The following is a 225,649-nucleotide window of genomic DNA, read 5'->3' as shown; positions in this document are numbered from 1 at the left end:
GCGAAGGCTTCGTCACCATTTCCGAAAACGGCAACCTGCCTGCCCTCGACCCGGAAGAAAGCGGGGAAGGTTGAAAGGCGGTCGCCAGCAGTGGAAAAATCATGTTCGTTGTGCATTGGACATATATCCCGCATTGCGGCGCAAGATTGAAGAAACAGAAATTCAAGCCGTTCCGACACCTGGATTTTTATTTCTCGAAGACCCCGGTTTTGGAGGAAAACAAACCGGCATTGATTTTTCGAGCCTCGGCGTAGCCGTAAAATCCCCTCAGAATCCCTTGACAAAGCGGGTACCCACGCCGAACAAGGAATGACAATCACCTGTCGATTTCTCCATGCGAAAACCGCTTTCCCGAAAGCGGCACGAAGGATCAGACCCTTGACCAGCCAGTTGCTCGCCGCCCGCCTCCTCGATGTCATCGAACACGATATCCTGCCCTTGACAGCCCGTGGCGTCAGCCTCGGCAACAAGGTTTTCGGAGCCGCGATCCTGCGCAAATCAGACCTTTCGCTTGTCGTTGCGGAGACCAATAATGAGCTGGAAAATCCGCTGTGGCATGGCGAAGTGCATACGTTGAAGCGGTTCTACGAGTTGGGCGAAAAGCCGAATACAAAAGACCTGATTTTCCTCTCCACCCACGAACCCTGTACCATGTGCATGTCCGCCATCACCTGGGCCGGCTTCGACAACTTCTATTCCTTCTTCAGCCACGAGGATTCGCGCGACGCTTTCGCAATCCCGCATGACCTGAAAATCCTGAAAGAAGTCTTTGGGCTGGAGCCGGGTGGATATCGCCGCAACAATGCCTTCTGGAACTCTTTCTTCATCGCTGATCTGGTGGAAGCCGAAGACGATCCGCTTAAAAGCAAACTGAAGGACCAGACGGCCCGCATCAAGGCCGCATATGACGATCTCTCCACCACTTACCAATCATCCAAGAGCGACAACGATATTCCGCTGAATTAGAGCAATTCCAGAAAGAATAATACGTACCGGGTTTCCGTCCGGGCAATGCGTAAAACTAAAAACGAAGGTTTAGACACGATGGAAGCCTCGAAGGATATTTACCGCCTGATCGAGATCATGGAAGCGCTGCGACAGCCGGAAACCGGCTGCCCCTGGGATGTCGTGCAGACCTTCGAGACGATCAAGCCCTATACGATCGAAGAGGCCTATGAGGTTGCCGACGCCATTGAGCGCAAGGATATGGACGATCTTTGCGAAGAACTGGGCGATCTTCTCCTGCAGGTGGTTTTCCACGCCCGCATCGCCGAGGAAAGGGGTGAATTCGCCTTTGGTGACGTGGTGCACGCCGTAACCTCGAAGATGATCCGCCGCCATCCGCATGTCTTCGACGTCTCCGAGGCCAATACGCCTGACAGCGTCAAGCTGCAATGGGACCAGATCAAAGCCGAGGAAAAGCGCGAAAGGGCAGAGCGCCGCGCGCGCCGCGGTATCACCGAAGACTTCAAGGCCGGTTTTCTGGGCGGTATTCAGCGCAGCCAGCCGGCGCTGACGGAAGCTTTGAAGCTGCAGCAACAGGCTGCCCGCGTCGGTTTCGACTGGTCGGACCCAGCTCCCATCCTCGACAAGATCGAGGAGGAAATCGCAGAACTTCGCGAAGCGCTGGCGGAAGGAAAGCCGGAGAAAGTCTCCGATGAACTCGGCGATCTGATCTTCGCCCTCGTCAATATCGGCCGTCACGTCAAAGCCGATCCGGAAAACGCTCTGCGCGGCACCAATACGAAATTCCGCAGGCGTTTCAATCACATCGAGACGTCTCTCACCGACAACGGTGAAACCTTGAAAGAGGCAAGCCTCGAGAGGATGGAAGATTTGTGGCAGGCAGCGAAACGGATCGAGCGTTCGCTTGATACGGTTTCACTCTGATCGTGGATGACGTTGAATGCGGGGCAATCCTCGCATTCCTCTCAGCGCTCCCAGTCTTCCCGCTCGCGAACGGCCGTCTTTCCGAGTTTCCGTTCGAGTTCGACAGCCTGCGCTTCCGACAGGCGCACATCCAGCGCAACCGATCCGTCCTCGTGATCTTCACGACCGTCAACGATGGCGTTGCTGTAGACCCAGGAGATCAGCGGCAGTTGTTCGACGGAAAGCATCACGGTCGTTTCCGTCAGCACACCGGACAGGCGTTTTGAAATCTCATCCATCAGGGCATCGACACCCTCGCCCGTGATTGCGGAAACGGCGCGTATATCCGAGCGACCTTCGGCACGCTGCATGATCGCGTCGTGCGCTTCCGGCTCCAGACGGTCGACCTTGTTCCAGACCTCGATGATGCGCTTTTCCGCTTCCTTCTCGTCGATACCGAGATCGCCGAGAATGCGCAGCACATCCGCAGACTGGGCAGCATTATCAGGATCGGACATGTCACGCACATGCAGAACGAGATCGGCTTCAAGTACCTCTTCCAGCGTTGCGCGGAAAGCGGCGACAAGATGTGTCGGCAGGTCGGAAATGAAGCCCACCGTATCCGACAGGATGACAGTTCGGCCATGCGGCAGTTTCATGCGGCGCAAGGTTGGATCGAGTGTGGCGAACAGCATGTCCTCCGCCAGAACACCCGCGCCGGTAATACGGTTGAACAGCGTGGATTTGCCGGCGTTGGTGTAACCAACCAGAGCCACGATCGGATGCGGTACCTTGCGGCGCTTGGCACGGTGCAGCTGGCGCGTGCGTACCACCTGCTCCAGCTCCTTCTCGAGCTTGACGATGCGATCCTGCAGCAACCGTCTGTCGGCCTCGATCTGGGTTTCACCCGGACCACCCATGAAACCCGCACCACCGCGCTGGCGTTCAAGGTGGGTCCAGCTTCTGACGAGGCGTCCCTTCTGGTAGTTCAGATGCGCGAGATCGACCTGCAGCGTGCCTTCCTTGGTGGAGGCGCGGCGGCCGAAGATTTCAAGGATGAGACCCGTGCGGTCGATGACCTTGGCATTCCACTGCTTTTCGAGATTGCGCTGCTGCACCGGCGTCAAGGGATGGTCGACAATCACCAGGCCCGAGTCTGTTTCATCGAGAAGATGGCCTATTTCGTCGATCTTGCCGGTTCCGAACAGGGTTGCGGGACGCGGCTGGTTGACCGGCACGACGAGCCCCTGGGTCACCACGAGATCGATGGCAAGCGCCAGCCCCTTCGCCTCCTCCAGCTTGGCTTCGACAGAGCGGCCGGGAACTGCAGGAGCTGCCGCCGCATCACGGCTTTCGCGCTGCTGCTTGAGGACGGGAACAATAACCACCGCGCGCATGTCGTCGCGGCGCTTTTCCTGCTCCGGAATGATCGATTCGTTCGAGGTGTCGCGTGTTGAAATGGGCTCGGCCTTATCCAGAAAGAATGTTTCGGCCGACCGCATCCGTGCGGACGGCCATGGAGATTAACCTGACGCGCCCGGAAATGTTCCGATTCGGGTCAGCCTCTGTCGAAAATAACGTTAAGGGAGCCTGATCAGGCTGCGCCTTCTTCGCTCTCGAACATCTGCATGGGCTGGCCGGGCATGATGGTGGAGATCGCATGCTTGTAAACCAGCTGCGAATGACCATCACGGCGCAAAAGCACGCAGAAATTGTCGAAGGAGGTGACAACGCCCGTCAGCTTGACGCCGTTGATCAGGAAAATCGTGAGCGAAATCTTCTGCTTACGAACGGTATTGAGGAAGAGATCCTGAAGGTTTTGAGAACGTTCCGCCATAGCGCCGCTTCTTTCTTTTTTGCCGGCAGGGATACCGGAAAATAATCAATCAATAATAAGCCGGCCGAGTCTTGTCCCCCGCTTGGCTGGCCTCAAACTCTGGTATCAAATCACGTTCCGTTCCGCAACGGCGAAAACGGCTTCAGCAGTACGAGTATTGACCCGCATTTTCAATTCGGGACAGTCAAAAATATTGTATCGAAACACGGAAAAGTTGTTCCACGTCCCGCACCGCGTCGGCCGATGCGAATAGCACCACCCGGTCTTTCGCCCTGATCTTCGTGCTGCCATCCGGCCGGATCACAACACCGTCGCGATATATCGCGCCGATGCGCACGCCGTCGGGCATATCGATATCGCGAAACGCCTGCCCTACCAGCGGCGATGTTTCCAACGCTTCCGCCTCGATCACCTCCGCCGAACCACGCTGGACAGCGTAGACCGAGCGTATACGGCCTTTGCGCACATGCTGAAGCACGCGGGAGATCGTGACCGCGCGGGGGTTGATATAGGCATCGAGCCCGAGCGAGCGGGCGACATCATGGAACGAGGTGCTGTTCAGCAGCGCAAGATTCGATTTGCAGCCAAGCTGTTTGGCGATCACGCCGGCCAGAATATTGGTCTGGTCGTTATTAGTGAGCGTAACGATCAGATCGGCATCCTGAATATCGGCCTGCATCAGGATTTTCTGGTCGAGCGCCGAGCCATGCATGACAATGGTATTGCGAAGCTGTTCGGATGCGGCAACCGCTCTGTCGCGGTCCGCCTCGATGATCTTCACCCGCGTTTTCGGCTGCATCTCCTCAATCTTGTGTGCGACGAAGTGGCCTATATTGCCAGCGCCCGCAATCACGATGCGCTGCGCTTCCTGCTCCTCATGGCCGAAGAGGCTCAGGGTGCGGCGCGCATGCTGGCGTTGACAGATGACGTAGGCAAGGTCACCTACCCGCAGCTGTTCCGAAGAATGCGCCACCTTGAGGATACCATCCCGGTAAACGCCTACTACCGTGGCAATGAGATCGGGAAAGAGGTTGGAGAGCTGCTGCAGCGGCGTGTTGATGACAGGACAATCTTCCATGCATTCGATGGCCAGCATGTAGATCGTGTCTTCCGCGAACCGCACGACGTCGGTTGCGCCTGGAAAAGCGATACGCCGCAACACCATCTTGCCGACTTCGACTTCAGGCGAAATCGTGACATCGATGGACATGTTCTCGCGGCTGAAGAGATCGGCATATTCCGGCTTCAGATAGCTCTGATCGCGGATGCGGGCGATTTTGGTCGGCACACTGAACAGCGCATGCGCCACCTCGCAGGCGACGATATTGATCTCGTCATGCAACGTCACGGCAATGATCATATCGGCCTGATCGGCGCCGGCTTTGGCCAGCATGTCGGGATGCGCGCCATGACCCACATAACCGCGCACATCCAGCGTTTCGGTTATGGCGGTAATCAGCGACGCGGCGGTGTCGATGACCGATACTTCGTTATCTTCCCGCGACAATTGCTCGGCGATGCCGTAACCCACCTGCCCTGCGCCGCAAATGATGACTTTCATGCTGTCTCTCTGACGGAATAATCGGTTACGGCGAAGCGCCTTCGTCCCTTATACGCCGAGAGATTTCAGTTTGCGATGCAGGGCCGACCGTTCCATGCCGACAAATTCCGCGGTGCGCGAAATATTGCCGCCGAAGCGGTTGATCTGCGCCATCAGGTAGTCACGTTCGAACATTTCACGCGCTTCACGCAACGGCAGCGTCATGATGTGCTGGTCACCCTGCGCCGAAATCTTCGGCAGCATGTCACCAATATCCGCCGGCAGCATGTCGGCCGAGATCGGCGCTTCGCCACCTTCAGGACGGGCGAGAATCATCAGGCGCTCGATGTTGTTGCGCAGCTGGCGGATATTGCCAGGCCAGTCATGTGTCTGGAGAACGGCCATGGCATCGTCACCGATCTTGCGCGGGCGGATGCCGGCCTGCTCGGAAATCTGGCGCATGAACATATCGACAAGGAAAGGAATATCCTCGCGTCGTTCGGAAAGTGCCGGCACCTTCACCGGTACGACGGCGAGACGATGGTAGAGATCCTCGCGGAACGCCCCTTCCGCGATCAGGCTTTCGAGATGATGAGCGGTCGAGGAAATGATGCGCACATCGACTTTCACCCGCTTGCCGCCGCCGACACGCTCAAACTGCTGGTCGACCAGCACGCGCAGGATCTTGTTCTGCGTCTCGCGCGGCATTTCGCCGACTTCATCCAGATAAAGAACGCCGCGATGGGCCTCTTCCAGAGCGCCCACCTTGCGGGGCTGCCCGGGCAGGCCTTCGGTGCCGAAAAGCGCGATCTCCATACGGTCTGGGGTGATCGTCGCAGCATTCAGGGCCACGAAAGGACCGCTGGCGCGTGACGACTTCTTATGCACCATGCGTGCAACCAGCTCCTTGCCGGAACCGGAAGGGCCGAGGATCATGATGCGGCTGTTGGTGGGCGCAACCCGGTCGATGGTCTGGCGCAGCTGCGACACCGCAAGCGACGCGCCGACGAGCTCAACCGCATCACCGGTGCGCTTCTTGAGTTCCTGAACCTCGCGCTTCAGCTTGGAGTTTTCCAGCGCCCGCTCGGCTATCAGGATCAGGCGGTCGGCCTTGAAGGGCTTTTCAATGAAATCGAACGCGCCACGCTTGATGGCGTTGACGGCGGTTTCGATATTGCCGTGACCGGAAATCATGACTACCGGGATTTCGGGATGGCGGCTCTTGATCTCGTCCAGCAGCGCCAGACCGTCGAGCTTCGAGCCCTGCATCCAGATGTCGAGAAAGATCAGGCGCGGCACACGCTCGGAAATGGCCGCCAGCGCACTGTCGCTGTCGAAGGCCATACGCGTCTCGTGGCCCTCATCGGAAAGAATGCCCGCTACGATTTCGCGAATGTCCGCCTCGTCATCCACGACCAAAATATCAGACGCCATATGCTGCTTCCTTGTTATTTTCGCCGCCGACCGCCTCGATATAGGGCAGCAGCACTCGGATCATGGCGCCATGGCCATGGTCGAATTCGGCAGGGGCATCGTGGAGTTCCAGATACCCGCCATGTTCTTCGATGATTTTCTTGACGATCGCGAGGCCGAGGCCCGTGCCCTTGTCCCGCATCGTCATATAGGGTTCGAGAATGCGGTGACGGTTCTCAACAGGCAGGCCGCGGCCATTGTCGATGATGTCAGCCACGAAACGGGAATTGGCTTCGTCGAAGGAGGCGCGCACCAGGATTTTCCCCGGCCGCTTTTCGCCTTCCACCGCTTCGATGGCTTCCGTCGCATTCTTGATGAGATTGCCGAAGGCTTGCCCCAGCATGCGGGCATCGAACATGCCCTCCAGAGGGATATCGCCCAGCTCGGTCGTGAACTTCGTATCAGAGGCGCTGATTTCCCGAAGGAAAGCTGCATCCTTCAGGATCGACCGCAGGTCCGATTTTTCTTTCGTCGGTTTAGGCATGCGTGCAAAGGCTGAGAATTCATCCACCATTCGGCCGATATCGCCGACTTGGCGAACGATGGTGTCCGTACACTGGTCGAAGATCGCACGGTCGCTCTCGTCGATCTGCTTGCCAAAACGGCGCTTGATGCGCTCTGCGGAAAGCTGGATCGGCGTTAGCGGGTTCTTGATTTCATGCGCAATGCGGCGCGCCACATCCGACCATGCTGTCGAACGCTGGGCGATCACGAGATCGGTAATATCGTCGAGGGTGATCACGTAGCTGTCGCGGCCGTCGCGGGCATCCTCGCGGGTCACCTGCACATTTAGCGTCCGTTCCTTGCCGCGCCGCATGATGTTGATCTGCTTGCGGAAGTTGCCACGCGCCCAGCTGTTTGCCTCCGTCACGACCTGATCGATCTCCGGCGCAATCTCGGAAAGCTGCGCTCCCATCAGCTGATCGAAATTCAGCGCCAGGAACTCTTCGCCGGACGGGTTGACAATGGTGATGCTGCGGTTCTCATCAATGCCGATGACAGCGGCGGTCACCCCCGATAGCACGGCTTCGATGAAGCGGCGACGGTCGTCAATATCGTCCTTGGCCTCGATGATCTGCTCCTGCTGGCTGCGCAGTTCAGAAACCATCTTGTTGAAAGTGCGCGACAGGCGCCCGACGTCGCCATCGACGGCGCGCACGGGCACCAGCACATGCATGTTGCCGGTTGCGACACTGTCGGCGGCGCCGATGAGAAGACGGATTGGCCGCACGATACGGTCGGCCACCGCAATCGCCGTCCAGATGGCTGCCAACAGCACGATCAATGCAAAACCGAGATAAAGGATCGCAAAGGCGATCTGCAGCGGCGCACGGCCCGCCTCCATGTTCTTGTATTCCGCCCGGTTCTCTTCCATCAGCCGCATCGCGGTCATGACCTTGGGATCGACCGCGCGTACGGTGTAAAGGAAGGTGCCGCTGATGCCTTCGAGCTTGATGATGGCGCCGACAAGGTTGGTAATGCCCGGTGGGATCAAGGTCGGCTGGCCGGCGGCTGCCTTTTCGAGCGCGTCGTGGGGGATGGCGGGAAGCGGTTTTTCGGTTTTGATGTCGGCCTGGGCGACGGCATCGCCGTCCTCCTGCACCAGGAATGCGCCAAGCAGACCGCGACCCTTGGCCTGACGAGTCATCAGATCGACGAAGCCGGTACGGTCGAGATAAAAAAGCGCGCGGTTGCGGTCGAGATCGGTTGCCATAGACAGGGTCTGGCCCTGCAGATAACCGGCATTTTCCATCATATAGGCCTGGGCGATATTGCCCGATGACTCGACAATCGACTGGGTACGGATCGAAAACCAGCGATCGAGGCCGACATTCAGCGTCAGGCTGGCAAAGATGGCGACAAGAACGGCCGGCGTAATCGCGACAATGGAAAAAAGCACGACGATGCGGACATGCAGACGCGCCGCCGCCCTGCCCTTTTTACGTGCTTTCAGCAGCCGGTTGATTTCGCGGCCGATGAGGAAGATCAGGCCGATCACCAAGATCGAATTGATGACGACGGAGGCGATGACGACATTGGTTGTCGGGGCTATCGGTGTCACGCCTAAAAGCACGAACAGGGTGATGATGGCGCAGACAAGCGCGATGCCAGCGAGCACCAGCCCCGGCAGGGCGAAAGACATCCTGCGATCGGCAACCACCATTCCCGCTGCCTCATCGGCAACGTCGCGTTCGGCGGCGGGTTTCCGCATGCACTACTCCCAATTGCTGGCCAGCCAGCACCACAATCCTGAAGTCAGGCGGGACTCGCCTCCCTCAGGCGAATCTCCGTCCTTCCTAGTGTTTTCCAAGCAACACAATGTGGCGAAAATGCAACGACAACTGCGGCCTTGTCAACATTCTCAGCTGGGGCGGGAACTACGATAGACGGAAACGCCGAGCTCGCGGATTTTCTTGCGCAGCGTATTGCGGTTGAGGCCAAGAAGATCGGCAGCCTTGATCTGGTTGCCGCGGGTCGCCGTCAAGGCCGCGAGAATGAGCGGATATTCGAGTTCGCGCAGCACGCGGTCATAAAGACCTGGAGGAGGCAGGCCATCGCCGAAGCCGGCGAAATAATCCCGCATGTTCTCCTCGACCGCCTGCGAAATCGTGAGCGAACCGGTGCGGACTGCCATCTTGTCGAGCGGGCTGTCGGGGACATCCGATTGCAGTTCCTGCTCGATGATCTCGCGGGTGATGACTTCCTGCGGATAAAGCGCCATCAGGCGGCGGATGAGGTTTTCCAGCTCGCGCACGTTGCCGGGCCAGGCATAGGCCTTCATGACTTCAAGCGCTTCGGTCTCGAAACGCTTGCCTTCCAGCCCTTCCTTCTCGCCCGTCTGGATGAAATGGCGCACCAGATCAGGAATATCCTCGGCGCGGTCACGCAAGGGTGGCAGGCGCAACGGCACGACGTTCAGGCGATAATAGAGGTCTTCACGGAAGAGGCCCTGATTGATCGATTGCTTCAGGTCCTTGTTGGTGGCGGCGACGATTCGGACATCGGTACGGATCGGCGTGCGTCCGCCCACCGTGGTATATTCACCCTGCTGCAACACGCGCAGAAGGCGTGTCTGGGCATCCATCGGCATGTCGCCGATTTCATCGAGGAACAGCGTGCCGCCCTCGGCTTGTTCGAAACGGCCGGTGGAGCGGTTCTGAGCACCGGTAAAGGCGCCCTTTTCATGGCCGAACAGTTCGGATTCGATGAGATCGCGCGGGATGGCCGCCATGTTGATGGCAACGAAGGGACCATTGCGGCGCTTGCCATAATCATGCAGCGCGCGCGCCACCAGCTCCTTACCCGTACCGGATTCACCCGTGATCATCAGCGTCAGGTCGGTCTGCATCAGGCGGGCAAGAACACGGTAGATTTCCTGCATCGCAGCGGAGCGGCCGACGAGCGGCATACCGTCCTGCATGTCGTCATCCAGCTTCGCCGGCTTGCGCTTCGGCTCTGAGAGTGCGCGGCCGATGATGGCGATCAGCTCCGTCAGGTCGAAGGGCTTGGGCAGATAATCGTAAGCGCCCTTTTCCGAGGCCTTTATTGCCGTCATGAAGGTGTTCTGTGCGCTCATGACCAGAACCGGCAGGTCCGGGCGGGCCTTCTTGATGCGCGGCAGCAAATCGAAGGCGTTTTCGTCCGGCATCACGACATCGGTCACGACAAGATCGCCCTCACCCGCAGACACCCAGCGCCAGAGCGTTGCGGCATTGGAGGTGATGCGCACGTCGTAACCGGCGCGACTAAGCGCCTGGTTCAGCACCGTACGGATTGCGGCGTCATCATCGGCGACGAGGATCGTAGCTGTCATAGGTCATTTCCTGTCGTGTTCGGCAAGGTGATGTCGTCAAGCGCCACTTCAGGCGAGACGGGCATCAATACGCGGAAAGTCGTGCGGTGGTTCTGGCTGTCGCATTCGACGATGCCGCCATGGGCACCGATGAGCTTGGCGACCAGCGCGAGGCCGAGGCCCGAACCATTTGTCTTGGTGGTTATAAACGGGTCGAAGAGATGCGGCAGAAGATCGGCCGGGACGCCCGGACCATTGTCATGCACGCAAAATTCGAGCGGTAGCGAGATGCGCTCCCGGCTGCCGGCGACCGACAGGCGGATGCCGGGGCGATAGGCGGTGGTCAGAACGACTTCGCCGTCCGGCTGGTTGCCCACGGCTTCAGCCGCATTCTTCACCAGATTGAGGAAGACCTGCACCAACTGGTCGCGATTGGCATAGACTGGCGGCAGTGAGGGGTCGTAATTCTCTGATATCTTGATGTTGCGGGCAAAACCGGCCTTGGCGATCGCCTTTACATGATCGAGCACGGAATGGATGTTGACCGGCACGCGGTCCACCGGCCGCTCGTCGGAAAACACTTCCATACGATCGACCAGCGAGACGATGCGGTCTGTCTCGTCGCAGATCAATCGGGTCAGGGCACGGTCCTCGTCCGGAACCGACATTTCCAGAAGCTGCGCAGCACCCCGAATACCGGATAGAGGATTCTTGATCTCATGCGCAAGCATGGAAGCAAGGCCAGTGACCGAGCGGGCGGCGGCGCGATGGGTCAATTGCCGGTCGATCTTGTCGGCCATCGACCGTTCCTGGAAAACGACGACCACCGAACCCGCCTCGCTGACAACGGGCGCCACATAGAGGTCAACCAGCTTATCCTGACCGAGGCGCGGTGAACTCAGATCGACGCGATATTCATTGACGGGTGCGCGGCGCTCCCGCACCTGATCGATAAGCGCCAGCAGCGGGCTGCCGAAGGGAATGAAGGTGGAAACCCGGTAGCGCGCCAAATGCGAGGCGCTCGCCCCGAAAAAGGCTTCGGCTTCCCAATTGGCAAAGGCGATGAAACCCTCGGCATCCACCAGAATGACGGGGTTCTGCACGGCGTTTAGAACCGCCATGGCAAGCGGATTTGCATCTGCCGGGCTGTGTTTGTCGGCGCTCATGCGGCCTTCCTTGCGGCGTCTTCGCCCGCATTTGCGTAAAGAGCGGAACGCAGCAGATCAGCTACCTCCCCCGTGTCACGCGATGTCATGATTTGAGCCTTATCGGGCGTGTCGATCTCCGGCGCGAAACGGTCGAGATACCAGCCCAGATGTTTGCGGGCGTGCCGGAGACCGGCTTCCCTTCCGTAAAATTCCAGCATCATGTCGTAATGCTCAACAGCGATATCGGCAATCTCGGCACGTTGCGGCGCAGCGTGTCCGGCGAGAACGGCCGGCAGCCAGGGCTGACCCTGCGCACCGCGACCAACCATGACGGCATCTGCGCCGGAACGGCGCAGGATTTCCCGCGCATCGTCGGCCGTCTCGACATCGCCATTGGCGATGAGAGGCACGGAAATCACCTCGCGCACTGCGCGGATGGCGTCCCAGTCCGCGCGCCCCTCATAAAACTGCATGCGGGTGCGGCCGTGAATTGTGATGAGCTGCACACCTGCCGCTTGGGCACGGCGGGCAATCTCAGGCGCATTGATGGTGTTTTCATCCCAGCCGAGCCGCATCTTCAGCGTCACGGGCACGTCGACGGCATTAACTGTCGCCTCGATCAGCGAGAGCGCATGATCGGGATCGCGCATCAACGCCGAGCCCGAATAACCGCCCGTCACCTTCTTGGCCGGACATCCCATATTGATATCGATAATACCGGCGCCGTTATCGGCGGCAATCTTCGCGGCTTCGGCCATGAAATGCGCCTCGCGCCCGGCAAGCTGCACCATATGCGGAACCATGCCGGCATTTTTCAGCCGCGCCCAGGATTCCCCCCTGTTGGCGACGAGTTCGCGGCTGGCGACCATTTCGGTCACGACAAGGCCCGCGCCATAACGCCAGGCCAGTTGGCGGAATGGCAGATCCGTCACGCCAGACATGGGCGCCAGCACGGCACGATTACGGATCGTGACGGAGCCGATGCTGAACGGTTCTGACAATTCCGGAAAAGGCAACTGATGATCTTTCGTGCAGAAGGGTTATTTGCATTATTTTTAGACAGTGTTTGTGCGGTTGCCAAGCACTTTTAAAGGGTTGCATCTTTTATTTGCTGGGCGGTTGCCTGCCTGTTTTGCTGTCGACAGTAATTTGTGCAAGTTCAAAGGCGCAATGACGATCGATCCTGCGACACGCGGAAGCGAATGCGCGTCTTATCGGGCTGGCCATCCGGGTTTTGAAACGCTACAGCAGGACTGTCAACCGCTAAGGGTTGCGCACAAAGCATATGACCAATGCAGGAAAGTACTATGAAACTCGGCATCGTCATCGTCGCCGCCGGACGCGGTGAAAGGGCAGGCTCCCCTGAGGAAGGGCCGAAGCAATATCGCCCGATCGGTGGCAGGGCCGTGATCGAGCATACATTGGCGACCTTCCTGCGGTGGAACGATGCCTGCCCCATCGTGGTGGTCAGCCATGCCGACGATGCGGCCCTGTTGTCTCCAATCCTTGGTCGGCTCGATGCCGGCGAACGCATCACCACGGTAACGGGCGGCGCGACGCGCCAGCAATCGGTTCTGGCCGGCCTTGAGGCGCTCTCCTCGCACGGCCTTACACATGTAATGATCCATGATGCCGTACGGCCTTTCGTTGCCGAGGATATGCTGGAACGTATCGTCGCGCTGCACCGGGCGGGTGCGGGCGGCGTTCTGCCTGCGCTGCCCGTCACCGATACGCTGAAGCGCGGTGCGGGCGAGCGTGTCGTCGAGACGGTTTCCCGGCAGGGACTTTATGCGGCGCAGACACCGCAGAGTTTCGCCTATGGCGATATTCTCGGTGCACATCGCGCCGCTTCGGCGTCGGGCAAAACCGATTTCACCGATGATGCGTCGATTGCCGAATGGGCCGGGCTGACGGTGACGCTGACCGATGGCTCGGTCGACAATGTAAAACTCACTCTCAAGCGGGATATCGCCATGGCCGATGAAAAGCTCTCCCACGCATTGCCCGATGTGCGCACCGGCAATGGTTACGACGTTCATCAGCTTGAGGCCGGCGACGGCGTGACGCTGTGCGGCATCTTCATCGAACACGATCAGAGACTGAAAGGTCACTCGGATGCCGATGTGGCGCTGCACGCCCTGACGGATGCGCTGCTCGCCACCTGCGGCGCTGGCGATATCGGCGATCATTTCCCGCCTTCCGATCCGCAATGGAAGGGCGCAGCCTCGCGCATCTTCCTCGAGCATGCGGCCAAGGTCGTGCGCGACAATGGCGGCACGATCATGAATGCCGATGTTTCTTTGATCGCCGAAGCCCCGCGCATCGGCCCGCACCGCCAAGCCATGCGGGAAGCCCTCGCGGACATGCTCGGCATCGCGCTGGAGCGCTGCTCGGTGAAGGCGACGACCAATGAGACGATCGGTTTCGTCGGCCGCCGTGAAGGCATAGCCGCAATCGCCACTGCAACCGTTGTTTACCGGGGCAGACCGCTATGAGCCTTTTCCCCGAAGACATTCAAGAATTGGCGCGGCGTATCATTGCCGATTTCACCGCCCGTGGCTTGATGGTCTCGACGGCGGAGAGCTGCACCGGAGGACTGATCGCCGGCGCGCTGACGGAGATTGCCGGCTCCTCCGCTGTCGTCGACCGCGGTTTCGTCACCTATACCAATGACGCCAAGAGGGACATGCTGGGGGTTGGCGCCGAGGTACTGACAGAATTTGGCGCCGTCTCCCGGCAGACCGCATTGCAGATGGCGCATGGCGCCCTCTTCCGCTCGCGCGCCGATTTCGCCGTGGCGGTGACAGGCATTGCCGGCCCGGGCGGCGGCTCGGCCGAAAAACCGGTGGGGCTGGTGCATCTGGCCGCCAAGGCTCGCAACGGCCACGTCCTGCATCACGAGATGCGTTACGGAGACATCGGCCGTACTGAAATCCGGCTTGCGACTGTCAAAACCGCGCTTGAGATGTGGATTGCCCTCAATCAGGCGGGGTCGGTGTAAATTTTGTCGGCGCGGGTCTCGAAGGCTTCCGCGAACATTCGGAAAGCCCGATCGAACATCGAGCCCATCACCGCTCCGAGCAGGCGACTCTTGAATTCATAATCGATGAAGAAATGAATGGTCGCGCCGCCATTTTCGGCCGCCTCGAAACGCCAGCGATTATCGAGATATTTGAACGGCCCGTCGATATATTTCACGTCGATGGCGCGTTCGGCCGGGTTCAATAACACCTGCGTGGTGAAGGTCTCGCGAATGGCTTTGTAGCCGACAGTCATATCCGCCACCAGCAGCACCTTGCCATCCCGCTCCTTGCGCGAGCGGACGGTCAGCGCCTCGCAAAGCGGCAGAAACTGCGGATATTTCTCCACATCGGCGACGAGGTCGTACATGCGGTCGGGCGAGTGTTTGACAATGCGATGCGTTTCGAACTGTGGCATGAGCGGCAGTTAATCCTCGATCACGAGAAGATCAAGAAGGCGGCGAAGCTGTTTTCGGCTTTTCAGCTGGAATATCGGCACATTGGGGCCGTGAAGCGCGAAATTCTCTTCGAAGATCGGAGTATGGCGGTGTTCGAAATTCCAGATATAGCGCAGGAAATCGAGGTCTATTCTTTCCGGGCAACCTGCCGCCATTTCGGGCCGGGCCTTGCCATAACCCTTCACGATCCGGCTGATCGCACCCCACAGGCAAAGCCAGCGCGGCATGCGTACCCAAAGAACGATATCCGTTCTTGGCAGGCGCAAGTCGAACGATGACGGATTGCTGCCATCCATCAGCCATCGGTCTTCGGTGATGATGGCCGCGATCCTCTGCCGCTGTTCTTCGCGCGGGCGCAACTGCCAGCCGGGCAACCAGAAAATGTCGCGATCCATGGAAATATAGCGAAGCCCGAAGGCGGTTGCGAGTTTTTGCGAGAGTGTCGATTTTCCACCGCCGGAGCAGCCGACGACCATAATACGGCGTGCAGACGCGATAATCGCAGCTGCATCCTCAACGTTTTCAAGATAATTCGGCATCGAATAAACCTCATCCTCGTCGCCGTGCCATTGTCCAATAAAGTGAGCAATATTCTTCAGCGGCGCGACGCCAGTGTCGGACGTTACGGAAATTTAACTATTGCAACCCCCTCGCAGGGATTGCTATTTATTTGCGACTAATATTACACCCATGGGATGCAACGGCGCTGGAACCTCCCATTTTCACCGCGCTTATTCATCCTTGGGTTCACACCCGACATAACCGCTTTGAGCCACTGAGTGAGCCGATGGACGATTTTTCCAACATCATCAACCTTCTCGAATCCGCCAAGCAACTCGCATCGATGAACGAAATGCCGATGCTTGCCTATCTCATCGACGTCGCGAAATGCGAGGCGAGAGAGAACAAGCCGGTTTTGCGCAAACGCAAACGCGGCGAATCGACCGCCAAGGAAGACTGTTAACTGCCGTTTCCCATCGCTGAGCGATAAAGCCGGCTGGTCCAATCTTCCAGACGATGTCATAATCAAGCAATGAAACCGGCCGCTTTTTCGAGGCGGCCATTTCTTTGCACAATGGAAACGACAGCGTCATGACATCCGCATCCGCCGATATCAGAACCTACAGGCAGGAAAGACCAAAGGAACGGCACGGCTTCGTGCAGATCGTTCTTCCCGTCTCCGGCCGCCTGCGGATCGATGTGGCCGGGCAGCAGGACGAATTGTCGACCGGGCGCGGCGTCTTCATCCATCGCGACGCACCGCACACGCAGGAATCGACTGCAATCAACCATTCTTTGGTGGTCGATCTCGATGAAAGTGCCGTTTCCGAACGCACACTCGAGAAATTTGCCCGCTCGCCCTTTCTCGATATTGCCCCGGACACACGGCAATTGATCGCTTATATGCGCAGTCTCATCGGAACGGATGGACGCCGCGACGACATAGCTGGCCTGTGGGCGCCGCTTCTTGTCGACAGCCTCGCCAATGAAAAAACCGATATTCGCGAGCGCCTGCGCTGGCTTGGAGCGGTCGTCGGGGCGGAGCCCTTCTTTCCCTGGACCATCGACATGCTGGCGGCCTGCGCGTCGATCAGCGAAAGTCGCCTTCATGCCCTGTTTATCGAGGAATTCGGTCTCTCGCCTCACCGCTGGCTTACCGGACTGCGCATGGACAAGGTCTGCGCCCTGCTCAACGATTCTTCTCTGCCTATCGCCGAAATCGCTCTGCGGGCAGGTTTTTCCGACCAGACGGCTCTAACGCGCGCCATGCGCAATAGTGTGGGCGAAACACCGGCCGCCTATCGCCGTAACCGAGGCATCCACTGAAACCGCTGACAATTCATCAGGAGTTTTTGTCAAGACAGCCGCACAAGGCCTGTGGCACATCGCGGACAATCGTGAATGCGGATGTGACATGACATGAACAAGACAGGTCTCGGTGTTTTTTACGGCATGCTGGCGGGTGCGCTCTGGGGCGGGATATTCCTCGCACCCAAACTCGTGCCGGATTTTTCCGCGCTGCAACTCTCGACGGCGCGTTATCTCACCTACGGGCTGATTTCCCTCATTATAATCGGGCCGCGCCTCAAACGGGTATCGGCCCATTTCGGTGCGCGTGAATGGTTCGCGCTCGGCTGGCTGAGCATGATTGGCAACATCGCCTATTATGTCTTCATATCGACGGCGGTGAAGCTGAGCGGTGTCGCCTTCACGTCGATCATTATCGGCTTTCTGCCGGTTGCCGTCACTGTTATCGGCAGTCGCGATCACGGCGCGGTGTCGCTGAAACGGCTCTGGCCGTCGCTTGCTTTCGGCGCGATCGGCATTATCGGCATTTCCTGGCAGTCGCTGACGGAGAGCGAGACGGGACTGGATATGTCGCGCATCCTTGGCCTTGCCTGCGCGCTGGGCGCACTCGTGTCATGGACGGCTTTCGCGGTTGGTAATGCCCGTTGGCTATCCCGCCTTCATGACGTCAGCGCGGACGACTGGAACATGATGACGGGTGTGGTAACCGGCGCTCTTGCGCTTGCGCTCGCCATCCCCGCCTTCATCTTTGGTGAAAACACGCATGGAACAGAGGACTGGCTGCATTTTGCCGCGGTCGCGGCAGGGCTCGGCTTCACCGCTTCCATTCTGGGAAATGCGCTCTGGAACAGGATGAGCCGCCTTCTGCCTCTCACCATGGTCGGGCAGATGATCCTTTTCGAAACGCTGTTTGCGTTGCTTTACGGTTTTCTCTGGGAAGGACGTGGCCCGACGCTTGTCGAGGTCGTCGCAATCTGCTCGGTGGTGCTGAGCGTTGTTCTATGTATGCGGGCGCATAGGCCCGAGAAGGTCGTGGTGTGATTGGGTTGAAGGCCGGGAACAGGCGGCTGAGCCATTTCACAAGCCTTGCCTCCCACTCACGTCATCCTCGGCCCTGTCCCGGGAAGCCAAACCCGTATCGTATAATTGATGGGCCGCAGATGCTCAGGACAAAGCCCGAGCATGGCGGCGAAGAGCGCGAATATCGCCCTCTTCAGCAACTTATCTTGTCGAACCTCTGCCTCTTATTCAGCTGCTGCCAGCAGCTTCTTTTCGCGGGCCGCACGCAGGCGTTCGAAATCGTCACCGGCATGGTGGGACGACCGGGTCAACGGGCTGGAAGAGACCATCAGGAAGCCCTTAGTGTAGGCGACCGTCTCGTAGGATTTGAACTCTTCCGGCGTGACGTAAGCCTCGACCTTGTGGTGCTTGCGGGTCGGCTGCAGATATTGGCCGATGGTCAGGAAGTCCACGTCGGCGCTGCGCAGGTCGTCCATCAATTGCAGCACTTCGTTGCGCTCTTCGCCAAGGCCAACCATGATGCCTGACTTGGTGAACATGGTCGGGTCCAGCTCCTTCACCCGCTGCAACAGGCGTACGGAGTGGAAATAACGCGCGCCCGGACGAACCGTGAGGTAATTGCCCGGAACGGTTTCCATATTGTGGTTGAAGACGTCAGGCTTGGCGGCGACGACACGCTCCAGCGCACCGGGCTTCTTCAGGAAGTCGGGCGTGAGGATTTCGATGGTCGTCGTCGGAGACGCGGCGCGGATCGCCCAGATGACCTTTTCGAAATGTTCAGCACCGCCATCGGCGAGATCGTCACGGTCGACCGAGGTGATGACGACGTGCGAAAGCCCCATCTGCTTCACGGCCTTGGCGACGTTCTCGGGTTCGTTCATATCAAGCGGATTGGGCTTGCCGGTGGCGACGTTGCAGAAGGCGCAGGCGCGGGTGCATATTTCACCCATGATCATGAAGGTCGCGTGCTTCTTGTCCCAGCATTCACCGATATTCGGACAGCCGGCTTCCTCGCACACCGTGACGAGCTTATGGCTGCGAACCAGCTCGCGCGTCTCATGATAGCCTTTGGAGGTCGGTGCCTTGACGCGAATCCATTCCGGCTTGCGCATCACCTCGGTATCGGGCTTGTGCGCCTTTTCCGGGTGGCGGATACGCTTTTCGTCGGACGACGTCCTGTCGAGAATAGTGACCATAAAAACCTGCTTCCATCGCCTTTGGCGATCCAGACATCTTTGGTGCGATGCTTTAGAACAATTCCAGAAAAAGCGTAAGCCCCTTCCGGTCACGAAGCCTTGTCAGCGCCGCACGAGCTTTGCCAGAAACAGCAAGAGGCTTGCGCCGAGGAACGATGTGACGAAATAACCGAGCCTGCTATCCTGAACGAAAACATCGAAGGTTCGCAGCACGGCGACAGCGACGACCGAACCGACAATGCCAAGCACGATGTTCATGAAGATGCCGAAGCGCATGTCCATGAGCTTGCCCGCAAGCCAGCCGGCGAGACCGCCGATGATGATTGCTGCAATCCAGCCTACACTTTCCATTCCCACGCTCCCTGAAACAGCAGCCTGCCTTAGGGCTGCATCGAGACATATGGGACACCCGGCAAGGTTAGACAATGCCGGGTATCACGCGGCACTTATGCGTTGAGCACACGTCCGTAAGCGTCGAGCACGCTTTCCTTCATCGACTCCGAAATGGTCGGGTGCGGGAAGATGGTGTGCATCAAATCTTCTTCGGTCGTCTCCAGATTCATGGCGACGACGAAGCCCTGGATGAGTTCGGTCACTTCAGCACCGACCATATGGGCGCCGAGCAGCTCGCCGGTCTTCTTGTCGAAGATGGTCTTGACCATGCCCTGATCTTCACCAAGAGCAACTGCCTTGCCGTTTGCCGCGAAAGAGAACCGGCCGACGCGGATATCGCGACCCTGTTCCTTTGCCTTGGCTTCGGTAAGACCGACAGACGCGACCTGCGGGTTGCAATAGGTGCAGCCTGGAATCTTCAGCTTGTCCATCGGGTGAACATTCGGCAGACCGGCGATCTTTTCGACGCAGATGACGGCCTCATGCTCGGCCTTGTGGGCGAGCAGCGGCGGGCCAGCAACGTCGCCGATGGCGTAGATGCCGGGAACGTTGGTCTTGCCATAACCGTCGATGACGATGAAGCCGCGATCAGTCTTCACGCCAGCAGCCTCAAGACCGATGCCTTCTATGTTGGCAACGACGCCGACGGCGGAGATCATGCGATCAGCCGTGATCTTCTCGGAAGAACCGTCCTTCTTCTCCAGCGTCGCGGTGATGGAGTTCGCGCCCTTCTCCACCTTGGAAACCTTGGTTTCCAGATGGATTTTCATGCCCTGCTTCTCAAGCTGCTTCTTGGCGAAGGTGGAGATTTCCGCGTCTTCTACAGGCATGACCTGGCTCATGATTTCGACAACGGTCACGTCCACACCCATGGTGCGGTAGAAGCTGGCGAATTCAATGCCGATGGCACCCGAACCCATGACGAGCAACGACTTCGGCATTTCTTCCGGCTTCATCGCTTCGAAATAGGTCCAGATCAGCTTGCCATCCGGCTCGATGCCAGGCAGCGCGCGTGGGCGTGCGCCTGTCGCGACGATGATGTGCTTGGCATTGTAGGTGCCCTCGCCCAGCGTGTTCTTCGGAACGGGACCCTGCGGCTGCACCACCGGCTTGGTGGACGTGCCGACCACGATTTCGCCCGGCTTCGTAATCTTGGCTTCACCCCAGATGATGTCGACCTTGTTCTTCTTGAACAGGAAACCGACGCCATTGTTCATGCGCGCTGCAATGCCGCGCGAGCGCGCCACGATTGCCTTGACGTCAGGCTTGATCGAGCCTTCCAGCGTCAGGCCATAATCCTTCGCATGGGTGGCGGTGTGCATGACATCGGCGGTGCGCAGCAGCGCCTTGGTGGGAATGCAGCCCCAGTTGGAGCAGATGCCGGCCAGATGCTCACGCTCCACGACGGCAACCTTCATGCCGAGCTGGGCTGCGCGGATCGCGGCAATGTAACCGCCCGGTCCCGAACCGATGATGATGACGTCATATGATTGAGCCATTGGAAATCCTGCCTTGTCCTATCGGGTCGCGAGCAGCGCCACGACCGGGAATTGTTCTTAAAGTCCGAGCATCATGCGAACGACGGGCTCCAGCCCTCGCCCGATGGCCCGCGTATTTTCAGCATCGAGATGGACGCCATCCACCGGCGTCGTGCGCGCCACGGAACCCGCATCGAAAAAGCCGCAATCGAGCTCGTCGGCCAGATCCCGGTAAACGGATGCCAGCATTGCCGATTCATCGATTGCATCACGAAAGATCGCGCCCATGAAAGGATTTGCCGTCTCGCAAAGCTGCGGCGGAGCGACGATCAGCACGTCAGGCGCTTCCCAGTCCGGCACCTGCCAGATATGGTTGCGCGTGAGCTTCACCAGCCGCTCGACGCCCTTCATGGCAACAATCGCCGACCCATGGATCGCCGGTTTCATGTCGTTGGTGCCAAGCATGATAATCACCAGATCAAGCGGCGCATGGCTGTGCAGCAACGTCGGAAGAATCCGCGCACCGTTGCGGTCGCAATCGGCGGTGTTGTCGTCATAGGCGGTGGTGCGACCGCCAAGACCTTCGTGGATCACATGCACGTCGGAACCGAGCGCCTTTTGCAAGACGCTCGGCCAAAGATCGTCATGGCTATGCCGGCCACCCGTTTCCGCATTTGATCCCCAGGTCAGGGAATCGCCAAAGCAGAGGACCGACTTCACCATTTTATTCTCCGATCAAACCAGCATGCCCATCGGGTTTTCGATGTAGCGCTTGAAGGCGCCGATCAGTTCGGCTCCGAGCGCGCCATCGACGCAACGATGGTCGGTGGAGAGCGTGACGGTCATGACGTTGGCGATCTTGATCTCGCCGTTCTTGACGACCGCGCGTTCTTCACCCGCGCCGACCGCCAGAATGGTGGCATGCGGCGGGTTGATGACGGCGGAGAAGCTCTTTACGCCCATCATGCCCATGTTGGACACGGCGGTCGTTCCGCCCTGATACTCCTCGGGCTTCAGCTTGCGCTCTTTCGCGCGCTTACCGTAGTCCTTCATCTCGTTGGAGATGGTGGAGAGCGACTTCTGCTCGGCCTTGCGGATGATCGGCGTGATCAGGCCACCCGGAATGGAAACGGCGACGCCGACATCCGAATGCTTGTGCTTGACCATGGCGCTTTCCGTCCAGGAGACGTTGGCGTCAGGCACGTCACGAAGCGCAAGCGCCAGCGCCTTGATGACCATATCATTGACCGACAGCTTGTAGGCTGGCTTGCCATCCTTTTCGGGGGCAGCAGCGTTAAGCTGGGCGCGCAGCGCCAGAAGCGTATCCAGTTCGCAATCGACCGAAACGTAGAAATGCGGAACGGTCTGCTTGGATTCGACCAGACGCTTAGCGATGACCTTGCGCATTCCATCATGCGGCACAAGCTCATAGGAGCCTTCTTCGAACAGCTTGAGAACCGCTTCGTCCGACTGACCCTTGGCGAGTGTGGGGGCCGGTGCCCCTGCGGATGCAGCAGCCGCGGTCGGCGCAGCCTTTGCACCGCCGGAAGCGGCAGCCTTTTCGACGTCTGTCTTCACGATACGGCCATGCGGGCCGGAACCTGAAACGGCCGATAGGTCGAGACCAGCTTCCTTGGCGAGACGACGTGCCAACGGCGAAGCGAAGATGCGCTCGCCGGACTTTGCAACCGGGGCCGGTGTGGAAGAAGCAGGTGCCTGATCGGCGGCCGGCTTTTCAGCCTTGGCAGGAGCAGCTTCGGATTTTTCTTCCTTCGGCGCTTCAGCCTTTGCGGCTTCCTGCTTCGGGGCTTCCGCCTTGGCAGGAGCGGCATCGCCACCCTTTGCCGCCTCGGCCACATCCTCGCCATCGGCGGCGAGGATTGCGATGAGGGCATTGACCTTGACGGCTTCCGTGCCGGCCGGAACGACCAGCTTGGCAACGGTGCCTTCGTCGACGGCTTCCACTTCCATGGTCGCCTTATCGGTCTCGATCTCGGCGATCACGTCACCGGGTGCGACCTTGTCGCCTTCCTTGACCAGCCACTTGGCCAGATTGCCCTCTTCCATCGTGGGGGAAAGGGCAGGCATGGTGATGTTTATCGGCATCGAAACGCCTCCCCTTACTTGTAGCAGACGGTTTTGACGGCCTGAACGACTTCATCGACGTTGGGCAGAGCCAGCTTTTCGAGGTTCGCCGCGTAGGGCATCGGAACGTCCTTGCCAGCAATCGTCAGGATCGGCGCATCGAGGTGATCGAAAGCGGCGCGCATGACCTGGTTGGCGATGAAGTCACCGACCGATGACTGCGGGAAGCCTTCCTCGACCGTGACCAGACGACCGGTCTTCTTGACCGATTCGATGACGGTGGGCAGATCCATCGGACGGATGGTGCGCAGATCGATCAGTTCGACATCGATGCCGAGCTTTTCGAGTTCCGCTACCGCCTTGATGGCATAGGTCATGCCGATGCCGAAGGAAACGATGGTCGCGTCCTTGCCCTTGCGGTGAATGCGCGCCTTGCCGATTGGCAGCACGAAATCATCGAGCTTCGGCACTTCGAAGCTCTGGCCGTAGAGAATTTCGTTCTCAAGGAAGATGACCGGGTTCGGATCGCGGATAGCCGCCTTCAGCAGACCCTTGGCGTCGGCTGCCGTGTAAGGCATGACGACCTTGAGGCCCGGAATATGGCTGTACCATGCGGCGTAACATTGCGAGTGCTGCGCGCCAACGCGAGCAGCGGCACCCGAGGGACCACGGAACACCATCGGCGCGCCCATCTGGCCGCCCGACATGTAAAGCGTCTTCGCCGCCGAGTTGACGATCTGGTCGATCGCCTGCATGGCAAAGTTGAAGGTCATGAATTCGACGATGGGCTTGAGGCCAGTCATGGCCGCACCGACGCCGATACCGGCAAAACCGTGCTCGGTGATCGGGGTGTCGATGACGCGGCGCTCGCCGAATTCCTGCAACAGGCCTTGGGTGATCTTGTAGGCGCCCTGATATTCGGCGACTTCTTCACCCATGACGAAGACTTTTTCGTCGGCGCGCATTTCTTCGGCCATGGCGTCGCGCAGTGCTTCACGCACTGTCGTCATCACCATTTCCGTGCCTTCCGGAATGTCCGGATCGGCTGCAGCTTCGATCTTCGGGGCAGCTGGAACCTTGGCGGCTTCCTTGGCAGCGCTCGGCTCTTCGGCAGCTTCGCGGGTCTTGCCGCCAGCGGCGTCAGAACCAGAATTGGCAGCTTCCGCCTTCGGCTCTTCCTTCTTGGCGGAAGAAGAGATCGCGTCAGCGCTTTCGCCATCCTGAAGAAGAACGGCGATTGCCGTGTTGACCTTGACACCTTCGGTGCCGGCCTCGATCAGCAGCTTGCCGATCACGCCTTCGTCCACGGCTTCCACTTCCATGGTCGCCTTGTCGGTCTCGATCTCGGCGATCACGTCACCGGAGGTGACCTTGTCGCCTTCCTTTTTTAGCCACTTGGAAAGCGTGCCTTCCTCCATGGTCGGAGAAAGGGCGGGCATAAGAATTTCTACTGGCATTGGTTTCCCTTTCCCGATCAGAGCAGAATGTCGGTGTAAAGCTCGGATACATCCGGCTCTGGGTCGTTCTGGGCGAAGTCTGCGCTATCGGCGACGATATCACGGACATCCTTGTCGATGGCCTTGAGTTCGTCTTCGCTTGCCCAGCCCTGCTCCAGAAGCCGTGCCTTGACCTGCTCGATCGGGTCATGTTCGGAGCGCATCTTCTGCACTTCATCCTTGGAACGGTATTTCGCCGGGTCGGACATGGAGTGACCACGGTAACGATAGGTCAGCATTTCCAGAATGATCGGACCCTTGCCGGAACGGCAATGTTCCAGCGCCTGGTCGGCTGCGGCCTTAACGGCGCGCACATCCATGCCATCCACCTGAACGCCGGGAATGCCGAAGGACTGGCCACGCAGCGAATAGTTCGACTGGGCGGTGGCGCGGGCGGTCGAGGTGCCCATGGCATAACGGTTGTTTTCGACGATATAGATGATCGGCAGTTTCCAGAGAGCAGCCATGTTGAAGCTCTCATAGACCTGGCCCTGGTTGGCAGCGCCATCACCGAAATAGGTCACGGAGACATTGTCGTTGCCGCGATATTTGTTGGCGAAGGCGAGACCGGTGCCGAGCGAAACCTGCGCACCAACGATGCCGTGGCCTCCATAGAAATGCTTCTCCTTGGAGAACATGTGCATGGAGCCGCCCTTGCCTTTCGACAGACCGCCGCGGCGGCCGGTCAATTCGGCCATGACGCCACGCGCGCTCATGCCGAGTGCAAGCATGTGTCCATGGTCACGATAAGCGGTGATGACCTGATCGCCTTCCTTCTGCGACATCTGCATGCCGACAACAACGGCTTCCTGGCCGATGTAGAGGTGACAGAAACCACCGATAAAGCCCATACCGTAGAGCTGGCCGGCCTTTTCCTCGAAGCGGCGGATGAGCAACATTTCACGGTAAGCGTGAAGTTCGTCTTCCTTGGAGAAGTCGGGGCTGTTCTTGCCGGTGAATTCGGTTGCAGCCTTTGCCGTGGTCTTGCGGCCGGATACGGTCGCTGATTTTCGCGGCGCCATTCATCCCTCCCTGAGTTGCCATTTGAATGGATAGAGTGGCGCGTACCATATTCAAGAAAACGCCATGCAGCAATGCTTTAAACGCATGGCACATATTCACGCTAAGATGCTGTGAATAAATCAAAAATCATTAATTAACTTGATTCAGGTTAATCAGAAATATGTGTTCATGATGACGATTTCGTCCGTGCGGGACATATTCAGCTGATAACGCGAAATCTCATCGATCATGTCCCGCTCGAGCGAGCCATCACTCAGCAATTCCACCTGCCGCTCCAGCGCCACACGGGCCTGCGTCAGCTTTGCAAGTTCCGCAGTGCGTGTCATGCGCTGGCGCTCAAGCCGCTCGGTTGCCTGCAGGCCGAAGTCGCCATGGATGGAATGATAGCCGAAATAGGAAAGAAAAGCGATGGTGATGGCTGGAACGATCAGCCGACCGAATCGTCTCTTTTTATGATGTCTGGTCCACATGCCGGAGAGATGCCTCAAAACGCGTAACTTGATTCTGAGACTAGAGTGGATTGTTTAACTATCCGTTGACCTTAACAGGCGATTGGCAAATGGGCATTAAAAAGCCCGCCGAGAGGCGGGCTTCAACAATGACGTCGTTCTGAAAGCTCTCCTCCTCCACCATGCTCGCGCGTGACCCGAGCATCTGCTAGGTATCGAATTGACGAGACGTTGGCAGATCCTCGGCACAGGGCCGAGGATGACGTAGAAATGTGCTGCTAGCCTGTAATACTGCTAGCTCTTAAGGCAGAAAAGCTCCCGGAAATCCTGGCGAATTAACCACGCAGGATTGAACGGCCGGCGTATGCAGCCTGCGGACCGAGCATTTCTTCGATGCGGATCAGCTGGTTGTACTTTGCAAGCCGGTCGGAACGAGCGAGCGAGCCGGTCTTGATCTGACCGCAGTTCGTCGCGACAGCGAGATCGGCAATGGTGGAATCTTCCGTCTCGCCCGAGCGGTGCGACATAACGGCGGTGTAGCCAGCCTTGTGCGCGGTTTCCACCGCATCCAGCGTCTCGGAGAGCGAACCGATCTGGTTGACCTTGACGAGGATGGAGTTTGCAACGCCCATCTTGATGCCATCGCGCAGACGTGCGGAGTTGGTGACGAAGAGATCGTCGCCGACCAGCTGGCACTTATTGCCGATGAGGTCGGTCAATGTCTTCCATCCGTCCCAGTCGTCTTCAGCCATACCGTCTTCGATGGAAATGATCGGATACTTTGCAACGAGGTCTGCGAGGTATTCAGCCATCGCACCCGATTCCAGCGTGCGGCCTTCGCCCTCGAGAACGTATTTGCCGTTCTTGAAGAATTCGGTCGATGCACAGTCGAGGCCGACATACATGTCTTCGCCCGGACGGTAACCGGCTTTCTCGATCGACTTCATGATGAAATCGAGCGCCGCCGGCGCGCTTTCGAGGCCAGGTGCGAAACCACCTTCGTCACCGACATTGGTGTTGTGGCCCTGCGCGGACAATTCTTTCTTCAGCGTGTGGAACACCTCCGATCCCATACGTACGGCTTCGCGGATGTTTTCCGCGCCAACCGGCAGGATCATGAATTCCTGGAAGTCGATCGGGTTGTCGGCATGCGCGCCGCCGTTGATGATGTTCATCATCGGAACCGGCAGCAGATGCGCGTTTGGGCCGCCGACATAACGGTAAAGCGGCAGACCGGAGGCTTCGGCAGCAGCCTTGGCGATGGCGAGCGAAACGCCGAGAATGGCGTTCGCGCCGATGCGCGACTTGTTCGGGGTGCCGTCCAGCGCGATCATCATCTGGTCGATCTGAATCTGGTTTTCAGCATCGAAGCCGCCGATGGCGTCGAAGATTTCCGTGTTGACGGCTTCAACAGCCTTTTCCACGCCCTTGCCGAGATAACGCTTGCCGCCGTCGCGCAGCTCAACCGCTTCATGCGCGCCGGTGGAGGCGCCCGACGGAACGGCTGCACGGCCCATGGAGCCGTCTTCGAGGTACACATCGACTTCAACGGTCGGGTTGCCGCGGCTGTCGAGGATTTCGCGCGCAATAATATCGGTAATGGCAGTCATGGTCTCTCCCTTGGGAATGGAACAGATATTTTCCGTCGCCTGTCTTAGACGATGGCGAAGAAATTACAATGACGGCGGACGGCAGAAACGGGGCACCCGCCATTTAAAATCGATTGGTACGGATCAACAGCCGTTCCCTTACGCCTTGGTAATGGCGTCAAAGGCCAGAAGCTTTTCGAGCAGTTCGGGCATGTCCTTCAGGTGCACCATGTTGGGGCCGTCGGAAGGCGCATTATCCGGGTCTTCATGGGTTTCAATAAAGAGACCGGCGACGCCGACAGCGACAGCGGCACGGGCCAAAGTCTCGACGAATTCACGCTGGCCGCCCGTGGAGCCGCCCTGCCCGCCCGGCTGCTGCACCGAATGGGTAGCGTCAAACACGACAGGCGCGCCGAGCGATGCCATGATCGGCAGAGAGCGCATATCGGAAACCAGCGTGTTGTAACCGAAGGATGCGCCGCGTTCGCACAGAAGCACGTTCGGGTTGCCGCTCTCATTCAGCTTGGCCAACACGTTCTTCATGTCCCAGGGCGCCAGGAACTGACCCTTTTTGACATTGATGACGCGACCGGTTTTTGCAGCTGCGACGAGAAGATCGGTCTGACGGCTGAGGAAGGCTGGAATTTGCAAGACATCCACCACCTCGGAAACGATGGCGCATTGTTCTTCGGTGTGAATGTCGGTCAAAACAGGAAAGCCGAACTCCTTCTTGAGATCGGCGAAAACCTGCATCGCACTCTCAAGGCCAATGCCGCGCTTGCCGGAAAGCGAGGTGCGGTTGGCCTTATCGAAGGAGGACTTATAAACAAGTCCGATTCCCAGCTTGTCGCAAAGCTCCTTCAGCACGCCAGCAATCATGAAGGCATGCTCGCGGCTTTCCATCTGGCACGGACCGGCGATCAGCGAAAAGCGCTCGGCATTGGAGAAGGAAACCTTGCTGGCGCCATCGCCGGCGGTGACTTTGAGATTGTTCGTAACGCTCATCATTTTTCCTCGAAGGCGAAGGCAACGCCCTGACCGGGTGCGGCGGGCACCACCAGACGGCCGCCCGCTTTTGCGCAGAACACGCCATTAGCAGCAAGCACCGCTTCTGTCACGGCAAGATCGTCGGCAGAAAAGACGACGCCCATGCCATGCAATCCGACGTCGCTCCCGGCAGAAAGTCCTAAGGCCAGTCCGCCCAAGTCAGCTTTTTGGGTTAGCCTCACGCGGGCATTGCCGGCAACAAAAACCATGTCTCCACCCGAAGACACCCTACCCTCACAGCCCAACACAGTTTCGATCAGGTGCACCGCCTTCGTGTCGCCACCTGAAAACAGGATAATTTCGCTAAGGCCTGAGACACTGTTGGCGTGACGCTCCAGCGCCGCGCGGTCTCCCGGCAGGGCGCGCAGCCGCTGGCAACTAAAGAGGAAGAAATCCGCCGCCGAACCGCTTGCCGCGAAGGCGAGACGGAAGGCCGCCTCGCTCTGCGATCCGTCTGGCATCCGCACGGGGCGTGAAAAATGGAATACATCGCCAGCCGACACGTCCGACGTCACAAACCTCTCATGGTCTGCAAGGGCATCCTCGGTTTTGGCCACGAGAGCCGAAAAGCCCTCCTGCCCGACTTTTTGCCTGAAGGCCCTGTCCCTGCCTGTGAACACATCGCCGCCGTCCGCAGATGCGTTATATTTAGCCGGATCAGCAATCGCGAGTGGCTCAAGATAGGTATCGTCTTTGAAAAAGACACAGGCATTTCGGGTTCCGAACGGATGCAAAGCTTCCGGTGCGACCGTAAATCCAAGGCTGACAAGGCGCTTTACGGCAATGCCGAGATCTTCCACTGGCAGAACGAGATGATCGATGCGATGTGATTTCATCATGGCCTGTTTTCCTGCGCTGGCACCCCGCCCAAGCATACCTGGACGATTTGGACGTCAGAAGAGCACAATCAGGCGCCATGAAGCAAATCATCAAAACAACAGATAGCAGGTTCACGAAATTTTAGGGGATTGCAGAACACATATGGAACATATAGTGTTCGTTCTGTATTTGTTTCGCGACTTCAACGACGATTCTCAAGGGTGTTTTCCTCATGCTCACGCGCAAACAGCAGGAATTGCTTCTCTTCATTCATGAAAGAATGAAAGAGTCCGGCGTGCCGCCCTCCTTCGATGAAATGAAGGACGCACTCGATCTTGCTTCGAAATCCGGTATTCACCGGCTGATTACCGCACTCGAAGAGCGCGGATTCATTCGCCGGCTACCCAACAGGGCGCGAGCGCTCGAAGTCATCAAGTTGCCTGAGGCTTACACGCCGGGCGCAAGGCCGCAGCGCGGCTTTTCGCCGAGCGTCATCGAGGGAAGTCTCGGAAAACCGAAGGAGCCGGAACCCGCCCCCGCCCCTAAGGCGCCCGCCAACGATTTCGCAGGTGCCGCCACCGTTCCCGTCATGGGCCGCATCGCTGCCGGTGTGCCGATTTCTGCCATCCAGAACAATACCCACGATGTGGCTGTGCCGGTGGATATGCTGGGGTCGGGCGAACATTACGCGCTTGAGGTCAAAGGCGATTCGATGATCGAGGCCGGGATTTTTGACGGCGACACCGTCATCATCCGCAACGGCAACACCGCCAATCCGGGCGATATTGTCGTGGCGCTGGTGGATGATGAAGAGGCCACGCTGAAGCGCTTTCGCCGCAAGGGTGCGTCCATTGCGCTGGAAGCGGCAAACCCGGCCTATGAGACCCGCATTTTCGGACCGGATCGGGTGAAAATTCAGGGCAAGCTGGTGGGATTGATCCGCCGTTACCATTGATGTGGTGACATCGCGCAGAGTCCCTGTCGCGATGGGGCCGTCATAAAAATGGTGCTCCCCTATGAAGTGTCGACTTCTGGGAAAGACTTGGTTTGCCGATGCAGGAACATGCGCGTCATCTGGCCGATGGCGCGTCATTTTTTGAGAATCAATCCTCGCTTTGTTTCCCTGACGCCGCAGGCATAGAGTTGGCTTAACGCGTAAACTCAATCGGCCTTCTGCTTCGCTCAGCATTGTCGCAAGTGCTTTCTGTCTCCAAGCGGTGAGATCGACAGAACTCTTTTCTGTCACCCTCGCTTCCCATTCATCAATGCGGCTTATGGGAGCCATGGATTATTTGCGATATTCCAGAGCGCCTTCGCAGGTGTAGAAATGCGCGTCCTATCGGGGAAAAACGCCATGTACGATCTTTATATTGCCAACAAGAACTATTCCTCATGGTCGTTGCGACCCTGGGTTTTGATGCGCACGCTTGGCATCGCCTTTGATGAAAAACTCATTCCCTTCGGCGAAGGTGTTTCCTTCTCCACATTTTCGCCGACCGGCAAGGTGCCATGCCTTGTCGACGAGGGAGTGACAGTTTGGGAATCACTGTCGATCGCCGAATATCTGGCCGAGAGGCATCAGGGCGTCTGGGCGAGCGACAAGCAGGCGCGGGCCTGGTCACGCTCGGCGGCGAGCGAAATGCATGCGGGATTTTTCTCACTGCGCAATCTCTACCCCATGTCGGTCGGTATCCGGGTAAGACCAAAAGCTGGCGATGCCGGGCTTGCGGCCGATATAAAGCGCATCGATGCGTTGTGGAGTGAAGGTCTCACCAGATTCGGCGGACCTTTTCTCGCCGGTCAGAAATTCACGGCGGTCGACGCCTTCTTCTGCCCGGTGGCGTTCCGTTTCCAGACCTATGGCGCCGATCTTTCGCCGGCAGCGAAAGCCTATTGCGACCGGCTGCTCGCCCTGCCCGCCATGCGCGAATGGTACGAGGCCGGACTGAAGGAAATCTGGCGCGACCTGCCACATGAAGAGGAAATTGGCGGCATTGGCGAAGTGACCGCGGATCTGCGCGCCAAGGTCTGAGTGAAGGCCTGACGAACCTTTCTGGCGGCACTCATTGCGATGCCGCCAGCAAGCGGGTAACGGCTTCAGGCACCTCGTGGTCAAAACGGCCGCTCTTCCAGTCATAGAAGCGATGTTCGCTCCACGGCCTGTCCGCACCGGCGGTTGCAGCGCGCATCTGTCCCACGACGCCCGCTTCATCGCTGCCGGCGAAATTTAGCTCAACCGAGCCGATGCGCCTTAATATGTCGCGGTTGAGCAGCAAGGCTCCCGAGCGGCATTGCGCAAATGAGGTTCTGCGGGAAACGATGACGATATCGGCGATATCACAGGCTTTCCCGGCAAACCGACCGTCCTCCAGCACGATGATCCATTCGCCGCTTCGCGCACGCGCCACGCACCAGATGCCCGTCCGGCAGGTAAAGACGCCCGGCGCAGCATCCCTCAGCGTGGCCGTCATTTCGCGCGCCAAGGCCTTCAAATCCTCCGGCGCCAGTTTCGATTTTGCGCTTAGGGCAACGGTGGTTGTCGGAACTGCTTTCTTGAGAAGGACAGGCGCGAGCGGCTTTTGCGGCAGCAGCAGCGCCCTTTGCCACTGGTCATAGATGAAGCCCTGTGGTCGTGTCTTTGTGGTGTAGACCTTGCCCTCGTCCAGAAGCGCCACCAGCCTCCCCTCCTCATGGATAAGCAGATCGGGCAGATCGCGTTGGGCGACGGCTCCGGACAGGCCGAAGGCAAAGAGCAGCGGTGGAATTCCAAGCAGCGCCAGCCGGCTGCGCAGCAATGTCAGCAACAGGAAACCCACTGAAGCAATGCCGATGAAAGCGCCGTGCGGCCGACCGGTCGCCGCGCTGCCGCCCCAGGACGCGACTTCATCCGCAACGTCGATGACTAGCGCCATGCCGTAACCCATGACCTTCAGAAATGGTGCATCGAGCCCAAAGGGCATCAGCAGCATGGCGACAAGACCAAAGGGCATGACAATCAGCGACATCAGCGGCATCGCCGCCAGATTGGCAAAAAGTCCATAGGTGGTGACACGCTGAAAATGCTCGACAGAATAGATCGCCGTCGAAAGTCCACCGATCAACGATGTTGTGATGACACCACCGATGACGGCGCCTGCCGTTTCCACCACTGTCACCCACGCGGGTTTGCGCCCGATGAACAGGCGCTCACGGTCAGTGCGCCAGCGGCTCCAGGCGGCATAGGCGGCGACAAGCGCAATCGTGGCGGCGAAAGACATCTGAAAGCTCGGCCCCATGATTTCCGAAGGAGACAGGGCAAGGATGACCAGAGCGGACAACGCAACATTCCTGAGGCTGAGCGAGGGCTGATCGAAGAGAACGGCGATCAGCATCACCGACATCATCAGCCATGCGCGTTCGGCAGAGACGGCAAAACCGGAAATCAGGTAATAGGCGAGCGTCATCAGCAGTGCCGCAAAGGCGGACAACTTCTTCACCGGCCAGCGTTGAGCAAAGGCCGGAAACAGGCTGAAGGCGAGCCGCAATCCCACGAAGAATATGCCTGACGCCAGCGCCATGTTGAGGCCGGATATGGCGACGATATGGGCAAGCCCGGAAAGCCGCAACGCTTCCATCGTCCCGGCCGATATGGCCTGTCTCTCATCGGTGACGATCGAGGCGGCAAAAGCGCCGGCGTCGCCGCCGATCGTGGTGCGAATGCGCTCGGCAATGGCGATGCGCAGACCGTAAAGCCGCATATCCGCCCACCCCAGCCAGTCCTTTTTTGCATCGATATCGGGGGCAGCTACCATCTGTGGCGGCTTGTAAAAAAAGCCGGTCGCGCCAATGCCCTTGAAATAGGAGGCGAAGGCGAAATCATTGAGACCGGGCAAAGCCGGACCGGATGGCGGCGAAAGCCGCGCCTTACCGCGGATCGTCGCACCGAGCGCCACCGGCTTTCCGCCGCCGCGGGCCAGCAACGAAACCTTTCCAGGCAGGCGTGACAATGCCGGCGCTTCTGTCGCAGCCAATTGCACCACATAACGCCAGTCGCCGCGGGCATCGACCTCTCGGCGCATCACCGTGCCGGTAATGGTGGTGGTAACGGGCGTATCCAGCACCACAGTCCCCGCCCGCCGCGTTTCAAATTCGGCGAAAAGCATGCCTAGCAACAGCAGTGCGACGAGGCTGCAGGCCGTGGCTACCAGGGTCGCGCGATATCGGGCGGCGAATGTCACGCCGGCGGCGAGCAAAAATAGAACAACAAGAAGCGGCAATGAAGGTGCTACATCAAGGGAAAACCAGAGGATCGCCCCACAGCCGATGAAGACCGGTACGAAAAGAAAATCATGGCCGAATGCACGTTCCTCTGCGAGGCAGGTGGTGATTTTCTGGAGAACGGCAATTTGCGGTTTCGGCTTGTCTGCAAGGGCCGGCAAATCATTTGTCGCGACCTCACCGGTCCGGCGCAGCGGAGACAGGATATCTGCCGTGCGGGGCAAGCCGCCCTGCATCGTTTCGGCATATCCGAAATGCTGTTTTTCCCCTTGACCAAGCAATCTGCGCCGCGCCCCTGCCGCACCGGAAACAGGTTTGCAGGCGGACGCGCGGGATTGCAATGCTTTCCTTTAACCCTGCGTTGACCGAGATTGAATTGCTATGATCAATAAAGAGAAAAGCAACGCAATTGCGTTTGCCGCAATGCACAATTTGACCTTTGGATAGCTTGGCATCCGCGCCAGGATCATATAGCTAATCGGTAGACGCTTAACCGCGAGGCGTGTCTCAACGCCTCCACCCGCATGTTCTCGGAGGATCAGTATGACGGAAAAAAGCGCTACAGTGACACTTGGCGAAAAGCAGGTGGAACTCCCGGTAAGGGAAGGCACGATTGGACCAAGCGTCGTCGATATCGCCACGCTCTACAAGCACACGGGCTCCTTCACTTACGACCCGGGTTTCACGTCGACGGCCTCCTGCGAATCCAAGATCACCTATATCGACGGTGACGAGGGCGTTCTCCTTCACCGTGGTTTCCCCATCGAGCAACTCGCCGAACAGGGCGACTTCCTAGAAACCTGCTATCTGCTGCTTTACGGCGAGTTGCCGACGGCTGCGCAGAAGAAGGACTTCGACACCCGCGTCACGCGCCACACCATGGTGCACGAGCAGATGAGCCGCTTCTTCACCGGCTACCGCCGTGATGCGCACCCGATGGCCGTCATGTGCGGCACGGTCGGCGCTCTCTCGGCCTTCTACCACGACTCGACCGACATCACCGATCCGCACCAGCGCATGGTCGCGTCGCTGCGCATGATCGCGAAGATGCCGACGATCGCCGCCATGGCTTACAAGTACCATATCGGCCAGCCCTTCGTTTATCCGAAGAACGATCTGGATTACGCCTCTAACTTCCTACACATGTGCTTTGCCGTGCCTTGCGAGGAATACAAGGTCGATCCGGTCCTGGCCCGCGCCATGGATCGCATCTTTATCCTGCATGCCGATCACGAGCAGAATGCCTCCACCTCTACGGTGCGTCTTGCCGGTTCTTCGGGTGCAAACCCGTTCGCCTGTATCGCGGCTGGCATCGCCTGCCTCTGGGGTCCGGCTCACGGCGGCGCCAACGAAGCGGCGCTCAACATGCTCAACGAAATCGGCACGGTTGACCGTATTCCTGAGTATATCGCCCGCGCCAAGGACAAGAACGACCCGTTCCGCCTGATGGGCTTTGGCCACCGCGTTTACAAGAACTACGACCCCCGCGCCAAGATCATGCAGAAGACGATGTACGAAGTGCTGGAAGCCACCGGCAACTCCGACGATCCGATCATGCAGGTTGCTCTGGAACTGGAAAAGATCGCTCTTTCCGACCCCTACTTCGTCGAAAAGAAGCTTTACCCGAATGTCGACTTCTATTCCGGCATCACGCTGAAGGCGCTCGGCTTCCCCACGACCATGTTCACCGTTCTCTTCGCGCTCGCCCGCACCGTCGGCTGGATCGCACAGTGGAACGAAATGATCGAAGATCCGCAGCAGCGTATCGGCCGTCCGCGCCAGCTCTATACGGGCGCCGGCAAGCGCGACTACGTTCCGGTTTCGAAGCGCTAACCCGAAACCAACCAAGATCAAAGGCCGGCAGGTTTTCACCCGCCGGCCTTTTTGTTATTCGTCCTGATGGTTCTCAGTGGCCCGCGGCAACGCCCAGGAATTGCTTGAGTTCGGGTGTTGCGGGATTGGAAAACACCTCTTCCGGCGGGCCGATTTCATGCACCCTGCCCTCATGCATGAAAACGACGCGGGAGCAGACGTCGCGCGCAAACTTCATCTCATGCGTCACCATCAAGAGTGTCATGCCTTCAGCGGCGAGTTCCCGCACCACGGCAAGCACTTCCGCGACAAGTTCGGGATCGAGCGCCGAGGTGATTTCATCGCATAGGAGTGCGATGGGCTGCATTGCGAGCGCGCGGGCGATAGCGACGCGCTGCTGCTGGCCACCGGACAGTTCATCGGGATAGGCGTCGAATTTATGCGCAAGCCCGACCCGTTCCAGCATCTTGCGGGCAACGGCTTCCGCTTCCGGTTTCGGTGTCTTTTTCACCACGGTCTGCGACAGCATGACGTTGCCGCCAACGGTCTGGTGCGGAAAGAGATTGAACTGCTGGAAGATCATGCCGACCTTCAGCCGTAGCGCCTTGAGATGCAAATCATCGTCGAGAAGCTGCGCGCCAGCGACCGAGATCGAACCGGCCGAGATTGTCTCCAGCCCGTTGATGCAACGAAGCAGGGTCGATTTTCCCGATCCGCTTTTGCCGATGATGGCGATGACTTCACCCGGCTCCACATCGAGATTGATGCCCTTCAGAACCTCGTTGCTGCCATAGCTTTTACGGACTTCAGTGATTTCGATGAGCGACATTGAGCTTCCTTTCCAGGATCTGGCTGCTCTTCGACAGAGGCCAGCACAGCGCGAAATAGATGAGGGCGACGAGGCCATAAACGGTGAAGGGCTGGAAGGTGGCGTTGGTGACCACAGTGCCCGCCTTGGACAATTCGACAAAACCGATGATCGAGGTCACGGCCGTTCCCTTGATGACCTGCACGAAGAAACCGACGGTTGGCGGAATGGCGACCCGCATGGCCTGCGGCAGGATGACGTAACGCATCTGCTGCAGACGCCCCATGGCAAGGCTTGCCGATGCCTCCCACTGGCCTTTGGCGACAGATTCGACGCAGCCGCGCCAGATTTCGGTGAGGAAGGCAGCCGCCCACAGGATCAGCGTCAGGCCCGCCGCCAGCCAGGCAGGCACGTCGATGCCGAACAGGCCGAGGCCGAAAAAGGCGATGAACAGCTGCATCAGAAGGGGCGTTCCCTGAAAAAGCTCGACATAATAGCGTGCGAAAGCCCGCATCGATTTTTTCCGGGAAATGCGCATGAACAGCAGAAGCAGCGCCACCAGACCACCGCCGGCAAAAGAGACGAGCGAGAGAAGCACGGTCCAGCGCGTAGCCAGCAGCAGGTTTCTGAGAATATCCCAGGTGGAGAATTCGATCATCGGACACTCCTGCGCGGAAAAATGAAGTTGCCGCCGATGACCAGCACCTGCCGGAGAAGAATGGCGAGCACGAGATAGATGACGGTGGAGACCATGTAGGCCTCGAAGGCGCGGAAGGTGCGCGACTGGATGAAGTTGGCCGCGAAGGTCAGGTCCTCGGCAGCGATCTGCGACACGACCGACGAGCCGAGCATGACGATCACCACTTGCGACGAAAGCGCCGGCCAGATGCGTTGCAGTGAGGGCACCAGCACCACATGCCGAAAGGTTTCGAAACGGGTCATGGCAAGGCTTGCCCCGGCCTCGAACTGGCCCTTGGGCGTCGCCTGAATGCCGGCGCGGATGATCTCGCAGCTATAGGCCCCGAGATTGACCACCATGGCGATATTGGCCGCGCTCAGTTCCGACAATTGCAGGCCAAGCGATGGCAGGCCGAAAAAAATGAAGAACAATTGTATGAGAAACGGCGTATTGCGAATGAGTTCCACATAGGTCGCGACCGGTGGCCGCAGCCATTTTGGCCCGAGCGCGCGCACCCAGGCGCAGAATATGCCGAGCGCGATGCCGAGAATGCCGCCGATGGCGATCAATTCCAGCGTGACGCCGATACCCTTGACGATCTGCGGATAATAGTCGAGGAGCCATCCAAAATCGAATGTGTATTTCACCCGATGCTTCCTTTCGGCGAAGACAAACCATGCGCCGGCCCCGCCTCAGGCAAGGCCGGCGCATGCATTTTGCCGGGTTGCTCAGAGATCCTTGGGCAGGTCGGTTTTCAGCCATTTCTGCGCGATGGTGTTCAGCGAGCCATCTGTCTTTGCGGTGGCGATGATGGCGTTGACCTTTTCAAGAAGCGCCGGCTGTTCCTTGTTCAGGCCGATATAGCAGGGCGAATTCTTGATCAGGAACTTCAGTTCGGGGCGCTTCGGCGGGTTCTTCGCGAGAATGGCGGCGGCGACGACGTTGCCGGTGGCTACTGCTTCAACCTGACCGGCGAGGAAGGCGGAAATCGTGCCGTTATTGTCCTCGTAGCGCTTGATGGTTGTGTCAGCTGGAGCGACCTTGGTCAGTTCCAGATCCTCGACAGCACCGCGGGTGACGCCGACGGTTTTACCGGCCAAATCTTCCGCCTTGGTAACGGCGACCGAGTCGGGCGCAAAGACGCCATTATAAAAAGGCGCATAGGCGGTGGAGAAATCGATGACCTTTTCACGGTCCGGGTTCTTGCCGAGGCTGGAAATGACAAGATCAACCTTATTGGTCTGCAAATAGGGAACGCGGTTGGCGCTGGTAACAGGCACAAGTTCGACCTTCACGCCAAGCTTCTCGCCGATCAGATTGGCAACATCGATGTCGTAACCCTGCGGCGCCATATCCGTGCCGACGCTGCCGAAGGGCGGGAAATCCTGCGGGACGGCTACGCGGATCGTGCCGCGGGAGGTGATATCACCGAGCGCATCGGCAATGGCTGCGGGCGAAAAGCCGAGCGTTGCGGAAATCGCGGCAATGGCAAGCAATGAACGTCTGGACAGCATGGGAGTTACTCCTTGGGGCTTGAGGAAAGAGGCTGCAATGAAAGGGAGTTGCGAAGCTCGTAGAGCGGATCTGGCCTGCGGGTGAGATCGAGACCGGTTTCGACTTCGTCGAGATGGCGGATGGCGAGTTCTGCGGCGGCGTGAAAATCGGCAGCCTTGATCGCTTCGAAAATACGGCAATGCCCGTCATGCGATTGTTGCGCGTGGAAATCGGACTGATAGAGCATGGAGATGAGAATGGTTCTCGCCGTCAGGTCACGGAGCGCTTCGACGATGATGTCGTTTCCGGCGATTTCGGCGATACGGATGTGAAAATCACCCATCAGGCAGGTCAGGCGCTGACGATCGCCTTTGGCAATCGCCGCCTTCTCCTCATCGAGATGATCAGCGAGCAGGGTAACGCCTTCCGCACTGACGGCGGAAAGGTTGCGCAAAAGCCCATATTCGATGATGCGGCGCGCCTCATAGACCTTGATGGATTCTTCGGCAGACGGCTCTACCACGAACCAGCCCCGGCGCGGGCTGACGGTGACGATGCCGCGCGTCTCCAGCCGCATCATCGCTTCGCGAATGCGCGTGCGAGACACGCTGAAGAGGCTGGCGAGCTGGTTTTCGCTGAGGCGGGTTCCCGGACGGATGCGGGCGGAAAGAATGCCGGAGATGATGGCGTCTTCTACCGCGCTCTGGGCGCTTTCTGATGTATGGCTATCTTGCATACAAGATTGAAAGCAAGAGCTGTGCCAGACGAAAATTTGGCGGCTCGCAGGCGTCAGATGATCGGCGGCTTGCCGCCCTAACGATCAAATGCGCTAAAACAGAGCCCTCGCCTGCCTCGATCAGTAGCAGGCGGTAGTGAGCTTTACCTGCACGCGAAACGAAATTTTGGCAGACTGAAAAGGAGGGACAGGATCAGGCTGAGCGGCTATCTCTGTTCTTCAGGACATCGAGAAGAATGGCTGCACCGGTTTCGCCGGGAGGAACCTCCGTGTGCAGACGCTGCTGCACCAGCGCATAGCCTTCCAGCATCGCCTGCCGCTCAATGGTGTCGGAAGACAGGCGCTCGGCCCAGCGCAGCATCGAGCCGGCCCGCACCACCTCGTTGAAATATTCCGGTATAATGGCGTAATCAGCAATCAGGTTTGGCAAGGCGCCCGTCCAGGTCTTCACCCGCTTGCTCAGCATGGTGAAAATCCAGTCAGTTTTGTAGACCGAGATTGTCGGCACGCCAGCCAGCGCCAGTTCGAGAATGACAGTGCCGGAAGCAGCGATGGCCGCATCGGCCTCTGCAAAGGCCTTCCACTTGAAGACAGAGTCGATGCCGATCTCGGGCCTTATATCGTCCGGCCACACTGCTGCCATGTCGCGGATGCGATTTTCCTGACGTGGCACCGTGGGCAGCAGGAAACGTGTGGGGCCGTTGCGCTCCACGAAGGCTTTTGCCGCTTCCTGAAACGGCTCCATCAGCCGCGTCGTCTCCGTGGAGCGCGATCCCGGCAAGAGAAGGATGGTCTTCGGCTGGCCCTGTTCCGGCAGAGGCCGTTCCGCCCGCCTCTGCCGCACGGCCAGCACGTCCGGATCGACGCTGAGCCGGTGGCCCACGAATGTCGTCGGTGGACCGCCAAGACGCCGCATGGCCTCAGGCTCGAATGGCAGCAGGGCCAGAACGTGATCGACATAGGATAACATCGCCGTGGCGCGATATTCCTTCCACGCCCACACGCTCGGGCAGACATAATTGACTACCGGCAGCTGCGGCAATTGCTTGCGGACTTTTTTTGCGACGCGGTGCGTGAAATCAGGGCTGTCGATGATGAGCAGGACATCCGGCTTTGCGGCCACGATGGCCGCAGCAGTCTGGTTGATCCGGGCAATGAGCTTCGGCAGCTTCTTGAGAACCTGCGTGAAGCCCATGATGGAGAGCTCGGAATAGTCGAACAGTGAGGTAAGCCCCTGCGCCTCCAGTGCTTCACCGCCAACGCCCATCAGTTCGACGGAACCGGCATATCGAGCCTTGAGCGCCCGGATCAGATCTGCGCCCAGAAGATCGCCGGATACCTCGCCGGCGATTACCGCCACTTTTAATGCCGCCGTCATCCGATCATGTCTCCGCCCACCATGTCGCCACCGAGTGACGTATCGATACCGCAGACGAATATGCCCGCCTCGTCGGCTGCTTTCAACATCGCGTCACGATCGAGCACCAGCGCCCGCCCAGCTTCGACGGCGATGCCCGCCAGCCCGGCTCTTTTCGCATTTTCCACGGTTTCGATGCCGATGGTTGGCAAATCGGCGCGTACATCCTGCTGGGGCTTGCAGAGCTTCACCAGCACGCCTTTACGGCGAGGCGATATGCGCCCTTCGGCACGCAGAGCGGTGACGCGCGCCAGCATGGCATCCGTACCCTCGACCCCTTCCAGCGCCACGATGCGGCCACCAACGGAGACGGCCCCCTGCCCGACATCGAGCTTGCCGAGCGCAAGTGCCGCTTCAGCGGCCTTGCGAATATCCTTCATATCCTCTTCGGCAGGCTTCTGTCCGCCGAAAGGACCGGTCGTTGCCAAAAGGCCGGGCGCAATCTCGTGCGCGCCGATGACTTTTGCGCCGAGCGTGCTGATGATCTTGATGACCATCTGCAGAACCGCGTCATCGCCACCTGACAACAACGTTTTGACGATGGAGGGCAACTTGAGCAGAATACCCACGGTCGGGCGGATTTCCCGCCACTCCGGACGCCGCGCCACGCCGCCGGACAACACGACTCGGTCTACCTTGTTTTCACGCAACAGACGGCCGAGACCGGCAACATCACCAACGCTGATTACGGCATTGTCGAAATCGCTCCAGTCGAAACGGGAATCATCGCGCAAGCGCACGATGAAGGGGTTCTCACCCATCTCACGGGCGGCGGCCGCCACATAAAGCGGCAGCTGGCCGCTGCCGGCCACGATGGCGAGACGCCCGCCGCCTGTCACAGCTCACTTGCCCCGGTTGGGCGAAGATATCGCGCGATCACTATCTGCACCGATGAAATCGATGATTTCGAGCGCCTGCGGGCAATCCAGATAGTCGTCGCGGTTAATTGCCGCCGCATTGCCGCGGATCGTGCCTTCGGCCTCGAAAATCGCTTTATAAACGCGTCTGACCTTGTGGATGTCCGCACGCTCGATGCCGGCGCGTGTCATGCCCACGACGTTCAGGCCGCCGAGGATGCCGGGATTGCCATTCAACATGCCATAGGGAATGACGTCGTAATTGACCGCCGACAGGCCGCCGATGAATGCCTGACGGCCGATGCGGGTAAACTGGTGCACGGCGCAACCGCCCCCCAGAATAGCGCGGTCCTCGATAGTGACATGGCCAGCCAGCATCACATTGTTGGACAGGATGATGTGACTGCCGAGACGGCAGTCATGCGCGACATGCGAATTGGCGAGAAAGAGGTTGTCATCACCGACAATGGTCTTGCCGCTGCCATCGGAACTGCCGGCATTCATCGTCACGCCTTCGCGCATGATGCAGCGTTCACCGATTTCGAGGGTCGTTTCCGAACCATCGTGGCGAACCGCCTGGGGCGTGCCACCGATGACCGCCATGGAATGAATAACCGATCCGCGGCCGATGACCGTCAGGCCGGACACAACGGCGTGGTTATGCAGCCGGACATCATCATGCAGCGTCACCTTCGGCCCGACATAGGCAAGCGCACCGATGACGACATTTTCACCGATGACCGCTCCATCCTCGACAACGGCGGTCGGATGGACTTTTGCCGACGCCGCGATCTTGCTCATTGCTGGTCCTCGGGGATCATCATCGCGCCCACATCGGCCTCCGCTACAAGCGCGCCGTCCACCTTCGCCTCGCAATGGAACTTAAAGACATTCCCACGCTGACGCTGCTTGGAGACATGGATTTCCAGACGATCACCGGGGATCACGGGCTTGCGGAAACGGGCATTGTCGATCGTCATGAAGTAGACCAGATGACCACCTTCACCCTGGCTGCGAGCGCATATAGCACCTGCCGTCTGGGCCATGGCTTCGACAATCAGAACGCCCGGCATGATCGGCCGGTCCGGGAAATGGCCGGTGAAATGTGGCTCGTTGACCGTCACATTCTTGATGCCAATCGCCGAATTATTACCATCGATCTCAACGATCTTGTCGATCAGCAGGAACGGGTAACGATGCGGCAGAAGCTTCATGACTTCCAGGATGTCGGCCGTGCCAAGCGTCGCCTTCGTTTCGTCAGCCATTGTTTTTTTCTCCTGTTTTTTTATCACGCTCTTCGGCGCGGGCCAGAATGTCGGCCATATCGCGCAGGAAATGTTTCATCGGGCGCGCCGGTATTCCGCCATAACGGCTGCCGGCGGGAACATCGGCAACCACACCGCTCATCGCGGCGATCTGCACGCCGTCGCCAATAGTGATATGTCCATTGATGCCCGTTGCGCCGCCAATCATCACACCGTCGCCGATGCGGGTGCTGCCGGCAATACCGACCTTGCTGACGATGCCGCAATGGCGGCCGATGCGAACGTTGTGACCGATCTGTACCTGATTGTCGATCTTGGTGCCTTCGCCAATGACAGTGTCATCCATCGTGCCACGATCGATCGTCGTATTGGCGCCGACCTCGACATTGTCCTGAATGATGACCCGGCCAATCTGCACGATCTTCAGCATGCCACGCGGACCGGGCGCATAACCGAACCCATCCTGGCCGATGCGTGCGCCGTTATGGATGATGACGTTATTACCGAGCAACGCCGCAAGAATGCTTGCCCCACCGGCAATGGTGCAATCGCGGCCGATCTGTACATGCGAACCGATAACGACACCCGGCCCAACGCGTGTGCCCGCGCCAATATGCGCGCCCGCGCCGATCACGGCCAGCGGTTCCACGATGACACCCGGCTCAAGCTTTGCTGACGGATCGACAAACGCAGCCGGGGAAATTTCCGTTTCCATCGGCGCAACGATCGACGGCCGCATGGCGGATGGATGCAATAAAGCACCGGCCTGCGCAAACAGCGTGTGCGGGGTCTTCGATATCAATGCGGGAATATGGGAAGGAACCAGATTCTTTAGGGCCGCATCACAAATGACAGCGCCCGCCTCGCAAGTCAGCAGCTCTTCGTTGCTCTTGCGGGAAAGAATGTAACAGAGCTGATCGGGTTTTGCCCGGTAGACCGGCGCAACGGACCTGATAATCCGCTCGCCTGCCGCCTCATCAGACAGTTCCGCCCCAAAACGGTCTGCGATATCTTTCAATCGCAGTCCCTCGTGGGGCGGAAAAAATGCGTTGTATTCCATCAGCCGGAAACTCCAGAACGTTCAAAGTTGCAGTTCTGGACTGCCGATATCAGAAAGTGTTGGACATGCCAAACCGGAAACGCTGTTCCTCGTCGTAGTCTTCCTTGGCAATCGGAATAGCATAGTCAACACGGATAGGACCGAAGGGCGATGCCCACATCACGCCGATACCGGCGGATGCGCGGATGGAGTTGTCGTCCTGCAAGGTTTCTCCCGCGCCGATCTTAACCTTGTTGCCGTACATCGTACCGGCATCAACAAAACCAGCGAGACGCAAGCCGAAATCTTCCGGAACACCGGGCATCGGGGCCGTGACTTCGGCAGAGGCTGCGAAATATGTCGTACCGCCGATGGAGTCCGAACCGATGCGCGGACCAATACCATCGTTCTTGAAGCCGCGAACCTGGCGACCGCCGAACTTGAACTGATCGAAGACCAGCAGATTGTCACCTGTCGGCAAGACGTGACCGGCCTGACCGGTCAGCGAACCGATGATGTCGTATTCGTCCGAGAGGGTGTGGTAATAGCGAGCCTTGGCATAGATCTTGTAGTATTCCGAATCCCCACCGAGGCCTGCAAATTCGTTCGTCAAAGCACCCTGCCAGCCTTCGCGTGGCATGTTGCGGTCGTCGAGCGTGTTGTAGTTCAGCGTATTGGAGATGATGGACTGCGTCCAGTCGCCGCCACGAATCAGAGCCTTGTAGGGTTCAGCAAGATTGCTGCCGGCTTCCCAATCGCCCTTACCGTCATAATTGATCTGCTTGTAGGTGTACTTGAACGTCGTCGAAAGGTTTTCCGTGATCGGCGCCGTTACACGCAGAGCAAAGCCCTGTTCGTCGTAATTGTAGTAGTCTTCGCTCTTGCTCTGGTTCTTGAAGAGGTCGAAACCGGCAGCCAGACGGTAGCCGAGGAAATAGGGCTCGGTGAAGGACAGCGAGTAGGTACGTGCATCGTCTTCACCCGCACCAGCGGCAACGCGGATGTACTGACCGCGACCAAGGAAGTTCTTTTCCTCGACCGATGCTTCGAGCAGCACGCCGTCGTTCTGCGAGTAACCCGCACCGATACCGAACGAACCCGTCGACTGGTCTTCAACGTCTACCACGATCACCACGCGGTCAGGCGCACTGCCGCCAGCGGTCGAGATATTGACCTTGGAGAAATAACCCAGTGCTTCGAGACGGCGCTTCGCAGCGGTGATGACCGTCTGGTTGAACGCATCACCTTCGGAAATATCGAATTCGCGACGGATGACGTAGTCACGCGTACGGGTGTTGCCACGGATTTCAATACGCTCGACGTAAGCGCGCTCACCCTGGTCGACGATGTAGGTCACGCCGATGGTGTTGCCAGACATGTCGCGGTCGCCACGCGGCGTAACACGGGCGAAGGGATAGCCTTCACCGGCAACGCGCTTGGAAATTGCTTCCATGCTCTGCTGGACTTCCTTGGCGCTGTAGCTTCCACCCTGACGGGTTTCCACGAGGCCCTGCAGCTCGGAACCATCAACGCCCGGAACAGTCGATTCGACCGCCACGTTACCGAAGTTGTACTTTTTGCCTTCGTCAACGGTGATGGAGATGGTGTATTCGTTCTTGGACTCGTCCAGAACCGCCTCGGAAGACACGACGCGGAAGTCGGCATAACCGTGGTTGTAGTAGAACTGGCGCAGCGCCTCTTCGTCGGCGCGCAGCTTGTCCTCGTTATAAACGTCCTTACGCGTCAGGAACGACAGCATGTTGGACTTCTTGGTGTTGATGACGGCAGCCAGACGACCATCGCTATAGGCATTGTTGCCAATGAAATCGATGCGACCAATCTTCGTGCGCTCGCCTTCATTGATCACGAAAGCGATGTTCACGCGGCCCTGACCGACGGAAACGGTCTGCGTGGTGATTTCGACATCGCTACGGCCGATGGCAGCATAGGCTTCCTTGATGCGGGCAATATCAGCCGTCACGATCGCCTGATTGAACGGACCCATCGGCTGCGTCTGCACGACGCCGGCGAGCTTGTCGTCCTTGATCTTGCGGTTGCCGTTGAAGACCACCTGGTTGACAAGCTGGTTCTCATTGACGGTAACGACCAGCGTGCTGCCGGAAACGCGCATGGATACATTCGAGAAGTAACCGGTGGCGTAAAGACGCTTCACCGATTCATCGATATCCGAATTTGAAAAGTTCTTACCCGGCGCAATGGTGATGTTGGAGCGCACGGAGTCCGCACCGGACCGTTCGGCCCCGCGAACGTCGATCTTGCTGATGACGGCTGCATTTGCAACACCAGCAGAGGCAAGCACGCCAAGGCCCGCAACCGAAGAAACACCGGCAGACAGAGCAACCGCCGACACAGCGTTCAAAAATCTTGAACCAGCCTTCATTTCAATTCTTACCTTTTTACGTTGTCCCTCAGCGGGCGGAACCCGACTCCGGCCATGTGCGTCGTTTTACCTGCTTTTCCCCTACAAGCAAGCGTGAACGTTAAATTCTGTTTACTTCGTGCTCCAGAGTGGCTCATTCGCCACTTCGGCATAAAAACAAGGTAAACAAACAACTAACAAAACCGTTAAAACACAATCCTCAGCCGATCAAGCTGCTGATATCATTCCATGTTGCAAAAACCATAAGTCCCAGAATCATCATCATGCCGATGCGGAAAGCCACTTCCTGCGCGCCCGCACCAAGCGGCCTGCCGCGAATGGCCTCAATGGCGTAGAACACCAGATGGCCACCGTCCAGCACCGGGACAGGCATAAGGTTCAGCAGACCAATCGAGACGGAAAGAACGGCGGCGAGCTGGATAACGGCGGAAATGCCGAGCGTCGCCATCTGGCCGGATGCCTGCGCCACCCGCACCGGACCACCCAGCTGATCGGCATTCATGCGGCCGGTCACGAGATTGCCGATATAGTTGAACGTGCCGGTGATGACGTGGCCGGTTTCGCGCACGCCCTCGGCCAGCGCCTCCGTGGGCGAATATTCGATGTGGCGGAAATTGCCGCTGGTCTGGTCGGTAACGATGCCGATGATGCCCATTTCCAGCTTGTTGCCGAACTGATCCGTGGTTTCGGTCCGGGTCGGAACCATCGGCAGCTTCAGCTCCTCGCCTGCCCTTTCGACGGTCACCGTAATCGGCGTGCCCGGGCGGATGCCGACATACCGGCGGACATCCTCAAAGGTCATCACTTTTTCACCATCGATCGCAACCAGCCGGTCACCAGGCTTTACGCCAGCTGCTGCGGCGGCGCTGTTTTCACGCACCTCCGAGACGACCGGATCAGCAATCATCCGGCCATAGATGCCAAAAAGCACCGCAAAAATCAGAATTGCGAGAATGAAGTTCGCGATCGGGCCGGCGGCAACCGTCGCCGCCCTTTTCCACAACTTTGCGCCGGAAAGCGTCTGCGCCCTCTCCTCAAGCGACATATGTGACAGGCCGGAACTGTCCGGCTTGCTCGCCGCATCTTCGTCGCCGAAGAACTTGACGTAGCCGCCGAGCGGGATTGCGGAAATCTTCCATCGCGTGCCGCGCTTGTCGGTGAAGCCGATCAGCTCGGGGCCGAAGCCAATGGAGAACGCGGTGGAGCGGATGCCACACCAGCGGCCGACAAGATAATGTCCCATCTCATGAACAAAAACGAGCAGGGAAAGCACCAGGATGAAGGGCACGATATAGCCGGTCAGAAAACCCGTCGCCGCCATTATTGTGTTCATGACAATCTGCCCTTTATGTCGTGACCTTTCGCGCCGCCTAGAAACCCGGCAACAGACCGCCGCCCGATCCGGGCGCGTCTCCGGTTGCCGCTGCATGCACGAAAGCTATGAGGAATACCGTAAAGCAGGCAAAAACAAGACCGTCAACACGGTCCATGAAGCCGCCATGGCCCGGAATGAGATGGCTGGAATCCTTGACCTGGAAGCGGCGTTTTATGAAGGATTCGAAGAGATCACCGATCTGGCTGAACACTGACAGTAAAAGCGCGAGCCCCAGCACCAAAAGGCTGATCCTGCCGTGATAGGCCATGGAGACCGCAGCACCGCCGATCACCGCTGCCACCGCGCCACCAATGGCGCCGGACCAGGTCTTGCCGGGCGAAATCGAGGGCGCAAGTTTCGGCCCGCCAATGGCCCGCCCGACGAAATAGGCCAGAATATCGGTCGACCAGACGACGGCAAAAATGAACAGGATGGAAGCAAACCCGGCCAGTTCGTCACCGCGGATGGCCGCCAGCGATATCCCACTCAGGCCAGCGTAAAGAATGCCGCCCACCAGCCACCAGTTCTTGCCGCGCAAAACCGGAAACAGCGCCGCAGTCAGCGCGAATCCTGAGAGAAGCGGCAGATCAAGCGAGGATTCGCCAAAGATCGTATTGCCGGCGATGACGGCAACCGCGAACCAGCCCCAGGCATTGCCGGTCGAATTTGTTTCCGACAGCCGGGTAATCGTCGACCACTCATAATAGATGAGAATCGCCAGAAGACCGGCCACGATGCGGAACAGAATTCCGCCATACCAGGTGGCGGCCAATATGACCGCCGCCATGACGATTGCGGAGATGATCCGCAGTCTGAGTTCACGGCTCATCAGGCGCCTGCCACGGCAACCTGCTCGGCGATGGCGCCGAAGCGGCGATTACGCGTTGCATATTGCTCGATTGCGGAAAAGAAGAGCTGCCTGTCGAAATCGGGCCAATATTCGGGAACGAACAGGAACTCGGAATAGGCCGCCTGCCAGAGCAGAAAATTCGAAAGGCGCTCTTCGCCGCTGGTGCGGATGATGAGATCCGGATCCGGCATTCCGCACGTATCAAGTCTCGCCGAAATCATCTCCGGCGTGATCGATGTGGCATCCAGGCGGCCTTCGGCGACATCGCGGGCAATCGCCATAGTGGCGCGGGTAATCTCGTCACGGCTGCCGTAATTGAAGGCGATCACCAGCGTCAGCTTAGTGTTATCAGCCGTCATCTGTTCCGCCTCTTCGAGAAGAGAACGGATGTCGTTCTTCAGACCCTGCCGGTCACCGATGATGCGCACACGGACGTTTTCACGATGCAATTCCGCAAGGTCGCGCCGTATGAAGGCTTTCAGAAGCCCCATCAGATCGCTCACCTCGGATTCCGGCCTGCGCCAGTTTTCCGAGGAGAAAGCGAACAGCGTGAGATAGCGGATACCGCAATCGCCGGCCGCACGCACAGTTTCGCGCACGGCCTCAACCCCGCGGCGGTGCCCCATGACGCGCGGAAGACCGCGCTGTTTTGCCCAACGCCCATTTCCATCCATGATGATGGCGACGTGCTCGGGTATTGAGGAACGTGTCGTCGTCGGCATATCGATCCAGTAACAGGCAGTGCGGAATTAAAACGAATAAAATACAGGTCTATCACAAGGGATATTAGACCTGCATGATTTCCCTTTCCTTCTCGCCAAGCAAGCGTTCAATCTCGGAAATCGTGTCGTCGGTCATTTTCTGGACCTTTTCGGACTGTCCACGGCTGTCGTCCTGACCGATGTCACCGTCCTTTTCGGCTTTTTTCAGGCCGTCCATGCCGTCGCGGCGCACATGGCGAATCGCCACTTTTGCTTTTTCGGCATAGTCATGGGCCACCTTGACGAGCGATTTGCGGCGCTCTTCGTTGAGTTCAGGCAGCGGAATTCGCAGATTCTGGCCGTCAACGATCGGGTTCAGACCGAGATTGGATTCGCGAATGGCGCGGTCCACGGCGTTGACCATCGACTTGTCCCAGATGTTGACGCCAAGCATGCGCGGCTCAGGAACGGTGATGTTTGCCACCTGGTTGAGCGGCACACGCGAGCCATAGGCCTCGATGGTCACCGGGTCGAGAATGTTTGCCGACGCGCGACCGGTGCGCAGCGATGCGATATCGCTCTTGAATGCATTGATGGCGCCATCCATGCGGCGCTTGATATCGTTGAGGTCAATACCACTCATCTAGATACTCCATCTCTGTCGGCCATGACGGCCGGAATTCGCCCCCAGGGGCGGCATGTTTTTTGATTACTTGTCGTGCACGATGGTCTTGCGACCGCCGCCGGTCAATATCTGTGCGAAACCGCCCTTCTCGTGGATCGAGAAGACAATGATCGGGATATGGTTTTCACGGGCAAGTGCGACAGCGGCGATATCCATGACCGCCAGCCCCTTGCCAAGCACTTCGCTGTGCGTCAGTTCGTCGAAACGGGTGGCTGTCGGGTCCTTCTTCGGATCGGCGGAATAGATGCCATCCACCTGGGTGCCCTTGAAGATCGCCTCGGCGCCCATTTCGGCGGCACGAAGCGCTGCAGCGGAATCGGTGGTGAAGAACGGGTTGCCCGTGCCGCCAGCAAAGATCACCACACGGCCCTGGGCCAGGTGGTGGAGTGCTGCACGCTGCGAGAAGCTCTCACAGATTTCAGGCATGGCGATTGCGGAAAGAACGACGGTGTCGATGCTGAGCTTGCGCAGCGAGGTTGCGAGCGCCAGTGCATTGATGACGGTTGCCAGCATGCCCATATGGTCGCCGGTGACGCGATCACCCCCCTTGGAGGCCACGGCCACGCCGCGGAAAATATTGCCGCCGCCGACGACGACGCCGACTTCAACGCCCATCGCCCTCGCTTCGGCAATATCGGAGGCGATCCGGTCGGCCACAGCCACATCGATACCGAAACCCTGATCACCCATAAGGGCTTCGCCGGAAGCCTTGAGAAGAACACGTTTGTAGAGCGGCTTTGAAGACATCATGACTCCTCGGAAATGTAACCGAAACGCGGATACACGAAGGGCACCGCGTTGTCACGCGATGCCCTCCCGTTTTCCCAAGATTGGGTAAATATAATCAGCCCTTGGCGACGGCTGCGACTTCTGCTGCGAAATCGCTTTCTTCCTTCTCGACGCCTTCGCCGAGGAGAAGACGAACCATGCCCGTCACTTCGATGGAAGCGCCAGCTTCCTTTTCAGCTTCCTTGACGGCAGCACCGACAGTGATGTCGGGGTTGATGACGAACGCCTGCGACAGAAGGGCAACTTCTTCGAAGAACTTGCGCATGCGGCCATCAACCATCTTTTCGATGATGGCTTCCGGCTTGCCGGATTCGCGGGCCTGTTCGATGAAGACGTTGCGTTCACGCTCAGCAACAGCGGCATCAACTTCTTCAGCGCGGATGGCGAGCGGGTTGGTTGCAGCGATGTGCATCGCAACCTGACGGCCGATGGAGTTCAGAACGGCCTTATCGCCTTCCGACTTCAGGGCAACGAGAACGCCGAGCTTGCCGATGCCGTCGCCAGCAGCGTTGTGCACGTAGGTCGCGACAACGCCGTGCGGCACTTCGAGTGCAGCCGAGCGGCGCAGCGTCATGTTTTCACCGATGGTGGCGATGGCGTCCTTGATGCTGTCTGCAACGGTCTTGCCGGTTGCGGGGTAGTTGGCGGCGCTGACAGCGTCGACGGTGCCGTCGGTAGTCAGAGCAACCTGGGCGATACCGCGGATGAGATCCTGGAACGCGTCGTTACGGGCAACGAAGTCGGTTTCGGAGTTGAGTTCGACAACAACAGCCTTGTGACCCATGGTCGCGACGCCGATCAGACCTTCGGCAGCCGTGCGGCCGGACTTCTTGTCGGCCTTTGCGATGCCCTTGGCGCGCAGCCAGTCGATCGCCGCTTCCATGTCGCCATTGGTTTCAGCAAGAGCCTTCTTGCAGTCCATCATGCCTGCGCCAGACTTTTCGCGCAGTTCCTTCACCATTGCGGCTGTGATTTCGGTCATTGTGTGCCTCTTATCGGTTCGATCGGTCAGCCGGCTGAATTTGCCGTGCCGAAGTTCTGGGTGATGACTGTACCCGGCCGCACACCCTTTGAAACCCTGAGGTTCCGGCAAGGGGCATGCGCATTCCCAAGTGCTGCGGCGTCGCCAAACATCGAAATGATGGGTGCCGCTCTAGTGTGACAGCGTTATGAAGACTGCCTGCCGTTCCAACCACATCGGACGCCTGCGGTTTCCAAAAACCGTGGCGGAGCGGTTAGAAACGAACAAGGCCGTCAACCCATTGAAGGTCTTTGACGGCCTTGTCATATCCTGGTCGAGGAGACAGCGATGCAAGATCGCCGCCAGACAGGGCCTAGATCAGGCGCCAGCCTCGTCTTCGAGAGCGGGCTCGATCGGAGCTTCTTCAGAAGCGCCGATGTCGCGGCCGGAAGCGCCCTGCTGACGGGCGATACCGTCGATGGCAGCGCGGGCGATCAGGTCGCAATAAAGCGAGATGGCGCGCGAAGCATCGTCGTTACCGGGGATCGGGTAGTCGATGTGGTCCGGGTCGCAGTTGCTGTCGATGATCGCAACGACCGGAATGCCAAGACGCTTGGCTTCTTCGATCGCGATCTTTTCCTTGTTGGTGTCGATGATGAACATCAGGTCCGGAACGCCGCCCATATCGCGGATACCGCCGAGAGCCTTTTCAAGCTTTTCGCGCTCGCGCTCAAGGTTCAGGCGTTCCTTCTTGGAGTAGCCGGAAGCTTCCGAGTTCAGGATCTCGTCAACCTTGCGCAGACGCTGGATCGAGTTCGAGATGGTCTTCCAGTTGGTCATCATGCCGCCGAGCCAGCGGGAGTTGACGTAGTACTGGGCCGAACGCTTTGCGCTGTCGGCGATGATTTCGGACGCCTGGCGCTTGGTGCCAACGAACAGAACGCGGCCGCCACGGGCAACGGTGTCGGACACGACCTGAAGGGCGCGCGACAGCATCGGAACGGTCTGAGCCAGATCGATGATGTGGATGTTGTTACGGTCGCCGAAGATGTACGGCTTCATCTTCGGGTTCCAGCGGTGCGTCTGGTGGCCGAAGTGAACACCAGCTTCGAGAAGCTGACGCATAGAAAAATCGGGCAATGCCATGCCTTGTTACTCCTTTTCCGGTTTAACCCCCGCGAAGCGAACAGCGCCGATTTTCATCGACACCACCGGGCGGAACGAACCGGATTTCTCCCGGAACATCCCAAGCTTCGCGTGTGGAATGGTGAGCCGCATACAGTCGCCCGCGCAAAAATGCAAGCGATTATGCGAAAAAACCGCGCAAATGGCCGCGTTTCAACGGACTGGCTTGTTTTCGCAGGTTTCGGGCTTGAGAATATCAAGCTTCGCAAGCTTTCCCGTCAGAACAAAATCGCCGTAATCCATCGTCAGGTCCCGGGTGATTCCATTTTCATAGAGCTTGAACGACATGCGGTAGATCGGCAGGGCGTCGGTGCCGGTCTTGTCGTTGTAATAGGCAATGGTCACCGGCCAGAATGCCGCCTTGGCGAATTCGCCAGCCTTGCCGGCTTCGGCATCTCCCTCCTTCGGCATTTGCGACTTGCCGACCAGCGTGGACGTGATCAGGCTTTCATCGCCGTCATCCGAACCGTCGAAAATACGCGATTCGAAGATGCGTTTTCCCTGTCTGGCGTTTTCGATGACCTGGAACATGTGCTGCGTCGGAAACTCGCTGGCGACGAGATTGACCTGTCGTGCATCCGGGCGGGTCAGATCGACCTTCACGCCTTCACTGTTGTCGCTCGCGGCCCCCTGCACTTCCTTGTCCAGCTTGTCGTCGGTGTAGGACTTGGTCTCGAAAGTGAATTTCTTCGCGGTGAGGTCCTCGAAGGTCTTGGTCTGCTGGTCGGTCATGCGAACGGCATCGCCGGTGTTGATCTGCGTCACGAAGCGGAAATCCGTCTTGTAACCCTGACAGGCGGAGCCAGTGAATTCATAGACCATGCGGCCGGTCATACCCTCGATGCCGGAACGATCAGACGCATCCTTGAGTTCGAGATCGTAGACGGCGCGATGGGCGACAAGATCCGGAACCGCAATGGGCAAGGCGCTGGCAGCGTTTGACAGGCCGGTCATAAGCCCTGTTGCGGCAACGAAACCAAGCGTCCTGACAAACATGCAATATATCTCCTGTTGGACTCGCTGCTCATATTGTACAAGCAACCGCCCGGCTTTTGGATCAACATCTTCTGAATGCCGGATTCTTGAAGGATTTACAACAAAACCGGAGACGAAAATGTCTGACGTCATCGAAGGCCGCCTCAAGGAACTGGGCTTTACGCTACCTGTCGCGGCAGCACCAGCCGCAAACTACGTTCCCTTCACCATCAGCGGCAATCTGCTTTATGTATCAGGTCAACTGCCGATGGAATCGGGCAAGATTGCGGTGACGGGCCTCGTTGGCCGCGATGTTGATGTCGCTACGGCCCAGCGCGCCGCCGAATTATGCGCCGTCAACATTCTCGCACAGGTCAAGGCCGCATTGAATGGCGACCTCTCGAAAATCCGCCGCGTCCTCAAGCTTAACGGTTTTGTTGCCTCGGTTCCTGAGTTCGTCGAACAGCACCTTGTCATCAATGGCGCATCCAATCTTCTCGCCAATGCTCTCGGTGACGCCGGCAAGCACGCCCGCGCCGCTGTCGGAATGGCCTGCCTGCCCTTCAATGCCGCCGTCGAGATCGACGCGATCGTGGAAATCGACGTATGACCCTCAAGCTTTCCTGGTTGACGGCCCAGCCCGTCGCCCATCGCGGTTATCATGATCTCAACAAGGCAGTCTGGGAAAATACGCTTTCCGCCTTTTCCCGCGCCATCGAAGCCGGCTTTGCCATTGAATGCGATGTCCAGCTGGCCGCAGACAGCGTGCCGGTGGTTTTCCATGACCACGATATGGCTCGACTGACAGGCATCACGGGTGACGTGCGGGAACGCACCTCGGGTGAACTGGCCATGCTTGCCGTTGGTCAAACCAAAGATCGGGTCCCCACCCTCAAGCAGCTTTTGGCGCTTACCGCCGGCAAGGTGCCGCTGGTGATCGAGCTGAAGGGCCGTGAAGGGGAAGGCGTCGATGACGGTTTTGCCGAGGCAGTTCTGGAGGACCTGGAAGGCTACAAGGGCCATGTAGCGCTGATGAGCTTCGACCATCACCTGCTGAAAGATTTGAAGGCTGCGGGCTCCCCCTGGCCGTTAGGTTTGACGGCCGAAGGTGACAAGCCGGAAGACTTCTTCAAACACGACGAAGCGATGCAGCTTGGGCTCGATTTCATCTCCTATCACTGGGGTCATCTTCCCAACAGCTTTATCGAAGCGCAAAGAAAACTCGGGCTTCCGGTGATTACCTGGACGGTAAGGGATGAAAATGCGCGCGCGACTACCTATAAATATGCGGACCAGATGACATTCGAAGGTTTCGACCCGAGAGAGAACCCCTCCGCCACGGCATGACAGAAGACTATTCCATACGCGTTGCGCAATCCCTGGGGGATATCGATCCGGAGAGCTGGAAACGGCTTTCCGGGACGTCACGCAATACATTAGGAAAATACTACAACCCGTTTGTATCCTATGCCTTTTTATCATCCATGGAGGAGTCCGGCTCGGCAACGGCAAAGACCGGCTGGCTTGGACATCACCTGCTACTCGAAGATGCCGCGGGCGCGCTCGTCGGTGCCGTACCGGCCTATCTGAAGAACCACAGCCAGGGCGAATATGTGTTCGACCACGGCTGGGCGGATGCATTCGAACGGGCTGGCGGCCATTATTATCCGAAGCTTCAATGTTCGGTCCCCTTCACACCTGCGACCGGGCCGCGGCTGCTTGTTTCCGAAACCATGGAGGCCAAGCGCTTCAAGCCGCTTCTCGCCTCCGGTCTTGCGCAGGTGACGGAAAAGATTGGCGTTTCTTCCGCGCATGTCACGTTTCTGGAAGAGGATGATCTGTCGGCTCTCCTGTCGCGCGATTTCCTGCACCGGACCGACCGGCAGTTTCACTTCATCAATGACGGCTATCGCGACCATGATGATTTTCTCGAAGCCCTTTCCTCACGCAAGCGCAAGGGACTGAAAAAGGAACGTCGCGCGGCGCTGGAACACGGCATCGAGATCGACTGGCTGACCGGAAGCGATCTGACGGAGGATATCTGGGACCAGTTCTTCGCCTTCTACATGGATACCGGCAGTCGCAAATGGGGCAGGCCCTACCTGACGCGGAAGTTCTATTCGCTGATCGGCGAGCGCATGGCTGATGATGTGCTGCTTGTCATGGCGAAACGTGAGGGGCGCTACGTTGCGGGCGCGATCAACTTCATCGGTTCGGATGCGCTTTATGGCCGCCACTGGGGCTGCATCGAGGATCACCCCTTCCTGCATTTCGAGGTGTGTTACCATCAGGCCATCGATTTCGCACTGGCGAAGGGATTGAAACGGGTGGAAGCGGGCGCGCAGGGTGAACACAAGCTGGCGCGCGGTTACGTACCGGTCACGACCCATTCGGCGCATTTCATCGCCCACCCGGGCCTGCGCCGTGCCATCGCCGATTATCTTCAGCGCGAGCGCGAAGAGGTCGAGCATATTGGCGATTATCTCGATGAACACACGCCATTCCGCAAGGGCGACAGACAGGAACACGAGCCGGACGCGTAATGTCCGCGATGAGGAGAGCACCGATGGCCAGCGCCTATGACGACAACAATATCTTCGCAAAAATCCTGCGCGGCGAAATTCCGAGCCACAAGCTTTACGAGGATGAGCATACGCTGGCCTTCATGGACGTGATGCCGCAGGCCCCCGGCCATCTGCTTGTCGTTCCCAAGACCGGTTCGCGCAATTTGCTCGATGCCGACCCGGAGGTGCTGGCGAAAACCATCCCCGTGGTGCAGAAACTCGCCGTTGCGGCCAAAGAAGCCTTCGATGCGGATGGTGTCTTCATCGCCCAGTTCAACGAGCCTGCGGCTGGCCAGACGGTGTTCCATCTGCATTTCCACGTCATTCCGCGTAAGGAAGGTGAGCCGCTGAAGCCGCATTCCGGCACCATGGCCGATGGCGAGGTGCTGAAGGCCCACGCGGAGAAGATCAGGGCGGCGCTGGCTTCCTGAGGTTGGCCTCACCCGCACAGTCATCCTCGGCCTTGTGCCAAGGATCGAACCTCGTATGGTGGCATCGATCCATCTGCGACGAAAAGCTTTTCGGGTTTATCACTCTACGGGACGATAGGCATTGCGCTCCGGCCAGGGCCAGCCGTCCAGCGCCGTCATATCCGGCCGGAATATTTCCACCTTCAGCGGATAACAGGCCGCCGTGTCGCTTGAATGGGTGGCGCTGCAATCGCCACCCGGGCAGGCGGAAAGTGCACCGATGAGGTCGATCTCCGCGAAAAATTCCAGATAGTCGCCGGGCCGCACCGGGCTCGCCTTCATGAAATATTGGTGTGTATCGTGGGTGAAACCGGTGCACATGAAGACATTGAGGACGTCATGCACATGCGGTTCGGCGTCGCGGAACGAAATGCCCCTGGCGGAGGCGAGCGCATTCGTCAGGTTCGAATGGCAGCAATGGTGGTAGTCGCCGCCGCTCAACAACTTGTTGGTATAGGGATCGCAGCGGGTGCCGATCACGTCATGCACACCGCCACCATCCTCGTCGAAGCCATACCATGACAGCGTGTCGTGCGTGATGGTCGCCATCGGCCGCAGGGATGGCAGGTTGCTCCACAGCCGGTTGCCGACGGAAACATGGGTAGCATGCAGCGCGCGCGTCTTGCCGCTGAAAAAACGCTCGTTCAGATCATGGGCGTTCCAGAGATTCAAATCCCCCACCTGCGGGCCTTCTATACTGACGATACGGAAAAAATGCCCTTTAGGAACAGTGAAGGTGCGACCGTCACGCGGGGGCACGATGACCTCATCGATCTTCTCCATGCCGCTCTTCGCCTGCTCCAGGCGTGCAAGGTCCGGCACCTCAAGCGTGCCGTTCGGATAAACAACGACGGGACGGACGGCACGGCGCTCGGGAGCGTCGGCGGGTTCGGCAGCAGGCATAGGGGTCATGAAATCCTCGGAAAAAACATTTTGGAGCTGATAATTGCGCCATGGTCGCCCCGCTGACAAGACGGGTTTTTCTTGCGCTCAGCCCAAGTCTCACTTACCCTTGTTGTTCATGACACTGCCGCCACTCGCCACCCTTCGTGCTTTCGAAGCCGCCGCCAGAAAGGCAAGTTTTGCCCTTGCCGCGCAAGAGCTCGGCATGACGGCGACTGCGGTAAGCCAGCATGTACGTAATCTGGAGGCATGGCTTGGGGTAGCTCTTTTCGAGCGCCACGCCCGCGGCGTCAGGCTTACCCCGGCCGGAAGTGAATTTGGTAACACGGTCTCCAGCAGCCTGCGGCAGATAGCTTCCGGTGCGGAGCGTATCCGTCGGGGTCACGACCGCATGACGGTGCGCCTTGCCAGCCTGCCTTCGGTGGTGGCGCATTTTCTGACACCCAGGCTGCCCCGCTTCCGGGCCCTGCATCCAGAAATACAGGTCTCAATCAGCTATTCCGGGGCGCAGCATAAAGGGGCGGCCGATCTAACCATCGGGCATGGAATAACCTTCGGTGAAAATGCGGTCGCCCTCTTCAGCGCCGAAACACGCCCAACCTGCTCTCCCGGCTATATCGCCAATGCAGGCCCCTTCAATGATGAGGCCAGCCTATTGGACGCCGAGCTGCTTCATGACGATACGGAAACCGCATGGCAGAACTGGTTTGCGGCGGCCGAATTGTCTTCAACCTATGGCACGGGTCCAATTTTTGCGGACTTTAATCTGCTCGTCACAGCGCTTAAGGCTGGACAGGGTATCGGCCTCTGCCCGACTGTGCTGTTTCGCGAAGAAATCGCCAAGGGCCAATTGGCCGTACTTTTCGACCGGGCTGCTGATACGGACAAACATTACTGGCTCATCCAGTCTGAAGATATATCCACAGCCGCGAAAACTCTCGCCGATTGGCTGGTGGTCGAGGCCCGACAAAACAGCTTTTGATACAAAAACCGGCATTAAAAACCGAGCACGAACAGCCCAGCCGCTAGAAGTACAATCGGGACCGCCACACCGACAATGACGCGCTGCCCCGCCACCAGAAATGCGATGAAACCGAGGACGGCCGCGCCGATGCGCAGCCACATGGGCGATGATTCCAGCGATCCGGTCGGAAAGACAATCAGCTTGGCGGTGACGGCCATGACGAGGGCGGTGGCAACCGCCCTTACCCAATAAAGCGCTTCGGAATCCTCTTTCAACCGATTGCCGGCGAGGACGCCGAGCCAGCGCCAGAAATCGGTTGCCAGCCAGCCGGCAATCGCGATGAACAGATAGGGCGCCCACCAGTTTTCGGTCATCATGGTTCGCCCTCCGGCGACGTCGGTTTGATCTTGCGGCGGAAAACGAGACGGTCGATCACATAGGCCAAAGTGCCTCCGCCGATACCCGCGTAGAGAATATCGAACTCCGGCGCGACCACCGCAAAGGCGGGTCCGGCAATCACGCCGATGATGAAGGCGACCTTGACGACAGAATGGCGAGCCGAGGCCCAGATGGATGCGATGAAATACACCGGCGTCAGAAAGAACAGCACACCCGCAACGAGCGGCGGGAAAGCGGCAACCACACCATAACACAGGCCAACGATGATGGCGTTGACGACCGTGAGCGTGATGCCGAAACCGGCGAACCAGGCGGCGCGTGCTTCGCGCGGCACCTTGGAAAGATTTTGCGTGGCAAAAACCCAGGCCGTGATCGCGACGAAATGCGAGAGAAACAGCAATATCCATGTCGGCGTCTTCGCGCCGCGCATTTCCGGCACGATGGAGGCGACCATCGGCATCATCCGGACCGAAGACAGGGTTACCGCCAGAAAACAGGCGGCAAGATTGGCACCGCCGACCATGGAGCCGATCAGGATCATCTTGGCAGGCAAGGCCCAGATGACGAGCGTCATGAACACCGCTTCGCCCCGCGCGACCCCGGATTCCAGCGCAAAGGCGCTGAAACCAACGAAAGACGTCATGAGGATGAGCGAGGGCAGCGAGAAAATGCCCCGCATTCCCCGGAGGAACCAGCCGCTAAGGGGGATGGCTTCGCTTTCAGCTATCTGCATGTGAATTCCACTGGAGTATTTCCGCTTTCCGTCGAATTGCGAAAACGCTCGATCTCTTTGTTTTACACATCACGGACGGAAAGTCGGAAACCACTTTCCCCGGAAATGCTTCACGCATGAAAATGCCGGGCTCTCGCCCGGCATTGTCGATCGGTCCAAGACCTTGCCTACTTCTTCTTCGGTACTTTCGGCACCGTATTGGCCTTGCGGCGCGGCTTGTCCTCATCGGACTTGTCGGCCTCGGCCACCAGAACCTCGGCCTCATCAGCGGCCTTTGCCGCCTTTGACGCCGTTTTTGCCTTGGCCTTCGGTTTGCCTGGCGATTTTGCCGCCTTCAGCTCGGCTTCCGGTTGCGGCTTCACAGGCGCGGTCTCAGGCAGAACGTCGAGGATCAGACCATCGGAACCGTCATCCTTTTTGCCGACGGTGACGCTGACGACGCCGCCCTTCTTGAGCTTGCCAAAGAGGATTTCGTTGGCGAGCGGCTTCTTGATGTTCTCCTGGATCACGCGCGACAGAGGGCGAGCGCCCATCTTCTCGTCGTAACCCTTCTCCGCCAACCAGGAGATCGCATCTTCATGCAGATCGAAGGTGACGTTGCGCTCGGAGAGCTGGGTTTCCAGCTGCATGACGAACTTCTGCACGACCTTGTGGATAACGGCGGTCGGCAGCGGCGAGAACGGAATGATCGCGTCCAGACGGTTGCGGAACTCCGGCGTGAACAGGCGGTTGATCGCCTCTTCATCTTCACCGGTGCGGCGCGAAGAACCGAAACCGATAGCGGATTTCGCCATTTCGGACGCACCCGCATTCGTCGTCATGATGAGGATGACGTTGCGGAAGTCGATTTTCTTACCGTTATGGTCGGTCAGCGAGCCGTGGTCCATCACCTGCAACAGGATGTTGTAGATGTCAGGATGCGCCTTTTCGATTTCGTCTAGCAGCACCACGGAATGCGGATGCTGATCGACGCCATCGGTAAGGAGACCGCCCTGGTCGAAGCCGACATAGCCGGGAGGCGCACCAAGCAGGCGCGACACGGTATGACGTTCCATGTACTCCGACATGTCGAAGCGCAGCATCTCGACGCCGAGCGAGGCGGCAAGCTGCTTGGCCACTTCCGTCTTGCCCACGCCTGTCGGGCCGGAGAAGACATAGGAGCCGATCGGCTTGTTCGGTTCGCGCAGGCCCGCACGCGCCAGCTTGATGGCCGTGGCAAGCGCCTCGATGGCGATGTCCTGACCATAAACGACCGAGCGCAGTTCCTTTTCGAGGTTGGCGAGAACCATCTCGTCATCCTTCGATACCGTCTTTGCGGGAATACGAGCCATCGTTGCGATGGTGGCCTCGATTTCCCGTTCGGTGATCAGCTTGCGACGCTTGGACGCTGGCAGCAGCATTTGCGCCGCACCGGTTTCGTCGATCACGTCGATCGCCTTGTCCGGCAGCTTGCGGTCCGAGATATAGCGGGCCGACAGTTCAACGGCAGCCTTGATCGCCTCGTTGGAATATCTGAGGTGATGGTAGTCCTCGAAATAGGGCTTCAGGCCCTTCATGATCGCAATCGCATCATCGATCGACGGCTCGTTGACGTCGATCTTCTGGAAACGACGAACGAGCGCACGGTCCTTTTCGAAGAACTGGCGATATTCCTTATAGGTGGTCGAGCCGATGCAGCGGATCGCGCCCGATGACAACGCGGGCTTCAAGAGGTTCGATGCATCCATTGCGCCGCCGGAAGTGGCGCCCGCACCGATCACGGTGTGGATTTCATCGATGAACAGAACCGCGCCCGGAAACTCTTCGAGTTCCTTGACCACCTGCTTCAGACGCTCTTCGAAATCACCGCGATAACGTGTGCCGGCAAGCAGCGTGCCCATGTCGAGCGAGAAGATGGTGTCATTGGCGAGCGCCTCCGGCACCTTGCCTTCGACGATACGCTTGGCCAAGCCTTCGGCAATCGCCGTCTTGCCCACGCCCGGATCGCCCACATAAAGCGGGTTGTTCTTGGAGCGGCGGCAGAGGATCTGGATGGTGCGGTTGACCTCGTCGTGACGGCCGATCAACGGGTCGATCTTGCCGTTCCTCGCCTTGTCGTTGAGGTTGACGCAATAGGCCTTCAGCGCATCCTGCTGCTTTTTGGCGGATGAACCCTCTTCCTCGGGATTGCCGCGGGTGGGCTTATTTTCGCTTTCCGGCTCATCAGCACCGCGCGGCGCGCGGGTCTGCGATGTGCCGGGGCGCTTGCCGATGCCGTGGGAGATGTAATTGACCGCGTCGTAACGGGTCATCTCCTGCTCCTGCAGGAAATAGGCGGCATGGCTTTCGCGCTCGGCGAAAATAGCCACGAGCACGTTGGCTCCGGTCACTTCCTCGCGGCCGGATGACTGCACATGGATGACGGCGCGCTGGATGACGCGCTGGAAGCCGGATGTGGGTTTGGAATCTTCGTCATAACCGGTGACGAGGTTGGTCAGTTCGTTGTCGACGTAATCGCTGACGGTCTTGCGCAGCGCATCGAGATCGACGTTGCAGGCGCCCATGACGGCTGCGGCATCCGCGTCGTCGATTAGCGCCAGAAGGAGATGTTCCAGCGTCGCATATTCGTGGTGACGCTCATTTGCAAAGGTCAGTGCCTGGTGCAGCGCCTTCTCGAGACTCGGGGAAAAAGTTGGCACGTTGCGATCCTCATTTCTTTTCCATGACGCATTGCAGCGGATGCTGGTGCTGTCGGGCGAAATCCATGACCTGGCTTACTTTCGTCTCTGCGACCTCATATGTAAACACCCCGCATTCGCCCACGCCGTGCTGGTGCACGTGCAGCATGATGCGGGTTGCCGCTTCGCGATCCTTCTGGAAAAAACGCTCCAGAATATGGATGACGAATTCCATGGGAGTGTAGTCGTCATTCAGTAAAAGAACACGGTACAAATTCGGTCTTTTCGTTTTCGGCTTAACGCGGGTGATAACAGACGTTCCGCGGTTGGTGCCGCCGTCTTCCCCGTCGCCCTCGCCCTGCATGTAGATCGGCTTAGCGATCATCTTTCATCATTCTCCAAACTGTTCTCAAACCGACAGCTGATTGCCAGGAGGGAGAACTTCGCCTCTCCATATCTAGGTCTTTAAGATGCGATTTTAAGCCCCTTGCGCAACGGTGCAATCACTATTGCGTTTGCGAAGAGGCAAACCTCGGGAAAAGTGAGGCTATGGAGGCCCCATACGACGCAAACGGGGAGCAAACGGGCGAGAACGGCACGGCTCAGGCCCCATGCAGGCCGGTTGTGCAGCGCAAATGACGCGGGGCGAATCCAGTTCGCCGCCGCCCGCTTCACTCCTTGTCGTCGAGCATTTCGCGAACAGCGATGGCGAGTTGCTTCAGCGAGAAGGGTTTCGGCAGGAATCCGAACTTGGCATCCGCCGGCAGGTTCTTGGCAAAGGCGTCCTCGGCATAACCGGAAACGAAGATGAATTTCAGGTCCGGATAGGATTTGCGCAGTTCTCTCAGCAGCGATGGACCGTCCATTTCCGGCATCACGACGTCGGATACGACGATGTCGACCTTGCCTTCCAGTTCTTCCATCACTTCCAGCGCCTCGGTGCCGGAACCAGCCTCATGCACGGTGTAACCGCGGGTTTCCAGCATGCGTTTGCCGCCACGCCGGACCGCTTCTTCGTCCTCGACCAGCAGAACGACAGCGGATTTGCCGGTGAGATCCAGCGGCTCTTCCTTCACCGGCTCCGCCGCCACGACTGGTGCGGGCATCAGTTCGCCGTCCTGCCCCATCACCTGAACGACCTCGACCACGTGGCGCGGCAGATAGATGCGGAAAGCGGTTCCCTTGCCCACTTCCGATTCGGGATAGATGTAACCGCCCGACTGCTTGACGATGCCATAGACCATGGACAGGCCAAGGCCCGTACCCTTGCCGACTTCCTTGGTGGTAAAGAAGGGCTCGAAAATCTTGTCCATGATTTCAGGGGGAATGCCGGTGCCGTTGTCGGCGACTTCCACCATGACCATGTCTTCGGCCGGGAATTCGGGGCGGCCAAGCGCTGCGACTTCCTTGGCGTCGACGTTGCGCGTTCTGATGGTGATCTTGCCACCATCGGGCATGGCATCGCGCGCGTTGACGCAGAGGTTGATGAGCACCTGCTCGAATTGCGAAAGATCGGTCTTCACCGGCCAGAGATCACGGCCATAGTCGACCTCCAGCTTGACATTGGTGCCTGATATCAACCGGTCCACCAGCATGCGCAGATCGCCGATGACGTCGGTCAGGTTGAGGACGGCCGGCCGCATCGTCTGCTTGCGGGAGAAGGCAAGAAGCTGTCGCACCAGCACGGCGGCGCGGTTGGCATTGCGCTTGATCTCCATGAGGTCGGCGAAGCTCGGATCGGCTGGCCGTGCCTGCAGCAGCAGATGGTCTGAGGACAGCAGGATGGCGGTGAGAACGTTGTTGAAGTCGTGGGCGATGCCGCCCGCAAGCGTGCCCACCGCATTCATCTTCTGGGTCTGCGCCATCTGGGTTTCGAGCGCCTTCTGCTCGGTCACCTCAATGGCGTAAACGATCGCCACTTCTTCCGGCGCCTCGTCGTCCTGGTCGATGACGGCGTTCACGTAAAAACGGAAGTGCCTGCCCTCATCGCTCGGATGGCGGGAATCGAAGGGCGCGATATCGCCCTGGCGATCCTTGGCTTCCGCCAGCGCCTGTTCCAGCCGCGGCTTCTCATTGTCATGAAGCACGGTTTCGAGTGCTACGCCGCGGTCGATATCGTCACGCCCGACAACGCCGGAGAAGAGCTTGAGGAACGGCGCGTTGATGCGCAGGATGCGGCCTTCGCCATCGAGCGAGGCGATCGCCATCGGCGTATTGTTGAAGAAGCGCGTGAAGCGCATGGCGGAGGACGATTCCGTGTCCTCCTGCCCCTTAGGGCGCATCAGAACGATCGTCCGGCTTTCACCCGGCGCACCATCCTTTGCGGTGACCTGATGGACGAGGCGGGCCGGCATGCTCTGGCCGTTCACCCGGCGCATGTCGAGATCGAGGATTTCGGTGCGCTTGGCCGTGCCCTGCGGATGAACGGATTCAATCAGAGCCATGCCTTCGCCAGCGACGATATCCGAGATCGTCATCGAACCTGGCGAAAACTGCGCGAGATCGATGCCGAGCCATTCGGACAGGGTGGCGTTCAGATAAACGATCTCGCCCTTGCGGGTGGCGGAAAAGAAACCGGCCGGCGCATGATCGAGGTAATCGATGGCGTTTTGCAATTCGCGGAAAAAGCGCTCCTGGTCCTCGCGCTCCGGTGTGATATCGGCGATCTGGAAAACGTGAAGCCCCTCGCCGCCCGCATCCTTCAGCACCCTGCCCTTCAGCCTGTACCAATGCGGCCCCGCGCCGGAATCCTCGCCGAGCGGTTTCAGCAGCCGGAACTCCTCATAACCATCACGGCCTTCGCGTAGCACGTTGATGAGCCGGTAAAGCGCTTCGGTCGATTCGCGGCTGCGCGACAGAAGCGTCTCGAGGCTCTGAATATCGCTTGCCTTGGTGGTGCCGCTCATCCGGCAATAGGTGGCGTTAGCGTAGACCATATGCCCCTTGGCGTCGGTGATCAGCGTGCCTTCGGGGTGAGCCGAGAGAAACCGGCGGGCAAGGCCGTCTGATTGCGACTGCGGCATGACCTCGATGAAACCGATGATCGACGAGACCAGAAAGAAGATGCCCATCATGGCCAGCACGCCGAGAATGCCGAGCACGATTTCGTTTTCGAGCGAATCCTTGAAATAAACGAAGGCCGCGGCCGCCGCGATCAGCACCAGCGCCAGAAGCAGAATACGCAAGACCGTGCCGGAACGGGCACGCCTGTCCACCAGCGGAAGGTCGTTGTCGCTTGTCTCGCGCACCCGTGTCATCTTGGCCTCGCAATCGTGCAGGTCGTCATTCGGTCAGCCTTATTCCTCGACGGAATCGGGCAGCAGAATTTCTTGTAGCAACTCGCTTGACCGTCAAAAAGCTCCGCTACGACACAAAGGGTTAAAAAAGCACAGCGAAAACAGCCTGAAAGCTGTATAAATGCTGGAAAGACTATCGTCGCGTACAGCTCAGCTCTTTTACCTGGCATTGAATGCGCGGCGCGGAGCAGACGATCTTGCCTTCAGTGACCGTGCAGATCGAGCATCCGTCCGTGAAGTCGATGCAGGACGGGTGGTCCCGGACGAAGTCCGCCATGGTGGCGGAAGTTTCCGGCGCTCTGTTTTCTGCCGCTGTCGCGAGATGCGGAGAGCCGAAAATCGGCAGCGACCAGAAAACAAGGGCAAGCAGACGTGGTGCAGGAAACCCGTCAATGCGCGATAGCTTGACCATTTAGAGCGCTCCTCAAGCGAAAGGATTGCAACCTTCATTGTCTCTCAGCATTGAAAGAGAAGGTATGATGTTGTGGTGGCGACGTCGCGATCGATGCGGCAATCCTGTGGGGCGAAATGAATAGACCTTGTATCGCACTTAAAAAAATCGTCTTTTCCTCTTTCTCGTTCACACTATAAGAACCACGGCAATATTAATTGTCCCAGAAATTAAAATGCCAAAAAATCTGAAGGGATGATCTCCATGATGGAAGATTTTATCGGCACCTATGGCAACAATCTCATCGTCGCCGTTGTCGGTGTGGGTGTGGCGCTTCTCGTTCTGGCGATTGCTTTGTGGCTTCTGCGCAGGCGCAGTGGCTCGGCGCCCTTTATCCGTGGTGGTCGCAACCGGCAGCCGCGCCTGCAGGTTCTTGACGCTACGGCCGTGGATGCGCGCCGTCGTCTGGTTCTCGTGCGTCGCGACAATGTCGAACATCTCGTCATGATCGGCGGCCCGACGGATATCGTCATCGAGAGCGGCATCGGGGCGATCCCGATCGTCAGGGACGTGCAGGAGCCGGAACTGAAGGCGCTGCCGCGACAGGAAAGCGAACAGAAGAGAGCCGAACCGGCGATCCCGCAGGAACGCCGCGCCGCGCTGCCGCCGCAGCCCGTTGTGGCCGCTGCGCCCGTTTCCGCCGCCGAAGAACCCGTAAAGCAACCGCAGCGGCCGGAGCAGCCAGCGCCTGCGCCGGTTGCGCGTCCCGCACCTGTTGCAGCAATCGCCACTCCGGTGGCATCGCGTCCTTCGCCCCCTCCACAAACCGTCCCGTCTGCCGCGCTCTCGCGAGAGCCGGCTCCCGCAAGACAGGCGGCGCCTGAGCGGACCCGCCCCGCGCCGCCGCCAATACCGGCAGCCGCCCCGGCCGCGACCATCCTGCCCATAGCCGCTGCATCGCTGGATGTGGCGGCGACACCGGCGGAGCCAAAGCGGACCGATCCCTTCGTGCCGGCTCCGGCGCCCACGCCCGTTGCGCCGCCCAACCCGGCGCAGATGCCCGAACAAGCAAAGGCGGCCGAAGAGCGGCCCATGGAGCTTGCCCCGCCGGTCTTTGCGGCGCGCGAACCGGTAATCGACCAATCCAACGCCGCCGATTTTCTCGACGCTGCCCGAGAGCGGGTTCTTCCAGACCTGAAGCCGGGTCAGAATACGCCGCCCACTCCCTTTCCGCCGAGGCCTGAAAAACCTGCTGTAGCTTCGTCCGACACCGAACCGAAATTTTCAGACGAGCTCGCCAGCGATTTCGAAAGCTTTCTGGAAGCGGAAATCGCCAAGAGCAAGGACGCAGATAGTGAACCCTCGGTCGCGCCCGTGGCCGACAGGCAGGCCAAAACGCAGCCCGTCTCCCCGCCCGTCACCGGCGCTTCACCGGATGGAGATATGCAGAAGGAAATGGCGCGTATCTTCGGAGAGCTTTCCGTCACCCGCGACCGGTGACGGGCACGGATCTTCCGGCGTAAAATTCACGACAGCAAAAAGGGCACGGAAACGACTTCCGTGCCCTTTTTCAATTGATGCGGTTTCCAGCCCGTGGGCGGAAACGTCTTATTCGTCGCGGTATACTTTTTCGCGACGCTCGTGACGCTCCTGCGCCTCGATGGAGAGCGTAGCGATCGGGCGGGCGTCCAGACGCTTGAGGCCGATGGGCTCGCCCGTTTCTTCACAGTAACCGTAAGTGCCGTCGTCGATCCGCTGAAGGGCTGCATCGATCTTCGAGATCAGCTTGCGCTGACGGTCGCGGGCGCGAAGCTCGATCGCCCGGTCTGTTTCAGAAGATGCCCGATCTGCAAGATCGGGGTGGTTGGCGCTTTCTTCGGCGAGATGTCCGAGCGTCTCGCGCGCTTCTCTCAGGATATCATTTTTCCATGCTATGAGCTTCGCGCGAAAGTAGGCGCGCTGGCTGGCATTCATGAACTCATCGTCTTCCGAGAGTACATATTTGCTAAGATCGATCTTCTCACTCAACGCGATTCTCCTCGAAGAACATCTCAATGCGGCGGTGTATACTCCAATGATAGTGGCCGGTTCAAGTCTGCAGATCAGTTTTAGGGCATTTTTAAAACTGACACAAAAATCATCTAAATGACTAATTTTTATTCTTTATTCGAATTGAAGCGATCTCTTCTTCAATCACTTCAATGCGACTTACCAACAGGAAAGGGGACTTGCGATCCTGCAACCCTATCCTGTAGCATTCAGTCCATGCCCTGACATTCGAACGCCGGTCCCCGCCCTTGACAGCATCTTTCCCGAGCCGAGTTTATCTTCTGCGCCACGCCAAGGCCGCCTGGGCGGCGCCGGGAGAACGGGATTTCGACCGGGGATTGAACGAGGCCGGTTTTGCCGAAGCGGAGGTCATCGCCGACCTTGCCGCCGACAGGCGCTACCGTCCCGATGTGCTTCTTTCATCCACGGCTACGCGCTGCCGGCAGACCACACAGGCGTGGCAACGGGCTTTCAACGAAGGCATCGATATCGTCTATATTGACGAGATGTATAATGCCCGCAGCGAAACCTATCTGTCACTCATCGCCGCGCAAACGGAGGTGCAGTCGGTGATGCTGGTGGGGCACAACCCCACCATGGAAGCAACGCTGGAAGCCATGATCGGCGAAGATCTTTTGCATGCTGCCCTGCCCTCGGGTTTTCCCACATCGGGTCTTGCGGTTCTGGATCAGGACGACAGCGCAGCAAGCGGTAAAAACCGCTGGCGACTGATCGATTTCCTGGCACCAGGCAAATAATCGCCACCAAGAACCCCAAGGCGCCGGGAGAGCAGCTCCGCCGAAAATCCGCTGGAGCGCTTCTTTTTTGGGCAGCCGCAACTTCCTATATGCAGCCGTGACCGTGAAAAACAGCCAGGAAATTGCCATTGCCGCCTTCTCTTACGTCCCTGACAGACAGCGCGCTTATCGCTTTCGATAATCTGGCCGACCGTGCGAGCAACCTCACGCATCCGACATTGCGGCTTGGCGTCACCGGCCTTTCGCGGGCGGGCAAGACGGTTTTCATCTCCTCCCTAGTCCATAACCTCCTGAATGGCGGCCGGTTGCCGCTGTTTGAGGCCATGCGATCCGGGCGCGTCTCGAATGTTCGCCTCGAGCCGCAGCCGGATGACGCCATTCCCCGCTTCCAGTATGAAGACCATATTCAGGCGCTGGTACGCGACAGGCTCTGGCCGGATTCAACACGGGCGATCTCGGAACTGCGGATCACGCTTGCTTATCAGAGCGCCAGCGGCTGGGGCCGGTGGTTCTCGGCCGGCAAGCTCTCCATCGATATCGTCGACTATCCCGGCGAATGGCTGCTCGATCTGCCGCTGCTCTCGCAGGACTACAAGCAGTTCAGCGATGCGACCGTCGCCCTTGCCCAAAGCGGCATCCGCGCCGAATTGGCGCAGGAATGGCTGGCCATTGCCTCGTCGCTCGACATCAATGCGCCGGCCGATGAAATGACGGCGCGACGGCTGGCGGAAAGTTTCGCCGCCTATCTGAAGGCAGGCAAATCCGACGAGAGGTCACTTTCGACCCTGCCGCCCGGCCGTTTCCTGATGCCCGGTGATCTGGAAGGATCGCCGGCGCTTACCTTTGCACCGCTGCCGGGCCTGACCGAAGAGAAAGCGCCAAAAGGCTCCTTGCGTGCCATGATGGAACGACGCTACGACGCCTATAAATCGATCGTCGTCAAACCCTTCTTCCGCGAACATTTCGCTCGTCTCGACCGGCAGATAGTACTGATCGACACGCTGCAGGCCGTCAATCGCGGTCCGGAAGCCGTGCAGGATCTGGAAAGGGCGCTGGGCGACGTGCTTGCCTGTTTCCGCCCCGGCACCAACAGCCTGCTGTCGTCGCTTGTCCGCCGGCGCATCGACAAGGTGCTGATTGCCGCCACCAAGGCTGATCATCTACATCACGAAAGCCATGACCGGCTCGAGCGGCTGACCCGCCGCCTGGTTGACCGCGCCATCACGACCATCGGCATGAACGGCGCCGGTATCGAGGTCATGGCGCTCGCCTCCGTGCGCGCCACCAGAGAGGCAAGCGTACGGCAGGACGGCCACGAGCTTCCCGTCATCGTCGGCACGCCGATGGCTGGTGAAACCATCAATGGCGAGACGTTCGATGGCAATCGCAAGACGGCGATCTTTCCGGGCGACCTGCCCGACGATCCGGAGCCTTTGTTCCGCAGCATCGACCAAGATGGCGATAAGGCGACACTGCCTGACGTCAATGTCGTGCGCTTTCGCCCACCCAATATTGACGAGCCGGGCAGCGGTGGAATCCGGCTTTCCGTTCCCCATATCAGGCTCGACCGCGCCATGCAGTTCCTGTTCGGAGACAAGCTCGCATGAAGGCTCCCACACAAAACGATCCGCAGACACGCCGCCCGGCGGCTTTCACGCTAGAGACCGAGGAGACGGTACGCCCGTCAACCTCACAAAAACGCGCGCCGCGCAGCTTCGACGCCGAGATATCGCTAACGTCGGACGAGGATGATCCGTTTCTGGCGCCTGCAGATGTCGACGCCGCGGCATTGCCGGTGGCAGTGCCAAAGAAAAGCCGCTTCTCGTTCGGCAAGCTGGCGCTCGGTGCACTCGGTGTCCTGTTCTCGCTGGCCTTCGGGCTCTGGGCGGACCAACTTATCCGCAATCTGTTTTCCCGCTCCGACTGGCTGGGTTACACGGCAACGATTGCCCTCATCGTCGCGCTTTTCGCGGTCCTCGCCGTCGTCGGCCGCGAGGTCTTTGGCATCATGCGGCTCAACGCCGTACAATCCCTCAAGACGGATGCCGAGACGGCAAGCCTCGATAAGAGCCCGAAACCTGCCCGCGCCATCGTCACCCGCCTGAATGCCGTCCTCTCGCACCGGGCTGAAACGGCCAAGGGGCGCGCGGCACTCAAGGAAACGGAAAGTGACGTCATCGATGGCCCGCATCTGATCGAGCTTGCCGAACGCGAGTTGCTGGTGCCACTGGACAGGCAGGCCCGCGCCCTCATTCTCAATTCCTCCAAGCGTGTGTCGGTCGTCACGGCCGTCAGCCCGCGCGCGGTGGTTGATCTCGCTTATGTACTTTTCGAAGTGACGCGGCTGGTGCGCGCCATGGCGGAGCTTTATGGCGGCCGTCCGGGCACGCTGGGCATGCTGAAGCTCCTGCGCGATGTCGTCGCGCACCTTGCCGTGACGGGGTCGATCGCGGTTGGCGACGGCCTTGCCCAGCAGGTTCTCGGCCATGGCCTTGCCTCGAAACTCTCCGCCCGTCTCGGCGAAGGCGTCATCAACGGGCTGATGACGGCGCGAATCGGCATTGCTGCCATGGATCTTTGCCGGCCGCTGCCGTTCAGAGCGGTGAAGCGGCCAGGCATCGGCGATTTCATGTCCGACCTCACACCTGATTTAAGCGGCGGAAAAAACGCTGAAAAAGCCTGATCCACCGGTTATTGACGGTTCAAAAGGTTACGGACAAAGGCGTAAATGAGAGCGAAATAAACCAAGCATTAACCATTCCGCCGGTAGATTGCCGCCTATCGAACAGGCTTCTTCGCCGGGGAAAGTATCATGTATTCGCGCTTCTTTTCGCTTATGGGCGGGCTCGCCGCCATTTTGTCCGTCAGCGGCGGTTTTGGCATGTCTGACGTGCATGCGGCATCGCGCGATCGCGACGACGTGTTCTTCCGCTCCGTCGCCGGTGTCTGGAAAGGTCCGGGCGAAATCGTCGCCGGTAAATACAAGGGCACAAAATTCACTTGCGACCTGACGGGTGAACCGCTCGACGACAAGCAGACGGGCATCAAGCTCGGCGGCACCTGCCGTGTCGGCGTCTTCAGCCAACCCATGTCGGCCGTCATCAGCCAGAAGGGCAATAGCTACGAGGGCAAGTTCCTCGACGGTGCCGAAGGCAAGGGTCTCGACATAACGTCTGGCCAGGTGAGCGGCGACAAGGTCGTCGTCGGCATCAACCGCGCCAAGCTCAACGGTGCCATGGTCGCCCGCGTCTCCAAAGACAATTCGATGAACATCACCATTTCCGTCAAGGTTGCCGACCAGATGATCCCGGTCATCGGTGTGACGCTCGCGCGTGATATCGACCAGATCGCCGTCGGATCGATCAAGCCGTAAAAGCCATAATCTTCTCAGACACCGCCAGGCGGGAGTGTCCACCACTCCCGCTTTTCGTTTGCACGGACAATGCCGCTCCTGTCCGCCAACTGGAGCCATTCCTGCACGGGCTTGCCTTTGACCTCAAGGTCGGGCGCGATATCGGCGAGCGGCATCAGCACGAAAGCGCGCTCCGTCATGCGCGGATGCGGCACTGCGATGCTTTCTGTAACGATAGACTCATTACCATAGGTCAGCACATCGATATCGATGGTGCGCGGACCCCAGCGTTCCGTCCGCACCCGCTTCATGGCCTTTTCGATATCAAGGCATGTCTGCAACAGCGCGGGCGCTGAAAGCGAGGTTTCGACCAAGGCGCAGCAATTGAAAAAATCCGCTTGATCCGTCTTGCCCCAGGGCGGCGTGCGATAAAGACCGGAAACGGCCAGCACGCGGCATTCGTCCCGCCCATCAAGTTCGCGCAGCGCCCTCGCCATGGCGGCGGCGGGATCGCCAATGTTGCCGCCGAGACCAAGTGCAGCGATGGTCTTCTTTTCAGGCACGATGCTCAACGCTCACCTGCGCATAGTCGAGAATGCCTGGAACGGGTGCTGAGGGTTTACGCACCGTGATCCTCAGCCACACGATCTGCGGATAACGTGCCCGCAGCGCCTTTGCTATATCGTTCGCCAGCGCCTCGATGAGATAACGGCGCTGCCCGACGACGATCTTTTCGATGACGGCGAAGGCCACCCCATAATCGACGGTATTTTCGATATCGTCGGTTTCCAGCGCATCACCCGCTTCGACCTCCATCTCGGCATCGACAAAAAAGCGCTGACCCAGCACCTCCTCCTGCTCGAGAAGGCCATGACGGGCGAAAAAAGAACAGTTTTTCAGGATGATGGTATAGCGGCTCATCGCATCGCCTCCATGGCAGGATTGTTTCGCCTGAAAGCCGCGCCATCTTCGGGACACGTCATTCCGGTACTGGTTGATCTACGCATCGGCCTTTGCCGACGATTTGGCAAGAACCGCATCGGCAATAGCCAGTGCATCGCGGGTCGCGGCGACATTATGCACGCGAAAAATCGAAGCACCCGCAAGCCTCAGGATCGCGGTGGTCGCAGCCGTTCCGATATCGCGTTCTTCCGCTACATCCCTGCCCGTCAGCGACCCGATGAAACGCTTGCGCGACGTGCCGGCCAGAACCGGCAGGCCAAAAGCGGCAAGTTCACTGAAACGCGCCATCAGCGCGACATTTTCGCTTTCGTCCTTGGCAAAACCGAAACCGGGATCGAGCACCAGGGCATCGCGCTCAATGCCCGCTTCCTCGGCAATCAAGAGCGAGCGATTGAGAAATTCAAACTGATCCTCAATGACATCGGCAAGCTTCTGCCGGTCACGGCCGGTATGCATGATGCAGACGCCGGCGCGGGCGGCGGCAACCACGCCCGCCATATCCGGATCTTTCTGCAGACCGAAGACGTCATTGACGACATGGGCACCGGCGCTGATTGCCAGCCTTGCCGTTGACGCGCGATAGGTATCGACGGAAATCAGCACATCCGTCTCCCGGCGCAATTTCTCGATGACCGGCAGCACCCGGTCCTGTTCCTCTGCCTCTGTGACCGAGGCGGCACCTGGTCGCGTCGATTCGCCGCCGATATCTATGATGTCGGCTCCCTCCTCCACACAGGTCAGCGCATGGAAAAAAGCCGCATCGACGGCAAGATAACGGCCGCCATCGGAAAAGGAATCAGGCGTTGCATTGACGATGGCCATAATACGGCCACGCCCATCAAGTTTCAGGGAGCGGCCATGGGCCGCTTGCCACGCGTTGCTGCCGACTGTTATCACGTAACACGCGCCTTTCGGGAATAACGGAGTGTTATGTCAATTCTTATAAGTTCCGCTCCGCCTATGCAGCAAACCTTTTTCAAGTTCAACCGGAAGGCCGGGTCATGACCAAATCATCACGCGCTCTCTGCGCCGTTTTCGCAGGCGCATTGGCTCTTTCCCTTTCCGGACCGGCTTTTTCAGAAACCATCGTCCGCAAGACCTATTCCCATTTCTCGATCGGCGGCAAAACGGCGGCCGACCTCGACGAGCAACTTTCCAAGCATGGCCCGCTGACCCGCAATACCGGCGCGCGGCATCCCGGTGCGACCGAGATCAAATTCGGCGGCGAACTCACCTATGTCGAGAAGAACGGCATGTGCAGCGTCGGCACAGCCAAGGTGCTGCTCAACACCCGTATTCTGCTGCCGCAATGGAAAAACCGCCGCCGTACCACGGCGGAACTGGCCTTCATCTGGGATACGCTGCTTGCCGATATCAAGCGCCACGAGGAGCGCCACGCGGAAATCGCCCGCACCCATGCCCGTTCGCTCGAGAGACAGCTGACATCGCTTCGCCCGCAGAAAAGCTGCGAGGCGCTTCAGGCAATGGTCGGCAAGATCACCCAGACCGTGATGGACGAGCACGACCGCGACCAGATGCGCTTCGACGTGGTTGAATCGAAAAACTTCGATGCCCGCATGACCAGGCTGTTGAAAAACCGGCTGGAACAGGGGCAGGCCCGCCGCTGAGCGGCCTACCGCCCACTCATAACGTCCAAATATCAAGCACGGGCATGACGTTACGTCATATCCGATCTCACCCGTGACTTCTCGTCATGGTGCGGCCGGCAAGACTCATTGTAGCTTGTTCATACGGTTTGACATGGTTGCGGCCCACGGCGGCCCGGCGGTTGCAAGCCTCTCCGGTTCTCCCGGTGCGCACTTGAGGGCTCGCAGGTGTTTCCTCCCTCGCCTGCATGCTGCGTACCCGCCTCGCCCCGCTCCCCACTACCAGGTGAGCGGGGCTTTTTCTGCGTTGGCAATGCCGAAAGTTTTCAGCCCTGACGTTCGGGAACATGAACGACGAGCCCATCGAGCTCATCATTCATCTTGATCTGACAGGAAAGCCGAGAGGTGGGGCGAACGTCGAAAGCGAAATCCAGCATGTCCTCTTCCATCGGCTCCGGTCCGCCAACGCGCTCAGCCCAGGCATCATCGACATAGACGTGGCAGGTGGCGCAGGCGCAGGCACCACCGCATTCCGCATCAATGCCGGGAACGGAGTTGCGCACCGCATTCTCCATGACGGTAGAGCCGTTGCTTACGTCGAGTTCGTGGGGCGTGCCGTCAAAGGCAACGATGGTGAGTTTTGTCATGCCGGAAATCCAAAATTTTGTCTGAGAATTGTTCTAAACACATAGAAAGGCCGGCCGGCCTTGGCAACCCGCTTCAGGGGTCTCGGGCTGGACCGGCCTTGGAAAATGGCAAATTAGATACCCCGCGCCTCAGCGGCAGAGCTTGAGGATGAAATTTTCGGCCTCGACGATGGCCGCCGCAAGTTTTGCGATCAGCGTGCTGTCACTACCCTTTTCCTCCACCGCAGCTGCGGCCTCCGAAACAGCGGAGGCGCCGATGGCCTGCGCCGATCCTTTCAGGCGGTGGGCAGTGGCCATGACGGTCTTGTCATCGGCGCCTGCCATTTCATGCAACGCTGCGCGGGCGCTGCGGCTGAACAGCTGCAACACCTCCATCTCCAGATTCTTGTCACCCATCGTCTGCTGTGCAAGATGGTCGAAATCGATTGGCTTCTTGCCGACGGTCGGCGCGCCGCCGTAATTGTCGGGAGCTTCGAAAACAATACTGACCGCTGCCATGGCTGGAATCCTGTCTCACCGTTTCCTGTTTCATGTCACATATGTGTCGTATTCACGCATGCAGGCGGCTGCTATCGACTTAAATTACGGCGTGACGCAGGCGAAAATCTTCTGCTATGGTTAATTTATGTTAAACTTATGCGAAACAAGGCGTTCAGCGCGAAACTCAGGTTTAAAAACTGTTAAAAAGCCGACACTTCGCCCCTGCCGCAAATCCGCATTAATTGTTTCGAACACCTAAATGTGTCACTACGGTACTGCCGTTCTCTAAGGGCTTAAGCTCAAGCTTTGTTATTGCGGCACAGTGATGTAATTTCGCCCGAAAGCTGGACCACCAGCAATTCGGGATTTGGTAATGGCGGAACTGTTCTCTCCTGAGGATAAGTTTCGCTGGCATGATGGCGGCAGTCCGCTTGCAGATCGCAAGTGGGTCGACGGCATGAAGCCGGGCGTATGTGTAACGAGGCGTAACCGCATGGCGAATAACAAGATCAGCGACTCTGTCGACGAGACTGCATTCCAGGCATTGGAAGATGCCCTGCAGCTTGGCGCTTTCGAAGAAAAGCCGGAGACGCGGAAAACTGCAGCGCCGAAGCAGCCGGAGGCCAGAGTGAAGGAAGCAAGCAGACCGACCCCTGCTCCCGAGGCCGCGCGTGCGCCTGCCGAACAGACGCCCCGATCGCCCAATCTCGAAGCGGCCAATGACGGTTCGAAGCGCAGTCCTGCCATGATCCTGAAATCGCTGGAAGGCGGCTCCATCGGCGGCGCGCTTCGTAATGCCACGATCATGTCGGTGATCTGGGCGCTAGGCGGCCTTGGTATCGCTCATCTTCTCTACGGCAATGCGCTTTGGAACATCGGATCGGTCGCCGATCTCACCGCGATCCCCGGCCTGATGGCGATCGTCGTCGGCATTCTCGTTCCCGTCATGCTGTTCTTCGCCTTCGCGATCATGATGGCGCGCGCCCGCGATCTGCGCAATGCCGCGCGCTCCATGGCTGAAGTCGCCCTTCGCCTTGCCGAGCCCGAAACCGTTGCCTCCGATCGCATCATGTCCGTCGGCCAGGCGGTTCGCCGCGAAGTTTCGGCCATGAATGACGGCATCGAGCGCACAATCGCCCGTGCGACCGAGCTCGAAACACTCGTTCATTCCGAAGTCAACGCGCTTGAGCGCAGCTATGCCGACAACGAATTGCGCGTGCGCAGCCTCGTGCAGGAACTGACCGCCGAGCGCGACGCCATCGTCAACCATGCCGAGCGTATCCGCTCGTCCATCGTCGGTGCCCAGGAACAGATCAAGGAAGAGCTTTCCATCGTCGGCGAAGAGCTTTCGATGCGGATCGCCACGACCGGCGAGGCTTTCGCCTCGATGATCGATACACGTTCGGCCGCGCTTTTGGAAAAATCGCGCGCCTCGACCGAAGCGATGGGCAGCCTGATTGCCGCCAAGACCGAAAACCTGCTTCAGGCGCTGAATTCTTCCGGTTCGACGATCTCAAACGAATTCGACATGCGTCTTCATAACCTCACCTCGACGCTGGACGAGCGCGGTGAAGTTCTGCTGGAGCGTTTCGCAATCCATGCATCGACACTGGATAGCGGCGTGGAAAGCCTCAACAGCGCGCTTGAGGAGCGCACCCGCCAGCTCAACGAGACGCTGTCGACGCGTACGCTGGAACTCAACCGCAATATCGAACGCGGCCAGCAGGTCATCGGCGGTTCGCTTGATACGGTCCTCGATAAGCTGTCCACGACGCTCGAGGAAAAGGGCCTCTCCTTCCGCCAGAGCCTGCAGAGCACGGCCGACGATGCGATCATGGATCTCGATCTTCGCTCAGGTCTCTACGAGGAGCGCATGCAGGCGACCGTTGGCCAGGTCAACTCGGCTTTCGACGAGCATGTCGCGCAGTTCGCCAGCGCCTTCGACCAGCGCGCCGGCAGCCTCGATAGCAAGCTGATGGAAAGCCTCGCCCGCATCAACGAAACCGTTGCCGGCGGCTCCGAAGCACTTGATTCCATCCTGAATGCCAACCTGGAGCGGATTGGCACCACCATGACCGACCAGTCGCTGGCGCTGGCAACTGCGCTGGGCACGGGTCAGGAAATGCTGGAAAGCGCGCTCGACAGCCGGACGCAGGCCTTCAGCGACGCCATTGGCCAGCGCACCGCCGAAATCACTGACGCTTTTGCCAATTCGCATGAGAAGATCGACGCCGTGCTGTCGGAACGCAGCAACGCCCTGTTCGGCGCGCTCTCAGCCAGCCAGGACCGCTTCGACGAAGCGCTCGCCAGCCGTTCGCTGGCGATTACCGGCTCCGTCTCCGGCACGGCCGAGCGCCTTGCTGCAATGCTCGACGAACGCGCAGCCGCAATCAACAGCGTCGTTGCCGATGTGGAGCGTCGGCTTGCAGAAACGCTCGAAACCCGGGCTGCCGCCATCACCGGCGCGGTTTCCGGCATCGAAGACCGCATTTCCGACACGCTGGAAAGCCGCACGGCTGCCCTGCATGACGTCGTCTCCGGTGCGGAGAGCCGTATCGCTGATACGCTCGATGGTCGCACGGCCGCTCTTTCCAGCGCCATTTCCGGCGTTGAGGAACGCATTGCCGACACGATGGACAGCCGTACGCTGTCGCTCGACATGACCTTCGCCAATGTCGAGGAAAGACTGTCCGAAACGCTCGACAACCGCACCTCCGCCCTCACCGGCATTGTGGCAACCGCCGAAGAAAAGATCGCCGGTGCGCTTGACAGCCGCACGGCCCTCTTCGGCGACGTGGTTGCCGGTGCGGAGCACCGTATCGCCGAAACGCTGGAAGGCCGCACCGCCGCGCTCAACGCGGTTGTCTCGGGCGCCGAGGAACGCATCGCCGACGCGCTGGACAGCCGCACCATGGCGCTCGACATGACCTTCTCCGGCGCGGAGGAAAAAATCGCCGAAGCGCTCGACACCCGCACCGCCGCTCTCGGCGATCTGGTTGCAAGCGCCGAGACGCGTATTGCCGGCGCGCTCGACAGCCGCACGGATTCGCTAAAGAGCGTTGTTTCGGGTGCCGAAGAGCGTATCACCGACGCGCTCGACAGCCGCACCATGGCTCTCGACATGACCTTCGCCGGCGCGGAAGAAAAAATCACCCAGGCCCTCGACACGCGCACCGCAACCCTTGGCGAGCTGGTGGCAAGCGCCGAGACCCGTATTGCCGGCGCACTCGACAGCCGCACGGATTCGCTGAAGTCACTCGTTTCCGGCGCGGAAGAGCGGATCACTGATGTTCTTGACAGCCGCACCATGGCGCTCGACATGAGCTTCTCCGGCGTTGAAGAAAAGATCGCCGATATTCTCGATGGTCGCACAGCCGCTCTCAACAGCGCCGTTGCCGGTGTTGAGGACCGCATCGCCAGCGCTCTGGACACGCGTACTGCTGCACTTTCCGGCATTGTTTCCGGTGCTGAGGAACGGATCGCTGATGCACTCGACAGCCGTACCCTGGCGCTCGACATGACGATTTCCGGTGTCGAAGAGCGGATCGCCGAAGCCATGGATGCGAGGGCGTCGTCACTTTCGCTTGCCGCAGCCGGCGTCGGCCAGCGTCTGGAAGCCACTGCCTTTACCCTCGAAAACGCGCTTGCCAGCGGTCACGAGCGGCTGGAAACCATGCTTGGCTCGCAGGCCGAGCGCATTGCCGGTTCGTTGGAGCGCAATAGCGGCCTGATCGAGCAAAGCGTTTCGGGTGTGGCCAACCGCATCGAAAGCGTCGTTGAAGACGGCAGCAGCCGTTTTGCCCAGACGGTGGAAGAAGGCGTTTCCCGCCTCGAAAGCAATCTGTCGCAATCGCATGAGGATATCCGCACCGCGCTCGACCAGCGCCAGGCGGACCTTGCCGCAACGCTCAGTTCCGCCACGACACAGATGGGCGACATGCTTTCCGAACAGGCGATGATGATCGGCACCACTGTCGCTTCCAGCGCCAGCATGCTCGAACTGTCGCTCGAAACCCAGCAGGAAACGCTGCAGAAGGCGATTGACGGCAGTGCTGCGACACTGGAAGAGCGCCTTCGCAACAGCGCTGGCGATATTGCCGTCAAGATAAGCGAAGCTGCCCGTGAAATCGGCGGCGCGACGGACGCCCTTTCCTCGAAAATCGAGACCTCGATCGGCAACGTCACCACCCGTCTGGACGAGACTGGCGCTCGCATCGAAACCTCGCTCGACGCGCTCCAGACCCGCGTCGGCGGCGATCTTGCCAACGTCAACAGTTCTATTGACGACGCCGGCCGCCGCTTTGCCGAAGCGCTGGAAGACAAGACAGCCGTCTTTGCACGCACCAGCGATGAGGCCGCCGAGCGGATCACCGGCATCCTGGACGAGCAGACGACCCGCGTTGCCGATACGTTCGAAAGCCGCACCAGCCGCCTCGCCGAAACCTTCGATACCGGCACGGCCCGCATCGACGAGCGTCTCGGCACCATGGACAGGGCGCTGACCATCGGTCTCGAAAACGTCAACCGCACCATCGAAGGCAAGGCGACTGATTTTGCAATGAGCCTGCGCGGTGCGGTCACCTCGGCCACCCAGAGCATTGGCGACGAAGCCGCCCGCTCCTCTGCCCTGCTCTCGAAATCCGGCTCGGAATTTGCAGAACAGGTGCAGGCGCAGAACGAAGCCTTCACCAAAGCAATCGAAGAAAAGTCGGGAGAAATCGTCAATCGCATTTCCGATGCGCAGACGCGCCTTTCCGGCCAGGCTGCCGCCGTTGCACAGACCTTCTCCGAAGCCGGCAACATCATCGTCAACAAGGTTGCCGAGGCGGAAGCCGTGGTCCGCTCTCAGGTAGGCGTCATCTCCGAAACGCTGACGGGCGTCGAATCCGCCCTCGACGCCCGCGGCGAATCGATCCGCTCGGCGCTTGATAACCGCACCCGTGAACTCAACTCGATGCTGGCCAGCCGTTCTGCCGAACTGTCGCGCCTGATTGAGGAGAAGGCCAAGCCGGTCGTCGACGAGTACGCCACGATCGGTCGCGAAGCCGCCGAAAAGATCGTTTCCGCCGCCCAGCAGAGCGCGGAACTTCTGACCCAGAGCAACAGCGGCATGGTCGGCATGGTGGAGCAGGCAATCAGCGATTACGCCGCCGCCGGAACGGATGCAGCAAGCAAACTCGTCGCCGCCACCCGCCAGAGCACCGACATGCTCTCGGAAACCCATACGGCGATGGCGGACGCCGTCGAACAGGGTATCGACAAATATGCCCGTGCCGGCAGCGATGCGGCCAACAAGCTTGTTGCCGCCACCCGGCAGAGCACGGATATGCTGTCCCAGACCCATAACAGCATGGCCGAGATCGTCGAGCAGTCGGCAACCAACTTCAACGCCGCCGTGGAGCGTGCCGCACAGGGCTTCGGTGCGGCAGATGAAGCGCTGAACGCCTCCGCGACCCGCTTCTCAGAATCCGCCTCGCAGGCTGCCGACATGGTCTCCAGCTCCAGCCGTCTGCTCGAAGGAAAGATCGATCGCCTGTCGAATATTTCCGGCCAGACACTGGCGCAGGTCGCCGGCATCGTCGGCCGCTTCGAGGAACATTCGAAGGTGCTGAGCCAGGCGTCGGAGCTCCTCAATGCAGCACAGTCGAGCCTCGTCGGCACGCTGGAGGAACGCCAGGATGCGCTTCGCAGCCTGTCCGTTGGCCTCGTCAAGCGCTCCGAAGAAATCGAAAGCGCCATGCGCAACGTCGTCGGCGTGGTGGAAACCACCCTCAACGAGGCCGAGGAGCGCTCGCAGAACGTCGCCGGCAATCTGCGTGACAATCTGCAGGCTTCCTTCTCCGATATCGGTCGCTCGCTCGATGAGACGGAACAGCGCGCCCGTTCGGCGGCACAGACAATGCGGGGCGCCCTGCTCTCCGCCGGTCAGGATGCCAGCCGCTCGATCGAAAGCACGCTCTCCGACGCCCAGAAATATTCCGACGAGTTGGTCAACCGCCTGCGTGGTGGTGTCGAATCCTCGCTTTCTGAGGTGGACAACCTTCTGGGTAGCGCTTCCGAGAAATCCAATGCAGCCGCTGCCAACCTTAAGGAAACGCTGCGCCAGGCCGTCGAGGAGGCAGTGAGCCGCTTTGCCGGTGCGACGGACGAGATCCGCCGCTCCAGCCACGATATCCGCCGCGAGCTGGATGCGACCCGCGCCGAACTGAAGCGTGGCGCGTTCGACCTGCCGGAAGAAGCCAAGGAAAGTGCGGCCGCCATGCGCCGCGCCGTTTCCGAACAGATCAAGGCGCTTCAGGATATTTCGCAGCTCGTCGGTCGTTCGACCCACCAGATGGAAGTGTCCGAACCCGTTGCCCGTGCCATTGCTGCAACCCAGCCCGCCGCAGAACGCCGCGCCGAGCCGCGTCAGCAGCCGACGGCCCCAGCTCCGGTGCAGCAGCGCCCGGCGCAGCCCCAGCCTGCCCCTGGACTGCGTGGCACCCTGCCGCTTGAGAACCGCCAGGTCGAAAACCGGCAAGTTGAAAATCGTCAGGCGCCCGCTCCGGCGCAGCCGGTCGCACCCAGCCCGGCTGGACGTCGCGAAGAAGGCGGCGGCTGGATCAGCGATCTGTTGCGTGGCGCATCCCAGGAAACGCCTGCCCCCTCCACACCGCGCGCCACGGCAGAGCAGCAGCCGACCCGCGCGGCCGATACCCGCAATCCGCGCCACATGGTGGAATCGCTGAACTCGCTCTCGGTCGATATCGCCCGCGCCATCGATCACGATGCTTCCGTGGAGCTGTGGCGCCGCTACCAGCGTGGCGAGCGCGATGTCTTCACCCGTCGTCTATATACCCTCAAGGGCCAGACGACCTTTGACGAGATCAAGCGCAAATACGAACGGGAAGCGGAATTCCGCACCGCCGTGGACCGCTACATCACCGATTTCGAGAAGCTGCTCGCCGACGTGGCCCGCACCGACCGCGACCGGAGCGTCACCCAGTCCTACCTCACGTCCGATACCGGCAAGGTCTATACGATGCTTGCCCATGCGGCGGGTCGGTTTAACTGATCCGACTGACGCTGAAATGACAAAACCCCGGTTAATGACCGGGGTTTTTCTTTTAGCTTCGTCTGCCGCTTTGTCGCTCTTAGGCGACGTGGGCTGACCTGCTACGCTGACGTCAAATCTCGAACGTGCCCGACGCAACCCGCACCGCGTGGCCGCCGATGCGGGCGCGGGCGATTTCGTTGTCCTTTATGTCCATGCGCAGGTGGATGTGGGATGGTCTTTCCATCTCCACGCCCTGCTCTATGAGGAGTGGATGGTGGCCATCCGTCAGGCCATCGAAATGGTGGATCGCGCCGGAAAGGGCAGCAGCTGCCGAGCCGGTGGCCGGGTCTTCCGCAATCCCCATTTCCGGGGAGAACATGCGGGCATGGAACTTCGCCGCGTGATTGACGCCACCGCGACAGTAGATATACGCGGCCGCGAGCAGGCCTTCGACCAGCGGCGCGGTGCGGAGCCACAGATTGGCATCGAAATCCATATCGCGCACGGCGGCGATATTGTGCATCGGCACCAGCAGGAAAGGCACGCCGGCCGTCCAGATCGACGGCACGTGGTTCTCGAAACCCAAATGTCCCTCGCTGACGCCAAGCGCATCGGCAAGGGCGGCATGATCGAGCGGCAGCTCGACGCGGGAGGATTTGCGCGGCAGGTCGAATTCCGCGAAGCTGACGGCGCCGGCGCGCATCTTCACCGCACAGCGCACCGGACCCACCTTCTCTTCCAACACGCAGACCATATCAATGTCGTCGTCACCCTCGCCGCGATTGCGCTCGGCGATGGCGACCGCAGCGCCGACGGTCGGGTGGCCGGCGAAAGGCAATTCGCCTGACGGTGTGAAGATGCGCAGCGACGCCGCGTGTGAGGGATTGGTGGAGCGGTTGATGAAGACCGTCTCTGAGAGGTTCATTTCCCGCGCAATCGCCTGCATGGTGGCCTGGGGAAGATCATCGGCGTCATACATGACCGCAAGCGGATTGCCCGCCATCTTCGTCTCGGTAAAGACATCATAGATATCGTAGTTCAGCGCCACATCCGTCTCCTGCCACTCGTCATTCCCGATGCCTTGGCAAACTGCATCACGTCGCCCCGCATCGCAACCCTTGTTGACGGCAGCAAATCAAGAAGCTGTGGACCGGAACTGCAAGACCCTCCACCACGGAACGCTTGGCGGTTCGAAAGGCCTTGTCGCCTGCCGCCGTCTTCATGTACCAAGGGTGCGTCTGGCGGCTTGTTATCCACCTCTTGGTTGAGGTTTAAAGATTTCGAGCCGCTTCAACGGTTTACAGCGTCCTGCACGGGCCGGTTCCGGTCTGCGCCGTTGTTGAGGGAAGCGGATGTCGCATTCTACCTATTCACTGTCCTTCGTCGCCTCTCCTTCCGAGGACGCGCAGATGGCGTTGAAAGAGCTGAAAGCCGTTTATGATGATACGCCGTTCGAAGAGGCCGACGTGATCGTTGCGCTTGGCGGCGACGGTTTCATGCTGCAAATTCTTAACGAGACGATGAATTCCGGCAAGCGGGTCTATGGTATGAACCGGGGATCCGTCGGTTTCCTGATGAATGACTACCGGGTGGAAGGCCTCACCCAGCGCATCGCGGTGGCCAGCGGCAATGATTTCCATCCCCTGCGCATGACGACGACGGATTCCGACGGCGATGAGTTTACGGCGCTCGCAATGAACGAAGTCAGCCTGTTTCGCCAGTCACATCAGGCCGCCAAGCTGCGTGTCGAGGTGGATGGCAAGGTGCGGCTGGAGGAGTTGATCTGCGACGGCATGATGGTGGCGACCCCGGCAGGGTCGACGGCTTACAATTTCTCCGCCCATGGGCCGATCCTGCCGCTCGAATCACCGCTTCTGGCACTGACACCGGTCAGCGCTTTCCGGCCGCGACGCTGGCGCGGCGCGCTTTTGCCGAATAAAGTGACCGTCGATATCCATGTTCTGGAGCGCGACAAGCGCCCGGTGAATGCGGTGGCCGACCACACCGAGGTCAAATCCGTTCGTCACGTCAGGATCGCACAATCGCAGGACAGGACGGCGAGAATTCTATCGGATCCGGATCGTTCATGGTCGGACCGGGTTCTCGCCGAACAGTTCAACAATTAAACCAACCACCACGATTGCCATGCACGTCAAAAAAACGCTCTTCGCTGCTCTGCTTCTCGCCACGGCTGCTTTGCCTGCCCGGGCGCAGGCGCCGGCGATCGACACGCTGCCCGTTTCCGCCATATTCGTCGTCAGCAGCGGCATGTGGGAAGACCGGAACCTGGAGCCGGTGCAGGGTTCAGACGGACAATTGCGGCCACCGCCTGCTTCGCCAACACGGGGCTATTACAAGGTCATTGCGATCCGCCAGGGCGACGGCACGGCGAAAATCTACCTGCAGCGCATCGTCTTTACCGCCGACGGACCGAGCCTGCTCGAAAATATCGAGCTTGAAGAGTTCAGCCAGATGAAATCCTATGTCACGGATATCCGGCCGGAAAGCTCGAATGGCGCCTCCGCCTCGCCCGGCCTTTTCGTTACCGTCTATCTGAAGACGGACCCGATGGCCAAGGAGGCGGAGAGCTGGACGATCCTTATCGACGAACTGGGTGAGATGAAGGTCGAGAAAGCCTCCAACTAACCCGGCATTGTGGGGCACTCTCTTCCATCATTTCGACCATGACCGGTATGCCGGAATATTCTAGTCGTTCAGCTCATGCGGCCCTGTGAGAACCGCACCGAAATGATGCTTCCATAATTTTGCACCCAGTTCACCACTGCGGTCGAGACTGGAGCCCACGGTCAGCCACGGCAAAAGCGTGGGGTGCAGCCCCGCATCGAACAGGGCAAAACCGGCGGCCAGCACGCAGGTATCGGCCTGAATACCGCAGACAAGCACCCGATCGAGTTCCAGAGACAGGAGGTAGTCGATAACGTCCCGGGGTGGCGCATAACCGTGTTTGATGAATATGCGGTCTGCCGGCACGAGCGACACATCATCCCTGCCCGGCCTCCAGCCCAGTTGCCGTTCGAAGGGCGTTACGCTTTCATCATGGCGTTCAACGGTGGCGATGCTGAGCATGGTTTTAGCGAGCGCGGATATTTCCGCCACGAGCGAGGCCGGCGGATTGAAGCTTGGCTGGACGTCGACGATATAAAGCGCCTGTTTCATGCGTGTCCTCCAACAAAAAACCCCTCGCAACGGTTTTGCGAGGGGCAAATTTCCGATCGACGCGTCAGGGCGTCTTAATCGATATCCGAGACTTCCACATTCGCGCCACCGCTGATGCGGTGGGCAAGCGCTGCTTCCATGAACTCGTTCAGGTCGCCATCAAGCACGTTGCCGGGCGCGGTGCTTTCCACGCCGGTGCGCAGGTCCTTGACCAGCTGGTAAGGCTGCAGAACGTAGGAACGGATCTGGTGGCCCCAGCCGATATCGGTCTTGGACGCAGCCTGCGCATTGGCGGCCTCTTCCCGCTTCTGCAGTTCCACCTCGTAGAGACGGGCGCGCAGCATGTCCCACGCCTTGGCGCGGTTCTTGTGCTGGGAGCGTTCCTGCTGGCAGGCGACGGCGATGCCGGTTGGAATATGCGTGATACGCACAGCCGAGTCCGTGGTGTTAACGTGCTGACCACCCGCACCTGACGAACGATAGGTGTCGATGCGGCAATCGCTTTCATTGATGTCGATCTGGATCGAATCATCGACCACCGGGTAGACCCAGATGGAGGAAAACGAGGTGTGGCGCCGGGCATTGCTGTCATAGGGCGAAATACGAACGAGGCGATGAACGCCCGATTCCGTCTTCATCCAGCCGAAGGCGTTGTGACCCTTGACCAGGATCGTGGCCGACTTGATGCCCGCCTCATCGCCGTCGTGGATTTCGAGAACTTCGACCTTGAAGCCCTGACGCTCAGCCCAGCGGGTATACATGCGCAGCAGCATGTTCGCCCAATCCTGGCTTTCGGTGCCGCCCGCGCCGGAATGCACTTCCACATAGGTGTCGTTGCCGTCTGCCTCGCCGGAAAGCATGGCTTCCACCTGACGGCGGTTCGCTTCGCTTCTCAGCGACTTCAGCGCGTCTTCGGCGTCCTTAACGATCTCGTCGTCGCCTTCCATCTCGCCGAGTTCAATCAGCTCGATATTGTCCTTGAGCTGCTGCTCCAGCGCCTTGACGCCGTTGATGCTGTCATCCAGCTGCTGGCGTTCGCGCATCAGCTTCTGGGCCTCGGAGGCATCGTTCCAGAGGGTCGGATCCTCTGCCTTATTGTTCAACCAGTCCAGTCGTCTTATCGCCTGGTCCCAGTCAAAGATGCCTCCTCAGCAGGCTTATGGCCTGCTTGATTTCATCGACTACGTTCACGATTTCATTGCGCATTTCGCTGGTTCTTCACCTTCATTGAAACTTGTAGCTCAGATAAATGCGGGGGGCGCGGATGTAAAGACCCGCGCCCCCGCCAAACGTCATGACTGATGTCAATAAAGACCGCCGCCACCGCCGGTGATGGCCTGCTGTGCCTGCGGCGAGGTCTTCAGAATGTCTTCCTGCGACATATAACCTTCCGCACCAATCACCGAGAAGGTGGAAGCCGGACCCGTGCCGGGCTTGAAGGCTTCCATGATCGTGTCCGGTTCGCCTTCAGCCGCAGCCATGCCGGTCTTGCGGTTGACGGCGACGAAGTTCATGCCAGCGGGAACGATGAACTTGCTCGGCTCCAGATGCTTGGCCGCATCGGCGATGAACTCACCGAAGATCGGTGCCGACAGCGAACCACCCGTGCCGCCGCGCCCCAGAGGTGCAGGCGAATCGAAACCGATATAGAGACCGGCGACCATGTCCGGCGTGTAACCGACGAACCAGGCATCCTTTTCATCATTGGTCGTGCCCGTCTTGCCGGCAACAGGCAGATCGACCTTGATCTTGCCCGCCGCCGTACCGCGCTGCACGACGCCTTCCAGCATGGAGGTCGTCTGGTAAGCTGTCATCGGGTCGAGAACCTGCTCACGATTGTCAACGATGACAGGCTCGTCCTGATTGTGCCAGGCGGTGGCGTTACAGCCCTCGCAGCCGCGCTCCTCGTGACGGAAGATCGTCTTGCCGTAACGGTCCTGAATGCGGTCGATCAGCGTCGGCTTGATCTGCTTGCCGCCATTGGCGAGGACCGAATAAGCCGAGACCATGCGCATGACGGTGGTTTCACCCGAACCGAGCGACATGGACAGAAGCGGCGGCATCTTGTCGTAGATACCGAAGCGTTCGGCATATTCCGCCACCAGATTCATGCCCATGTCCTGCGCCAGGCGCACGGTCATGAGGTTACGGGATTTTTCGATGCCGAGACGCAGCGTCGAAGGACCGGCGGAACCCCCGCCGTAATTCTGCGGTTTCCAGACTTGACCGCCCGACACGACCTCGATCGGTGCATCAAGAATGACCGATGCCGGCGTGTAGCCATTGTCGAGGGCGGCCGCATAGATGAACGGCTTGAAGGAGGAACCCGGCTGGCGCATGGCCTGCGTCGAGCGGTTGAATTCCGACTGCGCATAGGAGAAACCACCGACCATGGCCAGAACGCGGCCGGTATGCGGGTCCATCACCACCATGCCACCCTGGACTTTTGGCGGCTGACGCAGGCGGTATTCGTTGCCGGAGCCGGAAAGCGGCTGCGCATAGACGACGTCGCCCGCCGTCAGAACACCAACCGGCGACTTGGCGGTCGCTTTCTTGCCGCTCGCATCCCGGAAGGCCCAGCGCATGTTTTCAGCGGAGATATGGCCGCGCGTACGCTTGTCGCCATCTTCCGCATCAGGGTCAGCCTGGACACCGATATCGACGCCATCGGCACCAACAGCGAGTACGACCGCAAGCTTCCATTCCGGAACGTCCCGGAGACCCTTGACCTTGGCCAGCGCCGCCGTCCAGTCGCCCGCCGTCTCAATCTTCTCCACCGGTCCACGGAAACCGCGGCGCTCGTCATATTGTACAAGTCCGTCCTGAAGCGCCTTGCGCGCCTCCAACTGGATTTTCGGATCAAAAGAGGTGCGGACCGAAAGACCGCCCTCAAGAAGCGCTTCCTCGCCGAATTTTTCGACGATCTGGCGGCGGACTTCCTCGGCAAAATAATCGGAGGCTGGAATATGCGCGCCGCCGCGGCGCAGGTTGACGCCGAGCGGCTGCTTCTTGGCATCCGCAGCGTCAGCCACCGTGATGTAGCCGTTTTCGGCCATGCGATCCACCACCCAGTCGCGGCGCTCCAGAGCAGCCTTTTCGCGACGGATCGGATGGTAATTGGCCGGCCCCTTCGGCAACGATGCGAGATAGGCCGTCTCGGCGATCGTCAGCTCGGTTACCGACTTGTTGAAATAGGTGAGTGCCGCGCCGGCGATGCCGTAAGAATTCAGGCCGAAAAAGATCTCGTTGAGATAAAGTTCGAGAATCTTGTCCTTGGAATAGGTCTGCTCGATGCGGAAGGAAAGAATGGCTTCCTTGAGCTTGCGGTCGATGGTCTGGTCGTTGGTCAGAAGGAAGTTCTTCGCCACCTGCTGGGTGATGGTGGAGGCGCCGACAGGACGACGGCCGGAGCCGACATTCTGAAGATTGACGAGGATGGCGCGACCGAGACCCCAGATATCGACACCGGGGTGATTGTAGAAATTCTTGTCTTCCGCGGACAGGAAAGCGGCCTTCACGCGGTCGGGAATGGCCTGGATCGGCAGGAACAGGCGCTTTTCATGGGCATATTCCGCCATCAGCGCGCCATTGCCGGCGTGCACGCGGGTGGTCACCGGCGGCTCATAGGTGCTCAGAACTGCGTAATCCGGCAGGTCCTTCGTCACGCCGTGCAAATAAATCGCACCGACGACGGCGGCGCACAGGAAGAGTACGCTGGCCAAGCCGAAAAAATATCCAATCAGTCTGATCATACCAAGCTACCGATAATTCGAATCGTAACCATCCACGCCCGACGATTTACGGGCGCATATTTGCATATCGCGTGCCGTTTTGCACACCATACCTTCGATGACAAGCCGGAATGGCAGCATTCGCTGATATGTTACCGGGCCACAAGCCCGCAATTACGCACCGACGCTTTACGGACTGCCACCGAATCCGGTTTCCGAGTAACGCGGCGAATGTGAGTAAAATAGGGCTCGGGGTCGTTAATCGACCGCAAGCCCAAGAATTGAACAGCTTTTTCCACGATCAATGGCAGGGAGGCAACAGGGTCTCCACCGCACCGACTCCGCCATCAGCCGCCGTTCGCCAAGGCCTTGGAACGGTATCGGCCGACGGCCGTTGCCAAAGTGTCGGCGACCTTTTTGCGCCACTCGGTGTCGAGAAGCAGCTTTTCGTCTTCCGGATTGGAAAGGAAACCAAGTTCAAGAAGCACCGACGGCACGTCATGGGCGCGCAGGACCATGAACCCGGCGTAACGGTGCGGATTGTTGATGAGGCCGACCTGCCCCTCGAAGGAAGAGACGATGTTTTCAGCGAGCGTTACCGAAAATGCCTGGGTTTCACGGCGGGTAAAGTCGAGAAGAATATCGGCGACCTCAGGCGGCTCGCTGGAGGCGGCGACGCCCGCGATCTGGTCGGACTTGTTTTCGCGCTCCGCCAGCTCCTGGGCCTGCCGGTCGGATGCCCGGTCGGACAGGGTATAAACGGTCGCGCCGCGAATGCCTTTCTGCTTCAGCGTATCCGCATGAAGGGAAATAAAGAGATTGGCGTTGTTCTGGCGGGCGATCGTCACCCGTTCGGACAGGGCGAGGAACGTGTCGGAATCGCGCGTGAGAAAGGCCTTAATGCCGGGTTCGCGGTTCAACCGCTCTACGAGTTCCTTCGCAAAGGTCAAAGTGATGACCTTCTCCTCGGTGCCTGTCGTGCCTCCGGTGGCGCCTGCATCGATGCCGCCATGGCCGGCATCGACCGCGATGACAAATTCCGCCGGTCGGGAAGTCTTGTCATCAGGCGTGATCGCGGCTGTCGTCACCGGGGCTGGCGCCCGCCATTGCTGGTCCTTCACAAGTTCCGCAAACTTGCCCTTGGTGGTGATCTCGGTATCGAGAACGAAACGGAAGGACTGTCCGTCATCAGCCTTCTTCGTTTCCGCAACCGACACCTGAACCGGCTTTTTCGCCGTCAGCACGATGCGGGCGCTGTTCTGACCCATGGTGCCGAAGCGTATATCCGAAAACAGGCCGGTCGGTTTGAGGTCCGACGTGGGAAAGGCGAAATTTACGGCGGGAAAGTCGATCACGATGCGGGCGGGCGAATCGAGATAGTGAACGTCGAATTCCGGCTCTTCGGCAAAGTCGAGAACGATCCGTGTGCGCGCCTCATCGCCGATGATCCGTGCCTGGTGGGCAACGAGCGGCTCCACCGCATGGGCCACAGGCACGACAGAGACAGAAGTGGCAACGAGAAATGCAAGAGCAGCCGAGGCCCGCGCGATTCGCGCGCCAAGCCGCCCTGCCCCACCTGAAATCGCTGCGTTGCGCGTGAAATTCATGGCCTTCGAGAAATTCCGTATATCAGTCGTTTTTGATGAATAGCGCGGGAAAACGCCGGTAACGGTGCCGTTTCAACCACGCCGTACGATAGTTTGCGCCTTTGCGCCCCACAATCGCAGGCCTTGGTGAACCAATTGTTAACCCGGAAATTCCACCAATAATATGGCATATTTAGCCAGCCTATTGCTATTATGACAGAGAAAACATACAACATGGAGGAGGGTTAAAAGTGTTGACGGGATAGATGCCCGCCGGCTGCCAATCGAAAAAGACGCTGGCGCTGCATATCGGGCAATCATCTGCCGTCGTTACATTTATCCTGAAACTGGATCAATTCCGGCCGTGGCCGGAGACCTACCCGGTGGTCATGCCACCGCCGCTCTGAGGAGAGCAAATTCATCGGACCCCAAGGGGTCTATATATTATTGTCGTTCCGCCTGGCCAATGATGTCGCAGCAGTTTTCATATGAACCGGATACCAGGAGCAGGCCAAGCGCCTCGCCGTCGGTCCGGATGCTGCCAGTTTACAGAGGCCCGGCAGGAGACTTCATTTCCGGCACATCCTTGCACTCATATGAAAGGCTCGTCCGTGTGGCGGGCCTGTTCTCGTATAAAACAAGGCTGCGCCGAGGAGCACAGCTTACATGGCAGACAAAATGCTTATCGACGCCTCCCACGAAGAGGAGACACGCGTAGTCGTTGTCCGTGGGAACCGGATCGAAGAATTCGATTTTGAATCGGAGCACAAAAAACAGATCCGCGGCAATATCTATCTTGCCAAGGTTACGCGCGTTGAGCCTTCCCTCCAGGCGGCCTTCGTCGATTACGGTGGAAATCGCCACGGCTTTCTCGCTTTTGCGGAAATCCATCCGGATTATTACCAGATCCCGCTCGCGGACCGTCAGGCCCTGCTGAAGGCGGAAGCCGAGGATCACCGCCGCAGCGACGATTTCGAATCGGCCGATGCGCCTGAGCCCGCTGCACCGATGATCGACCTTTCGCAGGTAGATCAGCCGGATGTCGGCATTGTTTCCGCACGCGAAACCACCGAGACCGTTGTCACGGAAGAAGCTGCACCCGTGGTGGAAGCGGTTTCCGAAGAAGCGGCCGTCGAGGTCGTCGCGGAAGAAGCGCCCGCCGAGGAAGAAAAGCCGAAGAAGCGTGCCCGCCGCCCCCGCGCCAAGAAGAAAACTGCTGAAGAAGAAGCAGCCGCAGCCGAGACAGCCGAGGCCTCTTCCGAAGATGACGGCAGCACCGGCGGCGAAATGGCAGCAATGGTCGACACCGATACGATTTCCGAGGAAGTCGAAGGTCTTCGTCGCGGCAATGACGATGATGACGACGACGATGATGACGATCATCACGAAAAGGAAGTCATCGAATCCGTCGGCGCCGAAGACGCCATGGAAGAAGTTCCCGATCGTGTCGCCCGCAAGCCGCGCAAGCAGTATCGCATTCAGGAAGTCATCAAGCGCCGCCAGATCCTTCTGGTACAGGTCGCCAAGGAAGAACGTGGCAATAAGGGTGCCGCACTCACCACCTATCTGTCGCTTGCCGGCCGTTACTCCGTGCTCATGCCGAACACGGCGCGCGGCGGCGGCATTTCCCGCAAGATCACCCAGCCGACCGACCGCAAGCGCCTGAAGGAAATCGCGCGCGATCTGGAAGTGCCGCAGGGCATGGGCGTCATTCTGCGTACCGCAGGCGCCAACCGCACCCGCGTCGAGATCAAGCGCGACTTCGAATATCTGATGCGCCTGTGGGAAAACGTCCGCACACTGACGCTGAATTCCACGGCTCCCTGCCTCGTTTACGAGGAAGGTTCGCTGATCAAGCGTTCGATCCGCGATCTCTATAACAAGGATATCAGCGAGATCATCGTTTCCGGCGAAGAAGGCTATCGTGAAGCGAAAGACTTCATGAAAATGCTGATGCCGAGCCACGCCAAGGTGGTTCAGCCTTACCGCGACATTCACCCGATCTTCTCTCGCTCCGGCATCGAAGCGCAGCTCGACCGCATGCTGCAGCCCCAGGTCACGCTGAAGTCCGGTGGTTACCTCATCATCAACCAGACCGAAGCGCTGGTTTCGATCGACGTCAACTCGGGCCGTTCGACACGCGAGCATTCCATCGAAGAGACCGCGCTGACGACCAACCTGGAAGCTGCTGAAGAAGTGGCACGCCAGCTGCGTCTGCGCGACCTCGCGGGTCTTGTCGTCATCGACTTCATCGACATGGAAGAAAAGCGCAACAACCGCGCTGTCGAGAAGAAGCTCAAGGATTGCCTGAAGAACGACCGCGCCCGCATCCAGGTCGGCCGCATCTCGCATTTCGGCCTTCTGGAAATGTCGCGCCAGCGCATTCGCGCTTCGGTGCTGGAATCGACCACGCAGGTCTGCCAGCATTGCGGCGGCACGGGCCATGTCCGCTCGGAATCCTCCATCGCGCTGCATGTGCTGCGCGGCGTCGAGGAATATCTGCTGCGCAACACCACCCACAACATCACCGTGCGCTGCACGCCGGAAACGGCGCTCTACCTGCTCAACCACAAGCGTGGCACGATCGTCGATTATGAAGGCCGCTTCGGCGTCTCCATCATCATCGCTGCCGATGCCGGTGTCGGTGCACAGCATTTCGCCATCGATCGCGGTGAAGCCGTCGAAAATCCGGTGAAGATCGAAAGCCTCATCCAGATGCTGCCGAACTTCGTCGAAGAAGAAGACGATATCGTCATCGAGGCGGAAGAGGACGAAGACGAGGAAGAAATCGTCAAGGCCGAGAGTGCCCAGCCGCGTCAGCAGCCGCAGGGCGACAATGGTGAGGACGGCAAGCGCAAGCGCAAGCGTCGCCGCCGTCGTCGTGGCAAGGGCGGACAGAACGACCAGAACGGTGTGCTCGATGGCCAGTCCGGCACAGATGCGGAAGGCGACGATGCCGAAGGTGAAGACGATGGCGTCGAAACCGATGAGGCAGGCGCAGATGCCGACAACGGTACCACGGAAGCGGTAACGTCCGACGAAGACGGCAAGCGCAAACGCCGCCGTCGCGGCAAGCGTGGCGGCCGCCGCAACCGTGCGGAAGACGAGGCACTCGACGCTGCAGACGCCGAAGCCGGCGAGGAAGGCGAAAGCGAAGAGATTTCCGCCGAAGCATCCGTGAGCGAAGAACCGACCGCCGCCGAAGTGGTGGAAGATGCCGTCGCCGACGTCGTTGAGGTTGAAGCCCCGAAGAAGCCGCGCCGCACCCGCAAGGCAAAGGTAAAGACTGAATCCGAAGAGGCGCCTCAGGCCGAAGCCGTCGCAACGGTGGAGCCGGTGATCGTCAAGGAAACCGTCGTCGACGTTGCCATCGAAGAAGCAGGTGAAGCCTCGTCCGATCTCGCTCCGGAAGCAGAAGCAACGGTGAACGAAGAAAAGGTCCGCGCGAACCGGGGCAGCAATGTCTCGCATTCGGAGCCAGTGGTGACCTCTTCCGGTTCACCCGCAACGCCTGAAGGCGACGAGCCCAAGCCGCGCAAGGGCGGCTGGTGGCAGCGCAAAGGCTTCTTCTGAGAGAAGTGACACTGAATAAAAAACGCCCGTAACATCGTTGCGGGCGTTTTGTTTTGTCTATGCAAGAATGAGGATCGATAATAACCGTCCGTCAAACAGACCGCGTCAGCCCGCCGTCAACCCGGATATTCTGCCCGGTAATATACCCTGCCCCTTCAGACGCGAGAAATGCCACGGTGGCAGCAATCTCCTCGCTTTTGCCGTAGCGCTGCATCGGCACGCTGTCACGACGTTCTTCCGTCGCCGGCAGGCTGTCGATCCAGCCGGGCAGGACATTGTTCATGCGCACATTGTCGGCCGCATAGGTGTCGGCGAAAATCTTGGTGTAGGAGGCAAGGCCGGCGCGGAACACCGCCGAGGTCGGGAACATGCTGCTCGGTTCGAAAGCCCAGGCCGTCGAGATGTTGACGATCGCACCGGCCTTCTGCCTCACCATGATAGGCGCAATGATCCGTGTCGGGCGAATGACATTCATCAGGTACACATCGAGGCCGGTATGCCATTGCTCGTCGGTAATATCGAGAATGGAGGCGCGTGGGCCATGCCCCGCGCTATTCACCAGCACGTCGATGCGGCCGAACGTCTCGAGCGCCTGATCCGTCAGCCGCTGGAGATCGTCATTCGACTGGTTGGAGCCGGTCACGCCGATACCGCCCAGCTCCTTCGCAAGCGCTTCTCCCTTGCCGGAGGAAGACAGGATTGCGAGCCTGTAACCGTCCGCCGCCAGACGTTTCGCCACGGCTGCCCCCATGCCGCTGCCACCTGCCGTTACAATTGCCACTTTTTCTGCCGACATTGCCTTCTCCTTGTCCAATCCGACGGGTTGCCCTGCACCCCATTGTCCCATTTATAACGGGTTTGAGAGGCGAATTCGAACCAGAAAGCCTTGCACCGGCATACAGAAAAACTGATGCTGGAAATCTCAGCCCAGGCTGTTCCCCTTTGGATGGGCGATCCGGCTGTCGGCTGGCGCTTCCTGCCGTTCCTGTAAGCCATAATCGCGGGTCACATGTGCAATACGCAACCTATAGTCTGAAAAGACACCGCCACGGCCCCGGGCTTGTGCTGCGCGATGTGGCACGGTGTTGCGCCAGGCTTTCACCGCCTCCTCGTCCCGGAAGAATGACAGGGAAAGCATCTTCTCCGGATTGCTGATGCTCTGAAACCTCTCGACAGACAGAAAACCATCGATGGTTTCGAGTTGCGCCCGCAGGCCAGCGGCGATGTCGAGATAATGCTGTTTCTCGCCCTCAGCCGGCCAGACCTCGAAGATGACGGCGATCATTGCCCGCCGCCCGTCTGCGGAGCAGAGGCGAGGCGCAGGAACAGCCGGTCCTCACGGCGGATGAACTGTTCACGGCGGGCGAATTCATAGTTTTCCCGCCCTGCAGGGTCGGCGGCTAGTCGCGCCCTGTAGGCTTCGTAAGCGGCAAGATTTTCAATGTTGTAGACTCCATAGGCGATCGTGCTCGATCCCTCTTTCGGCGCGTAATAACCGATGAGATCAGCACCGCAGCGCGGGATCGCCTCACCCCAGTTGCGGGCATATCGATCGAAGGCATCGACTTTGAAGGGGTCGATCTCGTAGCGAATGAAACAGGTCAACATCGTCTTTCTCCTCATGTTCTGCCTCTCCTGTTTAAGCCATTGCCTCGCCTCAATGCTTCGGCTACCATCGAACTATGAAAGACGGACCTCTTATCGCCAATGTCGCCGCCCTGATCGGCGACCCTGCCCGCGCAAACATCTTGACGGCGCTGATGGATGGACGCGCGCTGACGGCAAGCGAGCTTGCGGAGGCGGCCGGCGTGACCCTGCAAACCGCCAGCGGACACCTTTCCAAGCTTTCAGAGGCGCAGTTGCTGAAGGCGGAAAAACAGGGGCGTCATCGCTATTTCCGTCTCTCTGACGAAGATGTGGCGCAGGTGCTGGAAGCCTTGATGGGGCTTGCGCAGCGCACAGGCGCGATCCGTGTACGCACGGGACCGAAGGACAAGGCACTGCGAGAAGCGCGCATCTGCTACGACCACCTCGCCGGGGAAAGCGGCGTCGCGCTGCTTGCGGCCATTACCGCCAGAGGATTGGTGACCTCAGGTGATGACCCCGCCCTCACGGATGCTGGGCGTGACTTTTTCTCCAGCTTCGGCATCGATCTTTCGCCACTCGAAAAAGCACGCCGGCCAGTGTGCCTGCATTGCCTGGACTGGAGCGAGCGCCGCCATCACCTCGGCGGCGGGCTCGGCGCATCGCTGCTTGATGCCATGCAGCAGCGCGACTGGCTACGCCGCGGAAACGGTCGCGTGCTGACCTTCACGGCAAAAGGCGAAAAAGCTTTTGTCAGCACCTTCGGCTGCGCCCCCGCCTGATGGTGTGAGGAGGCGGGCGTCGCGGACTTATTTCAGCCAGCCAGCGATACGCCCCACCGCCTCGGCAATGTCAGATACCGAACCCGCATAGGAAATGCGCAGCGCCCTGTGGCCTTCCTCGGGATCGAAATCCATGCCCGGTGTCGCCGCCACATCGATTTCCGCCAGCATGCGCTTGGCAAAATCCATGCTGTCATTAGAAAAGCGGCTGGTATCGACATAGGCATAAAACGCGCCATCCATGGGCGACGCCAGCGGAAGGCCGATTTCCGGCAGACGCGCCATCAGGAAATCGCGGTTGGTGCGATAACTCTCTCTGTAAACATCGAGCTCTTCCGCTGCCGAAAAGGCTGCGGCCGCGGCAAGCTGTGAGAGTTCCGGTGGTGAGATATAAAGGCTCTGGGCCAGGCACTCGACCGGACGGACGAGATTTTCCGGCAACACCATCCAGCCGATGCGCCAGCCGGTCATGCAATAATATTTGGAGAAGGAATTGATGATCACAGCGCTATCGGTGATTTCGAGCGCACTTGTCTCCTCCCCGACGAAGGTCAAGCCGTGATAAATCTCGTCGGAAATGAAGGCCAAGTCACGGCTCTCGCAATAGGTCGCCAGCCGCTTCAGCGCTTCGCGGCCGGTAACCGTGCCGGTCGGATTGGCGGGGCTTGCCAAAAGCACGCCCTTCAGCTTGCAGCCTGCTTTCGTTTCCGCGCGTTCCAGGCTTGCCGGCGTCAGCGTATAACCGGTTTCTGCCGTGACCGGCACTTCCACGACATTGAGGCCGAGCGCTTTCAGAATATTGCGATAAGCGGGGTAACCGGGCCTTGCGATGGCGACGTAGTCGCCAGCATCGAAAAGGCTGAGGAAGGCAAGATTGAAAGCCGCGGACGAACCTGTCGTCACCGCAATGCGGGCCGGATCGATGGCGACCTGATGGCGCAGCCGGTAATGGCCGGCGATTGCCTCACGCAGTTCGCGCAGGCCGAGCGCATCGGTGTAACCGATGCGCCCATGTTTCAGCGCCTCTTGCGCCGCTGCCAGCGAGGCTTTCGGTGCGGGGTGGGAAGGCTGGCCGACCGCCATGGAAATGACGGGGCGTCCCGCCTGCCTGCGCCTGTTCGCTTCCGCCAGAATATCCATGGCGTGAAAGGGTTCGACGGCGCTCCGCTTCGAGATCGTTATCAAGGGCATGCTCTTTCCTGAACCGTATTTCGCAGACTTGCAGCAGAATCACAATCTTCACAATCGTGAGACCATAATGCGGACAAGTATTTTTGCCGTATGGCATTTGGCTTAAAGTAAGGTAATTGCCTTCATGAGATTCCAAGAGGCTTCGGCCGCACAGAATGAGGACCGATATGGCGCATTTTCTCCGTTCCACCCTTCTTGCCAGCGTGACGGCCCTTTCGACGGTATTCGCCTCCCTGCCCGCCCATGCGCTCGATGAGCAGCAGAAGAGGGAGATGGGCGAGTTCATCAAGCAGTATCTGATCGAGAACCCTGAAATCATGCTGGAGGTTCAGGACGCGCTTGAACGCAAGCAATATGCGTCGCGCAACGCCAAGGCTGCGGAAGCGGTTGCCGACAACAAGAAGGCCATCTTCGAATCGAAATATGACATGGCGCTCGGCAATCCCGATGGCGACGTCACGCTGGTCGAATTTTTTGACTATAATTGCGGTTATTGCAAACGCGCCATGGGCGACATGGACAATATCCTGAAGGGCGACAAGAAGGTGCGCGTCGTCCTCAAGGAGTTTCCGATCCTTGGGCCGGAATCGGTTGCCGCGCACCGCGTCTCCAACGCCGTAAAGCTTTTGGCGCCTGCCAAATATGCCGAATTCCAGCGCACCCTGCTCGGCGGCCGTGGACGGGCCAATGAGGACAGCGCCATGGAAGTCGCGACCTCGCTTGGCCTCAAGGAAGCCGATATCCGCAAGTCCATGGCGGAAAACCCCAATGATGCGCAGGTGCAGGAAACCTACAAGCTGGCAAACAGCCTCGGCATCACCGGAACTCCTTCCTATATCGTCGGCAACGAGGCGGTTTTCGGTGCCGTTGGCGCTGACCCGCTGAAGGAAAAAATCGCCAACATGCGCAACTGCGGTAAAGCCACCTGCTCGTGATTCACACGAAAGGGCTTTATTGGTTGTGAGATAAGGGCCAGCCCCTGCGCTTTAGGGCTTGCAGGGGCTTTTCCTTGAAGGCTGCGCAGTCTATAGGTGTCGCTGATTTTCTTATGGAAACGCGAATGAGCAACATCATCATCGTCATCAACGGCCCCAATCTCAACATGCTGGGAAAACGGGAACCGGGTATTTACGGTGGCAAAACGCTGAAAGACATAGAAAACGATTGTGTAAACGCCGGCGCCGAACTCGGTTTTTCGGTGGAGTTTCGGCAATCCAACCACGAGGGCGTGCTTGTGGACTGGCTGCACGAGGCGGGCGAGCGGGCGGCGGGTGTCGTCATCAATCCCGGCGCTTACAGCCATACCTCCATTGCCCTGCACGACGCCATTCGCGCAATTTCGACTCCGGTCGTGGAAGTGCACATCTCCAATATCCATGCACGGGAAGAATTCCGTCACAAATCGATGGTCTCGCCCGCAGCCAAGGGCATGATCTGCGGTTTCGGACCATATGGATACGTCATGGCGCTTCACGCGCTGAAGAACATCACGGCATAAAAAGAAACAAAGAATAGGGTTTGTCATGTCTGAAAAGAAACAGGGTATCGACAAGGAACTGATCCGCGAACTCGCGAATATCCTCAACGATACCGACCTTTCGGAAATCGAAGTGGAGCAGGAAGACCTGCGCATTCGCGTCTCCCGCGCCGCTCCCGCTCCCGCAACGGTCTATGCTGCAGCGCCCGCTGCTTATGCGCCCGCGCCGGCAGCTCCCGCTGCCGCACCGGCAATCGCAGCACCGGCTGCACCTGCAGCACCCGCCCGCAACCCGGCCAACACCGTGTCCTCGCCGATGGTCGGCACGGTCTATCTGTCGCCTGCCCCGGGCGCACGTCCCTTCATCGAAGTGGGCGCGACCGTCAAGGAAGGCCAGACCATCCTCATCGTTGAAGCCATGAAGACCATGAACCAGATCCCGGCCCCCAAGTCCGGCAAGGTCGTGGAAATCGTCGTGAACGACGCTCAGCCCGTGGAGTATGGTGAAGCCCTCGTGGTCATCGAATAAAGGCGGTTCAGCATGGTTTCGAAGATCCTCATAGCCAATCGCGGCGAGATTGCGCTGCGCGTCCTGCGCGCCGCCAAAGAGCTTGGCATTCCGACGGTAGCCGTACACTCCACGGCCGACGCGGATGCCATGCATGTGCGCCTTGCCGACGAGAGTGTCTGCATCGGCCCGCCGCCTTCGCGTGACAGCTACCTCAACATCCACCAGATCGTTGCAGCCTGCGAAATCACCGGTGCGGACGCCGTTCACCCCGGTTACGGCTTCCTGTCGGAAAATGCAAAGTTCGCCGATATTCTCGACGCGCATGGCATTACCTTCATCGGACCAACCGCCGAACATATCCGCATCATGGGCGACAAGATCACCGCGAAGCAGACGGCGCAGGAACTCGGCATTCCCGTGGTTCCCGGTTCCGATGGCGAAGTGAAGCCTGAAAACGCGCTCGAAATCGCCCGAACAATCGGCTTCCCGGTCCTCATCAAGGCGACGGCGGGCGGCGGTGGTCGCGGCATGAAGGTGGCGAAGACCGAGGCCGATCTGGAAGAGGCGGTTGCGACTGCCCGTTCCGAAGCGGCGGCAGCCTTCGGCAACGACGCCGTCTATATGGAAAAGTACCTCGGCAAGCCACGCCATATCGAGGTGCAGGTGTTCGGCGACGGTGAAGGCAACGCCATTCACCTCGGAGAGCGCGATTGCTCCCTGCAGCGCCGTCACCAGAAGGTTCTGGAAGAAGCCAATTCTCCGGCTCTGACCGTCGAACAGCGCATGAAGATCGGCGAGATTTGCGCGAGCGCCATGCGCAAGCTGAAATATCGCGGTGCCGGTACCATCGAGTTCCTTTATGAAAACGGCGAGTTCTATTTCATCGAAATGAACACCCGCCTGCAGGTGGAGCATCCGGTTACGGAAGCCATCACCGGCATGGATCTCGTGCAGGAACAGATTCGCGTCGCATCAGGCCAGGGCCTGTCGGTGACGCAGGCAGATATCGAATTCCATGGTCACGCCATCGAATGCCGTATCAATGCCGAAGACCCGCGCACCTTCGTTCCCTCGCCGGGAACGCTGACCTATTTCCACACGCCGGGCGGCCTTGGTGTGCGCGTCGATTCCGGCGCCTATCAGGGCTACAAGATCCCGCCCTATTACGACAGCATGATTGGCAAGCTGATCGTTCACGGCCGCGACCGTGACGAGTGCATTCGCCGCCTGCGTCGGGCGCTCGATGAGTTCGTCGTCGACGGCATCAAGACCACGCTTCCGCTTTTCCAGGATCTCCTTCAGAACGAAGATATCCTGAAGGGCGATTACGATATTCACTGGCTGGAGAAATACCTGGCCGGTGACGCGTCTCACTAAGACGATATGGCTGGGCGGCGCGGCAGAAATAACGACATAACGGTCGACATTCTGCTGCGCGCCTACGCCGCCGGCCTGTTTCCCATGGCCGACTCTGCCGATGACCCCGAGCTGTTCTGGGTCGAGCCGGAAATCCGCGGCATTATTCCCCTAAACAATTTTCACGTTTCCAAAAGCCTCGCCAAAGCGATGCGCAAAAAGCCGTTCGAGATACGCTTCGACACTGCCTTCGAAGCGGTTATGGCGGGATGTGCTGCCGAAGCCCCGGACCGACCCAGCACCTGGATCAACGCGACCATTCGCCGTCTCTATACCGAGCTTCACGAAATCGGCCACGCCCACAGTGTCGAGGCCTGGGAAGGCGATGAGCTTGTCGGCGGGCTTTACGGTGTCTCGCTGGGGGCTGCCTTCTTCGGCGAGAGCATGTTCTCCCGCCGCACCAATGCCTCCAAGATATGTCTTGTGCATCTGGTGGAAAGATTAAGAGCTGGTGGTTTCGTGCTGCTGGACACGCAGTTCACGACCGAGCATCTGAAGACATTCGGTGCAATCGACGTGCCGAAGCTGGAATATGCGAAAATGCTAGACCTAGCCGTCAACCGGCCAAGCCTGCGATTCTAAAAACTTGACGTTAGATTATTTGCTTGCAGTTGAGGGAGCGGGAACGTCCGAATCCTGCTTGCAGCCCGTCAGCCATACGTCGTAGATCGGGTGCTCCACGGCATTGAGGCCGGGGCTATCAGCGAACATCCAGCCCGTGAAAATCCGCTTGATCTTGCGGTCGAGGGTGATCTCATCAACCTCGACAAAAGCGTCGATCTTCTGGGTTTCCGTCTGGTCACGGGAATAACAGACTTTCGGCGTTACCTGAAGCGCGCCGAACTGCACCGTCTCATCGATATAGACATCGAAGGACGTGATGCGACCGGTGATCTTGTCGATGCCGGAAAACACCGCGACGCGGTTTTCCAGACGGGCGGCGGAGACGGGCGATACGAGGAGAACAGCAGAGACCGCTGCAAACAGCGAAACTGTCAGCGCACGCAAAGAACGATCCCGCGTGAATTTCCTCATACGATATGTCTCCAAATATTTGCCTATGTCGAACCGCCGACCGGATCAACGCCTAAGGGCGGAATGTGGCAAAAACCGGTGAGAGCGGAAGCAAGCGCGATGTTTTGCACAACACCGCGCATCACGAGAGCTTAGTTGCCGGGCGTCCAGGCGTCGTAGTCGCCCGTCACGCGCGGGCGCTCGCCGGCAACGGCCAGCGACCCTTGAGGGCGATAGGCCTTGGAGGAACCAGTGAGGTTTGGCTGGTGCGGCTTCTGCCAGTCGCGTGCTGCGTAGCTTTCCTGGCTCGGCGGAACGTCGGTGCGGTAATGCATCCAGCCGTGCCAGCCGGGAGGAATGGCCGAGGCTTCGGCGTAACCATTATAGATTACCCAGCGGCGCGGCATGCCCCAGGAGGTGGTGCCGCCTTCGTAATAGGTGTTGCCGAACTCGTCCTGTCCTACCTTCTTGCCGAAACGCCAGGTGTGAAACCGCGTTCCGATCGTCTGGCCATTCCACCAGGTGAAGATTTGCGTCAGGAGAGTCTTCATTCTACGTTCCTCGGGCTTGAATGCGCCGCAGCGATTTTCCGTGCGCGGCACAAGACATGCTTATGCCGCCCCTCACGGCAATTGTCCAGCATTTCGAGATATATCCGCGCTATTTCAGCGTCATCCTGAAGCCCAGATGCCGCTTCTCGAAACCCAGCCGCTCGTAGAAGCGATGCGCATCGAGCCGCGCCATGTTGGAGGTGAGCTGCGCGGCTTTCAGTCCCTGACGGCGGGCTTCATCAAGACAATAGTTGATCATCACCGCGCCGATGCCGAGACCGCGCATATCGGCGCGTGTCTGCACCGCCTCGATCACCATCGACTTCGCCCCTCGCCCAACGAGCTTGGTGAGGATCGCCGTCTGAAAGGTGCCGACCACCTCGCCATCCAGTTCGGCGACGTAAAGCGTTTCGCTCGGCGACGCCTCGATTGCCCGGAAGGCGGCAAGATAATCGAGCCGCGCCGATTCGTCCGCCGTATCGCCGTGGCCGCCGATCTCGTCAGCCGCAAAAATGGCGGCGAGTGCCGGTAGATCGTCTTCACGGGCCGTTCGAATTATCAGATGTTCCAGGGTCTCATTCATCGGGTCAGGCTCTTTTCCATCACGATGCCAGGCAGCCCCTCGATACCCGCCATGCGCTCGATTCGGTCCACCTCGACAAATCCGACGCCTTCATAGAAGTTGATTGCGACAGTATTTTTGGGCTCGACCTCAAGCCGCATGATTTCCGCATCCGGGAAGCAGGTTTCAAGCTCCGCGAACAGATCGCGGCCAACGCCCTGCCGCTGAAGATCGGGCGCGACATACAGCTGGTGGAGCAGAGCCGTCTTCGCCATCTTGGTCGACATGGAGCCGTAAGCCATGCCGCCGATCCGCTTGCCGTCATCGGCAACAAGGAACTCGCCACCCTTCTTCTCCACGCGGTCTTTCATGGCCTGTGGCGAATGCCAGGCGGCTATCAGCTCATCGACCTTATCCGCGCCGTAGATCGCGTCATAGGTGGCGTGCCATGTCGTCGCGAGCAGGGCCCGGACCGGCTCGATGTCACGCAGGCTGGCTGTGCGGATGAAAAACATGATCTGGCTCCGTCTTGAAACAGAAATGCCGGGCGTTGATCCCGGCAGAAGTGATGTCAGTCCCTCGTACCCGACGTCATCCTCGGGTCTGTCCCGAGGATCTGAGCACGTTCGACCTTGTGGGTCGTTAGATCCTCGGGACAAGCCCGAGGATGACGGATGAGAGCTTTCTGCCTCGATACCTGTGAGCACGAGGCAGCGTCCGCTTACTCTTCCTCGATACCGAGCTTCGCCTTCACGAGCGCCTGCACCGCCTGCGGGTTGGCCTTGCCGCCCGTCGCCTTCATGACCTGACCGACGAACCAGCCGGCAAGCGTCGGCTTTGCCTTCACCTTCTCGACCTGATCCGGGTTGGCGGCGATGATCTCGTCGACGGCCTTTTCGATGGCGCCGGTATCGGTCACCTGCTTCATGCCGCGGGCTTCAACGATCTCGGCCGGATTGCCGCCCTCGTTCCAGACGATCTCAAACAGGTCCTTAGCGATCTTGCCGGAGATTGTCTCGGCCTTGATGAGATCGATGATGCCGCCGAGCTGTTCGGGCGACACCGGCGTCGTCTCGATGTCCTTGCCAGACTTGTTCAGCGCGCCGAGTAGGTCGTTGATGACCCAGTTCGCGGCAGCCTTCGGATCGCGTCCGGCCGCGACGGCTTCGTAATAATCGGCAATCGCCTTTTCCGAAACGAGGATCGAGGCGTCATAGACCGACAGGCCGAGATCGGCGACGAAACGGGCCTTTTTGTCATCAGGCAGTTCCGGCAGATCGACCTTCAGCGCTTCCACGAAGGCGTCGTCAAATTCGAGCGGCAGCAGGTCCGGATCGGGGAAATAGCGATAATCATGCGCATCTTCCTTGGAGCGCATGGAACGCGTTTCGCCCTTGCCGGGATCGAACAGGCGGGTTTCCTGATCGATGATGCCGCCATCTTCCAGAATGGCGACCTGGCGACGCGCTTCATATTCGATGGCCTGACCGACGAAGCGGATGGAGTTGACGTTTTTGATTTCGCAGCGCGTGCCGAAGCCTTCGCCCGGACGGCGCACGGAGACGTTGACGTCGGCGCGCATGGAGCCTTCATCCATGTTGCCGTCGCAGGTGCCGAGGTAGCGCACGATGGAGCGCAGCTTGGTGAGATAGGCCTTCGCCTCATCCGACGAGCGCATGTCGGGCTTGGAGACGATTTCCATCAGCGCCACGCCCGAACGGTTCAGGTCGACGAAGGACATGGTCGGGTGCTGGTCGTGCATGGACTTGCCGGCGTCCTGCTCCAGATGCAGGCGCTCGATGCCGATTTCGATATCCTCGAAATTGCCCTGACGATCGGGACCAAGCGAAATGGTGATGGTGCCCTCACCGACGATCGGATCCTTGAACTGCGAAATCTGGTAGCCCTGCGGCAAATCGGGATAGAAGTAATTCTTGCGGTCGAAGATCGAGCGGTTGTTGATCTTGGCCTTGAGGCCGAGACCGGTACGCACCGCCTGCTTCACGCATTCCTCGTTGATAACGGGCAGCATGCCGGGCATGGCCGCATCCACCAGCGACACGTTGGAATTCGGCGCGTTGCCGAAGGTAGTGGAGGCGCCGGAGAACAGCTTGGAATTGGAGAGAACCTGCGCGTGGACCTCCATGCCGATCACGATTTCCCAATCGCCAGTGGCGCCGGGAATGAAGCGTTTCGGGTCGGGGGTGCGCACGTCTACAAGGGTCATCTGAAGCTCACGATATACGGGTTCTTTGGCCTTGGTGGGTAGAACAAATGGAGCGCGGGCGCAAGACATCTTGCGCCCCGTCACGCCCGGCCTACCATTTTCGAGAGTGCCGGATACGCGTTTTTTACGCTTGGCGGTTTCAAATCATGCTATGGAAATGATGACCCTCTGCCTGATCGGCTATATCGGCTTTAATCTCTTCGTTTTCCTTGTCTATTGGTGGGACAAGGAAGCCGCGAGACGTGACGGATGGCGTATACGGGAAAGCACGCTGCTCCTGCTGGCTCTTCTGGGTGGCAGCGCGGGCGCTATCTCGGCACAGCGACTGCTGCGTCACAAAACGCGCAAGGAGCCATTCCGCAGTATCCTCCTGTCGATCGTGATATTGCAGGCCGGCCTTATCGCATCGCTTGCGATCATGCCGGCCTGGCCAGCGCGGTTGGCGGGCGCGCTGCAAACGCTCTCTCAAAACCCTGGTCCGTAAAGCCCGCTCTCGATCTCGGCCAACTGTTTTTGCAGACCCACCGATTGCACCTCGCGGTCCAGCTTCGGCGCATAAGAAACGGAGAGCCAGCGCACGCTATAGCCGTGGTGTCGGAAAAAGGCGACGGCCGGTTCGTTCTGGGCGTGTGTCTCTAGCCGGATGGTCTCGAAACCCTTGTCCTCTATTAGTCTTTCCATATCTACGAGCAGGCGGCTGCCGACGCCCCTGCGTTGAAAATCGGGATCAATCCAGAAGTCGGAAATAGCCTCGTCAAAATGCTCACGCGCGGCCCAACCCGCAACCGAGCCGCCCAGTTCCGCGACTCGGATGGCAAGCCACGATGAGCGGGTGAAATTGGAAAAGGCGCTGGCCGCATTGTCGTAAAGCGTAGGTGTGATGCCGAGAGCCGCGGTCGCCTGCCGCCATGCCCTGATGCCGATGGCCGCAAGGACTTCCGCTTCCCGCTCAAGCGCATTGCGAATGACAATCAAGCCGCGCCCTCCTTGGCCATGAAAATTAAACCATTGCGGGTGCGATTCGGCCAGTGTGCTTTTGCCGGGCAGGCCACCGACTTGACCCTGCTGGACTTGCCCGCTATCCAAAAGAAGCAAGAACGGAGTTTCTATGTTCGCTCAATCGGAGTCCTGGTAAAGGCCCTGCCCGCAAGTTTCTTGCGCGCCGGGCCAGATGAAACCGAGCCGGATGCCCTTAACGGCACCCGGGTTTGCTTTCACGCGTCTAGAAGACGCCGACCGGACTTCAAACAATGGACATTTCCCGCGCGGAACAGCGCATTCTTCACCTACTCGCCCAGGGCGGCAGAATTGAACTCGTTCGAGACGACGCCCGCAAAATTGAAAAACTTTCGCTCTTCACGCGCGAAGGATGGATTTTCAGCGGCCTCGATCTCCTCACCTTCCGCAAGCTGGAAAGCAAGAGAGCCATCGCCTCCTCCGGTGGCAAGCCCTACCGCATCACCACGCGCGGGCTGGAACTCGTGAGGGGTGAGTTGAACAACCGATGACACAAAACGGGCGGCGTTTGACGCCGCCCGTCCTATAAAGCTTAGGTGAGACCGCTTACCACCACTTGGCAGGCGTGAACTTACCGGCTGCCTGCTCGATGGCGTGTGCCGTCGTGAACAGAGTTTCTTCCTCGAAAGGCTTGCCGATGAGCTGAAGGCCGAGCGGGAGGCCCTTGCCGTCGAGACCGGCAGGTACCGAGAGGCCCGGAAGACCGGCCATATTGACCGTGATCGTGAAGACGTCCTGCAGGTACATCTTCACCGGATCGGAGGCGAGCTCCTCGTCACCCACAGCGAAAGCGGAAGACGGGGTGATCGGGGCCAGAATGGCGTCGACGCCCTCGTGGAAGACGTTTTCGAAGTCGCGCTTGATCAGCGTGCGGACCTTCTGCGCCTTGAGATAATAGGCGTCGTAATAACCGGCCGAAAGCACATAGGTGCCGACCATGATGCGACGCTGCACTTCCTTGCCGAAACCGGCGGCGCGGCTCTTTTCGTACATGTCGGCAATGTCCTTGCCATCGACGCGCAGGCCGTAGCGGACACCGTCATAACGGGCGAGGTTGGACGACGCTTCTGCCGGTGCGACGATGTAATAGGCGGGCAGTGCATATTTGGTGTGCGGCAGCGAAATATCGACCACCTCGGCACCGGCATCGCGCAGCCATTCGACGCCCTTTGCCCAAAGCTTTTCGATTTCGTCAGGCATGCCATCGACGCGGTATTCCCGGGGGATACCGATCTTCAGGCCCTTCAGCGACTGGCCGATGGCCTTTTCGTAATCCGGCACGGGAAGGTCAACCGAGGTCGTGTCCTTGGCGTCGACGCTTGCCATGGTCTTCAGCAGGATGGCCGCGTCGCGCACGTCGCGGGCGATCGGGCCAGCCTGATCGAGCGACGAGGCATAAGCGACGATGCCGAAGCGCGAGCAGCGACCGTAAGTCGGCTTGATGCCGACAGTGCCGGTAAAGGCCGCCGGCTGGCGGATGGAGCCGCCGGTGTCGGTGGCGGTTGCGCCAGCGCAGAGATGTGCAGCGACGGCTGCGGCCGAACCGCCCGAGGAGCCGCCGGGTACCAGCTTCTGCTCGGAACCATTCGCGCGCCACGGGTTGATGGCCGGGCCGTACCAGGAGCTTTCATTGGACGAGCCCATGGCGAATTCGTCCATGTTAAGCTTGCCGAGCATGACGGCGCCCTGATCCCAGAGGTTCTGGGTGACGGTGGATTCGTATTTGGGCTTGAAGCCATCGAGGATGTGCGAGCAGGCCTGCGTGTGAATGTCACGCGTTGCGAAAAGATCCTTCACGCCGAGCGGAATGCCTTCCAGCTCACCCGCGGAACCCGCGGCGATACGACCGTCGGAAGCTTTCGCCATCTCGCGCGCCTTCTCAGGCGTCGTCGCGACATAGGCGTTCAGTGCGCCGTTGGCGGCATCGATCGCGGAGAGATAGGCATCGGTCAGCTCAAGGGCGGAAAAATCTTTCGCCTTCAGCTTCTCGCGGGCTTCGGCAATGGTCAGGCTCGTCAGGTCGGTCATGGTCGGCAACGGCTTTCGAAAATCTCGGAAAAATCAGGCGACAAGATGGATCGATTATTCGACCACTTTCGGCACCATGAAGAAATTGCGATCGGTCGCGGGCGCATTGGCGACGATGTCATCCGCTTTGTTGCCGTCGGTCACCTCGTCGGCGCGCTTCTTCATCGCGACCGGTGTTACCGACGTCATCGGCTCGACGCCGTCGACATTCACTTCCGAAAGCTGCTCCACGAAACCGAGTATGCCATTCAGCTGGCGGAGCATATTCTGCGCTTCGTCTTCGGTGACAGCGATACGGGCAAGGCGCGCAACGCGCTTTACGGTGGCGAGATCGACGGACATGGTTCTACTCCGGTCAGAATTTTCCTACCCGCTATAATCACCATGTCCGTCCTTCGCAACGGTAGAAAGCATGTCGAGTCAAACTGGGCATCGGTTTTGCAGCAACGACATGCAGCTGCGAAACGTCAGAAGGACAATATATCGCCAGCCTTGGGCGTGTGGACGCGGGCTGCTGCCCCTTCCATGCCAGCCACGAACTTGTCCGGGGTCTGGTCAATGATCGGGAAGGAACCATAGTGGCAGGGAATAACATTGCCGAACTCGAAGAAGCGTTGGCAGGCGAGCGCCGCCACGGCACCGCCCATGGTAAAGCGATCGCCGATCGGCACGAGGCCGATATCCGGCTGGTGCAGCTCATTGATAAGCTTCATGTCCGAGAAGATGTCGGTATCGCCCATGTGATAGACGGCCGGACCGTCTTCGAAATGCAGCATCAGGCCATTGGCATTGCCGAGCGAATGGGAAACGCCATCTTCGGTGATCTGGGCGGAGGAATGCAGCGCATTGGTGAAAGTGACGGAAAAACCGTCGAAGTGCACGGTGCCACCGGTATTACCCATGTCGACCTTCGCGACACCCTTGGCGGAAAGCCAGGCGGCGAGATCGGCATTGGCGAGCACGGTCGCACCCGTCTCGCGGGCAAGCTGCACGGTATCTCCGACATGGTCACCATGGCCGTGAGTCAGCAGAATATGGGTGACGCCTTCGGCTGCCGACTTCCCATCCTGCCCTGCAAAACCGGGATTGCCGGTGAAAAACGGATCGATGAGAATCTTCGCGCTGCCGTTTTCCAGACGGAAGGCGGAATGGCCGAGCCAGGTGATTTTCATGGGAAGTTCTCCTTTGTATTGCCGGTATAATATGACATAGGACGGCCTGAACAACCGCACTACCGATAATTTAGAGAGGCGACAATGGCCGCTGACAATGACGATTATGTGTACGACGAAGCGACCGGCGAATGGCGCCCTGCTTCCGAACTGGCCGCAGAAGCGGCACGCGCGAAGGAAGTGCGCGATGCAGCAGGCAATGTCCTTGAAGATGGCGATTCCGTGACCTTGATCAAGGATCTGAAGGTCAAGGGAACCAGCACCGTCATCAAGCAGGGCACCGTGATCAAGTCGATCCGCCTCACCGATAATCCTGAAGAGATCGATTGCAGGCATGATGCGGTCAAGGGTCTGGTGCTGCGCACCGAATTCGTCCGCAAGCGATAAGGACAGCACGCGACATGGCAACACTCACCATCGAGGAACTGGCGCAGACACTTCAGCCTGCACAGGCAATTGCCGGCCTCGACCTTGGTACAAAAACCATCGGGCTCGCCATGTCGGATCTGTCGCGGCGTTTTGCGACACCGCGACCCGTCATCAAGCGCGTGAAATTCACGCTGGATGCGGAGGTGCTGCTGGCCTTCGCTGAAAAGGAAAAGGTCGCCGCCTTCATCATCGGCCTGCCGATGAACATGGACGGCTCCGCCGGGCCCCGCGTGCAGGCAACCCGCGCCTTCGTGCGCACCATGGGCGAAAAAACCGCCCTGCCCTTTGTTTATTGGGATGAGCGGCTTTCGACCGTTGCGGCGGAGCGCGCGCTTCTCGAAATGGATGTGTCTCGCGCCAAGCGGGCCGAACGCATCGATTCGGCGGCTGCGAGCTTCATTCTTCAGGGTGCGCTGGACAGGCTTTCCGCACTCACCCGCGCGGCAGACTGACGGCCCTGCCACCAGGTGTAAATCTGCTTGCGCTTGCGGAAACCGAGAATCGCAAAGACGATCAAGCTGTCGACCGCAATAGCACGCGCCACAAGCGGCGGCAGGCTTTCCGGCGGAAGACCGAGAATATTGCCGTAAATCTCGAAGACGAGATCATGGGTTTGGCGCGTCAGCATGTAGAAGCCGAAGCTCATGTCGTAATAGGAAAGCCAGTACCAGCTGCCCAGCAGCGCAACGGGACCGGCCCAGAGGATTAAAAACCACTTCATGCCGTCTGCCCCCGCGCGAAAAACGTATCGGGAATGCCAGCAAGCACCGCCCAGCGCACCACAGCCATCAGGCAGAGGTTCAGCGCCGGCGCGTCGATATCCAACGGCAGCATAGCAAAAAACGTCATCATGACGCCCAAGGCTGTCCAGCGGCTCACTTGCGGCTCCCTTATGCGCAGTCATTGCGCATGGTTAACATTTCGTTAATCCACACTGGACCCGCCGTTGTGGCGAGGCAAATGAAAGCTGTCATTATGGTTAACGACGGGCGGGCGAGTTGTGGAAAAGAATGTGTTCCCGTGAACGGACGGAAGCACCGGGCGGTTGCGCACCCGGTGAAAACATGGCTGATTTTTCGTTAATTTCGGGCTTGCCTCGGGTATTTCAACCCTCGCCGGCAACGCGTGTCAGCCGTAAACGCCGCGCACCAGTCTTTTGACCGCGGTGATGATCTTGTCCCAGTCCCGGTCAGATTTGAGCGGCACGCCGGCGAACTGGCCGCTGGTGGCAGCGGAGATGACGAGGTGCTGAATGGCGGCAAACAGCACGGCATTGACGGCGGCGGTATCCACACCCTTCGGCGCAGCCAGCGAGCCGCGCATGCGCTCCAGCCATTTGCCCAGCGACTTGGCGCGCGCTTCAGCCAGCTGGCGCACCTGCGGCGAACCATCTGACACTTCCCAGGCGATGATCTTGCAAACGAGCGGGTCGCTGCGCAGCGCATCAATGAAATAAAGCGCCAGCTTTTCCATGAGATCACCGTAGGTCAGCAGAAACATGCCGCCGGTGTCTTCGGGAATGCGATCCTTCACCCAGGAACCGAGATCCTCGCCGATCGCCTCGATCAGGCCATCAAGGCCGCCGAAATAACGGTAGATGAGCTGCTTGTCGCAGCCGGCGCGGCGGGCGACGGCATTGATGCCGAACCCCTGAAAGCCCTCTTCGGCAAGCAGCGACCGCGCCGCATTAAAAATCGCCTTCTCGGTCTGGGCGCGATCCTTGATGCGCTTTTCCGGTCTGTCGGCTGAAATCGCCTCTGCGGTCGCCAGCATGATTCCCTACCCGTGTTTTTCGAAGGCCTGACCACAGGGGTTAACAAAGCATGAAGGGAAGAACAATGTGGCGGGGAGATTGGGCGAAAGGTTCCTGTGGATGAAGGGTTCAAGCCGCGTTTACTGGCCGGTATTCCTCGCATTCAGCCAGCTTACTCCAGCGCCATCCCAAACCAGACGCTGCCGGGAGTTTCGTGGCTGTCCAGGCGTTTGAACCCACGCGTTTCCCAGAACCGCATGCCCGCATGGTTACGTTCGCTGGCGCCGAGGTGGATGCCGTAGACGTTGTTCTGCCTCGCCATGTCGAGCCAGCGCGACAGAAGCCGCGTGCCGCCGCCTTTTCCCTGTGTGCGCGGCAAAAGGTTCATGTGGATATGGGCCGGAAAGGGATCGGTCAGCCAGGAAGGCGTGCGCCGCGGGTGATGGATGAAATGGGCGCGGCGCTGGTCGGCATCCCATGTTTCATGGTCGCCACCGGGATCGGGATAGAGCGCGCGCAGGTGCGGCCACCATTCCTGCTCCAGCCGTTCCTCGTAGGCAGCAGTATCGAGCGCGCCGGCGATGTAGCCGCAGACACCCTCCTCATCCTCGGCCACGAAAACGGCATCGGGCCAGAGATGAAGATAGGGCACGGAATAGATATGCCCCACCATGCGGCCATCATTGTAAAGCGGAGTGGCATCCTGCCCGGCATCGCCGGTAGCAAGGCTTATGGCGTAGAGCGCATCTTCATCTTCGGGACGGGCGGAGCGGAAGGTCAGCATTTACGAGCGCCCTCCGTCTTTTCGCGCACACACGCGTCAGCCGTCTGAAAGACAGGAATACTCGCCACGCATTTTCTCAAATCCGATACCCCTCCCAAAGGGACTGCAATAATCGCCTTCCACACCTTATCGGTCAGGACGCAGGCGGATACAATAAATCGATTATATACGTCGGATCGAAGCGGGAATCGAGCATGCCGTAAGTATGCCGCCAGCCGCCCGCAAGACGGGTTTCAAGGAAGGCATCGGCGATCTTGCCCGCACCCAGGCGGCAAAGCTCCGCGGCAGCGGCTGCAAGCGCGAATTGCTCTACCAGCAGGCGGGCCGCACCCTCGTCACGTTCCGCAAGTGCTATCGCGGCGCGCAGCACGTCGGTGGTCTTCTTGCCGGCAGGGCCGAGATCACGCTCCAGCGTCTGGAAGACGAGATCGAACAGGTCCTTGCCGCGCTGAAGTACCCGCAGAACATCCAGCGCCATGACGTTGCCGGAGCCTTCCCAGATGGCATTGACGGGCGCTTCACGATAGTGGCGGGCAATCGGCCGCTCTTCCACGTAACCGTTACCGCCAAGGCATTCCATGGCCTCATAGATGAGCGCCGGCGCAATCTTGCAGCACCAGTATTTGACGATGGGCGTCATTACCCGCGCGTAAGCGGCTTCGGCCGGATTATTGCGGGCCGCGTCGAAAGCACTCGCCAGCCTGAAGGAAAGCGCGGTCGCGGCCGCTACATCGAGGGCCATGTCGGCCAGGACACGCGTCATGATTGGCTGGCTGACCAGCATCTTGCCGAAGACCGAGCGACCGCGGGCATAGTGTACCGCTTCGGCAAGCGAAGCACGCATCATGCCTGCCGATGCCAGCGCGCAATCGAGCCGCGTTAATGTCACCATGTCGAGAATCGTCCGGATGCCGCTGCCGGGATCGCCGAGCAGATAACCGAAGGCATCGGTGAATTCGACTTCGGCTGACGCATTGGAGCGGTTGCCGAGCTTGTCCTTCAGGCGCTGGAAGTGCAGGCCGTTCTTCGAACCGTCTTCGAGATAACGCGGCACGAGGAAGCAACCCATGCCGTCGCCCATCTGGGCCAGCATGACGAAACCGTCGCTCATGGGTGCGGAGAGGAACCATTTGTGGCCGGACAGGCGATAGATGCCCTCGCCCACCCGCTCGGCCGTGGTGCGGTTGGCGCGCACATCCGTGCCGCCCTGCTTTTCCGTCATGCCCATGCCGATGGTGACGGCGGTTTTCTGGAGGGCCGGTTTCTGCGAGGAATCATATTTGCGCGACAGGATCTTCGGCGCCCATTCCTGCTGCACGCGCGGTGACGCCATGATGGCGGCGACGGAAGCGCTGGTCATGGTCAATGGGCAGAGGTGCCCCGCCTCCAGCTGCGAGGTCAGGTAGAATTTGGTGGCGCGGGCCTTGTGTTCATTGCCGCGCGTGTCAGGAGAATTTTCCCAGACGCTGGAATGCAGGCCCGATGACATGGAGCGGCGCATTAGCGCATGCCAGGCCGGATGGAACTCCACCTGATCTAGACGTTCGCCGCGCGGGCCGTGGGTGTGCAACTGCGGCACGCCCTGGTTGGCCATGCGCGCCAACTCCTGGGCCTCATGTGACGTGACGTAACGGCCGAGCTGGTCGTACTCGTCCCGCAGATTGCGCGACAGGCCGGAGGTCAGATCAACGATTAGCGGATCGGAACGATAGGCGTTGATACCGGACCAGAGGCTGGGCTGGTTCAGTTCGGCGAGCTGTTCTTCTGTCCGGGAATTCTGGGTCATCCGCTGCTTCTAGCTGTTTTGTACTGGCATTGCATAGTGGGTTGATATTGCATAATTCCGCCCACAGGAAGCGATCGAGACAATTAAGCCGCCGCTTTCAGCATTTTTCGAGAGTGACCTGATTTGGTGTCCGGCCCGGAGAACGCCAGACACGTTTCCGGCAAGACCGGACGAAAGCACCAGCAGGAAGCCCGAGCCAATACCGCACGAAAGTGGTGCGGCCAAAACTGGCAGACACGCCTCATCAACGCATTATCCATAATCCGCAGCCTCATGTGGAACCTGCGACAGGCTTTTTAGGTTGGCGATCTGCTGAACGTCTGCACCGGGAGGAAGCCATGGAGGCCAGCGCAAGAAAACTCTTCGAACGCTATGAACGATTTTTCAACAAGTCGCTCAAGGGTGACATTGATATGGAGGAGGTTACATCCCTCTACGCCTCCGACTTCATCACCGCGTCCCCTGCCGGGGTGATGAGCGGAAAGAACGATGACCACCTCAAGCAGGCGATGATGAAGGATTACCAGCGCTATCGGGCCATAGGAACGAAGGAGATGCGGATACGCGATCTCCGTATCTCGCCCATCGATGAGCATCATTGCGTGGCCCATGTGGCATGGACAGCCACCTTCGCCCGCAAAGGCGGACCGGATGTCGCAATCGATTTCGACGTTCACTACTTCGTACAGGAGCTGAACGGACCGCCGAAAGTTTTCGGCTGGGCCTCAGGGGACGAGCAGGCGCTTTTAACGAAGCATGGCATCGTCTGACAGGCACTCAACCCATTATCGTCCATCGAAATGCGGGTCTTAAGGATTGGGGAAACATCGTCGTGTTTTCATTTCGGGGGCCGCAGGCGCTTGCCCCGTGACCATGCAATCTCTATAGAGCGCAGGACCGAATTCCGCCGCACTCCTGAGGCGTGTTCACAGCGAATGGGAGCGCGCGGATCAGCATTCGGGCGTTCCGGGCATTTTCACGGGAAAATGCGGCGCCCGTCAGGAGGCACACCGCATGGTCTTCTTCCCCCATCGCCATCTTCTCGGCATCAAGGGGCTTTCCCATCAGGATATTACCCTGCTTCTCGACAAGGCCGACGAGGCGGTGAAAATTAGCCGCCAGCGCGAGAAAAAGACCTCGACGCTTCGGGGTCTGACGCAGATCAACCTGTTCTTCGAAGCCTCGACGCGGACGCAGTCTTCCTTCGAACTTGCCGGCAAGCGCCTCGGCGCGGACGTAATGAACATGTCGGTCGGCAATTCCTCGGTAAAGAAAGGTGAAACGCTGATCGATACGGCGATGACGCTGAACGCGATGCGGCCAGATGTGCTTGTCGTGCGTCACTCTTCCGCCGGTGCCGCCGCCCTTCTGGCACAGAAGGTGGCCTGCTCGGTGGTCAATGCCGGTGACGGCCAACATGAGCACCCGACGCAGGCGCTGCTCGACGCGCTGACCATTCGCCGCGCCAAGGGCGAGCTTTCGGGTATCACGGTGGCAATCTGCGGTGATGTGCTGCACTCGCGCGTCGCCCGCTCCAACATCATCCTGCTCAACCAGATGGGTGCGCGCGTGCGCGTCGTGGCCCCGGCCACGCTTCTTCCCTCCGGCATTCGCGACATGAGCGTGGAAGTCTTCCACGATATGAAGGAAGGGTTGAAGAATGCCGATGTGGTGATGATGCTGCGCCTGCAGCGTGAGCGCATGTCTGGCTCCTTCGTGCCTTCGGTGCGCGAATATTTCCACTATTACGGCCTCGATGCCGAAAAGCTGAAGGCGGCGAAGGAAGATGCGCTCGTCATGCATCCCGGCCCGATGAACCGCGGCGTGGAAATCGCCTCCGAAGTGGCCGATGGCCCGCAGAGCGTCATCGAAAGCCAGGTGGAAATGGGGGTTGCCGTGCGCATGGCTGTCATGGAAACCCTGCTTGTCTCGCAAAATCAGGGTGAGCGCGTATGAGTGCCGTGACCGTTCTCAAGAACCTCCGCATCGTTGATCCCTCCCGCAATCTCGACGAGACCGGTAGCATCGTCATCGGCGCCGATGGCACCATTCTCGCAGCAGGCAAGGATGCGCACAATCAAGGCGTACCTGATGGTGCGACAGTGCGCGACTGCAAGGGTGTCGTGGCCGTTCCCGGTCTGGTAGATGCCCGTGTTTTCGTGGGTGAGCCGGGTGCCGAACACCGCGAAACCATTGAATCCGCATCGCGCGCGGCAGCGGCAGGCGGCGTCACCAGCATCATCATGATGCCTGATACCGATCCCGTCATCGATGACATCGCGCTGGTCGAATATGTGAAGAAGACGGCGCGTGACAAGGCGATCGTCAATGTGCATCCCGCAGCGGCTTTGACCAAGGGTCTGCGAGGCGAGGAAATGACCGAATTCGGCATGCTGAAGGAAGCCGGTGCAGTGGCTTTCACCAATGGTCGTAAGGCGCTGTCCGACACGCTGGTGCTGCGCCGCGCCATGACCTATGCGCGTGAGCTGGGGGCTGTCATCGCGCTCGAGACCCGCGACAAATATATCGGCGGCGGTGACATGAACGAGGGGCTTTTCGCAAGCTGGCTCGGACTGTCAGGCGTTCCCAAGGAAGCCGAGATCATTCCGCTGGAGCGCGACCTGCGCATTGCAGGCCTGACACAGGCGATCTATCACGCCGCCAAGATTTCCGTGCCGGAATCGGCGGAGGCGATCCGGGTTGCGCGGCAGCGGGGCGTGAAAGCCACCTGCGGCATCTCGATCAATCATCTCACGCTCAATGAAAACGATATCGGCGAGTACCGCACTTTCTTCAAACTCTCCCCGCCGCTGCGCGCCGAAGACGACCGCAAGGCCATGGTAGAGGCGCTGAAGGACGGCACCATCGATATCATCGTCTCCTCGCACGACCCCCAGGATGTCGATACCAAGCGTCTGCCGTTTTCGGATGCGGCGAGCGGCGCGGTCGGGCTCGAGACCATGCTGGCGGCGGCGCTGCGCCTCCACCACAGTGGTGAAGTTCCGCTGATGCGGCTGATCGATGCCCTTTCCACCCGCCCGGCCAAGATTTTTGGTCTCGATGCTGGAACGCTTAAAGTCGGCGCGAAGGCCGATATCACGCTGATCGATCTCGATGAGCCATGGCTTGTGGCGAAGGAGCAACTGGTCTCCAAATCCAAAAACACGCCGTTCGAGGATGCCCGTTTCAGCGGCCGCGCGATTGCCACTTATGTGGCTGGCAAAGCCGTTCATTCCTTGGCATAAGATCACGGCAAGAGATCACGCTGACAGCGCGACAGAGGGGACATCTGAATGAGTGCTTTGACTGACTGGCAGACCGCGCCTGCCCTTCTCGCGCTTTCGGCGCTGATCGGCTATCTCTTAGGCTCCATTCCCTTCGGCCTCATTCTCACCCGCATGGCGGGGCTGGGCGATGTGCGCAAGATCGGCTCCGGCAATATCGGCGCGACCAACGTGCTGCGGACCGGCAACAAGAAACTCGCCGCCGCGACCCTGCTGCTCGACGCGCTGAAGGGCACGGCGGCGGTTCTGGTCGCCAATGCGCTCTGGGGTTACGAGGCCTCGCTGGTCGCCGGCTTCTTTGCCTTCCTCGGCCACCTGTTTCCGGTGTGGCTCGGCTTCAAGGGCGGCAAGGGTGTGGCGACCTATATCGGTGTGCTTCTCGGCGCTGCACCCCTCATGATGCTTGCCTTTGCGCTGATCTGGATCGCGACCGCTTTTATCACCCGCTATTCGTCGCTTTCTGCGCTGGTGGCCATGGTGATCATCCCCGTTGCACTTTGGGTGCTCGGACCCGAAAAGACGGCGCTTCTCGTGACCCTGCTCAGCGTGATTTCCTGGTGGAAACATCGAGAAAATATCAAGCGCCTGATGGCGGGCACGGAAAGCAGGATCGGACAGAAAAGCTAAAGTTCATCTTGGGGACATGTCATGCCGCATAAGGAAACGACACGGCAGGGCATAGAGCTTTCCGCGCGGCAGCGAGTGGCATGGTTACGGTTGATCCGCAGCGACAATATCGGTCCCGTCACCTTTCGCGAACTCATCAATCATTTCGGCAGCGCTGAAAAAGCGCTGGATGCCCTGCCCGAACTGTCGCGCCGTGGCGGTTCGTCGCGTAGTCCGCGCATCGCCACCCAGGCGGAGGCGGAACGGGAGCTTGAGGCGGCCGAGAATTTCGGCGCGCGTTTCGTCGGCATCGGCGAGCCAGATTATCCACCAGCGTTGCGGCAGTTGGATGGCGCACCGCCGCTGATCGCCATGAAGGGTTCGGCGGATGCGGCGACAAGAGCCTCCATCGGCATTGTCGGCTCGCGCAACGCTTCCATCAATGGTGCGAAATTCGCGGCCATGCTGGCACGCGACTGTGGGCGGGCCGGTTACACGATCGCATCGGGACTGGCGCGCGGCATCGATGCAGCCGCGCACAGGGCAAGCCTTGCAACCGGCACGGTGGCGATGCTGGCCGGCGGTCTCGACCGCCCCTACCCGCAGGAAAATTTCGGACTTTTGCAGGAGATATACGATCAGGGCGGCGCGACAATCAGCGAAATGCCCTTCGGCTGGGAGCCTCGCGCGCGGGATTTCCCGCGCCGCAATCGGTTGATCGCAGGCGTCTCGCTCGGCGTCGTCATCGTGGAAGCGGCGGAACGTTCGGGTTCATTGATTACGGCGCGGCTTGCAGGTGAAGCCGGGCGGCTTGTTTTCGCCGTGCCCGGTTCCCCGCTCGATGCGCGTTGCGAAGGCACCAACCGGCTGATCAAGGAAGGCGCCATGCTGACCACGGGAGCGGCCGATATTCTTGATGCACTGCGACCATTGATGGAGCCGCAATTGCCCTATGACCGGAAGATCGAGGAACCGAGATCCGACACCGAGATGTCACCACCAGGGGACGACGAGCGCAGCATCATCGCCGCCGCTCTCGGTCCCTCGCCCGTGGAGACCGATGATATCATCCGTCACACGGGTTTCTCCGCTGCCACCGTTCACCTGGTGCTGCTGGAGCTTGATATTGCCGGACGCCTAAACCGGCATGCCGGGGGGCGCGTGTCGCTCTTCATCGCGGATTGACAGTTTGCGCCGGCCGCTCTGAATATCGCCGACTTCGACGTAGGCCATCTCGATCAGGTAACACAGCATGTCCGCGCCCTCACGGTGTGCGACCTGCCGCAGTTCCGCCAGCATCTGGCGGATGTATGCCAAGCTCTCTCTGGTCCCTTCATTATCGGCATTATTGTTTGTTGGGTTCGGGACCATATATTTATCCTGGAAATTCAGCCTGAAACGGGAAGCATTAAGTCTGTTCAAATGATGTTGCCCATCATAACCAATTTACTAAAGATTGCAATACAACAATAGATTATCCATAGGTTGTAGTCACCTGGAAGCGAGAAAATCGGGCTTGCCTCTTGACCAGCGGGCATTACCTGTCCATGTCGAATTATAAAGAAGGCCAATTGCGGCACTAAGCTGCAACCGGGGCCACGTTAACGGACCAGTTCCAGAGAAGAACAATATGAATGTCGTCGTCGTAGAATCTCCTGCCAAAGCCAAGACGATCAATAAGTATCTTGGCTCGGGCTATAAGGTTCTTGCATCCTTTGGCCACGTCAGAGACCTTCCTGCCAAGGACGGATCGGTGCTGCCCGACCAGGATTTCGAAATGTCCTGGGAGGTCGATAGCGCGTCCGCCAAGCGCATGAAGGATATTGCCGATGCGGTAAAATCCTCCGACGGCCTCTTTCTCGCAACCGACCCGGATCGCGAAGGCGAAGCCATTTCCTGGCACGTTCTCGATCTTTTGAAGAAGAAGCGTGTGCTTGGCGACAAGCCGGTGAAGCGCGTGGTCTTCAACGCCATCACCAAAAAGGCGGTTCTGGACGCCATGGCGAACCCGCGCGACATCGACGTGCCGCTGGTGGACGCCTATCTCGCCCGCCGTGCGCTCGATTATCTCGTCGGCTTCAACCTCTCTCCGATTCTGTGGCGCAAGCTGCCGGGCGCCCGATCCGCCGGCCGTGTGCAGTCGGTGGCGCTGCGCCTCGTCTGCGATCGCGAATCCGAAATCGAGCGTTTCGTTTCCGAGGAATACTGGAATATCAGTGCCCTGCTGAAGACACCGCGCGGTGACGAGTTCGAAGCCAAGCTGGTTTCGGCCGACGGCAAGCGATTACAGAACCGCGCCATCAAGACCGGCGACGAAGCCAACCGGCTGAAGTCGCTGCTCGAAGGCGCAACCTATGTGGTCGATAGTGTTGAGGCCAAGCCCGTCAAGCGCAACCCCGGTCCGCCCTTCACCACCTCGACGCTGCAGCAGGCGGCCTCATCGCGCATGGGCTTCGGTGCCTCGAGGACAATGCAGGTCGCGCAGAAACTTTACGAAGGCATCGATATCGGCGGTGAGACCGTTGGTCTGATCACCTATATGCGTACCGACGGCGTGCAGATGGCCCCGGAAGCAATCGATGCTGCGCGCAAGGCTATTGGCGAGCAGTTCGGTGACCGTTACGTGCCGGAAAAGGCGCGTTTCTACTCTACCAAGGCCAAAAATGCGCAGGAAGCGCACGAGGCTATCCGACCGACCGATTTCAACCGCACGCCGGATCAGGTGAAGCGTTACCTCGATGCCGACCAGTTGCGTCTTTACGAGCTGATATGGAAACGCGGTATTGCGAGCCAGATGGCATCTGCCGAAATCGAGCGCACGACGGTTGAGATTCTTGCCAGCAACGGCGGCGAGAAGGCTGGCCTGCGCGCTGTAGGCTCCGTCATCCGTTTTGACGGCTTTATCGCCGCTTATACCGACCAGAAGGAAGATGGCGAGCAGAGCGACGATGGTGACGACGAAGGCCGTCTGCCACCGATCAATGAACGCGAAAACCTCGCCAAGCAGAAGATCAATGCCAGCCAGCACTTCACCGAGCCACCGCCGCGTTATTCGGAAGCTTCGCTGATCAAGAAGATGGAAGAACTCGGCATCGGCCGTCCTTCCACCTATGCGGCGACGCTGAAGACGCTGAGCGATCGTGAATATATCGTTGTCGACAAGCGCAAGCTTATCCCGCATTCCCGTGGTAGGCTGGTGACGGCTTTCCTCGAAAGCTTCTTCACCAAATACGTCGAATACGATTTCACCGCCGCCCTTGAAGAAAAGCTCGACCGGATTTCCGCCGGCGAACTGGACTGGAAGCAGGTTCTGCGTGATTTCTGGAAGGATTTCTTTGCCCAGATCGAAGACACCAAGGAACTGCGTGTCACAAACGTTCTGGATGCGCTGAACGAGGTTCTGGCACCGCTGGTCTTCCCGAAGCGTGAGGATGGTTCCGATCCGCGCATCTGCCAGGTTTGCGGCACCGGCAATCTGTCACTGAAGCTCGGCAAATATGGTGCGTTCGTCGGCTGCTCGAACTATCCTGAGTGCAACTATACGCGTCAGCTGACCTCCGATGGCGCGGAAGCCGAAGCCGCTGCCCTCAACGAGCCCAAGGCACTCGGTGCCGATCCGATGACGGGAGAGGAGCTCACGCTTCGCTCCGGCCGCTTCGGGCCTTACATCCAGCGCGGCGAAGGCAAGGAAGCCAAGCGCTCATCGCTGCCCAAGGGCTGGAAGCCTGAGGATATCGACCACGAGAAGGCGCTGGCGCTCATCAACCTGCCGCGCGATATCGGCAAGCACCCGGAAACCGGCAAGATGATCTCCGCTGGGCTCGGCCGTTACGGACCTTTCCTGCTGCATGATGGTTCTTATGCAAACCTCGAAAGCATCGAAGACGTGTTCTCGATCGGCCTCAACCGCGCCGTGACCGTCATTGCCGAAAAGCAGAGCAAGGGTCCGGGACGCGGCCGCAGCGGCACGCCGGCTGCTCTCAAGGAACTGGGCGACCACCCCGATGGCGGCGCGATCACCGTTCGTGACGGCCGTTACGGGGCCTACGTGAACTGGGGCAAGGTCAATGCCACCATTCCCAAGGGTCAGGATCCGGCCTCAGTGACGCTGGACGAGGCGCTCGTGTTGATCGCCGAGCGCATTGCCAAGACCGGCACCGGCGGCAAGCCCGCCAAGGCCAAGAAAACCGCCGCCAAGGCCGATGGCGACGCCGCCGCAAAACCGAAGGCGACCAAGGCGAAGGCGGCGACAAAGAGCAAGACGACCGCCAAGCCGAAGGCAGCGGCCAAATCCAAGAAGGCAGCAGTGTGAGCAAAGCGCCGCGTCAGAGACAGGGTTCCGCCAGCGACGGTTTCGGACGCACCGGGCGCGGCAAGCGGGTGAGTGAAGGCGAAGGCATCATCCATGGCGAGGTGCCTTCCCGCGAGGTACTGCTGAAATTCATTGCGGACCATCCGCAGCAGGCCTCCAAACGCGAAATCGCCAAGGCTTTCGGGCTGAAGGGTGAAAACCGCGTTGTCCTGAAGGCGCTGCTGAAGGAACTCGAAGTCGACGGCATGGTGCACAAGAGCCGCAAGTCGCTGACGCGACCGGGTGGCCTGCCGCCCGTGACGGTTCTCGACATCACCACCCGCGACAAGGATGGCGAGCTGATCGGCCGCCCGGCGGAATGGCCGGAGGATCTTGGCGCAGCGCCGGCCGTGCTGATCCGCCAATCCTCGCAGGACCGTGGCAAGAAAGCGCCAGCCGCCGGTCTCGGCGACCGTATTCTCGCGAAAATCTTCCCCTCGAAGGAAAGCACCGGCCCCGCCTATACCGCCCGCGTCGTCAAGCTGATCGACCGCCGTCAGAATGCCCTGCTCGGCGTGTTCAAGGAAACGCCGGGTGGCGGCGGACGGCTGATGCCGATCGATCGCCGCGGCGAGGAAATGGTCATCGATCCCGATGGCGTCGGCGATGCCAAAGATGGCGATCTGATCGAGGTTGAAACCTCACGCAACAGCGGCCGTCACGGCCTGACGCGCGCCAAGGTTCTGTCGGTCATCGGCTCGGTTGCCTCGGAAAAGGCGATCTCAATGATCGCAATCCACGCCCACGGCATTCCGCATATCTTTCCGCAGAATGTTATGGCGGAAGCGGATGCGGCGAAGGCCGCGACCATGTCCCACCGCGAGGATTGGCGCGACCTGCCGCTCATCACCATCGATCCGGCGGACGCCAAGGATCATGACGATGCAGTCTACGCCGAGCCTGATACCTCATCCGACAATCCCGATGGTGTCATCGTCACCGTGGCCATTGCTGACGTCTCCTGGTATGTTCGGTCAGGTTCGCCGCTGGACCGCGAGGCGCTGAAGCGCGGCAACTCCGTTTATTTCCCGGATCGCGTCGTGCCGATGCTGCCGGAGCGTATTTCCAATGATCTCTGCTCGCTCAAGGAAGGCGTCGACCGCCCTGCCCTTGCGGTGCGGATGACCTTCTCCAAGGAAGGGCGCAAGGCCGGCCATACCTTCCATCGCATCATGATGAAAAGCGCCGCCAAGCTCTCCTACCAGCAGGCTCAGGCCGCCATTGACGGCAAGCCCGACGACAAGACCGGGCCGCTGCTGGAGCCGATCCTCAAGCCCCTGTGGCACGCCTATGAGGTGATGAAGCGCGGCCGTGACCGTCGCCAGCCGCTGGAACTCGACATGCCCGAGCGCAAGATCAAACTGCGCCCTGACGGCACGGTCGACGCGGTCGTCATTCCCGAACGTCTCGATGCGCACAAGCTGATCGAAGAAATGATGATCCAAGCGAATGTGGCCGCCGCCGAGACGCTGGAAAAGAAGAAACAGCCGCTGGTCTACCGCGTGCATGACGCGCCGACGCTTACCAAGCAGGAGGTGCTGCGCGAATTCCTCGGCACGATCGGCATTACCATGGCCAAGGGTGCGGCCATGCGCGCCAATTCCTTCAACGGCATTCTGGCGCGCGCGCTCGATACGCCGCACCAGATCATGGTCAACGAGATGGTGCTGCGCAGCCAAAGCCAGGCAATCTATAGCCCGGAGAATATCGGCCATTTCGGCCTTAACCTGATGAAATACGCCCATTTCACCTCACCGATCCGCCGTTATGCCGACCTCATAGTGCATCGCGCGCTGGTGGGCTCGCTGGGGCTCGGCGAAGGCGGCATCACGCCACAGGAAGAGGCGACGCTGGACGATATCGCCGCGGAAATCTCGACCTTCGAGCGGCGCGCCATGGCGGCCGAGCGCGACACCGTCAACCGGCTGATCGCGCATCATCTTTCCGAGCGGGTGGGTGAAGAATTCGAAGGCCGCGTCGGCGGTGTCACCAAGGCGGGACTATTTGTCGCGCTGCCGCAGTTTGGCGCTGATGGTTTCGTTCCTATATCTACGCTTGGAACCGATTATTTCTTCTACGACGAAGCGCATCAGGCTCTGACGGGGGAAAAGACCGGTCTCGGTTATCAGCTTGGCGACACGGTGCAGGTACGGCTTGCGGAAGCAGTGCCGCTGGCGGGTGCGTTGCGGTTCGAGATGCTGAGCCCCGGCCGCAAGATGCCAGTCGGATCGCGGTCGTTCCACAAGGCGGGCCGGCGGACATCGCGTCCCGGCGCGAAGCCTGGAACGCGGCCGCCGAGAGGACGACGCTAACAAGACCGCAACAAGCGGTTTAAGAACGGGAGAAGGACTTAAGGATGAGTGCACATCAGAGCTCGGAAACGGTCACCTTCGGAGACGGCAGCACGGAACGGCCGCTTGGCCGTTCGATCATGCGCGGCATGGCCAACCGTTGCCCGGCCTGCGGCAGCGGTCGCCTGTTCCGGGCTTGGCTCAAGCCGGTGGATGCCTGCGCGGCCTGTGGCGAAGAAATGCATCATCACCGTTCGGACGACCTGCCGCCTTATATTTCCATCGTCATCATCGGCCATATCGCTGTTGGCGGCTTCATGATGACCGATCTGGTCTTGAACATTCCCATGTGGGCGCATTTTGCCATCTGGGTACCGATTACCATTCTGGCCGCGCTTTTGACGCTGCAACCCATCAAGGGCGGCGTGATCGGACTGCAATGGGCGCTGCGGATGCACGGCTTCGACCGAAAACAACCAAAACCACAGATAGACGGCTCTTCTCACTGACGGTGGGCGCGGCCTTACATGAGCTTAAGCGGTTCCGAGATGGCGAGACGGTGAGCGCACCCATGCGTCCGCGTGATGCAGCCTCCCTTATCCTGTTCGACCGCTCCGGCCCGCAGCTCATGGTGCTGATGGGGCAACGCAGCAGCGCCCACGTCTTCATGCCGGGCGCTTACGTATTTCCGGGCGGTAAACGCGATCCGCGCGATCATGCGCTGCCCTTTTCCAACGATCTACATCCCGCCGTCCTGCGCAGCCTCACCGCTTCCGCGGCGCGCCATCTCAGTGCTGCCGGGGCAAGGGCTCTGGCGCTTGCGGCCGCGCGCGAGCTTTTCGAGGAGACCGGCGTGGACCTTGGATTGGGCGCTAAGGGGCCGGACCTTTCCCGTTTCAGATATGTTGCGCGCGCCATTACGCCTCCCGGCAATGTACGGCGCTACGACACGCGATTCTTTTGCTGTTACACCGACGAATTGGAGCTCGATGTCAGCCTAACCCGTGATTCCGATGAACTCTGCAACGTTCAATGGCTTGACATGACAGACCTTTCCGGTCTGAACATGCCGACAATCACACGGACGGTTCTCGAAGATGTCACAAAACTCATGATAGGTGATCCCTCATTGCCCTTTGAAAGCCCCGCGCGGCTCTATGTCACGCGCCACGGCCGGTTCATTCGAGACTTTGTATAAAGGCCGTCATGTCACAAATGAAATGCGAAGAAGCGGATGCCATCCACTGGCCCTCACTGATCGCCGCGATTTCCGCAATCAGTGCAGTTGGTGTCGCCATCGGCCTTGGGCTGCCGCTCCTGTCGATCATTCTTGAGAAACGCGGCATCTCCTCGACCATGATCGGGGTGAATTCGGCGATGGCCGGCGTTGCGGCCATGATGGCGGCTCCGGTCACCACCAAGATCGCCCATGATTTCGGCGTGGCGCGAACCATGCTGCTGGCTGTCGTCATTTCGGCGCTGAGCGCACTCAGTTTCTATTTCGCTGATGCCTTCTGGATGTGGTTTCCGCTGCGAATCATTTTCCACGGCGCCACCACCACATTGTTTATCCTGTCCGAATACTGGATCAACATGACGGCGCCGCCGAAAAAACGCGGCATGGTTCTCGGCATCTACGCCACCGGGCTTGCTGTCGGTTTCGCCGTGGGTCCACTGTTGTTTTCAGCGGTCGGCAGCGAAGGCATCCTGCCCTTCCTCGTCGGTGCCGCGATCATCCTTCTTGCCGCCATTCCCATCTTCATGGCGCGCGGCGAAAGCCCGGAACTGAACGAGCGGCCCAATCACCATTTTATCCGCTACATCTGGCTGGTGCCGATGGCATCCGCCGCAGCTTTCGTGTTCGGTTCGGTGCAGGCCGGCGGTCTGTCGCTCTTTCCCATCTACGCCACCCGGGAGGGTTTCAACGAATCGCAGGCAGCACTTCTGCTGACGGTCATGGGAATCGGCAACATGGTCTTCCAGATACCGATCGGCCTTCTGTCCGACCGGTTGAAGGATCGGCGCACCATGCTCGCCCTGATGGCGGTTGCAGGCGTTTGCGGCACGCTGGCGCTGCCTTTCCTGGTGGAGAGCTGGATCCTGGTGGCGGCGCTGCTGCTGTTCTGGGGCGGCCTCGTGTCGGGCATGTATACTGTCGGCCTGACCCATCTCGGTTCGCGGCTCAAGGGTGCCGATCTGGTCTCCGCCAATGCCGCCTTTATCTTCTGTTACGCGATGGGTACGATTGCGGGACCGCAGGCCGTGGGCATTTCCATGGATGTTGCGGGCACCGATGGTTTCGCCTGGGCGCTTGCCGTATTTTTCGGGCTTTACGTGGTGCTTTATGGGTTCCGTTTTGTTTTCCGGGCAAAACAGGCTTGACTTTTTGGGCGCGATACGTAGTTTCGCGCCAGATTTAGCCGAGGTGAGAAGCGCCTGCGGCTTCTCATTTGTTTAAAGGCAGGACGACCATGGCGAAAGCTACAACAATCAAGATCAAGCTGCTGTCGACAGCCGACACCGGTACCTTCTACGTCACCACCAAGAACAGCCGTACGTTCACGGACAAGATGACGAAGACGAAGTACGACCCGGTTGTACGCAAGCACGTTGAATTCAAGGAAACCAAGATCAAGTAATTTCTTGATCGGTTTTCCGGCAAATAGCGCGCCCCATGGGCGCGTTTTTTGTTTGTGTCGAAGAAAACCGCCACGGCGCTCTCCGCACCCGGCGTCTCCCCCATCGTGGAAATATGGGTGCTGCGTCTCCGTAGATTGCGAATTTGCTGCCGCCCCTAGCAAAGGACACCAGGAGGCATTCAAGACGCATTAGCCCACCGCCCGCGCTGTGAGCACAAAGATACCCGCAGGCACTTACGAAGGCTGCGTCGGGCAACACGCCCCTGCTCCGACACCGCACAACCCTTCGCAGAAATCGGCAGGAAGACCAGCGCTTCACAACACGCGCGCCATCGACAATGTGTTTTCGGGAAGAAGGCGGTCGGCCAACGATGTGATTACGGCACGAGGAACCGATTCGGACATCGTCAGCCGACCGACCCCACGATTCAGGAGATGCGGCGGACCTGAGCATCATGGGGCATTCAAACTACGCAATACCAGCCCCTGACGAGCGAAATCGAGACGGCAAAAACCGCCATCATTCCATCATCGCAAGACCGACAAACCGCCGGACGAACTGTTACTCTCGATTGTGAGTGTGCGCAGAAGTAAAATAAAAATCAATAAATTCTTAAGCCAGAGATACATCCCCTGAGAAACATGGTTAAATATACCAAGCTGGCACACTATAGTTCCCTGAGAGCTAGAATTCAATGTATTTTTCAACTTGAACTCTATTGATGCCGCCCGAATTCATCCCTTCATTGCAAAGAGATAAAATACATCTGCGGTCAATGGTTTGCTGTATCGCGACATTCGCTGCGATGTGCGAATAACTATTTCGCCGGGATATGCGGGAGAACTGCGCAGACAGTCTTGATCAATTGGCCGCGGCCGTCTTAGGCCGCGGCAGCCACGACGCGGTTGCGGCCGGCGTGTTTAGCTTCGTAAAGCGCCCTGTCGGCCTGCTTCAATATCTCGTCCGGCGCACCGAAGGCGCCGCTGCTGGTGGCGATGCCGAGGGAGGCGGTGATGCTCAGTTCCGTATCGATGGAACGCACATAAAAGGGCGTGTCCTCCACAATCGCCCGCAGGCGCTCGGCGACGCTTGCCGCAAGCTCCTTGGGCGTATCGGGCATGACGACGACGAACTCTTCTCCACCATAACGGCAGGCGAGATCCGCACCGCGCACTGTGCTGCGGATGCGCGCTGCGAACTCCCGCAGCACCTCATCCCCGACATCGTGACCATAGGTGTCATTGACCAGTTTGAAGCGGTCTATATCGGTCATGCAGATGGAGATCGGGCGGCCACGCACCGCGGCGCGGTCGAAAAGTATCTTCAGATGATTGTCGAGGTAACGGCGATTGTTGAGACCCGTCAGCCCATCGACAATGGCAAGTTCCATCGTGTGCTGCAGATTGAGCCGCAGATGTTCATTATAGCGCTTGCGTCTGATCTGAGTGAGCGAACGGGCGACGAGTTCATTCGGATCGATCGGACGAAGAATATAGTCGTTCACCCCCAGATCGAGCGCACGCGCCACCAGCTCGTCCGCCCCCTGCTCCGCCACCAGAAGCAACGGCAGAAAACGGGTGCGCTCCAGCGAGCGAAACTGCGAACACAGCCTCAGCGGATCGTAGTCCTCAAAATTGGAATTGACGATAACGAGTTCGAAGGGGCTGCTCGCTGCCTTGAGCAAGGCCGCCTGTGGCTCCGTGACTGCATCGACCTCCGCAACCGGCTTCAGCGCCCGGATGATGCGTTCCTGCGAGCTGGCGCGGCCATCCGCAACCAGCACGCGGCCCGGCGTCTGCATCAGGCCATCGCTGCGCAGCATCTCCTCGATACCGATCTGCCGGGCGGTTTCCGCACGCAGCCGCAGCTCGTCACTGACGGCTTTCAGACGGACCAGGCTTTTGACACGGGCGATCAGCTGAAGATCATTGACCGGTTTGGTCAGAAAATCGTCGGCGCCGGCCTTGAGGCCACGCACGCGGTCAGACGGTTGATCGAGTGCGGTGACCATGACAACAGGAATATGGGCGGTATTCGGATTGGCCTTCAGCCGTTCGCAGACCTCGAAACCATCCATGCCCGGCATCATGATATCGAGCAGAATGATATCGATCTGCTCCTCATCACAGATCGCCAGCGCCTTGAAACCATCCTCAGCGGTGACGACATCGAAATATTCCGCCAGAAGACGGGCTTCCAGAAGCTTCACATTGGCTGGAATGTCGTCAACAACCAGAACTCTCGCCGTCATAACCGTTCCCCAGTCGCCTTACGCATCGCCCAGATAAGTCTTGATGACTTCGATGAATTTCGGGACGGAAATCGGCTTCGACACATAGGCTTCGCATCCACCCTGGCGAATACGCTCCTCATCACCCTTCATGGCAAATGCGGTAACCGCGATGACGGGAATGACATGCAGTTCGTCATCCTCCTTCAGCCATTTGGTCACCTCCAGCCCCGAAACCTCCGGCAGCTGGATATCCATAAGGATGAGGTCAGGGCGGTGTTTGCGGGCGAGATCGAGCGCCTCCATGCCGTTGCGCGTCTGAATCGTCGTATAGCCAGACGCCTCGATCAGGTCGCGAAAGAGCTTCATGTTCAGCTCGTTGTCTTCGACTATCATGACCTGCTTGGGCATGGTGGGCAGTCCCCGTTTCGCTTTGAAACCTTCATCCAGACATATAGGTTGCCAGAGAACCGATTCCATCGTCCATTCTTTGCGCAAGACTAGAGGGATTTGGTTTCAAAATAGGTAACTTCGGGGAAGAAATGATGCGCGATACGAAAAACAAAGGCAATGCCGGCCAGGATCCGCAAGAAACGGCAGCCGCCATACTTGGCTGGCTGGCAAACGAACCGGACATGCTGGCGCGTTTCCTCGCCTTGAGCGGGTTACAAGCCAATATGTTGCGCCAGGCCGTCAATGATCCCGGCTTTTTGGCCGGGTTGACGGATTTCCTGATGAGCCACGAGCCGGACCTGATGGCCTTCTGTGCCGCCACCGATACATCCCCAGAAACTGTCGCCGCCGCCTGGCACCATTTTTCCGGGCCGGGGCTGGATTCAGGTGTGTATTGACGAGAGGCCTCTTGAGCGACCGTCACAGCCGGAGTATGGTCGGCAACGTTCTGGTTTTGTTTTCGGCCCATGTCCACGTCGCACCGCTATGATCCCGGTTTTTGCCGCGACTGTCTGGCTGGCCAGCCAGAAGGGTTGAGGCGTTGCCGCGCCTGTGGCAGCCCGCGTCTCCTCTATCATTCCGAACTTTATGATCTGAGCATCGCTCATATCGATTGTGACGCCTTTTATGCCTCGGTCGAAAAGCGCGACAATCCGGAACTGGCCGACAAGCCCGTTATCGTCGGCGGTGGCAAGCGCGGGGTTGTCTCCACTGCCTGTTATATCGCCCGCATCCATGGCGTGCGCTCCGCCATGCCCATGTTCAAGGCGCTGGAAGCCTGCCCCGATGCTGTCGTCATCAAGCCGGACATGGAAAAATACAGCCGTGTCGGCCGTGAAATCCGGACGATGATGCAGGAATTGACGCCGCTCGTGCAGCCGCTTTCCATTGACGAAGCGTTTCTCGATCTTTCCGGCACCGAGAAGCTGCATCACGACCCGCCAGCGCGCGTGCTAGCGAAATTTGCCCGGCGCGTGGAAAAAGAAGTCGGGGTGACCGTTTCTGCGGGGCTTTCCTATTGCAAATTTCTCGCCAAAGTCGCCTCCGAGCTGCAAAAACCGCGCGGCTTTTCGGTTGTCGGTGAAGCGGAGGCGTTGTCCTTTCTGGCGGCGCGCCCGGTCACGACCATCTGGGGCGTCGGAAAGGCCTTTGCAGCGACGCTGGAGGCGGATGGCATCCGCATGATCGCGCAATTGCAGGAGATGGAGGAGAGCGAACTGATGCGCCGTTACGGCGTGATGGGGCAGCGGCTGTTCCGGCTTTCACGCGGCATTGACGAGCGACATGTGCACAATAACGATCCGGCCAAAAGCGTATCGTCCGAAACCACTTTCTTCAACGATATTTCCCGTCATGAGGAGCTCGTTTCGATTCTGCGGTCACTCTCGGAAAAAGTCGCCTGGCGGCTGAAGAAGAACGGCATTGCCGGCCAGACCGTGGTGCTGAAGATGAAGACGGCCGACTTCAAGACCCGCACGCGCAACCGCAGGCTGGATGACCCCACACAGCTTGCCGACCGCATATTCCGCACCGGCCTTGCGCTGCTGGAAAAAGAAACCGACGGCACAAAATTCCGCCTCATCGGCATTGGCGTCAGCGATCTGCGCGATGCCGGTCTCGCCGATCCTCCCGATCTCGTCGACAGGCAGGCCACGCGGCGGGCGGCGGCTGAAGCGGCGATGGACAAGCTGCGCGACAAGTTCGGCAAGGGCAGCGTCGAGACCGGCTACACCTTCGGCACCCGCAAATAAAAGCCTCAAACCAACCTTGCGGAACCCGTCCAGCCTCGTCTCCCATAACCCGTGCGCAATGTATTTTAGATTTTACACAAATTAGTGATGTTCCACCTGCGGCTTCCTTAAACTTCATTAAACTTCGCATGGTTGAGTGAGGGAAGTTTTGTGCATGTGGTGTATTGCGTCATGTCCCTTCGCCTCAGTCTTCTGACCGGCATGCTGTCGGTCAGCATTTTTGCCTTTCCGGCGCTTGCCGCCGACAGCCGGTCGCTGCAGATCCTGGTGTCCAAAAGCGACCAGTCGCTCTCGCTTTATGAGAATGGGCAGATCATCGCCACCTCGAAAGTCTCCACCGGCAAGGCCGGGCACGAGACGCCGAGTGGCATCTTCTCCATTCTGGAAAAACGAAAATACCACGAGTCGAATATCTATTCGGCCGCACCCATGCCCTTCATGCAACGCCTGACGTGGTCCGGCATTGCGCTGCACGAGGGCAAGGTGCCGAACTATCCAGCTTCCCATGGCTGCGTGCGCCTGCCTTCGAAATTTGCAAAGTCACTCTTCAGTGATACGCAGACCGGTGTCCACGTGATCATCACCGATCGCCCGGTTTCCCTGCGTTTCGTGCAGCATCCAGCGCTGTTTACGCCACGCGACGACGCCGATGACGGCAAGCTGCTACTGTCGGATGTGGAACTGCGCCCGGCGACCTTCGATGCGGCATTGGGTACGGTCGAGGTTGCCGTCAATGAAAAGACTCAGTCCCTCAAACCGGTGGCAAAAGCAAAGGCTTCCTCGCCGCTGCGCATTCTCATTACCCGTCGGGGCGACCGGGAAAAGGTGATGGATATCCAGACCGTGCTGACCCGCCTCGGCTTCGACGCGGGTTCCGCCGATGGGTTTGCCGGCGAAATGACGGTAAGCGCCATTAACGGGTTCAAGCGGTGGAAAGGGCTGAAAACCACTGGGCCGCTTCTGACCGATGCTTTTGTGACGGCGCTTTACGCATCTGCCGGTGAAGATCATCCGCCAAATGGCCAGATCAGGGTGCGGCAGGATTTCAAACCGCTGTTTGAAGCCGCCATCGACATCAAGGACCCGGAAGTGGCGCTTGGAACACACTTCTTCGAGGCCGTTTCCGTGGATCGCGCTGCCGGAACCGCTGAATGGAACGGCGTGACGCTCGAAAATCATCTGCCAGCCGCTGCCCGCAAGCGGCTCGGAATCACCGATGTCGAGGCCCCCGGCGGTTTCGACCAGTTGAGCGCTGTACTCGGCCGCCTCGAAATCCCCGCGGAGATACGCAACCGCATCGAACAGGAGCTTTCAAGCGGAAGCTCGATCACCGTTTCCGATCTCAGTCACCAGATGGAGACAGGCATGGGAACGGACTTCATCACCGTCACCAAGGAAGGACCGGTGTGAGGGCTTTTGCCCTACACCAGTTCCACATCAACGACACCGGGAGCGGACCGCAGCGCAGCGGCGATCTCAGGTGAAATGCGGTATTTCTCCGTCAGCTCCACCTCGATCTCACGGCTGCCCTCGTCCTTGATGACGATGAAATAGACCGATCCGTCGCCCTTTGTGTTGAGGTGGCGCGCAACGGTCTTCAGCGGGCCGGAATCGCGGACATACACACGAAGCGCCTTCTGCATCTGCACGGACTTCTCTTCCAGAGACTGGGCCGTCTGGATACGCAGACCGATGCCTTCCGGTCGCTCTTCCGCCTGCACCGTGATGACAAGCGATTTGCCGACCTCAAGCAGATCGCGGAACTGGCCGAGCCCCTCGGAAAACAGCACCGCCTCATATTGCCCTGAAGCATCCGAGAAGGTGACGATGCCCATCTTGTTGCCGGTGCGGGTCTTGCGCTCCTGCTTGCCGGTCACCGTGCCGGCCAGACGCCCGGCGGTTGCCCCCTGCTTCACCGCCGCGGAAAAATCGGCGAAATTCTGCACCCGCAACTTTTCCAATATGGGACGGTAGGTATCGAGCGGATGGGCGGTGAGGTAAAAACCCAGCACCTGATATTCGCGCAGCAGCTTTTCCGAAGCGAGCCACGGCTGGAAAGCCGGCAGGACAAGCTTTTCCGGGCCGTTGCCGCCGCCGGAGCCAAACATGTCCGACTGGCCGATGGTGCGGTTGTTCTGGGCCATCTGGGCATAACCGATGATGCGGTCCAGCCCGCCGATCAGTTCGGCGCGGTCTCGGCCGAAACAATCGAAAGCACCTGCATTGATGAGGCTTTCCAGCACGCGGCGGTTGATCTGCTTGGGGTCGATGCGCAGGCAGAAATCCTCAAGGCTTGTGAACGGCTTGCCATCGCGAACCTGGACGATGTGTTCCACCGCCCCCTCGCCCACACCCTTGATGGCGGCCAGCGAATAATAGATGCGGTTTTCGCCGGTCTCGAACTGGCGGAAAGACGTCTGCACCGAAGGTGCGACGACCTCAATCCCAAGGCGGCTGGCATCCTGGCGGAAATCGTTGAGCTTTTCCGTGTTGGCCATATCGAGCGTCATCGAGGCCGCGAGGAACTCCACCGGATAATGCGCCTTCATATAGGCGGTCTGGTAGGACACGATGGCGTAAGCGGCGGCATGGCTCTTGTTGAAGCCATAATTGGCGAATTTCGCCAGAAGATCGAAGATGGTGTCCGCCTGCGGTTTCGACACGCCGTTCTTGATGGCACCATCAACGAAACGCTCGCGCTGCTGGTCCATTTCCTCCTTGATCTTCTTGCCCATGGCGCGACGCAGGAGATCAGCTTCGCCGAGCGAATAACCCGACAGGACCTGAGCGATCTGCATCACCTGTTCCTGATAGACGATAACGCCCTGCGTTTCCTTGAGCAGATGGTCGATGGTCGGATGGATCGATTCCAGCTCCTCCTCGCCATGTTTGCGGGCGTTATAAACCGGGATGTTTTCCATCGGGCCGGGGCGGTAAAGCGCCACCAGCGCGATGATGTCCTCGATGCAGTCCGGTCGCATGCCGATCAGCGCCTTGCGCATGCCGGCACTTTCCACCTGGAACACGCCGATGGTCTCGCCACGCGACAACATCTCGTAGGTCTTGGTGTCATCCAGCGGAATGGCGGCAAGATCGACCTTGATGCCGCGTTTGGCGACAAAGTCAACGGCGACTTTCAGCACGGTCAGCGTCTTCAGGCCAAGGAAGTCGAATTTGACAAGGCCGGCGCTTTCGACCCATTTCATGTTGAACTGGGTGACCGGCATATCGGATCGCGGATCGCGATACATCGGTACAAGCTTCGACAGCGGTCGGTCACCGATGACGATACCGGCGGCATGGGTGGAGGCGTGGCGGTAAAGCCCCTCGATCTTCTGGGCGATATCCAGGAGGCGGGCGACAACCGGTTCTTTGTCCGCCTCTTCCTGCAATCGTGGCTCTTCCTCGATCGCCTTCGAAAGCGGCGTCGGGTTGGCCGGGTTGTTGGGCACCAGCTTGCAGATCTTGTCCACCTGCCCATAGGGCATTTCCAGCACACGGCCGACGTCGCGCAGAGCCGCACGCGCCTGCAGCGAACCGAAGGTGATGATCTGCGCCACCTGCTCGCGGCCATATTTGGCCTGCACGTAGCGGATCACCTCTTCGCGACGATCCTGGCAGAAGTCGATATCGAAGTCGGGCATCGAAACGCGTTCGGGATTGAGAAAGCGTTCGAACAGCAACGAAAAACGCAGCGGGTCGACGTCGGTAATGGTCAGCGCGTAAGCGACCAGCGAGCCCGCACCTGAACCGCGCCCCGGGCCGACCGGAATATCATGCTGCTTGGCCCATTTGATGAAGTCGGCAACGATCAGGAAGTAACCCGGAAACTTCATGCGCGAGATGACGCCGAGTTCGAAATCCAGCCTGTCGCGATACTCCTGCTCCGTATAACCCGGCGCCATGCCGAGCGCGGCGAGCCGCTGATCCAGCCCCTCCACCGCCTGACGGCGCAGTTCCTCCGTCTCGGCGCGCTCGGCCGCTTCCGGGTCGTCGCTGGCGCCGGTGAAACGCGGCAGGATGGGTCCACGTTTTTTCAGCACATAGGAGCATCGCAGAGCAATCTCGACCGTATTCTCCAGCGCCTCGGGAAGATCGGCAAACAGCGCCGTCATCTCCGCACGGCTCTTAAGGTAATGATCGGGTGTCAGGCGGAATCGGCTGTCATCGGACACGATGGCATTATGCGCCACCGCCATCAGCGCATCATGCGCCTCATAGTCAGCCTTGGACGGGAAAAACGCTTCGTTGGTGGCAACGAGGGGAATGTCGTGTTCATAAGCGAGACCAATCAGGCGTCGCTCGTGGGAACGATCGTAACCGGACTGTCGCTGCAACTCGATATAAAGCCTGTCACCAAACAGTGACTTTAGCGTCAGCAGGCGCTCCTTCGCCTGCGCGGCGTGGCCGTCCTTCAGCGCCATATCGACGGGGCCGCCGGAAGCGCCCGTCAGTGCAATCAAGCCGGCATTGGATGCCTCCTCAAGCCACGCGCGGGTAATGTGCACGGAATGGCCGCTGCCCTCACCGTCCAGATAGGCGCGGCTGACGACATCCACCAACCGCTCATACCCTTCCGCATTGGCAGCGAGAAGAACGATGGCCGGGAGTTTCTGAAGATGGCTGTTGTGGCTGCGGCGGTCCTCCGCCGTATCCTGCATGTCAATAGACAGCTGGCAGCCGATGATGGGCTGCAAACCTTCATCACGTGCCTTTTCGGAAAATTCCAACGCGACAAAGAGGTTGTTGGTATCGGTAATAGCAATGGCCGGCTGGCCGTCTCCGACAGCCTTGGACATGATTTTCTTGAGGGGCAATGCCCCCTCAAGCAGGGAATAAGCCGAGTGAACGCGAAGATGGACGAAGCCGGGGGTCTTCAGTGTTTCGCCAGAGGTGTCTCCACGCACAACCGTATCGCCCATATCGTCTTCCTGTCATTCTGAATCGAGGGGGCGATTTTCCGATTTCCGGCGCTCAATGTCCACCATTTTGCGGCGTCCATACACGCTTCTGCGCCGGTGTCTTCTTCACAGGGCAGTGAGGATCACCGAAAAGCTGGCAACAAAGACAGCGATGGAAGCGAAAGCGGCAACGTCACGGATGAAATCAGTCATTGGTCTCTCCTTACTCGTTATGTTCCAATTTTGTTCTCATTTTGTTCGATTGTCAACAGGGTTCTGCAGATATTCCTATTGCTAATGTACGAGAATCGCCTTCGGTTCCGCCGCAGAGAACGGCAAGCCGCTGACTCCAAAGCGAAAACCCGGAGGCGAAAGCGCGTCCGGGTTTGGAGAAAAAAGATTCAAGGCACAGGTACTTTACAGAGGAACTGCCAAACGGATTGACTGCGAGCTCGTGGCTACCCGTTCTGGTTCCGTTGCAGCAACGACCGGCATACTCGTTTCGGGGAGCAATGATGCGCGGGAATCGGCCCCGCGCGCAGTCATCGTTGTCAGAAATCGACGATCTTGCCGTCGGCGAGCGTCACGCGCCGATCCATGCGGGCGGCGAGTTCATGATTGTGGGTGGCGATCAGCGCCGCGAGGCCGGATTGGCGCACCAGTGCCTCGAGCGCATCGAATACGTAATGCGCGGTTTCCGGATCGAGATTGCCGGTCGGCTCGTCGGCGAGCAGCAGGAGCGGCGCGTTGGCGACGGCGCGGGCAATGGCGACACGCTGTTGTTCACCACCGGAGAGTTCCGCCGGACGGTGTTCGCCGCGATGGCCGACCCGCATATAGTCGAGCAGAGCGCTTGCACGCTTGCGGGCCTCCGCCTGGGTGAGACCGGCGATGAGCTGCGGCATCATCACATTTTCCACCGCTGAAAATTCCGGCAGAAGGTGGTGGAACTGATAGACGAAACCGATATCGCTGCGGCGGATTGCGGTGCGCGCTTCATCCGGCAGGCCATTGCAGGGCGCGCCGTTGATGAAGACTTCACCCGCATCGGGATGCTCCAGGAGCCCCGCCAGATGCAGAAGCGTCGATTTGCCGGTGCCCGAAGGAGCGACCAGCGCCACCATCTCACCGCTCCTCAACTCAAAATCGGCCTTGCGCAGAATGGAAAGCGATGTCTCGCCCTGACCGTAGGTTCTCTCGACACCGGTAAGCCGCAGCACTGTTTTTTTTGCCATATTGCGAAGCGGTCCTTATTCGTAACGCAGGGCCTGCACCGGATCGAGCTTGGAAGCCCGCCATGCTGGAAAGATCGTTGCCAGGAAAGAGAGCGTAAGCGCCATGATGACAACGGAAATCGTCTCGCTGATATCCATTTCTGCCGGGAGCTGACTCAGGAAATAAAGCTGCGGGTCAAACAGAACCGTACCTGATATCCAGGAGAAGAACTGCCGAATGGATTCCACGTTGAGGCACACGATGACGCCAAGCGCCACGCCGGCAAAGGTGCCGACCATGCCGATGGCCGCCCCTGTCATGAAGAAGATGCGCATCACTGCACCAGAGCTTGCACCCATGGTGCGCAGAATGGCGATATCGCTACCCTTGTCCTTCACCAGCATGATGAGGCCGGAAATGATGTTCAACGCCGCCACCAGAACGATGAGGGTGAGGATCATGAACATAACGTTTCTTTCCACCTGAAGGGCGGAGAAGAAGGTCTGGTTCCGTTGCCTCCAGTCGGTGATATAGACCTGCCTTTCGGCGGCCTGCTCCACCAGCGGACGGATGCCATCGACATCATCCGGACGGCTGACGTAAAGCTCGATCGATTGCACGATGCCATCGGCATTGAAATAAAGCTGCGCCTCTGAGAGCGGCATATAGATCATCGAGGCGTCGTATTCGGACATGCCGATTTCGAAGACACCAGAGATCTTATAGGATTTGACACGCGGATTGACGCCCATCGGCGTCACGTCGCCCTCCGGAGAAATCAGCGTGATATCGTCGCCGGCCGTCACGCCCAGCTGGGCGGCGAGCCTGGAGCCGACAAGAACGCCATCACCGGCCATGAAACCGACGAGGTCACCAGTCTTGATGTTGGTCGCGACTTCCTTGACCTTGTCGATGTCTTCCTGGCGCACGCCGCGCACCAGCGCACCGGAGCCCGCGCCGCCGCGGCCAGAGGCAAGTGTCTGGCCCTCCACCAGCGGCAGGGCCATGGTAACGCCGGGAACGGCAGCGAATTTCTTGGCCAGCTCATCATAATTGTTAAAGGGCTGGTCGATCGGCTGCACGATCATGTGGCCGTTGATGCCGAGAATGCGGGAAATAAGTTCGGTGCGGAAACCGTTCATAACGGCCATGACGATAATCAGGGTCGCCACACCCAGCATGATGCCGACAAAAGAAAAGCCGGCGATGACGGAAATGAAGGCTTCCTTGCGCCGCGAGCGCAGATAGCGCCAGGCCACCATCCGTTCAAAAGCGGAAAACGGCCGGGCGGTCTTTGCCCCGGCGGAAACAGCCGCACCTTTTTCAGCTTCGGCTTGTGCCATGTCGTCTCCCTGATCTCAAACTGCAAGGCCGGTCTTTTCCTAAAACCGGCCCCTCTTTCTGCGGCTGTGCGACGAAACCCGAGCGGACTTCGGATGAAGCCGCTCCGCTTTCCGCTCGCTTAGCCGAGCACCCTGTTCATCGCCGCCTCGACAGTGACGGTTTCCCGTTCGCCGGTCTTGCGATCCTTCACTTCGACTTCGCCATTCGCGGCCGAACGCGGGCCGACAATGATCTGCAGCGGCACGCCAATCAGATCGGCCGTGGCGAATTTCTGGCCTGCACGGTCGTCCGTATCGTCGTAGAGAACATCCTTGCCGGCATTGGAGAGCTGGTAATACAGCTTTTCACAAGCTGCATCGCAGGCTGCATCTCCAGCCTTCATGTTGATGATCACGACGTCGAAAGGAGCGACCGAAGCCGGCCAGATGATTCCGTTCTCGTCATGCGATGCTTCAATGATGGCGGGAACAAGGCGTGTGGGCCCGATGCCATAGGAACCCATGTGGACAGGATGTTCCTTGCCGTCCTTGCCTTGCACTTTCGCGCCCATCGGCTCGGAATATTTCGTGCCGAAATAGAAGATGTGGCCGACTTCGATGCCGCGTGCCGAAAGGCGCTCGCCTTCGGGAATCGCGTCATAGGCGGCTTCATCGTGCATTTCAGAGGTGGCGGCGTAATCGGCCGTCCATTCGTCGAACACGCCCTGCAACGCTGCAACATCGTCGAAGTCGGTGCTTTCAGCGGGAATGGCGCGGTCCAGGAAGCTCTTGTGGCAGAAGACTTCGGATTCGCCGGTATCGGCCAGAATGATGAATTCATGGCTGTGATTGCCGCCGATCGGGCCGGTATCGGCGCGCATCGGAATGGCACGGAGGCCCAGCCGTTCGAATGTGCGCAGGTATGCCACGAACATCTTGTTGTAGGAATGGATCGCGTCTTCCTTCGTAAGGTCAAAGGAATAAGCGTCCTTCATCAGGAATTCGCGCGAGCGCATGGTGCCGAAACGCGGACGCACCTCGTCGCGGAACTTCAGCTGGATATGATAGAGGTTCAGCGGCAGGTTCTTGTAGGACTTCACATAGGATCGGAAGATGTCGGTGATCATCTCCTCGTTGGTGGGCCCATAGAGCATCTGACGATCCTGGCGGTCCTTGATGCGCAGCATTTCCTTGCCGTAGTCGTCGTAACGACCGCTTTCCTGCCAGAGTTCGGCCGATTGCAGGGTCGGCATCAGAAGCTCGATGGCGCCGGAGCGGTTCTGCTCCTCGCGGATGATCTTGTTGACCTTATCAAGCACACGCTTGCCGAGCGGCAGCCAGGAATAAATGCCAGCCGACTGCTGCCGGATCATGCCGGCGCGCAGCATGAGGCGGTGAGAAACAATCTCAGCTTCCTTGGGGTTTTCCTTCAGGATGGGCAAAAAGTAACGGCTAAGACGCATGACGGCTTCCATTGATGCGGACGACAGCGCGTGAAGCGCGGGAATCGCCCCGAATAGAGGGATATTGGCGCCGGATATAGCGGTTTCCGGCCCGGATGAAAACCCGCCATGAAAAGAGCGATAAAGGTCATTTCATGGTATTTTCGCGATAGCTAATTCGCGTCAAAACGCTTTGATCGGAATATTATTCTTGATCCGGTGCGACAAATTGCACCACAGAGAATTTTTTGCCGACTGTAACAAATATGCAAAAAATCAGATGACAAGCATGGGGCTTTGGGCTAGCTTTAGCTTACAAAAGAGGCAGGAAGTTTAAATTCTTGTCATTTTCGCGGTCAGTCTTGGGAGGATCAGATCTTAGGCGCGCTCGTCGCTGCCCCGGTAACGGTTACAGATCACGCGAAACCTGGAAAACAAGGCTGAAAGGCCTTGTTTTTTTTTGCTTATCTATACGCCTCGGCTCCCTCGCCGTCATTTCGGTAAAATTACGGCGGTGAATCAGGCGCCCGGCAGGCTTCTGCTGTGTGCACGATAGATATGACATCCATATGACAGGGCATCCGACGCATCCACGGCAGATTGCCCTTTGCATAGGCAGATGCCTCGGCGAGCCCACAGCTTGAAAACGTAGAAGTGGGCGACAGCGCCCGCGCCCTTTTTAGTCGAAAACGGGAATAATTCTCGGTAAGTCATCAAGGCTGATGCCAAACCACCAGCTTCCGCCATACCATATTCCGCAGATCAGGGCAGAAATCAGCGTCGTCCATAACACGATCCGTCCGCCCTTGAAGCTGGATGGCGCGCTGGCAACCGTCCCTAGCGCCACATCGCCTTCATCGTCCTGGGTGCGCAGGCCAATCGGCAGCACGATGAAAAGCACCGTCCACCAAACGATGAAATATACGGCGAAGACCGAAAGAAGCGGCATGTGATCCTCCTGCACAATGCGATTCTTGTAACGCATTCATCCGCAAACCGGAATCATTTCTCCGCAAGAAAGCCTAAAAGAAAAATGAGAAGGGCCGCGCTTTCCGGCACGGCCCTGACATCGATGCAGAAGAAACTAACTCCCGGCTGATTGCCGAGAGCCCCGGCTCAGACCTTTGTCACAAACACGGTCACGATCGGCTTTTTGCCCCAGCTCTGATTGGCGGCGGCGCGCACGGCGCGGCGCACGGCTTCACGCAGCAGTTCCAGATCCTTGCGGCGAGCGCGCGGAATGCTTTCGACGGCGCCAAGCACGGCGTCATAAAGCGTGTCCTCCATCGCCTCATCCTCATCATCGAATTCCGGCAGGCCGAAAGGCACGACATCGGGATCGCCGAGGAAGTCGTAACGGCTGTCCAGCACGACATTAACGGCGACGTGGCCAGCAAAGGACAGCTTGCGGCGGTTGCTGATGCCCATCTCGTCCATGTCACCGACGAGATTGCCGTCCTTGAAGACGCGGCCATGTGGCACATCGTCGATCACCTCGGCCGGACCGGGCGCAAGGCGCAGAACATTGCCATTGCGCACCTTCGGCACCTGGGAAATGCCAGCCTGTTCGGCCAGTTCCTTCTGCGCCACCAGATGCGCTGCCTCGCCGTGCACAGGCACGACGATCTGCGGCTTCGTCCATTCATACATCCTCAGAAGCTCGTTGCGACGCGGATGGCCGGAGACGTGAACGAGCGCCTCATTGTCGGTGACAATGTGCACGCCCTGTTCGATCAGGCCGTTCTTGATCTCGATGATCGCCTTTTCGTTACCGGGAATGGCGCGCGACGAAAACACCACCGTGTCGCCGGAGGCGAGCGCCACATTGCGCATCTCATCGCGGGAAAGCTTTGCAAGCGCAGCGCGCGGTTCGCCCTGCGAGCCGGTCAGGATCAGCACCACACGATCACGCGGAATATAGCCGAACTCATCTTCAGCGAGGAACGGCTTGATGCCTTCCATGATGCCGAGATCCTGCGAAACGTTGACGACGCGCTTCAGCGACGAGCCAAGCAGTAGCACCTCGCGACCGGCAGCCTCAGCCGCCTGCGCGATCGAGCGGATGCGCCCGACATTGGAGGAGAAGGTGGTGACGGCCACGCGTCCCTCGGCATTTTCGATGATCTGGCGCAGACCTTCCGAAACTTCATGCTCGGAAGGCGACACACCATCCCGCAGGGAGTTCGTGCTATCGCACATCAGCGCCAGCACGCCCTCTTCACCGATGGCGCGGAAGCGGGCTTCATCCGTCAACGGCCCAAGTGACGGTGCTTCGTCGATTTTCCAGTCACCGGTGTGGATGACATTGCCGAGCGGTGTGCGGATGACCAGCGACATCGGCTCCGGTATAGAGTGGTTGACGCCAACGGCTTCGATTTCGAAGGGGCCGACGTTGATACGGTCGCCAGCCTTGAAGATCGTCACCGGAATTTCGGCGCGCGTGCCTTCATAGGCGCGCTTCGCCTCCAGCATGCCAGCCGTGAATGGCGAGGCATAGACCGGCACATTCAGGCCGGGCCAGAGATCGTTCAGCGCACCATAGTGGTCCTCATGGGCGTGGGTGATGATGATGCCCTTGAGGTTCTTTTTCTGCTCGGCGATGTAACTGATGTCAGGCAGCACGAGATCGACACCCGGAAGATCGAGGCCGGCAAAGGTCACGCCGCAATCGACCATGATCCACTCGCGCTTGCTTGCCGGCCCGTAGCCGTAAAGCGCCAGATTCATCCCGATTTCACCCACGCCGCCGAGCGGCACAAAGACCAGTTCGTCCTGTTTAGCCATTGTTTTTCTTATCCATTCACGAAAGCGCGCAGGCAACGGCAATTGGCCGTGCCCGCCGCTCTCTCTAGCATCGGACCTGTTGAACCATCTGATCGACCGGGCCGATGCGGAACCGGTTTGTCACCCTGCATTTCATGAGCCGCAGGAAAGCTCCAACCTCCGGGACCGGGTTCGGCGCGGCCTTTTTGCCATCACCGTTCACCTCATCCGAAAAACACATCGCCGGCCGCGATCGAGCGTCTTGCACCCTCGTCCTCATCCAGCAGCAGATAACCATTATCATCAATTCCGACAAAACGCCCGCCGATCGAACGGTCAGGGAAATTGACGGTGATATGTTCACCAATGCCGCAGGCCGCTGCCCGCCAGCTGGCAATGATGGCAGATACGCCCCTGCCCTCATCCCATTCGCGCAGAACCTCGGCCGTCTCACGGAAAAGGTGGGCAAATAGTTCCTCGGGCGAGCAAGATGCACCATGTTCTGACAGCATCGTAACGGGATAAAGCGGATTGTCAGGCTTATGGGCGATATTGATACCAATGCCGATGACGATGGCGCGCCGCCCGTCAGGCAAAAGCTCCGCTTCCATCAGAATGCCGCAGGTCTTGCGGCGGCCGATCAGCACATCGTTCGGCCATTTGATTTCAAGCGCTTCGCCGCCCGGCGGCAGCACCGCGCGAATGGCGCGATAGACCGCGAGCGCAAAAGCGAGCGGCAGGGAGCCGATGCGCTCCATCGGCGCGGGGTCAATCAGAAGAAGAGAGGCGTAGAGATTGCCGGGCTCCGACACCCAGGGCCGGCCACGGCGGCCGCGGCCGCCGGTCTGGCGGATGGCGGTAACCCACAGATTGCCGCCATCACCCGCCCGTGCCCGGGCGAAACATTCCAGATTGGTCGATGGCGTTTCCGCCATCGCCTCGTGCCTGATATCATCGATGGACATCCGGCCCGTATTCCTTCGTGTACTGCTCAAAAGAAGGTCTTCGCCGCAGCCGTGACCGCATTGCCAAGTGCACCGCCGAAGACGATGAAGGCTACGGTGAAGAAGGCCGAAAGCGCATAAACCACCTTCAATTCACCCGACGGACGCTCGAACTTGTCCTTAGCTTCATCAAACCACATGACCTTGACGACGCGGATGTAATAATAAGCGCCGACAACCGAGCCAATCACACCGATGATGGCGAGCGGATAAAGCTTTGCTTCGATGGCAGCCAGGAACACGTAGTACTTGCCGAAGAAGCCGGCGAGCGGCGGAATGCCGGCAAGCGAGAACATCAGGATCGTCAGAACCACCGCCATGAAGGGGTTGGAAGACGAAAGACCGGCCAGATCTTCGACAGTCTCGACATTGCCGATTTCCTTGCGGCGCATGGATAGAATGCAGGCGAAGGTGCCGAGCGTCATCACCATGTAGATGGTCATGTAAAGAATGACGCCCGAGATACCGGCTTCCGTTCCGGCCGCAAGACCGACCAGCGCATACCCCATGTGACCGATGGAAGAATAGGCCATCAGGCGCTTGATGTTCTTCTGGCCGATTGCGGCGAAGGAGCCGAGCAGCATCGACGCGATGGAGATGAAGACGACGATCTGCTGCCAGTCGGCGAAGACGGGCTGGAACGCTTCTATGACAATGCGAACGAGGATCGCCATGGCGCCGATCTTCGGTGCGGCCGAGAGGAAGGCCGTGACCGGGGTCGGCGCGCCTTCATAAACGTCCGGCGTCCACATGTGGAACGGAACGGCGGAAATCTTGAACGCCAGACCGGCGAGAACGAAGACCAGACCGAAAACGAGGCCGAGCGAACGGGTTTCGGACGCCAGAACCTGGGCAATTTCCGTAAAGCCCGTATTTCCGGTGAAGCCGTAAACCAGCGACATGCCGTAGAGCAGCATGCCGGAGGACAGTGCGCCGAGAACGAAGTATTTCAGGCCCGCTTCCGTAGAGCGCAAGCTCTCGCGGTTGATCGCGCAGACGACGTAGAGCGCGAGCGATTGAAGTTCCAGCGCCATGTAGAGCGAGATCAGGTTGTTGGCCGAGATCATCAGCAGGATGCCGAGCGTCGCGAGAACCAGCAGCACCGGATATTCGAAACGTCCGATCGGCTCGAAGCGGCCTTGGCCGACGGCGAGGATCATGGCGGTGATGGAGCCGATCAGCGCCAGCACTTTCATGAAGTTACCGAAGGCATCGGCGATGTAGACACCGCCGAAAGCCACGCCCGATGCAGGGGCAAAGATGATCCAGAGACCGACGACGAGCAGGAGGGCAACGGCAAGGCCGGTGACCGTCGTTGTCGACTTGTCGCCCGAGAAGACGCCAATCATGAGCAGCGCCAGCGCGCCGACCGCAAGGATCAGCTCGGGCGTCGCAATGTGCAGACTGGCAAAAAGGATTTCAGCGGTCATGTCCAACGGGTCCTGTCGTCAATTCATAGAGAGCGCAACATTTTGCGCCGCCTGCAGTGCAGCCGAATAGTTGTTTACCAGAAGATCGACCGATGCGGCTGTCGCATCGAACACCGGTGCCGGATAGACACCGAAGAAGATCGTCAGCACGACCAGGGGATAAAGGATAACCTTCTCGCGGGTCGACAGATCGAGCAGGCTCTTCAGGCTTTCCTTCTCCAGCGCACCAAAGATCACGCGGCGATAGAGCCACAGCGCATAGGCGGCCGAGAGGATGACACCGGTTGCCGCAAAAAGTGCAACCAGCGTGTTGGCGCGGAAGACACCGATCAGCGTGAGGAATTCACCGATGAAGCCGGAGGTGCCGGGCAGACCGACATTGGCCATGGTGAAGATCATGAAGGCCACGGCATATTTCGGCATGTTGTTAACGAGGCCGCCATAGGCCGCGATTTCGCGGGTATGGAGACGGTCATAGACAACGCCGACGCAGAGGAAGAGCGCGCCCGACACGATACCGTGCGACAGCATCTGGAAGATTGCGCCCTGCACGCCCTGAACGTTGGCGGCGAAGATGCCCATGGTCACGTAACCCATGTGGGCGACGGAGGAATAGGCGATCAGCTTCTTGATGTCGTCCTGCATCATCGCCACCAGCGAGGTATAGACGATGGCGAGAACCGACAGCGTGAAGACGAAGGGTGCGAAATAGTCCGATGCCAAGGGGAACATCGACAGCGAGAAGCGGATGAAACCGTAACCGCCGAGCTTGAGCATGACGCCAGCCAGAATGACCGAACCTGCGGTCGGCGCCTGAACGTGCGCATCAGGCAGCCAGGTGTGCACCGGCCACATCGGCATCTTGACCGAGAAGGCGGCAAAACAGGCGAGCCACAGCCAAGTCTGCATGCCAGCGGGGAAGCCGTATTTCAGCAGTTCCGTCATATCGGTCGTGCCGGCCTGCCAATACATGGCCATGATGGCGAGCATGGTCAGAACCGAGCCGAGCAGCGTGTAGAGGAAGAACTTGTAGGAGGCGTAAACGCGATCCTTGCCGCCCCACACACCGATGATGATGAACATCGGGATCAGCGTCGCTTCGAAGAAGACGTAGAACAGAACAGTATCCAGCGCCACAAAGACGCCGATCATGACGACTTCCAGCAGCAGGAAGGCAATCATGTATTCCTTGATTCGCTTTTCGATCGAATCCCAGCTTGCCAGCACGCAGAAGGGCATGAGGAAGGTGGTGAGGATGACGAAGAGCATGGAGATGCCGTCAACACCCAGATGGTATGCGGCGATGTTGCCGAACCACTGATGCTTCTCGACCATCTGGAATCCCGGGTTCGAATTGTCGAACCCGATCCAGATGAACAGCGATACGATGAAGGTGAAGACCGTCGTCAGCAGCGAGACGTTGAGAATGTTGCGGCGACCATAGGGGCCGTTCTCATTCGTCAGAAGCAGGAGCACCACGCCGACAAGCGGCAGAAAGGTGACCGTTGAAAGAATGGGCCAATCGGTCATCAGAGGGCACTCCCGAGCATCATCCAGGTGACAAGCGCCGCGATGCCGATCAGCATCGCAAAGGCATAGTGATAGAGGTAACCGGATTGCAGGCGGACCATGCGGTTGGTCACGTCAACCACACGCGCTGCAATGCCGTTCGGTCCATAGTGGTCAATGACGGCGACGTCACCCTTCTTCCACAGGAAGCGGCCGAGCGCCTTTGCGGAACGAACGAAGAGGAAGTCATAGAGTTCGTCGAAGTACCACTTGTTGAGAAGGAACTGGTAGAGCCCACGATGGGTCTCGGCCAGACGCTTCGGCGTCTCCGGCGACTTGATGTACATGTACCATGCGGTCACGAAACCAAGCGCCATTGCGAAGAACGGGCTCCACTTCACCCACAGCGGAACGTGGTGGAACTCTTCGAGTATCTCATTTTCCGGGAGCGTAAAGAGAGCGCCCTTCCAGAACTCGGCATATTCGTGGCCGAAGAAATAACCTTCGAAGGCAACACCGGCAAAGATCGCGCCAACGGTGAGGATGAAGAGCGGGATCAGCATGACCATCGGCGATTCATGCACATGGTGCATGACATCGGCAGATGCGCGCGGCTTGCCGAAGAAGGTCATGAAGGCCAGACGCCAGGAGTAGAAGCTGGTGAACAGCGCGGCGATGACCAGCAGCGTGAAGGCAAAACCGGACAGAACCGAGTGCGAGGCATAGGCGGATTCGATGATGACGTCCTTGGAAAAGAAGCCGGCAAAACCGATCATCGTTCCCGGGATACCAACGCCGGTCAGCGCCAGCGTGCCGACAGTCATGGTCCAGAAGGTGATGGGGATATGCTTGCGCAGACCGCCCATATACCGCATGTCCTGCTCGCCATCGACGGCATGGATGACCGAGCCGGCGCACAGGAACAGCAGGGCCTTGAAGAAGGCGTGCGTGAAGAGGTGGAATACGGCAGCGCCATACGCGCCGACGCCGAGCGCCACGAACATGTAACCGAGCTGCGAGCAGGTCGAGTACGCGATAACGCGCTTGATGTCGTTCTGTACAAGGCCAACGGTTGCCGCAAAGAAGGCGGTGATCGCGCCGATCAGCGTTACGATGGTCAAGGCATCATGCGACAATTCGAACAGCGGCGACATGCGGGCGACGAGGAACACGCCGGCGGTGACCATGGTTGCGGCGTGAATGAGGGCAGACACCGGGGTCGGGCCTTCCATCGCGTCAGGCAGCCAGGTGTGCAGCAGGAACTGCGCCGACTTACCCATGGCGCCCATGAAGAGCAGCAGGCAGACGCCCGTCATTGCATTCGCCTTGTCCAGATGCATGCCGAACAGGTTGATGACCGTATCCGTGGAAGCAGCGCCTTCAGCCGGCAAGTATGTAGCGGCCGCAGCAAAGATCGTTTCGAAATTGATCGAGCCGAACAGGACGAACACGCCGCCAATGCCGAGAATGAAGCCGAAGTCACCAACGCGGTTGACGATGAATGCCTTCATCGCGGCGGCAGATGCGGATGGCTTCTTGAACCAGAAGCCGATCAGCAGATAGGACGCCAGACCCACGCCTTCCCAGCCGAAGAACATCTGCAGCAGGTTGTCCGAGGTCACCAGCATCAGCATGGCGAAGGTGAAGAGCGACAGATAGGCGAAGAAGCGCGGACGATGCGGATCGTGGTGCATGTATCCGATCGAATAAAGGTGCACCAGCGTCGAGACGGTGTTGACGACGACGAACATGACGGCAGTCAGCGTATCGATGCGGAAAGCCCACTCCACGTCGATGCCGCCGGACTGGATCCAGCGCAAGACGGTGACCTTGATCACCTCGCCCGGCTCGCCGTGGGCGAGTGCTACGGTGAAGAAGACGATCCACGACAGGATGGCGACCACGATCATCAGACCGGTGGTGACATATTCAGAAGCCTTGGCGCCGATGGAGCGGCCGAACAGGCCGGCGATCAGGAAGCCGATCAGGGGAAGAAAGACGATAGCCTTGTAGATCATAGCCTTATCAGCCCTTCATCATATTGACGTCTTCGACAGCAATCGATCCGCGGTTGCGGTAGAAGACAACGAGTATTGCAAGACCGATGGCCGCTTCGGCAGCAGCAACGGTCAGGATGAACAATGCGAAGACCTGGCCGACGATGTCATTCAGGAACGACGAGAACGCCACCATGTTAAGATTGACCGCAAGCAGGATGAGCTCGATCGACATCAGGATGACGATGACGTTCTTCCTGTTGAGGAAGATGCCGAAGACGCCGATCGTGAAGAGAATGGCGCTGACCGTCAGGTAGTGGGAAAGACCGATTTCCATATTCTGTTTCCTTGGATCCGTTCGCCTTCAGATGCCCTGGCCCGGCTTGACCTTGACCGTGGTGACGGCAGTCTTCGGGTCGCGGCCGACCTGCGTGGAAATATCCTGCCGCTTGATGTCGGTGCGATGACGCAGGGTCAGCACGATGGCGCCGATCATGGCCACCAGCAGCACGAGACCGGCGAGCTGGAAGAAGTAAATGTAATTGGTATAGAGCACATCGCCGAGTGCGGCCGTATTGGTGCGTTCGGTCACAGGCGGGATGGGCATGGTGATCGACTTTGCCGCGATCGGGTTCAGCATGCTGCCACCGACGACAACGATCAGTTCCGCTGCCAGGATAACGCCGATCAGCGCGCCAATAGGGGCATATTGCAGCACACCGGAGCGCAGCTCGGCGAAATCCACGTCCAGCATCATGACGACGAAGAGGAACAGCACCGCCACCGCGCCCACATAAACCACCAGCAGGATCATGGCGAGGAACTCGGCCCCCGTCAGCAGGAACAGCGCGGCTGCGTTGAAAAAGGTCAAAATCAGGAAGAGCACCGAATGAACGGGGTTCTTCGAGGCGATGACCATGAACGCAGACGCCACGGCGACGAAAGCGAATATATAAAAGAATACAGCGTGCAGACCCATCTTGGTGCCTTCTTGTCCTCATCGGGAGAAGAGGGCTTAACGCCCCCTCGCCCGTTTCGTCCCCGCCGGCGAAAACCGCGCAGGCATTTTACTTTTCATCGCTCTCCGGGGTTGCCCCCGGAAAGACGGTTGCACCTTAACGGTAAGGTGCATCCAGTGCGAGGTTGCGCGCGATTTCACGCTCCCAGCGGTCGCCATTATCGAGAAGCTTCTGCTTGTCGAAATAAAGCTCCTCGCGGGTTTCCGTCGCGAATTCGAAGTTCGGGCCTTCGACGATGGCATCCACCGGGCAGGCTTCCTGGCAGAAGCCGCAATAGATGCACTTCACCATGTCGATATCGTAACGCACCGTGCGGCGCGTGCCGTCGTTGCGACGCGGGCCAGCTTCGATGGTGATCGCCTGAGCAGGACAGATCGCTTCGCACAGCTTGCAGGCGATGCAGCGTTCTTCACCGTTCGGGTAGCGGCGCAGCGCATGTTCGCCACGGAAGCGCGGCGAAACCGGACCCTTTTCGAAAGGATAATTGATCGTCGCCTTCTGCTTGAAGAAGTGACGCATCGTCAGGAAGATCGCGCCGACGAATTCCTTGAGGAACAGCGAGTTGACGGCTTGGGAGAGGCTTGCCATCTCAGTCTCCAGATCTTTGAGCGAGGAGTATGGACATCAACCGGCCCACCCCGTCAGCTTCAGTACGAATGCAACGATAACGACCATGGCGAGCGACAGCGGCAGGAAAACCTTCCAGCCGAGGCGCATGAGCTGGTCGTAACGGTAACGCGGAACGAAGGCCTTGGTGAGCGCGATCATGAAGAAGACCATGCAGCCCTTCAGCGCGAACCAGATGATACCCGGCACCCAGTTCAGGAACCACACATCCACGATCGGCAGCCAGCCGCCAAGGAAAAGAATGGTGGTGAGGCAGCAGATCAGCACGATCGCGGCATATTCACCGAGCATGAACATCATGTAGGGCGTGGAGCCATATTCCACCATGTGACCGGCAACCAGTTCCGATTCCGCTTCCGGAAGGTCGAAGGGCGGACGGTTGGTTTCGGCGAGGCCCGAAATGAAGAACACGATGAACATCGGGAACAGCGACAGCCAGTGCCAGTCGAGGAACGAGGCAGGCAGGCCAAGCATGGTGCCGAGGCCGGTGCGCTGGGCAAGAACGATATCCGTGAGGTTCAGCGAGCCAACGCAAAGCAGAACGGTGACGATGACGAGACCGATCGAGACTTCGTAGGACACCATCTGCGCAGCGGAACGCAGCGCGCCGAGGAACGGATATTTCGAGTTCGAAGCCCAGCCACCCATGATGATGCCGTACACTTCAAGCGACGAGATCGCGAAGATGTAGAGAATGCCGACATTGATATTGGCGACAACCCAGCCATCGGCGAAGGGAATGACCGCGTAGGTGGCAAGCGCCAGCGTCACGGCAACCAGCGGCGCCAGAAGGAAGACGGCCTTGTTGGCGCCGGCCGGAATGACGGGCTCCTTGAGGATGAACTTCAGAAGGTCGGCGAAGGACTGGAACAGACCAAAGGGACCAACGACGTTCGGACCACGGCGCAGCTGAACCGCCGCCCAGACCTTACGGTCAGCGAGAAGCAGAAACGCGATCGACACCAGAAGAACGACAAGAAGCAGCAGGGACTGGCCGACCATGATCAGCGCGGGCCAGACGTAGCTCCAGAAAAACGATTCCATAATCCCCTACCCTTACTCTGCCGCAGCCTGGAAATTGTTGCGGGCCAATGCGGAGCACTCGGCCATGACGGCAGAGGCGCGCGCAATCGGGTTCGTCAAATAAAAGTCTTTTACCGGCGAAGCAAACGCCGACTTCACGAGCGAGCCGGTTTTAGCAGCGAGAGCCTCGATATCCGAAGCCTTGCCGGCAACGATCTCGTCGGTTTCCGCCAGATGCGGATGCGCGACGTAGAGCTGGCCGCGCAGGGCAGACAGCGAATCGAAGGGCAGCTTCTTGCCGAGGACGTCGGACAGCGCACGCAGGATCGCCCAGTCTTCACGGGCTTCGCCCGGTGCAAAACCGGCACGGTTGCCGACCTGCACGCGACCTTCGGTGTTGACCCAGATACCGGACTTCTCGGTATAGGCCGCACCCGGAAGGATGACATCGGCGTTCATCGCGCCCTGATCGCCATGGCTGCCGATATAGACGGTGAATTTCGCACCCTTGTTCGACAGGTCGAGTTCATCGGCGCCGAGCAGGAAGAGAACATCCATCGAGGCAACCATGTCGGCTGCAGCGATACCGCCCTCGCCCGGCACGAAGCCGATATCGAGACCGCCAACGCGGGCAGCGGCAGTATGCAGAACCGAGAAGCCGTTCCACTCTTCGGTGACAGCGCCGACCGAGGTCGCGAGCTTGGCAGCAGCCGCAAGAACGGCAGCGCCATCAGCGCGGGACAAAGCACCCTGACCGATGATGATCAGCGGATTCTTGGCGGACTTCAGCTTCTCAATGAAGCTGTGGGAGCCATTGGCGAGATCGGAGAGCGTTTCAGAACCCGAACCAAGATATTCGTAATTGTAACGCAGCTCGCCGGCTTCGCCGATCACGCCGATCGGGAAGCCGCCACGACGCCAGCGCTTGCGAATGCGGGCGTTGAGGACGGCCGCTTCGTAACGCGGGTTGGAGCCAACGATCAGCAGGGCGTCGGCCTGTTCGATACCTTCGATGGTGGAATTGAACAGGTAGCTGGCTCGGCCGAGCGACGGGTCAAGCGCTGCGCCATCCTGACGGCAATCCACATTGGCCGAGCCGAGCGAAGCGAGAAGCGACTTCAGCGCGAACATTTCTTCGACAGACGACAGATCGCCGGCGATCGCGCCGATCTTGTTGCCGGACGTCGTGGCAACAGCCTGCTTGATCGCGCCGAAGGCTTCGCCCCAGGTTGCGGGCTGAAGGCGACCATCCTTCCGGACGTATGGCCGGTCGAGGCGCTGAGTCTTCAGGCCGTCCCAGATGAAGCGGCTCTTGTCGGAAATCCACTCTTCGTTGATGGCTTCGTTAACACGCGGCATGACGCGCATGACTTCGCGGCCGCGAGTATCGACGCGGATGGCCGAACCGAGCGCGTCCATCACGTCGATGGTTTCGGTCTTGTTCAGTTCCCACGGACGGGCGGTGAAGGCGAAAGGCTTGGAGGTGAGCGCGCCGACCGGGCAGAGGTCAACGACGTTGCCCTGCAGCTCCGAGGTCATAGCCTGCTCGAGATAGGTGGTGATTTCGGCATCTTCGCCGCGGCCGATAAGGCCGAGTTCGGCAATGCCGGCAACTTCCGTGGTGAAACGGACGCAACGCGTGCAGTGGATGCAGCGGTTCATAACCGTCTTGACGAGCGGGCCGATATATTTGTCTTCGACCGCGCGCTTGTTTTCCGCATAACGCGAACCGGCGATACCAAAGGCCATTGCCTGGTCCTGCAGGTCGCATTCGCCGCCCTGATCGCAGATCGGGCAATCCAGCGGGTGGTTGATGAGCAGGAACTCCATCACACCTTCGCGAGCCTTCTTGACCATCGGCGTGTTGGTGAAAACTTCAGGCAATTCGCCGTTCGGGCCGCCGCGAACGTCGCGCACGCCCATGGCGCAGGAAGCGGCCGGCTTCGGCGGTCCGCCCTTTACCTCGATGAGACACATGCGGCAGTTACCCGCGACCGACAAGCGCTCATGAAAACAAAAGCGCGGAACTTCGGCGCCAGCCTCCTCGCACGCCTGCAACAGCGTGAAATGATCCGGAACCTCGATCTCTTTACCGTCAACCTTGAGCTTTGCCATGGTTCTACTTACGTCCTGTTGCCTGTTCGTCCCATGTCTCACACGGTCCGCAACAAATCCTTAATCACGCCCGGCACCTTTAATCGTCTGCCAGGCGCTTCATGGTGTCGCGAGGCCGGAAATTCCGGCTCCGCTCGAAGCCTCAACGCTTATTCAGCGGCTTCCAGAACAGCGCCATCATCCATGGCCCTGTAGGTATATTGGTCGATGCGCTTTTCGATTTCCGGACGGAAATTGCGGATCAGCGCCTGTACCGGCCATGCGGCGGCGTCGCCGAGCGCACAGATGGTGTGGCCTTCGATCTGCTTCGTCACTTCAAACAGCATGTCGATTTCGCGCTTCTGCGCGTTACCCTTGACCATGCGTTCCAGCACGCGCCACATCCAGCCGGTGCCTTCACGGCACGGCGTGCACTGGCCGCAGCTTTCGTGCTTGAAGAAGGCCGCGATGCGGGCAATCGCCTTGATGACGTCGGTGGACTTGTCCATGACGATCATGCCGCCCGTGCCGAAGGAAGACTTCACTTCGCGCATGCCATCGAAGTCCATGATGGCGTCTTTCATGTCCTCACCGCGAACGATGGGGCAGGAAGCGCCGCCGGGGATGACGCCGAGAAGATTGTCCCAGCCGCCACGAATACCACCGCAATGGTGTTCGATCAGCTCGCGGAAGGACAGGCCCAGCGCGTCTTCGAAGGTGCAGGGACGCTCAACATGGCCTGACACCATGAACAGCTTGGTGCCGACGTTGTTGGGACGGCCGATGGACGAGAACCAGGCAGCGCCGCGGCGCAGAATGGTCGGGGCAACCGCGATCGATTCAACGTTGTTGACGGTCGTCGGGCAGCCGTAAAGACCCATATTGGCCGGGAACGGCGGCTTCAGGCGCGGCTGGCCCTTCTTGCCTTCAAGGCTCTCGAGCAGAGCCGTCTCTTCGCCGCAGATATAGGCACCTGCGCCGTGATGGACGTAGATGTCGAAATCCCAGCCGTTCTTGTTGTTCTTGCCGAGCAGGCCGGCATCGTAACATTCGTCGATCGCCGCCTGGAGGGCCTCACGTTCGCGCATATATTCGCCGCGAACGTAGATGTAGGCCGTGTGCGCGCCCATGGCAAAACCGGCAATCACGCAGCCTTCGATCAGCGTGTGCGGATCGTTGCGCAGGATTTCGCGGTCCTTGCAGGTGCCGGGCTCGGATTCGTCGGCGTTAACGACGAGATAATGCGGACGGCCGTCATTTTCCTTCGGCATGAAGGACCACTTGAGACCCGTCGGGAAGCCAGCGCCGCCGCGACCGCGAAGGCCGGAAGCCTTCATCTCGTTGATGATCCAGTCACGGCCCTTTTCGATGATCTGCTTGGTGCCGTCCCAGTGGCCGCGCGCTCTCACGCCCTTCAGGGACTTGTCCTTGAGGCCGTAGAGATTGGTAAAGATGCGATCCTGATCTTTTAACATGCTTCACCTCTTACCGCGGCTTCTTGCCGAAGACCCTGATATACTCGGCTTCGCCACCCTTGGCGAGCGCCTCGGCCTGCTTGACCCAGTCATCACGGCCAATACGGCCCTTGAAATTCAGATATCCATCGACCCAATCGCATTCGGACTGTTTCCAGCCGGCGATCTGCGCAAATGTGAAGATGCCGAGATCGTGCAGCGTGCCTTCGATTTTCGGACCGACGCCGGAAATCAGCTTCAGGTCATCGGGCGTGGCCGGGCGTTCGATACCGGCCGGGCGATCGGCGGAATCGAGCGACGGCTTCGGCGCCACAGGTTCCTTGCCGGCCGATTCGTTTTCCCCGGCTTTGGCATTTTCAGCAGCCGCCTTCGGTTCAGTGACCGGCGTCTTCAGCTTGGGATCGGTTTCCGGCGCATCCGTCTTCGGCTTTGCGGCGTTGGACGGCGGAACGGGGGCTGCCTCTGCTGGCGGTTCAGCCGGCTTGTCGAGGTTGGAACGATCAGGCTTGATCTCTTCCGTCAGCGTCGTCAGGCCACCGACCGGAACCGACTCGTGACGGTCGATCTGCGGACCGGTCTTGACCGTGTCGCCCTTGCCGGCCTCGAACGTGTCGATGATCTCTTCCAGACGCTCGGGCGTCAGATCCTCATAGGCATCCTTGAAGATGATGACCATCGGCGCGTTAACGCAGGCGCCCTGACATTCCACCTCTTCCCAGGAAAGCGTGCCGCTCTCATTGGTGTGCAGCGGATCGTGGTGGATCTTCTTGCGGCAGACATCCATCAGCGCTTCCGAGCCGCGCAGCATGCAGGGCGTGGTGCCGCAGACCTGAACGTGAGCCCGCGTGCCGACCGGCTTCAGCTGGAACTGCGTATAGAAGGTCGCGACCTCAAGAACACGGATATAAGCCATGTCGAGCATGTCCGCGACTTTTTCGATGGCGGCGCGGGTAACCCAGCCGTCCTGCTCCTGCGCACGCATAAGCAGCGGGATAACGGCAGATTGCTGACGTCCCTCGGGGTATTTTTTGATCGTCTTTTCAGCCCATGCGGTGTTTTCCGCATTGAAGGCAAAAGCCACGGGCTGGAACTGATCTTCGGCTAGTCGACGAACGGACATACTTCCTCACGCCTTTTCAGTTTAACGTCTCACACCGCGATCTCGCCACCGTGACGAATTCGCAGGCATAAGCCGCCTTGTCTTTTTGCATGAACACGATGAACTTGCTGCCGTTCGGAACCGAGGCCTTGATCTCGTATCCCGACGACAGAAGCTGCTTGATGGTCGAAGAGCCGCCGCTCGACAGCGCAACAGCCCCCTCGTCCGTTGCCGTCTGGGCAAGAACCGGTGCCGTCATCACTGCGAGAAAAGCCGGAAGGGCCAGCGGCAGACGCATCAGCGGTCGACCTCCCCGAACACGATGTCGAGAGAGCCGAGCACGGCTGTAACGTCGGCAAGCTGATGGCCCTTGCACAGGAAATCCATCGCCTGCAGATGGGCATAACCCGGCGCGCGGATCTTGCAGCGGTAGGGTTTGTTGGAACCATCGGCAACCACATAGACACCGAACTCGCCCTTCGGCGCTTCCACGGCGGCGTAAACTTCGCCAGCGGGAACGTGGTAACCTTCGGTGTAGAGCTTGAAGTGGTGGATCAGCGCTTCCATCGACCGCTTCATCTCACCGCGCTTGGGCGGAACCACCTTGCCATCCAGCGAGGAGACCGGGCCGATGCGGTGCTTGCCGGACAGGAGATCGACACACTGCTTCATGATCTTTACCGATTCGCGCATTTCCTGCATGCGGATCAGGTAACGGTCATAGCAGTCGCCGTTCTTGCCGACAGGAATGTCGAATTCCAGATCGGAATAGCACTCATAAGGCTGCGAACGACGCAGATCCCAGGCAGCGCCCGAACCGCGAACCATGACGCCGGTGAAGCCCCAGGCAAAGGCGTCTTCAAGCGAAACGACGCCGATATCGACGTTACGCTGCTTGTAGATGCGGTTGTCGGTCAGCAGGCCTTCAATATTGTCGAGAACGGTCAGAAACGGATCGCACCATTTGCCGATATCATCAACCAGCTCCGGCGGCAGGTCCTGGTGGACGCCGCCCGGACGGACATAGGCCGAGTGCATGCGGGCGCCACAGGCGCGCTCATAAAACACCATCAGCTTTTCGCGTTCTTCGAAGCCCCAGACCGGCGGCGTCATGGCGCCGACGTCCATGGCCTGCGTCGTGACGTTCATGATGTGCGACAGGATGCGGCCGATTTCTGAATAAAGCACGCGGATCAGCTGTCCACGCATCGGGATTTCGAGGCCCAGCAGCTTTTCGACAGCGAGCGCGAAAGCATGTTCCTGGTTCATCGGCGCGACGTAATCGAGGCGGTCGAAATAGGGTACAGCCTGCAGATAGGTCTTCGTCTCGATCAGCTTTTCGGTTCCGCGATGCAGAAGACCGATATGCGGATCAACGCGCTCGACGATTTCGCCGTCCAGTTCCAGAACCAGACGCAGCACGCCGTGCGCGGACGGATGTTCCGGACCGAAGTTGATCGTGAAATTGCGGACGTTATGCTCAGTCATACTAGTGCTCCGCCGAGGTGATCATGGCGATGAATTCGGGGCCGGTCATGTTCTGCGTGGTCTCAGCGAAGGAATAGCTCGAAGGCTTCTCATCCGTGAAAATCTGCGACGCGAACGTGAAACTGGAAGGGTTGTCAAAAGCCTGCAGCGAAACGGCAAAATGCTTGCCATCCTTGGAGCGCCACATCAGCGTGCTGCCGCAGTTCTTGCAGAAGCAGCGCTCGCCCCACTCCGACGAGGAATAGATGCCGAGGCTCTCCTCGTTTTCGACGGAGATATCAGCGCATTCGACAGCCAGAAACGCGCCGCCGGACCAGCGGCGGCACATGGAGCAATGGCAAACGCCGAATTCGCGGGCGCCGATGACGGCCTCGAGGCCGACGGCGCCGCAAAGACATTGGCCATGCTCTGTCGCGGAGACCTGGCTCATTGCTTGGCCTTTTCGTCGCCGGGAAGAACGTATTCGGTCCCTTCCCAAGGGGAAAGGAAGTCGAAGTTACGGAATTCCTGCTTCAGTTCGACCGGTTCATAAAGAACCCGTTTCAGAACGTCATCGTAACGCACTTCCACAAAGCCGGTAACCGGAAAATCCTTGCGCAGCGGGTGGCCTTCGAAGCCGTAGTCGGTGAGGATACGACGCAGGTCCTTATGGCCTTCGAAAGGAATGCCATACATGTCCCATGCTTCGCGCTCGAACCACTCTGCGCCCATAAAAACTGAGGTCGAAGACGGCACGCCTTCGTCTTCCGCCACCTGCAGCTTGACGCGAACGCGCAGGTTCTGGCGCGGCGACAGCAGGTGATAGACGACATCGAAACGCTTCTCGCGCTGCGGCCAGTCAACGCCGCAGATATCGATGATATTGACGAATCCGCACTGCACGTCGTCGCGCAGGAAGGTCAGAAGCGCGATTACGCTTTCGGGCGTCGTGTTCAGCGTCAGCTCGCCATAGGCGATATCGGCCGACACCACGAGTGAACCGCGCGCTTCCTTAACGTAAGCAGCAAGATCGTTGAGAGCTTCGCTCATTCCAAAATCGTCCTTTGCCCTTAGCGCTCGATCGTACCGGTACGACGAATTTTCTTTTGCAGCAGAAGCACGCCGTAAAGCAGCGCTTCCGCCGTGGGGGGACAGCCCGGAACGTAGATATCCACCGGCACGACGCGGTCGCAGCCACGCACCACGGCATAGGAATAGTGGTAATAACCGCCGCCATTGGCACAGGAGCCCATGGAGATGACGTAACGCGGCTCAGGCATCTGGTCATAGACCTTGCGCAGGGCCGGCGCCATCTTGTTGGTCAGCGTGCCGGCAACGATCATCACGTCCGACTGGCGCGGCGAGGCGCGCGGGGCAACGCCGAAGCGCTCCATGTCGTAACGCGGACCGGAAGCCTGCATCAGGCCCTCGACGGCGCAGCAGGCCAGACCGAACTGCATCCACATCAGGGAGCCGGTACGGGCCCAGGTGATAAGCTCGTCGGTCGAGGTGACGAGAAAGCCCTTGTCGGCCAACTCGTCGTTGATTTCCGAGAAGTAGGCATCGTTGCTGCCAACCGGCTTACCGGTTGAGGGATCGATGATCCCCTTCGGCTGCGGCGCGACGAGCGTGCTGTTGTTCTGGCTCATGCCCATTCCAGCGCTCCCTTCTTCCACTCATAGATAAAGCCGATGGTGAGAACGAGAAGGAACACCATCATCGACCAGAAACCGAACCAGCCCATTTCGCCGAAAGACACCGCCCATGGGAACAGGAAGGCGACTTCCAGGTCGAAGATGATGAACAGGATCGACACGAGATAAAAGCGGATATCGAACTTCATGCGGGCATCGTCGAAGGCATTGAAACCGCACTCGAAAGCAGAAAGCTTTTCCGGGTCCGGCGCCTTGTAAGCGACAGCGAACGGCGCAATGAGAAGCGCCAGGCCGATGACGAGAGCGATACCGATGAATATTGCGATCGGAATGTAGGAACTGAGGAGTTCAGTCATGGTCTCTTCCCTGCCCGGCCGGGTGCCGGGCCTGCCTTTGTGACCTTAAGTCTCAAAGAGCGGACAATATGTTGCAACGCCAAAGTGGTTAGCGCAGCCGCGCCCTCTCTGCAAGAGTTTAGGCACCATTTCAAGACACCTGCCGCATTGATTGGCAACAATATTGCCGGAATTGACGCAAATTTGGGCCACAATTCCGACCTAAGTCCCTCAAATACAATAATAATCGATTACAGGACGCAACCGCAAAAAAGTCACACGAATTTTACGTCGAAACGGCGGCGAAGTGACGATATCCCGATATCGAAACTTGACTAAAAAAAGCAGGAAAAATCTCGCCTGAAACCCCGGAATCAGGCATCAGAATCATCGGAAATTGAGGCGCGCAAACCGCGCGTCAATCTGGGTTTGAGGATACATTTCAGGAAGAAGAAAATGGCGCGAGTGACGGGGCTCGAACCCGCGACCTCCGGCGTGACAGGCCGGCACTCTAACCGACTGAGCTACACCCGCGCTCCACAGACATTCATCTGCGTTTTTTCCGAGGAACAGGATGGCGCGAGTGACGGGGCTCGAACCCGCGACCTCCGGCGTGACAGGCCGGCACTCTAACCAACTGAGCTACACCCGCTTATCCTGACGGACAGAACCTTGGTTCCGCCGTACGAACCAGCCTCGGCTGTTCGTTGAGCGGCTAACTACGGCGTTCGTGCGGGGGTGTCAAGCAGGTTTCACGACAAAAGAATAAGCTTTTTCATTTTGATCAGGAAAAACCCTGGGGCCTTTTATCGACGCTCCAGCAAATGCCCTGTTTTGCGGGCTTTTCCCAACGAAAACAAAAAACTTGTCCACAGCCAGCGGCTTTCCCACCGTCATTTCTACAGGGTCGTCAGAACGTCATTGGTTTCTGATTTTACCAAAAAGCCCGCAGTTCCCGGCTTTTTACCCCTCCCCTTCGGCGGAGGGAAAAACCTCCCCGAAAAAAAACAAAAAAACTTCACAAAAGCCCTTGCGGTTTTTTTCCGATCCGAATACATCACGGCCACCGACGCGGCGGACATGATCCGCAAGACGCGAAGGGCGATTAGCTCAGTTGGTAGAGCGCCTCGTTTACACCGAGGATGTCGGGAGTTCGAGTCTCTCATCGCCCACCATTTTCCCAGTTCTAAGAAATAAACTTTTGGCGTGTTCGTCGTTTTCGGATCGGTCAGCGTTTTACCTTGAATTCCCCGGACAGGAATCAGGTCGCCGGCCCTGCTTTCGATTTTGCGTTGAATGACCGGATTCACAAACCGGAACCACCGGAATCGTTTTATCCTACTCTCATTTATTCCAAATTGAGACTTCTGTTCCGTATTCCGACAACTGGGCCGAAGCTCTGTGTCACTCCGTAACATACCGAAAAATAAGCAGATTCAGACTTTTTAAACAGGTTTCTGGCATTGTTTGCGTACCGTTTCATGATGAACGGCTGAACTGATGGATGAAACCATGTCGATCGACGCGTTTGTTACACTCGCGCTTATTGCGCTGCCTGTTTATATTTTTTTCCGCTGGGTCCAGCAGGATTCGGAAAAACCAGATACTCCCAAAAGTCCAAAGTCCATGGGGCGCTGATCCGTCAGGATCGGTCTGCTGCATATTTAAGGACGGCACCTGGACAAAACTCACCAAGATTCGATACTGAGAGAGCAATGCCGATATTGCGGCTTGTCTCATGACGCATCGTTGAAGAGTGGCGATAGCCCTGGTGGCTCTCTTCGCCAAATAAAAAGCCGGGCATAGCCCGGCTTTTCTCTTTTTTCGATACAGCTTAGCGCAATCAGTTGATCGCCTTCATCTCGACCTTGAAAAACAGCGTCTCGCCGGAAGAATCATCGACGCCGTCATTGTCTGTCACGGCATAGGCCGTTCCCGCCTTGTCGAAGGTGAAGCCTTCCAACTTGTCGACGACATAGCCGTTGGTCTGGGCCTTGAGGTCGGCCAGGAAGTCATGGGCTTCCTGCTTGGTGACCAGCGGCAGCTCGCCACCGATCTTGCCCGGCTTCAGGTCGGCAATCGCCACGCGGTAGAGCTTCTTGATCTTGGCCTTGTCACCGATCTGGTTGTCGCGCTCGACGATGTAGACATTATCGCCCTGCGCGGTGATTTCAGACAGGCCGACCCAACCGGCTTCGGTCTTGTCGAGCGGGTAACGCACGGCGCCCCATTCCTTGGACTTCGGATTGTAGGAGACGAGCTTCACGAAGCCCTTCTCGTCCGTGCCCCATTCGCGCTGCACGGCCATCCACAGCGTCGCGTCATCGCCCTTGCCGACCATGGTAACGCCTTCAAAACCGAAGCGAGTATCACCGGCGAGCAGTTCCTTTGGCAAGGCAATCTCGGCCTTGATCTCCCCCTTGGCGTTGACGTTGTAGAGCGCGTGCGGCACGAGCTTGGCACTGTCGCCTTCCGAGGCCAGCCAGAACCCGCCCTTGCCATCCAGCGTGATGCCTTCGATATCGAGCTTCTGCGCGGCAATGCCGTCACGCTTGACACGCAGCACGCTGGTGATGGCGGCAGGCTTCTTGGTCGCGTCGATGGTATAGATCGACGGCTGGTTGCCATAAACCGAGTCGGAGACGGCGTAGAGAATGCCAGGCTTTTCGGCATCGCCAACCAGGCCCGACAACGCACCCCAGCCGATCGGCGCACCATCGACAGTGGCTGAAACCAGTTGCGGATAGGCCGGCTCACCTTCGGCACGTTCATAAATCATGACATGCGAGCGGGCGCCACCATCCTCGACCAGATCGGCCTCGTTGGCCGTGACGAAGAGGTTGCGCGAGGGAATGGCGACAGCGCCTTCGGGCGAAATGCCCGAAGGCAGGAGCTGCGTCAGCAGCGGCTCAGCGCCTGTATCCTTATAAACAGCGGCAATGGAAGCGCGCTCGGCAAGCACGAAGAAGTACTTCTGACCATCGAAGGTCGCCGTTTCCAGACCCTCCGGCTCGATGCCCTTGGCCTTGGAGCGTTTTTCTGGATAGTGGCCAATGGCGGCAACCGCGTGCTCGAGCGAAGCGCCGGCTTCATAAAGAAGCTTGCCGGTCTTATCGAAAATGGTGAAGCCGCGCGCGCCGCCCTGCCAGTCGCCCTCGTTGGCGATGACGATACGGTCATTGTCCAGCCACTTGACGGCATCAGGTTCGCGCTTGCGGCCTTCCTGCTTGTCGGTGAATTTCAGCTGGCCATCGGTCTTGGTGTCGATGCCTTCCAGATTGACGGTGCCGGCAGAGAAATGCGTCCTCACCGTCCCGCTCTTGCCGTCGATGATGACGATGTGGTTGTTTTCCTGAAGCGTCAGCGCGATCTCGCCATTGGCATTGATCGAGACGAATTCCGGCTCCGGATCCTCAGGCGAAATTTCAGCGAGACCGGTAACATCAATCTTCTTCAGGGTTGCGCAATCGGCCACGCCGTCTTTCAGGCCAACCGTAACCAGATAACCGGCCGGCATCTGCGGCAGTGCGCCTTCATTCACCTTTTCGTCGCGCTCGTTTTCGATCGCGATGGCGGCAAAGGTCTTGTCCGGGGAAACCGCGACGGAATCGGGCTGGCCGCCGAGATCACAACTCGCCTCAATCTTCTTGGTGGCGATATCGACCGTCACCAGCTTGCCCGACGGGTTGGCGCGGTTTTCCGACGTGTTGACACCGGCCAGAACCTTCGCGCCGGCAACAGCGACAGATGTCGGCTCGCCCTGAAGCAGCAACGCACCGCCGGCCCTGGGGGCCTTCGCGTCAGTGATGTCGATGAAACCGATGCCGCCAAGCGGGCTGTCCGAATAGATCAGTGTCTTGCCATCTTCACTGGCGGTCACGATTTCAGCTGATGTAACGGACTTGGCGTCCTTGTCCGCAGGCAGGTTCTTCACGACAGGAAAAGATGCGATGCGGTTGAAAACCGGCTCGGCAGCGGCCGGAAAGGCTGCGGATGTCAGCAGTGCCGCAGTCAAAGCCATTTGAGAAAATCGGAACGCCATTTTAATCCCCCTTGGATCCAGAAACACCCCATGGCTTCTGCGTCAAAGACGTGACAGTGGCATGACAGTTCCTGTCGGGAATCAAAAAGCCCGGTCATGGAGACCGGGCTTTTCTGTTTCTGCGCACATTCCGCGTATCGGAGCGCCATGTGACCGGATGGAGGCTACACAGGCGCGCTGTGATGGCGGTTGCGCGTCACAACATCTTTCCTCGTGATCCTGAAAAGCCGCCCGCCCGCCGCGGGCGTCGCGACCTTCGGGAAACCTTACGAGTTGACGGCGTCCTTCAGGCCCTTGCCTGCGGAGAACTTCGGAACGTTGCGAGCCGGGATATCGACTTCAGCACCCGTGGAAGGGTTACGGCCCTTGGAGGCTTCACGGCGGCTGACGGAGAAGCTGCCGAAGCCGGCGAGACGGATGTCGCCACCGTTCTTCAGTTCGCTCTGTACGGTTTCGAATACGGCATCAACAGCGGAAGCAGCATCTGCCTTCGTGAGACCAGCCTTTTCGGCAACAGCAGAGACGAGCTCGTTCTTGTTCATGTTTCCACCCCTTTCAATGGTTTGAAACGACTAAAATGAAGCCGGCGCAGAATACAGTCGCATCCGCGCGCAGCAACTCAAAAGCGCTGGAATCGCCTGAAAAACAAGGGGTCTGGAGTTTTTTTCACAAAAAAGGCCGACATTTCTGCCGGCCTTCCACATATTCGTGCCAATTTGGCATCACTTGCACCGAGCTTGGTGCCGCACACGCGATCTACTACCTAACGCATTGATTCTATGCGCTGCCGTCGCGAAAGGCGATTCCCGCCCTTCGCGACGATCAGTGTATCAGTGCGCGATGGTCTGGCTGCCGTCATCAACACCTTCGACCGTTGCGATCACAGGCGTTTCGATGCTGCCGTCCCACTCGATGGGTTCCGGCTGGCGGATGAGGGCGTGCTTGATAACCTCGCCCATACGCGACACCGGAATGATTTCCATCTCGTTCTTCACATTGTCCGGAATCTCCGCCAGATCCTTGGCGTTTTCTTCCGGGATCAGCACCTTCTTGATGCCGCCGCGAAGCGCTGCAAGCAGCTTTTCCTTCAGGCCGCCGATCGGCAGAACGCGACCACGAAGCGTGATCTCGCCCGTCATCGCCACATCCTTCGAGACCGGAATGCCGGTCATGATGGAGACGATGGCGGTTGCCATGGCAACACCGGCGGACGGTCCGTCCTTCGGGGTCGCCCCTTCCGGAACGTGAACGTGGATATCGCTCTTGTCGAAGCGCGGCGGTTCGATGCCAAAGTCCACGGCGCGCGAACGGACATAGGATGCCGCCGCCGAAATGGATTCCTTCATCACTTCCTTGAGGTTACCGGTGACCGTCATGCGGCCCTTGCCCGGCATCATCACGCCTTCGATGGTGAGCAGCTCACCGCCGACTTCCGTCCAGGCCAGACCCGTGACGACACCGACCTGATCCTCGCGCTCGGCCTCCCCGTGACGGAACCGCGGAACGCCCAGATAATCCGGAACATTGGCACCGGTGACTTCCACGGACTTGACCTTGCCCTTGATGATCTCGGTGACAGCCTTGCGCGCCAGCTTCATCAGCTCGCGTTCGAAGCTGCGCACGCCCGCCTCGCGGGTGTACTGCTGGATGACGACCATCAGGGCATCATCGGTGACCGAGAACTCTTCCGGACGCAGGGCATGTTCCTTGATCGCCTTGGGCAGCAGGTGACGCTTTGCGATTTCGCGCTTTTCGTCTTCCGTGTAACCGGCGATGCGGATCACTTCCATACGGTCCATCAGCGGGCCGGGAATGTTAAGCGTGTTGGCCGTAGTCACGAACATCACGTCGGACAGGTCGTATTCCACCTCAAGGTAGTGATCCATGAAGGTGGAGTTCTGTTCCGGATCGAGAACCTCCAGCAGTGCCGACGACGGATCGCCACGGAAGTCCATGCCCATCTTGTCGATTTCGTCGAGCAGGAAGAGCGGGTTCGCCTTCTTGGCCTTCTTCATCGACTGAACGATCTTGCCAGGCATGGAGCCAATATAGGTCCGGCGGTGACCGCGGATTTCCGCTTCGTCACGAACGCCACCCAGCGCCATGCGCACATATTCGCGGCCGGTCGCCTTGGCGATCGACTTGGCGAGCGAGGTCTTGCCGACCCCGGGAGGACCGACGAGGCACAGGATAGGACCGCGAATTTTCGAAGCGCGGGCCTGTACTGCCAGATATTCGACAATACGTTCCTTGACCTTGTCCAGACCGAAGTGATCCTGATCGAGGATCGTCTCGGCCGCATTGAGGTCGGTCTTGATCTTCGACTTCTTGCCCCAGGGCAGACCTAGCAGCCAGTCCAGATAGTTGCGCACGACGGTCGCTTCCGCCGACATCGGGCTCATCTGGCGCAGCTTCTTCATTTCCGCTTCGGCCTTTTCCTTGGCCTCCTTGGAAAGCTTGGTCTTGGCGATGCGCTCTTCCAGTTCGGCCATCTCGTCACGGCCATCCTCGCCGTCGCCGAGCTCCTTCTGGATAGCCTTCATCTGCTCGTTCAGGTAATATTCGCGCTGGGTCTTCTCCATCTGGCGCTTGACGCGCGAGCGGATGCGCTTTTCGACCTGAAGCACCGAAATCTCGCCTTCCATGAAGCCGAGCGCCTTTTCAAGCCGCTGCTTCACGCTAACGGTTTCGAGCATTTCCTGCTTTTCGGTGATCTTGATCGACAGGTGCGAAGCGACCGTATCGGCGAGCTTAGAATAATCGTCGATCTGGCCGGCGGCGCCGACAACCTCGGGCGAAATCTTCTTGTTGAGCTTCACATAGCTCTCGAATTCCGAAACGACCGAACGCGAGAGCGCCTCGATCTCGACCGGATCTTCGGCAGGTTCCTGCAAAGGCGTCGCCGAGGCTTCGTAGAAGTCCTCGCGGCTGGTGTAGCTGTCGATCTGAGCGCGGCCCTTGCCTTCCACCAGCACCTTCACTGTGCCGTCGGGAAGCTTAAGAAGCTGCAGGACATTGGCGACCGTGCCGACCTTGTGGATGGCTTCCGGTGCCGGATCGTCGTCGCTGGCGTTGATCTGGGTGACAAGCATGATCTGCTTGTCCGAACCCATGACTTCCTCGAGCGCACGGATGGATTTTTCCCGCCCGACGAACAGGGGAACGATCATATGCGGGAAAACGACAATGTCGCGCAGGGGAAGTACTGGATAGGTACCACCAGATGCCGCAGACGTGATGTTCGTCATATCATTTCCTTTCCTGGTCCCTTTCGGGACACTTTGCCGGACAGCTTGGGGCATCCGGCACATTCATTTCTCGAGACTGAAAGTGGAGTTTCGAAACACCGATTTCAAGTCGTCGGAACAGACAGCCCTACGCAACGGCAAGACCGTGAAACTCAACAAAACTCAGCGCTGGCTCATACTCCCGACATTCCGGTTATCCTCAAGGGCCAGGAACCGGGTCGCCGACGAAATTCACATTTCCGTCATATCGCGCTGCAAATCAGTTGTAAGACTTTATCAGCAAAGCGCAATCCGCTCCAAACGCAAAATCGGGCTTCCCCAAGTTAGGCGCAAGTTTCGCAAGGCCCATCTAATAGAAAAGGCCCGCACGGATGCGAGCCTCTGATTTCATCAAACATCACAGCAGCCAATTACGCCGAGACGTTGGTCTTTTCTTCCTGACGGTCCGCGTAGATGTAGAGCGGACGCGCGACACCGCTGACGACGTCGTTGGAAATGACCACTTCGCGTACGCCTTCCAGCGTCGGCAGTTCGAACATGGTATCCAGCAAGATCTTTTCCATGATCGAGCGCAGGCCGCGGGCACCGGTCTTGCGGGTGATCGCCTTGCGGGCGATTTCGCGCAGCGCGTCTTCGTGGAAGGTCAGCTCGACGTCTTCCATCTCGAACAGGCGCTGGTACTGCTTGACCAAGGCGTTCTTCGGCTCGGACAGGATCTGGATCAGGGCATCTTCATCCAGGTCTTCCAGCGTTGCCAGAACGGGCAGACGGCCGATGAACTCGGGGATAAGACCGAACTTCACCAGATCTTCCGGCTCCAGTTCGCGCAGCACTTCGCCCACACGGCGATCGTCTTCCGCCTTGACGGTCGCACCGAAGCCGATCGAGGTCTTTTCGCCACGGGCCGAGATGATCTTGTCGAGGCCGGCAAACGCGCCGCCGCAGATGAACAGGATGTTGGTCGTATCCACCTGCAGGAATTCCTGCTGCGGATGCTTGCGTCCACCCTGCGGCGGAACGGAAGCGACCGTGCCTTCCATGATCTTCAGAAGCGCCTGCTGAACGCCCTCGCCCGACACGTCGCGCGTGATGGACGGGTTGTCCGACTTGCGGGAAATCTTGTCGACTTCGTCGATATAGACGATGCCGCGCTGGGCGCGCTCGACATTGTAATCCGCAGCCTGCAACAGCTTCAGGATGATGTTTTCCACATCCTCGCCGACATAACCGGCTTCGGTCAGCGTCGTTGCATCCGCCATGGTGAAGGGAACGTCGATGATGCGGGCGAGCGTCTGGGCAAGATAGGTCTTGCCGCAACCCGTCGGACCGACGAGCATGATGTTCGACTTCGCAAGCTCGACATCGCCATTCTTGGAGGCGTGCGCGAGGCGCTTGTAGTGGTTGTGAACGGCCACAGACAGTATCTTCTTCGCCTGCTTCTGGCCGATGACGTATTCGTCGAGGATCTTGATGATGTCCTGCGGGGTGGGCACACCCTCACGCGACTTCACCATAGACGTCTTGTTCTCCTCGCGGATGATGTCCATGCACAATTCGACGCATTCATCGCAGATGAACACCGTCGGTCCGGCAATGAGTTTCCGGACTTCGTGCTGGCTCTTGCCGCAGAATGAACAATAGAGTGTGTTCTTAGAGTCGCCGCCGTTGCTGCCGCTGACTTTGCTCATATCTCTTTCCTTCCAGCACGCCGCAGGTCCGCCAAACGGATCGCGGTCAACTTACCGCCCGCCGATACGGCAGCCCTTGGGGTGCATCGCCGTATCCGCCTCGTTTCCCGGGGTACTAACCGGTATCAGATACATGAGCTGATACCCGGCTGCAACGAATTCCCCATCAAACCCAGCTACGTCATAAAAACTCAACATAGCCTTTATATATACTAATATCGCTTTCTGTGGCGGTTGAAAGCCCCGAAATTACTTTTGAGGCTTCAAACAAACGTCAAAAAGCGGCGCGCCTCAATTCGCGGCGGCGCCTTCGATTTCCTGGCGCGAGGTCAGGATCTTGTCGATCACGCCCCAGTCCTTCGCCTCGTCTGCATCCATGAAGTGGTCGCGATCAAGGGTTTTTTCAACCTCTTCGAGCGTGCGGCCGGTGTGCTTCACGTAGACTTCATTGAGGCGGCGCTTCATCTTGATGATGTCGCGGGCATGGCGCTCGATATCCGAGGCCTGGCCCTGGAAGCCGCCGGAAGGCTGGTGCACCATGATGCGGGCGTTCGGGGTCGCAAAACGCATTCCCTTTTCACCGGCGGCCAGAAGCAGCGAGCCCATGGACGCGGCCTGGCCGACACAGAGCGTCGAGACCGCAGGGCGAATGAACTGCATCGTATCGTAAATCGCCATGCCGGCGGTCACGACGCCACCTGGCGAATTAATGTAGAGCGCAATTTCCTTCTTGGGGTTTTCAGCCTCGAGGAAAAGCAGCTGCGCGCAGACGAGCGATGCCATCTGGTCTTCCACCGGACCGGTGAGGAAAATGATGCGTTCCTTGAGAAGACGGGAAAATATGTCGTAGGAGCGTTCGCCGCGATTGGTCTGCTCAACGACCATCGGCACCAGAGCCATGGCGGTATCAACTGGATTTTTCATGTCCGTCCTTTGTCAACTCTGCCCTTCGCGGAAATCCGCTCCGGAATCACTTCTAACCTTCGTTCTCCCTACATAGAGTGTCCCTGCCCCGTACTTCAAGACACGAAGCCGCATATCCTTAACGGCTCAACAGGGTTTGCAGGGCTTGAAGGCCGGCCCCGGCGGGCTTTTGCACCCGTTCGTCCCAGCCGCAGCCAATTGTCTCCCCGCCATCAATTTTTTACCAAGACTGGCGAGGACCAAAAAAATGTACTTCATGCACAGATATAACTTCTAACCGGCAAGAACTCGTTAGTATTTGCTGCTGATACTGAAAAACGAATTTCGGTTCCCATCGGCGAACAGGCCCATCCGGGCGAAATGGCAGCTCAACAATTCAGCGGGAATAACGCACGTCGTGCGAGCTTCTCCGCTTTTGCCGCATGATGGCGCAGATAGGATTTTGCAATGCTGGATGCAAAGACGAGCACGCTACTATGGGCGGCGGAGACGTTCACCCTTGCCGTGCTTTTGGGAACGCTGTGGCTGCACCGCCCTTCCCGCCGGCACAATCTCTATTTCGCCGCGGGTTTCCTCGCCACAGGCGCTGGTACTGTCATGGTGGCGTTTCGCGGGGAAATTTCAAGCTTCCTGTCCATCCAGGTCGGCAACACCTTGGCGCTGGCCGCATTTGGTTTCTGGCTCGCGGGCCTCCTGTCTCTGGAGCAACGCAAGCTTGCGGGCTGGATTGCGATCCCTGCCCTGCTGTGGATCGCCGGAATGTTCGTGCCGACCGTTCGTGAAAACATGGTCGGCCGTATCCTGCTTTATCACGCCAGTGCGGCAACAGGCTATTTTATGCTCGCTGGCATACTTCTCGCCAGCAGGGAGCGTCGCTCGCGCAGCCGAAAGGTGTTGGCAACGATCCTGATCCTGCAGGCCTTTGCTGGCGCCCTCGTCGCATCCATCGTCATCCCGGCCAATGCCGCGATTCCCAATGCCATTCCCATGACGTCAGCTCTTGCCATCTCCGGCATGCTCGGCTTCACGGCCATCATCATGATCAGCGCCAAGATCATCATGGAGGACACGGAAAGCCGCCTCCACCGGCTCGCCATGACCGATCATCTGACCGGCGTCCTTAACCGGCGGGGCCTTCTGGAAGAATTCGAGCGCATCAAGAAAAGGTCTTCGGCCTCCAGCCGTCATGTGGCGCTGGTGCTGTTCGACATCGACCATTTCAAGAAGATCAATGACAGATACGGACACCAGTCCGGTGATGCCGTGCTTGTGCATTTCTGCAAGATCGCACAGCGCGTGATCGGCGATCGCGGCCTTTTCGTCCGGATGGGTGGTGAGGAATTCGCGTTGGTGGCCGAGGTGGAGAGCCCCTCCAGCACCGTGACACTTGCCGAATCCATCCGCAGCAGTCTGCTCCTTTCCAAGATCACTGCACGCAACGAAGCCATCAAGGTGACGACCAGCGTCGGCATATCCGAAGCGATGATCGAGGATGCCGAGCTGAGTGTGATGATGACCGAGGCTGACCGTGCGCTTTATGCCGCCAAAAAAGCCGGGCGCAACCGAACCGTCATCCATGTGAATTCGGCCAATGTGATCGTGCCCGCCCCGGACCGCGAGGAAAACCCGATGGACAACAATGCCGACCGGCAGGTCGCGGCGCTGAACCGGATATCCGCCATCGCCAGCCGGTGAGGATGTAGCCATACGGTGACAAACGGCGGCACCGGCTAGGCGTTTTCCGCCCTTCCCAAAGCGCCACACGCGGAATAAACCATCAGCATGACAGCGACATTCCCCTTTCTCAAAATCGACCCCGCTACCCGCCGCGTTTCACTTAACGCCCGCGATCCGGCCTTCTACAACGATCCAAATCCGGTTTATGCCGCCTTGCATGCGCAATGTCCCACCTTCTACTGGGAGGAGCAGCGGCAATGGTTTTTTACCGGTTACGACCATGTCAGCGCCCTTTTGCGCGACCGCCGGTTCGGGCGGCAGATCCTGCATGTGGCGAGTCGTGAAGAGATCGGCCTGCCGGAGCCGCTCGAGCATGTGAAGCATTTCGACCTGGCCGAGCAGCATTCGCTTCTCGAGCTGGAGCCGCCGGAGCACACGCGGCTGCGCACGCTGATCAACCGCGCCTTCGTTTCGCGGCATGTCGACAAGATGAAGCCGGAAATCGACGAACTCGCCAACCGGCTGATAGACGCCTTCGAAGCGAATGGCGAGACGGAGCTGCTCTCCTCGTATGCCGACATCATTCCCGTGACGATGATCGCCCGCATGATCGGCATTCCCGAGGAGATGGGGCCGCAGCTTCTGAAATGGTCGCATGCCTATGTCGGCATGTACATGTTCAAGCGCACGCCCGAAGACGAACTTTTGGCCGACAAGGCCGCGCAGGAATTTTCAGACTATGTGCGCAGCGTCATCGCCGAGCGACGGGCGGAGCCGAGGGACGATCTGCTCAGCCACATGATCCATACGGAGCACAAGGGGCAGTACCTGACCGACGACGAGCTGGTCTCCACCACCATCGTGTTGTTGAATGCCGGTCACGAAGCGACGGTGCACCAGATCGGCAACTCCGTGCGCATCATTCTGGAAAGCGGCATCAACCCCGAAACCCTCTTCCACGACGAGACGGCAACCGAGCGGACAGTGGAGGAAACGCTGCGCATCTGCGCACCGGTCCACATCTTCCAGCGCTGGGTTCTTGAACCGGTCGAAATCGATGGCGTGCAGTTCAGGCGCGGCGATAAAGTCAGCCTCATCCTGGCCGCCGCCAACCTCGATCCGGCGAAGTTTTCCGATCCTTTGGCCTTCCGGCCGGATCGGAACGAAGGCGCCAACGTCTCCTTCGGCGCCGGCATCCATTTCTGCATCGGCGCGCCGCTTGCGAGACTGGAGCTCAATCTCGCTTTGCCCCTGCTTTTCAAACGTCTGCCGGGTCTGAAGATCGCCGAGCCGCCCAAGGTGAAGGACGTCTATCATTTCCATGGTCTGGAGCGGCTCGATCTCAGCTGGTAGATCAGCGTGACGAAGCGTCGCCCTTAGATCTGCGCCAGCCCACCGTCGACGGAAAGTTCCACGCCGGTAATATAGCTGGCCTTGGAAGACGCCAGAAACAGCACTGCCTCGGCAATTTCGTCGGGGTCCGCCATCCGACCGATCGGTGCCGCTTCCTTCAGATAAGCCTGGAAACCGGCGATCTTTTCATCGTCCATCTTCAGCCCGTTTTCCATGATCGGCGTGCGGGTAACACCCGGGCTGACGGTATTGACGCGAATTCCGCGCCCTTTGAGATCATTGGCAAAGCTTCGGGCAAAGGATCGAACCGCCGCTTTCGAAGCATTGTAAGCGCTCAGCCTTTCCATGCCCTTGCTGCCGACGATCGACCCCGTCAATACGATCGAACCGCCATCGCGCAGCACGGGCAACAGCGTCTGCACCGTGTAGAACACGCCCTTTACGTTGATATCGAAAATCCGGTCGTAGAGGGCCTCATTGGTCTCGCCAAGCTCGTTATTCTCCGCGATGCCGGCGTTGGCGACCAATACGTCCACTTTCCGCCCGTCTGCTTCTATACGGTTCTTGAGCTGCTCCAGGTCAGAGAGCTTCGCAACGTCGGAAACGAAGCCGATTGCCCCCTTCCCGAGTTTGGCGACGGCGGCATCGAGACTGGCCGAAGTGCGGCCCGTCAGGTAGACGGCAGACGCCCCACCTTCCAGAAACAATTTGGCGACTGAAAAGCCGATGCCGGTCGATCCGCCCGTGACGACGACCACTTGCCCGTTGAACATTCCAGACATTGCAAACTCCGTAAATATCTAATTTACCGAATAACCGTAATTCGGTATTTCGGTTTTATTGAAATATTGAAGACTGTCAATCCATATGCTAGAGCGGGCCCATGGTTCAGTTTTTTCATCCCGCTCGCGAGGACATATCGTTAACGGCCGTACTGGCTGCTCTAGGCGAACCCGCACGAATGGGCATCATCCGTAAATTATGGGGGTCCGAGACCGGACAAAATTGTGGCTCGGCGGCACCCTGTCAGGATATGCCGCGCTCAACCCTTTCCAGCCATATGCGAATCTTACGTGAGGCCGGATTGATCCGCACTCATAAACAAGGCGTCGAAAATATCAGCGTCGTCCGCCTTGAGGATATGGAAGCCCGCTTTCCCGGGCTCCTTCCATCGATTCTCAAATTCGACGGGCAATAGTAGCTTTGAAGCGTCATCAGGCTTCAAAGCCTGATGACGTAATCCTTCCGCGTTGTTTCAACGACCTCCCAGGTGCCAGTAAAGCCCGGCCGCAGGACGACGCGGTCGCCTGGCCTCAGATTGCGCGGCGCTCCGCCGTCCTCGGTCAGGATGGAGTGGCCTTCGAGAATGTTGAAATACTCCCACTCATCATAGACCACCCGCCATTTGCCGGGTGTGGACTGCCAGATGCCCGCATAGATGCCGCCGGTCGCCTCTTCCAGATTCCATGTCGTGAATTTGGGATCGCCTGATATCAGCCTTTCCGGCGCGGGCGCGCCATGCTCCACTTCGACAGCGTAGCTTTCAAAAGACACAAGATTTGTCATGTCGGCGCGCCCCTAGATTTTTGCGAACGACTGTTCGAGATCGGCGATGATGTCCTTGACGTCCTCGATGCCGATCGACAGGCGCACCACATCCGGCCCGGCGCCGGCGGCGGTCTGCTGCTCCGGTGTCAGCTGGGCATGGGTGGTGGAGGCCGGGTGGATGACGAGCGAACGCGTATCGCCGATATTGGCGAGATGGGAGAAAAGCTGCAGCCCTTCCACCAGTGCCTTGCCGGCGGCATAACCGCCCTTGATACCGAAGGTGAAGACCGAGCCCGCCCCCTTCGGCGAATAATGCTGCTGGATGGCGTGGTTGTCGCTGTCCTCCAGGCCCGCATAATGCACCCAGCCGACCTTCGGATGTGCCTTCAGCCATTTCGCGACGGCGAGCGCATTGTCGGAATGGCGCTGAACGCGCAGCGGCAGCGTCTCTATGCCGGTCAGGATCAGGAAGGCGTTGAAGGGCGAGATTGCCGGGCCGAGATCACGCAATCCCAGAACGCGGCAGGCAATGGCGAAGGCGAAATTGCCGAAGGTCTGATGTAGCACGACGCCGGAATATTCCGGCCGCGGCTGCGACAATGCCGGGAATCTGTCGCTCGCCGACCAGTCGAAAGTTCCGCCGTCGACGATGATGCCGCCCATGGAATTGCCGTGCCCGCCGAGGAATTTCGTCAGCGAATGCAGCACGATATCCGCGCCGTGTTCCAGCGGCCGAAGCAGATAGGGGCTCGCCATGGTGTTGTCGACGATGAGCGGCAGGCCGTGGCGATGGGCGACATCGGCAATCGCGGCGATATCGATGAAAGTGCCACCGGGATTGGCAAGGCTTTCAATGAAGATGGCGCGCGTGCGCTCATCGATCTGCGCCTCGAAGCTTGCCGGATCTGCGTCGTCTGCCCAGCGCACCTGCCAGTCGAAACCCTTGAAGGCGTGGCCGAATTGGTTAATCGAGCCGCCATAAAGCTGGCGGGCGGCAACGAAATTATCACCGGACTGCATGAGCGTATGGAAAACCAGCAATTGCGCCGCGTGGCCAGACGCAACGGCGAGCGCCGCCGTGCCGCCTTCCAGCGCCGCCACGCGCTCCTCCAGAACCGCCTGCGTAGGGTTCATGATGCGGGTATAAATATTGCCGAACTCTTTCAATCCGAACAGGGCGGCGGCGTGATCGGCATCGCGGAAAGCATAGGCCGTCGTCTGATAAATCGGCGTCGCGCGCGCCCCGGTGGTCGGATCAGGCTGCGCGCCCGCGTGAACGGCCAGCGTCGAAAATCCGGGATTGTTGCTCGGCATTATGTTTCCTCCATTGGAATTTTGGAGAGATCATAATGCCTTGGCGCCAAATGATAAGTGCAATCCGTACCAACTATCGCGCAATATTGAGACGCGGATACTCAATTGCGGGACAACGGTCCATCACCACTTCCATGCCATAGGCTTCCGCCTTGGCGGCCGCATTGTCGTCGCGAACGGAAAGCTGGCCCCAGATCACCGAAGGTCGCTCGGGCAGCAATATCGCCTCTTCGACAATGGCCGACAAATATTCCGGCGCGCGGAAAACATCGATCATGTCGATCGCCTCAGGGATATCTGCGAGCCTGGCATAGACCTTCTGGCCCAATATCTCCTTGCCCGCCTGACCGGGATTGACCGGAAACACGCGATACCCCTTGGACAGCAGAAAGCGCATCACGCCGTGGCTGGGCCTCTCGGGATTGGGAGAAGCGCCTAGCAGGGCGATGGTTTTGACGTCAGTCAGAATTCTTCTGAGATAGTCGGGCTCGTAAGTATCATGCTGCATGTCAACTTATCCCTTCCGGAACGTCATGTGGTTTAAAGAAGGTCCGCGCAAATCTTCTATCCGAAAGCCTCGGGAGCATAGCGTCTCGCGCATGATGTCGCCAACACAGCCTTGACGCCGCCTGTTGCGCCCCACCCCTCGCACATAGGAAGCTTCTTCGTCATCTTGAACCCCTGCCCGCTAGAAAATCGCGGCCACGGAGAGTTTGGAGTCGTGCAGCGACCGCCCTTCGGCTACGCAAAATGATTTCACCAAGCACAGGCATCCAGATTTTATTGACTATCTTGTCCAGTTTTAAAAAATGGCGCAGCCAAGCCTGAATGAAGGGCAAAAACAACATTGGCGTGCAATTCATGCGCTGTTCGTCTCCTGTTTGTTTTCATTCCGTTCGCAGTTAAATTAGCCATATCTAATTTTCAAGAAGTTATGTCGTAAATCAATCAAGACACCAACCTGTAACGTTATAGTCCGTCCCTCTAAGAATTTTTGAAATTTGTTTTCACCCACACCATTCCCGAATTGATACACCTTGCTTCAAGTCACCCATGGGAGATCGGCGGGAACATTTAGTGAAACACGTCGTATTTTCAGCCCAAGCGCTCCTCTTGGCAAAGCAGAAAGCCGTGCATCCACCACGGGCGCCCGCGCCTGACAGATGAAATCCTGAGCAGAACCTGGCATTGACCCCGCGCAAAATCATTCCGCCATTCGACGACATGAACAAAGCAAAAACTTTACGCGTGTAACAATATCTGCGGCAGGCACACCCCGCTCGGGTGGTTCGCGCGATCGAAAAACATGTGCGTGCGTGGGTAAATCGGAAAAGGCTGGCCGCCCGCCGGAAATCGATTCCGGTTTTCAAACCGATGTTATAGGTTGCACAAAGTAGCCGGCGAGCGAGTCTCTATTGTGACATTGGACATTCTTCTTCTTGTGCTCCTCGGTGCGGTGCTGCATGCCGGATGGAACGCATTGGTCAAATCCGGATCCGACAAATCGCTGGATGCCTCGCTGATTGCGGCGGGAGCTGCGGCCTGCTCCTTACCCTTCCTGCCTTTCCTGCCCTTTCCCGCGCCGGTGGCCATTCCTTTTCTGATTGCCTCGGCTGTTCTGCAATTTGCCTATTTCCGCCTCGTCGCCGCCGCCTATACGATCGGCGACATTGGCCTCGTCTATCCCGTCATGCGCGGAGTGGCGCCCTTGATCGTCGCCGCAACGAGCAGCCTGTTCCTCAGCGAGGTGTTGAGCCCCCTTGCTCTGGCGGGTATCGCAGTCATTTCCGGCGGCATCCTGACGCTGGCTTTCGAAGCGCGGCGCGGCGGCGGAAAGGCGATCCTGGTCGCTCTCCTCAATGCCTTCGTGATCGCCTCCTATACTTTTGTCGACGGGGTGGGAGCGCGGCTTTCCGGCAATGCCATTTCCTATACACTGTGGATGTCGCTTCTGCCGCCGGTACTGCTGTTCGGTTTTGCCTTTTACCAGCGGGGCATCGGCCCGGTCGCGCAGCATGTGCGGCGCAACTGGTGGCGCGGCCTGATCGGCGGCGGCGGCTCCATTCTGTCCTATGGTCTGGCGCTTTATGCCATGACCAAGGCCCCCGTTGCCGTCGTCGCGGCGCTGCGGGAAACCTCCATTCTTTTCGCGCTGGTGATCTCCGTCGTCATCCTGAAGGAACGCGCCAGCGTCTGGCGTTATCTCGCCGGCGGCATCATTGCAGCGGGCGTTCTGGTAATGCGGCTCGGCTAAAACGGGTCCATCCAGTGGGGTAAAATAATACCCCATTACTAACGTACTGTTTTTATTATTTTATTTTTACGACCTGCAAAATCGGTCATATTGACGCTTTCGCACACACACCGTATAAGCGCGCCAGATCGGATTCCAGCCGGAATAGGGTCATTTGCGGTTGCCTTTAAACGCAACCAAATCAAGCAACAAGAAACGCCCGTATGCTCTTTTATCAGGAGTGTGACGGGTCCACGTTAGAAAGTGAAATCCATGTCTACTTTCGTTCAGAAGCCCGCTGAGGTGGAGAAGAAGTGGATCATCATCGACGCCGAAGGCCTCGTTGTTGGTCGCCTCGCAACCATCGTTGCAACCCGCCTGCGCGGCAAGCACAAGGCTACCTTTACCCCCCACGTTGATGATGGCGACAACGTCATCGTTATCAATGCGGAAAAGGTTGCTTTCACCGGCAAGAAGTATTCCGACAAGAAGTACTACTGGCACACCGGTCATCCGGGTGGCATCAAGGAGCGCACCGCTCGCCAGATCATCGAAGGCCGCTTCCCGGAGCGCGTCGTTGAAAAGGCCATCGAGCGCATGATCCCGCGCGGCCCGCTCGGCCGTCGCCAGATGAAGAACCTGCGCGTTTACGCTGGCTCTAACCACCCGCACGAAGCACAGCAGCCCACCGTTCTCGACGTGGCCGCGCTTAACAAGAAGAACGTAAGGAGCGCCTGATAATGGCCGATCTTTCCTCTCTGAAAGACCTCGCCCCGGCATCGGAAGCTTCGGCTCCCGTGCACGTCCGCAAGGTTGACACTCTCGGCCGCTCCTACGCGACCGGCAAGCGCAAGAACGCCGTAGCCCGCGTATGGGTGAAGGCCGGTTCTGGCAAGATCATCATCAACGGCCGCGATTTCACCACGTATTTCGCACGCCCGGTTCTGCAGATGATCCTCCAGCAGCCGCTGGTCGCTGCTGCCCGCTCGGGTCAGTTCGACATCATCGCAACGGTTGCAGGCGGCGGTCTTTCCGGCCAGGCCGGCGCCGTTCGTCACGGTGTTTCCAAGGCTCTCACCTACTTCGAACCGGGCCTGCGCTCCGTTCTGAAGAAGGGTGGCTTCCTGACCCGCGACAGCCGCGTTGTCGAGCGTAAGAAGTACGGTAAGGCCAAGGCCCGCCGTTCGTTCCAGTTCTCCAAGCGCTAATCGCTTACGGGAACGGTTCGTTCAGAACTTCGAAAGGCGGGGCTTCGGCTCCGCCTTTTTTCGTGGCTCTCCTCCCTTGTTTTTTTGGCAAGAAGACAGCAACCTCGGCGCAAATCGCAATGGGGTGATCAATGCCGGCCAAAACAATCGACCATGCCTTTACCGCGACGGCGCTGACTTCGGCCGCCACCGACCCGACCCATGCGGGCGTCCTATCCTTCATGCGTCGTAAATATACGAAGAACCTCAAGGGCGTTTCGACGGCGGTCTGGGGCATTCCCTTTGACGCCGCCACCTCCAACCGGCCAGGTGCGCGCTTCGGGCCGCAGGCGATCCGCCGCGCCTCGGCGATCTTTGATAATGATCCGCAATATCCCTTTGCACGCGATCTTTTCGCCCATATGCCGACCATCGATTACGGCGACTGTCTGCTCGATTACGGCAATCACTGGAAGACACCTGATACGATGGAAAAGGAAGCGCGAAAGATCATCTCCAAGACGGATTATCTGCTGACGCTCGGTGGCGATCATTTCATTACCTGGCCGCTGCTGAAGGCGCATGTCGCCAAACACGGGCCACTGGCGCTGGTGCAGTTCGACGCGCATCAGGATACCTGGTTCGACGATGGCAAGCGCATCGATCACGGTTCCTTCGTGGCACGCGCTGTGCGGGATGGGTTGATCGACGCGGATCGATCCATCCAGATTGGCATCCGCACCCACGCCCCGGAGGATTTCGGTATCCGCATTCTCCACGGTTACGAGGTGGAGGACATGCGTGCGGGCGATATCGCGGCGCTGATCGTCAAGCACACGGCTGGCATGCCCGCCTACCTCACCTTCGATATCGATTGCCTCGACCCCGCCTTTGCACCGGGAACAGGCACGCCCGTGGCTGGTGGGCCGACAAGCGCCAAAATTCTCTCCGTTTTGCGCGGTCTCGACCAGCTGGATATTCGCGGTTCCGATATCGTGGAGGTAGCGCCCGCTTACGACCATGCAGATATTACCGCCATTGCCGGAGCGACCGTTGCAATGTATATGCTTGGCTTGCGCGCCGAACGGCTGGCCAAGGCTGGCTGACAAAGACAACGGCGCTTGCCAAACTGATTCCGAATACCCTCGCAACCCTTTGAAAAGTCAGGACAAGGACATGACAGCGAAGATCTTCATCGATGGCGAACACGGCACCACGGGTCTGCAGATCCGCACGCGCCTTGCCGGTCGCCGCGATATCGAGCTGCTGTCCATTCCTGAAGCCGAGCGTCGCAATGCGGCGATGCGCGAGGATATGCTCAACAATGCCGACATTTCCATCCTCTGCCTGCCGGATGACGCTTCCCGGGAAGCCGTCTCGATGGTGGCCGGCAACAACAATGTCCGCATCATCGATACCTCCACTGCCTATCGCGTCCATCAGGACTGGGCTTACGGCTTTGCCGAAATGGACAAGGACCAGGGCGAAAAGGTTCGTTCCGCCCGCCTCGTCGCCAATCCGGGCTGCTACCCGACCGGCGCGATCGCCCTTCTGCGTCCGCTGCGCGCCGCAGGTCTCCTGCCCGACGGCTATCCGGTCAGCGTCAATGCGGTTTCCGGTTATACCGGCGGTGGCAAGCAGATGATCGCGCAGATGGAAGACCAGAGCCGCGATGACGCGATCAGCGCCAATAATTTCCTCTATGGCCTGACGCTCAAGCACAAGCATGTGCCGGAGATGACCATTCATGGCCAGCTCGACCGTGCGCCGCTGTTTTCGCCCTCCGTCGGTCGTTTCCCGCAGGGAATGATCGTCCAGGTGCCGCTGTTTGCTGCTGACCTCAAGGAAGGCACTGATATCGAAACGATCCACGCGGCGCTGACCGACCACTATGCGGGTCAGGACATCGTCAGCGTCGTACCGCTCGCCGAAAGCAAGGGGCTTTCCCGCATCGATGCCGAAGAACTGGCGGGCAAGGACACGATGAAGCTTTACGTCTTCGGCACGCCGGGCGGCGAGCACATCAATCTCGTGGCGCTGCTCGACAATCTCGGCAAGGGCGCGTCTGGTGCTGCGGTGCAGAATATGGAACTGATGCTCTCCGCATGAGACGTTTCTCATGAATATTGCCACACCCGCTTTTCCGGCCTCGTGGAATATTGAGGCCGCAAAACGCATCGCCGATACACCGGCCGGGGTCGTTTATGAACTGACGCGCAAGGACGGGTCTCTTGCCGTTGCCAAGGTTCTGAAAAAGAAAGTGCTGAAAGACAGCCTTCGCGGGGCGGATTTCATCGAATGGCGCGCGGGGATTGGCTGCGTCGAACTGCTAGACCGTTCCGACAATATTCTGCTGATGGAACATGCCGGCACGGAGACCCTTCGCGACGTGCTGTTCTGCGACGGTAATGACGATGCCACGACGGAAATCGCTGCCGAAGTGCTGCTTCGATATCACCAGCCGTCCGAGCAGCCGCCGCCCTCAAGTCTGCTGACGCTGCCGCTCTATTTCGAAAGCCTGTTCCGCAAGGCGGAACAGGATCGTTCCGACGGCGTGGACAGCATCTATATCGAGGCGGCCACGCTTGCGCAGGAGCTGATCGGCCAACAGCGGGATATCAAGCCGCTGCATGGCGATCTGCACCATGAGAATATCATGCGCAGCGATCGTGGCTGGATCATCATCGATCCGGCCGGCCTGATCGGCGATACGGCATTCGATGTCGCCAACATGTTCTCCAATCCGCTCGACCGTTTCGATCTTACCCGCAGCGAGGCGCGCATTGCCTCCATGGCGGCAATCTTCGCCAAGGCCCTGCAACGGGACGAGCGGCTATTGCTGAAATATGCCTTTGCTTATGGCTGTCTTTCGGCAACTTGGCACGAAGAGGACGACAATGCGGAAGAACGCGACAACGAACTCGCTGTCGCGGCAACCGTCAAGGCCGTCCTGAAACAGTTCTGAGCAGGCTCAGGGAGCCTGACAGACCGTAACTCTAGTCCCTGATTTCGACCGAAACCGGCGCCGGATATTCACCGATGAAACCGCGCCAGTGGGCGACCGCAAAGCCAAGCACGAACAGCGCCATGCCCTGATGGGCGAGCGCGACATGAATATCCACATGCATCAAAAGCGTGGTGATGCCGAGCGCCGCCTGAATGCAGACGAGCACGAAGAACAGCACGGATCGGCGGGCATGCGGTGTATTCGGCAAGGCGCGTGCCATAGACACCATATGCCACAGGGTGGCGGCAAACAGCGTATAGGCGCCGAGGCGGTGGATGAACTGCACCGTCTTCGGATTTTCAAAGAGGTTGATCCACCAGGGCTGCTGCAGGAAAAGATCGCCCGGCACCAACGATCCGTCCATCAGCGGCCAGGTATTATAGGAAAGACCAGCATTCAGCCCCGCCACCAGCGCACCGAGATAAATCTGGAACAGACAGAGCACCGTCAGCAGCGCCGCAAAGCCCCTGCCCGTCCGCTCATTCGCCGCGTCAGGCGAATGATGCGACAGACCGCGCAATATCCACATGCAGCCCGCGAAGATGAGGCAGGCGATCGTCAGATGTGTAGCGAGGCGATATTGCGAAACATCCGTGCGGTTGACGAGGCCTGATGAAACCATCCACCAACCGACAAAACCCTGAAACCCGCCAAGCGCCAGAAGGCCGACCAACGGCAGGCGCAGACGTTTTTCGACCCGGCCGGTGAGCCAGAAGACGGCGAGCGGCAGGGCGAAGACGAGGCCGATGGTACGCGCGAGCAGGCGGTGCGCCCATTCCCACCAGAAAATCGTCTTGAACTCGTCAAGCGACATGCCCTTGTTGATTTCCTGATATTGGGGAATGCGCTTGTAGAGCTGGAATTCCTCCTCCCACTCAGCCACGGAAAGCGGCGGAATGGCGCCGTGGATCGGTTTCCACTCGGTGATTGAGAGGCCGGATTCGGTGAGCCGCGTGGCTCCACCGACGAGAACCAGACAGAAGAGCGTGAAAAGCACGACACGCAGCCAGATGCGCAGCAGGCGGCGGTCCTTATCCTGCTTCTGCAGGGCGGCTTCCACCCCCATGTCCACAGAACCATTTGCCATCGTCATGCTGTTCGAACGCATCTGTCGGGTCTCCATCATACAGCCATGTTGATTACTCCCAACCCGCACCACAAAACAAGGCCTCAGGGTTTGCGGCATGGGGTCGCGGCGTTATAGTCGCAGCCACTTGTTCACTAACGGAAGATTTCATGCATCCTCGCCTCAGATCGCTCATCGGCACCATCGTCATCATCGGCCTCGTCGTCGTCTACGCGGTTGTGGCGACGGCCATTGCTTCGGCGACGCTGGCGCAATCACCGTGGTGGGTGCATCTCGCCTATTTCGTGCTGAGCGGGGTCCTGTGGATCCTGCCGGCAATGCTGATCATCAAATGGATGGCCGGCCCTAAAAAACAGGGCTAAGCACGGGCGGGGACGCGACACCCTGAGGTCGCAATTTTATAAACCGATTGTTTGCCGCTCAACGATATAGTCCGACCGAAACAACCGGAGAGAGTGGATGGTGGCTGAGGGGCCGGTCACAATCAGCGAGGATAAAACGTCGACCGCCGTGAATAACGAGCGGCGGGGTTCTGATCGTCTGGTGATCGATCTCGTCGATGACGCTGCGACCATCCGCTCCGAATGGGAGCAGCTGGAAAACGACCCGCTCAATTCGCTTCATCAGGGTTTCGGCTGGTGCTCCATCTGGGCGCAGACGCAGGAGAGCGCCCTTCTGACCCTGCGCGGCCGGCGGGAGGGGAAAACCATCTTCCTGCTGCCGCTCGAAATCGTGCAGGAAGGCGGTATCCGCAAGGCGCGTTTTCCAGGTGATCGCTTCAACAATATCAATACGGGACTTTTCGAACCGGCATTTGCCGAGCAGGCCGGACAGGAAATCGCTGCGGCGATTGCGCGCGAGGCGCGCAAGCTGCTTGACGGCCGGGCCGATATTCTCGCATTGCAGAATATCCCTTTGATCTGGCGCGGCAGGACCAGCCCGCTCTCCTATCTGGCTTCCGTCGAAAATCAGAACCCGGCCTTCCAGCTCCCCCTGCTCGACAGTTTCGAAGCGACGCTTCGGCAGGTCAATGCAAAGAGACGCCGGAAGAAATTCCGAATCCAGAGCCGCAGGACCGAGGAAATGGGTGGCTACAGCCATGTCATTGCCCGGTCCCCCCAGGAAAAATGCGAATTATTACAGACATTCTTCCGGCAAAAGGCCACCCGCTTTGCCTCTCAGGGCATTCCCGATGTTTTTCGCCAGCAATCGGTGAAAGACTTCTTCTACGATCTGGCCAACTTCCCGGAAACGGGCACGGATACTCTGCTGGAGCTGCATGCCATCCGCCTGCACGGCGCAAATGAAGGCATCATCGCTGCCGTTGCCGGTCTTTCGCGCAAGCAGGACCACGTCATCTGCCAGTTCGGTTCGATCGATGAATCCGTTTCGGAAGTCAGCCCCGGCGAACTGCTGTTCTGGCTGATGATTGAAAGGGCCTGTCGCGAAAAGGCGGCGATTTTCGATTTCGGTGTGGGTGACCAGCTCTACAAACGCAGCTGGTGCCCGCTTTCCACCGTGCAGCACGACATATTCCTGCCGGTAACGTTGAAGGGCCGTGCAGCGGCTTCCGCCTATGTCGCCATCGCCCGCACGAAGAGCCTGATCAAATCCAGTCCGGCGCTCTATGCGCTGATCCAGCGCTTTCGCGCCGGACGGCCAAGGGCGGAGGCTTCGGCCGCCGACTGAAAGGGGTTTCGCGGCCCCTCAGGCGGCGCTCAGATGATCCGGCTTGCGCATGCCGGTCATCGGCAGGGCCTGCTCATAACCCTGAGCCACCAGGTCACCGAGCGTCTTTTCCAGCATCTCGCCATCCTGTCCGGGAACGGAAACAATGATTTCCGCCGGCAGATTGCGCAGCATTTTTTCAAGACTTGCAATCTGCACCGCACCGCATTCAACGAGAACCGTATCGTAGGCGTCGGACAATGCGCCGAGGATCATTGTCAGGCGGTCTATGGCGCGCATGGCTTCACGCGGCTGGGCGTTACCGCGCGGCACGATATGGGCGTCAGATAGCCGGTCTCCGTGAATGGTTTCACCAAAGGCGGCTGCACCGGCCAGAAGGTCCATGACACCGGGAAGCCCGGCCTCTGGCGCCATCAGACGCGTTGGACAGCCGGATGCCGTCATGTCGACAAGAACGACCGACCGGCCCATTTCGGACAAAGCGCGCGCCAGCATCACGGTTGAGGTCGAACCGCTATCACCGGCCGGCGACACGACGGCGGCGACCGGCTTGGCAAGCCGCGTGGTAAGGAAGCCCGCAACGGCATCGATCGAAAAATCATCTGCCGTCTCGACGTCCTCTTCTGCAGTCACCTCTTGCGCGACAGGAACATCTTCCTCTGGCAAGGCCGGTATCGATGCCATGGTCGCGACGGGTATCTGCCGCTGCTCCTCGGTGATCGCGTGGTGCGCCGCGACGGGAATGGCCTGGGAGGCAGGCTGGATTGTCTCGTGACGCTCGGCAACGGGCTGTTCCGGCACGTCCGCGGCCTCATCCGCCTCGACCCGCGCGCGTGCCGGCGGTGGCGGATCGGAGAGCGGCGGAATCTGGCTGCGACCAACTGGCTTCAGAGCCCGGCCGGTGAACAGTTCCACCAGCATGACGACGATGCAGGACAGCAGAAAAGCTGCGAGCGTCACGACGATGGTAATAGCGCCGGTTTTCGGGAAATAGGGTTCACGCGGTTCCACGGCCGCCGAAATGACACGCGCATCGGCCGGCGTGGAATCCACCGAACCTGCACGCGACGTCGCTTCACGGTAACGGGCGAGATAGGTCTCGAGAAGCTGGCGCTGGGCCGAAGCCTCGCGCTCAAGATCGTTGAGGCCCACCTGCTGTTCGCCGGCGCGCACGCTTTCCGATTTCAGAACGTTTAACTGCTGGACGAGTTGCTGCTCGCGCAGGCGCGACACATTCGCCTCGTTTTCAAGGCTTGCGAGCACCTTGCGGGTCTCTTCCTGAATCTGCCGCTCGATGCCGGTCAGCTGGTTGCGCAGCGCTCGGATGCGCGGATGTCCTTCCAGCAACGAAGAGGTCAGATCGGAAATCTGGCTGCGGATCGTCGTTTCGTTTTCCTTCAGCCTCTGGATCGTCGGGGAGGCGACGACATCGGGGAAGGTATCGAGCGCGCGGCCTCTTGCCAGAGCATTGCGCACACCTTCGGCCCGCGCTTCCGCATTGGCGCGCTCGCCACGGATACGGCCAAGTTCGGTGGAAATATCGCTGAGCTGGCGGGTGGCAAGCGTTTCGCCCTGCCCGGCCGAAAGAAGATCGGAGGAGGCGCGGTAGTCCGCGACCTTCCTGTCGGCGTCACGCACCTTTTCGCGCAGATTGGCGATTTCCGGCTCCAGCCAGCGTGCCGCTTCCGTGCTGGTATCCAGCTTCGCGCCGCTTTGCAGCGCAATATAGGCCTTCATCATCGCATTGGGGATGGCGGCGGCGAGCTTCGGATCCTTTGAGGAGAATTCGACCGTGATGACGCGCGAGCTTTCGACCTGATAGACCTGCAACTTCTCCCGGAAGGCCGTCAGCACCCGCTCCTCGGGCAGGACCTGCAGCGGATCTTTCTTGAGGCCAACAGCGACAAGCAACTTCGAGACAAAGGAAGGATGGGCTTCCGGATCGAACTCATCAAGCTCATAAAGCTTCATGTCCTTCGCCACCTGCTTGATGAGGTCGACCGATTGCAGGATCTGGACCTGGCTGGAAACGGTCAATTCATCAAGCACGGGTTCGGCGGGCGCATTGGACTGCTGAGACGCGCCGAAGGAGGCGGCTCGTGACTCGATTAGCACGCGCGCCTCACCCTTGTAGGCTGGTGACATCATGCTGGCGATCACGAAGGCGCAGCCACCGGCGAGAAGCGTGATAGCCGCGATCCGCCCCCTGCGCCGCCATATGGCTGCAACAAGCTGCGCAAGATCGATATCCACATCCCTGTCGTCAATGCGATCGCCGTTCATGCGAACTCCGTAACCGAGACAAACCTCGGGCGCTCAAATATAGATGGCCAATTTTCGCGAAGTTTAAGTCTTGCCGGTAACACAACCGTTAATCTCGGAGAATCCGCTAAAATAAAACCGATATTGCCATCGCTCGCGTCAGACGTTTACCGGCCATTAACCCTAACAGAACGATAATAATGGTCAAAGATCGACTCGGAGCCAGATGAGATGCCGCTCGCCGGATCACGACATGTCACCGCACTGACGCTTGCCGTTTTAACGGCCCTTTCCGGTTGCGCGGCATATCAACCCGCACCGCGCTCATTTAATGAGGCCGCGCTGCAACCCTATCACGTCGATAGTGGCGACAGGCTGCGTATCAATGTTTTCGAACAGGCTGGGCTGACCAATACCTATACCGTCGATCAGGCCGGCTACATCGCCTTCCCGCTTGTCGGCCAGGTTCCCGCGCGTGGCAAGACGTTGCCGCAGCTCGAAGCCGCCATCGCCGCGAAGCTACGGCAGGGCTATCTGCGCGATCCCGACGTGACCATCGAAATCGACCGTTATCGTCCCGTTTTCATCATGGGTGAAGTCAGTCGTCCCGGTCAATATTCCTATGTACCGGGCATGACGGCGCAAAACGCCATTGCCATCGCTGGCGGCTTTACCCCGCGCGCCAACCAGGCTGACGTGGACATTACCCGCAAGATCAATACCGAGGTGATGACCGGTCGGATCGGGATATCTGCCCCCATTCTGGCGGGCGATACCGTCTATGTACGCGAACGCTTCTTCTGAAAACGGAGCGGTGAACGTGTCGGATGACGGCCCTCCCCTGCGCATCATTCATTGTTTCCGCTCACCCGTGGGCGGCGTTTTCCGCCATGTGCGCGATCTGATCGAGGAACATGTCAAGCAGGGCCACAAAGTCGGCATCGTCTGCGACAGCTCCACCGGCGGAGCGCATGAAGAGCGGCTTTTCGCGCAGATCACGCCGATGCTGGAGCTTGGTCTCACCCGCCTGCCCATCCGGCGGTCGATCAACCCCGGCGACCTCATGGCGCTGTGGAGATCCTACAAGCACATTAAAAGTTTGCGGCCGGACATTCTGCACGGGCACAGCGCCAAGGGTGGCGCTCTTGCCCGGCTGATCGGCTCACTCCTGCGGGCGAACAGGTATCGCGTAGCCCGCCTCTATTCACCGCATGGCGGCAGCCTGCATTATGCCCGAAACAGCCTGAAGGGGCAGTTCTTCCTGCGGCTGGAGCGGTTTCAGGAGCATTTCACCGATGCGCTCTGTTTCGTCTGCAATTTCGAGCAGGCGACTTACGAAGCCAAGGTCGGCAAGCCGCGCACGCGCACCGCGATGATCTATAACGGCGTCCAGGAAAGCGAATTCCAAATCGTCCCTCCCCGCAAAGGCGCTGCCCGTTTTCTCTATATCGGCATGCTGCGCGACCTCAAGGGACCCGATGTCTTCATCAGGGCCTTCGCGAAAATGGAACGCAGCATCGGCCAGCCCATGTCCGGCGTCATCGTCGGCGATGGACCAGACAGGGACAAATATGCGGCGATGATCGACACGGCCGGGCTTTCCCGGAGGATTTCCATGCATGCCGCCATGCCCGCCAGACAGGCCTTCGAACTCGCCACCACGGTGGTGGTGCCCTCGCGCGCCGAAGCCATGCCCTATATCGTTCTGGAAGCGCTGGCGGCGGGCAAAACCGTCATCGCCTCGCATGTCGGCGGCATTCCCGAAGTTCTTGGAGAGGATAGCGAGGCGCTTGTCCCGGCCGGCGACGCCGATGCCCTGGCGCGCGTCATGGTCAAGGATGCGGAGGATGCCGACTGGGCGCAACGGGTCATGCCCCGCCCCGACAGTTTCAAGGCGAAATTTTCAACCCCAGTCATGGCCGATGAGATGATGAAACTCTATCGTGACCTGCTAACGACCTAAACCCATTTTAAAAACACGATTTTTAATTGTATATTCCAGCCGTCCTGTAGAAACTCATCATAAACGTTTCTTAGCATGTTTCGGCTAGTTTCCAGCTCGTAGAGGCCCTTGCGTCCATCCAGGCTGATTGGGAGGCTCTACCACTTTGAAGTTGCGTATCGTCCGGTGGAAAATCGAATACGACTTTCGGCCAGATGCGCTTGATGGTGCGGACCAAAGCAATGACCAAGACTGACAAGGACAGACAGCAATTCGATCTGGCGTCATTGCGCAAGAAACTCTCCGACTACGAATCCGGAGGGGCTGCGGCATCCGAAACCGTCGTTCTCAATCCGCTCGCACGGCAGATCGCCAACCAGCTTCGCGGCGGCAATCATTCGCCCAACATGGTGATCGGGCAGTTGCGGCTGCTCGAATTCACGATGCTCGTGGTCATAGCTGCCATCGTCAACGGTATTGCAGCCGATCGCGGCCTTGAAATCTTTCTAAAGGCTTTCAGCGGCGGCGTGCTGGGTGCGGCACTCAGCGTCTTCCTGCTGCAGGCGGGTGATTGCTATCAGTTGCCGACGTTGCGCACACCAATGAAAATGTTCGCCCGCATTCAGGGCGCCGTCTGTCTCTCCTTCGTGGGAATTGCCTGCTTCCTTCTCATTTTCTTTCCCGAAACGCTGCATTCCTGGCAGGCTTTCGCCATCTGGTATGCAACGGGGGCGATCGCGATTTTCGCCGGACGGCTGATCCTCGGCTTTGCCATTCGCCACTGGGGCCGCAACGGCGTCATGGAACGCCGCGCCGTCATCGTCGGCGGCGGCGATGCCGCAAGGGACCTGATCCGTTCGCTGGAGCAGCAGTCCGACAATGATATCCGCATCTGCGGCATTTTCGACGACCGGAAAGGCGATCGGTCTCCCGAGGTCGTCGCCGGTTATCCGAAGCTCGGCACCTTTGCGGAGCTGGTGGAATTTGCCCGCCTGACGAAGCTCGACATGCTGATCATCGCTCTGCCGCTCAGCGCGGAAGCGCGCATTCTCCAGCTTCTGCGCAAGCTGTGGGTGCTGCCGGTCGATATCCGCATCGCTGCCCATGCCAATAAATTGCGTTTCCGCCCGCGCGCCTATTCCCATGTCGGCAATGTGCCGATGCTGGATGTGTTCGACAAGCCGATCCGCGACTGGGATTCGGTGGCGAAACGGCTGTTCGACATCACCTTCAGCCTTCTTGGGATCGCTCTTTTCTGGCCGGTGATGCTGGCTGCGGGAATTGCCGTGAAGGCGACCTCCAAAGGCCCGGTCCTTTTCAAGCAGAAGCGCCACGGCTTCAACAATGAAACGATCAACGTCTGGAAGTTCCGTTCCATGTATACGGAACTCAGCGATCCCACAGCTAAAAAGGCGGTGACGAAAAACGATCCGCGCGTCACACCGGTCGGCCGTTTCCTGCGCAAATCCTCTATGGACGAGCTGCCGCAGTTGTTCAACGTTCTCTATGGCGATCTCTCCCTCGTCGGGCCGCGCCCGCATGCCGTCCATGCCCAGACCGGCGACCTGAAATATACCGAGGTGGTGGAGCATTATTTCGCACGCCACAAGGTCAAGCCCGGCGTCACCGGCTGGGCGCAGATCAACGGCTGGCGCGGCGAGATCGACCACGGCGACAAGATCAAGTTCCGGACCGAATATGATCTCTATTACATCGAGAACTGGTCGCTGTTTCTCGATTTGAAGATCCTGTTCCTCACGCCGATCCGGCTGCTCAAATCGGAAAACGCCTATTGACCCACACCGGTTACCAGCACGCGGCGGATTTTGATGCACCTTTGGCCACCATGCGGATCATCGGCGCGTTCTTCATCGCGTTTGGCGTGTTCCTCTCCGGTTTCGTGATTTCCGAACCGGCGCCTTACGAATTGATGATGGTGGGACAGGTGGCCTTGTGGTTCCTGCTCGGCCTTCGCCTTTCGCGCACTGTCGTCCTGCTTTTATGTCTGCTGCTTGCCTTCAACGTCGGCGGTTATCTTTCGCTCACCACCATGGCCGATCTGGACGAAGGACCGCTTTATCTCGCCGTCTCGACCTTTCTGGCGCTGACCTCGGTATTTTATGCGGCAATCGTTGAAGACAAATATCAGCGGCTATTGTTGATTTTCCGCGCCTGGCTCGCCGCAGCGCTCATCACCTCACTGCTCGGCATCATCGGATATTTCCATGCTATTCCGGGTTTCGAGGTCTTTACCCTCTATGATCGCGCCAAGGGCGCATTTCAGGACCCGAACGTCTTCGGTCCCTTCCTGGTGACACCCTCGCTTTATCTGATCTACGGCCTCCTCACCGGCAAGGCGATGCATGCGCCTTTACGGATCGTCGGGCTGCTCATCCTGTCGCTCGGCATTTTTCTGTCATTCTCGCGCGCGGCCTGGGGCCTGTTTCTGTTCGCCACCATTCTCCTCGTTTTCGTCATGCTGCTGAAGGAACGAACGGCCGCCTTTCGTCTGAAGATACTCGTCTTGTTTCTAGTCGCCGCGGGCCTCATGGTCGCGGCTGTTATCATCGCGCTGCAGTTCAAACAGGTGGCCGATCTGTTCCTTAGCCGCGCCTCTGCGGTGCAATCTTATGATGGTGGGCATCTTGGGCGTTTTGCGCGCCACTATCTTGGCTTCCTGCTCGCCATGGAACATCCGCTCGGCATTGGACCGATGGTGTTCGACAATATCTTTCCCGCAGCCGAACATAATATCTGGCTGAAAAGCCTGACCACGCATGGGTGGTTTGGTTTCGTCATTTATCTTACCCTCATCTGCTGGACGATTGCCGCCGGTTTCAGACATCTGCTGCGGCCACGTCCCTGGCAGTCTTTCCTGATCATTTCCTGGGTGACCTTCGTTGGACATGTGATGATCGGCGCCGTTATCGATACCGACCACTGGCGGCATTTCTTCCTGCTGCTCGGCATATTGTGGGGCTGCATGGCGCTGGAAAAACGCGAAAGCCTGCGGCGGCGCGCACGCACCGCGTAAAGACCTACCCTTACGGAACCTTACACCATTTCATGCGTTTAGCCCCCGATTCTGATTGTCAAACGGGGAGACATCTTATGACGCAGACCAACAATCTCTATCTCATCATTGGCGCGCTTCTGGTGGTTCTTGTCGGCCTTGGAGCCTATGTCTGGCACGAGGAAAGCAAGCCCAAGGGTATCGAGATGAATATCGGCCCGAACGGCGTCTCCGTTCAGGAAAACTGATCCGCAAGCGTCGCGCAAAGTCCGACCATTAAGACCGGGTGTATCCCAAGCCGAAAGCTGGCCTGGATGTACCCGGTCTTCTTATGAAAGGAGACGAAAGGCGGGATTGATCGCCGCCGAGCCGGTCCGGTACGAATGACGCGTATCGCCCGATGATGGAAACAGTTTGCGCTATGGTCTCCTCCATTGACCTTTCCACCCGCCTCACCGCCACCAGACTGGCCCTCAAGGCCATCAAGGAACAGGAAGACAACTCCGCCACGCAATCATCTTCCACGCGGGCGGCTCTCCTCGGCTCCTATGGGCTCGATAGTTCCTCTTCCACCAATACCAGGCTGACGCAGCTTCTGGCGCAATATGGCCAGACATCCGACGAGGACACCCAGACCGACGGTACGGATACGCAGCCTTCCTCAGGCGACATCACCAAAGCCGATTTCATGAAAGGGCTGAAGGAGATGCTGGAGGCGCTGAGCAAGGATCCAGACAAGGCATCGCAGGCCAACGCCATGCTGGAGGCCTTGAAGACCGGCACGCTCACCGTCTCCGATCCCTCGGAAGGCGCACAAATCAAGGCCTGGGATGTGGCATCCGATACAAAAGCCACCTCTAAGCCTTCGACGCAGATCACCATGACGGGCTGGAGCGACTTTCTGAAGGAACATTTGAAACGCGACGGCTCGGCCTATATGAAGGGCGCCAGCGGTGCTTATGTCGACACCATTTCCGGTGACAATGCGTTTTTCGGCAGCGTCGGCAGCCGCTATTATTATCTCACCTGGCCGCAGGCGAAAGACGGCAGCCTTACCGTCTAATCCACGGCTGCGATGTCGCCGGTTGGGTTGCTGCGGCACGAACCATGCCGCAGCGCTGCTATCGTTTAGGCGGCTGGCGCGGCAGCAGGCTCGCCTCCGCCGGAGAGGGCCTTTTGCAGCTGTGCTTCCTGCTCCGGCGACAGCGAGGTCTTGATGACACGCCCGCGCAGGCCGTCCAGTTCCGCCAGCACCTTTTCCGGCTGCACCTTGCGGATCAGCACGAAGAGTGCCGAAGAGCCATTGGGAATAGTCTCACCCAGCGACTTGATGAAATCGTCATCGATGCCAAAATCCGTGAGCGACCCCGCCAGCGCACCCGTTCCAGCGCCAATCGCTCCACCAATGGCAAAGCCCGCCAGCGGATTGAGGAACAGCAGACCCACAAGACCACCCCACAGACCGCCGGACAGGAAACCGGAACTTGCGCCGATAGCCGTCAGATTGACACTCTGCTTCAGATGCACCTTGCCATCCTCATCACGGACGACGACCACGGCATCCTCCAGATCGACAAGATATTCCTTTTTCAGACCTGCAAGCTTCAGAAGGACCCGATCGGCCTCTTCCGTTCCGTCAAAACCAACAACGACGAGTTCGGACATGGTTGTCTCCCTGAGTTTCAATTCCGCTGCGATTGAACGCCGAAGAAGGCGGCTTGTTCCGGCCATGATGGAAAGAGGATATGTCATGCGTTTGACGGCGGCTCAGCCAAGGGGCCTGTTGCCCTTTTCAGCCCTCCCCGCCATCCACACCCTTTGTTCCTTTTTTTATGAAAAGACCATTTTCCACTTGCGCCCTAACAGGCTTATATATAAACGGCTTTCAGGTTCGGAGCGTAGCGCAGCCCGGTAGCGCACTTGACTGGGGGTCAAGGGGTCGTGGGTTCGAATCCCGCCGCTCCGACCATTAAAATCAGATAGATAGCCAGTTCCCCCAGAGCTGGCTATATTTGTTTCAGCTATCTGTAGCTGGCGCCATGCGCGGATTAAAAGACCCATTTCGGGTGTGCGTTTTTCCAGGCTTTGATAATCAGGTGTGCTGAGATGGCAAAAAAACCAAAAATAGAACACTCCGAATTCGCGGGCGAGTTTGAGGACGAGGGCATCACCGTTCTCGTTGATATTTATCGGCCCGCAGGCACCCAGCAAGACTGGACACTCGAGGTTATCAGCGAACACGACGACGTCACCACCTGGGACGAGCCTTTCGCGACCGACAAGGACGCCTGGGAAGAATTTCTGGCCACCTGCGAGAAAGACGGAATTCGCAGCTTTCTGGACGGCGAGGATCCATCGGTTCATTGACCGGCGGCTCGGCGGCACCAAACCTGGCGGCCCTCGGCTTGATTCCCGCTCCGGCCATTGGCTCCACGGGCTGTTTTTTGCCTGGACGCTCTCGGGCTAAATTCCCTAAAACATAAACTCGATCTGAACGTGGCCGACCGTCGAGCGGCGGCGTATATTGCCTTGTTGACTCTCTGCTAAAATTAGAACATTTAGTGAACAAAAGAGAGGTCACCCAATATGTCCGACGCTGAAAAAATCATCCCCATCAGGCCTGACGACATCGCGGGATACGTTATCCAATGTCACGATGGCGACGCAAAAGCGGCTGTCGAAGCCCTTCTCGGCGAAATCGAGCATTTGCAGGAACAGCTTTCCCTGGCGGTCGCCATCATGGGAAAGGGATACACGCGCGGATGGACGCCGGATATCGGACGCGATTGAGCCGACGGCTTCCACTCCACAAGCCGTATTCGATGCAGCTTGTGGAGCGCAAGAAAACTGGCGCAGCAATCAGCCCTTGTCCGCCAGCTGACCGATTTCGCGGTCGATCAGGTAAAGCGCATTGGGGCCGTCGCCGATCAGCTCAATCTTGCCTAGTATGGTGCGGCAAAGGCTGTCTTCCTCATGCTGCTCATCCACGAACCATTGCAGGAATGAGGTTGTGGCGTGGTCTTTTTCCACGTGGGCAAGATCGACTGCCGCGTTGATGGCGGCGGTGACGCGGGACTCGTGCTCCGTCACGATGGTGAACAGCCCCTTGATGTCGTTTGCCGTGACCTGCGGCGTCGGCAGTTCGGAAAAGGTGACGCGTGCGCCAAGATCGTTCAGAAAGCCGAAGATGCGGTGCATGTGCTCCAGCTCTTCCGCCGCGTGGCCGAGCAGGAATTTATAGCAACCGTCGAGATTGCGTTCCGCCGCCCATGCGGCCGCCTGAAGATAGGCGTGATGGGCGCGCAGCTCGCCATTGAGGAGATCGTTCAACGTCGTTTCGATCACTTTGTTTGCCATGGTTTCATCCTTGGTTTCGGGTTGAAGAAGCGGGTTTGCGGTGCGGATTGGTGCGGCCTGAAAGGCGGGGCGTTATTGTGCGGGCGTCACCTGCCCCAGCCCCGCCTCCAGCCTTTCGCTCTTCATGACGAGCTTGGGCCGCAGCTTCTCGGCCTTTTGTCTGACGGCTTCGAGATTGACGGGCTTGCCGACCTGAATGATACCGATCATCGCCATCATCAGATGCGGCGGGCAATAATAGAGATAGACACCCTCCTTCTCGACGGTGACGGTGAAAGCCTCATCGAGCTTGCTTTTCCAGGGGCTAACGCCTTCCGGAACCGCATAGGACTGCACATAGTGGCTGGAATTTTGCGGCACGAAGGTAATGGTGTCGCCCGGCTCCGCCTTCACATAGGAAGGCTCGAACACCATGCCGCCCTCCTTGCCGTAATTGAGCATCAGGATCTTGTGTTCTAAGGAAAGGGATGGCGTGGCGGGCAGGATTACGGCCAAAGCCGTGGCAAGCGTCATCAAAAATCGTTTCATGCAATTATTCCTTCAAGGGTTTTGAAATGTTCGAGCGGCGGGTCGCCCGCCGGCTGGATGACGGGATTGCCGCGCCGGTCGCGCAACACCTCCACGGCAACGCCATAGGTCTCGGAAATGAGCTTCGGCGTGACGATATCGCCCGGTGCGCCAGTCGCCTTCAGCACGCCATCCGAAATCACCAGCAGGTTGTCGGCATATTGGCAGGCCAGGTTGAGATCATGCAGCACAACAAGCGTCACCCGGCCATTAGCGCAGGTTTCCTGCCGCACCAGATTGAGAAGCGCCACCTGATGCTTGAGGTCCAGCGCGCTGACCGGCTCATCGAGCAGCATCGCCTGCGGCTCACGCATCAGAACCTGCGCAAAAAGCGCCATCTGCCGTTGCCCGCCGCTGAGCGAGGCGATCTCCCTGCCCGCCAGATGGGCTATTCCGGCCTGATGCAGGCGTGTCATCGCCAGATCGAGCGTTTCGTCGTCGATATGAAGCGAAAGCCGGCCGAAGCGGCCGAGCGCCACCACCTCCAGCACACTGAGCGCTATATCGGCGGCCGTGTCCTGCGGCATATAGGCGAAGCGATCCCGCCAGTCCCTTCTGTGCCGCCCTGCCCTTTCCCCGGCCTGAAGGCGACGATCGCCGAGGCTGATCGCGCCGGCGGCGAGCGGCAGGTCGCCGAAGATCGCTCTGAGAAGCGTCGTCTTGCCCGTTCCGTTTGGGCCGATGACGGCGTGGATTTGCCCGGATTCCAGGCGTGCCGAGAGGTCTCCCACAATTACCTGCCCGCCCCGTTCGATGGAAATATTATCCAGAACCATCATCGGCCGCGCCTCTTCGCAGCGAAAATCAGCCACAGGAGAAACGGCACGCCGACAATGGCGGTGACGATGCCGACCGGGAACAGAGCGCCAGGAATGATCGATTTGGAGAGAATCGAGGCTGCCGAAAGCATCAGCGCGCCGCTCAGTACCGACATGGGCAAAAAGAAGCGCTGATCCTCGCCCACCGTCATACGGGCGATATGCGGTGCGACCAGCCCGATGAAACCGATGACCCCGACAAAACTCGTGGCCGTCGCTGTCATGATGGCGACGATGATGAGAACCTTCATGCGCAGCCGGCGGACATTGATGCCGAGGCTGGCTGCCCGCATTTCCCCCATCCTCAGCGCCGTCAGTTTCCAGCAATCCGCCATTAGCATGGCGCAGCAGAAGGCGGTGACGGCGGCTGTCAAACCAAGCGTTGGCCAAGTCGCCTTGGTCAGGCTGCCGAACAGCCAGAAAAGAATCTGCTGCGACAGTTCCGGCGAGGACAGGAACTGGATGAGCGACAGCAGCGACTGAAACAGAAAAAGAAGTGCGATGCCGCCGAGAATGATGGTTTCGGCCGTCATCTGACGCATGGAGGCCAGCATGAAAAGGAAAAGCGCGGCGAGCATGGAAAATACGAAAGCGCCGAGCGGAACGGCAATCATGGCATCCAGCCCGAGACCGCCGAGCGAAAGCACCAGCGCGGCGCCAAAGCCCGCCGCAGCCGCCATGCCGAGCGTATAGGGGCTCGCCATGGGATTATTCAGCAAGGTCTGCATCTGCGCGCCGCCGGCGCCGAGCGCCGCTCCGACGGCAAGCGCCATCAGCGCCATGGGCAGGCGAAGGCCGCGCACGATGGAATCGGTCATCGTCGCCCGTTCGCCAAGGCCGGTCAGCGACTTCACCACTTCAGCGGGCGACAGCAGCGAGGGACCGGTGGCGATATCGAGAACGAGGCTTACCGCCATCAGCACGAAAAAGACCAAGACGACGCGCCAGCGACGACGTTCACGCAGCCGGTGCGTACCGATGGCTTCGGCATTGCGGGCGGCAATTGTCATGGAAAACCTGTTTGAAAAAGACGATGAAAAACGGACGCCGTGCAGTGGCGTCCGCGGAATTTAACCTCCAGCGGCAAGCAAATATGCTTTTCCGCCGCCGGCCACAGAACCATCAATCCTTGACGGCGATGGCAAAGGTGCCTTCAGGCGTGACTGGCAAGTACTTCCTGTAATAGCCGAGATAGTTCGCGATCGGATCGACATCCTTGAACTGCTCGGGATAAAGCTGCTTGGCGATATATTGCACCATGGCGAAATCGGAGAGCGTGCGCGACGCGCCCTGATAGACACCGAACAGCTGCCCGTTCTTGATGGCTGGCAATTCACTCCAGCCCTGACGGGTTTCGAAGGCATTGAGCTTTTCGCGGGCATCCGCTGCCTTCACCGCCTGCCCCATCGCCAGCGCCGCGGGGTTCTTGTTGTTTTCACGGCCGGAAATGAAGATGGCGTCGGGCTTCGAAGCCAGAACCTGCTCGGGATTGATCGGTCCCCACCACTCAACGAAGGGTGCTGCGATATTGTCGCCGCCAGCGGCGGTGGACATGGCGCCCCACATGTTCTTGCCATAGGTGAAGGAATATTCGGCCGGTCCCTTATTGCCGAATTCGACATAGACCTTCGGTTTCGGCTGACCGGATTTCGCCACCCGTTCGGCGACATCCTTCAGAGAACCGGCGTAGAATTCGGCAATTTCCTTGCCGCGCTGCTGCTGTCCGGTGAGTTCGCCGAAAAGCCGGGTGGAGGCGACGTGGCGCTCGACCGTCTGGGCGTTGTAGTCGACGACAACGACGGGAATGCCCTCTTCTTCCAGACGGTCGGCATCGAGACCGAGCGCCTTGTATTACCAATCCGCCAGGATCACTAGATCGGGATTGAGGCTCAGAACTTTTTCGACCGAGAAGGTCTGGGCTTCGACTTCGCCGACATCGGCAATATCCGCAAGCGAGGCGCGGTGAGCGAGATGCATTTTCCAGTTGGCGGGAACCCAGCCTTCCCACGCTTCGCGAGAAATGCCAACGACGGAATCATAGGCCTTTTCGCCACCGACCGCCATGTAGTCCTCGAAATAGAAACCGAGCACGACGCGTTTTGCAGGAAGATCAACCTTCACCTCGCGTCCGATGACGTCGGTGATGGTCTTCTCTGCGGCGGTGGCGGAAGGTGCGATAAAGAAAACGGATAACAACGATGCGGCAAGGCCGCCGATAAATGTTTTGCGGGTCATGATGCGATCCAGAAGTTGAAACAATGCCGCTGTATAAAAGGTGAGACAATGAGTCAACTTAAATCGCAAGATCACATAAGCTGCTAATATACAAATGAAAATTGTCATTTCCGGTAAAATGCACGCCGGAAATATTGCGCTGGGCGGCGGCAATAGGTGCTGCGCCGCCGCGCCTTCAGCCGGCCGCGATCTGTGGGGGGTGCGTCCTGTCTCGATGACCTTCGTCATCGAGACAGGACGCAAGATCCCATTCAGATTATGAAAGTGCTGCCCTGTGGGAAATGCGCCTGAGCCGACTTCAGAACTCGTTGGAGGCAATGGTGAAGTCGTCGACGATCGGCATTTTTTCCGCATTTTCCCATGTCCGGTCCATTGCGTAAGCTGCCGAAAGATAGGGAATGCTGACATGTCCATAGCGGATGGAGAGTTGGCTCTCCGCTTCCTTTTCGCTCAGGCGGGCAACCCGTGCGAGATAAAGGGCCGTCGCCAGACCCGTACGGTCCGCGCCAGACTTGCAATGGATGAGAATGGGTTTGGGCGCATCGCGCATGATGGCAACCAGCTGGTTGACCTGATTCATGTCCAGTTCCCGGCTGGCTGACATGCCGAAATCGATGTGGTTCAAGCCGAGCTTCTTCGACGTGTCCAGCTCGTCGCGATACCACTCCTCCGATTCGTTGGAACCGCGCAGATTGATCACGGTCTTTATTCCGTGATCCTCGGTATAACGAACCAGCTGCTCAACGCTCGGCTGGTTGGAGCGGAAAAACTGGCCCGGAACAACTTCGTGAAAATTGCCGAGGAGTTGAATGGCGTAGAGATAACCGCCTGTCGCAAGGACAACAAAACCCATGCCCCAAAGCGAGCACTTCCAAAATTTGCGCATGACTGAACGGTTTCCCTGATTGAACAAGGAACCGATACAGTTGGATTCTGACAGTAGGCTGAAAGTTCTGCGACAGTATTGTGAGAGTAGAAAACCAGCGCCTGATCAACGCACGAAAACGTAAACCGCATAGATCGCGATGAGGGCGGCGGCAGCTGCGGCTGTTATGGCGCCGAGACGTTTTTCAATGAAGTAGCGCACCGATTCCCCATATCTCTGCAGCAATCCGGCGAGGATGAAAAACCGCGCGCCGCGCGCGACGATGGCGGAGAGAATGAACAGGCCGAGGCTGATATTGGCGGCGCCGGAGAGGATCGTCACGACCTTGATCGGCGGCAGATGCGCAAGCCCTGACGTTACCAGCAGCAGAACGATGGTTTCGTAATTCACCGAGTTTTTCAATTGCTCGAAGCTGTCGAGCTTGCCGTAGAATTCGAGAATGGGCCGAGCGATGCTTTCAAAGGCATAGTGGCCGAGAAACCAGCCGGCAATGCCGCCGAGAACAGAAGCGACGGTTGCCACGAACGCATAAAACATCGCCTTTTTCGGCTTGGCCAGCACCATTGGCAGGAAAAGAACGTCCGCAGGCACGACGAAAACCGAGCTTTCCACGAAAGCGACGATCGCCAGCCACCATACGGCGGTTTTGCGCGCGGCGAGCGCCATCGTCCAGGCATAGATGTTTTTCAGCATTTCCGTGTCCCCGGGAAAGAATGTTGCGAAGGGCGTGCAGGCATATCGGTGGTGCTTCATGCGGCCTGCCGATGGCAGACCACGGGCCGTGCGACCGGCTTCCCGACGAGGATTAGAGACAACGCAACAGAATGGCAAATGTAGGAAGATTTATTTTTGCATCGCAAAAAATCATAAAACCAAGCATTTCCCGCCTCCACCGAACCAGGTTGCTGCAATGCGAAATTTCATCCCTTGGTAGATTAACTCGCTCTTTTGCTGTAGAATAAGAGGTGGAGGAATGAGGAGGAAGTTATTGTGGAATATGTAAGCTTCGTTACATCAATCAATCCGGTCATACTTGTCATTCTGCTGGTGGTGCTTCTCGCAGGCGCTTACAGCAGCTGGGTTTCGCACTGATCTTACCAGGATCACTCGACCAAATGTGAAGGCCCTATTTCTATCGGTGATAGGCATCTGGCCGGATGAATGTTATCAACCCCGGAGGTAAAACAACTCCCGGGAAGCTGCATGACGAACGAATTCGCATTCACTGATACGTCTGAAAAGCTCAGCACGACGCTTGAAAAACTGATAGGAAAACTGCAGGGCCAGACGATCACGTTGCGCGAGTTAATGGAAGCGATCGGCGAACAGGGCCTTTTGCTTATCTGCGCGATCGCGTCCCTGCCCTTTCTCATTCCGGTTTCCATTCCGGGCGTGAGCACCGTCTTTGGCGCGGCTATCATCCTTGTAAGCCTGGCAATCACGCTAAACCGCCTGCCATGGCTCCCCGCAAAAATCCTCGACCGCCAGATGGAAACGGCAAAGCTCGTTCCTGCCCTGCAGAAAGGCGTCGCCATCGTCTCCAGGCTCGATGGTTATATCCGTCCGCGAATTCCAGCCCTGACGACGGGCATCATCGCCAACCGGATAAACGGGCTTGCCCTGATGACGGCGGGCGTGCTGCTGATGATGCCGCTTGGCTTCATTCCGTTTTCCAACACATTGCCGGGCGTTGCAATCCTGCTTCTTTCCGCCGGCATGATCCAGCGGGATGGCGTCACCGTGCTTGGCGGTTATCTGTTTCTTGGACTGACAACGATCTATTTCACCGTCCTCGCCTATGCCGCCTTCTGGGCCGGACAGGGCATCAGCAGCTCCATTGGCGGCTAGGCCCTTCAGCGGTCCCTGTTGCGGGTCTCGCGGCGGTTCTGCCGCGACGCCCACCACACCGCCAGCCGCCGCCGTCTGCGGCGCACTGCGGGTAAATCATGCGAGAGCACGACGAGACCGAGCGGAATCATCCAGAAACCGAGAACGGGCAAAAACCCAAGTGTTCCGCCAACCACCAGAGCGGAACCGGTCGCGATCCTGCCGACGCGCGACCGTGGCATGGCAAGGCTCCATTTTCCGACATGGAGACGATGCGTTTTGTGGTCGATACCGAATTTCATTCCCTGCTGCCCTTTTACATCTGGCCTGTGGATAATTTTTTCAGTGCCGATAAGCCCGGAAAATCGGGACTCCGGCGAGATAAAACAAGAGGAATGCGTTTTTTTTGAAAAAAGCGCTTGGCAAATCGGAAAAGCATTTGTATTACCCCGCTCACACCGCGCCAAGCGGTGCACGTTCCCTGGTAGCTCAGCGGTAGAGCATTCGACTGTTAATCGACAGGTCGCCGGTTCGAATCCGGCCCGGGGAGCCACTTTTCTGCAAATAAGAAAAGTAACATACCGCTGATATCCCATCGCAATAATCTTCTTACGCGGCACATACTCGCAAGACGGCGCTGATCATCACTCCTGTTGCTGCTATCTCCGATATTTTCTGACTGCATTTCGTTTGCACACGGGAAAACGGATGAAGTCGAAAGATGTTTCAAAACAGGTGGTGGAAGATTCATTACGCAGCATCTAACAGGCCGAGACAGATTTCCGGTGACGTCGCCGCTTTCGTCTGCTCCGCAATAATTGCTGCTGGGATGATTACGGTCACGGTGCCGTGTTCCGCCTTCGCGGCGGTCAATTTGTTCAGCCGCGGTGCAGCACGACAGTCCCACTCTCAGAGCTATGGAACCGAGCAGATAAGGGCGCGTTAAAGTCGCTCATTGGGAGACGTGATCATGAAGCTTCTAACCGCAGCAATCTGCCTCGTGTCAGTTGGCATCCTCAGCGGATGTGTCGATGACGGTGGATATCGGACTGGTGGATACTACTCGTCTGGCGTCTATTATCGTTCTTATGATCGGGACAGGTACTATCGCGACTACGACCGCCGAGACTGGCGACACCACAGGGAATGGCGCGATCGCCGGGACTGGCGCGGGGATTATCGCTACCGTCCGCGTCCGTCCTATGGCGGTCAGATGTATGGGGTGATCGTCCGTTAACGGCAGCAATGTTACGCCTGGCCTGTCGAAACGACTGGCCGGGCGATCCGATGTGATTTCCGGCAGAGCATTGCTCGATAGCCGGTTGCTGGCGCTGTCCTCACCTTGGCGATCCTGCGATAGGCACATGACTGGACGTCCTGTCTCATGACACCAAACGTGGCGCCATATCTCTCGGACCATATGGCAAAGAGCGAAATGCAGCTGCACTTCGCCCCGCGCGGCTCAAAGTTGTTTTTGTCTGAGCAGCTGTCCCGCCGTCAGACGATCAGCGTTTTTTGACGGCTCGTTTCGTCGCTTTCGCAGCGTTGGTCAAGGCTGGCGGATCACTTGCGGGGAAGCTCTCCTCAAGGCTCTCGGTCAGCTCGTCTTCCGTGCCCTTGTCCGCGGATTTCTGTTCCTTCTCGAGCGACTTTACCGCCGGGGATTTGGCTTTTGCCGAGGCTCCCTTTTGCGCTGGCGCCTTCTTTGCAGGCGCCTTCGCTGACGAAGCCTTGGCAGCAGCGGCTTTCTTCACGCCATTTCCGCTTTTGGGCTTTGCCGCTTCCGCATCTGCGGAAAGTTCCCGCTCTGCCTCGATCCAATGCCTTTCATGATGCCCGTCGGGTCTTCCTTCCCTCTCCCATATAGCGCGCGCTTTTTCACGGATTTCGGCTTCGCGGTCATGGCTCATAACGGACCTCCCTCTTCCTGTTGCACCGGTTTCGATTGTGCCACTGAAAAAACAGAAAAGGCCAGAGTTTGTTCCGCAAAAGACCCATAATGAACGAGCATTTCCGCGTGAAAGGGAACCGCCGTCGACCGCGGATCGTTTGTCCTGCAGAAACCCGCAGGAGACAGTTTCATGACCAACCCGCAAAAACCGAAATCCGAACCGCTCGACATCCGCGATGAGGACGTGGCGCGCTTCGAGACGGACAGTGAACTGAAAGCCAAGGATGGCGAAATTTATCCGGATGAATCGATGAGCCTGCGCGCCCGCCGGCAGGCTGCCCGGCAGCACGAGGACGCTTTCATCGTCGCCACGGACCTTGAGGACGACGACCAGCGCGAGGCGGCACCGGGCGTCAGGGAGCAGCCATAGGCGTCCTGAAATGAATAAGGCGGGTCAATGCCCGCCTTTATCAGAAATAAGGTCCTGTGCCGCCATTAGCGGCGGACAGAAACGATTGCCTTGCGATTGAAATTGGAAACCTGCACTCGGCCGGACTGGTTGCCGCCGAGGATCTGCGCCGTCTTGCCGCTCATGCTTTTCAGAATGCCGGCATGATAACCACGACCATTACGAATGACGACGACATCGCCGGGTTTGGCCTGGCTGACCGGAACGGCGTAACCGAAAGATGTCCATGATTTCGCAAATCCAAAGGATTTGGGAGACTGCCGGCCGGCCTTGCTGGCGACCGCATGCAGGAAAAGCCCGCACCACGGGGTGCTGCGCGGGTTTGCACCAAGAATGTTCTTGAGGCTCTTATTATTCTTGGACTCATGCAGTCCGGTGTATTTTTCTGCCTGGTTCAGCATGCCAGCGGAGGCCGGTGCTACAACTGTAAAAGCCAAGGCTACGGATAGAATTAACGCGGATACTCTCAAACGTCTCGCCCTTATGTTAGAGGGCGCCCGTGTATTGTGACAATTTAGCGACAATTTGACGAGAAATGGGCAGAAATCAGACGCCTATTCATGCGCACTGATCTGTCATTGCTTCAAAACAGGCTGCCCTGCGCCTCATCGGCGCGGCTGCGGCCGGCATTTTCGAGATCCAGCATGCGCAATTTGGTGGTGGTTCCGCCCGGCGCGGAAAAGCCGCCCAGCCGGCCGCCGGCCGCCAGAACACGGTGACAGGGAATGATGAGCGGCACCGGATTTTTCGCCATGGCCTGCCCGACATCGCGCGCTTTTTCCATACCAAGGCCGAGGTCTTTCACGATGCCGCCATAGGTCGTCGTGCGGCGCCAGCCAATATTCCGCGCGACCGCGTAGACATTGAGAAAGAAGCGTTCCTGCCCGGCCAGATCGAGCTCCACGGCGGTAAAATCAATCGCTTCGCCACTGAAATACCGGGTGGTCATTGCGATCACCTCACGGGTGCTTGTTTCCGGCACGGCAATGGTGGCTGACGGCAGGCGTCTCAGGAGAAGCCTTTCGGTTTCGCCCGCATCACTACCGGGCAATTGCAGACGCGCGATGCCACGCCCGGCCCAGGCGAGGCCGCAATGGCCGAGCGCTGTGGGAAAAACAATATAGCCGTAATGGGTGGTCATCGCATTCATACATCCGCTTTCGGGCGCACACGACGCCATATCCTGCGTCCGAAACAACCCGTTTCCTGATCGCCAAAAAAGAAGGCCACCCGATGTATTGGGTGGCCTTCCAGTGCATCAGTCGTGAAATACGCTCAGGATGCTATGGTGTCCGGAGCCTCCGCCTTATCCTCCATCAGGCAATGCGCCTGCCGGCTGGCCGCGACAAAGGCGGTGCGGGCAATTTCACCCGCCACGTCGCCCATCAGCGAGGCGCGGCACAGGCGCAACGCCTGTTCATGCACCTTGTCGCCGCGCTCAGGCCATTCGTGCTGGAGAAAATCGAAGGCTTCGTAAACGCCGTTGAAAATCCGGGGAGCACCGTTTTCAAGGGATATGGTAACGGGCTTTTCCCACTTAACATCATTCAGCAACATTGATTGCACTTCCATGCTCTATTAACCCGCGACAAACGCCGGCTCCTCCAGTTGGTTCCCTTCACTTGCGGTTTCAAGAGCGAAAAAATAACCCTCGAAAAACCGTGTGCCCCATCTTCCCATTGTAGCCGATTTGCGGAACAAAGCGGTTCAACACTCGTTCAAGCGGAAGTGAACCGGGACCTCTTATGTCAAGCAAAACCGCCGCCGTTATCATCTGGTTCCGTAAGGATCTTCGCCTCTCCGACAATCTTGCCGTGCTCGCCGCACTTGAGCACGGCGGTCCCGTCATCCCACTGTATATTCATGAAAAAACAGGTGGAGCACTCGGCGGTGCGCAGGAATGGTGGCTGCATCATTCTCTGACGGAACTTGGCGCCGCGCTCGAGAAAAAGGGTAGCCGCCTCATTCTCGCCAGCGGCAAAGCGGAGACGGTTCTTCGCGACGTGATATCAACGACCAGCGCCGATGCCGTATTCTGGAACAGACGATATGATCCAGATGGCATCGCCGAGGATAAGGCGCTGAAACAGAAGCTGCGGGACGAAGGGCTGACAGTCCGTAGTTTTTCCGGCCATCTCCTGCATGAGCCTTCCCGGCTGAAGACGAAGTCCGGCGGCCCTTACCGCGTCTATACGCCCTTCTGGCGCGCGATCGAAGGCGGGGATGAACCGCACGCGCCGGCGTATGCGCCGAAGAGCCTGAAGGCGCCCAAGACCTGGCCACAGTCGCAGACGCTTTCCGACTGGAAGCTTTTGCCGACCAAACCCGACTGGGCCAAACACTTCGGCGACATCTGGACACCTGGGGAGAAGGCGGCGCGAAAAAAACTCGACGATTTCATCGATGGCGCCTTAAAGGGTTATGAAGAAGGCAGGGACTTCCCGGCGAAGGACGCCACCTCGCTGCTCTCACCGCATCTGGCGCTTGGGGAAATATCGCCTGCCACGGTTTGGCACGCCACGAAAGGGCTTTCCCGCCACATCGCCTCGAACGATATCAGCCGTTTTCGCAAGGAAATCGTCTGGCGGGAATTTTGCTACCATCTGCTGTTCCACTTCCCGGAACTCGATGAAAAGAACTGGAACGACAGTTTCGATGCCTTTGCTTGGCGTGATGATGAAGCGTCCTTCAAGGCTTGGGCGCGCGGCATGACGGGCTACCCGATCGTGGATGCCGGCATGCGGCAACTGTGGAAACACGGCGTGATGCACAATCGCGTGCGGATGATTGTGGCGTCCTTCCTCATCAAGCACCTGTTGATCGACTGGCGGAAAGGCGAAAAGTGGTTCCGCGATACGCTGGTTGATGCCGACCCTGCCTCCAACGCCGCAAACTGGCAATGGGTGGCCGGCTCGGGCGCGGATGCATCACCGTTCTTCCGTGTCTTCAATCCCATCCTTCAGGGCGAAAAATTCGATAGCGACGGAGAGTACGTCCGCCGCTTCGTGCCCGAGCTCGAAAAACTCGAGACGAGATACATTCACAAGCCATTTGAGGCACCAAAAGATGTGCTCAAGAAAGCTGGCATCGAGCTTGGCAAGACCTATCCTTTGCCGATAGTCGACCACTCGAAGGGCCGGGAAAGAGCCCTTGCCGCCTATTCCCACATCAAGAAGAACACATAAAACTGGGTATCGGCAAAATTTTGCGTGGCTAAGCTAAAGCCAGGAAGATAATTTCTTGCCTTGAAGCGGTTGTAACGGGACATAACGGCACCTAATTTCCGCTCAGACAAGAAGGCTCGATCATGACCATTCATCCCTCTGCGCTCAGTGCTATCGGCAACACGCCGCTCATTCGTCTGAAGGCTGCCTCTGAAGCGACGGGGTGTGAAATCCTCGGCAAGGCGGAATTCCTCAATCCCGGCCAGTCGGTGAAAGATCGCGCCGCGCTCTACATCATCCGCGACGCTGAACGGCGCGGACAGCTGCGCCCAGGCGGCACCATCGTGGAAGGCACGGCGGGCAATACCGGCATCGGCCTGTCGCTCGTCGCCAATGCATTGGGCTACAAGACGGTCATCGTCATTCCCGAGACGCAGAGCCAGGAAAAGAAGGATGCCCTGAAGCTTCTCGGCGCCAAGCTGGTCGAGGTTCCGGCCGCTCCCTATTCCAACCCGAACAATTACGTGAAGGTTTCCGGCCGGCTGGCAAAACAGCTTGCCGCGACCGATGAGAATGGCGCGATCTGGGCCAACCAGTTCGACAATATCGCCAACCGTCAGGCCCATATCGAAACCACCGCGCCGGAAATCTGGGACCAGACGGACGGCAAGGTCGATGGTTTCATCTGCTCGGTCGGTTCCGGCGGAACGCTGGCGGGCGTGGCCGATGGCCTGCGCGATTTCAATCCTGATATCAAGATCGGCCTTGCCGATCCGGATGGTGCCGCCCTCTACGAATTTTACGAGCATGGCGTCTTGAAATCCGAGGGTTCTTCCATCACAGAAGGCATCGGCCAGGGCCGCATCACAGCCAATCTGGAAGGCTTCACCCCCGACTTCTCCTATCGCATACCCGATGCGGAAGCCCTGCCCATTCTCTTCGATCTCGTCACCAAGGAAGGCCTTTGCCTCGGCGGCTCGTCCGGCATCAACATCGCTGGTGCAATCCGCCTTGCCCGCGACCTCGGTCCGGGGCATACAATCGTGACGATACTGTGCGACTACGGTAATCGTTATCAGTCGAAGCTGTTCAATCCGGATTTTCTGCGATCCAAGGGTCTTCCCGTGCCGCAGTGGCTGGCAACCAAGAGCGAGATTCCGGTTCCGTACGAAACCGTTTAAGGACATGCCGAAATGCCTGTGAATGCCCTGTTCCGTGACGATTTTTATCTTTCTACCGCAGAAGCGATCGTCACGGCGGTGCATGAGGATGGCGGCATAGAGCTTGATCAGACCTGCTTTTATGCGACTTCCGGCGGCCAGCCGGGAGATAGCGGCTTTCTCGAACGGGCCGATGGCTCTCGCATCGAACTTGGCATCACCAAAAACGGTGCCGACAAGAGCGTCATCGTCCACGTGCCGCTCGAAGGTCAGCCTTCCCCCGAGATCGGCGAAAAGCTGACCCTGCATGTGGACTGGCCGCGCCGCTACAAGCTGATGCGCATGCACACGGCCTGCCATCTTCTCTCCGTCGTCTGCCAGTGGCCGATCACGGGTGCGGCGGTCGGCGAGGACGAATCGCGTGTTGATTTCGACATGTCCGAGACCATCGACAAGGACGAAGTCACGGCAAAGCTGATGGAACTGGTGAAAGCCAACCACCCCGTCTTCCTGCAATGGATTACCGACGAGGAGCTGGCTGCCAATCCGGGCATCGTCAAATCCAAGAATGTGCGCCCGCCGATGGGTCTGGGCCGGGTCAGCCTCGTCTGCATCGGCGAGAATTCTAGCATCGATAGCCAGCCCTGCGGCGGCACCCATGTTTCCGAAACGCAGGAAGTGGGCGATATTCACATTGCCAAGATAGAAAAGAAGGGCAAGGAGAACAGGCGGTTCCGCATTCGTTTCGGCGCGCCTGAAACTGTTGCCTGAAATCGGGAGAGACATCGTGAGCACGGATAAGAGCCGTTTCGTCGTTTCGGCTGACTGGGTGGAAAAACAACTCGGCACATCGGGGTTTCGTGTCGTTGATGCCTCCTGGTATCTGCCGGCGCACAAGCGCAATGGCGCGGAGGAATATGCCGCTGGCCATCTGCCCGGCGCCGTGTTCTTCGATCAGGACAAGATCGCCGATCACACCACCGGCCTGCCGCATTCCCTGCCCTCGCCGGAATTTTTTGCCGAGGAGGCCGGCAAGCTCGGCCTCAGCGATACCGATACGATCGTGGTCTATGACGGCCCCGGTTTCTTTTCCGCGCCGCGTGTGTGGTGGATGCTGCGGGTGATGGGCGTGCGCAAGGCCTATGTGCTGGATGGCGGCCTCGACGGCTGGAAACGCGAAGGCCGACCGCTAGAAACCGGCACGCCGGAGATCGAACCCGCCACCTTCACACCCGATTTCAACGAGAAGCGCGTGACCTCGCTGTCTAGCATGCGCGGTATCGTCGATAGCGGTGGAAAGCAGATCGCCGATGCCCGTGGCGCCGGACGCTTTACCGGCGACGAGGCCGAGCCGCGTGCCGGCATGCGCTCCGGCCACATGCCCGGCGCGCGCAGCCTGCCTGCGACGGCCTTTTCCGAAAGCGGCCACTTCAAGGATCTGACCGCCATCCGCAAGATGGTCACCGATGCCGGCATCGATCTTGGCAAGCCCGTGGTGACGAGCTGCGGCTCGGGCGTCACCGCCGCCGTCATTACGCTGGCGCTGGAATCACTCGGCCATCAGGATAATTCGCTCTATGACGGTTCCTGGTCGGAATGGGGCGGACTTGAAGATACGCCTGTTGTGACCGGCGCTGCCGATCCGCTGCCGGTCATTTCTCATGGCCCACTAAAGGCGCATGTGACGCAGCTGGAAATGACCGCACCACCAAAGGTCAGCCTGCCGATCCCGATCAACATCCAGACGGCGCTGATGCGGGTCAATAATATTCCCCTGCACTTCTACCGCTACCTCTACTGGCGGGTGGGCAAACGCTGGCATTGGCAGAAGCGCATGCGCATGAGCGATGCGGAGCTTTCCTCCGTCCTGCGCGATCCGAAAAACAGCGTCACGGTTCTCTATATGAACGGCGCACCCGCCGGTTTCTTCGAACTGCACAAGGCAAGCGACGAAGTGACCGAGCTGTCCTATTTCGGGCTGCTCGAAGAGGCGATTGGCGCGGGCGTTGGCAAATGGTTCCTTCTGCAGGCGCTTTACGCGGCCTGGCAGGATAACCCGCAACGGGTGACGGTGACGACCAACACGCTCGACCATCCGCGCGCATTGCAGCTTTACCAGATGATGGGCTTCTCGCCCGTCGGCACTTATGAGGCCTGGGTGGAGCCGCTCACCGATACGGAGCTTCTGGAAATTTCGCTGCGTAACTGAGGGTTGGCTGGCCGTACGTACCGTACATAACGTACATGCCCGACCATAGTGGCGTGCCTGCTCAATTACCCTCATTCCTGTGCTCGTCACAGGAATCCAGTCAGCCCAAGTCCTTGGGCTGAGAAGAGTCTTTTCGCCGCGCAGACGCGCGTCGGCTGGATTCCTGTGACGAGCACAGGAATGAGGGTGGGGGAGCCTCGGCAGTACAGCCGGTGAGCAGCCTTCACACCCTGTCGATGATCAGATGCGTAGCGCCCTCACCCGCCACCGTTCGGGTGGCGCTATAGCCAAGTGCCGGCAAATCCAGACCTTCGAAAAGCAGCTCCCCCTTGCCGAGAAACACCGGTGCAAGGGCCAGATGCAGTTCATCAATCATGCCGGCCGCCATATATTGCCGGATGGTGGAAACGCCGCCGCCAATGCGGACATCCTTGCCATCAGCCGCCGTGAGTGCCTGATCTAGGGCGGATTCGATGCCATCGGTCACGAAATGGAACTCGGTGCCGCCTTTCATGGTGAAAGAAGGACGCGCATGGTGGGTCAGGACGAAAACCGGGACATGATAGGGCGGCTCTTCGCCCCACCAGCCCTTCCAGCATTCATCCGGCCATGCACCGCGCACGGGGCCGAACATGTTGCGCCCTAAAACCCAGGCGCCGATGTTTTCGAAACTCTTTTCGGAGAAGTTCTCGTCCGTCCCAGTCGAGCCACCCTCCTTGCCGAACATACGGTGAAAGGTGCGGGTCTTGAATGCCCATTGGTGCAGCTCTTCACCTTTGACGCCCAACGGGTTCTGCAGACTCTGGTCCGGGCCAGCGCCATATCCATCAAGGGAAATAGCAAAATTGCGAACAACGACCTTTGGCATGGCATTCTCCTCCGTCAAGGATGGCCAGCTTGCCAGCTTCCGGCAATCGGCCTCAGATTTCCCGCTCCAGATTGACGGCTGTGGGAATTTGTCCGCCGGCCGCGCCCTTGTCTTCCGTGACACTGTTCAGGAGGTGATCGGCGATCAACTCCGCCTGGAATTTACCAAGCTCGTAGCAATAGGTGATTTCGCGCTTCTCGGCCGACCAGTAGACATCGGGACGACCGCAGGACTTGGCCGTCAGCTTGACGTCACCCTTCAGGCCATAGCCGCCGAAGCTGCGACTGATGAGATCGAGAACCTTCGATTCCTTGATCATGATGGCGTAAGGTTCGAGTTCCGGGTCACGCGGCGGTACGTAGCTGACGGAAAATTTCGAGGGTGTCTGGCTGCGGTGAGGCGCGAGGAACTCTTCCCAGGCCGAAGCGACACCCGGATAGGCGGCAACACATTTGTCAAATTCGGCATTGGGGAGACCCATCATTGCGGCCAGATCGCCATAACCATCCTTATCGCGACCAACCATCAGGCAGGCCATGTTGCGATCACGGCTCCTGTCCGGCACCAGCGCGGAAAAAACGGGGGCCTCATGCTCGGGCAAGGTCTCGGCCTCGCGCGCCAGATACCAGCTGTCGGTGGCGTTGACGAGCGCGGTGTCGAGCCATTCCTCATTGGCCTGCAGGATGAGCGTGCCGGCCAGCTGATCGGCCGCAGCCTGGACGCTGGGCGTCTCAGCCGTCCCGAAATCCGAGATCAGCATGCGCGCGCCCTCGTGATAGAGCGAGAAGATCGCGTTGCCGATAACGAAATTGACCGATTGCTGCAGCTGATCGTCGGACAGGCCATCAAGACCGGAGGCAACCTGCGCATCCGCCTCGATCGGAATCGTCAACGAAACAAAAGCCAGCGGAACGGCGGCCAGAAAACGACGCAACATAAAATCAGACCTTCCGGAAACGAGGAGCGCCACTGATTCCCGAAGCTAACGAGTCACGCAATGGGCTGGTTGCATCACCTGTCAAGAATCGGGTGGATAGTGCTCCATTTCGGGATCATAGCTGCAAAGAAGCAACGCCAACCCACCTTGAAGAGGCCCCGCCATGACCGATCTCGTTTTCACTGCAATGCCGGCTAAAGAAGCCGAGGCCTTCCGGGCGGGTTCAGCCGACGCCTATGGCAATCCTCCGGAGAAGGCAATTTCTCCCGGGGGTATGCCATGCCGCCACTGTCTTCACCAGATCGGGGAAGGTGATGGGATGCTGATCCTCGCCTATCGGCCCTTTCCCTCGTTGCAGCCCTATGCGGAAACGGGGCCGGTGTTTCTGCATGCCGACGCCTGTGATCGCTATCCGCAGACGCAAGCCATTCCGCCGATGCTGAACAGCCCCGATTACATCGTGCGCGGTTATGGAGCCGATGACCGCATTGTCTACGGCACCGGCGCAGTGACGGCGACGGGCGAGATCGTGTCGCGCGCGCGGCACCTTCTGGAGCGCGCGGATGTGGCCTATGTGCATGTGCGGTCCGCCCGCAACAATTGTTACCAATGCCGTATCGATACAGCATAAATGCAGCATTGAATAAGTTTTAACCGAACAACTAAACTGGTTTCACACCTTTAAATTCTAAGCTGCGTGTATCGGAACAACATATTTTGAGCAGCAATATGACAAACAACCTTAATATGGCGACACGCAGCGCACCGCGCAGCAAGACGAGAATTTTTGCGACCGTGCATTACTTCAGCCAGTCGACCCGAGGCCGTGTGGTTGATCTTTCCGCCACGGGGATGGCACTAGAACTGGACGGACCTTTCGCTGCCGCCAAGGGCAGCCGGGTCAAGGTACAGAGCGATGATCTGGGCTTCATCGAGGGTGTCGTGCAGTGGCAGCACCAGAACCGGATCGGCTTGCAGCTGAAGCTTTCTACCAACACGCTGGCCCAGCTTTCCTCCTATTTCCGCTTCTTCCACGAAGAAGTGAAACCGACGCTGGCCCGCTGATCCAGAGCACTGGAATGTGCAGAACGAGCTATGCGCATTTTCCAGTGCGGCGGCACCTGTGCCGCACTCTTGCGATAAAAAATTTATCAAACGGTTGAAAACGGGCCGATCTGTCACCGGCCTGTCATTTTGGTGATGGACTCCTCTGCGATTGCTTCTACCCTGTCCGCTTCTCATGACAGACCAAGCTTCATCCGAAGGAGTTCCCATGTCGCCGCTTCTCGCTCTCCACCCCATCACCCGCCGTTCGCTTCTGGGTGGCTTCGCAGCTACCTCGGCATTGGTGATGCTGCACCCTTTTGCTGCGCGTGCGGCGGCCAACCAGGCGCATCTGCGCATCATGGAAACGACTGACATCCATGTTCACGTCTTTCCCTATGACTATTACGCCGACAAACCGAACGACACGATGGGGCTAGCCCGCACCGCCTCGATCATCGACAAGATCCGCGCCGAAGCCGGAAACTCGATGCTTGTCGATAATGGCGACTTCCTGCAGGGCAATCCGCTCGGCGATTATATCGCCTATGAGCGGGGCATGAAGGCCGGCGACAAACATCCTGTCATCAACGCCATGAACGTGCTGGGTTATGATTGCGGCACGCTCGGCAACCACGAATTCAATTACGGTCTCGACTATATGTCGAACACGCTGGCGGGCGCCGGTTTCCCCTATGTCTGCGCCAACCTCACCAAGGGCCAGCTCGCTTCCGACCCGAAAAACGACGAACTATTCTTCAAGCCCTATGTCATTCTGGAAAAGCAGATCCGCGATGGCGGCGGCGTGACCAGCCCGGTCAAGGTCGGCATCATCGGCTTCGTGCCGCCGCAGATCATGATGTGGGATTCCAAAAACCTCGAAGGCAAGGCGCAGACGCGTGACATCGTCGAGGCGGCGAAAGCCTGGGTTCCGGTCATGAAGGAAGAAGGCGCCGATATCATCATCGCTCTTTCCCATTCCGGTATCGACGGCAAGGGCCAGACCGAGCGCATGGAAAACGCCTCGCTGTATCTCGCCGGTGTCGACGGCATCGACGCGATCTTCACCGGCCACCAGCATCTGGTCTTCCCCGGCCCGAAGACCTGGGATGGCATCGAGGGTGCGGATGCGGTCAAGGGCACGCTGATGGGCAAGCCGGCTGTCATGGCCGGTTTCTGGGGCTCGCATATGGGTCTCATCGACCTACTGCTGGAAAAAGACGGAAAGAGCTGGAAGATCGTCGACTTCACCTCAGAAGCCCGGCCGATCTACCACCGCGACGACAGCCGCAAGGTTGTTGCTGACTATACCGACAAGCCGGAGGTTCTCGCCGCCGCCAAGGCCGATCATGAGGCGGCGCTTGCCTATGTTCGACGCCCCGTCGGCAAGACGTCTGCGCCGCTCTATTCCTATTTCGCGCTGGTCGCGGACGATCCATCCGTGCAGATCGTTTCCAACGCCCAGACCTGGTACATCAAGGACATGCTGAAGGAAGGGGAATATAAGGACCTGCCGGTGCTTTCCGCAGCAGCCCCCTTCAAGTCCGGCGGTCGCGGCGGCGCAGATTATTACACCGATGTCCCCGCCGGTGACATTGCCATCAAAAACGTCGCTGACCTTTACCTTTACCCCAACACGGTGCAGGCGGTGCTGATCAACGGTGCGCAGGTGAAGAACTGGCTGGAAATGTCTGCCGGTATGTTCAACACGGTGGAGGCCGGTGCCAAGGACGCGCCGCTGCTGAACGCCGATTTTCCGTCCTATAATTTCGATGTCATCGACGGTGTGACCTATCAGATCGACATTTCCAAGCCGGCGAAATTCGACAAGGACGGCAAGGCCGTCAATCCCGACAGCAACCGCATCGTGAACTTGCAGTTCAACGGCAAGCCGATCGATCCCGAACAGAAATTCGTGGTGGCGACCAATAATTACCGGGCCAGCGGCGGCGGCAAATTCCCCGATATCGCCGGCGACAAGGTGATTTTCGTGGCGCCCGATACCAATCGCGACGTGATCGTGCGCTATATCATCGACCAGGGCACCATCAATCCGTCTGCGGACGCCAACTGGTCCTTCGCCCCAGTCGCTAATACCACGGCGCTTTTCGAGACCGGCCCCAAGGGCCGCCACTATGCGGCTGAGATCAAGGGCGCTAAAATCGAGGATGCCGGCGACGGCGCGGAAGGTTTCGCGAAGTTCCGTCTGGTTCTTTAATGATCGCGTCCTCCCGGCGGCTTATCGTCGGGAGGACGATTCTTCAGCAACGGATACGCTCCAGACCGACGATTTCATGACTTGGACACGCTGGGGCAATGTCCCAGACCATGTCTGACTGTCACGTCAACAGCAGATGTCACTCAGCGGCGACAGCAATCGTCTTGTGTTTGTTAGCCGCAAGCATGCCGTTGAAATCCTTATGGTTCGGGCATGCGGAGAGGCGTTCCTGAAATGCTTCGGCAAGCCACTGGCCTGCTGGCCCCGCCGGTGAATCCACCCTTCGCAGTGAAAAGAGCGGATACTCGCCCTGCTCATAGGCCTCCAGCTCGAGCGCCTTCAGGCTGCCATTGGTCAAATCATTGCGTACGATCGACGCGGGCAGACCGCCCCAGCCGAGGCCACCCTTGATGAGCTGGTATTTGGTCGCAATGTCGCTGACGCGCCATGTCTTGTAGGACAGCACGTTGAAATCGCGGCCCTTGGTCAGGCCCGAAGCATCGGTGACAACAAGCTGAACCTCCTCGCGCACGTCAGCGAGAACCAGAGGCCGCTCGATCTGCGCCAGCGGATGGTCTGCCGCAACCACCGGCAACATGAAGGAATGGCCGACTTTTTCCATCACGAGTTCATCATCCTGGCGCAATACCGCCCCGCCGATGCCGATTCCGGCCTTGCGGGAAAGCACCATCTCCATGACCATGCCCAGCTCGCCGACATTGAGGCTGAGGGTGACGGTTGGGAATTCCTTCCGAAAATCCCGAAGCACGGCAACCATGGCCTCCGCCGGCACCATGGTGCTGATGGCGACTGACAGTTCCGCCTCCAGCCCCTGTTTCAAACCCTTGGCGCGGGCGCGCATCTCCTGCAGGCCGGCGACGATGCGTCGTGCGTCCTCCAGCATGGCCCGGCCTTCATCCGTCAGCTTCGGCTGGCGCACGCCATTGCGCTCGAACAGGGTGACTTCCAGCTGCGCCTCAAGATTCGCAATGGTGTAGCTGACCACTGACTGCGCGCGGTTCAGCGCCCGCGACGCGGCGGAAAAACTGCCGGTCTCGGCGACCGTCAAAAACACCTGCAATTGATCGAGTGTCGGGTTCGCGTCCATATCCCATCCATTTCATCGATAGATCGCTTCCACATTATCACAGTTTTCTTGATGGCAACAATTTTCCATATAGGGGCAAAGGAAGGGCATCGTGCTCTCCCGCCCTCCCAAGGCGCCCGTCAATCCATCGCATATGCAAGGAAGAGACCATGTCCAACATTCTGCTTATCACCTCCAGCCCGCGTGGCGACGAATCGGTTTCCAACAAGTTTTCCGGCGAACTCGCAAACAAGCTGAAGGCCAAGTCGGCTTCCAACACCCTTGTCCACCGCGATCTCGCCGCTGACCCGATCCCGCATCTCGACACCGTCAAGACCGCAGCGATCCGCAAGGCGCCCGACCAGCGCACGGCTGAAGAAGCAGTTGCCGCCGATTATTCCGACAAGTTGGTTGCCGAGCTTCTGGCGGCTGACACCGTTGTCATCGGCACCGGTCTCATCAACTTCAACATCTATTCCGGCCTGAAGTCGTGGATCGACAACGTCGCCCGCGCCGGCCAGACCTTCAAATACACCGAAACCGGCCCGGTTGGCCTTGCGACTGGCAAGAAGGTTTACATCGTGCTTGCCGCTGCCGGCGTTTATTCCGAAGGCCCGGCCGTATCGATGAACCACGCCGTTCCTTACCTGAAGACCGTTCTCGGCTTCATGGGCATGACCGATGTGGAAGTGATCTATGTCGAAGGTCTCGCCTTCGGTCCGGAAGCCGTCGAAAAGGCTGTAGCCGCCGCCGAAGCCAAGGTTGAAGAGCTGGCGCAGGCCGCCTGAGAAAGTTCGGGCTGATATCGAAAGGTATCAGCCGACCCACATTCCGTAACGGCCGTGGACTTGGTCCCGGCCGTTATTTTTTGCCGCATAGAGACGCGCATCGGCCTCGGATAAAAGCGCGCGGAAAAGCTGCCCGTCCTCGAAAGCGGTGGCGACGCCGATACTGACGGTTAACGGCGAACCGTCCGGTCGTTGCAGGTCCGCAAGGATCGCTGCTCGAAGATTGTTCGAAAACGCTAACGCCGTGTCATGCGCCATTGCCGGCAAAAGGACCACGAATTCCTCGCCGCCGAAGCGGTAGAGATGGCCCAGCGGCTGCACCGCGCGCTTCAGGACGGCGGCGAATTCCCGCAAGATATCATCGCCCTTCAGGTGCCCGAACGTATCGTTGACGGTCTTGAAATGATCGATATCGACAATCAGGACGCTGACCGGCCTTTTCTTCTCCAGGCATTCCACCACGACCGAGGGAGCATCGAGTTCCATGCGGGCACGGTCGGATACGCCGGTCAGCATATCGCGTCCGGAGCGGGACAGAAGCTCCTCGTAACGTTCCCTGAAAGTGAGATCGTTGAAGACATCCGCAACGCTGCGGCGTGTCAGAAAACGGCCCTTGGCCGATGTCAGCCAAAGATAGGTGGCAAAGAGCAGCGAATAGATGCCCACTGCCGCCATCTTCGCCTTCCAGCCATCGTAGAAGACATCGAGAGGCGCGTTGAACAATAATCGCAGCGCCCCATAAAAACCCGCCTGATCGAAGCTCAGAATGACGACGCCGCAGATAGCAAAGCGCAATACGATATGGCGCTGGAGATAACGCCCGAGCTTCTCGTAAAACAGGATGATGGCAATGGCGTCGATGTAGAGCAGGCTGGTTCCCCAGACCATCAGGATGCCCATTTCATCGAGAAAGCCGGTACTGACCGTCTGCCCCGGAACGATCGCCACCGTTTGGTGAAAACGGATGATCTGCGCCATGACGACGGTCACGATGTTGCCGAGAAACAGGCCGTATATGGGTTGTCGCACCACGGCCGCATCCTCGCGCATATAGAGCATGAGGATCATCATCAGCTTGCCGGCAAAAAGGATCGACGAGCCGGGTGATGCCACACCGAATGGTAGCTGCACGTAAAAGACGGCTGCCAGATAAGTCTCCAGGAAATGCATGACGCCCAGCGCGGTGAGAAAAACACCGATGCCGAGAATATGCCGGTAATGAAGGAAGGCCGTCATTACCGAGAAATAGACGACGGCTTCCGTCAGAAAGAGGGCGAGATTTGCCCATTGCATCGGCACATGCCTTACCTATCCGCGCCACGCGGCGTCAGTGGCGCGCGGCTTCACATTTTGCGAAGGATAGGCCGAAGCAAACAACGGAATCTTAATATCCGAGGCAAGAAAACGTCATCATTTTCCTGGGAAAAGCGAGGCACCGTTCTGGTCGATGATGAGCTTCGCCTTGCGGATCGTGAACTCGACCGCATCGTCAAGGCTGGTGAAGACATCAGCGCGCACGAATTCATGCACGAGCACTTCGTCGCCGGCCTTTTTCTCGATGCGGCCTGCTAAGCGAAACTGGCCGCCTTCCTTGAGCGGCGTCGCATAGATCAGATAGTCGCCATGCGCATGCGGCTCGGCCTGCGCCACTTTTTGAGGCGTATCGGAGGACGGCTCGCCGGAGCCGAAGGCCGAGAGGATTTTGGAAAAAAACGATGCCATGGCTTTCACTCCCTCAATCTATGTCACGTTCGAAGGGCGGAGTGATCCGCCCTTCCCTGCCACTTCCGATCAGATGATCAGGTTCGACAGGATGTCGTTTTCGGTGATGTCTTCATAACCGAGACCGGCGGCCTCGAAGCGCTCCAGAAGCCCGGCAAAGTTTTCCTGGGCATTGGTTTCGATGCCGATCAGGATCGAGCCAAAATTGCGGGCCGATTTCTTCAGATATTCGAAACGGGCGATATCATCGTCCGGGCCAAGCAGGTTGAGGAAATCGCGCAGCGCGCCGGGGCGCTGCGGCAGGCGCAGGATGAAATATTTCTTCACGCCGGTGTAACGCATGGCGCGTTCTTTCACATCCGGCAGGCGCTCGAAATCGAAGTTGCCGCCGGAAACCACGGCGATCACCGTCTTGCCTTCCAGCCTCTCGCGGCCAAGCTTTTCCAGCGCGGCGATCGAAAGCGCGCCCGCAGGCTCCAGCACCACGCCTTCGAGGTTCAGCATCTCGATGATCGTCACGCAGATGGCGTTTTCAGGAATGAGCTGGACCTGACCGGCCGGAAAATCCTTCAGCGCCTTGAAATTCAGGTCGCCAATGCGGGCGACGGCAGCGCCATCAACGAAATTGTCGACCTTGTTCAGCGTCACCGGCTCTCCGCGCTCCAGGCTTTTCTTCAGGCTCGGCGCGCCCTCAGGCTCGCAGAACACGAAGTTTTCCTTCGCGACCGTGCCAGCCAGAAAACCGGTGAGGCCAGCTGAAAGCCCGCCACCGCCAACAGGCATGACGACGATATCAGGCTTCGTGCCTTCCGGCAGCTGGTCCATGATTTCGGCGGCGACGGTTGCCTGGCCCTCGATGATGTCTTCATGGTCAAAGGGCGGCACCATATAGCCGTCATTTTCCTGCACATGCTGGCGGGCGGCGGCGTAACACTGGTCGAATATATCGCCCACCAGACGGATCTTGATGAATTCGCCGCCGAAGATGCGGGTCTTTTCGATCTTCTGTTGCGGTGTCGTGACCGGCATGAAAACAACGCCGTGAACGCCGAAATGACGGCAGGCGAAAGCAAAGCCCTGGGCATGGTTGCCGGCCGAAGCGCAGACGAAAACCTTGTTCTTGCCAGCCTTGGCTACCGCCTTGCGCAGAAAGTTGAACGCGCCTCTAATCTTGTAGGACCGAACCGGGGACAGATCTTCACGCTTCAGCCAAATCGACGCGCCATACCGACGGCTGAGATGTTCATTCAACTGCAGCGGCGTTTCGGGGAATATTTCCCGCACTTCCCGCCGCGCTGCTTCCACAAGCTGCTTGTCCACGATAGTCAATCCATTGAAATTCGTAATGGCACCCGCTATGCCATAGGACGGCGTCAGAGACAAAGATTCATTTCAGCGCAGCTACGAACCCTGGATTTCATTTCTTGAACAGCGACCTCCTGCGCTCAGTCATCTATGTCGCGTCCATCTTTGGGCTGTATCTCGCGACGGCGATGTTCCTGCCCGCGCTGACCGATCTTTATTACGGCAATGACGACTGGATGGTATTTGCGCTGTCGGGTTTCATGTGCGGCGGCTTTGCGCTCGCCTGCGCGCTCGCGACCCGGGGACCAATTACCTCTTTCAACAAGCGGTTCGGCTTCCTGCTTGTCAACCTGCTCTGGCTGGTGTTTTCCCTCATCGGCGCGGTTCCGCTCTATCTGTCGGAACTCGACCTGACGACCGGCCAGGCGATCTTCGAATCCGTTTCAGCCATCACCACGACGGGATCCACGGCCATATCCGGCCTCGACAATGCGCCGCAGGGTCTTCTTCTGTGGCGATCCCTGCTCTGCTGGCTCGGCGGCATTGGTATCGTCGCGCTCGGCCTCTTCATCTTGCCGTTGCTCAGGGTCGGCGGCATGACCTTCTTTCGCATGGAATCTTCCGACACCGGCAATGACCGGCCCTTCGCGCGTCTGGCGAGCTTCACCCGGGCTTTTGTGGCGATCTACATCATCATGACCATCGCCTGCACGGTCGCCTTCGATTTTGCCGGTATGTCGCATTTCGATGCGCTGAACCACGCCATGTCGACAGTGGCAACCGGCGGCTTTTCCACGCACGATGCCTCATTCGCCTATTTCAACAATACGGCTCTGCTGTGGATCGCCACCATCTTTCTGATCTTCGGCAGCTTGCCCTTTTCAGTGATGATCCTGCTCGCCGTGCGCCGGCGGCTGGAGACGATACGTGATCCGCAGATCGCCGTCTTCCTCGGTTATCTCTGCGCCATCTCGATCGCCGTCGGCGTTTACCATCATTTCAGGAACGGCGTGCCGCTGGACGATGCGCTCAGCCATTCCTTCTTCAACATGACCTCGATCCTTTCGACCGGCGGTTTTGCCAGCGACGATTATACGCTTTGGGGTCCCTTCGTCGTTGTCGTCGCCTTTTTTGCGACCTTTATGGGTGGCTGTTCCGGCTCGACGGCAGGCGGCATCAAGGCCTATCGTTTTCTCATCATCTTCAACGTGGCGCGCGCCGGGCTGAAGAAGCTGATCTATCCGAATGCCGTTTATTCCGTGCGTTACGGCCAGCAGGTGGTCGATCCGGAAACCATCCGCACCATCTTCCTGTTCATCAGCTGTTTCATCGCGCTGTGGATTGCCGGCAGCCTTGCCATGAGCCTGATGGGCTATGACTTTCTCACCGCCACCTCGGCTGTGGCGACCTCGCTTGCCAATGTCGGCCCCGGCATCGGCCCGATCATCGGGCCGGCCGGCAATTTCTCGACCATCAGCGAACCGGCACTCTATCTTCTGTCGGTCCTGATGCTGCTCGGACGTCTCGAAATCCTGACGGTTCTGGTGCTGCTGATGCCGATTTTCTGGCGCAGTTGATCCGGCGATGCACATGTTGCGCATACGCGAATAAAGCGCTTGACCTTCCCACGTTGGAATAGTCCAGGCTCCGTCCTGTTAGAATTCCAAACCATGGAGAACCGCCTATGTGCACCGCTCACCAGCATCATGCCGAAACCACCGCCGCACCTGATAATGCAGGCCTTTCTTTCCACGTTGAAGACATGACCTGCGGTCACTGCGCGGGCGTCATCAAGGGCGCGATCGAAAAGACCGTTCCCGGTGCTGCGGTGCATGCTGACCCTGCCAGCCGCACGGTCGTGGTCGGCGGCGTCGCCGACGCGGCACACATCGCTGAAATCATCACCGCCGCAGGCTACACGCCGGAAGCGCGCGCCTGATTTGAAAAGACACTGGCGGCGCTGTCATCCTGCCGCCGCCGGATCACCCCGCCTGCCCCGCTTCACGCTAAACCTGCGTGACGGCCGTTGAACGATATCGAACTTCGTCCATTCAGCCCTCCTGAACAGACATCTCTCCCAAAGCCGTGGACGAAGATTCACGCCGCTCGCCGTCATGCGCGGGCTTGTCCCGAGGCTCTAAACACGCAGCAAAACGGGAACAACGCAGGTGCTGGGGAACAAGCCAGAGGCCGGCCCAGGAATGTTCGGCGTAGCTCGTCGTTCCCAATCAATATCATGCACATTGTCGAGAAATTTAAACCAGCAGTGGGCTTCATCCAGCATCCGGCCACGCGTGGCGGCACATATCAAGCAATATGGCCCGGCTCGCAGGAGCCGGGCCATATCTCGTCAACCAAGTCAGGTTGGCTTATTTCGTCACCAGATCCTTCGTCATGATGAAGTAGTTGATCGGATGCGGCTTGAAGTTTTCGACCTTGTCCGAATAGGCATCGAAAGCGGTCTCATGGATGAGGTAGACGGTGACGGCTTCATCGTAAACCCTCTTTGCCGCCTCGGCATAGATGGCGTAACGCTTGGCCGGCTCGGCCACCGCATAGGCGGATTTGATCAGCTTGTCCGTCTCTTCGCTGCAATAATGCGAGATGTTGTAACCGCCTGTGCAGGTGTAATCGGCATTGAGGAAGCCGATAGGTTCTGCAACATCGGTGGCGTAACCGCGCGACAGTAGAACCATGTCGAAGTTGCCGGACAGGAGATCGGGCTCGATCGCGGTGTAATCGGCAACGCGAACATCGACCTTGATGCCGATTTCCTGCAATTGGGCCTGGATAACGGCCGCAACATCCTTGAGTTCTGTTCTTTCCGTGTAGGCGAGAAGCGTCAGCTTCAGGCTGCCGGGAGCAACTCCGGCCTCTTTCAGCAGAGCCTTTGCCTTCTCCAGGTCATAAGCGGGTGTGACGTCTTTCGGCGCCCACGGCTCACCCGGTGCGAAAGGCATCGTTGCGGGCTTTACCACGCCTTCGTAGATGCTGTCGGCAATACCTGCGGTATCGATCGCGGCCCGGATCGCCTGCCGAACCTTGATATCCTTGAAAGGCGCCTTTGAATTATTGAGCAGCATTTCGGTAATCCGGGGCACCGTAATCGGCGCAACCTTGACGCCCTTGGCGGCTTCAACGGTCTTTACCGTCCAGGGTGGGATCATGCGCGAAATCTGCACTTCACCGCTTCTTATCTGAGTGGCGCGCGTATCGGCATCCGGAATAAAGTTCACACGGCCGCCCGAGAGCTTCGGCATACCCGCCCAATAGTCATGGTTTGCGGTCATTTCCATATACTGGTTGGCATCGACCTTAGTGATCTTGAAGGGTCCGGTGCAGGTTCCGACGGGATCTACCTTTCCGTCCTTATAGGCTGACGGCGCGAGGATCGAAGTTGCAGGGCTTCCCATTTGCGCCGGCAGCAGCACCGATGGCTCGATGGTCGTGAT

Annotated in this window: 217 protein-coding genes, 5 tRNA genes and 1 pseudogene (2 of these 223 cut by a window edge); 85 read left to right on the top strand and 138 right to left on the bottom strand. The window is 58.9% G+C overall.

What is annotated here, in order from left to right; translation table 11 throughout:
• Nucleotides 1-116: the start of a siroheme synthase CysG gene (gene cysG, locus ACFVTJ_RS10015; protein ID WP_386906801.1), read on the bottom strand. Its footprint begins 1,348 nt before the window's first position; 116 of the gene's 1,464 nt are visible here — the first part of the coding sequence; it begins with the start codon at nt 114-116; its stop codon lies beyond the left edge, outside the window.
• 262 nt (nt 117-378) lie between these two features.
• Here cysG and ACFVTJ_RS10010 point away from each other — a divergent pair, with 262 nt between their 5' ends.
• Both ACFVTJ_RS10010 and mazG read left to right on the top strand, forming a co-directional pair.
• Nucleotides 379-966 carry a deaminase gene (locus tag ACFVTJ_RS10010; protein ID WP_386906799.1) on the top strand — a complete coding sequence of 196 codons (588 nt, stop codon included), beginning with the start codon at nt 379-381 and terminating at the stop codon, nt 964-966.
• 78 nt (nt 967-1,044) lie between these two features.
• Nucleotides 1,045-1,890, top strand: coding sequence for a nucleoside triphosphate pyrophosphohydrolase (gene mazG, locus ACFVTJ_RS10005; RefSeq protein WP_386906797.1), 846 nt, complete (start codon nt 1,045-1,047; stop codon nt 1,888-1,890).
• Between the two features lie 41 nt (nt 1,891-1,931).
• Here the strand turns inward: mazG and hflX are convergent, their stop codons facing one another.
• The 8 genes from hflX to dusB form a co-directional block, all read right to left on the bottom strand.
• Nucleotides 1,932-3,371, bottom strand: a complete 1,440-nt coding sequence (gene hflX, locus ACFVTJ_RS10000) for a GTPase HflX (protein WP_386906795.1) — start codon at nt 3,369-3,371, stop codon at nt 1,932-1,934.
• A 92-nt stretch (nt 3,372-3,463) separates the two neighbouring features.
• Entirely contained in the window at nt 3,464-3,706 is a 243-nt protein-coding gene (gene hfq, locus ACFVTJ_RS09995) for an RNA chaperone Hfq (RefSeq protein WP_003496145.1), read from the bottom strand.
• Between the two features lie 184 nt (nt 3,707-3,890).
• The gene (trkA, locus tag ACFVTJ_RS09990; protein WP_386906792.1) at nt 3,891-5,267 is read right to left on the bottom strand and encodes a Trk system potassium transporter TrkA; all 1,377 of its coding nucleotides are present in this window, start codon (nt 5,265-5,267) and stop codon (nt 3,891-3,893) included.
• Nucleotides 5,268-5,315: 48 nt separating this feature from the next.
• Nucleotides 5,316-6,680 (bottom strand): sigma-54-dependent transcriptional regulator, encoded by a 1,365-nt coding sequence (locus ACFVTJ_RS09985; protein WP_386906790.1) that lies wholly within the window; start codon nt 6,678-6,680, stop codon nt 5,316-5,318.
• Entirely contained in the window at nt 6,670-8,931 is a 2,262-nt protein-coding gene (locus tag ACFVTJ_RS09980; RefSeq protein WP_386906789.1) for an ATP-binding protein, read from the bottom strand. Before ACFVTJ_RS09980 ends, ACFVTJ_RS09985 begins: the two co-directional genes overlap by 11 nt.
• A 150-nt stretch (nt 8,932-9,081) precedes the next feature.
• Nucleotides 9,082-10,533, bottom strand: coding sequence for a nitrogen regulation protein NR(I) (ntrC, locus tag ACFVTJ_RS09975; RefSeq protein ID WP_386906787.1), 1,452 nt, complete (start codon nt 10,531-10,533; stop codon nt 9,082-9,084).
• Entirely contained in the window at nt 10,530-11,678 is a 1,149-nt protein-coding gene (locus ACFVTJ_RS09970) for a nitrogen regulation protein NR(II) (protein WP_386906785.1), read from the bottom strand. Before ACFVTJ_RS09970 ends, ntrC begins: the two co-directional genes overlap by 4 nt.
• Nucleotides 11,675-12,661, bottom strand: a complete 987-nt coding sequence (dusB, locus tag ACFVTJ_RS09965; RefSeq protein ID WP_386906946.1) for a tRNA dihydrouridine synthase DusB — start codon at nt 12,659-12,661, stop codon at nt 11,675-11,677. Before dusB ends, ACFVTJ_RS09970 begins: the two co-directional genes overlap by 4 nt.
• 306 nt (nt 12,662-12,967) lie before the next feature.
• Between dusB and ACFVTJ_RS09960 the strand changes: the two genes are divergently transcribed.
• Entirely contained in the window at nt 12,968-14,155 is a 1,188-nt protein-coding gene (locus tag ACFVTJ_RS09960) for a bifunctional 2-C-methyl-D-erythritol 4-phosphate cytidylyltransferase/2-C-methyl-D-erythritol 2,4-cyclodiphosphate synthase (protein ID WP_386906783.1), read from the top strand.
• Entirely contained in the window at nt 14,152-14,661 is a 510-nt protein-coding gene (locus tag ACFVTJ_RS09955; RefSeq protein ID WP_386906781.1) for a CinA family protein, read from the top strand. Before ACFVTJ_RS09960 ends, ACFVTJ_RS09955 begins: the two co-directional genes overlap by 4 nt.
• Here the strand turns inward: ACFVTJ_RS09955 and ACFVTJ_RS09950 are convergent.
• Together ACFVTJ_RS09950 and ACFVTJ_RS09945 are read right to left on the bottom strand one after the other, a co-directional pair.
• Entirely contained in the window at nt 14,643-15,098 is a 456-nt protein-coding gene (locus ACFVTJ_RS09950) for a type II toxin-antitoxin system RatA family toxin (protein WP_386906779.1), read from the bottom strand. The two genes, ACFVTJ_RS09955 and ACFVTJ_RS09950, sit on opposite strands and share 19 nt — an antisense overlap.
• Before the next feature lie 9 nt (nt 15,099-15,107).
• Entirely contained in the window at nt 15,108-15,677 is a 570-nt protein-coding gene (locus ACFVTJ_RS09945; protein WP_386906777.1) for an AAA family ATPase, read from the bottom strand.
• A gap of 248 nt (nt 15,678-15,925) precedes the next feature.
• Here ACFVTJ_RS09945 and ACFVTJ_RS09940 point away from each other — a divergent pair, with 248 nt between their 5' ends.
• From ACFVTJ_RS09940 to ACFVTJ_RS09930, 3 genes are all read left to right on the top strand, one after another.
• A complete protein-coding gene (locus tag ACFVTJ_RS09940; RefSeq protein ID WP_386906776.1) occupies nt 15,926-16,102 on the top strand; it encodes a hypothetical protein in 177 nt (58 codons plus the stop codon).
• Nucleotides 16,103-16,230: 128 nt separating this feature from the next.
• Nucleotides 16,231-16,965: an AraC family transcriptional regulator gene (locus ACFVTJ_RS09935; protein ID WP_386906774.1), complete on the top strand. Its 735-nt coding sequence runs from the start codon at nt 16,231-16,233 to the stop codon at nt 16,963-16,965.
• Between the two features lie 93 nt (nt 16,966-17,058).
• Entirely contained in the window at nt 17,059-17,988 is a 930-nt protein-coding gene (locus ACFVTJ_RS09930; protein WP_386906772.1) for a DMT family transporter, read from the top strand.
• Between the two features lie 203 nt (nt 17,989-18,191).
• Here ACFVTJ_RS09930 and lipA read toward each other — a convergent pair whose 3' ends face one another.
• The 11 genes from lipA to ACFVTJ_RS09875 all read right to left on the bottom strand — a co-directional run bounded on the left by lipA (nt 18,192) and on the right by ACFVTJ_RS09875 (nt 29,562).
• Entirely contained in the window at nt 18,192-19,163 is a 972-nt protein-coding gene (gene lipA, locus ACFVTJ_RS09925; RefSeq protein WP_077982345.1) for a lipoyl synthase, read from the bottom strand.
• A 102-nt stretch (nt 19,164-19,265) separates the two neighbouring features.
• Nucleotides 19,266-19,514 (bottom strand): GlsB/YeaQ/YmgE family stress response membrane protein, encoded by a 249-nt coding sequence (locus tag ACFVTJ_RS09920; protein WP_042619429.1) that lies wholly within the window; start codon nt 19,512-19,514, stop codon nt 19,266-19,268.
• Nucleotides 19,515-19,609: 95 nt separating this feature from the next.
• Nucleotides 19,610-21,055, bottom strand: a complete 1,446-nt coding sequence (lpdA, locus tag ACFVTJ_RS09915; RefSeq protein ID WP_386906769.1) for a dihydrolipoyl dehydrogenase — start codon at nt 21,053-21,055, stop codon at nt 19,610-19,612.
• 57 nt (nt 21,056-21,112) lie between these two features.
• Nucleotides 21,113-21,757 carry an SGNH/GDSL hydrolase family protein gene (locus ACFVTJ_RS09910; protein WP_065653899.1) on the bottom strand — a complete coding sequence of 215 codons (645 nt, stop codon included), beginning with the start codon at nt 21,755-21,757 and terminating at the stop codon, nt 21,113-21,115.
• A gap of 12 nt (nt 21,758-21,769) precedes the next feature.
• On the bottom strand, nt 21,770-23,140 hold the full coding sequence (locus ACFVTJ_RS09905; protein WP_386906767.1) for a pyruvate dehydrogenase complex dihydrolipoamide acetyltransferase: 1,371 nt from the start codon (nt 23,138-23,140) through the stop codon (nt 21,770-21,772).
• Nucleotides 23,141-23,154: 14 nt separating this feature from the next.
• Entirely contained in the window at nt 23,155-24,576 is a 1,422-nt protein-coding gene (locus ACFVTJ_RS09900; protein ID WP_386906765.1) for a pyruvate dehydrogenase complex E1 component subunit beta, read from the bottom strand.
• 17 nt (nt 24,577-24,593) lie between these two features.
• Nucleotides 24,594-25,637, bottom strand: coding sequence for a pyruvate dehydrogenase (acetyl-transferring) E1 component subunit alpha (pdhA, locus tag ACFVTJ_RS09895; protein WP_065653902.1), 1,044 nt, complete (start codon nt 25,635-25,637; stop codon nt 24,594-24,596).
• A gap of 153 nt (nt 25,638-25,790) precedes the next feature.
• Entirely contained in the window at nt 25,791-26,108 is a 318-nt protein-coding gene (locus ACFVTJ_RS09890; protein ID WP_386906763.1) for a septum formation initiator family protein, read from the bottom strand.
• 314 nt (nt 26,109-26,422) lie between these two features.
• Nucleotides 26,423-27,697, bottom strand: a complete 1,275-nt coding sequence (eno, locus tag ACFVTJ_RS09885) for a phosphopyruvate hydratase (RefSeq protein ID WP_022556098.1) — start codon at nt 27,695-27,697, stop codon at nt 26,423-26,425.
• A 138-nt stretch (nt 27,698-27,835) separates the two neighbouring features.
• The gene (gene kdsA / locus ACFVTJ_RS09880) at nt 27,836-28,681 is read right to left on the bottom strand and encodes a 3-deoxy-8-phosphooctulonate synthase (RefSeq protein ID WP_386906761.1); all 846 of its coding nucleotides are present in this window, start codon (nt 28,679-28,681) and stop codon (nt 27,836-27,838) included.
• A complete protein-coding gene (locus ACFVTJ_RS09875) occupies nt 28,681-29,562 on the bottom strand; it encodes a VOC family protein (RefSeq protein ID WP_386906759.1) in 882 nt (293 codons plus the stop codon). The genes kdsA and ACFVTJ_RS09875 overlap by 1 nt, the downstream gene beginning before the upstream one ends.
• 212 nt (nt 29,563-29,774) lie before the next feature.
• On the opposite strand from ACFVTJ_RS09875, the gene lexA reads away from it, so the two are divergent.
• Complete coding sequence (gene lexA, locus ACFVTJ_RS09870; protein ID WP_386906757.1) at nt 29,775-30,497, top strand: transcriptional repressor LexA; 723 nt, start codon at nt 29,775-29,777, stop codon at nt 30,495-30,497.
• Between the two features lie 399 nt (nt 30,498-30,896).
• Nucleotides 30,897-31,574, top strand: coding sequence for a glutathione S-transferase family protein (locus tag ACFVTJ_RS09865; RefSeq protein WP_386906755.1), 678 nt, complete (start codon nt 30,897-30,899; stop codon nt 31,572-31,574).
• 31 nt (nt 31,575-31,605) lie between these two features.
• Here the strand turns inward: ACFVTJ_RS09865 and ACFVTJ_RS09860 are convergent, their stop codons facing one another.
• Nucleotides 31,606-34,035: a ComEC/Rec2 family competence protein gene (locus ACFVTJ_RS09860; RefSeq protein WP_386906944.1), complete on the bottom strand. Its 2,430-nt coding sequence runs from the start codon at nt 34,033-34,035 to the stop codon at nt 31,606-31,608.
• Between the two features lie 307 nt (nt 34,036-34,342).
• Between ACFVTJ_RS09860 and gltA the strand changes: the two genes are divergently transcribed.
• A complete protein-coding gene (gltA, locus tag ACFVTJ_RS09855) occupies nt 34,343-35,632 on the top strand; it encodes a citrate synthase (RefSeq protein WP_003496202.1) in 1,290 nt (429 codons plus the stop codon).
• Between the two features lie 73 nt (nt 35,633-35,705).
• On the opposite strand, the gene ACFVTJ_RS09850 is transcribed toward gltA, so the two are convergent.
• The 20 genes from ACFVTJ_RS09850 to ACFVTJ_RS09755 all read right to left on the bottom strand — a co-directional run bounded on the left by ACFVTJ_RS09850 (nt 35,706) and on the right by ACFVTJ_RS09755 (nt 53,849).
• A complete protein-coding gene (locus tag ACFVTJ_RS09850) occupies nt 35,706-36,440 on the bottom strand; it encodes an amino acid ABC transporter ATP-binding protein (RefSeq protein ID WP_386906753.1) in 735 nt (244 codons plus the stop codon).
• The gene (locus ACFVTJ_RS09845; protein WP_003521390.1) at nt 36,418-37,077 is read right to left on the bottom strand and encodes an amino acid ABC transporter permease; all 660 of its coding nucleotides are present in this window, start codon (nt 37,075-37,077) and stop codon (nt 36,418-36,420) included. Before ACFVTJ_RS09845 ends, ACFVTJ_RS09850 begins: the two co-directional genes overlap by 23 nt.
• On the bottom strand, nt 37,074-37,745 hold the full coding sequence (locus tag ACFVTJ_RS09840) for an amino acid ABC transporter permease (protein WP_386906751.1): 672 nt from the start codon (nt 37,743-37,745) through the stop codon (nt 37,074-37,076). Before ACFVTJ_RS09840 ends, ACFVTJ_RS09845 begins: the two co-directional genes overlap by 4 nt.
• Before the next feature lie 81 nt (nt 37,746-37,826).
• Nucleotides 37,827-38,612 carry a transporter substrate-binding domain-containing protein gene (locus ACFVTJ_RS09835; RefSeq protein ID WP_386906749.1) on the bottom strand — a complete coding sequence of 262 codons (786 nt, stop codon included), beginning with the start codon at nt 38,610-38,612 and terminating at the stop codon, nt 37,827-37,829.
• A 5-nt stretch (nt 38,613-38,617) separates the two neighbouring features.
• Nucleotides 38,618-39,328, bottom strand: a complete 711-nt coding sequence (locus tag ACFVTJ_RS09830) for a GntR family transcriptional regulator (protein ID WP_386906747.1) — start codon at nt 39,326-39,328, stop codon at nt 38,618-38,620.
• Nucleotides 39,329-39,521: 193 nt separating this feature from the next.
• On the bottom strand, nt 39,522-40,706 hold the full coding sequence (gene lpxB / locus ACFVTJ_RS09825; protein ID WP_386906745.1) for a lipid-A-disaccharide synthase: 1,185 nt from the start codon (nt 40,704-40,706) through the stop codon (nt 39,522-39,524).
• Nucleotides 40,703-41,584, bottom strand: a complete 882-nt coding sequence (locus ACFVTJ_RS09820; protein WP_386906743.1) for an LpxI family protein — start codon at nt 41,582-41,584, stop codon at nt 40,703-40,705. Before ACFVTJ_RS09820 ends, lpxB begins: the two co-directional genes overlap by 4 nt.
• A gap of 3 nt (nt 41,585-41,587) precedes the next feature.
• Entirely contained in the window at nt 41,588-42,403 is an 816-nt protein-coding gene (gene lpxA, locus ACFVTJ_RS09815; RefSeq protein WP_386906741.1) for an acyl-ACP--UDP-N-acetylglucosamine O-acyltransferase, read from the bottom strand.
• Complete coding sequence (gene fabZ / locus ACFVTJ_RS09810; RefSeq protein WP_386906739.1) at nt 42,400-42,867, bottom strand: 3-hydroxyacyl-ACP dehydratase FabZ; 468 nt, start codon at nt 42,865-42,867, stop codon at nt 42,400-42,402. Before fabZ ends, lpxA begins: the two co-directional genes overlap by 4 nt.
• Nucleotides 42,860-43,927, bottom strand: a complete 1,068-nt coding sequence (gene lpxD / locus ACFVTJ_RS09805; protein WP_386906738.1) for a UDP-3-O-(3-hydroxymyristoyl)glucosamine N-acyltransferase — start codon at nt 43,925-43,927, stop codon at nt 42,860-42,862. Before lpxD ends, fabZ begins: the two co-directional genes overlap by 8 nt.
• A gap of 49 nt (nt 43,928-43,976) precedes the next feature.
• Nucleotides 43,977-46,307 carry an outer membrane protein assembly factor BamA gene (bamA, locus tag ACFVTJ_RS09800; protein ID WP_386906736.1) on the bottom strand — a complete coding sequence of 777 codons (2,331 nt, stop codon included), beginning with the start codon at nt 46,305-46,307 and terminating at the stop codon, nt 43,977-43,979.
• 199 nt (nt 46,308-46,506) lie between these two features.
• A complete protein-coding gene (rseP, locus tag ACFVTJ_RS09795; protein WP_386906942.1) occupies nt 46,507-47,628 on the bottom strand; it encodes an RIP metalloprotease RseP in 1,122 nt (373 codons plus the stop codon).
• A gap of 49 nt (nt 47,629-47,677) precedes the next feature.
• A complete protein-coding gene (locus tag ACFVTJ_RS09790; protein ID WP_386906734.1) occupies nt 47,678-48,511 on the bottom strand; it encodes a phosphatidate cytidylyltransferase in 834 nt (277 codons plus the stop codon).
• Complete coding sequence (locus tag ACFVTJ_RS09785) at nt 48,511-49,254, bottom strand: isoprenyl transferase (protein WP_386906732.1); 744 nt, start codon at nt 49,252-49,254, stop codon at nt 48,511-48,513. The genes ACFVTJ_RS09790 and ACFVTJ_RS09785 overlap by 1 nt, the downstream gene beginning before the upstream one ends.
• A gap of 64 nt (nt 49,255-49,318) precedes the next feature.
• Entirely contained in the window at nt 49,319-49,876 is a 558-nt protein-coding gene (gene frr, locus ACFVTJ_RS09780) for a ribosome recycling factor (RefSeq protein WP_386906730.1), read from the bottom strand.
• 66 nt (nt 49,877-49,942) lie between these two features.
• Nucleotides 49,943-50,665: a UMP kinase gene (gene pyrH / locus ACFVTJ_RS09775; RefSeq protein ID WP_386906728.1), complete on the bottom strand. Its 723-nt coding sequence runs from the start codon at nt 50,663-50,665 to the stop codon at nt 49,943-49,945.
• A gap of 97 nt (nt 50,666-50,762) precedes the next feature.
• Nucleotides 50,763-51,689, bottom strand: a complete 927-nt coding sequence (tsf, locus tag ACFVTJ_RS09770) for a translation elongation factor Ts (RefSeq protein WP_386906726.1) — start codon at nt 51,687-51,689, stop codon at nt 50,763-50,765.
• 357 nt (nt 51,690-52,046) lie between these two features.
• Nucleotides 52,047-52,814: a 30S ribosomal protein S2 gene (gene rpsB / locus ACFVTJ_RS09765; RefSeq protein WP_003496241.1), complete on the bottom strand. Its 768-nt coding sequence runs from the start codon at nt 52,812-52,814 to the stop codon at nt 52,047-52,049.
• A gap of 6 nt (nt 52,815-52,820) precedes the next feature.
• Nucleotides 52,821-52,946, bottom strand: a complete 126-nt coding sequence (locus ACFVTJ_RS09760) for a hypothetical protein (protein ID WP_256387175.1) — start codon at nt 52,944-52,946, stop codon at nt 52,821-52,823.
• A gap of 60 nt (nt 52,947-53,006) precedes the next feature.
• Nucleotides 53,007-53,849, bottom strand: coding sequence for a cell envelope integrity EipB family protein (locus ACFVTJ_RS09755; RefSeq protein ID WP_386906724.1), 843 nt, complete (start codon nt 53,847-53,849; stop codon nt 53,007-53,009).
• Between the two features lie 118 nt (nt 53,850-53,967).
• Here ACFVTJ_RS09755 and ACFVTJ_RS09750 point away from each other — a divergent pair, with 118 nt between their 5' ends.
• Genes ACFVTJ_RS09750 through ACFVTJ_RS09735 form a run of 4 tightly spaced genes read left to right on the top strand, consistent with a single transcriptional unit; the run spans nt 53,968 to nt 56,823 of the window.
• A complete protein-coding gene (locus ACFVTJ_RS09750) occupies nt 53,968-54,438 on the top strand; it encodes a RidA family protein (protein ID WP_386906722.1) in 471 nt (156 codons plus the stop codon).
• Nucleotides 54,435-55,175, top strand: a complete 741-nt coding sequence (locus ACFVTJ_RS09745) for a glycerophosphodiester phosphodiesterase (protein WP_386906720.1) — start codon at nt 54,435-54,437, stop codon at nt 55,173-55,175. Before ACFVTJ_RS09750 ends, ACFVTJ_RS09745 begins: the two co-directional genes overlap by 4 nt.
• Nucleotides 55,172-56,371 carry a GNAT family N-acetyltransferase gene (locus tag ACFVTJ_RS09740; RefSeq protein WP_386906718.1) on the top strand — a complete coding sequence of 400 codons (1,200 nt, stop codon included), beginning with the start codon at nt 55,172-55,174 and terminating at the stop codon, nt 56,369-56,371. Before ACFVTJ_RS09745 ends, ACFVTJ_RS09740 begins: the two co-directional genes overlap by 4 nt.
• A 23-nt stretch (nt 56,372-56,394) precedes the next feature.
• Nucleotides 56,395-56,823, top strand: a complete 429-nt coding sequence (locus ACFVTJ_RS09735) for an HIT family protein (protein ID WP_386906716.1) — start codon at nt 56,395-56,397, stop codon at nt 56,821-56,823.
• A 99-nt stretch (nt 56,824-56,922) separates the two neighbouring features.
• Here the strand turns inward: ACFVTJ_RS09735 and ACFVTJ_RS09730 are convergent, their stop codons facing one another.
• Nucleotides 56,923-57,774, bottom strand: a complete 852-nt coding sequence (locus ACFVTJ_RS09730) for an urea carboxylase-associated family protein (protein ID WP_386906714.1) — start codon at nt 57,772-57,774, stop codon at nt 56,923-56,925.
• A gap of 109 nt (nt 57,775-57,883) precedes the next feature.
• Here ACFVTJ_RS09730 and ACFVTJ_RS09725 point away from each other — a divergent pair, with 109 nt between their 5' ends.
• Nucleotides 57,884-58,747: a LysR substrate-binding domain-containing protein gene (locus tag ACFVTJ_RS09725; protein WP_386906940.1), complete on the top strand. Its 864-nt coding sequence runs from the start codon at nt 57,884-57,886 to the stop codon at nt 58,745-58,747.
• A gap of 14 nt (nt 58,748-58,761) precedes the next feature.
• Here ACFVTJ_RS09725 and ACFVTJ_RS09720 read toward each other — a convergent pair whose 3' ends face one another.
• The 6 genes from ACFVTJ_RS09720 to ACFVTJ_RS09695 form a co-directional block, all read right to left on the bottom strand.
• Entirely contained in the window at nt 58,762-59,106 is a 345-nt protein-coding gene (locus ACFVTJ_RS09720; RefSeq protein ID WP_386906712.1) for an AzlD domain-containing protein, read from the bottom strand.
• Nucleotides 59,103-59,861 (bottom strand): AzlC family ABC transporter permease, encoded by a 759-nt coding sequence (locus ACFVTJ_RS09715; protein ID WP_386906710.1) that lies wholly within the window; start codon nt 59,859-59,861, stop codon nt 59,103-59,105. The genes ACFVTJ_RS09720 and ACFVTJ_RS09715 overlap by 4 nt, the downstream gene beginning before the upstream one ends.
• Before the next feature lie 167 nt (nt 59,862-60,028).
• The gene (gene clpA, locus ACFVTJ_RS09710) at nt 60,029-62,539 is read right to left on the bottom strand and encodes an ATP-dependent Clp protease ATP-binding subunit ClpA (protein ID WP_386906708.1); all 2,511 of its coding nucleotides are present in this window, start codon (nt 62,537-62,539) and stop codon (nt 60,029-60,031) included.
• A gap of 10 nt (nt 62,540-62,549) precedes the next feature.
• Nucleotides 62,550-62,903 (bottom strand): ATP-dependent Clp protease adapter ClpS, encoded by a 354-nt coding sequence (gene clpS / locus ACFVTJ_RS09705; protein WP_006312564.1) that lies wholly within the window; start codon nt 62,901-62,903, stop codon nt 62,550-62,552.
• Nucleotides 62,904-63,189: 286 nt separating this feature from the next.
• The gene (gene cckA / locus ACFVTJ_RS09700; RefSeq protein ID WP_386906706.1) at nt 63,190-65,775 is read right to left on the bottom strand and encodes a cell cycle histidine kinase CckA; all 2,586 of its coding nucleotides are present in this window, start codon (nt 65,773-65,775) and stop codon (nt 63,190-63,192) included.
• A 172-nt stretch (nt 65,776-65,947) separates the two neighbouring features.
• Nucleotides 65,948-66,226, bottom strand: a complete 279-nt coding sequence (locus ACFVTJ_RS09695) for a hypothetical protein (RefSeq protein WP_386906704.1) — start codon at nt 66,224-66,226, stop codon at nt 65,948-65,950.
• Between the two features lie 234 nt (nt 66,227-66,460).
• Between ACFVTJ_RS09695 and ACFVTJ_RS09690 the strand changes: the two genes are divergently transcribed.
• Nucleotides 66,461-67,705, top strand: coding sequence for a flagellar biosynthetic protein FliO (locus ACFVTJ_RS09690; RefSeq protein WP_386906702.1), 1,245 nt, complete (start codon nt 66,461-66,463; stop codon nt 67,703-67,705).
• 108 nt (nt 67,706-67,813) lie between these two features.
• Here the strand turns inward: ACFVTJ_RS09690 and dksA are convergent, their stop codons facing one another.
• Nucleotides 67,814-68,233, bottom strand: a complete 420-nt coding sequence (gene dksA, locus ACFVTJ_RS09685; protein WP_006312570.1) for an RNA polymerase-binding protein DksA — start codon at nt 68,231-68,233, stop codon at nt 67,814-67,816.
• Nucleotides 68,234-68,535: 302 nt separating this feature from the next.
• On the opposite strand from dksA, the gene ACFVTJ_RS09680 reads away from it, so the two are divergent.
• The 4 genes from ACFVTJ_RS09680 (at nt 68,536) to ACFVTJ_RS09665 (ending at nt 72,385) form a co-directional block, all read left to right on the top strand.
• On the top strand, nt 68,536-69,012 hold the full coding sequence (locus ACFVTJ_RS09680; protein WP_386906938.1) for a SixA phosphatase family protein: 477 nt from the start codon (nt 68,536-68,538) through the stop codon (nt 69,010-69,012).
• Between the two features lie 128 nt (nt 69,013-69,140).
• A complete protein-coding gene (locus ACFVTJ_RS09675; RefSeq protein ID WP_386906700.1) occupies nt 69,141-70,619 on the top strand; it encodes a YcjX family protein in 1,479 nt (492 codons plus the stop codon).
• A complete protein-coding gene (locus tag ACFVTJ_RS09670) occupies nt 70,616-71,695 on the top strand; it encodes a TIGR01620 family protein (RefSeq protein WP_386906698.1) in 1,080 nt (359 codons plus the stop codon). The genes ACFVTJ_RS09675 and ACFVTJ_RS09670 overlap by 4 nt, the downstream gene beginning before the upstream one ends.
• Before the next feature lie 129 nt (nt 71,696-71,824).
• Nucleotides 71,825-72,385: a hypothetical protein gene (locus ACFVTJ_RS09665; protein WP_386906696.1), complete on the top strand. Its 561-nt coding sequence runs from the start codon at nt 71,825-71,827 to the stop codon at nt 72,383-72,385.
• A gap of 14 nt (nt 72,386-72,399) precedes the next feature.
• Here the strand turns inward: ACFVTJ_RS09665 and folK are convergent, their stop codons facing one another.
• From folK to folP, 3 genes are all read right to left on the bottom strand, one after another.
• Entirely contained in the window at nt 72,400-72,936 is a 537-nt protein-coding gene (gene folK / locus ACFVTJ_RS09660; RefSeq protein ID WP_386906694.1) for a 2-amino-4-hydroxy-6-hydroxymethyldihydropteridine diphosphokinase, read from the bottom strand.
• The gene (folB, locus tag ACFVTJ_RS09655) at nt 72,920-73,285 is read right to left on the bottom strand and encodes a dihydroneopterin aldolase (protein WP_003502532.1); all 366 of its coding nucleotides are present in this window, start codon (nt 73,283-73,285) and stop codon (nt 72,920-72,922) included. Before folB ends, folK begins: the two co-directional genes overlap by 17 nt.
• Nucleotides 73,286-73,363: 78 nt before the next feature.
• Nucleotides 73,364-74,149, bottom strand: a complete 786-nt coding sequence (gene folP / locus ACFVTJ_RS09650; RefSeq protein WP_386906936.1) for a dihydropteroate synthase — start codon at nt 74,147-74,149, stop codon at nt 73,364-73,366.
• 179 nt (nt 74,150-74,328) lie between these two features.
• Here folP and ACFVTJ_RS09645 point away from each other — a divergent pair, with 179 nt between their 5' ends.
• Nucleotides 74,329-74,955 carry a DUF922 domain-containing Zn-dependent protease gene (locus ACFVTJ_RS09645; protein ID WP_386906692.1) on the top strand — a complete coding sequence of 209 codons (627 nt, stop codon included), beginning with the start codon at nt 74,329-74,331 and terminating at the stop codon, nt 74,953-74,955.
• A gap of 305 nt (nt 74,956-75,260) precedes the next feature.
• Here ACFVTJ_RS09645 and ACFVTJ_RS09640 read toward each other — a convergent pair whose 3' ends face one another.
• Both ACFVTJ_RS09640 and ACFVTJ_RS09635 read right to left on the bottom strand, forming a co-directional pair.
• Nucleotides 75,261-75,581 (bottom strand): 2Fe-2S iron-sulfur cluster-binding protein, encoded by a 321-nt coding sequence (locus ACFVTJ_RS09640; protein ID WP_060724125.1) that lies wholly within the window; start codon nt 75,579-75,581, stop codon nt 75,261-75,263.
• Between the two features lie 129 nt (nt 75,582-75,710).
• Nucleotides 75,711-76,079, bottom strand: coding sequence for an Hpt domain-containing protein (locus ACFVTJ_RS09635; protein ID WP_386906689.1), 369 nt, complete (start codon nt 76,077-76,079; stop codon nt 75,711-75,713).
• Nucleotides 76,080-76,554: 475 nt separating this feature from the next.
• Between ACFVTJ_RS09635 and ACFVTJ_RS09630 the strand changes: the two genes are divergently transcribed.
• Nucleotides 76,555-83,115, top strand: coding sequence for a hypothetical protein (locus ACFVTJ_RS09630; protein WP_386906934.1), 6,561 nt, complete (start codon nt 76,555-76,557; stop codon nt 83,113-83,115).
• A 112-nt stretch (nt 83,116-83,227) separates the two neighbouring features.
• Here the strand turns inward: ACFVTJ_RS09630 and ACFVTJ_RS09625 are convergent, their stop codons facing one another.
• Nucleotides 83,228-84,145 (bottom strand): PhzF family phenazine biosynthesis protein, encoded by a 918-nt coding sequence (locus tag ACFVTJ_RS09625; protein ID WP_386906687.1) that lies wholly within the window; start codon nt 84,143-84,145, stop codon nt 83,228-83,230.
• A 304-nt stretch (nt 84,146-84,449) separates the two neighbouring features.
• Between ACFVTJ_RS09625 and ACFVTJ_RS09620 the strand changes: the two genes are divergently transcribed.
• Both ACFVTJ_RS09620 and ACFVTJ_RS09615 read left to right on the top strand, forming a co-directional pair.
• A complete protein-coding gene (locus tag ACFVTJ_RS09620; RefSeq protein WP_386906685.1) occupies nt 84,450-85,223 on the top strand; it encodes an NAD kinase in 774 nt (257 codons plus the stop codon).
• A gap of 19 nt (nt 85,224-85,242) precedes the next feature.
• Nucleotides 85,243-85,743 carry a hypothetical protein gene (locus ACFVTJ_RS09615; protein WP_386906683.1) on the top strand — a complete coding sequence of 167 codons (501 nt, stop codon included), beginning with the start codon at nt 85,243-85,245 and terminating at the stop codon, nt 85,741-85,743.
• Nucleotides 85,744-85,803: 60 nt separating this feature from the next.
• Here ACFVTJ_RS09615 and ACFVTJ_RS09610 read toward each other — a convergent pair whose 3' ends face one another.
• The 4 genes from ACFVTJ_RS09610 to ACFVTJ_RS09595 all read right to left on the bottom strand — a co-directional run bounded on the left by ACFVTJ_RS09610 (nt 85,804) and on the right by ACFVTJ_RS09595 (nt 91,612).
• On the bottom strand, nt 85,804-86,274 hold the full coding sequence (locus ACFVTJ_RS09610; protein WP_386906681.1) for a hydrolase: 471 nt from the start codon (nt 86,272-86,274) through the stop codon (nt 85,804-85,806).
• Nucleotides 86,275-86,348: 74 nt separating this feature from the next.
• Nucleotides 86,349-87,480 (bottom strand): peptide chain release factor 2 gene (prfB, locus tag ACFVTJ_RS09605; protein WP_386906679.1). Its coding sequence is split into 2 segments (ribosomal slippage): nt 86,349-87,410 and nt 87,412-87,480, totalling 1,131 coding nucleotides; the frame shifts between segments, so codons are not numbered across the junction.
• A gap of 98 nt (nt 87,481-87,578) precedes the next feature.
• Nucleotides 87,579-90,026, bottom strand: a complete 2,448-nt coding sequence (locus tag ACFVTJ_RS09600; RefSeq protein ID WP_386906677.1) for a penicillin-binding protein 1A — start codon at nt 90,024-90,026, stop codon at nt 87,579-87,581.
• Between the two features lie 326 nt (nt 90,027-90,352).
• Nucleotides 90,353-91,612: an N-acetylmuramoyl-L-alanine amidase gene (locus tag ACFVTJ_RS09595; RefSeq protein WP_386906675.1), complete on the bottom strand. Its 1,260-nt coding sequence runs from the start codon at nt 91,610-91,612 to the stop codon at nt 90,353-90,355.
• Between the two features lie 645 nt (nt 91,613-92,257).
• Between ACFVTJ_RS09595 and ACFVTJ_RS09590 the strand changes: the two genes are divergently transcribed.
• Nucleotides 92,258-95,164 carry a ribonuclease E/G gene (locus ACFVTJ_RS09590; RefSeq protein ID WP_386906673.1) on the top strand — a complete coding sequence of 969 codons (2,907 nt, stop codon included), beginning with the start codon at nt 92,258-92,260 and terminating at the stop codon, nt 95,162-95,164.
• 91 nt (nt 95,165-95,255) lie between these two features.
• On the opposite strand, the gene ACFVTJ_RS09585 is transcribed toward ACFVTJ_RS09590, so the two are convergent.
• From ACFVTJ_RS09585 to ACFVTJ_RS09575, 3 genes are all read right to left on the bottom strand, one after another.
• On the bottom strand, nt 95,256-95,960 hold the full coding sequence (locus tag ACFVTJ_RS09585; protein ID WP_386906671.1) for an SDR family oxidoreductase: 705 nt from the start codon (nt 95,958-95,960) through the stop codon (nt 95,256-95,258).
• A 126-nt stretch (nt 95,961-96,086) separates the two neighbouring features.
• Nucleotides 96,087-96,449, bottom strand: coding sequence for an antibiotic biosynthesis monooxygenase family protein (locus ACFVTJ_RS09580; protein ID WP_386906669.1), 363 nt, complete (start codon nt 96,447-96,449; stop codon nt 96,087-96,089).
• A complete protein-coding gene (locus tag ACFVTJ_RS09575; RefSeq protein WP_386906933.1) occupies nt 96,446-96,772 on the bottom strand; it encodes an NIPSNAP family protein in 327 nt (108 codons plus the stop codon). The genes ACFVTJ_RS09580 and ACFVTJ_RS09575 overlap by 4 nt, the downstream gene beginning before the upstream one ends.
• Nucleotides 96,773-96,846: 74 nt before the next feature.
• Here ACFVTJ_RS09575 and ACFVTJ_RS09570 point away from each other — a divergent pair, with 74 nt between their 5' ends.
• On the top strand, nt 96,847-97,530 hold the full coding sequence (locus ACFVTJ_RS09570; protein ID WP_386906667.1) for an ArsR/SmtB family transcription factor: 684 nt from the start codon (nt 96,847-96,849) through the stop codon (nt 97,528-97,530).
• Nucleotides 97,531-97,557: 27 nt separating this feature from the next.
• On the opposite strand, the gene ACFVTJ_RS09565 is transcribed toward ACFVTJ_RS09570, so the two are convergent.
• Nucleotides 97,558-98,715 (bottom strand): pyridoxal phosphate-dependent aminotransferase, encoded by a 1,158-nt coding sequence (locus ACFVTJ_RS09565; RefSeq protein WP_386906931.1) that lies wholly within the window; start codon nt 98,713-98,715, stop codon nt 97,558-97,560.
• 173 nt (nt 98,716-98,888) lie between these two features.
• Here ACFVTJ_RS09565 and ACFVTJ_RS09560 point away from each other — a divergent pair, with 173 nt between their 5' ends.
• From ACFVTJ_RS09560 to aat, 5 genes are all read left to right on the top strand, one after another.
• A complete protein-coding gene (locus tag ACFVTJ_RS09560) occupies nt 98,889-99,656 on the top strand; it encodes a DsbA family protein (protein ID WP_386906665.1) in 768 nt (255 codons plus the stop codon).
• 125 nt (nt 99,657-99,781) lie between these two features.
• Nucleotides 99,782-100,219: a type II 3-dehydroquinate dehydratase gene (gene aroQ / locus ACFVTJ_RS09555; protein WP_063951153.1), complete on the top strand. Its 438-nt coding sequence runs from the start codon at nt 99,782-99,784 to the stop codon at nt 100,217-100,219.
• A 25-nt stretch (nt 100,220-100,244) separates the two neighbouring features.
• Nucleotides 100,245-100,727: an acetyl-CoA carboxylase biotin carboxyl carrier protein gene (accB, locus tag ACFVTJ_RS09550; protein WP_386906663.1), complete on the top strand. Its 483-nt coding sequence runs from the start codon at nt 100,245-100,247 to the stop codon at nt 100,725-100,727.
• Between the two features lie 12 nt (nt 100,728-100,739).
• Entirely contained in the window at nt 100,740-102,086 is a 1,347-nt protein-coding gene (gene accC / locus ACFVTJ_RS09545) for an acetyl-CoA carboxylase biotin carboxylase subunit (RefSeq protein WP_004441425.1), read from the top strand.
• 6 nt (nt 102,087-102,092) lie between these two features.
• Nucleotides 102,093-102,707 (top strand): leucyl/phenylalanyl-tRNA--protein transferase, encoded by a 615-nt coding sequence (aat, locus tag ACFVTJ_RS09540; protein WP_386906661.1) that lies wholly within the window; start codon nt 102,093-102,095, stop codon nt 102,705-102,707.
• Between the two features lie 15 nt (nt 102,708-102,722).
• Here the strand turns inward: aat and ACFVTJ_RS09535 are convergent, their stop codons facing one another.
• From ACFVTJ_RS09535 to gatB, 5 genes are all read right to left on the bottom strand, one after another.
• Nucleotides 102,723-103,160 (bottom strand): DUF2155 domain-containing protein, encoded by a 438-nt coding sequence (locus ACFVTJ_RS09535; protein WP_063951157.1) that lies wholly within the window; start codon nt 103,158-103,160, stop codon nt 102,723-102,725.
• A gap of 131 nt (nt 103,161-103,291) precedes the next feature.
• On the bottom strand, nt 103,292-103,690 hold the full coding sequence (locus ACFVTJ_RS09530) for an NADH:ubiquinone oxidoreductase subunit NDUFA12 (RefSeq protein ID WP_209088648.1): 399 nt from the start codon (nt 103,688-103,690) through the stop codon (nt 103,292-103,294).
• A 109-nt stretch (nt 103,691-103,799) separates the two neighbouring features.
• Nucleotides 103,800-104,273, bottom strand: coding sequence for a GNAT family N-acetyltransferase (locus ACFVTJ_RS09525; RefSeq protein ID WP_386906658.1), 474 nt, complete (start codon nt 104,271-104,273; stop codon nt 103,800-103,802).
• Nucleotides 104,270-104,767: a GNAT family N-acetyltransferase gene (locus ACFVTJ_RS09520; RefSeq protein WP_386906656.1), complete on the bottom strand. Its 498-nt coding sequence runs from the start codon at nt 104,765-104,767 to the stop codon at nt 104,270-104,272. The genes ACFVTJ_RS09525 and ACFVTJ_RS09520 overlap by 4 nt, the downstream gene beginning before the upstream one ends.
• 206 nt (nt 104,768-104,973) lie before the next feature.
• Nucleotides 104,974-106,479 carry an Asp-tRNA(Asn)/Glu-tRNA(Gln) amidotransferase subunit GatB gene (gene gatB / locus ACFVTJ_RS09515; RefSeq protein WP_386906654.1) on the bottom strand — a complete coding sequence of 502 codons (1,506 nt, stop codon included), beginning with the start codon at nt 106,477-106,479 and terminating at the stop codon, nt 104,974-104,976.
• Nucleotides 106,480-106,630: 151 nt separating this feature from the next.
• On the opposite strand from gatB, the gene ACFVTJ_RS09510 reads away from it, so the two are divergent.
• Entirely contained in the window at nt 106,631-106,963 is a 333-nt protein-coding gene (locus tag ACFVTJ_RS09510; RefSeq protein ID WP_386906652.1) for a DUF1294 domain-containing protein, read from the top strand.
• Here ACFVTJ_RS09510 and ACFVTJ_RS09505 read toward each other — a convergent pair.
• Entirely contained in the window at nt 106,945-107,454 is a 510-nt protein-coding gene (locus ACFVTJ_RS09505; protein WP_386906650.1) for a GNAT family N-acetyltransferase, read from the bottom strand. The genes ACFVTJ_RS09510 and ACFVTJ_RS09505 overlap by 19 nt on opposite strands.
• A gap of 275 nt (nt 107,455-107,729) precedes the next feature.
• On the opposite strand from ACFVTJ_RS09505, the gene ACFVTJ_RS09500 reads away from it, so the two are divergent.
• Nucleotides 107,730-107,987 (top strand): YjhX family toxin, encoded by a 258-nt coding sequence (locus ACFVTJ_RS09500; RefSeq protein ID WP_386906648.1) that lies wholly within the window; start codon nt 107,730-107,732, stop codon nt 107,985-107,987.
• A gap of 55 nt (nt 107,988-108,042) precedes the next feature.
• Here ACFVTJ_RS09500 and gatA read toward each other — a convergent pair whose 3' ends face one another.
• The 3 genes from gatA to ACFVTJ_RS09485 all read right to left on the bottom strand — a co-directional run bounded on the left by gatA (nt 108,043) and on the right by ACFVTJ_RS09485 (nt 110,696).
• Complete coding sequence (gene gatA / locus ACFVTJ_RS09495) at nt 108,043-109,524, bottom strand: Asp-tRNA(Asn)/Glu-tRNA(Gln) amidotransferase subunit GatA (protein ID WP_386906646.1); 1,482 nt, start codon at nt 109,522-109,524, stop codon at nt 108,043-108,045.
• A gap of 54 nt (nt 109,525-109,578) precedes the next feature.
• Nucleotides 109,579-109,866: an Asp-tRNA(Asn)/Glu-tRNA(Gln) amidotransferase subunit GatC gene (gatC, locus tag ACFVTJ_RS09490; RefSeq protein WP_386906644.1), complete on the bottom strand. Its 288-nt coding sequence runs from the start codon at nt 109,864-109,866 to the stop codon at nt 109,579-109,581.
• 125 nt (nt 109,867-109,991) lie between these two features.
• On the bottom strand, nt 109,992-110,696 hold the full coding sequence (locus ACFVTJ_RS09485) for a metal-dependent hydrolase (RefSeq protein ID WP_386906642.1): 705 nt from the start codon (nt 110,694-110,696) through the stop codon (nt 109,992-109,994).
• Between the two features lie 84 nt (nt 110,697-110,780).
• Here ACFVTJ_RS09485 and ACFVTJ_RS09480 point away from each other — a divergent pair, with 84 nt between their 5' ends.
• Entirely contained in the window at nt 110,781-111,083 is a 303-nt protein-coding gene (locus tag ACFVTJ_RS09480; protein ID WP_020012364.1) for an alkylphosphonate utilization protein, read from the top strand.
• A 14-nt stretch (nt 111,084-111,097) separates the two neighbouring features.
• Nucleotides 111,098-111,577 (top strand): Holliday junction resolvase RuvX, encoded by a 480-nt coding sequence (ruvX, locus tag ACFVTJ_RS09475; RefSeq protein WP_386906640.1) that lies wholly within the window; start codon nt 111,098-111,100, stop codon nt 111,575-111,577.
• Here the strand turns inward: ruvX and ACFVTJ_RS09470 are convergent.
• The 5 genes from ACFVTJ_RS09470 to ACFVTJ_RS09450 form a co-directional block, all read right to left on the bottom strand.
• Entirely contained in the window at nt 111,529-111,846 is a 318-nt protein-coding gene (locus ACFVTJ_RS09470; protein ID WP_386906638.1) for a DUF6105 family protein, read from the bottom strand. The genes ruvX and ACFVTJ_RS09470 overlap by 49 nt on opposite strands.
• Nucleotides 111,843-112,004, bottom strand: coding sequence for a hypothetical protein (locus ACFVTJ_RS09465; protein WP_386906955.1), 162 nt, complete (start codon nt 112,002-112,004; stop codon nt 111,843-111,845). The genes ACFVTJ_RS09470 and ACFVTJ_RS09465 overlap by 4 nt, the downstream gene beginning before the upstream one ends.
• 249 nt (nt 112,005-112,253) lie before the next feature.
• Nucleotides 112,254-112,898 (bottom strand): TetR/AcrR family transcriptional regulator, encoded by a 645-nt coding sequence (locus ACFVTJ_RS09460; protein ID WP_386906636.1) that lies wholly within the window; start codon nt 112,896-112,898, stop codon nt 112,254-112,256.
• A 152-nt stretch (nt 112,899-113,050) separates the two neighbouring features.
• Nucleotides 113,051-113,662 (bottom strand): GNAT family N-acetyltransferase, encoded by a 612-nt coding sequence (locus ACFVTJ_RS09455; protein WP_386906634.1) that lies wholly within the window; start codon nt 113,660-113,662, stop codon nt 113,051-113,053.
• Between the two features lie 133 nt (nt 113,663-113,795).
• Entirely contained in the window at nt 113,796-115,448 is a 1,653-nt protein-coding gene (locus ACFVTJ_RS09450; protein ID WP_386906632.1) for an acyl-CoA dehydrogenase family protein, read from the bottom strand.
• A gap of 338 nt (nt 115,449-115,786) precedes the next feature.
• Here ACFVTJ_RS09450 and ACFVTJ_RS09445 point away from each other — a divergent pair, with 338 nt between their 5' ends.
• The 5 genes from ACFVTJ_RS09445 (at nt 115,787) to dprA (ending at nt 120,523) form a co-directional block, all read left to right on the top strand.
• On the top strand, nt 115,787-116,218 hold the full coding sequence (locus tag ACFVTJ_RS09445) for a nuclear transport factor 2 family protein (RefSeq protein WP_386906929.1): 432 nt from the start codon (nt 115,787-115,789) through the stop codon (nt 116,216-116,218).
• 244 nt (nt 116,219-116,462) lie between these two features.
• Nucleotides 116,463-117,404 (top strand): aspartate carbamoyltransferase catalytic subunit, encoded by a 942-nt coding sequence (locus ACFVTJ_RS09440; protein WP_003502441.1) that lies wholly within the window; start codon nt 116,463-116,465, stop codon nt 117,402-117,404.
• Nucleotides 117,401-118,693, top strand: a complete 1,293-nt coding sequence (locus ACFVTJ_RS09435; RefSeq protein WP_386906630.1) for a dihydroorotase — start codon at nt 117,401-117,403, stop codon at nt 118,691-118,693. Before ACFVTJ_RS09440 ends, ACFVTJ_RS09435 begins: the two co-directional genes overlap by 4 nt.
• 48 nt (nt 118,694-118,741) lie before the next feature.
• Nucleotides 118,742-119,359, top strand: a complete 618-nt coding sequence (gene plsY, locus ACFVTJ_RS09430; protein ID WP_386906628.1) for a glycerol-3-phosphate 1-O-acyltransferase PlsY — start codon at nt 118,742-118,744, stop codon at nt 119,357-119,359.
• A 21-nt stretch (nt 119,360-119,380) separates the two neighbouring features.
• Nucleotides 119,381-120,523: a DNA-processing protein DprA gene (dprA, locus tag ACFVTJ_RS09425; RefSeq protein WP_386906626.1), complete on the top strand. Its 1,143-nt coding sequence runs from the start codon at nt 119,381-119,383 to the stop codon at nt 120,521-120,523.
• Here dprA and ACFVTJ_RS09420 read toward each other — a convergent pair.
• Nucleotides 120,476-120,709, bottom strand: coding sequence for a hypothetical protein (locus tag ACFVTJ_RS09420; protein ID WP_386906624.1), 234 nt, complete (start codon nt 120,707-120,709; stop codon nt 120,476-120,478). The two genes, dprA and ACFVTJ_RS09420, sit on opposite strands and share 48 nt — an antisense overlap.
• A gap of 259 nt (nt 120,710-120,968) precedes the next feature.
• Between ACFVTJ_RS09420 and topA the strand changes: the two genes are divergently transcribed.
• From topA to rpmG, 6 genes are all read left to right on the top strand, one after another.
• On the top strand, nt 120,969-123,650 hold the full coding sequence (gene topA / locus ACFVTJ_RS09415; protein ID WP_386906622.1) for a type I DNA topoisomerase: 2,682 nt from the start codon (nt 120,969-120,971) through the stop codon (nt 123,648-123,650).
• Nucleotides 123,647-126,001, top strand: a complete 2,355-nt coding sequence (rnr, locus tag ACFVTJ_RS09410; protein WP_386906620.1) for a ribonuclease R — start codon at nt 123,647-123,649, stop codon at nt 125,999-126,001. Before topA ends, rnr begins: the two co-directional genes overlap by 4 nt.
• Nucleotides 126,002-126,045: 44 nt before the next feature.
• Nucleotides 126,046-126,489, top strand: coding sequence for a DUF983 domain-containing protein (locus ACFVTJ_RS09405; protein WP_386906618.1), 444 nt, complete (start codon nt 126,046-126,048; stop codon nt 126,487-126,489).
• Between the two features lie 62 nt (nt 126,490-126,551).
• Nucleotides 126,552-127,178, top strand: a complete 627-nt coding sequence (locus ACFVTJ_RS09400) for an NUDIX domain-containing protein (RefSeq protein ID WP_386906927.1) — start codon at nt 126,552-126,554, stop codon at nt 127,176-127,178.
• 17 nt (nt 127,179-127,195) lie between these two features.
• Entirely contained in the window at nt 127,196-128,362 is a 1,167-nt protein-coding gene (locus ACFVTJ_RS09395; RefSeq protein WP_386906925.1) for an MFS transporter, read from the top strand.
• A gap of 89 nt (nt 128,363-128,451) precedes the next feature.
• Nucleotides 128,452-128,619 carry a 50S ribosomal protein L33 gene (rpmG, locus tag ACFVTJ_RS09390; protein ID WP_003496403.1) on the top strand — a complete coding sequence of 56 codons (168 nt, stop codon included), beginning with the start codon at nt 128,452-128,454 and terminating at the stop codon, nt 128,617-128,619.
• A gap of 881 nt (nt 128,620-129,500) precedes the next feature.
• Here the strand turns inward: rpmG and ACFVTJ_RS09385 are convergent.
• Nucleotides 129,501-130,871: a PleD family two-component system response regulator gene (locus ACFVTJ_RS09385; RefSeq protein ID WP_386906615.1), complete on the bottom strand. Its 1,371-nt coding sequence runs from the start codon at nt 130,869-130,871 to the stop codon at nt 129,501-129,503.
• 18 nt (nt 130,872-130,889) lie between these two features.
• Nucleotides 130,890-131,261, bottom strand: coding sequence for a response regulator (locus ACFVTJ_RS09380; protein ID WP_003521498.1), 372 nt, complete (start codon nt 131,259-131,261; stop codon nt 130,890-130,892).
• A gap of 131 nt (nt 131,262-131,392) precedes the next feature.
• Between ACFVTJ_RS09380 and ACFVTJ_RS09375 the strand changes: the two genes are divergently transcribed.
• The 3 genes from ACFVTJ_RS09375 to ACFVTJ_RS09365 all read left to right on the top strand — a co-directional run bounded on the left by ACFVTJ_RS09375 (nt 131,393) and on the right by ACFVTJ_RS09365 (nt 134,464).
• Entirely contained in the window at nt 131,393-131,701 is a 309-nt protein-coding gene (locus tag ACFVTJ_RS09375; protein WP_386906613.1) for a DUF3572 domain-containing protein, read from the top strand.
• A 69-nt stretch (nt 131,702-131,770) separates the two neighbouring features.
• Nucleotides 131,771-133,054, top strand: coding sequence for a DNA polymerase IV (locus tag ACFVTJ_RS09370; protein ID WP_386906611.1), 1,284 nt, complete (start codon nt 131,771-131,773; stop codon nt 133,052-133,054).
• A gap of 171 nt (nt 133,055-133,225) precedes the next feature.
• Nucleotides 133,226-134,464: a L,D-transpeptidase family protein gene (locus tag ACFVTJ_RS09365; protein ID WP_386906609.1), complete on the top strand. Its 1,239-nt coding sequence runs from the start codon at nt 133,226-133,228 to the stop codon at nt 134,462-134,464.
• Nucleotides 134,465-134,475: 11 nt separating this feature from the next.
• Here ACFVTJ_RS09365 and dnaE read toward each other — a convergent pair whose 3' ends face one another.
• From dnaE to ACFVTJ_RS09240, 25 genes are all read right to left on the bottom strand, one after another.
• A complete protein-coding gene (gene dnaE / locus ACFVTJ_RS09360) occupies nt 134,476-137,976 on the bottom strand; it encodes a DNA polymerase III subunit alpha (protein ID WP_386906607.1) in 3,501 nt (1,166 codons plus the stop codon).
• A 530-nt stretch (nt 137,977-138,506) separates the two neighbouring features.
• Nucleotides 138,507-139,190, bottom strand: coding sequence for an ABC transporter ATP-binding protein (locus ACFVTJ_RS09355; RefSeq protein WP_386906605.1), 684 nt, complete (start codon nt 139,188-139,190; stop codon nt 138,507-138,509).
• Between the two features lie 15 nt (nt 139,191-139,205).
• On the bottom strand, nt 139,206-140,513 hold the full coding sequence (locus ACFVTJ_RS09350) for a lipoprotein-releasing ABC transporter permease subunit (protein WP_386906603.1): 1,308 nt from the start codon (nt 140,511-140,513) through the stop codon (nt 139,206-139,208).
• Nucleotides 140,514-140,632: 119 nt separating this feature from the next.
• Nucleotides 140,633-141,955 carry a proline--tRNA ligase gene (proS, locus tag ACFVTJ_RS09345; protein ID WP_386906601.1) on the bottom strand — a complete coding sequence of 441 codons (1,323 nt, stop codon included), beginning with the start codon at nt 141,953-141,955 and terminating at the stop codon, nt 140,633-140,635.
• 658 nt (nt 141,956-142,613) lie between these two features.
• Nucleotides 142,614-142,919 (bottom strand): DUF1467 family protein, encoded by a 306-nt coding sequence (locus tag ACFVTJ_RS09340; protein ID WP_386906599.1) that lies wholly within the window; start codon nt 142,917-142,919, stop codon nt 142,614-142,616.
• 131 nt (nt 142,920-143,050) lie between these two features.
• On the bottom strand, nt 143,051-144,718 hold the full coding sequence (locus tag ACFVTJ_RS09335) for a ribonuclease J (protein WP_386906597.1): 1,668 nt from the start codon (nt 144,716-144,718) through the stop codon (nt 143,051-143,053).
• A gap of 203 nt (nt 144,719-144,921) precedes the next feature.
• Nucleotides 144,922-145,662 carry a biotin--[acetyl-CoA-carboxylase] ligase gene (locus ACFVTJ_RS09330; RefSeq protein ID WP_004441337.1) on the bottom strand — a complete coding sequence of 247 codons (741 nt, stop codon included), beginning with the start codon at nt 145,660-145,662 and terminating at the stop codon, nt 144,922-144,924.
• 26 nt (nt 145,663-145,688) lie between these two features.
• Nucleotides 145,689-147,131, bottom strand: a complete 1,443-nt coding sequence (gene nuoN, locus ACFVTJ_RS09325) for an NADH-quinone oxidoreductase subunit NuoN (RefSeq protein ID WP_386906595.1) — start codon at nt 147,129-147,131, stop codon at nt 145,689-145,691.
• Between the two features lie 18 nt (nt 147,132-147,149).
• Nucleotides 147,150-148,661, bottom strand: a complete 1,512-nt coding sequence (locus tag ACFVTJ_RS09320; RefSeq protein WP_386906593.1) for an NADH-quinone oxidoreductase subunit M — start codon at nt 148,659-148,661, stop codon at nt 147,150-147,152.
• Nucleotides 148,661-150,658 (bottom strand): NADH-quinone oxidoreductase subunit L, encoded by a 1,998-nt coding sequence (gene nuoL, locus ACFVTJ_RS09315; protein ID WP_386906591.1) that lies wholly within the window; start codon nt 150,656-150,658, stop codon nt 148,661-148,663. The genes ACFVTJ_RS09320 and nuoL overlap by 1 nt, the downstream gene beginning before the upstream one ends.
• Nucleotides 150,659-150,665: 7 nt before the next feature.
• Nucleotides 150,666-150,974, bottom strand: coding sequence for an NADH-quinone oxidoreductase subunit NuoK (gene nuoK / locus ACFVTJ_RS09310; protein WP_138795558.1), 309 nt, complete (start codon nt 150,972-150,974; stop codon nt 150,666-150,668).
• 27 nt (nt 150,975-151,001) lie between these two features.
• Nucleotides 151,002-151,616, bottom strand: a complete 615-nt coding sequence (locus ACFVTJ_RS09305) for an NADH-quinone oxidoreductase subunit J (protein ID WP_386906589.1) — start codon at nt 151,614-151,616, stop codon at nt 151,002-151,004.
• 136 nt (nt 151,617-151,752) lie between these two features.
• The gene (gene nuoI / locus ACFVTJ_RS09300) at nt 151,753-152,244 is read right to left on the bottom strand and encodes an NADH-quinone oxidoreductase subunit NuoI (RefSeq protein ID WP_004441327.1); all 492 of its coding nucleotides are present in this window, start codon (nt 152,242-152,244) and stop codon (nt 151,753-151,755) included.
• A 36-nt stretch (nt 152,245-152,280) separates the two neighbouring features.
• Entirely contained in the window at nt 152,281-153,327 is a 1,047-nt protein-coding gene (gene nuoH, locus ACFVTJ_RS09295) for an NADH-quinone oxidoreductase subunit NuoH (RefSeq protein ID WP_063951196.1), read from the bottom strand.
• A 12-nt stretch (nt 153,328-153,339) separates the two neighbouring features.
• Entirely contained in the window at nt 153,340-155,421 is a 2,082-nt protein-coding gene (gene nuoG / locus ACFVTJ_RS09290) for an NADH-quinone oxidoreductase subunit NuoG (RefSeq protein ID WP_386906586.1), read from the bottom strand.
• Nucleotides 155,422-155,570: 149 nt separating this feature from the next.
• The gene (gene nuoF / locus ACFVTJ_RS09285) at nt 155,571-156,875 is read right to left on the bottom strand and encodes an NADH-quinone oxidoreductase subunit NuoF (protein ID WP_020012329.1); all 1,305 of its coding nucleotides are present in this window, start codon (nt 156,873-156,875) and stop codon (nt 155,571-155,573) included.
• A gap of 10 nt (nt 156,876-156,885) precedes the next feature.
• Nucleotides 156,886-157,995: an NADH-quinone oxidoreductase subunit NuoE gene (nuoE, locus tag ACFVTJ_RS09280; RefSeq protein WP_386906584.1), complete on the bottom strand. Its 1,110-nt coding sequence runs from the start codon at nt 157,993-157,995 to the stop codon at nt 156,886-156,888.
• Nucleotides 157,996-158,011: 16 nt separating this feature from the next.
• Nucleotides 158,012-158,272 carry a hypothetical protein gene (locus ACFVTJ_RS09275; RefSeq protein WP_386906583.1) on the bottom strand — a complete coding sequence of 87 codons (261 nt, stop codon included), beginning with the start codon at nt 158,270-158,272 and terminating at the stop codon, nt 158,012-158,014.
• Complete coding sequence (locus ACFVTJ_RS09270; RefSeq protein ID WP_020012326.1) at nt 158,272-159,462, bottom strand: NADH-quinone oxidoreductase subunit D; 1,191 nt, start codon at nt 159,460-159,462, stop codon at nt 158,272-158,274. The genes ACFVTJ_RS09275 and ACFVTJ_RS09270 overlap by 1 nt, the downstream gene beginning before the upstream one ends.
• A 1-nt stretch (nt 159,463) precedes the next feature.
• Nucleotides 159,464-159,892 carry a GFA family protein gene (locus tag ACFVTJ_RS09265; RefSeq protein WP_386906580.1) on the bottom strand — a complete coding sequence of 143 codons (429 nt, stop codon included), beginning with the start codon at nt 159,890-159,892 and terminating at the stop codon, nt 159,464-159,466.
• Nucleotides 159,889-160,491 carry an NADH-quinone oxidoreductase subunit C gene (locus tag ACFVTJ_RS09260; RefSeq protein WP_020012324.1) on the bottom strand — a complete coding sequence of 201 codons (603 nt, stop codon included), beginning with the start codon at nt 160,489-160,491 and terminating at the stop codon, nt 159,889-159,891. Before ACFVTJ_RS09260 ends, ACFVTJ_RS09265 begins: the two co-directional genes overlap by 4 nt.
• 20 nt (nt 160,492-160,511) lie before the next feature.
• Nucleotides 160,512-161,096: a NuoB/complex I 20 kDa subunit family protein gene (locus ACFVTJ_RS09255; protein WP_386906578.1), complete on the bottom strand. Its 585-nt coding sequence runs from the start codon at nt 161,094-161,096 to the stop codon at nt 160,512-160,514.
• On the bottom strand, nt 161,087-161,452 hold the full coding sequence (locus ACFVTJ_RS09250) for an NADH-quinone oxidoreductase subunit A (RefSeq protein ID WP_003496469.1): 366 nt from the start codon (nt 161,450-161,452) through the stop codon (nt 161,087-161,089). The genes ACFVTJ_RS09255 and ACFVTJ_RS09250 overlap by 10 nt, the downstream gene beginning before the upstream one ends.
• A gap of 436 nt (nt 161,453-161,888) precedes the next feature.
• Nucleotides 161,889-161,965, bottom strand: a tRNA-Asp gene (locus tag ACFVTJ_RS09245).
• Between the two features lie 41 nt (nt 161,966-162,006).
• Nucleotides 162,007-162,083, bottom strand: a tRNA-Asp gene (locus tag ACFVTJ_RS09240).
• A gap of 447 nt (nt 162,084-162,530) precedes the next feature.
• On the opposite strand from ACFVTJ_RS09240, the gene ACFVTJ_RS09235 reads away from it, so the two are divergent.
• Nucleotides 162,531-162,606, top strand: a tRNA-Val gene (locus ACFVTJ_RS09235).
• Nucleotides 162,607-162,943: 337 nt separating this feature from the next.
• A complete protein-coding gene (locus ACFVTJ_RS09230; RefSeq protein ID WP_386906954.1) occupies nt 162,944-163,069 on the top strand; it encodes a hypothetical protein in 126 nt (41 codons plus the stop codon).
• A gap of 205 nt (nt 163,070-163,274) precedes the next feature.
• Here the strand turns inward: ACFVTJ_RS09230 and ACFVTJ_RS09225 are convergent, their stop codons facing one another.
• The 5 genes from ACFVTJ_RS09225 to clpP all read right to left on the bottom strand — a co-directional run bounded on the left by ACFVTJ_RS09225 (nt 163,275) and on the right by clpP (nt 171,333).
• Nucleotides 163,275-165,473: an esterase-like activity of phytase family protein gene (locus tag ACFVTJ_RS09225; protein ID WP_386906576.1), complete on the bottom strand. Its 2,199-nt coding sequence runs from the start codon at nt 165,471-165,473 to the stop codon at nt 163,275-163,277.
• Between the two features lie 266 nt (nt 165,474-165,739).
• Entirely contained in the window at nt 165,740-166,015 is a 276-nt protein-coding gene (gene hupB / locus ACFVTJ_RS09220) for a DNA-binding protein HupB (RefSeq protein ID WP_003502360.1), read from the bottom strand.
• A gap of 288 nt (nt 166,016-166,303) precedes the next feature.
• On the bottom strand, nt 166,304-168,721 hold the full coding sequence (gene lon, locus ACFVTJ_RS09215) for an endopeptidase La (RefSeq protein ID WP_386906574.1): 2,418 nt from the start codon (nt 168,719-168,721) through the stop codon (nt 166,304-166,306).
• 410 nt (nt 168,722-169,131) lie between these two features.
• Nucleotides 169,132-170,409, bottom strand: a complete 1,278-nt coding sequence (clpX, locus tag ACFVTJ_RS09210) for an ATP-dependent Clp protease ATP-binding subunit ClpX (RefSeq protein ID WP_003521528.1) — start codon at nt 170,407-170,409, stop codon at nt 169,132-169,134.
• Nucleotides 170,410-170,700: 291 nt separating this feature from the next.
• Nucleotides 170,701-171,333: an ATP-dependent Clp endopeptidase proteolytic subunit ClpP gene (clpP, locus tag ACFVTJ_RS09205; protein ID WP_003521529.1), complete on the bottom strand. Its 633-nt coding sequence runs from the start codon at nt 171,331-171,333 to the stop codon at nt 170,701-170,703.
• 447 nt (nt 171,334-171,780) lie between these two features.
• Here clpP and ACFVTJ_RS09200 point away from each other — a divergent pair, with 447 nt between their 5' ends.
• Nucleotides 171,781-173,028: a diguanylate cyclase gene (locus ACFVTJ_RS09200; RefSeq protein WP_386906570.1), complete on the top strand. Its 1,248-nt coding sequence runs from the start codon at nt 171,781-171,783 to the stop codon at nt 173,026-173,028.
• 87 nt (nt 173,029-173,115) lie between these two features.
• Entirely contained in the window at nt 173,116-174,363 is a 1,248-nt protein-coding gene (locus ACFVTJ_RS09195; protein ID WP_386906568.1) for a cytochrome P450, read from the top strand.
• A gap of 23 nt (nt 174,364-174,386) precedes the next feature.
• Here ACFVTJ_RS09195 and ACFVTJ_RS09190 read toward each other — a convergent pair whose 3' ends face one another.
• Nucleotides 174,387-175,145 (bottom strand): SDR family NAD(P)-dependent oxidoreductase, encoded by a 759-nt coding sequence (locus tag ACFVTJ_RS09190; protein ID WP_386906566.1) that lies wholly within the window; start codon nt 175,143-175,145, stop codon nt 174,387-174,389.
• A 101-nt stretch (nt 175,146-175,246) separates the two neighbouring features.
• Here ACFVTJ_RS09190 and ACFVTJ_RS09185 point away from each other — a divergent pair, with 101 nt between their 5' ends.
• Nucleotides 175,247-175,561: an ArsR/SmtB family transcription factor gene (locus tag ACFVTJ_RS09185; protein WP_386906564.1), complete on the top strand. Its 315-nt coding sequence runs from the start codon at nt 175,247-175,249 to the stop codon at nt 175,559-175,561.
• 23 nt (nt 175,562-175,584) lie between these two features.
• Here ACFVTJ_RS09185 and ACFVTJ_RS09180 read toward each other — a convergent pair whose 3' ends face one another.
• The 3 genes from ACFVTJ_RS09180 to ACFVTJ_RS09170 all read right to left on the bottom strand — a co-directional run bounded on the left by ACFVTJ_RS09180 (nt 175,585) and on the right by ACFVTJ_RS09170 (nt 177,733).
• Nucleotides 175,585-175,929, bottom strand: a complete 345-nt coding sequence (locus ACFVTJ_RS09180) for a cupin domain-containing protein (protein ID WP_386906562.1) — start codon at nt 175,927-175,929, stop codon at nt 175,585-175,587.
• Nucleotides 175,930-175,941: 12 nt separating this feature from the next.
• The gene (locus ACFVTJ_RS09175; RefSeq protein ID WP_386906560.1) at nt 175,942-177,225 is read right to left on the bottom strand and encodes an O-acetylhomoserine aminocarboxypropyltransferase; all 1,284 of its coding nucleotides are present in this window, start codon (nt 177,223-177,225) and stop codon (nt 175,942-175,944) included.
• A 73-nt stretch (nt 177,226-177,298) separates the two neighbouring features.
• Nucleotides 177,299-177,733 carry a CoA-binding protein gene (locus ACFVTJ_RS09170; protein ID WP_386906558.1) on the bottom strand — a complete coding sequence of 145 codons (435 nt, stop codon included), beginning with the start codon at nt 177,731-177,733 and terminating at the stop codon, nt 177,299-177,301.
• Between the two features lie 909 nt (nt 177,734-178,642).
• Between ACFVTJ_RS09170 and ACFVTJ_RS09165 the strand changes: the two genes are divergently transcribed.
• The 6 genes from ACFVTJ_RS09165 (at nt 178,643) to ACFVTJ_RS09140 (ending at nt 183,610) form a co-directional block, all read left to right on the top strand.
• A complete protein-coding gene (locus ACFVTJ_RS09165; RefSeq protein ID WP_386906557.1) occupies nt 178,643-179,479 on the top strand; it encodes an EamA family transporter in 837 nt (278 codons plus the stop codon).
• Nucleotides 179,480-179,731: 252 nt separating this feature from the next.
• Entirely contained in the window at nt 179,732-180,196 is a 465-nt protein-coding gene (rplM, locus tag ACFVTJ_RS09160) for a 50S ribosomal protein L13 (RefSeq protein WP_006312738.1), read from the top strand.
• Between the two features lie 2 nt (nt 180,197-180,198).
• Nucleotides 180,199-180,666, top strand: coding sequence for a 30S ribosomal protein S9 (gene rpsI, locus ACFVTJ_RS09155; protein WP_003496509.1), 468 nt, complete (start codon nt 180,199-180,201; stop codon nt 180,664-180,666).
• A gap of 131 nt (nt 180,667-180,797) precedes the next feature.
• Entirely contained in the window at nt 180,798-181,751 is a 954-nt protein-coding gene (gene speB, locus ACFVTJ_RS09150) for an agmatinase (protein WP_386906554.1), read from the top strand.
• A 70-nt stretch (nt 181,752-181,821) separates the two neighbouring features.
• On the top strand, nt 181,822-182,754 hold the full coding sequence (gene argC / locus ACFVTJ_RS09145) for an N-acetyl-gamma-glutamyl-phosphate reductase (protein WP_386906552.1): 933 nt from the start codon (nt 181,822-181,824) through the stop codon (nt 182,752-182,754).
• Nucleotides 182,755-182,764: 10 nt separating this feature from the next.
• Nucleotides 182,765-183,610 (top strand): aminoglycoside phosphotransferase family protein, encoded by an 846-nt coding sequence (locus ACFVTJ_RS09140; RefSeq protein ID WP_386906551.1) that lies wholly within the window; start codon nt 182,765-182,767, stop codon nt 183,608-183,610.
• A gap of 31 nt (nt 183,611-183,641) precedes the next feature.
• Here the strand turns inward: ACFVTJ_RS09140 and ACFVTJ_RS09135 are convergent, their stop codons facing one another.
• Complete coding sequence (locus tag ACFVTJ_RS09135) at nt 183,642-184,745, bottom strand: COX15/CtaA family protein (protein WP_386906923.1); 1,104 nt, start codon at nt 184,743-184,745, stop codon at nt 183,642-183,644.
• 143 nt (nt 184,746-184,888) lie between these two features.
• On the opposite strand from ACFVTJ_RS09135, the gene ACFVTJ_RS09130 reads away from it, so the two are divergent.
• Together ACFVTJ_RS09130 and uppA are read left to right on the top strand one after the other, a co-directional pair.
• Nucleotides 184,889-185,101, top strand: a complete 213-nt coding sequence (locus ACFVTJ_RS09130; RefSeq protein WP_386906549.1) for a DUF2842 domain-containing protein — start codon at nt 184,889-184,891, stop codon at nt 185,099-185,101.
• 97 nt (nt 185,102-185,198) lie between these two features.
• A complete protein-coding gene (uppA, locus tag ACFVTJ_RS09125) occupies nt 185,199-186,428 on the top strand; it encodes a polysaccharide biosynthesis GNAT family N-acetyltransferase UppA (protein ID WP_386906547.1) in 1,230 nt (409 codons plus the stop codon).
• 18 nt (nt 186,429-186,446) lie between these two features.
• Here the strand turns inward: uppA and uppB are convergent, their stop codons facing one another.
• Entirely contained in the window at nt 186,447-188,711 is a 2,265-nt protein-coding gene (gene uppB / locus ACFVTJ_RS09120; protein ID WP_386906546.1) for a polysaccharide biosynthesis protein UppB, read from the bottom strand.
• 210 nt (nt 188,712-188,921) lie between these two features.
• On the opposite strand from uppB, the gene uppC reads away from it, so the two are divergent.
• The 6 genes from uppC (at nt 188,922) to ACFVTJ_RS09090 (ending at nt 194,708) form a co-directional block, all read left to right on the top strand.
• Entirely contained in the window at nt 188,922-189,494 is a 573-nt protein-coding gene (gene uppC / locus ACFVTJ_RS09115; protein ID WP_386906544.1) for a polysaccharide export protein UppC, read from the top strand.
• Nucleotides 189,495-189,510: 16 nt separating this feature from the next.
• A complete protein-coding gene (gene uppD / locus ACFVTJ_RS09110; RefSeq protein ID WP_386906542.1) occupies nt 189,511-190,653 on the top strand; it encodes a polysaccharide biosynthesis type 4 glycosyltransferase UppD in 1,143 nt (380 codons plus the stop codon).
• A gap of 221 nt (nt 190,654-190,874) precedes the next feature.
• Nucleotides 190,875-192,428 carry a polysaccharide biosynthesis glycosyltransferase UppE gene (gene uppE / locus ACFVTJ_RS09105; protein ID WP_386906540.1) on the top strand — a complete coding sequence of 518 codons (1,554 nt, stop codon included), beginning with the start codon at nt 190,875-190,877 and terminating at the stop codon, nt 192,426-192,428.
• The gene (gene uppF, locus ACFVTJ_RS09100; protein ID WP_386906538.1) at nt 192,425-193,666 is read left to right on the top strand and encodes a polysaccharide biosynthesis O-antigen ligase family protein UppF; all 1,242 of its coding nucleotides are present in this window, start codon (nt 192,425-192,427) and stop codon (nt 193,664-193,666) included. The genes uppE and uppF overlap by 4 nt, the downstream gene beginning before the upstream one ends.
• 77 nt (nt 193,667-193,743) lie before the next feature.
• Nucleotides 193,744-193,893 (top strand): hypothetical protein, encoded by a 150-nt coding sequence (locus tag ACFVTJ_RS09095; protein WP_003496532.1) that lies wholly within the window; start codon nt 193,744-193,746, stop codon nt 193,891-193,893.
• Nucleotides 193,894-194,066: 173 nt separating this feature from the next.
• Complete coding sequence (locus tag ACFVTJ_RS09090; protein WP_386906921.1) at nt 194,067-194,708, top strand: hypothetical protein; 642 nt, start codon at nt 194,067-194,069, stop codon at nt 194,706-194,708.
• A gap of 65 nt (nt 194,709-194,773) precedes the next feature.
• On the opposite strand, the gene ACFVTJ_RS09085 is transcribed toward ACFVTJ_RS09090, so the two are convergent.
• Entirely contained in the window at nt 194,774-195,310 is a 537-nt protein-coding gene (locus ACFVTJ_RS09085; protein ID WP_386906535.1) for a DUF1269 domain-containing protein, read from the bottom strand.
• 227 nt (nt 195,311-195,537) lie between these two features.
• On the opposite strand from ACFVTJ_RS09085, the gene ACFVTJ_RS09080 reads away from it, so the two are divergent.
• From ACFVTJ_RS09080 to ACFVTJ_RS09070, 3 genes are all read left to right on the top strand, one after another.
• Nucleotides 195,538-195,614 (top strand) — tRNA-Pro (locus ACFVTJ_RS09080).
• Nucleotides 195,615-195,751: 137 nt separating this feature from the next.
• Nucleotides 195,752-196,012, top strand: coding sequence for a hypothetical protein (locus ACFVTJ_RS09075; protein ID WP_386906533.1), 261 nt, complete (start codon nt 195,752-195,754; stop codon nt 196,010-196,012).
• 219 nt (nt 196,013-196,231) lie between these two features.
• A complete protein-coding gene (locus tag ACFVTJ_RS09070) occupies nt 196,232-196,435 on the top strand; it encodes a hypothetical protein (protein ID WP_386906531.1) in 204 nt (67 codons plus the stop codon).
• Between the two features lie 69 nt (nt 196,436-196,504).
• On the opposite strand, the gene ACFVTJ_RS09065 is transcribed toward ACFVTJ_RS09070, so the two are convergent.
• The 7 genes and pseudogenes from ACFVTJ_RS09065 to ACFVTJ_RS09035 all read right to left on the bottom strand — a co-directional run bounded on the left by ACFVTJ_RS09065 (nt 196,505) and on the right by ACFVTJ_RS09035 (nt 202,201).
• Nucleotides 196,505-197,002, bottom strand: coding sequence for a ferritin (locus ACFVTJ_RS09065; protein ID WP_386906529.1), 498 nt, complete (start codon nt 197,000-197,002; stop codon nt 196,505-196,507).
• 72 nt (nt 197,003-197,074) lie between these two features.
• On the bottom strand, nt 197,075-197,530 hold the full coding sequence (locus ACFVTJ_RS09060) for a pseudoazurin (protein ID WP_386906527.1): 456 nt from the start codon (nt 197,528-197,530) through the stop codon (nt 197,075-197,077).
• Nucleotides 197,527-198,348 (bottom strand): ABC transporter ATP-binding protein, encoded by an 822-nt coding sequence (locus tag ACFVTJ_RS09055; protein WP_386906525.1) that lies wholly within the window; start codon nt 198,346-198,348, stop codon nt 197,527-197,529. Before ACFVTJ_RS09055 ends, ACFVTJ_RS09060 begins: the two co-directional genes overlap by 4 nt.
• Complete coding sequence (locus ACFVTJ_RS09050) at nt 198,345-199,397, bottom strand: FecCD family ABC transporter permease (protein WP_386906523.1); 1,053 nt, start codon at nt 199,395-199,397, stop codon at nt 198,345-198,347. The genes ACFVTJ_RS09055 and ACFVTJ_RS09050 overlap by 4 nt, the downstream gene beginning before the upstream one ends.
• Before the next feature lie 112 nt (nt 199,398-199,509).
• A pseudogene (locus ACFVTJ_RS09045) lies at nt 199,510-200,622 on the bottom strand (ABC transporter substrate-binding protein).
• A gap of 298 nt (nt 200,623-200,920) precedes the next feature.
• Nucleotides 200,921-201,475: a dual specificity protein phosphatase family protein gene (locus ACFVTJ_RS09040; protein WP_386906919.1), complete on the bottom strand. Its 555-nt coding sequence runs from the start codon at nt 201,473-201,475 to the stop codon at nt 200,921-200,923.
• Nucleotides 201,476-201,613: 138 nt separating this feature from the next.
• Nucleotides 201,614-202,201, bottom strand: coding sequence for a YqaA family protein (locus ACFVTJ_RS09035; protein ID WP_386906521.1), 588 nt, complete (start codon nt 202,199-202,201; stop codon nt 201,614-201,616).
• A 510-nt stretch (nt 202,202-202,711) separates the two neighbouring features.
• On the opposite strand from ACFVTJ_RS09035, the gene ACFVTJ_RS09030 reads away from it, so the two are divergent.
• Entirely contained in the window at nt 202,712-203,356 is a 645-nt protein-coding gene (locus tag ACFVTJ_RS09030; RefSeq protein WP_386906519.1) for an exopolysaccharide biosynthesis protein, read from the top strand.
• A 5-nt stretch (nt 203,357-203,361) separates the two neighbouring features.
• On the opposite strand, the gene ACFVTJ_RS09025 is transcribed toward ACFVTJ_RS09030, so the two are convergent.
• Nucleotides 203,362-203,637, bottom strand: a complete 276-nt coding sequence (locus ACFVTJ_RS09025; protein ID WP_386906517.1) for a hypothetical protein — start codon at nt 203,635-203,637, stop codon at nt 203,362-203,364.
• Nucleotides 203,638-203,813: 176 nt separating this feature from the next.
• Here ACFVTJ_RS09025 and ACFVTJ_RS09020 point away from each other — a divergent pair.
• Both ACFVTJ_RS09020 and ACFVTJ_RS09015 read left to right on the top strand, forming a co-directional pair.
• Nucleotides 203,814-203,888 (top strand) — tRNA-Asn (locus ACFVTJ_RS09020).
• A gap of 417 nt (nt 203,889-204,305) precedes the next feature.
• Complete coding sequence (locus tag ACFVTJ_RS09015) at nt 204,306-204,572, top strand: hypothetical protein (protein ID WP_386906515.1); 267 nt, start codon at nt 204,306-204,308, stop codon at nt 204,570-204,572.
• Between the two features lie 268 nt (nt 204,573-204,840).
• Here ACFVTJ_RS09015 and ACFVTJ_RS09010 read toward each other — a convergent pair whose 3' ends face one another.
• On the bottom strand, nt 204,841-205,245 hold the full coding sequence (locus ACFVTJ_RS09010) for a DUF2934 domain-containing protein (protein ID WP_386906513.1): 405 nt from the start codon (nt 205,243-205,245) through the stop codon (nt 204,841-204,843).
• A gap of 171 nt (nt 205,246-205,416) precedes the next feature.
• On the opposite strand from ACFVTJ_RS09010, the gene ACFVTJ_RS09005 reads away from it, so the two are divergent.
• Complete coding sequence (locus tag ACFVTJ_RS09005) at nt 205,417-205,656, top strand: hypothetical protein (RefSeq protein ID WP_386906512.1); 240 nt, start codon at nt 205,417-205,419, stop codon at nt 205,654-205,656.
• 65 nt (nt 205,657-205,721) lie between these two features.
• Here the strand turns inward: ACFVTJ_RS09005 and ACFVTJ_RS09000 are convergent, their stop codons facing one another.
• The 3 genes from ACFVTJ_RS09000 to ACFVTJ_RS08990 all read right to left on the bottom strand — a co-directional run bounded on the left by ACFVTJ_RS09000 (nt 205,722) and on the right by ACFVTJ_RS08990 (nt 207,252).
• Nucleotides 205,722-206,165 (bottom strand): TIGR02594 family protein, encoded by a 444-nt coding sequence (locus ACFVTJ_RS09000; protein WP_386906510.1) that lies wholly within the window; start codon nt 206,163-206,165, stop codon nt 205,722-205,724.
• A gap of 113 nt (nt 206,166-206,278) precedes the next feature.
• Nucleotides 206,279-206,836, bottom strand: coding sequence for a methylated-DNA--[protein]-cysteine S-methyltransferase (locus tag ACFVTJ_RS08995; protein ID WP_386906917.1), 558 nt, complete (start codon nt 206,834-206,836; stop codon nt 206,279-206,281).
• Between the two features lie 134 nt (nt 206,837-206,970).
• Nucleotides 206,971-207,252: a DUF982 domain-containing protein gene (locus ACFVTJ_RS08990; protein ID WP_386906508.1), complete on the bottom strand. Its 282-nt coding sequence runs from the start codon at nt 207,250-207,252 to the stop codon at nt 206,971-206,973.
• 188 nt (nt 207,253-207,440) lie between these two features.
• Between ACFVTJ_RS08990 and ACFVTJ_RS08985 the strand changes: the two genes are divergently transcribed.
• The 4 genes from ACFVTJ_RS08985 to sseA all read left to right on the top strand — a co-directional run bounded on the left by ACFVTJ_RS08985 (nt 207,441) and on the right by sseA (nt 212,228).
• Complete coding sequence (locus tag ACFVTJ_RS08985) at nt 207,441-208,880, top strand: cryptochrome/photolyase family protein (RefSeq protein WP_386906506.1); 1,440 nt, start codon at nt 207,441-207,443, stop codon at nt 208,878-208,880.
• A 122-nt stretch (nt 208,881-209,002) separates the two neighbouring features.
• The gene (locus ACFVTJ_RS08980) at nt 209,003-210,040 is read left to right on the top strand and encodes a cysteine synthase A (protein ID WP_386906505.1); all 1,038 of its coding nucleotides are present in this window, start codon (nt 209,003-209,005) and stop codon (nt 210,038-210,040) included.
• Nucleotides 210,041-210,052: 12 nt separating this feature from the next.
• Entirely contained in the window at nt 210,053-210,790 is a 738-nt protein-coding gene (locus tag ACFVTJ_RS08975) for an alanyl-tRNA editing protein (RefSeq protein ID WP_386906503.1), read from the top strand.
• A 16-nt stretch (nt 210,791-210,806) separates the two neighbouring features.
• On the top strand, nt 210,807-212,228 hold the full coding sequence (gene sseA, locus ACFVTJ_RS08970) for a 3-mercaptopyruvate sulfurtransferase (protein ID WP_386906501.1): 1,422 nt from the start codon (nt 210,807-210,809) through the stop codon (nt 212,226-212,228).
• Nucleotides 212,229-212,451: 223 nt separating this feature from the next.
• Here the strand turns inward: sseA and ACFVTJ_RS08965 are convergent, their stop codons facing one another.
• Both ACFVTJ_RS08965 and ACFVTJ_RS08960 read right to left on the bottom strand, forming a co-directional pair.
• A complete protein-coding gene (locus ACFVTJ_RS08965; protein ID WP_386906499.1) occupies nt 212,452-213,096 on the bottom strand; it encodes a dihydrofolate reductase family protein in 645 nt (214 codons plus the stop codon).
• Between the two features lie 52 nt (nt 213,097-213,148).
• The gene (locus ACFVTJ_RS08960) at nt 213,149-214,033 is read right to left on the bottom strand and encodes a DUF4344 domain-containing metallopeptidase (RefSeq protein ID WP_386906497.1); all 885 of its coding nucleotides are present in this window, start codon (nt 214,031-214,033) and stop codon (nt 213,149-213,151) included.
• Between the two features lie 163 nt (nt 214,034-214,196).
• Between ACFVTJ_RS08960 and ACFVTJ_RS08955 the strand changes: the two genes are divergently transcribed.
• The 3 genes from ACFVTJ_RS08955 (at nt 214,197) to ACFVTJ_RS08945 (ending at nt 217,295) form a co-directional block, all read left to right on the top strand.
• Nucleotides 214,197-214,664 (top strand): DUF1203 domain-containing protein, encoded by a 468-nt coding sequence (locus ACFVTJ_RS08955; RefSeq protein ID WP_386906495.1) that lies wholly within the window; start codon nt 214,197-214,199, stop codon nt 214,662-214,664.
• Nucleotides 214,665-214,762: 98 nt separating this feature from the next.
• Nucleotides 214,763-215,098: a PilZ domain-containing protein gene (locus tag ACFVTJ_RS08950; protein WP_386906493.1), complete on the top strand. Its 336-nt coding sequence runs from the start codon at nt 214,763-214,765 to the stop codon at nt 215,096-215,098.
• Between the two features lie 208 nt (nt 215,099-215,306).
• Complete coding sequence (locus ACFVTJ_RS08945) at nt 215,307-217,295, top strand: bifunctional 2',3'-cyclic-nucleotide 2'-phosphodiesterase/3'-nucleotidase (RefSeq protein WP_386906491.1); 1,989 nt, start codon at nt 215,307-215,309, stop codon at nt 217,293-217,295.
• A 139-nt stretch (nt 217,296-217,434) separates the two neighbouring features.
• On the opposite strand, the gene ACFVTJ_RS08940 is transcribed toward ACFVTJ_RS08945, so the two are convergent.
• Complete coding sequence (locus tag ACFVTJ_RS08940) at nt 217,435-218,403, bottom strand: LysR family transcriptional regulator (RefSeq protein ID WP_386906490.1); 969 nt, start codon at nt 218,401-218,403, stop codon at nt 217,435-217,437.
• Between the two features lie 149 nt (nt 218,404-218,552).
• On the opposite strand from ACFVTJ_RS08940, the gene ACFVTJ_RS08935 reads away from it, so the two are divergent.
• On the top strand, nt 218,553-219,170 hold the full coding sequence (locus tag ACFVTJ_RS08935) for an FMN-dependent NADH-azoreductase (protein WP_386906488.1): 618 nt from the start codon (nt 218,553-218,555) through the stop codon (nt 219,168-219,170).
• Between the two features lie 27 nt (nt 219,171-219,197).
• Here ACFVTJ_RS08935 and ACFVTJ_RS08930 read toward each other — a convergent pair whose 3' ends face one another.
• The 3 genes from ACFVTJ_RS08930 to ilvA form a co-directional block, all read right to left on the bottom strand.
• Complete coding sequence (locus ACFVTJ_RS08930; RefSeq protein WP_386906485.1) at nt 219,198-220,463, bottom strand: diguanylate cyclase; 1,266 nt, start codon at nt 220,461-220,463, stop codon at nt 219,198-219,200.
• A gap of 117 nt (nt 220,464-220,580) precedes the next feature.
• A complete protein-coding gene (locus tag ACFVTJ_RS08925) occupies nt 220,581-220,892 on the bottom strand; it encodes an HlyU family transcriptional regulator (RefSeq protein ID WP_386906483.1) in 312 nt (103 codons plus the stop codon).
• A 69-nt stretch (nt 220,893-220,961) separates the two neighbouring features.
• Complete coding sequence (gene ilvA / locus ACFVTJ_RS08920; RefSeq protein WP_386906481.1) at nt 220,962-222,212, bottom strand: threonine ammonia-lyase; 1,251 nt, start codon at nt 222,210-222,212, stop codon at nt 220,962-220,964.
• Nucleotides 222,213-222,316: 104 nt separating this feature from the next.
• Between ilvA and ACFVTJ_RS08915 the strand changes: the two genes are divergently transcribed.
• Together ACFVTJ_RS08915 and ACFVTJ_RS08910 are read left to right on the top strand one after the other, a co-directional pair.
• A complete protein-coding gene (locus ACFVTJ_RS08915; RefSeq protein WP_386906479.1) occupies nt 222,317-223,774 on the top strand; it encodes a TrkH family potassium uptake protein in 1,458 nt (485 codons plus the stop codon).
• Nucleotides 223,775-223,881: 107 nt separating this feature from the next.
• Nucleotides 223,882-224,136, top strand: a complete 255-nt coding sequence (locus ACFVTJ_RS08910) for a heavy-metal-associated domain-containing protein (RefSeq protein ID WP_386906477.1) — start codon at nt 223,882-223,884, stop codon at nt 224,134-224,136.
• 430 nt (nt 224,137-224,566) lie between these two features.
• Here ACFVTJ_RS08910 and ACFVTJ_RS08905 read toward each other — a convergent pair whose 3' ends face one another.
• Nucleotides 224,567-225,649, bottom strand: partial view of an ABC transporter substrate-binding protein gene (locus ACFVTJ_RS08905; protein WP_386906475.1) — the 3' portion only. Its footprint extends 411 nt past the window's final position; only the last 1,083 of its 1,494 coding nucleotides appear in the window; the start codon falls outside the window, past its right edge — the gene reads right to left on this strand; the stop codon is at nt 224,567-224,569.

Source organism: Agrobacterium sp. NPDC058088, from assembly GCF_042885035.1.
Taxonomy (GTDB): domain Bacteria; phylum Pseudomonadota; class Alphaproteobacteria; order Rhizobiales; family Rhizobiaceae; genus Agrobacterium.
The sequence above is the reverse complement of the archived record's forward strand: the minus strand, read 5'-3'. Positions and strand labels throughout refer to the sequence as shown.

What these genes read in the sequence shown, in the direction of transcription:
- pyrH (WP_386906728.1), bottom strand. Translation starts at nt 50,665, where the DNA reads ATGTCTTCAAAGCCGCTCTACAAACGTGTTCTTCTCAAGGCTTCCGGC.
- ACFVTJ_RS09480 (WP_020012364.1), top strand. Translation starts at nt 110,781, where the DNA reads ATGGCCGCTGACAATGACGATTATGTGTACGACGAAGCGACCGGCGAA.
- ACFVTJ_RS09405 (WP_386906618.1), top strand. Translation starts at nt 126,046, where the DNA reads ATGAGTGCACATCAGAGCTCGGAAACGGTCACCTTCGGAGACGGCAGC.
- clpS (WP_006312564.1), bottom strand. Translation starts at nt 62,903, where the DNA reads ATGATCGCTAAGCCGATCTACATGCAGGGCGAGGGCGACGGGGAAGAC.
- ACFVTJ_RS09435 (WP_386906630.1), top strand. Translation starts at nt 117,401, where the DNA reads ATGAGTGCCGTGACCGTTCTCAAGAACCTCCGCATCGTTGATCCCTCC.
- lpdA (WP_386906769.1), bottom strand. Translation starts at nt 21,055, where the DNA reads ATGGCTCAATCATATGACGTCATCATCATCGGTTCGGGACCGGGCGGT.
- uppE (WP_386906540.1), top strand. Translation starts at nt 190,875, where the DNA reads ATGACCAAGACTGACAAGGACAGACAGCAATTCGATCTGGCGTCATTG.
- trkA (WP_386906792.1), bottom strand. Translation starts at nt 5,267, where the DNA reads ATGAAAGTCATCATTTGCGGCGCAGGGCAGGTGGGTTACGGCATCGCC.
- gatA (WP_386906646.1), bottom strand. Translation starts at nt 109,524, where the DNA reads ATGACCGACCTGACGAGCCTGACCATTGCCGAAGCCCGCGAGAAGCTG.
- ACFVTJ_RS09200 (WP_386906570.1), top strand. Translation starts at nt 171,781, where the DNA reads ATGCTGGATGCAAAGACGAGCACGCTACTATGGGCGGCGGAGACGTTC.
- ACFVTJ_RS09910 (WP_065653899.1), bottom strand. Translation starts at nt 21,757, where the DNA reads ATGGTGAAGTCGGTCCTCTGCTTTGGCGATTCCCTGACCTGGGGATCA.
- plsY (WP_386906628.1), top strand. Translation starts at nt 118,742, where the DNA reads ATGAGTGCTTTGACTGACTGGCAGACCGCGCCTGCCCTTCTCGCGCTT.
- accB (WP_386906663.1), top strand. Translation starts at nt 100,245, where the DNA reads ATGTCTGAAAAGAAACAGGGTATCGACAAGGAACTGATCCGCGAACTC.
- bamA (WP_386906736.1), bottom strand. Translation starts at nt 46,307, where the DNA reads ATGAAGGCTGGTTCAAGATTTTTGAACGCTGTGTCGGCGGTTGCTCTG.
- ACFVTJ_RS09225 (WP_386906576.1), bottom strand. Translation starts at nt 165,473, where the DNA reads ATGGCGTTCCGATTTTCTCAAATGGCTTTGACTGCGGCACTGCTGACA.
- ACFVTJ_RS09610 (WP_386906681.1), bottom strand. Translation starts at nt 86,274, where the DNA reads ATGAAACAGGCGCTTTATATCGTCGACGTCCAGCCAAGCTTCAATCCG.
- ntrC (WP_386906787.1), bottom strand. Translation starts at nt 10,533, where the DNA reads ATGACAGCTACGATCCTCGTCGCCGATGATGACGCCGCAATCCGTACG.
- ACFVTJ_RS09740 (WP_386906718.1), top strand. Translation starts at nt 55,172, where the DNA reads ATGACAGAAGACTATTCCATACGCGTTGCGCAATCCCTGGGGGATATC.
- ACFVTJ_RS09135 (WP_386906923.1), bottom strand. Translation starts at nt 184,745, where the DNA reads ATGACGATGGCAAATGGTTCTGTGGACATGGGGGTGGAAGCCGCCCTG.
- folP (WP_386906936.1), bottom strand. Translation starts at nt 74,149, where the DNA reads ATGGCCATCGTCAATGCAACGCCTGATTCCTTTTCCGATGGCGGCCGT.
- ACFVTJ_RS08910 (WP_386906477.1), top strand. Translation starts at nt 223,882, where the DNA reads ATGTGCACCGCTCACCAGCATCATGCCGAAACCACCGCCGCACCTGAT.
- lipA (WP_077982345.1), bottom strand. Translation starts at nt 19,163, where the DNA reads ATGGTCACTATTCTCGACAGGACGTCGTCCGACGAAAAGCGTATCCGC.
- dnaE (WP_386906607.1), bottom strand. Translation starts at nt 137,976, where the DNA reads ATGGGCGATACGGTTGTGCGTGGAGACACCTCTGGCGAAACACTGAAG.
- ACFVTJ_RS09785 (WP_386906732.1), bottom strand. Translation starts at nt 49,254, where the DNA reads ATGCCGACGACGACACGTTCCTCAATACCCGAGCACGTCGCCATCATC.
- accC (WP_004441425.1), top strand. Translation starts at nt 100,740, where the DNA reads ATGGTTTCGAAGATCCTCATAGCCAATCGCGGCGAGATTGCGCTGCGC.
- fabZ (WP_386906739.1), bottom strand. Translation starts at nt 42,867, where the DNA reads ATGGCTGACGAAACGAAGGCGACGCTTGGCACGGCCGACATCCTGGAA.
- ACFVTJ_RS09930 (WP_386906772.1), top strand. Translation starts at nt 17,059, where the DNA reads ATGAACAAGACAGGTCTCGGTGTTTTTTACGGCATGCTGGCGGGTGCG.
- ACFVTJ_RS09980 (WP_386906789.1), bottom strand. Translation starts at nt 8,931, where the DNA reads ATGCGGAAACCCGCCGCCGAACGCGACGTTGCCGATGAGGCAGCGGGA.
- gltA (WP_003496202.1), top strand. Translation starts at nt 34,343, where the DNA reads ATGACGGAAAAAAGCGCTACAGTGACACTTGGCGAAAAGCAGGTGGAA.
- ACFVTJ_RS09470 (WP_386906638.1), bottom strand. Translation starts at nt 111,846, where the DNA reads ATGAAGTGGTTTTTAATCCTCTGGGCCGGTCCCGTTGCGCTGCTGGGC.
- ACFVTJ_RS09580 (WP_386906669.1), bottom strand. Translation starts at nt 96,449, where the DNA reads ATGATCGCCGTCATCTTCGAGGTCTGGCCGGCTGAGGGCGAGAAACAG.
- uppA (WP_386906547.1), top strand. Translation starts at nt 185,199, where the DNA reads ATGGTGGCTGAGGGGCCGGTCACAATCAGCGAGGATAAAACGTCGACC.
- ACFVTJ_RS09320 (WP_386906593.1), bottom strand. Translation starts at nt 148,661, where the DNA reads ATGACCGATTGGCCCATTCTTTCAACGGTCACCTTTCTGCCGCTTGTC.
- ACFVTJ_RS09040 (WP_386906919.1), bottom strand. Translation starts at nt 201,475, where the DNA reads ATGGGTTTTGTTGTCCTTGCGACAGGCGGTTATCTCTACGCCATTCAA.
- ACFVTJ_RS08960 (WP_386906497.1), bottom strand. Translation starts at nt 214,033, where the DNA reads ATGTTGCGTCGTTTTCTGGCCGCCGTTCCGCTGGCTTTTGTTTCGTTG.
- tsf (WP_386906726.1), bottom strand. Translation starts at nt 51,689, where the DNA reads ATGACCGAAATCACAGCCGCAATGGTGAAGGAACTGCGCGAAAAGTCT.
- aat (WP_386906661.1), top strand. Translation starts at nt 102,093, where the DNA reads ATGGCTGGGCGGCGCGGCAGAAATAACGACATAACGGTCGACATTCTG.
- nuoK (WP_138795558.1), bottom strand. Translation starts at nt 150,974, where the DNA reads ATGGAAATCGGTCTTTCCCACTACCTGACGGTCAGCGCCATTCTCTTC.
- ACFVTJ_RS09330 (WP_004441337.1), bottom strand. Translation starts at nt 145,662, where the DNA reads ATGTCCATCGATGATATCAGGCACGAGGCGATGGCGGAAACGCCATCG.
- ACFVTJ_RS09260 (WP_020012324.1), bottom strand. Translation starts at nt 160,491, where the DNA reads ATGAGCGAAGCTCTCAACGATCTTGCTGCTTACGTTAAGGAAGCGCGC.
- ACFVTJ_RS09845 (WP_003521390.1), bottom strand. Translation starts at nt 37,077, where the DNA reads ATGATCGAATTCTCCACCTGGGATATTCTCAGAAACCTGCTGCTGGCT.
- ACFVTJ_RS09955 (WP_386906781.1), top strand. Translation starts at nt 14,152, where the DNA reads ATGAGCCTTTTCCCCGAAGACATTCAAGAATTGGCGCGGCGTATCATT.
- ACFVTJ_RS09440 (WP_003502441.1), top strand. Translation starts at nt 116,463, where the DNA reads ATGGTCTTCTTCCCCCATCGCCATCTTCTCGGCATCAAGGGGCTTTCC.
- ACFVTJ_RS08965 (WP_386906499.1), bottom strand. Translation starts at nt 213,096, where the DNA reads ATGCCAAAGGTCGTTGTTCGCAATTTTGCTATTTCCCTTGATGGATAT.
- ACFVTJ_RS09265 (WP_386906580.1), bottom strand. Translation starts at nt 159,892, where the DNA reads ATGAGCCAGGTCTCCGCGACAGAGCATGGCCAATGTCTTTGCGGCGCC.
- ACFVTJ_RS09485 (WP_386906642.1), bottom strand. Translation starts at nt 110,696, where the DNA reads ATGAAAATCACCTGGCTCGGCCATTCCGCCTTCCGTCTGGAAAACGGC.
- folB (WP_003502532.1), bottom strand. Translation starts at nt 73,285, where the DNA reads ATGAGCCGCTATACCATCATCCTGAAAAACTGTTCTTTTTTCGCCCGT.
- cckA (WP_386906706.1), bottom strand. Translation starts at nt 65,775, where the DNA reads ATGACACGGGTGCGCGAGACAAGCGACAACGACCTTCCGCTGGTGGAC.
- hupB (WP_003502360.1), bottom strand. Translation starts at nt 166,015, where the DNA reads ATGAACAAGAACGAGCTCGTCTCTGCTGTTGCCGAAAAGGCTGGTCTC.
- ACFVTJ_RS09400 (WP_386906927.1), top strand. Translation starts at nt 126,552, where the DNA reads ATGCGTCCGCGTGATGCAGCCTCCCTTATCCTGTTCGACCGCTCCGGC.
- ACFVTJ_RS09185 (WP_386906564.1), top strand. Translation starts at nt 175,247, where the DNA reads ATGGTTCAGTTTTTTCATCCCGCTCGCGAGGACATATCGTTAACGGCC.
- ACFVTJ_RS08990 (WP_386906508.1), bottom strand. Translation starts at nt 207,252, where the DNA reads ATGTTGCTGAATGATGTTAAGTGGGAAAAGCCCGTTACCATATCCCTT.
- argC (WP_386906552.1), top strand. Translation starts at nt 181,822, where the DNA reads ATGACAGCGAAGATCTTCATCGATGGCGAACACGGCACCACGGGTCTG.
- ACFVTJ_RS09085 (WP_386906535.1), bottom strand. Translation starts at nt 195,310, where the DNA reads ATGTCCGAACTCGTCGTTGTTGGTTTTGACGGAACGGAAGAGGCCGAT.
- ACFVTJ_RS09365 (WP_386906609.1), top strand. Translation starts at nt 133,226, where the DNA reads ATGTCCCTTCGCCTCAGTCTTCTGACCGGCATGCTGTCGGTCAGCATT.
- ACFVTJ_RS09380 (WP_003521498.1), bottom strand. Translation starts at nt 131,261, where the DNA reads ATGCCCAAGCAGGTCATGATAGTCGAAGACAACGAGCTGAACATGAAG.
- ACFVTJ_RS09690 (WP_386906702.1), top strand. Translation starts at nt 66,461, where the DNA reads ATGATCTCCATGATGGAAGATTTTATCGGCACCTATGGCAACAATCTC.
- dprA (WP_386906626.1), top strand. Translation starts at nt 119,381, where the DNA reads ATGCCGCATAAGGAAACGACACGGCAGGGCATAGAGCTTTCCGCGCGG.
- speB (WP_386906554.1), top strand. Translation starts at nt 180,798, where the DNA reads ATGCCGGCCAAAACAATCGACCATGCCTTTACCGCGACGGCGCTGACT.
- ACFVTJ_RS08925 (WP_386906483.1), bottom strand. Translation starts at nt 220,892, where the DNA reads ATGGCATCGTTTTTTTCCAAAATCCTCTCGGCCTTCGGCTCCGGCGAG.
- ACFVTJ_RS09140 (WP_386906551.1), top strand. Translation starts at nt 182,765, where the DNA reads ATGAATATTGCCACACCCGCTTTTCCGGCCTCGTGGAATATTGAGGCC.
- frr (WP_386906730.1), bottom strand. Translation starts at nt 49,876, where the DNA reads ATGAGTGGTATTGACCTCAACGATATCAAGCGCCGCATGGATGGCGCC.
- ACFVTJ_RS09905 (WP_386906767.1), bottom strand. Translation starts at nt 23,140, where the DNA reads ATGCCGATAAACATCACCATGCCTGCCCTTTCCCCCACGATGGAAGAG.
- ACFVTJ_RS09395 (WP_386906925.1), top strand. Translation starts at nt 127,196, where the DNA reads ATGAAATGCGAAGAAGCGGATGCCATCCACTGGCCCTCACTGATCGCC.
- ACFVTJ_RS09920 (WP_042619429.1), bottom strand. Translation starts at nt 19,514, where the DNA reads ATGGAAAGTGTAGGCTGGATTGCAGCAATCATCATCGGCGGTCTCGCC.
- ACFVTJ_RS09015 (WP_386906515.1), top strand. Translation starts at nt 204,306, where the DNA reads ATGAAGCTTCTAACCGCAGCAATCTGCCTCGTGTCAGTTGGCATCCTC.
- ACFVTJ_RS09270 (WP_020012326.1), bottom strand. Translation starts at nt 159,462, where the DNA reads ATGACTGAGCATAACGTCCGCAATTTCACGATCAACTTCGGTCCGGAA.
- ACFVTJ_RS09255 (WP_386906578.1), bottom strand. Translation starts at nt 161,096, where the DNA reads ATGGGCATGAGCCAGAACAACAGCACGCTCGTCGCGCCGCAGCCGAAG.
- ACFVTJ_RS09960 (WP_386906783.1), top strand. Translation starts at nt 12,968, where the DNA reads ATGAAACTCGGCATCGTCATCGTCGCCGCCGGACGCGGTGAAAGGGCA.
- ACFVTJ_RS09195 (WP_386906568.1), top strand. Translation starts at nt 173,116, where the DNA reads ATGACAGCGACATTCCCCTTTCTCAAAATCGACCCCGCTACCCGCCGC.
- lpxB (WP_386906745.1), bottom strand. Translation starts at nt 40,706, where the DNA reads ATGACGGCGGCATTAAAAGTGGCGGTAATCGCCGGCGAGGTATCCGGC.
- ACFVTJ_RS09035 (WP_386906521.1), bottom strand. Translation starts at nt 202,201, where the DNA reads ATGCTGAAAAACATCTATGCCTGGACGATGGCGCTCGCCGCGCGCAAA.
- ACFVTJ_RS09890 (WP_386906763.1), bottom strand. Translation starts at nt 26,108, where the DNA reads ATGTGGACCAGACATCATAAAAAGAGACGATTCGGTCGGCTGATCGTT.
- ACFVTJ_RS09630 (WP_386906934.1), top strand. Translation starts at nt 76,555, where the DNA reads ATGGCGAATAACAAGATCAGCGACTCTGTCGACGAGACTGCATTCCAG.
- ACFVTJ_RS08985 (WP_386906506.1), top strand. Translation starts at nt 207,441, where the DNA reads ATGTCAAGCAAAACCGCCGCCGTTATCATCTGGTTCCGTAAGGATCTT.
- ACFVTJ_RS09985 (WP_386906790.1), bottom strand. Translation starts at nt 6,680, where the DNA reads ATGGCGTCTGATATTTTGGTCGTGGATGACGAGGCGGACATTCGCGAA.
- ACFVTJ_RS09250 (WP_003496469.1), bottom strand. Translation starts at nt 161,452, where the DNA reads ATGACTGAACTCCTCAGTTCCTACATTCCGATCGCAATATTCATCGGT.
- ACFVTJ_RS09900 (WP_386906765.1), bottom strand. Translation starts at nt 24,576, where the DNA reads ATGCCAGTAGAAATTCTTATGCCCGCCCTTTCTCCGACCATGGAGGAA.
- ACFVTJ_RS09670 (WP_386906698.1), top strand. Translation starts at nt 70,616, where the DNA reads ATGAAGGCTCCCACACAAAACGATCCGCAGACACGCCGCCCGGCGGCT.
- ACFVTJ_RS09010 (WP_386906513.1), bottom strand. Translation starts at nt 205,245, where the DNA reads ATGAGCCATGACCGCGAAGCCGAAATCCGTGAAAAAGCGCGCGCTATA.
- ACFVTJ_RS09005 (WP_386906512.1), top strand. Translation starts at nt 205,417, where the DNA reads ATGACCAACCCGCAAAAACCGAAATCCGAACCGCTCGACATCCGCGAT.
- gatC (WP_386906644.1), bottom strand. Translation starts at nt 109,866, where the DNA reads ATGTCCGTCGATCTCGCCACCGTAAAGCGCGTTGCGCGCCTTGCCCGT.
- nuoN (WP_386906595.1), bottom strand. Translation starts at nt 147,131, where the DNA reads ATGACCGCTGAAATCCTTTTTGCCAGTCTGCACATTGCGACGCCCGAG.
- proS (WP_386906601.1), bottom strand. Translation starts at nt 141,955, where the DNA reads ATGCGTCTTAGCCGTTACTTTTTGCCCATCCTGAAGGAAAACCCCAAG.
- ACFVTJ_RS09875 (WP_386906759.1), bottom strand. Translation starts at nt 29,562, where the DNA reads ATGATGAAATCACATCGCATCGATCATCTCGTTCTGCCAGTGGAAGAT.
- ACFVTJ_RS09745 (WP_386906720.1), top strand. Translation starts at nt 54,435, where the DNA reads ATGACCCTCAAGCTTTCCTGGTTGACGGCCCAGCCCGTCGCCCATCGC.
- ACFVTJ_RS09950 (WP_386906779.1), bottom strand. Translation starts at nt 15,098, where the DNA reads ATGCCACAGTTCGAAACGCATCGCATTGTCAAACACTCGCCCGACCGC.
- ACFVTJ_RS09095 (WP_003496532.1), top strand. Translation starts at nt 193,744, where the DNA reads ATGACGCAGACCAACAATCTCTATCTCATCATTGGCGCGCTTCTGGTG.
- nuoE (WP_386906584.1), bottom strand. Translation starts at nt 157,995, where the DNA reads ATGTCCGTTCGTCGACTAGCCGAAGATCAGTTCCAGCCCGTGGCTTTT.
- rpmG (WP_003496403.1), top strand. Translation starts at nt 128,452, where the DNA reads ATGGCGAAAGCTACAACAATCAAGATCAAGCTGCTGTCGACAGCCGAC.
- ACFVTJ_RS09865 (WP_386906755.1), top strand. Translation starts at nt 30,897, where the DNA reads ATGTACGATCTTTATATTGCCAACAAGAACTATTCCTCATGGTCGTTG.
- ACFVTJ_RS09665 (WP_386906696.1), top strand. Translation starts at nt 71,825, where the DNA reads ATGTATTCGCGCTTCTTTTCGCTTATGGGCGGGCTCGCCGCCATTTTG.
- ACFVTJ_RS09560 (WP_386906665.1), top strand. Translation starts at nt 98,889, where the DNA reads ATGGCGCATTTTCTCCGTTCCACCCTTCTTGCCAGCGTGACGGCCCTT.
- ACFVTJ_RS09715 (WP_386906710.1), bottom strand. Translation starts at nt 59,861, where the DNA reads ATGCAGATAGCTGAAAGCGAAGCCATCCCCCTTAGCGGCTGGTTCCTC.
- ACFVTJ_RS09275 (WP_386906583.1), bottom strand. Translation starts at nt 158,272, where the DNA reads ATGCGTCTGCCGCTGGCCCTTCCGGCTTTTCTCGCAGTGATGACGGCA.
- ACFVTJ_RS09620 (WP_386906685.1), top strand. Translation starts at nt 84,450, where the DNA reads ATGTCGCATTCTACCTATTCACTGTCCTTCGTCGCCTCTCCTTCCGAG.
- ACFVTJ_RS09970 (WP_386906785.1), bottom strand. Translation starts at nt 11,678, where the DNA reads ATGAGCGCCGACAAACACAGCCCGGCAGATGCAAATCCGCTTGCCATG.
- ACFVTJ_RS08955 (WP_386906495.1), top strand. Translation starts at nt 214,197, where the DNA reads ATGACCGATCTCGTTTTCACTGCAATGCCGGCTAAAGAAGCCGAGGCC.
- ruvX (WP_386906640.1), top strand. Translation starts at nt 111,098, where the DNA reads ATGGCAACACTCACCATCGAGGAACTGGCGCAGACACTTCAGCCTGCA.
- ACFVTJ_RS09530 (WP_209088648.1), bottom strand. Translation starts at nt 103,690, where the DNA reads ATGAAGACTCTCCTGACGCAAATCTTCACCTGGTGGAATGGCCAGACG.
- hfq (WP_003496145.1), bottom strand. Translation starts at nt 3,706, where the DNA reads ATGGCGGAACGTTCTCAAAACCTTCAGGATCTCTTCCTCAATACCGTT.
- ACFVTJ_RS09600 (WP_386906677.1), bottom strand. Translation starts at nt 90,026, where the DNA reads ATGATCAGACTGATTGGATATTTTTTCGGCTTGGCCAGCGTACTCTTC.
- ACFVTJ_RS09945 (WP_386906777.1), bottom strand. Translation starts at nt 15,677, where the DNA reads ATGCCGAATTATCTTGAAAACGTTGAGGATGCAGCTGCGATTATCGCG.
- nuoF (WP_020012329.1), bottom strand. Translation starts at nt 156,875, where the DNA reads ATGTTAAAAGATCAGGATCGCATCTTTACCAATCTCTACGGCCTCAAG.
- ACFVTJ_RS09175 (WP_386906560.1), bottom strand. Translation starts at nt 177,225, where the DNA reads ATGCCGAGCAACAATCCCGGATTTTCGACGCTGGCCGTTCACGCGGGC.
- ACFVTJ_RS09595 (WP_386906675.1), bottom strand. Translation starts at nt 91,612, where the DNA reads ATGAATTTCACGCGCAACGCAGCGATTTCAGGTGGGGCAGGGCGGCTT.
- ACFVTJ_RS09060 (WP_386906527.1), bottom strand. Translation starts at nt 197,530, where the DNA reads ATGAAACGATTTTTGATGACGCTTGCCACGGCTTTGGCCGTAATCCTG.
- ACFVTJ_RS09130 (WP_386906549.1), top strand. Translation starts at nt 184,889, where the DNA reads ATGCATCCTCGCCTCAGATCGCTCATCGGCACCATCGTCATCATCGGC.
- ACFVTJ_RS09075 (WP_386906533.1), top strand. Translation starts at nt 195,752, where the DNA reads ATGGCAAAAAAACCAAAAATAGAACACTCCGAATTCGCGGGCGAGTTT.
- ACFVTJ_RS09025 (WP_386906517.1), bottom strand. Translation starts at nt 203,637, where the DNA reads ATGAAATTCGGTATCGACCACAAAACGCATCGTCTCCATGTCGGAAAA.
- nuoL (WP_386906591.1), bottom strand. Translation starts at nt 150,658, where the DNA reads ATGATCTACAAGGCTATCGTCTTTCTTCCCCTGATCGGCTTCCTGATC.
- ACFVTJ_RS08980 (WP_386906505.1), top strand. Translation starts at nt 209,003, where the DNA reads ATGACCATTCATCCCTCTGCGCTCAGTGCTATCGGCAACACGCCGCTC.
- ACFVTJ_RS08975 (WP_386906503.1), top strand. Translation starts at nt 210,053, where the DNA reads ATGCCTGTGAATGCCCTGTTCCGTGACGATTTTTATCTTTCTACCGCA.
- lon (WP_386906574.1), bottom strand. Translation starts at nt 168,721, where the DNA reads ATGACGAACATCACGTCTGCGGCATCTGGTGGTACCTATCCAGTACTT.
- ACFVTJ_RS09935 (WP_386906774.1), top strand. Translation starts at nt 16,231, where the DNA reads ATGACATCCGCATCCGCCGATATCAGAACCTACAGGCAGGAAAGACCA.
- rpsB (WP_003496241.1), bottom strand. Translation starts at nt 52,814, where the DNA reads ATGGCATTGCCCGATTTTTCTATGCGTCAGCTTCTCGAAGCTGGTGTT.
- ACFVTJ_RS09590 (WP_386906673.1), top strand. Translation starts at nt 92,258, where the DNA reads ATGGCAGACAAAATGCTTATCGACGCCTCCCACGAAGAGGAGACACGC.
- rpsI (WP_003496509.1), top strand. Translation starts at nt 180,199, where the DNA reads ATGGCCGATCTTTCCTCTCTGAAAGACCTCGCCCCGGCATCGGAAGCT.
- ACFVTJ_RS09385 (WP_386906615.1), bottom strand. Translation starts at nt 130,871, where the DNA reads ATGACGGCGAGAGTTCTGGTTGTTGACGACATTCCAGCCAATGTGAAG.
- ACFVTJ_RS09190 (WP_386906566.1), bottom strand. Translation starts at nt 175,145, where the DNA reads ATGTCTGGAATGTTCAACGGGCAAGTGGTCGTCGTCACGGGCGGATCG.
- rseP (WP_386906942.1), bottom strand. Translation starts at nt 47,628, where the DNA reads ATGGCGGCGACGGGTTTTCTGACCGGCTATATCGTGCCCTTCATCCTG.
- ACFVTJ_RS09640 (WP_060724125.1), bottom strand. Translation starts at nt 75,581, where the DNA reads ATGACAAAACTCACCATCGTTGCCTTTGACGGCACGCCCCACGAACTC.
- ACFVTJ_RS09355 (WP_386906605.1), bottom strand. Translation starts at nt 139,190, where the DNA reads ATGGCAAAAAAAACAGTGCTGCGGCTTACCGGTGTCGAGAGAACCTAC.
- kdsA (WP_386906761.1), bottom strand. Translation starts at nt 28,681, where the DNA reads ATGAGCGTTACGAACAATCTCAAAGTCACCGCCGGCGATGGCGCCAGC.
- ACFVTJ_RS08930 (WP_386906485.1), bottom strand. Translation starts at nt 220,463, where the DNA reads ATGCAATGGGCAAATCTCGCCCTCTTTCTGACGGAAGCCGTCGTCTAT.
- ACFVTJ_RS09860 (WP_386906944.1), bottom strand. Translation starts at nt 34,035, where the DNA reads ATGCAGGGCGGCTTGCCCCGCACGGCAGATATCCTGTCTCCGCTGCGC.
- ACFVTJ_RS09455 (WP_386906634.1), bottom strand. Translation starts at nt 113,662, where the DNA reads ATGCTGACCTTCCGCTCCGCCCGTCCCGAAGATGAAGATGCGCTCTAC.
- ACFVTJ_RS09735 (WP_386906716.1), top strand. Translation starts at nt 56,395, where the DNA reads ATGGCCAGCGCCTATGACGACAACAATATCTTCGCAAAAATCCTGCGC.
- ACFVTJ_RS09070 (WP_386906531.1), top strand. Translation starts at nt 196,232, where the DNA reads ATGTCCGACGCTGAAAAAATCATCCCCATCAGGCCTGACGACATCGCG.
- clpP (WP_003521529.1), bottom strand. Translation starts at nt 171,333, where the DNA reads ATGAAAAATCCAGTTGATACCGCCATGGCTCTGGTGCCGATGGTCGTT.
- lpxD (WP_386906738.1), bottom strand. Translation starts at nt 43,927, where the DNA reads ATGGAATACAACGCATTTTTTCCGCCCCACGAGGGACTGCGATTGAAA.
- nuoI (WP_004441327.1), bottom strand. Translation starts at nt 152,244, where the DNA reads ATGGCAAGCCTCTCCCAAGCCGTCAACTCGCTGTTCCTCAAGGAATTC.
- ACFVTJ_RS09645 (WP_386906692.1), top strand. Translation starts at nt 74,329, where the DNA reads ATGACCAAATCATCACGCGCTCTCTGCGCCGTTTTCGCAGGCGCATTG.
- ACFVTJ_RS09570 (WP_386906667.1), top strand. Translation starts at nt 96,847, where the DNA reads ATGAAAGACGGACCTCTTATCGCCAATGTCGCCGCCCTGATCGGCGAC.
- pdhA (WP_065653902.1), bottom strand. Translation starts at nt 25,637, where the DNA reads ATGGCGCCGCGAAAATCAGCGACCGTATCCGGCCGCAAGACCACGGCA.
- nuoH (WP_063951196.1), bottom strand. Translation starts at nt 153,327, where the DNA reads ATGGAATCGTTTTTCTGGAGCTACGTCTGGCCCGCGCTGATCATGGTC.
- ACFVTJ_RS09335 (WP_386906597.1), bottom strand. Translation starts at nt 144,718, where the DNA reads ATGGCTAAACAGGACGAACTGGTCTTTGTGCCGCTCGGCGGCGTGGGT.
- ACFVTJ_RS09230 (WP_386906954.1), top strand. Translation starts at nt 162,944, where the DNA reads ATGTCGATCGACGCGTTTGTTACACTCGCGCTTATTGCGCTGCCTGTT.
- ACFVTJ_RS08935 (WP_386906488.1), top strand. Translation starts at nt 218,553, where the DNA reads ATGTCCAACATTCTGCTTATCACCTCCAGCCCGCGTGGCGACGAATCG.
- ACFVTJ_RS09940 (WP_386906776.1), top strand. Translation starts at nt 15,926, where the DNA reads ATGGACGATTTTTCCAACATCATCAACCTTCTCGAATCCGCCAAGCAA.
- gatB (WP_386906654.1), bottom strand. Translation starts at nt 106,479, where the DNA reads ATGACCCTTGTAGACGTGCGCACCCCCGACCCGAAACGCTTCATTCCC.
- ACFVTJ_RS09450 (WP_386906632.1), bottom strand. Translation starts at nt 115,448, where the DNA reads ATGACCCAGAATTCCCGGACAGAAGAACAGCTCGCCGAACTGAACCAG.
- uppB (WP_386906546.1), bottom strand. Translation starts at nt 188,711, where the DNA reads ATGAACGGCGATCGCATTGACGACAGGGATGTGGATATCGATCTTGCG.
- rplM (WP_006312738.1), top strand. Translation starts at nt 179,732, where the DNA reads ATGTCTACTTTCGTTCAGAAGCCCGCTGAGGTGGAGAAGAAGTGGATC.
- ACFVTJ_RS09695 (WP_386906704.1), bottom strand. Translation starts at nt 66,226, where the DNA reads ATGGTCAAGCTATCGCGCATTGACGGGTTTCCTGCACCACGTCTGCTT.
- ACFVTJ_RS09340 (WP_386906599.1), bottom strand. Translation starts at nt 142,919, where the DNA reads ATGCGTTACAAGAATCGCATTGTGCAGGAGGATCACATGCCGCTTCTT.
- eno (WP_022556098.1), bottom strand. Translation starts at nt 27,697, where the DNA reads ATGACTGCCATTACCGATATTATTGCGCGCGAAATCCTCGACAGCCGC.
- ACFVTJ_RS09615 (WP_386906683.1), top strand. Translation starts at nt 85,243, where the DNA reads ATGCACGTCAAAAAAACGCTCTTCGCTGCTCTGCTTCTCGCCACGGCT.
- ACFVTJ_RS09510 (WP_386906652.1), top strand. Translation starts at nt 106,631, where the DNA reads ATGGAAATGATGACCCTCTGCCTGATCGGCTATATCGGCTTTAATCTC.
- ACFVTJ_RS09725 (WP_386906940.1), top strand. Translation starts at nt 57,884, where the DNA reads ATGACACTGCCGCCACTCGCCACCCTTCGTGCTTTCGAAGCCGCCGCC.
- ACFVTJ_RS09030 (WP_386906519.1), top strand. Translation starts at nt 202,712, where the DNA reads ATGACGAACGAATTCGCATTCACTGATACGTCTGAAAAGCTCAGCACG.
- ACFVTJ_RS08940 (WP_386906490.1), bottom strand. Translation starts at nt 218,403, where the DNA reads ATGGACGCGAACCCGACACTCGATCAATTGCAGGTGTTTTTGACGGTC.
- uppC (WP_386906544.1), top strand. Translation starts at nt 188,922, where the DNA reads ATGCCGCTCGCCGGATCACGACATGTCACCGCACTGACGCTTGCCGTT.
- ACFVTJ_RS09720 (WP_386906712.1), bottom strand. Translation starts at nt 59,106, where the DNA reads ATGATGACCGAAAACTGGTGGGCGCCCTATCTGTTCATCGCGATTGCC.
- ACFVTJ_RS09575 (WP_386906933.1), bottom strand. Translation starts at nt 96,772, where the DNA reads ATGTTGACCTGTTTCATTCGCTACGAGATCGACCCCTTCAAAGTCGAT.
- mazG (WP_386906797.1), top strand. Translation starts at nt 1,045, where the DNA reads ATGGAAGCCTCGAAGGATATTTACCGCCTGATCGAGATCATGGAAGCG.
- ACFVTJ_RS09180 (WP_386906562.1), bottom strand. Translation starts at nt 175,929, where the DNA reads ATGACAAATCTTGTGTCTTTTGAAAGCTACGCTGTCGAAGTGGAGCAT.
- nuoG (WP_386906586.1), bottom strand. Translation starts at nt 155,421, where the DNA reads ATGGCAAAGCTCAAGGTTGACGGTAAAGAGATCGAGGTTCCGGATCAT.
- ACFVTJ_RS09850 (WP_386906753.1), bottom strand. Translation starts at nt 36,440, where the DNA reads ATGTCGCTCATCGAAATCACTGAAGTCCGTAAAAGCTATGGCAGCAAC.
- ACFVTJ_RS09055 (WP_386906525.1), bottom strand. Translation starts at nt 198,348, where the DNA reads ATGATGGTTCTGGATAATATTTCCATCGAACGGGGCGGGCAGGTAATT.
- topA (WP_386906622.1), top strand. Translation starts at nt 120,969, where the DNA reads ATGAATGTCGTCGTCGTAGAATCTCCTGCCAAAGCCAAGACGATCAAT.
- ACFVTJ_RS09170 (WP_386906558.1), bottom strand. Translation starts at nt 177,733, where the DNA reads ATGCAGCATGATACTTACGAGCCCGACTATCTCAGAAGAATTCTGACT.
- lpxA (WP_386906741.1), bottom strand. Translation starts at nt 42,403, where the DNA reads ATGAGCAAGATCGCGGCGTCGGCAAAAGTCCATCCGACCGCCGTTGTC.
- ACFVTJ_RS09525 (WP_386906658.1), bottom strand. Translation starts at nt 104,273, where the DNA reads ATGAATGAGACCCTGGAACATCTGATAATTCGAACGGCCCGTGAAGAC.
- ACFVTJ_RS09835 (WP_386906749.1), bottom strand. Translation starts at nt 38,612, where the DNA reads ATGCTGTCCAGACGTTCATTGCTTGCCATTGCCGCGATTTCCGCAACG.
- ACFVTJ_RS09755 (WP_386906724.1), bottom strand. Translation starts at nt 53,849, where the DNA reads ATGTTTGTCAGGACGCTTGGTTTCGTTGCCGCAACAGGGCTTATGACC.
- ACFVTJ_RS09305 (WP_386906589.1), bottom strand. Translation starts at nt 151,616, where the DNA reads ATGGGTCTGCACGCTGTATTCTTTTATATATTCGCTTTCGTCGCCGTG.
- ACFVTJ_RS09730 (WP_386906714.1), bottom strand. Translation starts at nt 57,774, where the DNA reads ATGACCCCTATGCCTGCTGCCGAACCCGCCGACGCTCCCGAGCGCCGT.
- ACFVTJ_RS09760 (WP_256387175.1), bottom strand. Translation starts at nt 52,946, where the DNA reads ATGCGGCTCACCATTCCACACGCGAAGCTTGGGATGTTCCGGGAGAAA.
- ACFVTJ_RS09585 (WP_386906671.1), bottom strand. Translation starts at nt 95,960, where the DNA reads ATGTCGGCAGAAAAAGTGGCAATTGTAACGGCAGGTGGCAGCGGCATG.
- ACFVTJ_RS09370 (WP_386906611.1), top strand. Translation starts at nt 131,771, where the DNA reads ATGTCCACGTCGCACCGCTATGATCCCGGTTTTTGCCGCGACTGTCTG.
- ACFVTJ_RS09445 (WP_386906929.1), top strand. Translation starts at nt 115,787, where the DNA reads ATGGAGGCCAGCGCAAGAAAACTCTTCGAACGCTATGAACGATTTTTC.
- clpX (WP_003521528.1), bottom strand. Translation starts at nt 170,409, where the DNA reads ATGAGCAAAGTCAGCGGCAGCAACGGCGGCGACTCTAAGAACACACTC.
- ACFVTJ_RS09500 (WP_386906648.1), top strand. Translation starts at nt 107,730, where the DNA reads ATGGACATTTCCCGCGCGGAACAGCGCATTCTTCACCTACTCGCCCAG.
- ACFVTJ_RS09050 (WP_386906523.1), bottom strand. Translation starts at nt 199,397, where the DNA reads ATGACAATTGCCGCCCGCAATGCCGAAGCCATCGGTACGCACCGGCTG.
- lexA (WP_386906757.1), top strand. Translation starts at nt 29,775, where the DNA reads ATGCTCACGCGCAAACAGCAGGAATTGCTTCTCTTCATTCATGAAAGA.
- ACFVTJ_RS08950 (WP_386906493.1), top strand. Translation starts at nt 214,763, where the DNA reads ATGACAAACAACCTTAATATGGCGACACGCAGCGCACCGCGCAGCAAG.
- ACFVTJ_RS09420 (WP_386906624.1), bottom strand. Translation starts at nt 120,709, where the DNA reads ATGGTCCCGAACCCAACAAACAATAATGCCGATAATGAAGGGACCAGA.
- ACFVTJ_RS09375 (WP_386906613.1), top strand. Translation starts at nt 131,393, where the DNA reads ATGATGCGCGATACGAAAAACAAAGGCAATGCCGGCCAGGATCCGCAA.
- ACFVTJ_RS09460 (WP_386906636.1), bottom strand. Translation starts at nt 112,898, where the DNA reads ATGCTGGCGACCGCAGAGGCGATTTCAGCCGACAGACCGGAAAAGCGC.
- ACFVTJ_RS09830 (WP_386906747.1), bottom strand. Translation starts at nt 39,328, where the DNA reads ATGCAAGATAGCCATACATCAGAAAGCGCCCAGAGCGCGGTAGAAGAC.
- hflX (WP_386906795.1), bottom strand. Translation starts at nt 3,371, where the DNA reads ATGCGGTCGGCCGAAACATTCTTTCTGGATAAGGCCGAGCCCATTTCA.
- ACFVTJ_RS09790 (WP_386906734.1), bottom strand. Translation starts at nt 48,511, where the DNA reads ATGAGCCGTGAACTCAGACTGCGGATCATCTCCGCAATCGTCATGGCG.
- ACFVTJ_RS08995 (WP_386906917.1), bottom strand. Translation starts at nt 206,836, where the DNA reads ATGACCACCCATTACGGCTATATTGTTTTTCCCACAGCGCTCGGCCAT.
- ACFVTJ_RS09520 (WP_386906656.1), bottom strand. Translation starts at nt 104,767, where the DNA reads ATGTTTTTCATCCGCACAGCCAGCCTGCGTGACATCGAGCCGGTCCGG.
- aroQ (WP_063951153.1), top strand. Translation starts at nt 99,782, where the DNA reads ATGAGCAACATCATCATCGTCATCAACGGCCCCAATCTCAACATGCTG.
- ACFVTJ_RS09535 (WP_063951157.1), bottom strand. Translation starts at nt 103,160, where the DNA reads ATGAGGAAATTCACGCGGGATCGTTCTTTGCGTGCGCTGACAGTTTCG.
- ACFVTJ_RS08945 (WP_386906491.1), top strand. Translation starts at nt 215,307, where the DNA reads ATGTCGCCGCTTCTCGCTCTCCACCCCATCACCCGCCGTTCGCTTCTG.
- ACFVTJ_RS09635 (WP_386906689.1), bottom strand. Translation starts at nt 76,079, where the DNA reads ATGGCAGCGGTCAGTATTGTTTTCGAAGCTCCCGACAATTACGGCGGC.
- ACFVTJ_RS09090 (WP_386906921.1), top strand. Translation starts at nt 194,067, where the DNA reads ATGGTCTCCTCCATTGACCTTTCCACCCGCCTCACCGCCACCAGACTG.
- ACFVTJ_RS09750 (WP_386906722.1), top strand. Translation starts at nt 53,968, where the DNA reads ATGTCTGACGTCATCGAAGGCCGCCTCAAGGAACTGGGCTTTACGCTA.
- ACFVTJ_RS09350 (WP_386906603.1), bottom strand. Translation starts at nt 140,513, where the DNA reads ATGGCACAAGCCGAAGCTGAAAAAGGTGCGGCTGTTTCCGCCGGGGCA.
- ACFVTJ_RS09065 (WP_386906529.1), bottom strand. Translation starts at nt 197,002, where the DNA reads ATGGCAAACAAAGTGATCGAAACGACGTTGAACGATCTCCTCAATGGC.